Source organism: Plantactinospora sp. DSM 117369, assembly GCF_053764795.1.
Window position 1 is genome coordinate 270,001 of the sequence record NZ_CM132446.1, and the last position, 228,821, is coordinate 498,821.

The 228,821-nt window shown below is 71.7% G+C and carries 189 protein-coding genes, 3 tRNA genes, 2 rRNA genes, 1 other RNA gene and 8 pseudogenes (2 of these 203 only partly in view); 119 read left to right on the forward strand and 84 right to left on the reverse strand.

Translation table 11 applies throughout. The annotated features are described in order from the left end of the window. Together ACSMXO_RS01300 and rrf are read left to right on the forward strand one after the other, a co-directional pair. Nucleotides 1–2,865: ribosomal RNA gene (locus ACSMXO_RS01300) — 23S ribosomal RNA — on the forward strand; it begins 249 nt to the left of the window's first position. Nucleotides 2,866–2,959: 94 nt separating this feature from the next. Further along, a 5S ribosomal RNA gene (gene rrf, locus ACSMXO_RS01305) occupies nucleotides 2,960–3,076 on the forward strand. Between the two features lie 110 nt (nucleotides 3,077–3,186). On the opposite strand, the gene ACSMXO_RS01310 is transcribed toward rrf, so the two are convergent. Beyond that, nucleotides 3,187–3,990: a S1 family peptidase gene (locus tag ACSMXO_RS01310; protein WP_455416426.1), complete on the reverse strand. Its 804-nt coding sequence runs from the start codon at nucleotides 3,988–3,990 to the stop codon at nucleotides 3,187–3,189. Between the two features lie 140 nt (nucleotides 3,991–4,130). Next, nucleotides 4,131–6,023, reverse strand: a complete 1,893-nt coding sequence (locus ACSMXO_RS01315) for a VanW family protein (protein WP_455419128.1) — start codon at nucleotides 6,021–6,023, stop codon at nucleotides 4,131–4,133. A gap of 426 nt (nucleotides 6,024–6,449) precedes the next feature. Between ACSMXO_RS01315 and ACSMXO_RS01320 the strand changes: the two genes are divergently transcribed. From ACSMXO_RS01320 to ACSMXO_RS01335, 4 genes are all read left to right on the forward strand, one after another. After that, a complete protein-coding gene (locus ACSMXO_RS01320) occupies nucleotides 6,450–10,829 on the forward strand; it encodes an ExeM/NucH family extracellular endonuclease (protein ID WP_455416427.1) in 4,380 nt (1,459 codons plus the stop codon). 144 nt (nucleotides 10,830–10,973) lie between these two features. After that, nucleotides 10,974–11,972, forward strand: coding sequence for a hypothetical protein (locus ACSMXO_RS01325; protein ID WP_455416428.1), 999 nt, complete (start codon nucleotides 10,974–10,976; stop codon nucleotides 11,970–11,972). Between the two features lie 295 nt (nucleotides 11,973–12,267). Further along, nucleotides 12,268–14,286: a cell wall-binding repeat-containing protein gene (locus ACSMXO_RS01330; protein WP_455416429.1), complete on the forward strand. Its 2,019-nt coding sequence runs from the start codon at nucleotides 12,268–12,270 to the stop codon at nucleotides 14,284–14,286. A gap of 154 nt (nucleotides 14,287–14,440) precedes the next feature. Next, nucleotides 14,441–16,438: a cell wall-binding repeat-containing protein gene (locus ACSMXO_RS01335; RefSeq protein WP_455416430.1), complete on the forward strand. Its 1,998-nt coding sequence runs from the start codon at nucleotides 14,441–14,443 to the stop codon at nucleotides 16,436–16,438. Nucleotides 16,439–16,508: 70 nt separating this feature from the next. Here ACSMXO_RS01335 and murD read toward each other — a convergent pair whose 3' ends face one another. Further along, a complete protein-coding gene (gene murD / locus ACSMXO_RS01340) occupies nucleotides 16,509–17,894 on the reverse strand; it encodes a UDP-N-acetylmuramoyl-L-alanine--D-glutamate ligase (protein WP_455416431.1) in 1,386 nt (461 codons plus the stop codon). Between the two features lie 187 nt (nucleotides 17,895–18,081). On the opposite strand from murD, the gene ACSMXO_RS01345 reads away from it, so the two are divergent. From ACSMXO_RS01345 to ACSMXO_RS01355, 3 genes are all read left to right on the forward strand, one after another. Then, on the forward strand, nucleotides 18,082–18,819 hold the full coding sequence (locus ACSMXO_RS01345) for a TetR/AcrR family transcriptional regulator (RefSeq protein WP_455416432.1): 738 nt from the start codon (nucleotides 18,082–18,084) through the stop codon (nucleotides 18,817–18,819). Between the two features lie 34 nt (nucleotides 18,820–18,853). After that, nucleotides 18,854–20,587 (forward strand): ABC transporter ATP-binding protein, encoded by a 1,734-nt coding sequence (locus tag ACSMXO_RS01350; RefSeq protein WP_455416433.1) that lies wholly within the window; start codon nucleotides 18,854–18,856, stop codon nucleotides 20,585–20,587. Between the two features lie 149 nt (nucleotides 20,588–20,736). Further along, a complete protein-coding gene (locus ACSMXO_RS01355; protein WP_455419129.1) occupies nucleotides 20,737–22,770 on the forward strand; it encodes an ABC transporter ATP-binding protein in 2,034 nt (677 codons plus the stop codon). Between the two features lie 142 nt (nucleotides 22,771–22,912). On the opposite strand, the gene ACSMXO_RS01360 is transcribed toward ACSMXO_RS01355, so the two are convergent. Together ACSMXO_RS01360 and ACSMXO_RS01365 are read right to left on the reverse strand one after the other, a co-directional pair. After that, on the reverse strand, nucleotides 22,913–23,179 hold the full coding sequence (locus tag ACSMXO_RS01360) for a hypothetical protein (protein WP_346262160.1): 267 nt from the start codon (nucleotides 23,177–23,179) through the stop codon (nucleotides 22,913–22,915). Then, nucleotides 23,169–23,573: an ArsR/SmtB family transcription factor gene (locus ACSMXO_RS01365; RefSeq protein ID WP_346262159.1), complete on the reverse strand. Its 405-nt coding sequence runs from the start codon at nucleotides 23,571–23,573 to the stop codon at nucleotides 23,169–23,171. Before ACSMXO_RS01365 ends, ACSMXO_RS01360 begins: the two co-directional genes overlap by 11 nt. 215 nt (nucleotides 23,574–23,788) lie before the next feature. Between ACSMXO_RS01365 and ACSMXO_RS01370 the strand changes: the two genes are divergently transcribed. Beyond that, nucleotides 23,789–24,571: an ABC transporter ATP-binding protein gene (locus ACSMXO_RS01370; RefSeq protein WP_455419130.1), complete on the forward strand. Its 783-nt coding sequence runs from the start codon at nucleotides 23,789–23,791 to the stop codon at nucleotides 24,569–24,571. A gap of 2 nt (nucleotides 24,572–24,573) precedes the next feature. Beyond that, nucleotides 24,574–27,081, forward strand: a complete 2,508-nt coding sequence (locus ACSMXO_RS01375) for an ABC transporter permease (RefSeq protein WP_455416434.1) — start codon at nucleotides 24,574–24,576, stop codon at nucleotides 27,079–27,081. A 115-nt stretch (nucleotides 27,082–27,196) separates the two neighbouring features. Here ACSMXO_RS01375 and ACSMXO_RS01380 read toward each other — a convergent pair whose 3' ends face one another. Further along, nucleotides 27,197–28,867 (reverse strand): DUF885 domain-containing protein, encoded by a 1,671-nt coding sequence (locus tag ACSMXO_RS01380; RefSeq protein ID WP_455416435.1) that lies wholly within the window; start codon nucleotides 28,865–28,867, stop codon nucleotides 27,197–27,199. Between the two features lie 184 nt (nucleotides 28,868–29,051). On the opposite strand from ACSMXO_RS01380, the gene ACSMXO_RS01385 reads away from it, so the two are divergent. Then, complete coding sequence (locus ACSMXO_RS01385; RefSeq protein ID WP_455416436.1) at nucleotides 29,052–30,026, forward strand: DMT family transporter; 975 nt, start codon at nucleotides 29,052–29,054, stop codon at nucleotides 30,024–30,026. On the opposite strand, the gene ACSMXO_RS01390 is transcribed toward ACSMXO_RS01385, so the two are convergent. Then, nucleotides 30,012–31,085, reverse strand: coding sequence for a PHP domain-containing protein (locus tag ACSMXO_RS01390; RefSeq protein WP_455416437.1), 1,074 nt, complete (start codon nucleotides 31,083–31,085; stop codon nucleotides 30,012–30,014). The genes ACSMXO_RS01385 and ACSMXO_RS01390 overlap by 15 nt on opposite strands. A gap of 206 nt (nucleotides 31,086–31,291) precedes the next feature. Here ACSMXO_RS01390 and ACSMXO_RS01395 point away from each other — a divergent pair, with 206 nt between their 5' ends. Then, complete coding sequence (locus ACSMXO_RS01395; RefSeq protein WP_455416438.1) at nucleotides 31,292–33,139, forward strand: M48 family metalloprotease; 1,848 nt, start codon at nucleotides 31,292–31,294, stop codon at nucleotides 33,137–33,139. Between the two features lie 72 nt (nucleotides 33,140–33,211). Continuing rightward, entirely contained in the window at nucleotides 33,212–34,207 is a 996-nt protein-coding gene (gene mtnA, locus ACSMXO_RS01400) for an S-methyl-5-thioribose-1-phosphate isomerase (protein ID WP_455416439.1), read from the forward strand. Here mtnA and ACSMXO_RS01405 read toward each other — a convergent pair. Both ACSMXO_RS01405 and ACSMXO_RS01410 read right to left on the reverse strand, forming a co-directional pair. Then, nucleotides 34,179–35,183, reverse strand: coding sequence for a prephenate dehydrogenase/arogenate dehydrogenase family protein (locus ACSMXO_RS01405; RefSeq protein WP_346262151.1), 1,005 nt, complete (start codon nucleotides 35,181–35,183; stop codon nucleotides 34,179–34,181). The two genes, mtnA and ACSMXO_RS01405, sit on opposite strands and share 29 nt — an antisense overlap. A 28-nt stretch (nucleotides 35,184–35,211) precedes the next feature. After that, on the reverse strand, nucleotides 35,212–36,174 hold the full coding sequence (locus tag ACSMXO_RS01410; protein ID WP_455416440.1) for a peptidoglycan DD-metalloendopeptidase family protein: 963 nt from the start codon (nucleotides 36,172–36,174) through the stop codon (nucleotides 35,212–35,214). Here ACSMXO_RS01410 and ACSMXO_RS01415 point away from each other — a divergent pair. The 4 genes from ACSMXO_RS01415 to ACSMXO_RS01430 all read left to right on the forward strand — a co-directional run bounded on the left by ACSMXO_RS01415 (nucleotide 36,173) and on the right by ACSMXO_RS01430 (nucleotide 38,287). Continuing rightward, nucleotides 36,173–36,619, forward strand: a complete 447-nt coding sequence (locus ACSMXO_RS01415; protein WP_346262149.1) for a hypothetical protein — start codon at nucleotides 36,173–36,175, stop codon at nucleotides 36,617–36,619. The two genes, ACSMXO_RS01410 and ACSMXO_RS01415, sit on opposite strands and share 2 nt — an antisense overlap. Nucleotides 36,620–36,802: 183 nt before the next feature. Continuing rightward, nucleotides 36,803–36,970: a hypothetical protein gene (locus ACSMXO_RS01420; protein WP_203857601.1), complete on the forward strand. Its 168-nt coding sequence runs from the start codon at nucleotides 36,803–36,805 to the stop codon at nucleotides 36,968–36,970. Between the two features lie 217 nt (nucleotides 36,971–37,187). Continuing rightward, the gene (locus tag ACSMXO_RS01425; protein WP_455416441.1) at nucleotides 37,188–37,724 is read left to right on the forward strand and encodes a tRNA adenosine deaminase-associated protein; all 537 of its coding nucleotides are present in this window, start codon (nucleotides 37,188–37,190) and stop codon (nucleotides 37,722–37,724) included. Continuing rightward, a complete protein-coding gene (locus tag ACSMXO_RS01430) occupies nucleotides 37,721–38,287 on the forward strand; it encodes a nucleoside deaminase (protein ID WP_455416442.1) in 567 nt (188 codons plus the stop codon). Before ACSMXO_RS01425 ends, ACSMXO_RS01430 begins: the two co-directional genes overlap by 4 nt. A 95-nt stretch (nucleotides 38,288–38,382) precedes the next feature. Here the strand turns inward: ACSMXO_RS01430 and ACSMXO_RS01435 are convergent, their stop codons facing one another. Both ACSMXO_RS01435 and ACSMXO_RS01440 read right to left on the reverse strand, forming a co-directional pair. Continuing rightward, on the reverse strand, nucleotides 38,383–39,666 hold the full coding sequence (locus ACSMXO_RS01435) for a sensor histidine kinase (RefSeq protein ID WP_455416443.1): 1,284 nt from the start codon (nucleotides 39,664–39,666) through the stop codon (nucleotides 38,383–38,385). Then, nucleotides 39,663–40,319 (reverse strand): response regulator transcription factor, encoded by a 657-nt coding sequence (locus tag ACSMXO_RS01440; protein ID WP_455416444.1) that lies wholly within the window; start codon nucleotides 40,317–40,319, stop codon nucleotides 39,663–39,665. Before ACSMXO_RS01440 ends, ACSMXO_RS01435 begins: the two co-directional genes overlap by 4 nt. A 131-nt stretch (nucleotides 40,320–40,450) precedes the next feature. Between ACSMXO_RS01440 and ACSMXO_RS01445 the strand changes: the two genes are divergently transcribed. The 4 genes from ACSMXO_RS01445 to ACSMXO_RS01460 all read left to right on the forward strand — a co-directional run bounded on the left by ACSMXO_RS01445 (nucleotide 40,451) and on the right by ACSMXO_RS01460 (nucleotide 44,176). Beyond that, the gene (locus tag ACSMXO_RS01445) at nucleotides 40,451–40,993 is read left to right on the forward strand and encodes a hypothetical protein (protein ID WP_346262146.1); all 543 of its coding nucleotides are present in this window, start codon (nucleotides 40,451–40,453) and stop codon (nucleotides 40,991–40,993) included. Next, the gene (locus ACSMXO_RS01450; RefSeq protein WP_346262145.1) at nucleotides 40,990–42,174 is read left to right on the forward strand and encodes an efflux RND transporter periplasmic adaptor subunit; all 1,185 of its coding nucleotides are present in this window, start codon (nucleotides 40,990–40,992) and stop codon (nucleotides 42,172–42,174) included. Before ACSMXO_RS01445 ends, ACSMXO_RS01450 begins: the two co-directional genes overlap by 4 nt. A 62-nt stretch (nucleotides 42,175–42,236) precedes the next feature. Then, nucleotides 42,237–42,953 (forward strand): ABC transporter ATP-binding protein, encoded by a 717-nt coding sequence (locus ACSMXO_RS01455; protein WP_455419131.1) that lies wholly within the window; start codon nucleotides 42,237–42,239, stop codon nucleotides 42,951–42,953. Continuing rightward, complete coding sequence (locus ACSMXO_RS01460; RefSeq protein ID WP_346262144.1) at nucleotides 42,953–44,176, forward strand: ABC transporter permease; 1,224 nt, start codon at nucleotides 42,953–42,955, stop codon at nucleotides 44,174–44,176. Before ACSMXO_RS01455 ends, ACSMXO_RS01460 begins: the two co-directional genes overlap by 1 nt. A 64-nt stretch (nucleotides 44,177–44,240) precedes the next feature. Here ACSMXO_RS01460 and deoD read toward each other — a convergent pair whose 3' ends face one another. Then, a complete protein-coding gene (deoD, locus tag ACSMXO_RS01465) occupies nucleotides 44,241–44,948 on the reverse strand; it encodes a purine-nucleoside phosphorylase (protein WP_455416445.1) in 708 nt (235 codons plus the stop codon). 76 nt (nucleotides 44,949–45,024) lie between these two features. Between deoD and ACSMXO_RS01470 the strand changes: the two genes are divergently transcribed. Next, a tRNA-Ser gene (locus ACSMXO_RS01470) sits at nucleotides 45,025–45,114 on the forward strand. A gap of 83 nt (nucleotides 45,115–45,197) precedes the next feature. Here ACSMXO_RS01470 and ACSMXO_RS01475 read toward each other — a convergent pair. The 3 genes from ACSMXO_RS01475 to ACSMXO_RS01485 form a co-directional block, all read right to left on the reverse strand. After that, nucleotides 45,198–46,424: a tyrosine-type recombinase/integrase gene (locus tag ACSMXO_RS01475; protein WP_455416446.1), complete on the reverse strand. Its 1,227-nt coding sequence runs from the start codon at nucleotides 46,422–46,424 to the stop codon at nucleotides 45,198–45,200. Between the two features lie 355 nt (nucleotides 46,425–46,779). Then, nucleotides 46,780–48,255 carry a S8 family peptidase gene (locus ACSMXO_RS01480; protein ID WP_455416447.1) on the reverse strand — a complete coding sequence of 492 codons (1,476 nt, stop codon included), beginning with the start codon at nucleotides 48,253–48,255 and terminating at the stop codon, nucleotides 46,780–46,782. A 778-nt stretch (nucleotides 48,256–49,033) separates the two neighbouring features. After that, entirely contained in the window at nucleotides 49,034–49,912 is an 879-nt protein-coding gene (locus tag ACSMXO_RS01485) for an AAA family ATPase (protein ID WP_455416448.1), read from the reverse strand. 1,061 nt (nucleotides 49,913–50,973) lie between these two features. Here ACSMXO_RS01485 and ACSMXO_RS01490 point away from each other — a divergent pair. The 6 genes from ACSMXO_RS01490 to ACSMXO_RS01515 all read left to right on the forward strand — a co-directional run bounded on the left by ACSMXO_RS01490 (nucleotide 50,974) and on the right by ACSMXO_RS01515 (nucleotide 57,901). Beyond that, the gene (locus tag ACSMXO_RS01490; RefSeq protein ID WP_455416449.1) at nucleotides 50,974–52,383 is read left to right on the forward strand and encodes an IS1380 family transposase; all 1,410 of its coding nucleotides are present in this window, start codon (nucleotides 50,974–50,976) and stop codon (nucleotides 52,381–52,383) included. Between the two features lie 593 nt (nucleotides 52,384–52,976). Beyond that, nucleotides 52,977–53,507, forward strand: a complete 531-nt coding sequence (locus tag ACSMXO_RS01495; protein WP_455416450.1) for a hypothetical protein — start codon at nucleotides 52,977–52,979, stop codon at nucleotides 53,505–53,507. A gap of 87 nt (nucleotides 53,508–53,594) precedes the next feature. After that, nucleotides 53,595–54,131 (forward strand): hypothetical protein, encoded by a 537-nt coding sequence (locus ACSMXO_RS01500; RefSeq protein ID WP_455416451.1) that lies wholly within the window; start codon nucleotides 53,595–53,597, stop codon nucleotides 54,129–54,131. A gap of 137 nt (nucleotides 54,132–54,268) precedes the next feature. Further along, nucleotides 54,269–54,721, forward strand: a complete 453-nt coding sequence (locus tag ACSMXO_RS01505) for a hypothetical protein (RefSeq protein WP_455416452.1) — start codon at nucleotides 54,269–54,271, stop codon at nucleotides 54,719–54,721. A gap of 215 nt (nucleotides 54,722–54,936) precedes the next feature. Then, complete coding sequence (locus ACSMXO_RS01510) at nucleotides 54,937–57,486, forward strand: AAA family ATPase (protein ID WP_455416453.1); 2,550 nt, start codon at nucleotides 54,937–54,939, stop codon at nucleotides 57,484–57,486. Nucleotides 57,487–57,760: 274 nt separating this feature from the next. Continuing rightward, nucleotides 57,761–57,901 (forward strand): hypothetical protein, encoded by a 141-nt coding sequence (locus tag ACSMXO_RS01515; protein WP_346262126.1) that lies wholly within the window; start codon nucleotides 57,761–57,763, stop codon nucleotides 57,899–57,901. 136 nt (nucleotides 57,902–58,037) lie between these two features. Here ACSMXO_RS01515 and ACSMXO_RS01520 read toward each other — a convergent pair whose 3' ends face one another. Then, entirely contained in the window at nucleotides 58,038–59,399 is a 1,362-nt protein-coding gene (locus ACSMXO_RS01520; protein WP_455416454.1) for a glycoside hydrolase family 18 protein, read from the reverse strand. Nucleotides 59,400–59,633: 234 nt separating this feature from the next. On the opposite strand from ACSMXO_RS01520, the gene ACSMXO_RS01525 reads away from it, so the two are divergent. Further along, nucleotides 59,634–60,317: an RlpA-like double-psi beta-barrel domain-containing protein gene (locus ACSMXO_RS01525; RefSeq protein WP_346262124.1), complete on the forward strand. Its 684-nt coding sequence runs from the start codon at nucleotides 59,634–59,636 to the stop codon at nucleotides 60,315–60,317. Between the two features lie 128 nt (nucleotides 60,318–60,445). Here the strand turns inward: ACSMXO_RS01525 and ACSMXO_RS01530 are convergent, their stop codons facing one another. The 3 genes from ACSMXO_RS01530 to ACSMXO_RS01540 all read right to left on the reverse strand — a co-directional run bounded on the left by ACSMXO_RS01530 (nucleotide 60,446) and on the right by ACSMXO_RS01540 (nucleotide 62,448). Beyond that, nucleotides 60,446–61,090: a flavin reductase family protein gene (locus ACSMXO_RS01530; RefSeq protein ID WP_455416455.1), complete on the reverse strand. Its 645-nt coding sequence runs from the start codon at nucleotides 61,088–61,090 to the stop codon at nucleotides 60,446–60,448. A gap of 65 nt (nucleotides 61,091–61,155) precedes the next feature. Further along, the gene (locus ACSMXO_RS01535; RefSeq protein WP_455416456.1) at nucleotides 61,156–61,875 is read right to left on the reverse strand and encodes a hypothetical protein; all 720 of its coding nucleotides are present in this window, start codon (nucleotides 61,873–61,875) and stop codon (nucleotides 61,156–61,158) included. Between the two features lie 60 nt (nucleotides 61,876–61,935). Then, nucleotides 61,936–62,448: a hypothetical protein gene (locus ACSMXO_RS01540; protein WP_455419132.1), complete on the reverse strand. Its 513-nt coding sequence runs from the start codon at nucleotides 62,446–62,448 to the stop codon at nucleotides 61,936–61,938. Nucleotides 62,449–62,616: 168 nt separating this feature from the next. On the opposite strand from ACSMXO_RS01540, the gene ACSMXO_RS01545 reads away from it, so the two are divergent. Continuing rightward, entirely contained in the window at nucleotides 62,617–63,366 is a 750-nt protein-coding gene (locus tag ACSMXO_RS01545; protein WP_455416457.1) for a hypothetical protein, read from the forward strand. Between the two features lie 77 nt (nucleotides 63,367–63,443). Here ACSMXO_RS01545 and ACSMXO_RS01550 read toward each other — a convergent pair whose 3' ends face one another. Next, the gene (locus ACSMXO_RS01550) at nucleotides 63,444–65,156 is read right to left on the reverse strand and encodes a sensor histidine kinase (protein ID WP_455416458.1); all 1,713 of its coding nucleotides are present in this window, start codon (nucleotides 65,154–65,156) and stop codon (nucleotides 63,444–63,446) included. A gap of 155 nt (nucleotides 65,157–65,311) precedes the next feature. Here ACSMXO_RS01550 and ACSMXO_RS01555 point away from each other — a divergent pair, with 155 nt between their 5' ends. Then, nucleotides 65,312–67,666, forward strand: a complete 2,355-nt coding sequence (locus ACSMXO_RS01555; protein WP_455416459.1) for a cation-translocating P-type ATPase — start codon at nucleotides 65,312–65,314, stop codon at nucleotides 67,664–67,666. Nucleotides 67,667–67,821: 155 nt separating this feature from the next. Further along, the gene (locus tag ACSMXO_RS01560; RefSeq protein ID WP_455416460.1) at nucleotides 67,822–68,706 is read left to right on the forward strand and encodes a hypothetical protein; all 885 of its coding nucleotides are present in this window, start codon (nucleotides 67,822–67,824) and stop codon (nucleotides 68,704–68,706) included. A gap of 112 nt (nucleotides 68,707–68,818) precedes the next feature. Here ACSMXO_RS01560 and ACSMXO_RS01565 read toward each other — a convergent pair whose 3' ends face one another. Beyond that, complete coding sequence (locus ACSMXO_RS01565) at nucleotides 68,819–69,523, reverse strand: dihydrofolate reductase family protein (protein ID WP_455419133.1); 705 nt, start codon at nucleotides 69,521–69,523, stop codon at nucleotides 68,819–68,821. Nucleotides 69,524–69,570: 47 nt separating this feature from the next. Here ACSMXO_RS01565 and ACSMXO_RS01570 point away from each other — a divergent pair. Both ACSMXO_RS01570 and ACSMXO_RS01575 read left to right on the forward strand, forming a co-directional pair. Next, nucleotides 69,571–69,747, forward strand: a pseudogene (locus tag ACSMXO_RS01570) (helix-turn-helix domain-containing protein); the annotation flags it as partial. Between the two features lie 39 nt (nucleotides 69,748–69,786). After that, nucleotides 69,787–70,533, forward strand: a complete 747-nt coding sequence (locus ACSMXO_RS01575) for a LysR substrate-binding domain-containing protein (RefSeq protein ID WP_455419134.1) — start codon at nucleotides 69,787–69,789, stop codon at nucleotides 70,531–70,533. Nucleotides 70,534–70,607: 74 nt separating this feature from the next. Here the strand turns inward: ACSMXO_RS01575 and ACSMXO_RS01580 are convergent, their stop codons facing one another. Then, nucleotides 70,608–70,982 (reverse strand): peptidase inhibitor family I36 protein, encoded by a 375-nt coding sequence (locus ACSMXO_RS01580; RefSeq protein WP_455416461.1) that lies wholly within the window; start codon nucleotides 70,980–70,982, stop codon nucleotides 70,608–70,610. 226 nt (nucleotides 70,983–71,208) lie between these two features. Between ACSMXO_RS01580 and ACSMXO_RS01585 the strand changes: the two genes are divergently transcribed. Further along, nucleotides 71,209–71,808, forward strand: coding sequence for a dihydrofolate reductase family protein (locus ACSMXO_RS01585; protein WP_455416462.1), 600 nt, complete (start codon nucleotides 71,209–71,211; stop codon nucleotides 71,806–71,808). A gap of 89 nt (nucleotides 71,809–71,897) precedes the next feature. Here ACSMXO_RS01585 and ACSMXO_RS01590 read toward each other — a convergent pair whose 3' ends face one another. The 3 genes from ACSMXO_RS01590 to ACSMXO_RS01600 all read right to left on the reverse strand — a co-directional run bounded on the left by ACSMXO_RS01590 (nucleotide 71,898) and on the right by ACSMXO_RS01600 (nucleotide 73,508). After that, nucleotides 71,898–72,182, reverse strand: a complete 285-nt coding sequence (locus ACSMXO_RS01590) for a MerR family transcriptional regulator (RefSeq protein ID WP_455419135.1) — start codon at nucleotides 72,180–72,182, stop codon at nucleotides 71,898–71,900. Nucleotides 72,183–72,736: 554 nt separating this feature from the next. Further along, nucleotides 72,737–73,138 (reverse strand): hypothetical protein, encoded by a 402-nt coding sequence (locus tag ACSMXO_RS01595; protein WP_455416463.1) that lies wholly within the window; start codon nucleotides 73,136–73,138, stop codon nucleotides 72,737–72,739. A 97-nt stretch (nucleotides 73,139–73,235) separates the two neighbouring features. Further along, a complete protein-coding gene (locus tag ACSMXO_RS01600; protein WP_455416464.1) occupies nucleotides 73,236–73,508 on the reverse strand; it encodes a hypothetical protein in 273 nt (90 codons plus the stop codon). 382 nt (nucleotides 73,509–73,890) lie between these two features. Between ACSMXO_RS01600 and ACSMXO_RS01605 the strand changes: the two genes are divergently transcribed. Beyond that, nucleotides 73,891–75,204 (forward strand): hypothetical protein, encoded by a 1,314-nt coding sequence (locus tag ACSMXO_RS01605; protein ID WP_455416465.1) that lies wholly within the window; start codon nucleotides 73,891–73,893, stop codon nucleotides 75,202–75,204. Between the two features lie 17 nt (nucleotides 75,205–75,221). On the opposite strand, the gene ACSMXO_RS01610 is transcribed toward ACSMXO_RS01605, so the two are convergent. Then, nucleotides 75,222–76,124 (reverse strand): phosphotransferase enzyme family protein, encoded by a 903-nt coding sequence (locus tag ACSMXO_RS01610; protein ID WP_455416466.1) that lies wholly within the window; start codon nucleotides 76,122–76,124, stop codon nucleotides 75,222–75,224. A 129-nt stretch (nucleotides 76,125–76,253) separates the two neighbouring features. On the opposite strand from ACSMXO_RS01610, the gene cutA reads away from it, so the two are divergent. Next, a complete protein-coding gene (gene cutA, locus ACSMXO_RS01615) occupies nucleotides 76,254–76,682 on the forward strand; it encodes a divalent-cation tolerance protein CutA (protein ID WP_455416467.1) in 429 nt (142 codons plus the stop codon). A 121-nt stretch (nucleotides 76,683–76,803) separates the two neighbouring features. Here the strand turns inward: cutA and ACSMXO_RS01620 are convergent. Further along, nucleotides 76,804–76,888: transfer RNA gene (locus tag ACSMXO_RS01620), tRNA-Ser, on the reverse strand. Between the two features lie 84 nt (nucleotides 76,889–76,972). Between ACSMXO_RS01620 and ffs the strand changes: the two genes are divergently transcribed. From ffs to ACSMXO_RS01675, 11 genes are all read left to right on the forward strand, one after another. Further along, an RNA gene (gene ffs / locus ACSMXO_RS01625) (signal recognition particle sRNA small type) lies at nucleotides 76,973–77,062 on the forward strand. Between the two features lie 237 nt (nucleotides 77,063–77,299). Further along, nucleotides 77,300–79,813 carry a DNA polymerase III subunit gamma and tau gene (locus ACSMXO_RS01630; protein ID WP_455416468.1) on the forward strand — a complete coding sequence of 838 codons (2,514 nt, stop codon included), beginning with the start codon at nucleotides 77,300–77,302 and terminating at the stop codon, nucleotides 79,811–79,813. 242 nt (nucleotides 79,814–80,055) lie between these two features. Further along, the gene (locus ACSMXO_RS01635; protein WP_346259152.1) at nucleotides 80,056–80,472 is read left to right on the forward strand and encodes a DUF2752 domain-containing protein; all 417 of its coding nucleotides are present in this window, start codon (nucleotides 80,056–80,058) and stop codon (nucleotides 80,470–80,472) included. Between the two features lie 42 nt (nucleotides 80,473–80,514). Beyond that, nucleotides 80,515–80,934 carry an RDD family protein gene (locus tag ACSMXO_RS01640; protein ID WP_455416469.1) on the forward strand — a complete coding sequence of 140 codons (420 nt, stop codon included), beginning with the start codon at nucleotides 80,515–80,517 and terminating at the stop codon, nucleotides 80,932–80,934. 116 nt (nucleotides 80,935–81,050) lie between these two features. Then, on the forward strand, nucleotides 81,051–81,359 hold the full coding sequence (locus tag ACSMXO_RS01645) for a YbaB/EbfC family nucleoid-associated protein (RefSeq protein WP_239312288.1): 309 nt from the start codon (nucleotides 81,051–81,053) through the stop codon (nucleotides 81,357–81,359). An 11-nt stretch (nucleotides 81,360–81,370) separates the two neighbouring features. Beyond that, on the forward strand, nucleotides 81,371–81,964 hold the full coding sequence (gene recR / locus ACSMXO_RS01650) for a recombination mediator RecR (RefSeq protein WP_130465496.1): 594 nt from the start codon (nucleotides 81,371–81,373) through the stop codon (nucleotides 81,962–81,964). A 477-nt stretch (nucleotides 81,965–82,441) separates the two neighbouring features. Further along, complete coding sequence (locus tag ACSMXO_RS01655; protein WP_346259150.1) at nucleotides 82,442–84,109, forward strand: ABC transporter substrate-binding protein; 1,668 nt, start codon at nucleotides 82,442–82,444, stop codon at nucleotides 84,107–84,109. Between the two features lie 113 nt (nucleotides 84,110–84,222). After that, nucleotides 84,223–85,227, forward strand: a complete 1,005-nt coding sequence (locus tag ACSMXO_RS01660; protein ID WP_318396895.1) for an ABC transporter permease — start codon at nucleotides 84,223–84,225, stop codon at nucleotides 85,225–85,227. A 221-nt stretch (nucleotides 85,228–85,448) separates the two neighbouring features. Next, nucleotides 85,449–86,420 carry an ABC transporter permease gene (locus ACSMXO_RS01665; RefSeq protein ID WP_455419136.1) on the forward strand — a complete coding sequence of 324 codons (972 nt, stop codon included), beginning with the start codon at nucleotides 85,449–85,451 and terminating at the stop codon, nucleotides 86,418–86,420. Between the two features lie 6 nt (nucleotides 86,421–86,426). Continuing rightward, entirely contained in the window at nucleotides 86,427–87,554 is a 1,128-nt protein-coding gene (locus tag ACSMXO_RS01670) for an ABC transporter ATP-binding protein (protein WP_455416470.1), read from the forward strand. Beyond that, nucleotides 87,551–88,672, forward strand: a complete 1,122-nt coding sequence (locus ACSMXO_RS01675) for an ABC transporter ATP-binding protein (protein ID WP_346259147.1) — start codon at nucleotides 87,551–87,553, stop codon at nucleotides 88,670–88,672. Before ACSMXO_RS01670 ends, ACSMXO_RS01675 begins: the two co-directional genes overlap by 4 nt. Nucleotides 88,673–88,789: 117 nt before the next feature. On the opposite strand, the gene ACSMXO_RS01680 is transcribed toward ACSMXO_RS01675, so the two are convergent. Beyond that, nucleotides 88,790–89,662, reverse strand: coding sequence for an SRPBCC family protein (locus ACSMXO_RS01680; protein WP_455416471.1), 873 nt, complete (start codon nucleotides 89,660–89,662; stop codon nucleotides 88,790–88,792). Here ACSMXO_RS01680 and ACSMXO_RS01685 point away from each other — a divergent pair. After that, nucleotides 89,653–90,990, forward strand: coding sequence for an RNA-guided endonuclease InsQ/TnpB family protein (locus ACSMXO_RS01685; RefSeq protein WP_455416472.1), 1,338 nt, complete (start codon nucleotides 89,653–89,655; stop codon nucleotides 90,988–90,990). The genes ACSMXO_RS01680 and ACSMXO_RS01685 overlap by 10 nt on opposite strands. On the opposite strand, the gene ACSMXO_RS01690 is transcribed toward ACSMXO_RS01685, so the two are convergent. The 3 genes and pseudogenes from ACSMXO_RS01690 to ACSMXO_RS01700 form a co-directional block, all read right to left on the reverse strand. Continuing rightward, nucleotides 90,987–91,541 carry a helix-turn-helix domain-containing protein gene (locus tag ACSMXO_RS01690; protein WP_346259144.1) on the reverse strand — a complete coding sequence of 185 codons (555 nt, stop codon included), beginning with the start codon at nucleotides 91,539–91,541 and terminating at the stop codon, nucleotides 90,987–90,989. The genes ACSMXO_RS01685 and ACSMXO_RS01690 overlap by 4 nt on opposite strands. A gap of 86 nt (nucleotides 91,542–91,627) precedes the next feature. After that, nucleotides 91,628–91,855: pseudogene (locus ACSMXO_RS01695) on the reverse strand (hypothetical protein); the annotation flags it as partial. Nucleotides 91,856–91,890: 35 nt separating this feature from the next. Beyond that, complete coding sequence (locus tag ACSMXO_RS01700) at nucleotides 91,891–92,529, reverse strand: HNH endonuclease family protein (RefSeq protein WP_455419137.1); 639 nt, start codon at nucleotides 92,527–92,529, stop codon at nucleotides 91,891–91,893. A gap of 133 nt (nucleotides 92,530–92,662) precedes the next feature. On the opposite strand from ACSMXO_RS01700, the gene ACSMXO_RS01705 reads away from it, so the two are divergent. After that, the gene (locus ACSMXO_RS01705) at nucleotides 92,663–94,150 is read left to right on the forward strand and encodes a DHA2 family efflux MFS transporter permease subunit (RefSeq protein WP_455419138.1); all 1,488 of its coding nucleotides are present in this window, start codon (nucleotides 92,663–92,665) and stop codon (nucleotides 94,148–94,150) included. A gap of 160 nt (nucleotides 94,151–94,310) precedes the next feature. Here ACSMXO_RS01705 and leuA read toward each other — a convergent pair whose 3' ends face one another. The 3 genes from leuA to ACSMXO_RS01720 form a co-directional block, all read right to left on the reverse strand. Beyond that, nucleotides 94,311–96,065, reverse strand: coding sequence for a 2-isopropylmalate synthase (gene leuA, locus ACSMXO_RS01710; protein ID WP_346259143.1), 1,755 nt, complete (start codon nucleotides 96,063–96,065; stop codon nucleotides 94,311–94,313). 313 nt (nucleotides 96,066–96,378) lie between these two features. Then, nucleotides 96,379–96,924 (reverse strand): nitroreductase family protein, encoded by a 546-nt coding sequence (locus ACSMXO_RS01715; protein WP_455419139.1) that lies wholly within the window; start codon nucleotides 96,922–96,924, stop codon nucleotides 96,379–96,381. An 85-nt stretch (nucleotides 96,925–97,009) separates the two neighbouring features. Continuing rightward, a complete protein-coding gene (locus tag ACSMXO_RS01720) occupies nucleotides 97,010–97,843 on the reverse strand; it encodes a hypothetical protein (RefSeq protein ID WP_455416473.1) in 834 nt (277 codons plus the stop codon). Between the two features lie 215 nt (nucleotides 97,844–98,058). Between ACSMXO_RS01720 and ACSMXO_RS01725 the strand changes: the two genes are divergently transcribed. After that, entirely contained in the window at nucleotides 98,059–99,324 is a 1,266-nt protein-coding gene (locus ACSMXO_RS01725) for an aspartate kinase (RefSeq protein ID WP_318396887.1), read from the forward strand. 6 nt (nucleotides 99,325–99,330) lie between these two features. Further along, nucleotides 99,331–100,395, forward strand: a complete 1,065-nt coding sequence (locus tag ACSMXO_RS01730) for an aspartate-semialdehyde dehydrogenase (RefSeq protein WP_346259141.1) — start codon at nucleotides 99,331–99,333, stop codon at nucleotides 100,393–100,395. A 124-nt stretch (nucleotides 100,396–100,519) separates the two neighbouring features. Here the strand turns inward: ACSMXO_RS01730 and ACSMXO_RS01735 are convergent, their stop codons facing one another. From ACSMXO_RS01735 to ACSMXO_RS01745, 3 genes are all read right to left on the reverse strand, one after another. After that, on the reverse strand, nucleotides 100,520–101,950 hold the full coding sequence (locus ACSMXO_RS01735) for a sensor domain-containing diguanylate cyclase (RefSeq protein WP_346259140.1): 1,431 nt from the start codon (nucleotides 101,948–101,950) through the stop codon (nucleotides 100,520–100,522). A 106-nt stretch (nucleotides 101,951–102,056) separates the two neighbouring features. Further along, entirely contained in the window at nucleotides 102,057–102,680 is a 624-nt protein-coding gene (locus ACSMXO_RS01740; protein WP_455416474.1) for a DJ-1/PfpI family protein, read from the reverse strand. A gap of 194 nt (nucleotides 102,681–102,874) precedes the next feature. Continuing rightward, nucleotides 102,875–103,843: a GlxA family transcriptional regulator gene (locus tag ACSMXO_RS01745; protein WP_455416475.1), complete on the reverse strand. Its 969-nt coding sequence runs from the start codon at nucleotides 103,841–103,843 to the stop codon at nucleotides 102,875–102,877. Nucleotides 103,844–104,058: 215 nt separating this feature from the next. Here ACSMXO_RS01745 and ACSMXO_RS01750 point away from each other — a divergent pair, with 215 nt between their 5' ends. From ACSMXO_RS01750 to ACSMXO_RS01760, 3 genes are all read left to right on the forward strand, one after another. Beyond that, nucleotides 104,059–104,508: a hypothetical protein gene (locus ACSMXO_RS01750; protein WP_346259137.1), complete on the forward strand. Its 450-nt coding sequence runs from the start codon at nucleotides 104,059–104,061 to the stop codon at nucleotides 104,506–104,508. A gap of 101 nt (nucleotides 104,509–104,609) precedes the next feature. Continuing rightward, nucleotides 104,610–105,092 carry a GNAT family N-acetyltransferase gene (locus tag ACSMXO_RS01755; RefSeq protein WP_346259136.1) on the forward strand — a complete coding sequence of 161 codons (483 nt, stop codon included), beginning with the start codon at nucleotides 104,610–104,612 and terminating at the stop codon, nucleotides 105,090–105,092. 185 nt (nucleotides 105,093–105,277) lie between these two features. Then, entirely contained in the window at nucleotides 105,278–105,883 is a 606-nt protein-coding gene (locus ACSMXO_RS01760; RefSeq protein WP_346259135.1) for a hypothetical protein, read from the forward strand. 108 nt (nucleotides 105,884–105,991) lie between these two features. On the opposite strand, the gene ACSMXO_RS01765 is transcribed toward ACSMXO_RS01760, so the two are convergent. Next, a complete protein-coding gene (locus ACSMXO_RS01765; RefSeq protein ID WP_455416476.1) occupies nucleotides 105,992–106,177 on the reverse strand; it encodes a hypothetical protein in 186 nt (61 codons plus the stop codon). A 152-nt stretch (nucleotides 106,178–106,329) separates the two neighbouring features. Beyond that, entirely contained in the window at nucleotides 106,330–107,541 is a 1,212-nt protein-coding gene (locus ACSMXO_RS01770) for a helix-turn-helix domain-containing protein (RefSeq protein WP_455416477.1), read from the reverse strand. 445 nt (nucleotides 107,542–107,986) lie between these two features. On the opposite strand from ACSMXO_RS01770, the gene ACSMXO_RS01775 reads away from it, so the two are divergent. Then, nucleotides 107,987–109,420, forward strand: coding sequence for a tetratricopeptide repeat protein (locus tag ACSMXO_RS01775; protein WP_455416478.1), 1,434 nt, complete (start codon nucleotides 107,987–107,989; stop codon nucleotides 109,418–109,420). 51 nt (nucleotides 109,421–109,471) lie between these two features. Here ACSMXO_RS01775 and ACSMXO_RS01780 read toward each other — a convergent pair whose 3' ends face one another. From ACSMXO_RS01780 to ACSMXO_RS01820, 9 genes are all read right to left on the reverse strand, one after another. Then, nucleotides 109,472–110,131, reverse strand: coding sequence for a class I SAM-dependent methyltransferase (locus tag ACSMXO_RS01780; RefSeq protein ID WP_455416479.1), 660 nt, complete (start codon nucleotides 110,129–110,131; stop codon nucleotides 109,472–109,474). 190 nt (nucleotides 110,132–110,321) lie between these two features. Further along, complete coding sequence (locus tag ACSMXO_RS01785; protein WP_455416480.1) at nucleotides 110,322–111,920, reverse strand: alkaline phosphatase D family protein; 1,599 nt, start codon at nucleotides 111,918–111,920, stop codon at nucleotides 110,322–110,324. 15 nt (nucleotides 111,921–111,935) lie between these two features. After that, nucleotides 111,936–113,135, reverse strand: a complete 1,200-nt coding sequence (locus ACSMXO_RS01790; RefSeq protein WP_455416481.1) for an ABC transporter permease — start codon at nucleotides 113,133–113,135, stop codon at nucleotides 111,936–111,938. Next, nucleotides 113,132–113,809: an ABC transporter ATP-binding protein gene (locus tag ACSMXO_RS01795; RefSeq protein ID WP_346259173.1), complete on the reverse strand. Its 678-nt coding sequence runs from the start codon at nucleotides 113,807–113,809 to the stop codon at nucleotides 113,132–113,134. Before ACSMXO_RS01795 ends, ACSMXO_RS01790 begins: the two co-directional genes overlap by 4 nt. 8 nt (nucleotides 113,810–113,817) lie before the next feature. Next, on the reverse strand, nucleotides 113,818–114,888 hold the full coding sequence (locus ACSMXO_RS01800) for a peptidoglycan-binding protein (RefSeq protein ID WP_455416482.1): 1,071 nt from the start codon (nucleotides 114,886–114,888) through the stop codon (nucleotides 113,818–113,820). Next, the gene (locus ACSMXO_RS01805) at nucleotides 114,885–115,388 is read right to left on the reverse strand and encodes a hypothetical protein (RefSeq protein WP_346259127.1); all 504 of its coding nucleotides are present in this window, start codon (nucleotides 115,386–115,388) and stop codon (nucleotides 114,885–114,887) included. Before ACSMXO_RS01805 ends, ACSMXO_RS01800 begins: the two co-directional genes overlap by 4 nt. Nucleotides 115,389–115,716: 328 nt before the next feature. Next, complete coding sequence (locus ACSMXO_RS01810) at nucleotides 115,717–117,210, reverse strand: HAMP domain-containing sensor histidine kinase (RefSeq protein WP_455416483.1); 1,494 nt, start codon at nucleotides 117,208–117,210, stop codon at nucleotides 115,717–115,719. Next, nucleotides 117,207–117,947, reverse strand: a complete 741-nt coding sequence (locus ACSMXO_RS01815; protein WP_346259125.1) for a response regulator transcription factor — start codon at nucleotides 117,945–117,947, stop codon at nucleotides 117,207–117,209. Before ACSMXO_RS01815 ends, ACSMXO_RS01810 begins: the two co-directional genes overlap by 4 nt. A 686-nt stretch (nucleotides 117,948–118,633) precedes the next feature. Next, nucleotides 118,634–118,777, reverse strand: a complete 144-nt coding sequence (locus ACSMXO_RS01820; RefSeq protein WP_455416484.1) for a hypothetical protein — start codon at nucleotides 118,775–118,777, stop codon at nucleotides 118,634–118,636. Between the two features lie 556 nt (nucleotides 118,778–119,333). Between ACSMXO_RS01820 and ACSMXO_RS01825 the strand changes: the two are divergent. Next, a pseudogene (locus ACSMXO_RS01825) lies at nucleotides 119,334–119,583 on the forward strand (site-specific integrase); the annotation flags it as partial. Nucleotides 119,584–119,657: 74 nt separating this feature from the next. Here the strand turns inward: ACSMXO_RS01825 and ACSMXO_RS01830 are convergent. Both ACSMXO_RS01830 and ACSMXO_RS01835 read right to left on the reverse strand, forming a co-directional pair. Beyond that, nucleotides 119,658–119,731 (reverse strand) — tRNA-Pro (locus ACSMXO_RS01830). Nucleotides 119,732–119,829: 98 nt separating this feature from the next. Beyond that, nucleotides 119,830–120,723 (reverse strand): metallophosphoesterase, encoded by an 894-nt coding sequence (locus ACSMXO_RS01835; protein WP_455416485.1) that lies wholly within the window; start codon nucleotides 120,721–120,723, stop codon nucleotides 119,830–119,832. 25 nt (nucleotides 120,724–120,748) lie between these two features. Here ACSMXO_RS01835 and ACSMXO_RS01840 point away from each other — a divergent pair, with 25 nt between their 5' ends. Further along, nucleotides 120,749–121,207: a GatB/YqeY domain-containing protein gene (locus tag ACSMXO_RS01840; RefSeq protein ID WP_455416486.1), complete on the forward strand. Its 459-nt coding sequence runs from the start codon at nucleotides 120,749–120,751 to the stop codon at nucleotides 121,205–121,207. A gap of 168 nt (nucleotides 121,208–121,375) precedes the next feature. On the opposite strand, the gene ACSMXO_RS01845 is transcribed toward ACSMXO_RS01840, so the two are convergent. Further along, a complete protein-coding gene (locus ACSMXO_RS01845; RefSeq protein ID WP_455416487.1) occupies nucleotides 121,376–123,808 on the reverse strand; it encodes a transglycosylase domain-containing protein in 2,433 nt (810 codons plus the stop codon). 408 nt (nucleotides 123,809–124,216) lie between these two features. Here ACSMXO_RS01845 and ACSMXO_RS01850 point away from each other — a divergent pair, with 408 nt between their 5' ends. Continuing rightward, nucleotides 124,217–124,513 carry a WhiB family transcriptional regulator gene (locus tag ACSMXO_RS01850; protein ID WP_101369108.1) on the forward strand — a complete coding sequence of 99 codons (297 nt, stop codon included), beginning with the start codon at nucleotides 124,217–124,219 and terminating at the stop codon, nucleotides 124,511–124,513. On the opposite strand, the gene ACSMXO_RS01855 is transcribed toward ACSMXO_RS01850, so the two are convergent. The 3 genes from ACSMXO_RS01855 to ACSMXO_RS01865 all read right to left on the reverse strand — a co-directional run bounded on the left by ACSMXO_RS01855 (nucleotide 124,500) and on the right by ACSMXO_RS01865 (nucleotide 128,284). Next, on the reverse strand, nucleotides 124,500–125,648 hold the full coding sequence (locus tag ACSMXO_RS01855) for an ArsA-related P-loop ATPase (protein ID WP_432874359.1): 1,149 nt from the start codon (nucleotides 125,646–125,648) through the stop codon (nucleotides 124,500–124,502). The genes ACSMXO_RS01850 and ACSMXO_RS01855 overlap by 14 nt on opposite strands. A 252-nt stretch (nucleotides 125,649–125,900) precedes the next feature. Further along, nucleotides 125,901–126,890, reverse strand: a complete 990-nt coding sequence (locus ACSMXO_RS01860; RefSeq protein WP_346259119.1) for an ArsA-related P-loop ATPase — start codon at nucleotides 126,888–126,890, stop codon at nucleotides 125,901–125,903. 41 nt (nucleotides 126,891–126,931) lie between these two features. Next, entirely contained in the window at nucleotides 126,932–128,284 is a 1,353-nt protein-coding gene (locus tag ACSMXO_RS01865; protein ID WP_455416488.1) for an Rv0361 family membrane protein, read from the reverse strand. A gap of 266 nt (nucleotides 128,285–128,550) precedes the next feature. On the opposite strand from ACSMXO_RS01865, the gene ACSMXO_RS01870 reads away from it, so the two are divergent. The 9 genes and pseudogenes from ACSMXO_RS01870 (at nucleotide 128,551) to ACSMXO_RS01910 (ending at nucleotide 138,828) form a co-directional block, all read left to right on the forward strand. Next, on the forward strand, nucleotides 128,551–128,706 hold the full coding sequence (locus ACSMXO_RS01870) for a DUF4177 domain-containing protein (protein WP_130465462.1): 156 nt from the start codon (nucleotides 128,551–128,553) through the stop codon (nucleotides 128,704–128,706). Beyond that, complete coding sequence (locus ACSMXO_RS01875; RefSeq protein ID WP_346259117.1) at nucleotides 128,703–129,164, forward strand: RidA family protein; 462 nt, start codon at nucleotides 128,703–128,705, stop codon at nucleotides 129,162–129,164. Before ACSMXO_RS01870 ends, ACSMXO_RS01875 begins: the two co-directional genes overlap by 4 nt. A gap of 223 nt (nucleotides 129,165–129,387) precedes the next feature. After that, complete coding sequence (locus ACSMXO_RS01880; protein WP_346259116.1) at nucleotides 129,388–130,188, forward strand: MBL fold metallo-hydrolase; 801 nt, start codon at nucleotides 129,388–129,390, stop codon at nucleotides 130,186–130,188. After that, a pseudogene (locus ACSMXO_RS01885) lies at nucleotides 130,185–131,756 on the forward strand (adenylate/guanylate cyclase domain-containing protein); the annotation flags it as partial. The gene ACSMXO_RS01880 and the pseudogene ACSMXO_RS01885, both read left to right, overlap by 4 nt. Before the next feature lie 204 nt (nucleotides 131,757–131,960). Next, nucleotides 131,961–134,048 (forward strand): annotated as a pseudogene (locus ACSMXO_RS01890) (adenylate/guanylate cyclase domain-containing protein); the annotation flags it as partial. Between the two features lie 188 nt (nucleotides 134,049–134,236). Next, complete coding sequence (locus tag ACSMXO_RS01895) at nucleotides 134,237–134,680, forward strand: hypothetical protein (RefSeq protein ID WP_455416489.1); 444 nt, start codon at nucleotides 134,237–134,239, stop codon at nucleotides 134,678–134,680. Nucleotides 134,681–134,711: 31 nt separating this feature from the next. Beyond that, on the forward strand, nucleotides 134,712–136,481 hold the full coding sequence (locus ACSMXO_RS01900) for a protein kinase domain-containing protein (protein ID WP_455416490.1): 1,770 nt from the start codon (nucleotides 134,712–134,714) through the stop codon (nucleotides 136,479–136,481). 83 nt (nucleotides 136,482–136,564) lie between these two features. After that, nucleotides 136,565–137,506 (forward strand): transporter substrate-binding domain-containing protein, encoded by a 942-nt coding sequence (locus ACSMXO_RS01905; RefSeq protein WP_455416491.1) that lies wholly within the window; start codon nucleotides 136,565–136,567, stop codon nucleotides 137,504–137,506. Further along, nucleotides 137,503–138,828, forward strand: coding sequence for a hypothetical protein (locus tag ACSMXO_RS01910; protein ID WP_455416492.1), 1,326 nt, complete (start codon nucleotides 137,503–137,505; stop codon nucleotides 138,826–138,828). The genes ACSMXO_RS01905 and ACSMXO_RS01910 overlap by 4 nt, the downstream gene beginning before the upstream one ends. Here ACSMXO_RS01910 and ACSMXO_RS01915 read toward each other — a convergent pair. From ACSMXO_RS01915 to ACSMXO_RS01945, 7 genes are all read right to left on the reverse strand, one after another. Continuing rightward, nucleotides 138,822–140,069 (reverse strand): acyl-CoA dehydrogenase family protein, encoded by a 1,248-nt coding sequence (locus ACSMXO_RS01915; protein ID WP_455416493.1) that lies wholly within the window; start codon nucleotides 140,067–140,069, stop codon nucleotides 138,822–138,824. The genes ACSMXO_RS01910 and ACSMXO_RS01915 overlap by 7 nt on opposite strands. A 43-nt stretch (nucleotides 140,070–140,112) precedes the next feature. Then, nucleotides 140,113–142,188, reverse strand: a complete 2,076-nt coding sequence (locus ACSMXO_RS01920; protein ID WP_455416494.1) for an ATP-binding protein — start codon at nucleotides 142,186–142,188, stop codon at nucleotides 140,113–140,115. Nucleotides 142,189–142,236: 48 nt separating this feature from the next. Further along, nucleotides 142,237–143,775, reverse strand: coding sequence for an acyl-CoA carboxylase subunit beta (locus ACSMXO_RS01925; protein ID WP_455419140.1), 1,539 nt, complete (start codon nucleotides 143,773–143,775; stop codon nucleotides 142,237–142,239). 108 nt (nucleotides 143,776–143,883) lie between these two features. Next, the gene (locus tag ACSMXO_RS01930; protein ID WP_455416495.1) at nucleotides 143,884–145,053 is read right to left on the reverse strand and encodes an acyl-CoA dehydrogenase family protein; all 1,170 of its coding nucleotides are present in this window, start codon (nucleotides 145,051–145,053) and stop codon (nucleotides 143,884–143,886) included. Continuing rightward, complete coding sequence (locus tag ACSMXO_RS01935) at nucleotides 145,050–146,843, reverse strand: acyclic terpene utilization AtuA family protein (protein ID WP_455419141.1); 1,794 nt, start codon at nucleotides 146,841–146,843, stop codon at nucleotides 145,050–145,052. The genes ACSMXO_RS01930 and ACSMXO_RS01935 overlap by 4 nt, the downstream gene beginning before the upstream one ends. Before the next feature lie 77 nt (nucleotides 146,844–146,920). Further along, nucleotides 146,921–147,745: a TIGR03084 family metal-binding protein gene (locus tag ACSMXO_RS01940; RefSeq protein WP_455416496.1), complete on the reverse strand. Its 825-nt coding sequence runs from the start codon at nucleotides 147,743–147,745 to the stop codon at nucleotides 146,921–146,923. Nucleotides 147,746–147,832: 87 nt separating this feature from the next. After that, the gene (locus ACSMXO_RS01945) at nucleotides 147,833–148,447 is read right to left on the reverse strand and encodes a TetR/AcrR family transcriptional regulator (RefSeq protein ID WP_346259105.1); all 615 of its coding nucleotides are present in this window, start codon (nucleotides 148,445–148,447) and stop codon (nucleotides 147,833–147,835) included. An 873-nt stretch (nucleotides 148,448–149,320) separates the two neighbouring features. On the opposite strand from ACSMXO_RS01945, the gene ACSMXO_RS01950 reads away from it, so the two are divergent. The 3 genes from ACSMXO_RS01950 (at nucleotide 149,321) to ACSMXO_RS01960 (ending at nucleotide 151,331) form a co-directional block, all read left to right on the forward strand. Further along, complete coding sequence (locus ACSMXO_RS01950) at nucleotides 149,321–150,484, forward strand: helix-turn-helix domain-containing protein (RefSeq protein WP_455416497.1); 1,164 nt, start codon at nucleotides 149,321–149,323, stop codon at nucleotides 150,482–150,484. A gap of 227 nt (nucleotides 150,485–150,711) precedes the next feature. Beyond that, the gene (locus ACSMXO_RS01955) at nucleotides 150,712–150,951 is read left to right on the forward strand and encodes a hypothetical protein (protein WP_455416498.1); all 240 of its coding nucleotides are present in this window, start codon (nucleotides 150,712–150,714) and stop codon (nucleotides 150,949–150,951) included. Then, on the forward strand, nucleotides 150,948–151,331 hold the full coding sequence (locus tag ACSMXO_RS01960) for a hypothetical protein (RefSeq protein ID WP_455416499.1): 384 nt from the start codon (nucleotides 150,948–150,950) through the stop codon (nucleotides 151,329–151,331). Before ACSMXO_RS01955 ends, ACSMXO_RS01960 begins: the two co-directional genes overlap by 4 nt. 98 nt (nucleotides 151,332–151,429) lie before the next feature. Here ACSMXO_RS01960 and ACSMXO_RS01965 read toward each other — a convergent pair whose 3' ends face one another. After that, complete coding sequence (locus tag ACSMXO_RS01965; RefSeq protein WP_192766500.1) at nucleotides 151,430–152,107, reverse strand: Crp/Fnr family transcriptional regulator; 678 nt, start codon at nucleotides 152,105–152,107, stop codon at nucleotides 151,430–151,432. 268 nt (nucleotides 152,108–152,375) lie between these two features. Between ACSMXO_RS01965 and ACSMXO_RS01970 the strand changes: the two genes are divergently transcribed. From ACSMXO_RS01970 to ACSMXO_RS02000, 7 genes are all read left to right on the forward strand, one after another. Beyond that, on the forward strand, nucleotides 152,376–153,035 hold the full coding sequence (locus ACSMXO_RS01970; protein WP_455416500.1) for an adenosylcobinamide amidohydrolase: 660 nt from the start codon (nucleotides 152,376–152,378) through the stop codon (nucleotides 153,033–153,035). A 115-nt stretch (nucleotides 153,036–153,150) separates the two neighbouring features. Then, complete coding sequence (locus ACSMXO_RS01975) at nucleotides 153,151–154,233, forward strand: hypothetical protein (RefSeq protein ID WP_455416501.1); 1,083 nt, start codon at nucleotides 153,151–153,153, stop codon at nucleotides 154,231–154,233. 147 nt (nucleotides 154,234–154,380) lie between these two features. After that, nucleotides 154,381–155,580: a CapA family protein gene (locus ACSMXO_RS01980; protein WP_455416502.1), complete on the forward strand. Its 1,200-nt coding sequence runs from the start codon at nucleotides 154,381–154,383 to the stop codon at nucleotides 155,578–155,580. Between the two features lie 233 nt (nucleotides 155,581–155,813). Then, a complete protein-coding gene (gene nth, locus ACSMXO_RS01985; protein WP_455419142.1) occupies nucleotides 155,814–156,608 on the forward strand; it encodes an endonuclease III in 795 nt (264 codons plus the stop codon). After that, nucleotides 156,605–157,234, forward strand: coding sequence for a TlpA family protein disulfide reductase (locus tag ACSMXO_RS01990; RefSeq protein WP_455416503.1), 630 nt, complete (start codon nucleotides 156,605–156,607; stop codon nucleotides 157,232–157,234). Before nth ends, ACSMXO_RS01990 begins: the two co-directional genes overlap by 4 nt. Next, a complete protein-coding gene (locus tag ACSMXO_RS01995; RefSeq protein ID WP_346259098.1) occupies nucleotides 157,231–157,926 on the forward strand; it encodes an NUDIX hydrolase in 696 nt (231 codons plus the stop codon). The genes ACSMXO_RS01990 and ACSMXO_RS01995 overlap by 4 nt, the downstream gene beginning before the upstream one ends. A 160-nt stretch (nucleotides 157,927–158,086) precedes the next feature. Beyond that, complete coding sequence (locus ACSMXO_RS02000; protein ID WP_455416504.1) at nucleotides 158,087–159,265, forward strand: MarP family serine protease; 1,179 nt, start codon at nucleotides 158,087–158,089, stop codon at nucleotides 159,263–159,265. A gap of 134 nt (nucleotides 159,266–159,399) precedes the next feature. Here ACSMXO_RS02000 and mycP read toward each other — a convergent pair whose 3' ends face one another. Together mycP and eccCa are read right to left on the reverse strand one after the other, a co-directional pair. Continuing rightward, nucleotides 159,400–160,695: a type VII secretion-associated serine protease mycosin gene (gene mycP / locus ACSMXO_RS02005; RefSeq protein WP_455419143.1), complete on the reverse strand. Its 1,296-nt coding sequence runs from the start codon at nucleotides 160,693–160,695 to the stop codon at nucleotides 159,400–159,402. A 182-nt stretch (nucleotides 160,696–160,877) separates the two neighbouring features. After that, nucleotides 160,878–164,861, reverse strand: coding sequence for a type VII secretion protein EccCa (gene eccCa, locus ACSMXO_RS02010; RefSeq protein ID WP_455416505.1), 3,984 nt, complete (start codon nucleotides 164,859–164,861; stop codon nucleotides 160,878–160,880). A 316-nt stretch (nucleotides 164,862–165,177) separates the two neighbouring features. Between eccCa and eccD the strand changes: the two genes are divergently transcribed. Beyond that, complete coding sequence (gene eccD / locus ACSMXO_RS02015; protein WP_346259096.1) at nucleotides 165,178–166,605, forward strand: type VII secretion integral membrane protein EccD; 1,428 nt, start codon at nucleotides 165,178–165,180, stop codon at nucleotides 166,603–166,605. Between the two features lie 117 nt (nucleotides 166,606–166,722). Here the strand turns inward: eccD and ACSMXO_RS02020 are convergent, their stop codons facing one another. Continuing rightward, the gene (locus tag ACSMXO_RS02020; protein ID WP_107257365.1) at nucleotides 166,723–167,229 is read right to left on the reverse strand and encodes an inorganic diphosphatase; all 507 of its coding nucleotides are present in this window, start codon (nucleotides 167,227–167,229) and stop codon (nucleotides 166,723–166,725) included. 713 nt (nucleotides 167,230–167,942) lie between these two features. Between ACSMXO_RS02020 and dacB the strand changes: the two genes are divergently transcribed. The 8 genes and pseudogenes from dacB to ACSMXO_RS02060 all read left to right on the forward strand — a co-directional run bounded on the left by dacB (nucleotide 167,943) and on the right by ACSMXO_RS02060 (nucleotide 175,315). Then, nucleotides 167,943–169,424 (forward strand): D-alanyl-D-alanine carboxypeptidase/D-alanyl-D-alanine endopeptidase, encoded by a 1,482-nt coding sequence (dacB, locus tag ACSMXO_RS02025; protein ID WP_455419144.1) that lies wholly within the window; start codon nucleotides 167,943–167,945, stop codon nucleotides 169,422–169,424. A gap of 82 nt (nucleotides 169,425–169,506) precedes the next feature. Next, nucleotides 169,507–170,091 carry an IS607 family transposase gene (locus tag ACSMXO_RS02030; RefSeq protein ID WP_346259095.1) on the forward strand — a complete coding sequence of 195 codons (585 nt, stop codon included), beginning with the start codon at nucleotides 169,507–169,509 and terminating at the stop codon, nucleotides 170,089–170,091. Continuing rightward, a complete protein-coding gene (locus ACSMXO_RS02035) occupies nucleotides 170,088–170,774 on the forward strand; it encodes a helix-turn-helix domain-containing protein (protein WP_455416506.1) in 687 nt (228 codons plus the stop codon). Before ACSMXO_RS02030 ends, ACSMXO_RS02035 begins: the two co-directional genes overlap by 4 nt. Beyond that, nucleotides 170,722–171,468 carry an RNA-guided endonuclease InsQ/TnpB family protein gene (locus ACSMXO_RS02040; protein WP_455416507.1) on the forward strand — a complete coding sequence of 249 codons (747 nt, stop codon included), beginning with the start codon at nucleotides 170,722–170,724 and terminating at the stop codon, nucleotides 171,466–171,468. Before ACSMXO_RS02035 ends, ACSMXO_RS02040 begins: the two co-directional genes overlap by 53 nt. Nucleotides 171,469–171,504: 36 nt before the next feature. Then, the gene (locus tag ACSMXO_RS02045) at nucleotides 171,505–172,575 is read left to right on the forward strand and encodes a zinc-dependent metalloprotease (RefSeq protein ID WP_318396852.1); all 1,071 of its coding nucleotides are present in this window, start codon (nucleotides 171,505–171,507) and stop codon (nucleotides 172,573–172,575) included. A gap of 7 nt (nucleotides 172,576–172,582) precedes the next feature. Then, nucleotides 172,583–173,312: pseudogene (tilS, locus tag ACSMXO_RS02050) on the forward strand (tRNA lysidine(34) synthetase TilS); the annotation flags it as partial. A gap of 128 nt (nucleotides 173,313–173,440) precedes the next feature. Then, nucleotides 173,441–173,662, forward strand: a pseudogene (locus ACSMXO_RS02055) (TilS substrate-binding domain-containing protein); the annotation flags it as partial. 9 nt (nucleotides 173,663–173,671) lie between these two features. Further along, nucleotides 173,672–175,315: a gamma-glutamyltransferase family protein gene (locus tag ACSMXO_RS02060; RefSeq protein ID WP_455416508.1), complete on the forward strand. Its 1,644-nt coding sequence runs from the start codon at nucleotides 173,672–173,674 to the stop codon at nucleotides 175,313–175,315. 154 nt (nucleotides 175,316–175,469) lie between these two features. Here the strand turns inward: ACSMXO_RS02060 and ACSMXO_RS02065 are convergent, their stop codons facing one another. Beyond that, complete coding sequence (locus ACSMXO_RS02065) at nucleotides 175,470–176,456, reverse strand: GlxA family transcriptional regulator (RefSeq protein WP_346259091.1); 987 nt, start codon at nucleotides 176,454–176,456, stop codon at nucleotides 175,470–175,472. Nucleotides 176,457–176,639: 183 nt separating this feature from the next. On the opposite strand from ACSMXO_RS02065, the gene ACSMXO_RS02070 reads away from it, so the two are divergent. From ACSMXO_RS02070 to folE, 4 genes are all read left to right on the forward strand, one after another. Beyond that, the gene (locus ACSMXO_RS02070; RefSeq protein WP_346259090.1) at nucleotides 176,640–176,771 is read left to right on the forward strand and encodes a hypothetical protein; all 132 of its coding nucleotides are present in this window, start codon (nucleotides 176,640–176,642) and stop codon (nucleotides 176,769–176,771) included. A 102-nt stretch (nucleotides 176,772–176,873) separates the two neighbouring features. Further along, nucleotides 176,874–177,449: a hypoxanthine phosphoribosyltransferase gene (gene hpt / locus ACSMXO_RS02075; protein WP_346259089.1), complete on the forward strand. Its 576-nt coding sequence runs from the start codon at nucleotides 176,874–176,876 to the stop codon at nucleotides 177,447–177,449. 469 nt (nucleotides 177,450–177,918) lie between these two features. Next, nucleotides 177,919–179,943 carry an ATP-dependent zinc metalloprotease FtsH gene (gene ftsH / locus ACSMXO_RS02080; RefSeq protein WP_346259088.1) on the forward strand — a complete coding sequence of 675 codons (2,025 nt, stop codon included), beginning with the start codon at nucleotides 177,919–177,921 and terminating at the stop codon, nucleotides 179,941–179,943. 41 nt (nucleotides 179,944–179,984) lie between these two features. Continuing rightward, entirely contained in the window at nucleotides 179,985–180,662 is a 678-nt protein-coding gene (gene folE / locus ACSMXO_RS02085) for a GTP cyclohydrolase I FolE (protein ID WP_346259168.1), read from the forward strand. Between the two features lie 200 nt (nucleotides 180,663–180,862). Here folE and ACSMXO_RS02090 read toward each other — a convergent pair whose 3' ends face one another. Continuing rightward, a complete protein-coding gene (locus ACSMXO_RS02090; protein WP_346259087.1) occupies nucleotides 180,863–181,303 on the reverse strand; it encodes a hypothetical protein in 441 nt (146 codons plus the stop codon). Next, on the reverse strand, nucleotides 181,300–184,062 hold the full coding sequence (locus ACSMXO_RS02095) for an FtsK/SpoIIIE domain-containing protein (RefSeq protein WP_455416509.1): 2,763 nt from the start codon (nucleotides 184,060–184,062) through the stop codon (nucleotides 181,300–181,302). The genes ACSMXO_RS02090 and ACSMXO_RS02095 overlap by 4 nt, the downstream gene beginning before the upstream one ends. A gap of 193 nt (nucleotides 184,063–184,255) precedes the next feature. Between ACSMXO_RS02095 and ACSMXO_RS02100 the strand changes: the two genes are divergently transcribed. After that, nucleotides 184,256–184,813, forward strand: coding sequence for a hypothetical protein (locus ACSMXO_RS02100; RefSeq protein WP_455419145.1), 558 nt, complete (start codon nucleotides 184,256–184,258; stop codon nucleotides 184,811–184,813). 12 nt (nucleotides 184,814–184,825) lie between these two features. Here the strand turns inward: ACSMXO_RS02100 and ACSMXO_RS02105 are convergent, their stop codons facing one another. From ACSMXO_RS02105 to ACSMXO_RS02115, 3 genes are all read right to left on the reverse strand, one after another. Further along, nucleotides 184,826–185,455, reverse strand: coding sequence for a hypothetical protein (locus ACSMXO_RS02105; protein WP_346259086.1), 630 nt, complete (start codon nucleotides 185,453–185,455; stop codon nucleotides 184,826–184,828). 186 nt (nucleotides 185,456–185,641) lie between these two features. Next, on the reverse strand, nucleotides 185,642–186,196 hold the full coding sequence (locus tag ACSMXO_RS02110; RefSeq protein ID WP_455416510.1) for a Uma2 family endonuclease: 555 nt from the start codon (nucleotides 186,194–186,196) through the stop codon (nucleotides 185,642–185,644). Nucleotides 186,197–186,272: 76 nt separating this feature from the next. Beyond that, nucleotides 186,273–186,500: a winged helix-turn-helix domain-containing protein gene (locus tag ACSMXO_RS02115; protein ID WP_455416511.1), complete on the reverse strand. Its 228-nt coding sequence runs from the start codon at nucleotides 186,498–186,500 to the stop codon at nucleotides 186,273–186,275. Between the two features lie 495 nt (nucleotides 186,501–186,995). On the opposite strand from ACSMXO_RS02115, the gene ACSMXO_RS02120 reads away from it, so the two are divergent. Then, nucleotides 186,996–187,214 (forward strand): DivIVA domain-containing protein, encoded by a 219-nt coding sequence (locus ACSMXO_RS02120; protein WP_455419146.1) that lies wholly within the window; start codon nucleotides 186,996–186,998, stop codon nucleotides 187,212–187,214. Beyond that, entirely contained in the window at nucleotides 187,211–187,477 is a 267-nt protein-coding gene (locus ACSMXO_RS02125; RefSeq protein ID WP_455416512.1) for a hypothetical protein, read from the forward strand. The genes ACSMXO_RS02120 and ACSMXO_RS02125 overlap by 4 nt, the downstream gene beginning before the upstream one ends. Nucleotides 187,478–187,606: 129 nt before the next feature. On the opposite strand, the gene ACSMXO_RS02130 is transcribed toward ACSMXO_RS02125, so the two are convergent. The 6 genes and pseudogenes from ACSMXO_RS02130 to ACSMXO_RS02155 form a co-directional block, all read right to left on the reverse strand. After that, nucleotides 187,607–188,740 (reverse strand): peptidoglycan DD-metalloendopeptidase family protein, encoded by a 1,134-nt coding sequence (locus ACSMXO_RS02130; RefSeq protein WP_346259082.1) that lies wholly within the window; start codon nucleotides 188,738–188,740, stop codon nucleotides 187,607–187,609. Between the two features lie 25 nt (nucleotides 188,741–188,765). Next, nucleotides 188,766–189,311, reverse strand: coding sequence for a hypothetical protein (locus tag ACSMXO_RS02135; protein ID WP_455416513.1), 546 nt, complete (start codon nucleotides 189,309–189,311; stop codon nucleotides 188,766–188,768). Between the two features lie 4 nt (nucleotides 189,312–189,315). Next, entirely contained in the window at nucleotides 189,316–191,337 is a 2,022-nt protein-coding gene (locus ACSMXO_RS02140) for an MFS transporter (protein ID WP_455416514.1), read from the reverse strand. A 3-nt stretch (nucleotides 191,338–191,340) separates the two neighbouring features. Further along, nucleotides 191,341–194,373: pseudogene (locus ACSMXO_RS02145) on the reverse strand (ATP-binding protein); the annotation flags it as partial. Nucleotides 194,374–194,892: 519 nt separating this feature from the next. Then, nucleotides 194,893–195,255: a hypothetical protein gene (locus ACSMXO_RS02150; RefSeq protein WP_346259078.1), complete on the reverse strand. Its 363-nt coding sequence runs from the start codon at nucleotides 195,253–195,255 to the stop codon at nucleotides 194,893–194,895. Between the two features lie 15 nt (nucleotides 195,256–195,270). Next, nucleotides 195,271–195,582, reverse strand: a complete 312-nt coding sequence (locus tag ACSMXO_RS02155; protein WP_346259077.1) for a hypothetical protein — start codon at nucleotides 195,580–195,582, stop codon at nucleotides 195,271–195,273. Nucleotides 195,583–196,071: 489 nt separating this feature from the next. Between ACSMXO_RS02155 and folP the strand changes: the two genes are divergently transcribed. The 7 genes from folP to ACSMXO_RS02190 all read left to right on the forward strand — a co-directional run bounded on the left by folP (nucleotide 196,072) and on the right by ACSMXO_RS02190 (nucleotide 201,032). Next, on the forward strand, nucleotides 196,072–196,893 hold the full coding sequence (folP, locus tag ACSMXO_RS02160; RefSeq protein ID WP_455419147.1) for a dihydropteroate synthase: 822 nt from the start codon (nucleotides 196,072–196,074) through the stop codon (nucleotides 196,891–196,893). After that, nucleotides 196,890–197,300 carry a dihydroneopterin aldolase gene (gene folB / locus ACSMXO_RS02165; protein WP_455416515.1) on the forward strand — a complete coding sequence of 137 codons (411 nt, stop codon included), beginning with the start codon at nucleotides 196,890–196,892 and terminating at the stop codon, nucleotides 197,298–197,300. Before folP ends, folB begins: the two co-directional genes overlap by 4 nt. Before the next feature lies 1 nt (nucleotide 197,301). Further along, the gene (folK, locus tag ACSMXO_RS02170; RefSeq protein ID WP_346259075.1) at nucleotides 197,302–197,826 is read left to right on the forward strand and encodes a 2-amino-4-hydroxy-6-hydroxymethyldihydropteridine diphosphokinase; all 525 of its coding nucleotides are present in this window, start codon (nucleotides 197,302–197,304) and stop codon (nucleotides 197,824–197,826) included. 127 nt (nucleotides 197,827–197,953) lie between these two features. Continuing rightward, nucleotides 197,954–198,433: a DUF3180 domain-containing protein gene (locus ACSMXO_RS02175; protein ID WP_455419148.1), complete on the forward strand. Its 480-nt coding sequence runs from the start codon at nucleotides 197,954–197,956 to the stop codon at nucleotides 198,431–198,433. 182 nt (nucleotides 198,434–198,615) lie between these two features. Continuing rightward, nucleotides 198,616–199,959 (forward strand): ABC transporter permease, encoded by a 1,344-nt coding sequence (locus tag ACSMXO_RS02180; RefSeq protein WP_455416516.1) that lies wholly within the window; start codon nucleotides 198,616–198,618, stop codon nucleotides 199,957–199,959. Between the two features lie 118 nt (nucleotides 199,960–200,077). Continuing rightward, entirely contained in the window at nucleotides 200,078–200,386 is a 309-nt protein-coding gene (locus tag ACSMXO_RS02185) for a hypothetical protein (protein WP_455416517.1), read from the forward strand. 154 nt (nucleotides 200,387–200,540) lie between these two features. Continuing rightward, nucleotides 200,541–201,032 (forward strand): hypothetical protein, encoded by a 492-nt coding sequence (locus tag ACSMXO_RS02190; RefSeq protein WP_455416518.1) that lies wholly within the window; start codon nucleotides 200,541–200,543, stop codon nucleotides 201,030–201,032. Between the two features lie 241 nt (nucleotides 201,033–201,273). Here the strand turns inward: ACSMXO_RS02190 and ACSMXO_RS02195 are convergent, their stop codons facing one another. Next, nucleotides 201,274–202,305, reverse strand: a complete 1,032-nt coding sequence (locus tag ACSMXO_RS02195; RefSeq protein WP_455416519.1) for an ABC transporter ATP-binding protein — start codon at nucleotides 202,303–202,305, stop codon at nucleotides 201,274–201,276. Nucleotides 202,306–202,307: 2 nt separating this feature from the next. Between ACSMXO_RS02195 and ACSMXO_RS02200 the strand changes: the two genes are divergently transcribed. The 4 genes from ACSMXO_RS02200 to ACSMXO_RS02215 all read left to right on the forward strand — a co-directional run bounded on the left by ACSMXO_RS02200 (nucleotide 202,308) and on the right by ACSMXO_RS02215 (nucleotide 207,584). Continuing rightward, a complete protein-coding gene (locus ACSMXO_RS02200) occupies nucleotides 202,308–203,000 on the forward strand; it encodes an ABC transporter permease (protein WP_455416520.1) in 693 nt (230 codons plus the stop codon). A gap of 120 nt (nucleotides 203,001–203,120) precedes the next feature. After that, entirely contained in the window at nucleotides 203,121–203,852 is a 732-nt protein-coding gene (locus ACSMXO_RS02205; protein WP_346259069.1) for an ABC transporter permease, read from the forward strand. A 272-nt stretch (nucleotides 203,853–204,124) separates the two neighbouring features. After that, entirely contained in the window at nucleotides 204,125–205,138 is a 1,014-nt protein-coding gene (locus ACSMXO_RS02210; RefSeq protein WP_346259068.1) for a glycine betaine ABC transporter substrate-binding protein, read from the forward strand. A gap of 145 nt (nucleotides 205,139–205,283) precedes the next feature. Next, complete coding sequence (locus ACSMXO_RS02215; RefSeq protein WP_455416521.1) at nucleotides 205,284–207,584, forward strand: hypothetical protein; 2,301 nt, start codon at nucleotides 205,284–205,286, stop codon at nucleotides 207,582–207,584. A 110-nt stretch (nucleotides 207,585–207,694) separates the two neighbouring features. Here ACSMXO_RS02215 and ACSMXO_RS02220 read toward each other — a convergent pair whose 3' ends face one another. Continuing rightward, entirely contained in the window at nucleotides 207,695–208,858 is a 1,164-nt protein-coding gene (locus ACSMXO_RS02220; protein WP_346259065.1) for an NADH-quinone oxidoreductase subunit D, read from the reverse strand. Nucleotides 208,859–208,952: 94 nt separating this feature from the next. Next, nucleotides 208,953–210,029: an SAM-dependent methyltransferase gene (locus tag ACSMXO_RS02225; RefSeq protein ID WP_455416522.1), complete on the reverse strand. Its 1,077-nt coding sequence runs from the start codon at nucleotides 210,027–210,029 to the stop codon at nucleotides 208,953–208,955. Nucleotides 210,030–210,254: 225 nt separating this feature from the next. On the opposite strand from ACSMXO_RS02225, the gene ACSMXO_RS02230 reads away from it, so the two are divergent. From ACSMXO_RS02230 to ACSMXO_RS02260, 7 genes are all read left to right on the forward strand, one after another. After that, on the forward strand, nucleotides 210,255–211,277 hold the full coding sequence (locus ACSMXO_RS02230) for a DUF2520 domain-containing protein (RefSeq protein WP_455416523.1): 1,023 nt from the start codon (nucleotides 210,255–210,257) through the stop codon (nucleotides 211,275–211,277). After that, the gene (panC, locus tag ACSMXO_RS02235; protein ID WP_455416524.1) at nucleotides 211,274–212,134 is read left to right on the forward strand and encodes a pantoate--beta-alanine ligase; all 861 of its coding nucleotides are present in this window, start codon (nucleotides 211,274–211,276) and stop codon (nucleotides 212,132–212,134) included. The genes ACSMXO_RS02230 and panC overlap by 4 nt, the downstream gene beginning before the upstream one ends. Nucleotides 212,135–212,190: 56 nt before the next feature. Beyond that, a complete protein-coding gene (panD, locus tag ACSMXO_RS02240; protein WP_455416525.1) occupies nucleotides 212,191–212,616 on the forward strand; it encodes an aspartate 1-decarboxylase in 426 nt (141 codons plus the stop codon). Between the two features lie 143 nt (nucleotides 212,617–212,759). Continuing rightward, entirely contained in the window at nucleotides 212,760–213,665 is a 906-nt protein-coding gene (locus ACSMXO_RS02245; RefSeq protein WP_346259060.1) for a septum formation family protein, read from the forward strand. 191 nt (nucleotides 213,666–213,856) lie between these two features. Next, the gene (locus ACSMXO_RS02250; protein ID WP_346259059.1) at nucleotides 213,857–215,557 is read left to right on the forward strand and encodes an L-aspartate oxidase; all 1,701 of its coding nucleotides are present in this window, start codon (nucleotides 213,857–213,859) and stop codon (nucleotides 215,555–215,557) included. Beyond that, on the forward strand, nucleotides 215,554–216,441 hold the full coding sequence (gene nadC, locus ACSMXO_RS02255) for a carboxylating nicotinate-nucleotide diphosphorylase (protein ID WP_455419149.1): 888 nt from the start codon (nucleotides 215,554–215,556) through the stop codon (nucleotides 216,439–216,441). The genes ACSMXO_RS02250 and nadC overlap by 4 nt, the downstream gene beginning before the upstream one ends. Nucleotides 216,442–216,480: 39 nt before the next feature. Then, nucleotides 216,481–217,239 carry a type III pantothenate kinase gene (locus ACSMXO_RS02260; RefSeq protein WP_346259058.1) on the forward strand — a complete coding sequence of 253 codons (759 nt, stop codon included), beginning with the start codon at nucleotides 216,481–216,483 and terminating at the stop codon, nucleotides 217,237–217,239. Nucleotides 217,240–217,337: 98 nt separating this feature from the next. Here the strand turns inward: ACSMXO_RS02260 and ACSMXO_RS02265 are convergent, their stop codons facing one another. After that, on the reverse strand, nucleotides 217,338–218,084 hold the full coding sequence (locus ACSMXO_RS02265) for a class I SAM-dependent methyltransferase (RefSeq protein WP_346259057.1): 747 nt from the start codon (nucleotides 218,082–218,084) through the stop codon (nucleotides 217,338–217,340). A gap of 141 nt (nucleotides 218,085–218,225) precedes the next feature. On the opposite strand from ACSMXO_RS02265, the gene lysS reads away from it, so the two are divergent. The 3 genes from lysS (at nucleotide 218,226) to ACSMXO_RS02280 (ending at nucleotide 223,232) form a co-directional block, all read left to right on the forward strand. Further along, the gene (gene lysS / locus ACSMXO_RS02270) at nucleotides 218,226–219,680 is read left to right on the forward strand and encodes a lysine--tRNA ligase (RefSeq protein WP_455419150.1); all 1,455 of its coding nucleotides are present in this window, start codon (nucleotides 218,226–218,228) and stop codon (nucleotides 219,678–219,680) included. A gap of 111 nt (nucleotides 219,681–219,791) precedes the next feature. Then, entirely contained in the window at nucleotides 219,792–220,142 is a 351-nt protein-coding gene (locus tag ACSMXO_RS02275) for a histone-like nucleoid-structuring protein Lsr2 (RefSeq protein WP_318396815.1), read from the forward strand. A gap of 558 nt (nucleotides 220,143–220,700) precedes the next feature. Further along, the gene (locus ACSMXO_RS02280; protein ID WP_346259162.1) at nucleotides 220,701–223,232 is read left to right on the forward strand and encodes an ATP-dependent Clp protease ATP-binding subunit; all 2,532 of its coding nucleotides are present in this window, start codon (nucleotides 220,701–220,703) and stop codon (nucleotides 223,230–223,232) included. A gap of 78 nt (nucleotides 223,233–223,310) precedes the next feature. Here the strand turns inward: ACSMXO_RS02280 and ACSMXO_RS02285 are convergent, their stop codons facing one another. Beyond that, nucleotides 223,311–224,198 (reverse strand): HhH-GPD family protein, encoded by an 888-nt coding sequence (locus ACSMXO_RS02285; protein WP_346259055.1) that lies wholly within the window; start codon nucleotides 224,196–224,198, stop codon nucleotides 223,311–223,313. A gap of 156 nt (nucleotides 224,199–224,354) precedes the next feature. On the opposite strand from ACSMXO_RS02285, the gene ACSMXO_RS02290 reads away from it, so the two are divergent. The 3 genes from ACSMXO_RS02290 (at nucleotide 224,355) to ACSMXO_RS02300 (ending at nucleotide 226,858) form a co-directional block, all read left to right on the forward strand. After that, complete coding sequence (locus ACSMXO_RS02290; protein ID WP_346259054.1) at nucleotides 224,355–224,867, forward strand: glycine cleavage system protein R; 513 nt, start codon at nucleotides 224,355–224,357, stop codon at nucleotides 224,865–224,867. 617 nt (nucleotides 224,868–225,484) lie between these two features. Then, the gene (locus ACSMXO_RS02295; protein WP_455419151.1) at nucleotides 225,485–226,042 is read left to right on the forward strand and encodes a peptide deformylase; all 558 of its coding nucleotides are present in this window, start codon (nucleotides 225,485–225,487) and stop codon (nucleotides 226,040–226,042) included. Between the two features lie 138 nt (nucleotides 226,043–226,180). Then, nucleotides 226,181–226,858, forward strand: coding sequence for a hypothetical protein (locus ACSMXO_RS02300; protein ID WP_455416526.1), 678 nt, complete (start codon nucleotides 226,181–226,183; stop codon nucleotides 226,856–226,858). Nucleotides 226,859–226,927: 69 nt separating this feature from the next. Here ACSMXO_RS02300 and disA read toward each other — a convergent pair whose 3' ends face one another. Further along, entirely contained in the window at nucleotides 226,928–228,109 is a 1,182-nt protein-coding gene (disA, locus tag ACSMXO_RS02305; RefSeq protein ID WP_346259052.1) for a DNA integrity scanning diadenylate cyclase DisA, read from the reverse strand. Nucleotides 228,110–228,344: 235 nt separating this feature from the next. After that, nucleotides 228,345–228,821, reverse strand: partial view of a DNA repair protein RadA gene (radA, locus tag ACSMXO_RS02310; protein ID WP_346259051.1) — the 3' portion only. Its footprint extends 969 nt past the window's final position; 477 of the gene's 1,446 nt are visible here — the last part of the coding sequence; its start codon lies off the right edge, out of view — the gene reads right to left on this strand; its stop codon occupies nucleotides 228,345–228,347.

The following is a 228,821-nucleotide window of genomic DNA, read 5'->3' on the forward strand; positions in this document are numbered from 1 at the left end:
GGCGAGCGAAAGCGGATTGAGGCTAAACCGGTTGCGTGTGATACCTGTCAGGGGTTGCGTGGTCGGGGTTGTGGGACTTCATGGGGAGAGCTGACACTCTTCCGGAGAGTTATAAAGCCAGTTGTTAGCTGAATGGTGTGGGAAAGCCAACCGTAGACGGTGATAGTCCGGTAGGTGAAAGCAGCTGGTCTCTCTTGTGGGTGTTCCCGAGTAGCGGCGGACTCCTGTAATCTGCCGTGAATCTGCCAGGACCACCTGGTAAGCCTAAATACTTCCTGGTGACCGATAGCGGACGAGTACCGTGAGGGAATGGTGAAAAGTACCCCGGGAGGGGAGTGAAATAGTACCTGAAACCGTTCGCCTACAATCCGTCGGAGCCTTTAGGGGTGACGGCGTGCCTTTTGAAGAATGAGCCTGCGAGTTAGTGGCATGTGGCGAGGTTAACCCGTGTGGGGTAGCCGTAGCGAAAGCGAGTCTTAATAGGGCGTGTAGTCGCGTGTTCTAGACCCGAAGCGGGGTGATCTAGCCATGGGCAGGCTGAAGCGTGGGTAAGACCGCGTGGAGGGCCGAACCCACCAACGTTGAAAAGTTGGGGGATGACCTGTGGTTAGGGGTGAAAGGCCAATCAAACTCCGTGATAGCTGGTTCTCCCCGAAATGCATTTAGGTGCAGCGTCGCGTGTTTCTTGCCGGAGGTAGAGCACTGGATGGTCTAGGGGCCCTACAAGGTTACTGAAATCAGCCAAACTCCGAATGCCGGTAAGTGAGAGCGCGGCAGTGAGACTGCGGGGGATAAGCTTCGTAGTCGAGAGGGAAACAGCCCAGATCGCCAGCTAAGGCCCCTAAGCGTGTGCTAAGTGGAAAAGGATGTGGGGTCGCATAGACAACCAGGAGGTTGGCTTAGAAGCAGCCATCCTTTAAAGAGTGCGTAATAGCTCACTGGTCAAGTGGTTCCGCGCCGACAATGTAGCGGGGCTCAAGTACACCGCCGAAGCTGTGGCATTCACATTTTAACTTCGCGATCACTTTTGGGTGGTTGTGCAGGTGTGTGGATGGGTAGGGGAGCGTCGTGCCGGGGGTGAAGCAGCGGGGTGACCCAGTTGTGGACGCGGCACGAGTGAGAATGCAGGCATGAGTAGCGAAAGAAGGGTGAGAAACCCTTCCGCCGGATGACCAAGGGTTCCAGGGCCAGGTTAATCCGCCCTGGGTGAGTCGGGGCCTAAGGCGAGGCCGAGAGGCGTAGTCGATGGATAACGGGTTGATATTCCCGTACCCGTGTAGGAGCGCCCGTGATGAACCTCGTTGTGCTAACCACCCGAACCTGCTGATGTCTTCGGACTGATGTGGGGGAGCGTGGGAACCTGGCGGGTAGTAGTCAAGCGATGGGGTGACGCAGGAAGGTAGCTGAGCCCGGCCGGTGGTTGTGCCGGGGTAAGCGTGTAGGCCGGTGTGTAGGCAAATCCGCACACCGTTAAGGCTGAGACGTGATGCCGAGCCGATTCAGGTGAAGTCAGTGATCCTATGCTGCCGAGAAAAGCCTCTAGCGAGTTCCGAGCGGCCCGTACCCTAAACCGACACAGGTGGTCAGGTAGAGAATACCGAGGCGATCGGGTGAACTGTGGTTAAGGAACTCGGCAAATTGCCCCCGTAACTTAGGGAGAAGGGGGGCCGGAGACGTGAAGCCCCTTTGCGGGTGGAGCGTTGTATGGCCGCAGAGAGCAGGGGGAAGCGACTGTTTACTAAAAACACAGGTCCATGCGAAGAAGTAATTCGATGTATATGGACTGACGCCTGCCCGGTGCTGGAACGTTAAGGGGACCGGTTAGCTCTTTCGGGGGCGAAGCTGAGAACTTAAGCGCCAGTAAACGGCGGTGGTAACTATAACCATCCTAAGGTAGCGAAATTCCTTGTCGGGTAAGTTCCGACCTGCACGAATGGCGTAACGACTTCCCCACTGTCTCAACCACAGGCCCGGCGAAATTGCAGTACGAGTAAAGATGCTCGTTACGCGCGGCAGGACGGAAAGACCCCGGGACCTTTACTATAGCTTGACATTGGTATCTGAATTAGCTTGTGTAGGATAGGTGGGAGCCGGTGAAGTCCATACGCCAGTATGGGTGGAGGCAATCTTGAAATACCACTCTGGTTGGTTTGGGTATCTAACTTCGGGCCCTTATCGGGTTCAGGGACAGTGTCTGGTGGGTAGTTTAACTGGGGCGGTTGCCTCCTAAAATGTAACGGAGGCGCCCAAAGGTTCCCTCAGCCTGGTTGGCAATCAGGTGTTGAGTGTAAGTGTATAAGGGAGCTTGACTGTGAGACTGACGGGTCGAGCAGGGACGAAAGTCGGGACTAGTGATCCGGCACTTGCGTGTGGAAGCGGTGTCGCTCAACGGATAAAAGGTACCCCGGGGATAACAGGCTGATCTTCCCCAAGAGTCCATATCGACGGGATGGTTTGGCACCTCGATGTCGGCTCGTCGCATCCTGGGGCTGTAGCAGGTCCCAAGGGTTGGGCTGTTCGCCCATTAAAGCGGTACGCGAGCTGGGTTTAGAACGTCGTGAGACAGTTCGGTCCCTATCCGCCGTGCGCGTAGGATACTTGAGAAGGGCTGTCCCTAGTACGAGAGGACCGGGACGGACGAACCTCTGGTGTGCCAGTTGTCCCGCCAGGGGCACGGCTGGTTGGCTACGTTCGGGAGGGATAACCGCTGAAAGCATCTAAGCGGGAAGCCTGCTTCGAGATGAGGTATCCCACCCCAGTGATGGGGGTAAGGCTCCCAGTGAGACGACTGGGTTGATAGGCCGGAGATGTAAGCCAGGTAACTGGTTCAGTTGACCGGTACTAATAGGCCGAGGACTTGACTACAAAGTTGCTACGCGTCCACTGTGTGATTCACAGCAAACGAACAATGGTGTGCCCCTCGTGTGGGTGGGGTTGTTGTTTGTGTTGTTGATAGGGTTACGGCGGTTATGGCGGAGGGGAAACGCCCGGTTACATTCCGAACCCGGAAGCTAAGCCTTCCAGCGCTGATGGTACTGCACTCGGGAGGGTGTGGGAGAGTAAGACGCCGCCGGACATCTTCGCGAAGTGGCGCCACCCCTGTGGGGTGGCGCCACTCGTGTTTATCTGGCCGGTCTGTGGGTGGGGATTGGCCGGTTCCCACGGCCCCGACCACACCCCGACCGGTCAGCCGCCCAGGCTGGCCGCCGCCGAGGCGATCGCCGAGGAGAAGTAGCTGACCTGGGTGTAGACGCCAGGATAGTTCGGGCGCGCACATCCGTTGCCCCAGCTGACGATTCCGACCTGGACCAGGCCGCTGTCACCCTGCCGGAACATCGGGCCGCCCGAGTCACCCTGGCAGGTGTCGGTGCCGCCGGAGAGCGGACCCGCGCAGATCTCCTCGGCCGCGATGACGTCGCCGTCGTACGCCGAGGGGCCGTTGCAGACCGAGTCACTGACGAACGGCACGCTAGCCTTCATCAGGTACCGCTGCTGCGCTCCGCCCTCCCGGGTGGCACCCCAGCCGGCGACGGTGAACGTCCCGCTGTCGTACGCGGTCGAGGTGGCGATCGGCAGGGTGCTGAGCCCGGTGACCGGGCTGGCCAGCCGGATCAACGCCCAGTCGTCGCCGTTGCCGTTGTAGCCGGGCGCCCGGTAGACGTAGTTGGAGCGGACCTGGATCCGGCTCGACGACTGCAGGTCCACCACGCCCAGCGTGGCGGTGATGCTGGAGTTGCTTCCCGTACGCCCGACGCAGTGTGCGGCGGTGAGGACAAGTCGGGGGCTGTAGAGGGAACCGCCGCAGCCCATCGAGAGTCGTACCATGAACGGGAACTCGCCCTGTGCGGCGCGAGTGCCGCCGACGACGAACGGTGTGACGTCGGTGTTGCGTGGGCCGGCGTTGGCCGGTGCGGCCAGGGTGACGCCGCCGACGGCTACCGCGGCGAACGCGGCGGCGGCCAGGCGAGTGAGGAAGCGCCAACGAGCCATGGGGGTCCTCTCCGAGCATCGGTGGCGCGCCTTGTGGGCGCGCCTGAGATCACGATGCCGGCAGCGTATGGACCTCCATCGCTATATCGCAATGTGCCGATGTCATCCCGGTTGTGTCATACCACCGGGCGGTGGAACGGTCAGCCGCAGCTGTATCGCGGCTCGGCGAGGTACTTCCAGGTGAACTTCTCCCGCTTGACGACCTTTCCGCCCTTGTGGAAGAGCCGGAAGGCGTCCTGGGTGAACCCGTCGATCCCGTTGGTGGGGATGCAGGACGGACCCGGCTGGAGCTTGATCACCTTTGGCTTGGTGATGTTGCGGCGCGGGCTCCACTCCGTGGTCACCTTGTCGTAGACCTTGGTGCTCCAGATCGACACCGTGATCGAGCGGGAGGTGTGTGAGGTGTCGATCAGGACGCCGTACGGGGTGTCGTTCTTGAACTTGAAGTCGAGGTCCGGCCAGAAGATGGTCGACTCGATGACCGGCGGATAGCGGCTGAACCAGTAGGAGTGCGGCTTGTGCTCCACGTCCTCCAGCCCGGCGTAGTACGTCGCGTTGAACAGCGTGGTGGTGAACTGGGAGGTGCCGCCGCCGACCCCCGGTACGAGCTTGCCGTCCAGGATGACCGGCGCGTCGCGGTAGCCCTGGGCGTAGCCCCGCTCCCCGGTGTGCCCGTTGAGCGAGAAGGTCTCCCCGGGCTTCACCACGGTGCCGTCCACGTCCCGGGCGATCGTCACGATGTTCTGGCTGCGCGGCGAGCTGAGACCGCCGGTGAAGTTGGTGGTGAAGGTGGAGACCCGCTCCTTGATCCCCATCTTGGTCAGGTCCGCGGTGCTGACCTTCGGCTCGACCGGCTTGAGCTGCGCCCGGACCGTGCGGCCGTCCGTCTTCGGCAGCACCGCCAGCAGGTCGCGGGCCAGCGCGGCGGCATCCACCTGCGAGCCGCCCGAGCCGGCCACGATCTTCGGCTTGTTGCCCTGGATCGACATGGTGGCGTCCTTCGGCTTCACCTCGACCTTGTCGAGCTGGCCGGAGAGCGCGGTGCGCAGCTTCTTCTCGTCCACCCGGGGGGCGATCTTGCCGGTCTTGTCGGCGGTCAGCACCAGGCTCTTCGCGATCGCCGCCGGCGCGATGGTGAAGTTCCCCCGGTCGGTGGTCACCGTGACCGGGCCGGCGACCGCCGGCCTGGCCAGCTCGGTGACCAGCTTGTCGACCTCCTCGGTGGTGGTCGCCGGGTGCGTCTCCACCAGCGGCACCTGCACCGGCTGCCCGCGCAGCCAGCCCTCCCGCAGCGCCTTCGCCGACTCCTCGGCCCGCAGGCCCTTGCTCGGTTTCGGATAGACCGGCCGGGGCGTCGTGCCGCTGAAGGTGATCGCCGGCAGCCTCATCTGCTGCCCGGTCCGGCCGACGATCTTCCGCAGCTCGGCGTCGAGCTTCTCGGCGTCGACGGTGACCACCGGCTCGGCGCTGCGGGAGCCGAAGAGCAGGCTGAACGGGCCGGGCCGGTGCGCGGCGGCGGCCGCTACGGTCGCCTCGACGTCCACCGCCAGGCCGACCGTGGCCGGCGAGACCTCACCGGTCTGGTCACCGATGCGTACCTGGACGGGGGTGCTGAAGGTGCTGGCCCGGGAGGCCAGGTCGGCGCGGAGCGCCTGGGCCGCCTCGGCCCGGCTCTTGCCACCCAGGTCGACGCCGAGCACGCTGGTGCCCCGGGGCACCTCACCGGCGTACGCGTAGCCGGCCGTGGCGCCGCCGGTGGCGACCAGCACGGCGGCGGCCACGCCACCGGCGAGCAGTATCCGACGCAGGCGGCGCCGGGGTGCCGGCTGCTCGGGGGCTCCCGCCAGGCCGCCGAGCCCGGATCCCGGGGCCGGCGTCTCCCACCCGGCCGACGTCGCGGTGACAGTCTCCGGGGTACCCCCGGCACCGCCGGCCGGAACGCCGCCGCCCTGCTGCCCGACCGGCAGGGTGACGGCGGTGATCGGGATGGTGGGGCGATCCTCGGCGGGCACCTTGACGGCGGCCATCTGCATGGTCGGCCGCTCGTCGGCCGGCACCGCGTTGTCGCCGTACTGACTCACGGAGTTGTCGCCGTACTGACTCACTGACACCTCAGCCTCACGGACACCTCAGCGCGATGCGGCGGGCGGGCACGACAGCCCGCCCGGCAGGACCTTGACCGACTACGGTAACCAAAACTCGACCAGAACGGGCGACGGGTCCGGCCGGTGGCGCCTCACCGCTGACTTCCGGCGTGGCGCCGGGACCTCGCGATTGATCGAACCCGAGTGGACGGTGCCGGAGGGAACGGTTTCAGCGCCCGGGCGAAAACAGCGAATAGTCCGATCTTCGGCGCGCTACGACCGAACATCCATGGTGTTCCGTACACCTGGCAGCTCTCGGTACGCCACCGAGCCCGCATATGCTCCGACCGTCTACCCCCTATCGGAGGCAACGTGATGCGCCGGAACAGACGCGGACGCTCGCTCAAGGCGCTGGGCGTACTGCTCACCAGTGGTGCGCTCGGTATGACCAGCGGAGTAGCGGCCCTTGCCGCCGAACCTGTGGCGACGCCTTTTCTCAGTGAGATCCATTACGACAACGTCGGTACGGACACCGGTGAGGCGATCGAGGTCGAGGCGCCGGCCGGTACGGACCTGACCGGATGGCAGCTCGTCCTCTACAACGGCAACAACGGTGCCCCGTACCACACCCGGACGCTCAGCGGGACGGTGCCGGCGGCCGGGGTGGTCGTCGCGACGTACCCGACGGACGGGATCCAGAACGGCTCGCCGGACGCGGTCGCGCTGGTCGCCCCCGGCGGCGCCGTCGCCGAGTTCCTCAGCTACGAGGGCGGGTTGACCGGAGTCGGCGGGCCGGGCGACGGGCGGGCCGCCACCGACATCGGAGTGGCCGAGGGGAGCGGCACCCCGATCGGAGAGTCCCTCCAGCGGATCGACGGGACGTGGCGGGCCCCGGCACTGAACAGCTTCGGCACCCGCAACACCGGCGGCGACCCGGACCCGGATCCGGACCCGGTCGGCTGCGACACCCCGGTCAGCCACACCATCGCCCAGGTCCAGGGCACCGGCGACGCGACACCGCTGGCCGGTACCCGGGTGACCGTCGAGGGTGTCGTCAGCGGCGACCACCGCACCGGCGGGTACAACGGCATCTACCTGCAGACCGCCGGCAGCGGCGGGCGGCCGCCGGCCGCCGGGACCGCCTCGGACGGCATCTTCGTCTACCTGACCAGCAACGCCGCCAACCACCCGAGCGTCGCGCTCGGCGACCGGGTCCGGGTCAGCGGCACCGCGAGCGAGTTCAACGGGCTCACCCAGGTCAGCATCGCCGTCAAGGCCGACGTGCAGGTCTGCGAGCATCAGGTCGCGCTGCCGTCGCCGGTCGCGCTCTCGCTGCCGCTGGACGCCCCGGCGCGGGAGTCGGTCGAGTCGATGCTGGTCGCCCCGGTCGGCCAGTTCACCGTCTCCGAGGTCTACAACACCAACCGGTACGGCGAGGTGGTGCTCGCCGCCGGCGACCGCGCCGCGGTGATACCCACCGACGTCGCCCGGCCCGGCACCGACGCCGCCCGTGCGGCGGCGGCGGCGAACAAGCTGGCCCGGCTGCTGGTCGACGACGGCCGGACCACCAACCTGGCCGACGCGGGCCTGCTGCCGCCGTACCTGGCGCCGGGCAGCCCGCTGCGGGTCGGCGACTCGGTCGAGGCGTTCGGCCCGACCGTGCTGTCGTACGGGTTCAACGAGTGGCGGCTCCAGCCGACCACCCCGGTCAGCGCGGACACCCCGCCGGCCGGCCGGACCACCTTCAAGGTGACCAACCCGCGTACGCCGGCACCTGGCGACGTCGGCGGTGACCTCAAGGTCGGCGCGTTCAACGTGCTGAACTACTTCGTGCACTTCGGCGGCGACGCCCGGGGCGCCGAGAACGAGGCGGCGCTCGCCAAGCAGGAGGCGAAGATCGTCTCGGCGATCAACGCGCTCGGCGCCGACGTGGTGGCACTCCAGGAGATCGAGAACTCGGTCCGGTTCAACGCCGCCGACCCGCAGCAGGCGCTGAAGCGGCTCGTCGCCGCGCTGAACACCGCGGCCGGCGCCGGTACCTGGGACTACGTGCGTACCCCGGCGGACCTGCCGGCCGCGGCCCAGCAGGACTTCATCACCACCGCGATCATCTTTAAGCCGGCGAAGGCGCAGCCGAAGGGTGCGTCCCGGTCGGTCAACGACGAGACCGTGTGGTTCAACGCCCGGGAGCCGATCGCGCAGACCTTCACGGCCGGCGCGACCACCTTCACCGTGGTGGCCAACCACCTCAAGTCGAAGAGCAGCTCCGACGCGGCGACCGGCGACAACGCGGACAGCGGTGACGGACAGGGCGCGTTCAACGGCGACCGGGTCCGCCAGGCCCGCGCGCTGACCGCCTTCGTCGACCAGCTCAAGGCCGACAGCGGCAGCGACCAGGTGCTGCTGCTCGGCGACTTCAACGCGTACACCCGGGAGGACCCGATGCAGGTCCTCTACGACGCCGGGTACGTCGACCTGAACGACACCGGCAAGGCGAGTTACGTCTTCGGCGGCGAATCCGGCTCGCTGGACCACGCGGTCGCCTCGGCGTCGCTGGCCGAACGGGTCACCGGGGTCGACGTCTGGCAGATCAACTCGCACGAGTCGTACGCCTTCCAGTACGACGGGCACCCGGCGTTCTTCGCCGCGGACCCGTACCGGGCCAGCGACCACAACCCGATCGTCGTCGGCCTGGAGACCGGGGCGACCGGTCCGGTCGACCTGCGACTGCTCAGCGTCAACGACTTCCACGGTCGGCTGGAGTCGCCCGGCAACGCGCCGGACGGCCGCCCGGTCGGCGGTGCCGCCCAGGTCGCCGGCCTGGTCGACCAGCTCCGCGCGGAGAACCCGAACACCGCGTTCGTCTCCGCCGGCGACAACATCGGCGCCTCCACGTTCATCTCGGCGATCGACGGTGACAACCCGACGATCGACGCGCTGAACGAGATGGGGCTGGCCGTCTCGGCGGTCGGCAACCACGAGTTCGACAAGGGCATCGCGGACCTGACCGGCCGGGTGACCGGCCGGGCCGACTTCCCGCTGCTCGGTGCGAACGTCTACCGGGGTGACGAGCGGGCACTGCCGGCGTACTCGGTCAGCAGCGTCGGTGGGGTGCGGGTCGGCTTCGTCGGGGTGGTGACCGAGCAGACCGGCTCGCTGGTCAGCCCGGACGGCATCGCCGGGATCACCTTCCGGGAGCCGGTTGCCGAGGCGAACGCCGTGGCCGCACAGCTCAAGGACGGCAACCCGGCCAACGGCGAGGCCGACGTGGTGGTGCTGCTCGCCCACGAGGGCGCGGCGACCGAGAACATCAGCTCGGCCGAGGCGCTGGCGAACGACCCGGTCTTCGGCAAGTTCACCCGGGCGGACGCCACCATCGACGTCATCTTCAGCGGGCACACCCACCAGCCGTACGCCTTCGAGGTGCCGGTGCCCGGCACCGACAAGCTGCGGCCGATCGTGCAGGCCGAGGACTACGGCAAGCGGCTGGGCAAGGTCGACCTGACCTTCGACCCGGCCACCGGTGCGGTCACCGCGGCCGACGCCCAGCTCGTCGACGTGGTTGGCGCACCGCAGCACCCGGGGGTCGCCGAGATCGTGGCGGCAGCCAAGACCCGGGCGCAGGAGCTGGGCCAGCGCCCGCTCGGATCGATCACCGCGGACATCAAGCGGGCGTACAACGAGGCCGGGAACGAGGACCGGGGCAAGGAGTCGGTGCTCGGCAACTTCATCGCCGACGTGCAGCTCGCCGGCACCAGTGCGGCCGGCCGGGGCGGGGCGCAGATCGCGTTCATGAACCCGGGCGGTCTCCGGTCCGACCTGCTGTACGCCCCGGACGGGGTGGTCACGTACGCGGAGGCGTTCTCGGTGCAGCCGTTCGCCAACGACGTGGTGACGAAGACGTACACCGGGGCCCAGATCAAGCAGGTGCTGGAGGAGCAGTGGCAGCCGGCGGGCGCCTCCCGGCCGGTGCTCTGGCTGGGGGTCTCCAAGGGCTTCAGCTACACCTACGACCCCGAGGCCGCGCAGGGCTCCCGGATCACGTCGATGTCCCTGAACGGCGCGCCGATCAACCCGACCGGCACCTACCGGGTGACGGTGAACTCGTTCCTGGCGGCCGGTGGGGACAACTTCGCCACCCTGGCCACCAACGTGGACAAGACCACCACCGGTGACAACGACCTGACCATGCTGACCGACTACCTCGCCGAGAACTCGCCGGTCACCGCCGACCCGGCGCCCCGCTCGGCGGTCGGCCGGCCCGGCCCGGAGTGCACCACGACGATCACCGGTCGGCACAACCGGCCGCTGACCGTCTTCTCCGGGCTCACCTGCCTGGAGAACGCGACCGTCACCGGCCCGGTGACCGTGCTGCCCGGCGCGTCGCTGCTGGCGACCGGCGGCAGCATCTCCGGCCCGGTCACCGCCACCGGATCGGCGCTGCTCACCCTGAGCGGCACCAGGGTCTCCGGCCCGGTTACGGTGGTCGCCGCGACCGGCCAGGTGCTGGTCGAGGAGGGCAGGGTGAGCGGGCCGGTCTCGGTCGCCCTCAGCCGTGGCGGGGTGCGGGTCGACACCGTCACCGTCGCCGGCCCGGTCTCGCTGGTCGGCAACTCCGGCAGCCAGCCGGTGCTGGTCGCCGGCAACACCATCAGCGGACCGCTGAGCTGCGTGGCCAACTCGCCGGCACCGGGCAACGACGGCCGGACCAACACGGTCCGGGGCCCGGCGACCGGACAGTGTGCCAGGCTGTGAACGACGGTTTCAGTACGGACCGGCAGTTGAGTTGACGCATCGTGACTGCGGGCCCGGGCCGGTCGCCGGTTCCGGGCCCGCAGTCGACCGTCGTGACGTGCCCCCGGGCGGACGCCGTTCCTCCGTGGGCGGGAAAGGACGAGGGTGAGCCGGTACCAGCCCATACCGCTGCCGACCGGTGCCGGCGCGACGTCCCGGGACGACCTGGTGGCCGGGCTGACCGGCTGGGCCCGGTCCCAGCCGCTGCGGGACCTGGTGGCCGCCTACGGCGACGAGTTGCCCGACCGGCTCGCCCCGGCCGGGCTGCTGGGCTGGCTGGACGACTTCTCGGCCCGGCACTGGGACTTCCGGAGCCGGCACGGCGCGGCCGAGCGGGACGAGGTGGTCGAGACCGCTCTCGACCCCGCCGTCGCCGGCCTGGTCCGGTCGGCCGCCGAGGCGCTCGGCCTGGCCGGCTCGCGGCCCGTGCCCGGCCGGCGGTACGACCACCTGCTGGTGCTGGGCGGGCTGGCCCGGTCCTGCCTGCAACGGACCGCCTACGCCGCCCGGCTGGTCGACACCGGGGCGGTCGAGGTCGGTGAGATCGCCGCGCTGGGCAGCTTCCGCCCACTCCGCCCCGCCGAACTCGAGCGGCTGCACCTCCCCGCGGACCAGCACCGCGTGCGGCTGGACGGCGGCTACGAGGTGGACGCGATGGGCCTGGGCATCCGGGCCGCGTTCGGCTGCCCGGGGACCGTCGAGGAGCGGCGCTCGGCGGGTGAGATCGACCACCGGTCCTGGTCGGTCGCCGTCTACCGCCCGGCCGCCCGGCCGGTGGTGCGGGTACTGGCCGCGCCGTCGACGGAGCCGGCGACCCGGCGGGCGCACACCTCCGACACGTACCACTTCTGGGCGGCGGAGCGGGGACCGGCGGCCGGGGACCGGGTACTGGTGCTGACCTCGCAGATCTACGTGCCGTTCCAGCACTGCGACGCGATCCGTACGCTCGGCCTCGGCTACGGCTGCCAGGTGGACACGGTGGGGCTGGACCCGGACCGGCTGCCCGGGTACGGCCCGGCGGAGCCGTTGGGGCCGGATCGGTATCTCCAGGAGATACGGTCCGCGATTCGGTCGATACGCAATCTGTTGAGCGTGCTCGGGTAATCACCATCCGGACGGGTGCAATGCACGATCCCGTGTGGACGGCAAATCGGATTACTCGCCCGGACCGTGTCACATGGTGGTTTTCGCAGCGCCGAACCGCCGGATCGTCGGAGTGTGACTGGCCTAACGGACCAATTTGGTACGCGAAGCCGTAACGGGGCAGCGCCCTGAATAAAGGAACCCTTAAAGTTGCTCGGGCGTCGCCCCACGGGGGGTCAACCATCCCTATCTGGGCAGTGCGACGCTGATTCTTTCGCGAGGAGTCCCCTTGCCTCCACGTTCACTTTCCCGACCGTTGGCGTTTGCCTCGACTCTCGCCATCGGAGCCACCACCGTCCTCGTCGCCTCGGCGCCGGCGCAGGCCAGCCTTCCCGGCACCGGCAGCACGCTGACCGCGAGCGACGGCAGCGACACGATCAGGTTCCGTGGCGGTTCCACTCTCACCCTCAGGGGTCAGTGGTGGGGCGACATTCCGCCGCCGAGCGGCGTCAACGGTGCCGCCTGGGCACCCGACGGCAGCCGGGCGATCTTCTCCACCAGCGACGGCCACATCTCCACCGTCCGCTACAACGACGGCGCCAACCACTGGTGGATGACCTATCCCGACCCGGACGGCCCGCAGATCGAGCGCCGTGACCCGAACTACTTCGGCAACGGCCAGGGTGTGCTCTGGGCGGCCAAGGAAGCCGGGCAGCCCTGGCGGCTGGACCTCCAGGAGGCCTCGGGCGGTTTCCCGGCGCACACCATCTCGCCGATCGACGACCGGCACTACCTGAAGCCGGACACCGGTCCGGGCGACCTGCTCGTCTACGAGACCCGCGCCGACAGCGGCGGCAACCCGACCGGGCAGCCCGACGTCGGCGTCTACGACGGCGGGGTGTTCCAGACGGTCGTCACCAACGGCGGTAACCCCGCCATCGCGCCGAACGGCAAGAAGCTGGCGTTCATCCGGTCCGACGGGACCTACAACCAGGTCTGGATGGCCAACATCGACGGCACCGGCCAGGTCCAGATCACCTCGAACGCGTTCAACCACGACAACCCGGTCTGGTCGCCGGATGGCACCGAGTTGGCGTTCAGCCAGAACGGCGGCGTGGCGACCGTGCCGGCCACCGGTAGCCCGGCGACGCCGACCGTGGTCAGCGGGCTTTCCGGTGTCCCGTCCTACCAGCCGAAGCGCCGGGACAAGGTGGCCCGGCTCGCGGGCGCGAACCGCTTCACGACCGCGACCACCGTCTCCCAGTCGTACTGGGCGGACGCGGGCGACGGCGGGGACGCCCGCCCGCAGGCTCAGGCCGTCGTGCTGTCCCGGTCGGACCTGTTCGCCGACGCGCTCGGCGGTGCGGCGCTGGCCGCCGCGAGGCAGGGACCGCTGCTGCTGACCGCGCCGACCGCGCTCAACCCCGACACCCAGGCCGAGATCCAGCGGATCCTCGCCCCGGGCAAGACGGTCTACCTGCTGGGCAGCCCCGGCGCGCTCTCGACCACCGTCGAGGAGCAGGTCGAGGCGCTGGGCTACCAGGTGAAGCGGCTCGCCGGCACGGACCGGTTCACCACGTCGATCGCGATCGCGAACGAGATCGACCCCACCCCGGATCTGGTGCTCGCCGCGACCGGGATGAACTTCCCGGACGCGCTCGCCGCCGGTGCGGCGGCCGGCTCGTACAACGTTCCGGGCACCGACATGTCCGCGGTGGTGATCCTGACCAGGGACTACACCCTGACCGCTCCGATCCGGAGCTACCTCGACGAGGTCTCCGCCACCTCCCTCATCTTCGGCATCGGCCGTCAGGGCTTTGATGCGACCGAGCCGTACCTCCCACTGAAAGTCGTGGGTGAAAACAGGTTCGACACCGCCCTCCAGGTTGGGTACATGTTCTTCGGCGGGACCTACCACGCGGGCGTCGCGACCGGGATGAACTGGCCGGACGCGCTGGCCGGCGGTGCCCTGATGGGCACCCTCAACGGCCCGCTGCTGCTCACCAACGGCAACTCGTCGACGGTCACCTGGGAGACCGAGTACTTCCTCGACGAGCACAGTGGGACGCTGCACACCGGGATGGTCTTCGGCAGCGCCGGCGTGGTACCGAACTCGCAGCTCGACCCGATCGGGCGCTGGCTCAGCGGCCCCGGCGGCTTCGACAAGGTGTCGAACCCGATCATCACGCTCGGCAAGACCGACATCTCCGGCGCTGAGGCCCGGGCCGCCGGGCAGTCGGCGGTCGGAAGCACGGTCAAGCCGCGTACCGCCGAGGAGTTCGAGGCGGCGGCCGACGCCGCTCGCGAGCGGTCGGAGTTGCCGGAAGGCCGGTAACCAGCACGGTCCGGACGGATAGTCGGGAAGACTCGCGGCACGGAGGGTCTGGCCATCAGGCCAGGCCCTCCGGTCGTTGTCCGGCGAGACCTCCTGGAACGGTGTCGTCACGAAACGCCCACCCCGATCCGCGTTCCCGCACCAAGGAGCCGCATTGAAGTCACCCAGAATCCGCCGTCCGCTGGCCATCGCCTCGGCGCTCGCGGCCGGCGCAGCCGTGCTGGCCGGAGCCGACCCGGTGCACGCCAGCCACCCCGCCGAGGGCGCGGTCCTCACCGCGAGCAACGGCGGCGACGTACTGCAGTCGGCCGACAGCCGCTCGCTGGAGTCCTCGCAGACGACCATCACCGATGCGGCCTGGTCCCCGGACGGCAGCCGGGCGGTCTTCGTCACGACCTGGAACGACATCTGGACCCTGCGGTACGACGACGCGGACAACATCCGGATCATCGCGGACGCGGAGCCGGATACCGAGCGGGCGGAACCGCACTGGGTCGGCAGCGGTGGGAGTGTGGTCTGGGCCGCCAAGCCGCTCGGCCAGCCGTGGCGCCTGGAACTGGCGCCCAGCGGTTACGGCGGGGAGAGGCAGCGGATCAGTCCGGATGACGGCTACCACTACCTCAATCCGGACAGCGGTGCCGACGGGCGGATCGTCGTCCAGCGTCAGGCGAATGCCGGCGGCGAGCCGACCGGTACGCCGGAGATCGGCGTCCTGACGCCCGACGGCGGGTACACCAGGATCATCACCAACGCGAGCGAGCCGTCGATCTCACCGGACGGCACCAGGGTGGCGTTCCTGCGGTCGGACGGCAGCCACCACCAGGTCTGGGTCAGCGACCTCGACGGTGGCAACGTCATCCCGGTGGCCTCGAACCCGACGCGGCACGACGAGCCCATCTGGTCCCCGGACGGGAAGAACATCGCGTTCCAGCAGAGCAGCGGTGCGGTCTACGAGGCCCGGGCCGACGGCACCGAGGCGGGCAGGCCGAGGGCAACGGTCGTCCGCGGCGTGCCGGCGTACCGGCCGAAGCGGCTGGACCGGGTGATCCGGCTCGCCGGTTCCAATCGGTTCGCCACCTCGGTCGCCGCGTCCCGGTCGTACTGGGCCTCGCTCGGCGAGAGCGACGCGGCGCACCGGGCCGAGTCGGTGGTGCTGTCCCGGTCGGACCTGTTCGCCGACGCGTTGGGCGGGGCCGCGTTGGCGGCGGCGAAGCAGGGACCGTTGCTGCTGACCCAGCCGACGGCACTGACCCCGGCGACCAGGGCGGAGATCCAGCGGATCCTGGCCCCGGGCAGCACCGTGTACCTGCTGGGCAGCGCCGGGGCGATCTCCGACGGGGTGCGGGACGAGATCGAGGCGTTGGGTTACCAGGTGAAGCGGCTGGCCGGCGCCAACCGGTTCAGCACCGCGATCGCGATCGCTGACGAGATCGACCCCACCCCGGATCTGGTGCTCGCCGCGACCGGGATGGACTTCCCGGACGCGCTCGCGGCCGGTGCGGCGGCGGGCGCGTACAACCGACCCGGCTCCGGGACCTCGGCGGTGGTCCTGCTGACCCAGGACAGCGTTCTGCCGGCACCGAGCGCCAGCTACCTCGCCGCGCTCCCGTCCGGCGCCGAGCTGTACGCCATCGGGCGCGAGACGGTCGAGGCCACCCAGCCGTACGACCCGTACCGGTTGTTCGGCGCGAATCGCTACCAGACCGCGCAGTACGTCGGACGGGCGTTCTTCACCGGGCCGCAGCACATGGGCTTCGCCACCGGGACGGACTGGCCGGACGCGCTGGCCGGCGGGGCGCTGATGGGCAGCCTCGGCGGCCCGTTGATGCCCACCCCGGGCCTGAGCACGGGCATCGGGCCGGACGCGAGCACGCTCCTCGACGAGGTCAGCGGTTCGGTCGGGATGGGGCTGATCTTCGGCAGCGCGGGGGTCATGAACCGGGCCCAGCAGGACGGCATCGGTCACTGGATCGACGGCTGGGTCGGGTACCAGTACCTGGAGAATCCCGGCAGCGAGGCCGCGCAGGCCAACGCGACCGGGGCGGATCGGGCTGCCCGGACGTCGTCGGTCGACGGCGCCGGACTCCGGCGTTCGGCCGGGGAGCGCAAGGCCGCCGTCGAGGCGCTGGGCGAGCAGGTGGCAGGCAGGTAGTCCCTGCCAGCGGCGGCGCGGGCCGGTCCGGGCCAGGGGCCGGCCCCGTCGCCACCCGGGGCGCCGCAGGCTAGTCCTGGGTCGCGCTGATCGCTTCCCGGAAGACCCGGGAGCGGTGCGCGTAGTTGTCGAACCGTCCGTAGCTCGGCGCCGCCGGGGACATCAGCACCACACCGCCGGCGGGAGTGCGTTCCCGCCCGAGACGTACCGCCTCGGGCAGGTCGTGGGCGAGGACGGTGGTGATACCGGCGAGGTCCTTGACCACGTCGAGGATCCGGGGCCCGCTGTCCGGGATGCCGATCAGCGTGGCCACGATCTCCTGTTCGGCGAGGAAGTCGCGCAGCGGGCCGTAGTCCACGCCCCGGTCCTCGCCGCCGACGATCACGGTCAACGGACGGCCCGCGTACGCCTCGATGGCGTGGATCGCCGACTGCGGGATCGTCGAGAGCGAGTCGTCCACGAAGGTGATCCCGGACGGGTCCTCGATCGGGGTGAGCCGGTGCTCCAGGGCCGGCAGCGTGGCCAGCGCGGTGGCGAGCCGGTCCCGTTCGGCGACACAGTCGACGCCGACCGCCCGCAGTGCGGTCAGCGCGACGCAGAGGTTTCCCTCGTTGTGCCGCCCGACGAGTGGCAGCGCGGTACGCGGAAAGAGCTGCTGGACGCCGAGGCGTACCCAGCGGGTGCCGTCGGGCTCGGTGGCCACGTGGAAGGTGGGCTCATCGGCGTCGGCGGGGGTGCCGACCGTGCCGGCGGGGAGCAGCGGCAGCCCGGGCCGGCCCGCGAGTTCGGCGCGGAGCCGGTCGTCGTGCGCGTTGAACGCCACGCACCGGGGCCCGTGGTCGACGAGGTTCAGCTTGTGCCGGTAGTACTCCGCCTCCCCGCCGGCCCAGTCCAGGTGCTCCGGGGCGAGCGAGGTGAGTACCGCCACGTCGGGCGAGTCGGTCAGGTCGGCGCACTGGTACATCGAGAGTTCCAGGACGTACCGCTGCGCGGGCGGCAGGTCGAGCACCGGTACGCCGATGTTGCCGCCCATCACGTTGGGGCGGTCGACGGCGGTGAGCAGGTGGCTGATCAGGTTGGTGGTGGTGCTCTTGCCCTTGCTGCCGGTGACCCCGATCGTGCTGGCCGCGTGCTCGGCCATCCACAGCGCCGTGCCGCTGGTGATCGGGACGCCGTGCTCGCGCAGGCGTACCACCCAGGGGTGGGTCTCGCCGATCACCGGGGACCGGACGACCACGTCCGAGCGGAGCAGGACGTCCAGTGCGGCGGGGCCGGTGTGCAGTGGAGCCAGTTCGGCGAGCGGGCCGGTCCAGGGCTTGGCGGCGTACGTCTCCCGGTCCATCACCGCGACCAGTTCGGCCGGCCCGACCGGGGCGACCGCGTTGATCGCCGCGACGCCCTCCCGGCCGGTGCCCCAGACCGCGACCCGACGGCCGCGCAAATCCGCCAGTTGCACCTGACAACTCCCCTCCGGTACGCGCCCAAACTCTAGTCCCGGCTCCCGGCGTCCCGAGTGGGGACGCCGACCGCGGACCGCCGGCCCGGTCTCCGCTGGTCGCCGGAACGTGTGAGCTTGCGCACCGCCCCGGCGGAGAAGCGTAAATCGCTTGTGAGTGAGTCGCTCACTCATTAGTGTTGCCGCCGTGAACTCGCAGACTCCCTCGGGCCGGGCCCGGCCGCTCCCGCCGGAGGAGCGGCGGGCCGCGCTGATCACGGCGACCCTGGCCCTGATCACCGAGCATGGCGTCAAGGTCACCACCCGGCAGATCGCCGAGGCGGCCGGGGTGGCCGAGGGCACCATCTTCCGGGTCTTTCCGCACAAGGACGGGCTGGTCCGGGTGGCCGTCGAGACCGCACTCGACCCGGCCCCGCTGCTGGACGAGCTGGCCGCGCTCGACCTGGCGACACCGTTGCCGGAGCGGCTCACCGAGCTGGCCGCGATCCTCCAGCGCCGGCTCACCAGCATCTTCAATCTGCTGCACTCCGTCGGCATGCACGGCCCGCCGGAGGGCTCGACGGGCCAGCCGACCGGGACGGGCAAGCTCCACCCGCCGAACGAGGAGATCCACCAGGCCGTCGTCCGGGTGCTGGAGCCGGACGCCGACCGCTTCCGCTATCCGCTACCCGAGGTGGCCCGGCTGCTGCGACTGCTGACCTTCGCCGGCTCGCACCCCCGGATCACCGACAACGAACCGCTCAGTCCCGAGATGATCGCCGCCGTGCTGCTCGACGGCGTACGGCAGCCCGAGCCCGCGGAGCCCGACCGACCGGCCCGTCCCGACCAGGCGCCCGAGCCTGGTGGAGCGGCCGAGCCCGGTCGACCGGCCGAGGGGCCCGGCTCGGGGCACCATGCTGACCACAACCGACCGGACCGGCCATGACCGGTCACCGCGTCCTCGATTCGGGGGGTCGTCGATGCTGACCCGACTACTGCATACCTATCTTCGGCCGTACGGCCGACCGCTCGCCGCCGTGGTGCTGCTGCAACTCATCGGCACCATGGCCTCGCTCTACCTGCCCAGTCTCAACGCCGACATCATCGACAAGGGCATCGCCCGGGGTGACACCGGCTACATCGTCAGCACCGGGGGGTGGATGCTGCTGGTCACCCTGGCGCAGATCGCCTGCTCGATCGCCGCGGTCTACTTCGGAGCCCGGACGGCGATGAGCTTCGGTCGGGACGTACGCGGGGCGATCTTCCATCGGGTGATGGGCTTTTCCGGCCGGGAGGTCGGCCAGTTCGGGGCACCCTCGCTGATCACCCGCACCACCAACGACGTGCAGCAGGTGCAGATGCTGGTCGTGGTGACCTGCACGATGCTGGTCGCGGCGCCGATCACCCTGTTCGGTGGTGTGATCATGGCGCTGCGCGAGGACGTCGGTCTCTCCTGGCTGATGCTGGTCTGCGTACCGGTGCTGGTGCTGGCGATCGGTCTGGTGATCCGCCGGATGGTGCCGCAGTTCCGGCTGATGCAGACCCGGATCGACACCGTCAACCGGGTACTCCGGGAGCAGATCACCGGCATCCGGGTGGTCCGGGCGTTCGTCCGGGAGCCGTACGAGACCCGGCGGTTCGAGGCGGCGAACGAGGACCTGACCAACACCGCGCTGCGGGTCGGCCGGCTGACCGCGCTGATCTTCCCGATCGTGATGCTGGTGCTCAACCTGTCGAGCGTGGCGGTGCTGTGGTTCGGCGCGCACCGGATCGAGTCGGGGCAGATCCAGATCGGGGCGCTGACCGCCTTCCTGAGTTATCTGATGTTCATCCTGATGTCCGTCATGATGGCGACCTTCATGTTGATCATGGTGCCCCGGGCGGCGGTCTGCGCCGAGCGGATCATGGAGGTGCTGCGGACCGGGTCGTCCGTCGTCCTGCCGACGGAGCCGGTCCGCGAGGTCCACGGCCGGGGCGAGCTGGAGCTGCGCAACGTCCGGTTCCAGTACCCGGGCGCGGCGGCACCGGTACTCCGGGACATCTCGTTCCGGGCCCGGGCCGGCCAGACGACGGCGATCATCGGTAGCACGGGTGCGGGCAAGACGACACTGCTCGGGCTGGTACCCCGGCTCTTCGACGTCACCGGCGGGGCGGTCCTGGTCGACGGGGTCGACGTCCGGGAACTGGATCCCGATCTGCTCTGGGACCGGATCGGCCTGGTGCCGCAGCGGCCGTACCTCTTCTCCGGCACCGTCGCCAGCAACCTCCGGTACGGGAAACCGGACGCGACCGACGAGGAACTCTGGGCCAGCCTGGAGATCGCCCAGGCCCGCGATTTCGTCGAGGCGCTGCCGGAGGGGCTGAACGCTCCGGTGGCCCAGGGCGGGACGAACCTCTCCGGTGGGCAGCGGCAGCGGCTGGCGATCGCCCGAGCCCTGGTCCGCCGCCCGGAGATCTACCTCTTCGACGACTCGTTCTCCGCACTCGACCTCGGCACCGACGCCCGGCTGCGGGCCGCGCTGCGGCCGGTCACCGCGGACGCCGCAGTGGTGATCGTGGCGCAGCGGGTCTCCACGATCCTGGACGCCGACCAGATCATCGTGCTGGAGGACGGGGCGGTGGTCGGCGCCGGCCGGCACACCGAACTCCTGGAGAGCTGTCCGACCTACGCCGAGATCGTCGAGTCCCAGCTCACCGTCGAGGTGACGGCATGACCGAGCGGAGCGAGCAGCCCGGACATGCCGAGCAGAACGGGAACGGCGAGCAGAGCGCGAACGCCGAGCAGAACGGGAACGCCGAGCAGCACGGGCGGGGTGCCGGCGCCGACGGCCGGCCGGCGGACCACGACACCCAGGGTGGGGCGATGAACCAGAAGACGGCCCGGGCCACACCGGCCCGGCTGCCGGGCGGCGGCGCCGCCCGGGGCGGTCCGGGATGGGCCACCGCCGGCATGCCGGCCGAGAAGTCGATGAACTTCGGGCCGTCGGCCCGGCGGCTGCTGGGTCTGCTCCGGCCGCACCGGCTGTCGCTGATCGCGGTGATCCTGCTGGCGATCGTCAGTGTCGGGCTGTCGGTGGCCGGGCCGAAGATCCTCGGGTACGCCACCGACGTGATCTTCTCCGGACTGATCGGCAACCAGCTACCGGCCGGGACCACCGCGGAGCAGGCTGCCGAGGGCGCCCGGGCGGCCGGCAACGACGGCTTCGCCGAGCTGCTGCTGAAGATGGACGTCATCCCCGGCGTCGGCATCGACTTCGAGCGGCTCGCCCGGATCCTGCTGCTGGCGGTACTGCTCTTCCTCGCCGCCAGCCTGCTCGGCTGGCTCCAGGGCTACATCCTCAACGGCGCGGTGCAGAGCACCATCCGGCAGTTGCGGTCGGACGTGGAGGCGAAGCTCAACCGGCTGCCGCTGCCCTACTTCGACGGCCAGCCCCGGGGTGAGCTGCTCAGCCGGGTCACCAACGACATCGACAACATCTCGCAGACCCTGCAACAGACCCTCAGCCAGTTGCTCACCTCGCTGCTCACCGTGATCGGCGTACTGGGGGTGATGTTCTGGATCTCGCCGCTGCTGGCCGTGGTCGCGCTGATCGCGGTACCGGCGTCGGTGCTGGTCACCAAGCAGATCGCCAAGCGGTCGCAGAAGCAGTTCATCGCGCAGTGGACGCACACCGGCGCGCTGAACGGCCAGATCGAGGAGGCGTTCACCGGGCACGAGCTGGTGAAGGTCTTCGGCCGGCAGCGCGAGGTCGAGGCGGCCTTCGGCGCGAAGAACGAGGAACTGTTCAAGGCCAGCTTCGCCGCCCAGTTCGTCTCCGGCATCATCATGCCGTCGATGATGTTCATCGGAAACCTGAGCTACGTGCTGATCGCGGTGATCGGCGGGCTGCGGGTCGCGTCCGGGGCGATGACCCTCGGCGACGTACAGGCGTTCATCCAGTACTCCCGGCAGTTCACCCAGCCACTGACCCAGGTCGCCGCGATGGCGAACCTGCTCCAGTCCGGGGTCGCCTCGGCGGAGCGGGTCTTCGACGTCCTGGACGCCGACGAGCAGAGCCCCGACCCGGCCGAGCCGGCCCGGCTCACGCAGCGGCACGGCCGGGTCGAGTTCGCGCACGTCTCCTTCCGGTACGAGCCGGACAAGCCGCTGATCGACGACCTGTCGCTGGTCGCCGAGCCGGGTCACACGGTGGCGATCGTCGGGCCGACCGGGGCCGGCAAGACCACCCTGGTCAACCTGGTGATGCGCTTCTACGAGCTGGACGCCGGACGGATCACCCTGGACGGGGTCGACCTCACCGAACTGCGCCGGGACACCCTGCGCGGCGAGATCGGCATGGTGCTCCAGGACACCTGGCTGTTCGGCGGGACGATCCGGGACAACATCGCGTACGGCAACCCGGAGGCGACCGAGGAGGAGATCCTCGCGGCGGCTCGGGCGACCTTCGTCGACCGGTTCGTCCGCAGCCTGCCGGACGGCTACGACACGGTCATCGACGAGGAGGGCAACAACGTCAGCGCGGGCGAGAAGCAGCTCATCACCATCGCCCGAGCGTTCCTGGCCGACCCGTCGCTGCTGATCCTGGACGAGGCGACGAGTTCGGTGGACACCCGTACCGAGGTGCTGCTCCAGCGGGCGATGGCGGCGCTGCGGGCGGACCGGACCAGCTTCGTGATCGCGCACCGCCTGTCGACCATCCGGGACGCCGACCTGATCCTGGTGATGGAGAGCGGCCGGATCGTCGAGCAGGGCAGCCACGCCGAACTGCTGGCCGCGCAGGGCGCGTACCACCGGCTTTACCACGCGCAGTTCTCCCAGCCGGTCGCCGACGTGGAGCCGGCCGTGGCGGCCGGGCCGGGCGGCGTAGCCGCCGGAGCCCCCCGACAGCGAGGCTGACGGCCGGCCGGCTGTCTCGGCCTCACCAGCCGATCAAGCCCACCCCGCTCCCCCGGGTGCGGGGTGGGCCGCTGCCCGGGGAGCCCCGGTTATCAGGTGGCGTGGTCGGGCGTGTGGACGGTGATCCACGGGGACGACGCGTCTAGTCAACCTCACGGAGCAGTCGCTCCACGGCGGTGAGCCGGTCGTGTAGGTCGGCAAGCTGTGTGGAGGTGTCGTCGAGGTGCTGCGCGATGGTCTGCTGCGTGGCGGCGACGGTCTGGGCGAGCTTCCGGTACTCCTGTTCGTGGCTCTGGACCGTCTTGGCACGCCAGGTGGCGAAGACCTGCCAGATGACGACAACCACCACGGCAGTCACCAGCGTGAAGATGGCGAGCACCAGGGTCATGGACCACGCGTCAGAGTCCATCAGGTCCCTCCTTCGTCCGACGCCTCCGCGCCGGCTTCTCCTGCTCGGGTTCGGTTGCGTCTCGGGCCGGCAGCGTGAGCGTGCCGACGGCCGCTGCCAGGATGCGCGCATCGAGACGGATCACGAAGGGGCTCAGTTCGTAGTACTTCATGGCCCTCCCGTCGGCATCGAGCTCGACGGTGGCCGACACCAGCCCGACTGCTTGCATGCGCCGCAGGTGTGCCTGTAGGAGCGGGCGGCTGATGCCGAGCTCCCGGGCCAGTTCGCTCACGTAGAACCGCCCACCGACCAGGGCAGCGATGATCCTCATCCGGTGGGGATTCGCCAGTGTTGCGAGCAGTTTCAGCAGCTCGTCGCCGGTGAGCTCGCCGTCACCTGGAACTCTGCTTGGCATATGCCAACGCATCATGGCGTATCTCGGGTGGGTCGTCAAACGGCCGGGTGAGTTGACGCCCGCGAAGGAGGTGTGCAAATCTCAATTTGCAGTGCCAACGAAGGCTTGCGCACGCAAAGCAACGCGTTTGAGGGGACCGATGGCGATGGCCACGCGTCGGACCCGGGCGCGGGACACCACGGTCACCCAGTGGTGAGGACGAGAGGCAGACGATGATGGATCAGGTCGTCCCTGTGCAGAGCCGGCCGGCTCCCGGAGCGGCGGGCCTACCGGCCGCCCGGGCGGCCGGGCTGAGCAAGGTCTACGGCAGCGGTTCGGGGCAGGTCGTGGCGCTCGACAACGTCGACGTACGAATCCCGGCCGGCCGGTTCACCGCCATCATGGGGCCGTCGGGATCGGGCAAGTCGACCCTGCTGCATTGCCTCGCGGGGCTCGATCGGCCGTCACAGGGCTCCGTGTACCTCGGCGACACCGCGTTGGAGAGCCTCTCCGACTCGGCGCTGACCGAGTTGCGTCGCCGCGAGATCGGGTTCGTGTTCCAGTCCTTCAACCTGGTGCCGACGCTCACCGCCGTCGAGAACATCACCCTGCCGCTGGCCATTGCCGGGCGACGTCCCGATCGGGGTCTGCTCAGGTCGCTGGTGAACGCACTCGGGCTGTCCCAGCGGCTACGGCACCGCCCGGCGGAGTTGTCCGGCGGACAGCAGCAGCGGGTGGCGCTCGCCCGGGCACTGGTGACCCGGCCCCGGGTGGTGTTCGCCGACGAGCCGACCGGCAACCTCGACTCCCGTACCGGTGCCGACCTGCTGGGTCTGATACGCCATTTCGTCGACGAGGATCGCCAGACGGTGGTGATGGTGACCCACGACCCCGCCGCTGCGGCCCGCGCCGACGAGGTCCTGTTCCTCGCCGACGGTCGGCTGCGTGACCACCTGCCCACACCCACCGTCGAGCAGGTGCTGCACCGACTCGCCGCGCTCGACCAGGGACGGTCCTGACCATGTGGCTGATCGGAGTACGCAATCTGCTGGCCCAGCGTGGGCGGCTGGTGCTGACGTTCATCACGGTCGTGCTCGGTGTCGCGTTCGCGTCCGGCACCCTCTTCTTCGCCGACAGCATCGGGGCCGGCGCCCGTGCCATCCGCACCGATGTGGCGGTGCTGGTGGCGCCCTCCCCCGGAGGCGAGGAAGTCGAGTACGACGCCCGCCCGACCCTGCTGCCGGCGGCGCAGCTTCCCCGCTTGGCGGCCATTCCCGGAGTCGCCGCGACCGACGGCATCGTCGACGGGTACGCGGCCGTGGTCGGCCAGGACGGCAAGGTCGTCCGGCCGGCCGGGTTCGCCAACGATCTCATCGGTACGAACTGGAGCGAGACCCCCCGACTGCGGCTGGTGGAGGGACGCGCGCCGGCCGGGCCGGGCGAGATCGCGGTCGAGCAGGTCGCCGCCCGCAACGGTGAGCTGACTCCCGGAACCCGGACCACCGCACTGCACGGGTCCGGTGCCGAAGAGGTCACCGTGGTGGGGATCTATCTCTACCAGCCCGCCCTCCGGGACGGTCCCGGCCGCGCACCCGCCCTCGCGTTCGACACCACCACCGCGCAACGGGTCCTCCAGCAACCGAACACGTTCACCTCGGTGGAACTCACCGCGGCACCCGGTGTCTCCACCCGCCAGCTCCGGGACGCCGTCGCCGCCACACTGCCCGCCGGGCTCGTGGCGCACGACGGTGCTCTCCTCGCCGAGCAGTCGCGCCAGCAGGAGGAGAGTGACGCGGGCACCACCGCCCAGATCCTGCTCTCCTTCACCCTGGTCGCCCTGCTGATCGGGGCGACCCTGATCGCCAACACGTTCGCCATGCTGGTCGGGCGGCGTGCCCGCGAGTTCGGCATGCTCCGGGCGATCGGTGCCACCCGCCGCCAGATCACGATGTTGGTGCTGGTCGAGGCGGCCGGGATCGGCGTGCTCGCCACCGCGGTGGGCATGCTGGTGGGCGTTGGCCTCGCCCTACCCATGATCGACTTTGCCGCGGGGCGGGATCCCGTCCTCGGGAACACCCTCCACGTCACGCCCCGGGCCGTACTGTCGAGCCTCGCCGTCGGCGTCCTGGTCACGGTCCTCGCGGCGTGGCTGCCCGCCCGCCGGGCCGCCGCCGTGCCACCCGTCACGGCTCTGCACGGCGACATCGTCCTCGTCCCCAAGGCCATGCGGGTACGCACCATCCTCGGGCTGGGCCTCGCCAGCATCGGCACGCTCTTCTGCCTGCTCGGCCTGCTCGGAAACAGGCCGCCGTTCACCGTGGCCGGAGTCGTCGGCGCCTTCACCATGCTCATCGCCGTCGTGCTGCTCGCCGCGGGGCTGGCCCGGGTGATACTGCGTCTGGTCGCGGCACCGATCAGGCACCGGCTGCTGCCGCGGCTCGCCGTCGAGAACGTGATGCGCAACCCCCGCCGGACCGCAGCGACCGTCTCTGCGCTGATGGTCGGCGTGGCGCTGGCCACCGGCATCGCCGTGTTCGCCGCCAGCGCCACGGAGGCGGACCGGACCGTCGTCGAACGGACCGTCCGGGCACCCTTCCTGGCGGCGAACATCGGCGGCGGGCAGATCAGCGAGGCCACGCTGGCCCGGATCCGGGCCGTGGCCGGCGTCACCTCGGCCGCCCCGATACGCCGCGAGACAGCCGGCACCGGTGAGGAGGGCTTCCCCCTGACCGCGGTCAACCCGGCCGCCCTCGGCTCGCTGCTCAACCTGGAGCTGGCCACCGGTACGCCCGACGGCCTGGCCACCGGCGCTCTCGCCCACGAGTCCCTGGCCGCGGAGCGCGATTGGTCGGTGGGTGACTCGGTCGACCTGACCCTCAACGGTCAACGGGTGAAGGTCGCCATCACCGGCCTCTACGCCGATGCCGCCCTACTCGGCGACGGGCTACTCGTCTCCGACGACTTCGCCGAACGGCACTTCCGACCCGGCAACGGCGACACCGTGGTCATCGGCGCGGACGACAACGAGTCGGAGCTGCGCTCCGGGCTGGAAGCCGCGCTCGCCGACCGCCCGGACGTACGCCTCTACACGCCGGCGCAGTACGCCGCCGAAGAAGCCGGCGCCTTCGCCATCCTCATCCGGATCGCCACCACCCTGCTGGCCCTGGCACTGGTCATCGCCGTTCTCGGGATCATCAACACCCTGGCGCTGTCCGTCCTGGAACGCACCGGCGAGGTCGGCCTGCTACGCGCCATCGGCATGCACCGGCGCCAGGTACGCATGATGATCACCGTCGAGTCGATGCTGATCGCCACCGTCGGTGGCGTACTCGGCATCACCGTCGGAATACTGCTCGGCGCGATGGTCCAGCACGCCGTTCTCGCCCGCCCGGTCACCGACGCCGCCATCCCACTCAGCCTGGCAGTGGGCGCCTTCGCGGCCATGGGAGTCGCCGGTGTCGTCGCCGCGCAGTGGCCGGCCCGCCGAGCCGCCCGCACCGACGTACTCGAAGCCATGCGCGCAGAGTAACGAGCGTGCTCCCGTCCCCGATCCTCAGCGGGCCAGTGCGGGCCGGCGCCTGGCCCGCTGAATCGGCGTACCGGAGATGTGTAGTGCGCGAATCGTCTCAGGCCATCTCGACGAGTCAGAGTCTGGCGAGGGCGGCCTGGAGCGGGTCGAGCCCGAGCGAGCCGAGGTCGAGCGCGGCCCGGTGGAACTCCTTGAGGTCGAAGTCGGCGCCCTTGCGGGCCTGGGCGTCCGCCCGCGCCTGCAACCAGATCCGCTCACCGACCTTGTACGACGGGGCCTGCCCCGGCCACCCCAGGTAGCGGTTCAGCTCGAAGCGCAGGTTCTCGTCCGGTACCCGGCAGTGTGCCCGCATGAACTCCCAGCCCAGCTCCGGGGTCCAGCGCTCGCCGGGACGGAAACCGAACGGGTTGTCCCGAGGAATCTCCAGCTCCAGGTGCATCCCGATGTCGACGATCACCCGGGCGGCCCGGAACGCCTGCCCGTCGAGCATGCCCAGCTTGTCGCCCGGGTCGGCGAGGTAGCCGAGCTCGTCCATCAGGCGTTCCGCGTACAGCGCCCAGCCCTCGCCGTGCCCGGAGGTCCAGCAGAGCAGCCGCTGCCACCGGTTGAGCAGGCCGGCGCGGACCTGGGTCTGCGCCACCTGGAGGTGGTGCCCGGGCACGCCCTCGTGGAAGACCGTGGTCACCTCGCGCCAGGTGGAGAACTCCGTGATGCCCTGCGGCACCGCCCACCACATCCGGCCCGGCCGCGAGAAGTCCTCGCTCGGGCCGGTGTAGTAGATCCCGCCGTCGCTGGTCGGCGCGAGGCAGCACTCGATCCGGCGGACCTGCTCGGGGATGTCGAAGTGGGTGCCGTGCAGTTCGGCGATCGCCTTGTCGGCCAGCGCCTGCATCCAGTCCCGGAACGCCTCCTTGCCCTGGATCCGCCGGGCCGGGTCGGCGTCCAGCGCGGTCACCGCCGCGTCGATGCTGGCGCCCGGGCCGGCGATCTGCGCGGCCACCGCGCGCATCTCGGCCTCCAACCGGGCCAGCTCCTCGAACCCCCAGGCGTACGTCTCCGCCAGGTCGACGCGGGCGCCGAGGAAGTACTGCGAGGCGAGTTCGTACCGGTCCCGGCCGGCGGCCTGCTTGGCCCGGCCCAGCGGGGCGAGTTCGTCCCGCAGGAAGTGCCCGAACTCGGCCGTGGCGGCGGTGGCCGCGGCCGCGCCCCGGCGCAGCTCGGCGGCGAGCGCCGGGGCGGCGGGGAGCCGCTCGACCAGGGAATGGAAGAAGTTGTCGCCGTCCGGGTCGGTCCAGATGTCACACTGCTTGGCGACCTCGACGATCTGCGCCCGGGAGCTGACGTGCCCAGCCCCGGCGGCGGTACGCAGGGTCGTCTTGTACGCGTCGAGCGCCCCGGCGAACTGGCCCAGCCGGGCGGCGATGTTGCCGACCGCCTCGGCGCCCTCGGTCGGCATCAGGTCGAAGACCTGCCGGAGTTCGTGCAGTCCGCTGGCGATGACGTTCAGTTCGCTGGCCGTCTCGCCCGCGTCGTACCGGGCGAGTTCCAGGCCGAGCCGCTCCTGCATCGCCTCCTTGGCGGTCCGCTCCGCCTCGGAGTCCGGCTCGGTGGCGTCGAGGGCGGTGAGCGTACGCCGGGTCAGCTCGGCCTGCGCCGCGAAGCCCTCCGGCGAGAGGTCACCGAGCTGGTCGTCGTACCCCCCGATGCCGACGAAGGTCGCGCCGATCGGATTGAGCCGGGCCCACTCGTCGACATAGCGATCAGCCAACTCGTTGATTCGTCCCACGCCACGACCCTACGTGATGGACCCGGCTCCACTCATCCGCGATACCCCGGCACCGGTCACCGGTCGCCGCACCTCCTCCACCCTCGCCGACGGTGCCGATCCGGGCGGCCGAGGGGTGTGTGCTACACCACCACGTGGTGAAACTCGCGAGATTTTGTCGGCCCCCTGCTGCAAAGTGTCAGGGGTGACTGCCGCTACCACTCCTGACAAGTCCGCCCTCAAGTCGTGGTTGCCGGGCTTCTTCGCCCTCGGCGCGATCTGGGGGTCGAGCTTCCTCTTCATCAAGGTCGGCATTCGGGAGATGCACCCGGTCTACGTCACTCTCGGCCGGGTCGGCGCGGGCGCGATCACCCTGCTGGTCGTGCTGGCGGTGCTCCGCGACCGGCTTCCCCGGGATCCGGTGCTGTGGCTGCACACCGCGCTCTACTCGGCGATCGGGGTCGCCCTGCCGTTCACCCTCTTCGGCTACGGCGAGCAGCGGGTCTCCTCGATGCTCGCCGGCATCTGGAACGCGACCACCCCACTGGTGGTGCTGCCGCTGGCGGTGCTGGTGTTCCGGACCGAGCGGATGACCGTACGCCGGGGGGTGGGGCTCGGGCTGGGCTTCGTCGGGGTGCTGGTGGTGCTGGGCGTCTGGCAGGGCCTCGGCGGTGCCCAGTTCACCGGCCAACTGCTCTGTTTCGCGGCGGCGGCCTGTTACGGCGTGGCCATCCCGTACCAGAAGCGGTTCGTCGCGGATCGGACCGAGTCCGGCCTGTCGCTCTCGGCCGCGCAGTTGCTGATGGCGACGGCGCAACTCGCGATCGCCGCGCCGCTGATCGCCGGTGCCCCGCCGGCACCGACCAGCCTCTCCGGCGAGGTGATCGCCAGCGTGCTGGCACTGGGCGCGCTCGGTACCGGCCTGGCCTTCGTGATCAACCTGCGCAACATCCGGGTGGCCGGCGCGAGCACGGCATCGACGGTCACCTACGTGATCCCGGTCTTCGCGGTGCTGATCGGGGTGCTCGCGCTCGGTGAGCACCTGGCCTGGTACCAGCCGGTCGGTGCGGCGATCGTGCTGGCCGGGGTGGCGGTCTCGCAGGGGCTGTTCGGCCGGCGGCGCCGCCCCGCCGTACCGGCCGGCATGCCGCCAGAGCTGACCCCGTCAGCCCGGGTGTGAGCCGGTCCAGTCGAGCAGCGCGTCGGCGGACCAGGTGTTGACGACCCGCTCCGCCGGTACGCCGCACCGGGCGGCCCGCTCACAGCCGAACCGCTGCCAGTCGAGTTGACCCGGTGCGTGCGCGTCGGTGTCGATGGCGAACCGGCAGCCCGCCTCCACGGCCAGCCGGATCAGCCGCTTCGGCGGGTCCTGCCGCTCCGGGCGAGAGTTGATCTCGACGGCCTTGTCGTACTCGGCGCAGGCGGCGAAGACGGCGTCGGCGTCGAAGTCGCTCGGCGGCCGGGTACGGGCCCGGTGCCCCCGATCGCCGGGACCGGTCACCCCGGGGGGCCGGGCGGCGACCATCCGCCCGGTGCAGTGCCCGAGGATGTCCAGGTGCGGGTTGGCGATCGCCGCCAGCATCCGCCTGGTCATCCGGGCCTTCGGGTCCCGCAGGTTGCTGTGCACCGAGCCGACCACCACGTCCAGCCGGGCCAGCAACTCCTCGTCCTGGTCCAGCGAGCCGTCGTCGAGGATGTCGACCTCGATGCCGGTGAGGATCCGGAAGCCCTCCGGCAGCGCGTCGTTGACCGCGGCGACGTAGTCGAGCTGTCTGCGCAGCCGGGCGGCGGTCAGCCCCCGGGCCACGGTCAGCCGGGGCGAGTGGTCGGTCAGTACCAGGTATTCGTGCCCCAGTTCGACGGCGGCGAGCGCCATCTCCTCGATCGGCGAACCCCCGTCCGACCAGTCGGAGTGGGTGTGGCAGTCGCCGCGCAGCGCCGCCCGCAGCGCGGTGGCCTCCTCGTCCAGGTCGAGTCCCTCGGTGGCCAGCAACCGGCGCAGATAGACCGGTTCCTCGCCGCGCAGCGACTCGGTGACGGTCCGCGCGGTCACGTCGCCGACGCCGGAGAGCTCGGTCAGGGTGCCGGCCTCGGCCCGGGTCGCCAGCTCCTCGGCGGGCAGCTCGGCCAGGGTTTTGGCCGCCGACCGGAACGCCTTGACCCGGAAGCTGGCCTCGTTCGCCCGTTCCAGCAGGAAGGCGATCCGACGCAGGTCGGCGAGGGGGTCGCGCCCGGTCATGCCGTCTCCTCGGTCCGCTCGGTCATGGGTGACCAGGTTAGTCAGCGGCCGGCGCCGGCGCGGGAACTCGCCGGCCGGTCCTGACCGGCCGGTACCGCACGGCGGAGACGCAACGGGGTTGCCGGTGTCGGTGCCTCGTCGTACTGTCCGTCCGCCGCTCCGCACCAGGAGGGTGGGCGGAGGCACCTGACGGGGGAGGACAAATCGTGGTCGCCACTTTCCGCGCGCTGGCGTCGGTGGTGATGCTCGCCGGGTTCTACGTCGTCGCGCTCGTCCAGTTGGGCGGCGCGGTGGCCCTGGCCATCTGGCTCAGCACGGTACTCAACGGCGCGATCGCACTGAAGATCGTGTTTCCGCTCTTTGTGGCCACGGTCGGCGCGGTCTCGGTCGCGCTCTGGAAGGCCATCCGAGCCCGGCCGGAGCCGCCGGAAGGGCAACCGGTCGGCCCCGACCAGGCCCCGGAGCTGTGGCGTACGGTGCACGAGCTGGCGGGCGTGGTCGGCACCCGGGTGCCGGACGAGATCCGGCTGCTGCCCGAGGTCAACGCGGCGGTGACCGAGGACGCCAAGCTGCTCGGCCTGGTCAGCGGCCGGCGCATCCTCTACATCGGACTCCCGCTGCTCCAGGCGATGAGCGTCGACCAGATCCGCTCGATACTCGCCCACGAGCTGGGGCACTACTCGGGCCGGCACACCCGGCTCGGTGCGGTGGCGTACCGGGGTCGGTTGGCCCTCGGCGGCACCATCAGCCGGATCGGCCCCCGCAACCCGGTCGGCTGGGTGTTCAGGGGCTATGCCCGGCTCTACCTGCTGGTCGACAACGCCGCCTCGCGACGGCAGGAGCTGGAGGCGGACCAGGCATCCGTGCAGGTCGCCGGCCGGGCCGCCGCCGCGTCCGCGCTGCGTGAACTGCCGGTACTCGACGCCGCCTGGGGCTTTTACTTCCAGCGGTACGTCCACCCCGGCTGGGAGGCCGGGTTCGTCCCGGACGACCTCTTCGGCGGCTTCTACGCCCTGATCGCCGCCCGCCAGGCCGAACTGGCGGAGCTGCGCGGCAACGAGCCGGACGCCGCCGGGTCGCGCTGGGACACTCACCCGCCGATCCCGGAGCGGATCTCGGCGATCGCCACCGCCCCCGACGTACGCCGGCCGGCCGACAACCGGCCCGGGTACGCGCTTCTCCCGGACATCGTCGCGCTCGGCCGTCGGCTACAGGACCGGACGGTCGAGGTCGGCGACCGCAAGGTGCTGCCCTGGCCGCAGTTCACCCACGCGATGGTCGCGGCGGGCGTGCAGCGGCAGACCGACGCCGTCTTCCGGGCGCTCGGCCGGTTCACCGGGGCGCCCGAGCCCGGGCTGCCGGTGCTGTTCCAGGTCGTGCAGGCGGGCAGGCTCGGTGAGTTCGCCGAGCAGTTCTTCTCGGACGCCACCCGTCGGGAGGCGGCCCGCAAGTTCGCCGAGCCGATGGAGACGCTGTTGCAGAGCGCCGCGGTGAGCGCGCAGGCGGCCTGGTGGCAGCACTCGTGGTCCGGGCCGGCCGAGCTGGTCGGGCGGGACGGCCGGCCGATCTCGTTCGCCGAGATCGCCGAGTTGGCCGTCTCGGCGCAGACCCTGCCCGAGGCGGTCGCCCGGCTGACCGCGCTCGGCATCGACCCGGCGCACGGCCGGGTGGTGCAGCGCCGGGCCACCGCGAACGGCGCCCGGCTGCTCGCCGCGCTCGCCAACGTCAAGGTCGACGGCGTCGACCACGACGTGCTGATGCTCAACCGCGGGCTGGTCTTCGTCGGCAACCCGGGCAAGGCCGACAAGGGTACGAAGCGGCTGCGTGAACTGGTCAGCTCCGCCCCGGTCGCCGAGCTGGCCGGTCGGCACCAGTTCCTGCCGTTCGAGGAGGTTGTCGGTGCCACGATCCGCAAGCAGGTGCCGCTGAGGGCCGAGCTCGTGCTGCACGACGGCCGCCGGCTGGCGTTGCAGGAGGCGTGGAGCAGCGAACTGCTGGAGAAGAACAGTCGGGACACCCTGCTGGAGGCGCTCAAGTCGTTCGACGAGCGCTGACCCCGCCCAGCTGGCAGGCCGGCCCGGTCACCGGCTCGCCGGCCGCCGGAATGCCGCCGTACCCTGGCGCTCATGCGCACGATCGACTGGGTTGACGGTGCCGTCGAACTGATCGACCAGACCGCCCTGCCGGGCCGGCTCACCGTACTCCGGGTGAGCACCGTCGATGACCTCGTCGCGGCGATCCAGCGGCTCGCGGTACGCGGCGCCCCGGCGCTCGGCGTGGCCGGTGCGCTCGGAGTCGCGCTCGCCGTAGCGCAGCCGGGCGACGTGGCGGCCGCCGTACGCCGGCTGGAGACCGCCCGGCCGACGGCGGTGAACCTGGCCCGGGGCGTACGCCGGGCCGCCGCCCGGCTGCCGGAGGGCGCCGACGCGGTCCTCGCCGAGGCGCTGGCGGTGCGGGACGAGGAGATCGCCGCGTCGGCCGCGATGGCCCGGCTCGGCGCCGACCTGCTGGCCGAACTCTGCGGGACCCGGCCCCGGCTGCTCACGCACTGCAACACCGGCGCGCTGGCGGCGGTGGTCGGCGGTACGGCCCTCGGGGCGGTGCTGGAACTGCACCGGCGGGACGCGCTCGGCGCGGTACTGGCCAGCGAGACCCGACCGCTGTTGCAGGGGGCCCGGCTGACCGCCTGGGAGCTGGGCCGGGCCGGGGTGCCGTACCGGGTCGCGGTGGACGGGGCGGGCCCGTTCCTGATGGCCCGGGGCGAGGTCGACGGGGTGGTGCTGGGCGCCGACCGGATCTGCGCCAACGGCGACGTGATCAACAAGATCGGCACGTACGCGCACGCGCTCGGTGCCCACCGGGCCGGCATTCCGTTCGTGGTCGTCGCGCCGGAGTCGACGGTCGACCCCGACACGGCCGACGGCGCGCGGGTCGAGATCGAGGACCGGGGCGCCGACGAGGTGCTGTCGTACGGCCGGACGCCGGCCGGCGACGGCCGACCGGCCGGGGTGGACGGTGTCGACGCGGTCAACCCGGCCTTCGACGTGACCCCCTACGAGCTGGTCACGGCGATCGTCACCGAGCGGCGGGTGATCAGGCTGGATCGGGGAGAGCGGGTCTGACCGCGGTGACCGTACGCCGGTCCTCGGCGACCCGGGTCACCCAGCCACCCGCCCGGCCGAGCCGGAGCAGCGCGTCGGGCCGGGCCGGCAGCTCCACCGCGCCGCCTGGCCGGGGTGGCCAGGCCAGCCGGGCCGCCGAGCCGGGCGCCAGCCAGCGCCGCAGCGCACCGATCGGGTCTGCCGAGCCGACCGCCGTGCGGGCGCCGTCCAGCTCCCGCAGTACCGCGTCCAGCGCCGGGCCGACCGCTGCCGCGTTGCCCCCGCACATCGCCGCGACCAGGTCCGGCCGGGTCGCCGCGACCCGGGTGCCGTCCCGGAACGAGCCGGCGGCCAGGGTGCCGGCCAGCGGGTCGTCGGCGGCGACCGCCGCGATCGCGGTGGCCAGCAGGTGCGGTACGTGACTGATCGCGGCCACCGCCCGGTCGTGTTCGGCGGCGACCGCCGGCACCACCCGCGCGCCGATGCCGGTCAGCAACGCCGCCAGTTCCAGCCAGTCGGCCACCGAGGTCGCCCCCGGTTCGAGGCAGAGCACCCAGGCGCAGCCGGTGAAGAGGGCCGGATCGGCGGCACCGAATCCGGAGGTCTCCCGGCCGGCCATCGGGTGGCCGCCGACGAATCCGGCCCGCCGGTCGGCGCCGCCGCGCAGGTGCCGGTCGACCAGTACGCGTACCGGCTCCTTGACCGAGGTGACGTCGGTGACCAGTCCGGTGTAGCCAGCTCCGGAGAGCTCGTCGAGTACCCCGGCCACCGCCGGCAGCGGTACGGCGATCACCACCAGATCGGCGCGGGCCACCGCGTCGCGTACCGTCCGGGCGACCTGCCAACGCTCGGCCGGCGGCGCCTGTGCGGCGGCGGTCCGGGCGGTGGCCCTGGTCGCGGGGTCGGCGTCGTAGCCGAGCACCGCATGACCGGTCGAGGCCAGTGCCCGCAGCACCGAGCCGCCGATGAGACCGAGCCCGATCACCGCGACGTCCACGACCGGAACTCTCGCACACCGGCCGCGGCTACGGCGCCTTCGGGCAGCCGTTGTCGGCGCGCCAATCCCTGACCTTGGCGGCCGGTGAGGTGTTCCGCTTCTTGCGCCAGGCGTCCAGGAACGACGCCGGCCAGACCACGCCGCGCCGGATCCACCAGTCGGCGGTCTTCTCGCACGGCGGCGAGATGCCGAAGTGCAGGTGGCAGACGTTGTTGGCGTTGCCGGTCCGGCCGACCGTGCCGACCTGCTGGCCGGCGCGCACCCGGACGCCCGCCTCGATCCCGCCGGTGACGTTGGTCAGGTGCGAGCCGTAGTAGCGGACCCCGTCGTCACCGAGCAGCGAGACCGCCTTGCCGCCGTTGTTGGGCCCCTGCGGCCCGGTCTTGCTGTACCGGTCGACCCGGCTCACCTCGAGGATCCGGCCGTTCGTGACAGCGACCACCGGCGAGCCGCAGTTGGCGAAGATGTCGGTGGCCGGGTACGCCGAGTGGGTCGGGTGGTAGGCGACGTTGCCCGTCTGCACCGGGAAGGCGTATGTGTGGCTGCCGCTGGTCGTCGGCGGCGGGGTGCTGGGCTTCTTCGACGGCGACCTGCTCGGCTTCGCGCTGGCGGTCGGCGTCGGCGCGGCGCTCGGCGTACCGTCGGCGGCCGCGCTCGTGGCCGGGCCGTCCATCGGCTCGAAGGCCGGTGCGCCGGTCGGCTGCCGCGTGTCGGCGCAGCCGGCGGCGAGCGCCGTCACCGTCACCAGCAGGACGGCGACCGGGTACCCCGGCAGCCGGCCGGGCCGGCCCCGTCCCGCTGATCCTCCCCATGGCATTCGGCCATAGTGGCAGACCGGCCCGGAGCTTGCCGGCCCGGCGGTCGGGCCCGTCGCGATCCGGTCGGTCGCCGGCCTCCGCCGGGTAGGCTGCGAACCGGGTGGACCGTCCGGAACGGGTGGCGTACCCAGGGGCGTGTGCACGCACGTGTGGGTGGAGAGGAGCGGGGTCATGGCGGAACAGCCGGCTCTGCAACCCCGGTCCGGCGTACCGCACCCCGCCCTGCCGCCGCCCGCCGTCGAGCCCCGGCCGGTCTGGCAGCCCCGACCCTTCGGGCACAGCCCGTCCGGCCTGTTTCCGGCCAGCCCGCCGCCCGTGCACACCCAGCCGACCTACCGGGAGCCCCATCCGGTACGCCCCGGAGCCGTCGCCGCGGGCGCCGCCTCAGCCGCCGCCTGGCTGGTCGCCTTCGGTCTGCTCGGTCACGGCCTGCGCGGATACGTGCTCTGGACGCTGCTGGCCGGCGGGATGGCCTGGCTCGTCGCGCTGCTGTTGACCGAGCGGGGCAACCGGGGAGCCGGCGCGGGCATCGCCCTGGCTACCGGGGTCGGCTGGGCTATCGCCGCAGCGGCCGTCGCGACCCGCTGGTACACCAGCGCCGACTGGCCGTTGTGGTAGCCGCTCGCCACCTCGCTGTCCCGCTCCGGGTGATCCGTACGGCCCGCGCCGCAGCTCGGGGCCGGTGCGGGGGAGGTACCGGAGTCTCCGAGAATCGTTCGGGACAGCCGCGCTGAGTGAGGTGATCGCTGCACACCGCGATCGGCCTTGACGAATCGGGCCCGACTCGGCACCCTCGGCGGTATGGCCTGGACAGAGCATCGGCTCGACCCTGACCGCAGCCGTCGTCGGTTGCAGCTCCTTGCCGAGCTCGCCGGGGCGAAGTCGGTGCGGGAGCGCGAACATCCCCGACGTGCCCGCGTCGATCGCCTGCGCGAACTGATCGCCACCCGTCGCCGCCTGGCGAACTGATCGCCACCCGTCGCCGCCTGGCGAACTGATCGCCACCCGTCGCCGCCCTGGCGACCTGACCGGCAGCCTCGTCCACTTCGATTCCCCGTCCCTCCTTCGGGGCGTTGCGTGGGCTCTGCCGGATACGACCGGATACCGTCACGCGTGACAGAGAGCCGGCTGTGCACCGTGAAGTCGGCGTGATGCGGCTGGGGGCCGCTGGGTAATTGGGGGGACCATGTCGTACTTCGCTGCGGCGGTGGTGCGCCGCCCGTCCGGCTGGGCCGCGACAGAAGTTGATCTGAATGGTGCGGCCGACATCGACGAGGTCGCCGACCTGCTCCGCGACGTCGACCAGGACGCCGAGATCTCCCTGCTCTTCGTCGAGTCCGACGACGCCTACCTGGCGATCATGCGTCTCGACGAGGGCGAGGACCTGCGGGTCTTCGGTTCGGACTCGGCGTTCGCCGAGGAGTCGCGGCTCGGTGCCCTGCTGGTCGGCGACATCAAGGCCCCGGCGCTCGGCATCGACGACGTGGTCGAGCCGGTGGAGCGCGCGGCCGCGTCGGCCAATGACGACGGCGAGAACGAACCGGCCGTCGATCCGGACGCCGATCCGGTGGGCGACGCCGACCTCCTCGCCGACCTCGGCATCTCGGCCCATCGCCTGCTCGCACTCTGCGCGCACGAGGGGATGCTGCCGGCCGACGTGACGGCGGAGGTCTGCCAGATCATCGGCTGTGGCAACGAGGTCGAGGAACTCCGCGAGGCGTGACCGGGCCGACGGGTCGACCTCCGGACGAATCAGACCTGCCCGACCTGCCGCTGACCGGGCGTCGGCACCGGCACGAGGGGTGGATGCGACGGGCGCTTGAAGTCTCCGGCGCCCCGCCCGGCCCCGGCCCGGCCCCTGCGCCGCCCGGCCGGGCGGCAGCGGCGGCCGTCGAGGCGTTGGCCGGGGACGTCCCGGTCGGAGCGGTGGTCTACGGTCCCGACGGTACGGAGTTGTCGAGCGCCCGCAACGAGCGTGAGCTGACCGGAGACCCCACCGCACACGCCGAGGTCTTGGCGCTGCGCCGGGCCGCCCGGGCCGTCGGCGCCTGGCGGCTGACCGGCTGCACCCTGGTGGTGACCCTGGAACCGTGCACGATGTGCGCCGGTGCGCTGGTGCTCGCCCGGATCTCCACGCTCGTTTTCGGCGCCTGGGAGCCGAAGACCGGTGCGGTGGGTTCGCTCTGGGACGTCGTACGCGACCGGCGGCTCAACCACCGACCCGAGGTGTACGGCGGCGTCCTGGAGGCCGAGTGCGCCGCCGCGCTCCGGGCCTTCTTCCGCTGACCGGTTCTGCACAGCTCCGGTCGGGGTTGTGCACACCCTGTGGATAACTCGAAATGCTTGTGGAAAACTCTGGCGTCACCGCAACGGCCAGCGGGTCAGCCGGGCATGATCCGGGCGTGCCCGGTCGCCGAGGCGGGGCCACCGGCGGGCAGGCCGGGATGGGGCGCGAGGGTCGCGGCCGCAAGGGCCGGCGGGGCGTACTCCGGGACAGCCTGGACCGGGGCCTCGGCCGGCAGCAGGACCGTGACGACCAACCCACCCCCGTGCCGGGGCTCGGCCCGGACCGAACCGCCGTGTGCGTTGGCGACCGCCCGGACGATCGACAGCCCGAGACCGAACCCGCGGCCACCGCCGACCCGCTCCTGGCGCAGCCGCCGGAACGGCTGGAACATCGTCTCGACCTCGTACCCCGGCACCACCGGCCCGGTGTTCGCCACCACCAGGGTCGCCCAGCCGTCGACCGTTGCGGTGTTGATCCAGACCTGGCCGCCGGTCGGGACGTTGTGCCGCAGCGCGTTCTCCAGCAGGTTCTGGGTCAGCCGCTCCAGCAGTACCGGATCCCCGGCGGTAGGTGCCGGAGCCAGGTGCCGGTGCAGCGGCAGCTCCGTACGCATCTGCTCGGCGACGTGCCCGACCACCTCGGCCAGGTCGATCCGGGTACGCTCCACCACCTGCTGCTCCGAGTCGGCCAGGGTGAGCAGCCCGTCGATCAGCCGTTCGTGCCGCTCGTTGACCGCCAGCAGCGTCTCGCCGAGCTGCTGCAACTCGGCCGGCGCGCCCGGCCGGGTGACCGCGAGCTCCAGCAGGGACCGGTTCAGCGCCAGCGGCGTACGCAGCTCGTGCGAGGCGTTGGCGACGAACCGCCGCTGCCCGTCGAAGGACTGGTCCAGCCGTTCCAGCATCAGGTCGAAGGTGTCGGCGAGTTCCTTTACCTCGTCCCGCGGGCCGTCCAGCGCGATCCGCTCGTGCAGCCCGCGACCGGCGGTGCCGGCTCCGGCGATCCGCCGGGCGGTGCCGGTGATCTGGTGCAGCGGTTGCAGCGCCCGGCCGGCGATCAGCCAGCCGAAGGCGAGGGCGGTTGCCGAGACCACGGCGAGCGCGATGCCGCCCTGGGTGAGCAGGGTCTCCAGCGCGTTCTCCCGGGCCTCGTCCTGCACCTGCCGGGCGAAGAGCCGGAGCTGTTCGGCGTTTTCCGGCGAGATTATCCGGCCCGGTGACGACCCGGGTGGCGGCTTGACGCCGCTGATCTGCACTCCCATGGTGCTGGGCATCCGCTGTTCGACCAGCACGTAGGTGACGGCGAGCAGCACCATCCCGGCGAGCAGGAAGAGGCCGCCGTAGACCAGGGTCAGGCGGGCCCGGATCGTCAGTCGTTTCATCGGATCTGATACCCCACTCCCGGCACGGTCTCGACGATCTGCGGATCGCCGAGCTTGCGGCGCAGCTTCATCACGGTCACCCGGACCACGTTGGTGAACGGGTCGATGTGCTCGTCCCAGGCCCGCTCCAGCAGCTCCTCGGCGGAGACCACCGCGCCGCCGGCCCGCATCAGCTCGGCGAGCACCGCGAACTCCTTGCGGGAGAGCGCGACGTACCGGCCGTCGCGGTAGACCTCGTGCCGGGCCGGGTCGACCACCAGGCCGGCCCGGGTCAGCTTCGGCGGCGCGGCCGGCCGAGCCCGCCGGATCAGCGCATGTACCCGGGCGGAGAGTTCGACCAGCGCGAACGGCTTGATCAGGTAGTCGTCGGCGCCCAGGGCCAGCCCGGCCACCCGGTCCCGGACCGCGGCCGCAGCGGTGAGCATCAGCACCCGGGTCTCGCCCCCGCCCTCCATGATCGCCCGGCACACGTCGTCGCCGTGCACCACCGGTAGGTCCCGGTCCAGCACCACCACGTCGTAGTCGTTGACGCCGAGCCGCTCCAGGGCCGCGTCGCCGTCGTACGCGACGTCGACCGCGAACGCCTCCCGGCGCAACCACTCGGCGACGGCGTCCGCCAACAGCTTCTCGTCCTCGACCACCAGTACCCGCACCGGTCCATGGTGACTCGGTCGCGGATAACCCCGCCGTAAACGTCGACGGTTACGCCCCGGATACGTGCCGCCGGCTTGACTTTGTCCGTATCGGCCGGCGAACCGCGCCGGCCCACGGAAGGAGTTGTGCCATGCGCCGACGAATGTCGGGCATCTGGCTGGCCCTCCCCCTCCTCGGCCTGGCGCTCGCCGGCTGCGCCAAGGCCGACGAGGGGCCGGGGGTGGCCACCGCCCAGGGCGGCGCCGGAGCCGGACCTACCGCCAGTGCCAGCGCCGCCGCGCTGAGCGACGAGGACCGCCGCCTGGAGTTTGCCAAGTGCATGCGGGAGAACGGGGTGGAGATGCCGGATCCGGAGCCGGGTCAGGGCGGGATCCGGATCCAGCGGAACCCGGGTGACGATCCGGCCAAGACGCAGGCGGCGATGGAGAAGTGCCGCCACCTGCTGCCGAACGGCGGCAAGATGGAACTCAACCCGGAGCAGGTTGAGCAGTTGCGCAAGATGGCGAAGTGCATGCGGGAGAACGGTGTGCCGGACTTCCCGGACCCGGGCCCGGACGGCACCATGCAGCTCGGCCAGGGCAACGGGATGAGGATGAACGACCCGAAGTTCCAGGCCGCGATGGAGAAGTGCCGGGGCGAGTTCCCGGTCCGGATCCGAGGTGGTGGCGAATGACGGCGGGCACCTCCGTGACCGAGACCGGCCCGTCTCCGGACGGGTCGGCTCCGGCCATCGCCGGATCGGGCGACGCCACGGGGGCGGTTCCGGCGGCCGGGAGCCGGCCGGGGCGGCGACGCCGGGGCGGTCGGGGCCGGGCGGTGGCGGTGGTGACCACCGCCGCGCTGGCGGTCGCCGCCGGAGTCGCCGCCGCCGTCGGCTTTGGCGGTGACGACCCGGGTACGGCCACCGCCAGCAACCTGCCACCGGCGAACGCCCAGGTCACCCGCCAGACGCTGATCGACTCGGAGACCGCCGACGGCGAACTGGGGTACGGCGAGACCCGTACCGTGGCGGCCCGGAAGGGGGGCACGATCACCTCGATCGCCGCCGCCGGTGCCCGGGTCACCCGGGGCAAGCCGCTCTACTCGGTCGACAACCAGAAGGTGGTGCTGCTCTACGGCGGGCTGCCGGCGTACCGGACGCTGCGCTCCGGTGACAGCGGCGAGGACGTCGAGCAGTTCGAGAAGAACCTGAGCGCGCTCGGCTACGACGGGTTCACCGTCGACGACGAGTACACCTCGGCCACCGCCGAGGCGGTGCAGGAGTGGCAGGAGGACCTCGGCCTCGACGAGACCGGCCGGGTCGAGTTGGGCCAGGTCGTCTACGCCACCGGCGAGGTCCGGGTGGACAGCACCGAGGCCGAGGTCGGCGACGCGGTGCAGCCCGGCGGCGGGGTGCTCAGCTACAGCGGTACCTCCCGGGTGGTCACCGTCTCGCTGGACGTGGACGACCAGCGGCTGGCCAAGCGGGGCGCCAAGGTCACGGTGACGCTCCCGGACGGCAAGGAGGTGGCCGGCACCATCGCCGCCACCGAGACGGTCATCGAGACCGGGGACGAGCAGAACGGGCCGGAGACCAAGATCGAGGTGACCGTCACCGCCGCCGACCCGAAGGCGTTGGCCGGGTTCGACAGCGCCTCGGTCGACGTGGCATTCACCGCGGCCCAGCGGGAGAACGTGCTCACCGTTCCGGTCGCCGCGCTGCTCGCCCTCGCCGAGGGTGGCTACGGCGTCGAGGTCGTCGAGGGCGACGCGACCCGGATCGTGGCGGTGCAGACCGGGATGTTCGCCTCCGGCCGAGTGGAGGTGACCGGCGACGGGCTGGTCGAGGGGGCGACCGTGGGGATGCCGAAGTGAGCCGGGACCTGGCGGCGTCGGGTACCGCGCTCGCCGATCCACCGGCCGGCACCGACGGGGTCGTGGTGCTCGACCGGGTCACGAAGGTCTATCCGGGCGGCGTTACCGCACTCGGTGGCGTCACCCTGACCGTCCGGCCGGGCGAACTGGTGGCGATCGTCGGGCCCTCCGGCTCCGGCAAGTCCACCATGCTGCACCTGATCGGCACCCTCGACCGGCCGTCGACCGGCACCGTGCACATCGACGGGTACGACGTGGCGAAGCTGTCGGACCGGCAGCTCTCCGCGCTCCGGTCGTCCCGGATCGGGTTCGTGTTCCAGCAGTTCCACCTCGCGCCGGGCGTACCGGTGCTGGACAACGTGGCGGACGGGCTGCTCTACGCCGGCGTACCCCTCGGGGAGCGGCGGCGGCGCGCGGAGGCCGCGTTGGTCCGGGTCGGGCTGGGGCACCGGCTCGACCACCGGCCGCACGAACTCTCCGGCGGCGAACGGCAACGGGTGGCGATCGCCCGGGCCGTGGTGGGAAACCCGGCGCTGTTGCTGGCCGACGAGCCGACCGGCAACCTCGACTCGACGTCCGGGGCCGGGGTGCTGGCGCTGCTGCGTGAGCTGAACGCCGCCGGAACCACGGTGGTGGTGATCACGCACGACCGGGAGATCGCGGCGAGCCTGCCCCGGCAGGTGCAGATGCGCGACGGCCTGGTGCTGGCGGACAGTGCTGCCCACGGTGGGCCCGGCAGCGGCCGGTTCGCGCCGATCGCGTCGAACGGGGCAGGCTGATGGCCGGGGGGAACGGCGGGGCACGCACCCGGCTGGTACCGGCCCGGATGCGGCCCCGCGACATCCTCCGGGTCGGCGGCGTCGGGCTGCGTACCCGGCCGCTGCGGGCGTTCCTCTCCGCGCTCGGCATCGCGATCGGCATCGCCGCGATGGTCGCGGTGGTCGGCATCTCGTCCTCGTCCCGGGCGGAACTGGACCGGATGCTCGACTCGCTCGGCACCAACCTGCTGACCGTCGCGCCCGGCAACACCATGTTCGGTGACGCGGCCCAGTTGCCGGAGGAGTCAATCGCGATGATCGGCCGGATCGGCCCGGTCCAGCAGGTCTCCGCCACCGGGCAGCTCTCCGAGGCCCGGGTGTACCGCTCGGACCAGATCCCCGAGGTGGAGAGCGGCGGGATCGCCGCCCGCGCGGCCCGGCTGGACCTGATCGACACGGTCGGGGCGACCATGGCCAGCGGTACCTGGCTGAACGGGGCGACGGCACGCTATCCGGCCGTCGTACTCGGGGCGACCGCGGCGGAACGGCTCGGGCTCGGCAAGGCCGGACCGGACGTACAGGTCTATCTCGGCAGTCGGTGGTTCACCGTGGTCGGGATCCTGGCACCGGTACCGCTGGCGCCGGAGCTGGACCTCTCCGCGCTGGTCGGCTGGGAGGCGGCCGCGTCGTACCTGGGCTTCGACGGGCACCCGACCACCGTCTACACCCGCTCGGCCGAGCAGTCGGTCGAGGCGGTGCAGACGGTACTCGGCGCCACCGCCAACCCGGAGGCGCCGAACGAGGTCAAGGTGTCCCGGCCGTCCGACGCGCTGGAGGCGCAGCAGGCCACCGACGAGGCGTTCACCGGGCTGCTGCTCGGACTCGGCGCGGTCGCGCTGCTGGTCGGCGGGGTGGGAGTCGCCAACACGATGGTGATCTCGGTGCTCGAACGGCGGGCCGAGATCGGGTTGCGCCGCTCGCTCGGCGCGACCCGGGGGCAGGTACGCACCCAGTTCCTCGCCGAGTCGCTGCTGCTCTCCGCCCTCGGCGGAGTCGGCGGAGTGCTGATCGGCATCGGGGTGACCTCGGGCTACGCCCTGTCCCGGGACTGGCCGACGGTGGTACCGAGCTGGGCGATGGTCGGCGGGGTCGGTGCGACCCTGCTGATCGGCGCCTTCGCCGGGCTCTACCCGGCGATCCGGGCCGCCCGGCTGGCCCCGACCGAGGCGCTCGCCACGCCGTGAGGAGGCGACCGGGTCAGGGGTACGGGCTTTTGCTTGTACTCCCGACCCGGTCGCGTCGTTTCCGTCAGGCGACGATGGTGTCGAGGGCGATCTCGACCATCTGGCTGAAGGTCTGCTCGCGCTCCTGGGCGGTGGTCTGCTCGCCCCGCTTGATGTGGTCGCTGACGGTCAGCAGCGTCAACGCCCGCGCCTTGAACCGGGCCGCGATCGTGTAGAGCGCCGCCGACTCCATCTCCACCGCCAGCACGCCGTAGTCGGCAAGGGTGTCGTAGAGACCCGGACGGTCGGTGTAGAAGGCGTCGGTGGCCAGGATCGGGCCGACCCGCATCGCGATGCCACGCCGCTGCGCCACCTCGACCGAGGTACGCAGCAGCCCGAAGTCGGCGACCGGGGCGTAGTCGATCAACCCGTCGAACCGCATCCGGTTCATGCTCGAGTCGGTCGACGAGCCGCTCGCCGCGATCACGTCCCGGAGCTGGAGGTCCTCGCTGAGGGCCCCGCACGAACCGACCCGGATCAGCGACCGTACGCCGTACTCGTTGATCAGCTCGTGCGCGTAGATGGAGGCGGACGGCATGCCCATGCCGGAGCCCTGGATCGAGACCTCGGTGCCGGACCAGCGGCCGGTGAAGCCGAGCATGCCGCGCACCGTCGAGTAGCACTTGGCGTCCTCGAGGTAGGTCTCCGCGATCCACTTGGCCCGCAGCGGGTCGCCCGGCATCAGGACCCGCTCGGCGATCTCACCGGGCTTGGCGCCAATGTGCGTACTCATGTGAGGTGATCCTGCCAGGTCGCTCCGGCCGATACCGCCGCGACGTCGCCCCGGTGCGTCGGGTACCCTACTCGGCGGTGGTGTGTCCGAGTGGCCTAAGGAGCACGCCTCGAAAGCGTGTGAGGGTTTACGCCCTCCGCGGGTTCAAATCCCGCCGCCACCGCCACTGAGCAGGCAAAACGCCCGGCAGGTCGGAAACGACCTACCGGGCGTTCGGCTTGTGGTCTCAGTTTTGGTCTCAGTTGCCGCTCAGGCGGCCGGTACGCGTACCCCGGCGGCGCCCCGGTCGTCATCGTCGAGCGGATCCTTCGGAGCCTCCCAGAGCAACCCGCCGACCCGCTTCGCGATGTCCCGGCGGACCTGTGTCGTCAAGTGCTGGTAGCGGACGGCTATGGCGGAGTTGGACCAGCCCATGATGCCCATCACGGCCCGCTCCGCCACGCCGAGGATCAGCAGCACCGTGGCGGCGGTGTGCCGGGCATCGTGCAGGCGGCCGTCCCGGAGTCCGGCCAGCTTGAGTAGCCGCTTCCACTCGTCGTAATCGGTCCGTGGGTTCACCGGCTCACCGGTCGGCGTGGCGAACAGCCAACCGCCGTCGTGCCAGAGCTGTCCCGCGTTCTGGTGCTCCTGGTCCTGCTCGTCTCGGTGCTTCCGGAGCAGCGTCACCAACTCGTCGGGCAGCCCGATGCTGCGGCGCCCGGCACGTGACTTCGTGTCGGCGGTAGCGGCCCGGGTTGGCTGCCGATCGGGGCAGTGTCCGCCGTACTTCCGGCCGCACGGTTCGGCGCAACCGTGCCGCCACTTCGGGCGTTGCCGACCACGGCGTACGACGAGGGTTCCGGCGTCCAGGTCGACATCTGCCCACTTCAAGCCGAGGGCTTCGCCCTGACGGAGGCCGAGGGCAAGCGCGATTGCCCATCGGGCGCTGTTCCGTCGTGACGATGCCGCTGTCATGAGTCGCTGTACCTCCGCGACCGAGTAAGGCTCAATCTCGTCGTCGGGGAGGCGTGGCGCCTTGGCCAGCGAGGCGGGATTGCGGGTGAGGTGACCACGGCGCACTGCCTCATTGAGCGCCGTTCGGATTGTCCGATGGGCCTGGTGCGCGGTAGCCGGTGCGCTTCCGTTCGCCTGCATCCGCGCGTAGAACCGTTCAAGGTGTTCCGGCTCAAGCCGGTCAATCCGGTGGGCGCCGAGACCAGGGATCAGATGCCGGTTCACGGCGACGCGGTAGCCGGCAATGGTGTTCTCCCGTACGGATGGCGCGGCGATGTTCTCGACCCAATGCGTGAGCCAGGTCTTCACCGTCCAGCGCTGCCCAGGCTTGCGAACCGTGCCGCTGTCCCGGTCCCGTTCCAGTTGGCGAACCTTCTTGGTAACGGCGGCCTCGGTCTTACCGCGAACGTGTCGCCGGTCCGGGGTGCCGTCGTCCTTGGCGCCGACCGTGACCCGTCCGTGCCACGAACCATCGGCGTTCACTAGGTTCGTTGGCTGGACCTCACGCGCTAAACGAGTGGACGCGCTGGAGGATGTCGAGAAGCCGGCGTGATTATTTTCAGTACTTGATCAAGGCGGCCCGCTTCGTAGGCGGCACGCGCCGCCGACCAGGCGCCGGGCCTCCGGCCCGCCGCCGACGCCTTGCCGCTTCGTTCCGGGCGTCGACGGTAGAGCCCGCCGTCCGCCACCGCCCCACACTCCGTGGACCAGGCCGGGGCCAGAGTGACAAGGTGGAGCGCTATCCTGGACGTAGGACCTTGTCACCCTTGGTCCTGGCCTGACCCTGGTGTAGTCCCGACGCGAGGCCCGAGTCTCGCCGGAGCTGATTCGCTAGTAACTATGAGATCCGAATAGGGACCTCAACAATCGGAGTCATCGGTTCAAGGTAGGTCGCATACTTACGCAAGACCTGGTCGTAGAGGTCTGTAGTTCTCTTATTCGTTACCGTAACGACAAGGGCGTACCTGACTCTCTCTGCGGTGGAGCCGGAACCGCCCGCCTCTCTCGGCACATAGTGAATCTCAAAGGCCGGATCGCTCAATGCGCGGCGGAAGTTATGTGAGCGATGGAGGGTCGTCTCCCACTTATACCCCTTGCGTCGTCGCTCCTCCTCCGAGGCGTAGTCGCTGCTGATGAAGAAGGGAACCGACTTCGGAGTTGTGCTGCCCTTGTAAAAATTCTGCGAGTTGGGACGGAAGCTAATGTCAAGACCAGCGCGAGTGTAACTCCCCGGATCCTGCGGATCAGTGGGGGTGGCGTAACAGATAGTGGCGGCAATGGTGGTCTCTCCTGGCAATCGCACATCGGGGAGCGGGATGGGTGCCCGAAGAATCTGACTTGGCGTCAGCTCTCCCTGATAAACCACTCGTGCAACCCCGTCAGGGCAGGTCACAAGCTCATCGATGTTCTCTGGAATTTTTCCCCATCCCGTGTGGACCGAACCACTCGGGTGACTTTGTGCGCCGTGAATAAGCAACGCCTTGAGCGCAAGCGGGGAGATGCGAGAGCCGAAGTGGGCCCTAACGCCGGCCGCGATCCTCAACGCAGCCGGGCTTGCGAAGCTTGTGCCAGCCGTCGGGATAGCATTCGGTTTGCCAGTAGCGAAAACATAGAAAGGTTCTTGCGCTGAGCCACCAAAGGCTAGGACATCCGGCTTTACGACCCCTGGGCGTCGCCCAGGTCCGATTGAGCTGTAGCTGGCCCTCGACCAGTCACCGCGCCGGCTGTCGCTAGCGCCGATGCACAGCCCATTAACGGAGTCGCTCGGCACCTGAATGCGGGCGTTACCCGATGCGTGGTCGAGGTCACCGGTGTTGCCTACAGCAAGAGTCGCGAGTGTGGCGCCGTCAGCTAGGTGCTGATCCAGGACGGCGGTCCATGTGTGGACCTCATCGTCTTCAATCGCGCAGCTTGGACCGAGGCTCATGTTGGCGAACTCATGACGTCGCTCTGCTAGCACATTTTCGATACGGCGGAGGACGTCGTACAACTCAAGCGGCGAGCTGAGGCAGACATCATCGACCACCCGGTAGTTGTCGACCACCCCGTAAGGTCGCGGTGCGGGCTCACCAGGAACAAGCGACCCGAAGAGAAGAGCAGAGGTGACCTTAGTCCCGTGGTCCAGAGCTTCGGTGACTGAGGCGCCGACCCCCAGCGCCTCATGCTCCGAAGCCCAACGGTCGAGCACCGTGTCTTTCAAGAACCCCCCGTCGAAGACCGCGATTCTTAGGTCGGGATCGACGGGGTCGTCTGTTGGAAGCGGCGACGATTGGCCTGCGGGTGGGCCAAAGGACCTTTCGATCGGATGAACCATCCGAAGAGACGGGATAGGCCGAATTACGCGGAGGAATGAGAACGAGGAAAGTTGGTTCAGGCTAACTGGGTTGGCGTGTACCGGAAGATAGCAAAGGCCACCCGCGAACAACACTCTGTCCATGTCCGGATCTGCGCCGACGCTTAGCGCAAATTGCTCGAAAGCTTCTAGGATGTAGGAAGAGGAGCGAAGGGCGGACGCGTGCAGGACCGCCTCGTAAGGAACCACCCGCTTCCTCGGCTTGGGAACGCGTAGACGATCCGCGAGTTGCGGCGCGCGGATCGCCTCAAGACGAGGGAGCTGTTCTGCGACTTGGCGTTGCGAAGGCAATCCGGCGGTAAGACTGTCGGCGAACGCTCGGAATGCTGAACGCTGACCCGCGACGAAGATCTCCGTGGCGTTGAGCGGCTGGGTCGGGTGTTCCTCCTTAGAGGTCTTTTCTGGCACAAGGGAGGTGGGTCGGCTTCCCACCGATCTCAGCCGGAACTCATCAAATAGGCGTTCTGGGAAGTATGACTTTGCTAACCACTCTGGATGCAGTGTCATTAGCTCGACGGACTCGCCCTCAGGACATGCTGCGCGGGGCAACCTTTCGATCTCGTCCGTGGCGGTTCGCGCCTGCGGGGCAAGGCGCAGCCGAGCCTCGTCAGGTGTATACGGCAGGTCTTTCGGCCCGCCTCCCGAGTTCCGCCAAACCCGTTCAGTCAGTCGTTCGCCATATCCGAGCAAGAATCGAGGTCGTTCAGGCATAGGCCAATCCTCCCCACATTTCGTTGGCCTACTTCAAGTGTTTGCGCAAGGTTTCTCTACTTACTCGCGTCAGCTCCTGAGTGCGCCTCTGAGACAAGCCACAGTCGCGAACGAGGCGAAGGGCAACTTCGACCCTCTGAGCTTGACTCAGTCCACGGATCTTTTCCGTAATGATGCCTTGCAGCTCCTCTCGTAGTGGAGTCCTTTCCACAACCGCTCGCCGTCGAGCGTCGGTTACCACCCGCTCCACCTCACTGAACGATGCCCCGGCTAAAGACTCAGACAACACGACAACCAAGTCATCGTCTTGAGGGTCCATCGATAGTAGTTGTTTGAGGGCGCGAGCGATCGCCGGTGAATCAGGTGTCGGAAACTTGACAACATGATCGAAGCGTCGCCATACGGCGGGGTCTAGTAGGTCCGCATGGTTGGTTGCGGCGAGAAGGATGGAGGTGTTAGGCCAGTCGTCGATCTCCTGAAGAAGTACGGTTACGAGCCGCTTTAGCTCGCCAATCTCTGTAACGTCGTCCCGACGCTTCGCAACGGCGTCAAGCTCGTCGAGCAGGAGAACGCAAGGTCCGCTCTTTGCGTAGTCCAACACCCGGCGTACGTTAACGCCGGTGCGGCCGAGGAAGCTGCTCATGACGGCAGAGAGATCGAGCACGAGGAGCGGAAGCCCCAGCTCCGCAGCGAGCCAGCGTGCACTGAGGGTCTTGCCTACGCCTGGCGGGCCGACGAAAAGGGCAGTGCGGCTTGGTGCGAGCCCAGCAGCGACGAGGCGGTCCATGTGTAGTCGCTCGTTGCGAAGGGCGAGCAGGTGACGCTCAACGTCGGGCACAAGGACGGGCGTCGTCTCTAAGGCCTGGACGTCGTGTCGAATCAACGGGAGTCGGCTGTCAAGATCCACAGGAGCGGGCGCAGACGTCGCCGATCTGAGTGGGGTGTCTCGCGACGGTGCCTCTCGGAGGAGGTCGAGCAGCTTGCGGCCCAACTCAGGACGAAGCCGACCGTAGCGGCGGGCCAGTCGTTGTGCGTATTGGTGGATGTCCTGCTCTCGCCCGGCCAGTGCAAGGCGAGTCATGTGGACCAGGTCGCCGTCAAGATCGACGATGTGGTCCGGTACGCGAGGTGGGGATTGGGCTGCCACATAAGGATACTACCGGCATGCTGGACCACTTTTCTATCCGGCTGACCAAACTGGTCCGCTACGTTCGAGGAGATCGACGGCGCCGTGCGCTCAGACTGGGTCGAGCTCGATCGAAGCGAGGCAGCGCCGCCCCTACAGCTACGGCGAGGAACTCTAGGCTGACCCGTCGTGTGCCTAGCCTGCGGAGAGGTGGAATGGGTCAGGAATGAACGTGAGGGTGCAGTCTTCCGTGTCCCCTGTGTCCCTTGTGTCCACTCGCGGTTGAGCTGCGCAAACGCCGGGGACACCGGAGGGACGGGACGTCGCATGAAGCGGTCTTTGAGTGCAGCGATACCGGGACGGACTTCGCCCGTGGGCCATTGGCGGGCCATTAGGCCGGGCCGTTGGGGTCACTCCAGGCCGCCGCTCGGCGGGTAGTCGGGCTGGGTGTCGTAGCGGTCGCAAGAGGATCTTGTGCGGTTTCCCAAGCTGATGGTCCTGCTACTGAAGAGCCTGAGTGGCTAGGGGAGGTGGTCTCAGTTGTGGTCTCATTCGCTGCCGTACGCGGCTGTCCATGCCGGTCCGACGGGCGAGCGGACTGCTGGTCATGGCCACTGCCGGACCGGTCCGAACGCTTGATCGCAGACCTCGAAAGCGTGTGAGGGTTCACGCCCTCCGCGGGTTCAAATCCCGCCGCCACCGCTCATGAACAGCCAATCTAGCCTCGGTCCTTCAGTAAGGGCGGACGGTGGCGGTGGCCGGGAACGCGAAAGTGCCTTCTGATCTGGAACGATGGGACTTGTCTAGGGTTCCATCTGTCCGTCTCGGAAGGCACTTCCAGGGTGCAGGGTACCGGCACGCGTCCGAAGGTTGTCGTCACTGGTGGGGCTCGGGGTGTGGTCGGTCATGCCGGCACTCGGCTGCTCGCTGATCTGGCTGACAAGACCGGTTTGAGCAGCGGTTTCGTTCAGGCGTTGGGGTTGGACCGGGTGCGCCGGTCGGTGCATAAGCCGGGCCGGGTCGCGGTCGATCTGGCGGTGTTGCTGGCCGACGGCGGCGAGGCGATCGCGGACCTGGCGGTGTTGCGGCAGCAGCCGGGCCTGTTCGGGCCGGTGGCCTCGGACGCGACCGCGTGGCGGGTCCTCGACGGCATCGACGAGTCGGCCCTGCGGCGGCTGCGGGCCGCTCGCGCCGCCGCCCGGGAACTGGCCTGGGCCCAACTGGCCGAGACCCGCCGGTCGCTGCCGGCAACGACGATCCTGGGCCGGGTGTTGCCGGGGTTCGTCCTGGACATCGACGCGACGATCGTGCTGTCGCATTCGGAGAAAGAAGCGGCGGCGCCGACCTGGAAACACACGTTCGGTTTCCATCCGCTGCTGTGTTTCCTCGACGCGACCGGGGAGGCTTTGGCCGGCCTGCTGCGGCCGGGCAACGCCGGATCTAACACCGCCGCCGATCACGTCACCGTCCTCGACCACGCCCTCACGCAGATCCCCGAGCAGCATCGTTACGGCAATCCGATCCTCATCCGCTCCGATTCAGCGGGCAGCAGCCACGCGTTCCTGGCCCACATCCGCAGGCTGCGTGAGCATGGCCTGGACACCGAGTTCTCCGTCGGTGTCGCGATCGGCGAGCCGGTCCGGGCGGCGGTCACTGCCGCCCGGGTCTGGATCCCCGCTCTGGACGGCGATGGCAGCCTGCGCGACGCGGCGCAGGTCACGGAGCTGACTGACCTGATCGACCCTGCCGTGCTGGCCGGATTCCCGTCCGGTACGAGGCTGATCTGCCGACGCGAGGTCCCGCACCCCGGCGCGCAGCTGTCGCTATTCGACCAGGTCAACGGCATGCGGCACCAGGTCTTCGCCACCGACACACCACACGGCAGCGGCCTGTCGATCCAGTTCCTGGAGGTCCGCCACCGCGCGCACGCCCGGGTCGAGGACCGCATCCGCTGTGGCAAGACCACCGGGTTCGGCCGGTTCCCGTCCCGGCAGTTCGCGATCAACCAGGCCTGGCTCGAACTCGCCCTGACCGGCATCGACCTGCTCGCCTGGACCCGGCACCTCCTGCTCGACGGGCCCATCGCTCTGGCCGAGCCGAAGAAACTGCGCTACCGGCTGCTGCACGTCGCGGCGAAGATCAGCCGCACCGCCCGGACCACCACCCTGCGCATCGCCGAAGGATGGCCCTGGACCGAACACCTCATCCGGGCCTTCCACCGGCTCAGCGAACTACCCGAACCCGTTACCTGACAACGAAATCCGCGGCACCAGCGACCAGGACTTACGGAGCAACCCGGCCCGCGGCCGGGCGACACCGCCTGCCCACAGCCACCATCACCAATCCCGAACCACCACGATCAATCACCGCACCAAGCACCACCGCTTAATGAAAGACGGAGGCTAGTGGTCTCTCGACCCGTGGTCCACCGGCTTGTCAGGGAGCCGGACGCTGTGGTGCCAGTCGTTGTGATCGGTTGGGCGGTCGCCGGGCTCAGGTGTTCATCGCGTCAACGCGGGCTGTGCAGCATCTACCCGAACACGACGCTGAGCCGGCCTCCGTCCCGTCTCCACCTGGTCCCGCACCGATCAGTCTCGACCGATCCTCTGCGGTGGCGGCGCCTGGCACCCGGATTCCGCACCCTGTCGCCCGTCCGGACATCGCCGGCAACCCGATCGTGTCAGTTCGACCTGCCCCGACGCCGTCGGTCGATGCTCCGATCCGATGAGTGAGTCGGGCATCTTGATCTTGACGGTAGGTCACTCCGCCTGATCTATCGACCGGGTTCCCTGATCACTTAGCGTCGATGCCGAGACCAGGATCTGGTCACGGAGAGGAGTCCACTGTGCTCACATCGACTGAACCGAGCGCGCCGGCCCGCAGGTCCCGCCGCGCCGCGACCATCACGCGGCGCGCCGGCCTGGCGCTGGGGCTGACCGCCGCGATGAGCGGCGTCGCGTTCGTGGGGGCGAGTCCGGCGATGGCCGCTCCCGCCTGCGGCTCGGAACGGGCCTACATCCACCAGACGCCGCCGGGCGGCAGCGGTGGCGGCCCCAGCATCGACAGCCTGTTCAACCCGACCGAGTTCAACATCAGCGCCAGCGCCGCCTCGGTCCGCAACGTGTTCCTGGCCGGTGTGCACCGGCCGCGCCGCTCGATCGTGTTCAACTTCTACAACCAGGACAACGCCCTCATCCGGCAGTACACGACCACGGCCTCCGACGACGGCGGTGTGGTCCGCCAGGAGCAGAACGTCATTCCGTGGGACTACGGGGTCGGTACCCGCATCCGGTTCACCGCCGTCATCCGTACCCGGTGCGGCGGCGACGACGTGCCGAAGACCGTGAACGTGGGATCCATCAACACCGTTCCGTGATCCGGCGTCCGACCGTGGCCAGCCACTCGCCGCCCAGCAAGCAGGGGTTGGCCACGGTCGGGCGGGCATCAGCGAAGGGAGTCCCCTGTGGCAACGATGACAGAACCGGGCACGGGTACGTCCCTGCCGGCCGTGACCACCTCGCGGCGTACCGGCCTGGCGCTGGCGCTGGCCGTGGCGGCCGCCGTCGGCGCCGCGCTGGCCGGTGCGGGTCCCGCCCAGGCCGCTCCCCCGGCCTGCGGTCAGGAGTACGCCGCGTTCTACCTGACGACCGCCGACGGCCAGCCGCCGGGGCCGGGTGACGGCAGCGACAGCCGGAACCCTCGGGACGTCTACGTCTACGTCAGCGTCAGCGGCCCTGCCCGGTACGTCGCGCTGAGCGGCGTCCACCGACCGCGCCGCCCGATCGTCTTCACCTTCGTCAACCAGGATGACGTCGTCGTCCGGCAGTACGCGACCACGCCGTCCGACGACAGCGGTGTCATCCGTCCCGAGCGGAACCTCATTCCGTGGAACTACCCGGTCGGTACCCGGCTCCGGGTCAACGCCGTCATCCGCACCCGATGCGACGGCGACGACGTGCCGAAGTCCGTGTATGTCGGAGCCATCAACACCGTTCCGTGATCCGGCGCTCCACCGTGGCCAGCCCGCACCGCCCGCCCGGGCGACGGCTGGCCACGGCCGCCCTCAACGAAGGGAGTTCCACCGTGGCAACGACGACAATATGGAGTACGGCTGCCTCGCGGTGCAGGGTGAGCGTCTTGCGCCGCCTCGGACAGGTGTTGGTGCTGGTACTGGCCGTGGCGGTCACCGCCGGTGCCGCGCTGGCTGGCGGCCGGCCCGCCCAGGCCGCTTCCCCGCCCTGCGGCCAGGAGCACGCCGGGTTCGCCCAGACGACGGTCGACGGCCGGGGGCAGGGCCGGAGCAGTGACAGCCTCTACGGCCCGCAGGACATCTACATCAGCGACAGCGACCTGGAGCATCGGTACCTCGTCCTGTACGGCCAGCACCGGCCGGACCGGACCATATTGTTCACCTTCAGCTACGGCAACGGCATCATCGTCCGCTCCGTCGAGATCTCGGCACCGACCGTGATCCCCTGGGCAGGTCCGGTCGGCTCCCGGCTCCTGGTCCACGCCGTCCTGCACACCAGGTGCGGCGGGGACGACGTACCCCGACGCGTCTACGTCGGCGCGATCAACACCACACCCTGACGCGGACACCCTCGGACCGGGCCACTTCCCGAACCCCCGACCAGTAGAGGTGCCTCGACCAGCAGAGGCCCCGACCAGCAGAGGACCAGCAGAAGCCCGACCAGTAGAGGAGCCGCACCCACCCGCTCCGCGGTGATCGCGTTCAGTTGCTCTCCAGTTGCGCCTGCCAGCATCTCTCCGGGGAAGAAATGCCTGGCACCGGGGGGTGGAGAGCATTGTCGCACTGGTCGCCGACTGCGTGGCCCTTCGAGGGGCGGGAGGCGGAACTGGCGTCCGTGGCCGAGGCGTTCACCGGCTCGGCCACGAACGCCGTACTGATCACGGCTTCCGCCGGGATGGGGAAGACCCGGCTGGCCCGGGAGGCGCTGCACCGGCTGGGGTGCCGTACCCGGTGGATTGCCGCGACCCGGGCCGCCACCGCGATCCCGTTCGGCGCGCTGGCCCATCTGCTGCCCGACGAGACGTCGATCCCGGCCGGTCCGGTGGGGCTGGTACGCGCCATCACGGCACAGGTCGCCGGCTGGGGCGGACGGGCCCGGATGGCCGTCGGGGTGGACGACGCGCACCTGCTCGACGACGCCTCCAGTACGGTCGTCGCCAACCTGGTCTCCAGCTCGGCGGCGTTCGTGGTGCTGACCGTGCGTGCCGGGGAACCGCTCGCCGACTGCCTGGCCCGGCTTGCCAAGGAGGGCGAGGCCGTACTGCTGGACCTGGCTCCGCTGCCGACCCCGGTCATCGACCGGCTGATCGACCACAGCACCGGGGGCATGGTGGACACGATCGAGCGGCGTCGACTGCGTACCGGCGCCTGGGGCAATCCGCTGGCGCTGCGCGAACTGCTGCACGGCGCGGTCGCGGGCGGGCTGACCGACCTGGTGGCCGCCCGGCTGGACCGGCTCGTCCCGGCCACCCGCAGAGTTGTCGAGCTGGTGGCCTGTGGCGAGCCGGTGCCACTGGCCTTCCTCGAACGGCTCGCCGGCTCCGAGGTGGTCGCCACCGCCGAGGAGAGCGGTCTGGTGGTCGCCGAGCGGGACGGCGCCCGGGTGCAGGCCCGACTCGACCATCCGCTCTTCGGCGAGGTGCTGCGTACCCGGATGCCCGGCGCCCGGTCGCGGCAGGCGTACCGGGAGCTCGCCGAGGTGTTGGCGGCGACTCCGCTGCGGCGCCGGGACGACACCCTGCGTGCCGCGTTGTGGCAGGTGGAGGGAGGCCGGATCACCCGGGCCGACCTGGTCCGGGAGGGCGCCCGGCAGGCTATCGGCCGGTCCGGGCTCGACCTGGCGGAGCGGCTGGCCCGGGCGGCCCGGGAGGCCGAACCGGGCCCGCCGGCCGACCGGCTGCTCGCCGAGATACTGGAATACCAGGGGCGCAGCGACGAGGCGGCGGCGCTGCTCCCGGTGACCCCGCCGGACCAGTTGACCGAACGGCTGGCGTGGGCCGGGACCCGGGCCGACTGGTTCTACTGGGGACGTGGCGATCTGGCCACCGCCGAACGGGTCCTGGACAGCGCCGCCGGGCATCCCCGGATCGAAAGCGCGCGGGCGTTCATCCTCGTCTTCGCCGGCCGCTGCGCGGATGCGCTGCGCAGCGCCGAGACGGTGCTGGACGGTGACCACGACGACCCGCAGGCGCTGGTCTGGGCTGCCGCCGCGGCCACCGCCTCGCTGGGCTTCCTCGGCGACCTCGACCGTTCCCAGGCGGTCCGCCGCCGTGGCCTGGCGGCCGCCACCGCGCACGCCGGGACGCTGCCGTGGGGGGCGTTCCAGATCGGGATCGCGGCCTGTCTGGCCCACCTGGCCGCCGGATATCCGGACACCGCGGCGGCGATCGCCGCCGAGGGCTACCGCACCGCCACCAGCGGCGGCGTACCGATGATGATCAGTGCCTGGGCGCTCTACGAGGGCATCATCGCCACCACCCAGGGCCGGCTCCAGCACGCCGAACGGCGACTCGCCGAGGCGCGCGCCGGGTTCGACCAGAGCGACACGTTCCGGTTGCGGCGCAGCTGCCTGGCCGCACAGTCCTTCGGGTACGCCATCCGTGGCCAGCACCGGGTCGCCGTCGAGTTGATGGCCGACGCCGACCGGACCGACAACGGTACGAACCAGGTGTTCGCCCCGTGGATCGCCACCTGGCGCGGCTGGCTGGCCCTGGCCGGCGGGGACACCGCCACCGCGATCCGGCACGCCGAACGCGGTGCCGAGCTGGCTGCCGCCGCCGGCATGCCGTGCGTGGAGGCCCAGGCCCGCTACGACACGGTCCGGCTGGGCGGCCGCACCGACCTGGCCCGGATGGCGGCACTGCCGGGCCCGGTCCCGGGCCTGTTCGCCGCCGCCGCCCGGGCACTGTCCGAACACGACGGACCGGTGATGGTACGCGTCGCGGAGCAACTCGCCGGACTCGGTCATCACCTCGTCGCCGCCGAACTGGCCACCGCGGCCGGCCGGGTACTCCGGTCCACCGGCTACCACGCCCGGGCCGCCTTGGCGCAGGCTGCTGCCGCCGAGTGGCGGGCCAACTGCCCGGAGGCGCGTACGCCCCTGCTGGCCCGCCCCGACCTCGGGAACCTGCTGACCGTACGGGAGCGGCAGATCGCCCTGCTCGCGACCCGGCAGGCCAGCAGGTCCATCGCCGAACAGCTCGGCCTGGCCCTGCCCACGGTCAACAACACGCTCGGCCGCGTCTACACCAAGCTCGGCATCACCGGACGGGCACAACTGCGCACCCTGCTCGACGCACCGGAGGGGCCGGACGGCGGGGACTGACTGGCCAGCTCTGCCCAGCGACCAGATCATCGTGCCACCCAACCGCTCCGCGCGGACGTACAGCGTCTTCAAGGACTCACCGGGCGTTTCGGTGTATCGAGGGCTAACCGGTCTTGGTCCTTCAAACCAGGCACCCTCTCATCCCTGGCGGGCGAACCGGCCTCGCCTCGGGCGGGTGGACGATATCCGGGTAGGGAGGTGTATCACCTTGCTCGCACCTGGAAGCGGACACCACGGTGTCCCGATGCGGAGGCGAGCCGGAAGGAGTTGCCCGATGACCGGACCGATCAGCAACGAGCGGCGTGCCGAGAACTACCGGAAGCAGACCCGGCGCAGGGAGCCGACGCCACGCCAGCGGCGTCGGCTCGACAAGAAGGCTGGTGTGATCCGCAACCGGCGCCCGGCACGTCCGTAGACACGCGGGGTCCGCGGCTCCGGTTGGCCGGCCGGGCCGGCGCGGCTGCCGTGACCGTCCTCGGCCGGCGGAGGTGCCGCAGGTCGCGGGGCGACCTGCGGCACCTCGTCGTACAGCACGGTGGTGGGAGTCGCGGCTACGGCGTCCAGAGGCCGAGGTCGATGGTCCGGGTCAGCGTCGCCTGCTCGTCGTCGCCGTCCAGCGACCAGATCATCGCGCCACCCAGCCGCTCCGCGCGGATGTACAGCGTCTTCTGGAGTACGACGGCCGGATCGTCGTACGTCCAGAAGGTCGTACCGTCGTAGAGCCAGGCGGTGCCGGCGCGGAGGTCGCGGTAGACCTTGAAGCCGTCCTTCCCGGCCTTGGTCTTCAGCACCTTGTAGTCCTCGTAGCCCGGGTCGAAGGTGGCCGGGGCGGCGCCTCCGGTGGAGGTGCCGAACAGTCCGTTGCGTCCACCGGTCACCCCGGTCCAGCCGCGCCCGTAGTAGGGGATGCCCAGCACCAGCTTGCGGCGTTCGGCGCCCCGGTCGAGCCAGGCGTCGATGGTGCGGTCCACCGCGAAGTCCGGCTCGGTGGCCCCGGCCGGTACCCGCAGCGCGGACTGCTGGTTGGCGATCGGTTCCCAGGTGCCGTGGAAGTCGTAGCCCTGCACGGTGGCGAAGTCCAGGTTCTGGAAGACCTTCCGGACCTCGAAGCCGGCGTCGATCGCGGCCGGGTTGGCCGGTACGAACGCCGTCAGCTCGTAGTGCTTCCGGGCCGGCTTGCCGAGCGCGTCGAGCTGGCGACGGAACTCGGCGACGAGCGCGGTGAAGTTCTGCTTGTCCTCGGGCCGGTAGACCGTGTCGACGTCGCCGGCCGAGCCCGGCCACTCCCAGTCCAGGTCGATGCCGTCGAAGACTCCGGCGAGCGAGCCGGGCCCGCCGGCGCTGCCGTCCGGGTTGGGCAGGTTGCCCTTGAGGTAGAGGTCGATGCAGGAGGCGACGAACTTCCGCCGCGACTCGGGGGTCAGTGCCGCGTCGGAGAAGTGGGTCGACCAGCTCCACCCGCCCAGCGAGATCAGCACCTTCAGGTCCGGGTGCGCCGCCTTGAGCTTCTGGAGCTGCCCGAAGTTGCCGTTCAGCGGTTCACCCCAGGTGTCGGCGACGCCGTCCACGCTCTCCTCGGCCGGTACCGGCCGCTGGTAGTCGGCCCAGGCGTCGCCCTCACCCGGCCCGCCGTCGACGTAGCACCGGCCGTCCGGGCTGACGTTGCCGAAGGCGTAGTTGAGGTGGGTCAGCCGGCCGGCGGCGCCAGAGTCGTGCAGCTTCTTGACGGTGAAGGCCCGGCCGTAGATGCCCCACTGGGTGAAGTATCCGACCTTGACGAAGTCGCCGCCCCGGCCGCCGTCGTGCCGGGACGCCGCGCCGGGCGCGGCCGAAGCCGGGGGTACGGCGATGCCGGCGAGCAGGGCGGCAACGGCGGTGACGGTACTGAGTCGACGGAGAACGGATCCGCGCATGTGCACTCCTGAAACGGGGGATGGAGCGTCGGCAGAACAGTTAGGAAAGTTTCCGGTGTCCTGCAAGGTAGGGCGGTCGATGTCCGGCGGTCAAGTGCGCGGCGCCGGATCGCACCGAAGGTGTGGCGGTGGGTAGTTAAAGAACATTTAGGAATCTGAACTGATCCACGTCGTGTCGCCCGCCGTACCCATCGGCGGCTGCAACCGGGCAGCGGACGATCGAGGGAGCGGTGTATGTACAGGCGACGCAGGACGACCAGCCGGGCGCGGAAGGTGTTCCTGGGCGCGGCGGCGGCGGCCCTGCTCGGCGGCGCGCTGGCCGTCGGTACCGGACTCGGCAACGCGGGCGAGAGCTGCGCCGGCCTGGACACCGCGCTGCGCAACAACCTGAACTTCATCGCCGGCCAGCGGGCCAACCCGGACGCCCAGTCCGAGGCCCGGATCGCCAACCGGCAGGCCGTGGTCGACCTGATCCAGCAGCGCCGGGCCACCGCCGGCTGCACCGCGGACGTACGCGCGGACGCGCCGGTACCGCCCGCCGCCCCGCCGGCGACCGAACCGACCGGAACCCCGGCGAAGCCTCCGGCCCAGCCGCCCAAGGCGCCCGCCCAGCCGCCGGCCAACTCCGGCGGCGGCAACGGCTCCACCGGCGGTGGTTCCACCGGAGCGGGCGAGGTGGTCTGCAAGGGTTCCACCGTCACGCTCTTCAACGAGGACGCCGCTCCGGCCGCGTCCAGCGGGACCTTCCCGATCGGCACCACGTTGAAAGTCACCAACCTGGACAACAACAAGAGCGTGACGGTCAGGGTGACCAGCCCGTCCGGCAGTTGCGTACTGCTCAACAACGCCGCGTTCGAGCAGGTCCGGGAGCCGGGCAAGTTCCTGATCCGGCGGCCGGTGATCGAGCGGATCGGCTGACACCCCGAGTTCGGTGGCCCGGTCCGCCCCGCCGACCGGTCCGGGTCACCGGGCGCGACTGAGCGACATGGGACAGACGTACGGCGCGGTGTCGGCGCCACGATCGGTTCCCGGCGAAGGGGCTTCGATCACTCGGAACCCGACAGCGCCGGGAGCCGGTGGGGCATCTGCCAGCCGTCGGCGAGCCTCGACGGGTGCACGTTGTGACCGCCGCCGAAGAACTCGCAGAACTTCATGATCAGTGGGTCCCAGCCCACCGGGTCGACGTGGTGCGTACCGGGGATGACCAGGGACTCGTCGACGTGAGCGCGGAGTACCTCGACCTGGAAGGCGGTGCAGTCCGGCGTCGGCTCGGCCATCGGCAGTACCGAGACGACCCGGCACTCCAACTGGATCGGGCACTGCGCGACCCGGGGCGGCCGGACCAACTCGGACGGCTGCTCGGTCAGCCCGGCGAGGGCGAACCTGTCCGGCTCGTACCGGTAGCCCTGCGCCAGCTTGTGCTCCGGCACGTCCCGCTTTCCGGTGGTGAGCGCGATCCGGTCCACCGCTCCGACCATCGCCGACGAGGGCAGGTTGAGTACGCACTCCCGCTCCCGCCGTAGGTTGGCCGTCGTCTGGCCGCTGTTGCCCAGCCCGAGCATGCCGGAGTGGCCCAGCCACCAGGCCGACGACATCGGCGCGAGATTGGTGCTGCCGTCGGGGTTGCGGGAACTGATCAATACCACCGGAGTGCCGAAGTACAGCACCCTGAGCCCGGGAACGATGTGCATGCGGCAACTCTCACCGGCCGGGCCGGCGGGTTGCTGGCGGGCATCGGACGTGGCGCTCCGGCAGGTCAGCCAGGGGTTGTCTGAGCCGTGACCGGGGGCACGACGAGCCGCAGCACCGTACGCCCGGCGACCTCGGCGGGGACGAACCACTCGGGTACGTCCACCAGCTCCGCCAGGTGCGCGCGCGCCTGGTCGACCGACATCGACTCGGGGATGCCGACGTGTCCCAGCTCGACATCCCGGATCTCGGCCCGGAAGGTGTAGCGGAACTCCTGCTCGCCGATGTAGGTGAGCGCGATCCGTCCCTGCCAGTCGATCCGATAGCCGGTGCCGCTCGGCTCGCGGACGAAGTCGACCTGGTGCGCGGCGACCGAGTCGTGTCCGAGCAGATAGATCCAGAACGCCGGTGCGGCGTCCGGGTCGGCGATCGGCAGCGGGTCGGCGGTCAGCCGTTGCGGCTCCGGCCCGGCGAACCGGAACGGGCGCCCGGGAGTCGCCGCCACCAGCCCGGTCGCGTCGTCCCAGGTCGAGCCGATCGTGCAGGAATGGTAGTTCTGCCAGACGGTCGGGGCGAGGAAGTCCTCGACGTCGTCCTCGTCGTCGTTGACGTCCTCCTCGGCCGACCCCTTGGCCGGCTCGTCGTCGGCTTCGTCGTAGTCCGCGGTCTTCAGCATGAGGTCGAACCAGAGCCGGCCGTCGCCGTCGAGTCGGCCGGTCCAGGCGAACTCGGTGATGCGGTGCCCGTCCGGCCATGGGTTGCCGGGAAACCAGATCCTGCCCTGCACGGACCGGACCCTACCGCCGGCCGGCGACACCCTGGCGGGCGCCTGTGCCGGCGGGGCGGGTCAGCAGGTGCCGAAACCCTCGTCGAAGAGGCGCTTCGCGTAGTCGGTGTAGCCGGCGACGGTCTTCCGGACCGTGCGTCCGTCGTGCAGGAAGAGGTAGGCCCGGTCGCCCTGCATGGCGAGCAGCCCGTCGTAGCGGTAGCTGCCCGGCGGCGCGGTCAACCGGGTGGCGGCCGGATAGGCCTCCTCGACCTGGTCGACCGGGGTGCCGGCGGTGACCCCTTCCGGGGTACGCACCGGTGGGCTGGCCCAGAGCAGCACCAGCCGGTCGTCGGCGAAGACCGGGCTGACCGCGGCCGGGCCGGTCAGGCTCGGCCCGCAGGCGAGGGCGGGTTCGGCGTGGAGTTCACCGCGCCGCAACAACTCCTGCTCGGTGTCGCCGAACTCGATGTCGCGTACGCCCTTGAGATGGAGAACGTCCGGCCCGTAGGCGGGCGTTGTCGCCGGCTCGTCCGAGACCGTCCGGTACGCATGGCAGAGCGCCACCGCACCCGCCACGAGTACTGCCACCAGACGTACGACTTTTCGTGCCTCCATGTATCCCTCCGGCGACAGAGCGTAGTTTATCCCCTATTGGCCCAGTTCGCCGGGGTGGTGGATCCGTATCCACATGCTGTGGATAGCACATGTGTACGAGTAAAACTGGTTACCTCTGGTGGAACACGCCGGGACAATCCGGCCATGGTGATCACCGCCGCGCCGCTGCACGCGCGGCCTCGACCTCGCGAGGAACTGGCCTGGCTCGGCGACGGCTGGCCGGAGTTTGTCTTCCATGACGAGGGGGCCGCCCGACACCTCGGCCGGATCCGCGAACTCTTCGCCGGCCTGGAACTCGTGCTCCTCGACGACGCCGAGAAGCGTGCCGGGAATGGTGCCGAGATCGTGGCCGCCGGCTGGGCGGTGCCGTTGCGCTGGACCGGTGCCGTCGACGACCTGCCGAGCGGCTACACCGACTCGCTGGCCCGGGCGCTCGACGCGTACGACGCAGGTGACCCGCCGGACACGCTCGCGATCCTCGCCGCACAGGTCCGCCCCGACCGGCAGGGGCGGGGACTGGCCGGGACACTGCTGCGGGCACTCGGCGACCTCGCCCCGGCCCAGCACCGGGTGATCTGCCCGGTCCGGCCGACCCGCAAGGCGCGCTATCCGCTCACCCCGATCGACAGGTACGCCGACTGGACCCGGCCGGACGGCACGCCCTTCGACCCGTGGCTGCGTACCCACGTCAGGCTGGGTGGGCGGATCATCGCGACGGCGCCCCGGTCGCAGGTGATCACGGGCACCGTCGCCGATTGGCAGCGCTGGACCGGACTGGAGTTTCCCGACTCCGGCGAGTACATCATCCCGGACGGCCTGAGCACGCTGCATGTCGACCTGGACGCCGACCGGGGAAGCTACCTCGAACCCAACATCTGGGTCCGGCACCGCTGACCTGGGCGCGGCGCCCCGGACACCCCGCCCGGTCGGGCACGCCGCTCGGCACGGCCGGATCGGCGGTGAATCAGGGGTCACGAGGCCGGGAGCAGGTCCTTCGACACAAGTTTGCCGTGCACAGCGCAGAGCCGGTAGACGTCCAGCCGGGGCTGGAGCACGTCGCCGTGCGAGCGGTAGTACCGGCAGTCGGCACCGGCCGGCGCCGGCAGTGGATCCGGATCCGGCGGTTCCAGCATCTCCCGGCGGGGCAGCAGGGGGAGCGCGGTAGCCCAGTCCTGCCCGACCCGCAGTTCCGCGTACCGTTCCGGGCTGAGTACCGAGTTGCTGGTCGCGTAGAGGTAGTAACCGAGGGCGGCACCGCCGAGTGTTCCGGCGAACGTGGCCAGCACCATCGTCGCCGCGACCAGGCCCCGCCGGGCCTCCCGGTGCACCCGGCGCCGCCGGTCGGCAGCAGACCCGGCCGTCGGGACCGTACCGGACGACACCGGATCGGCCGGCACTGCCGCACCCGGGCGGCCGACCCGGCCGGGCAGTCGGGCGACGACCTCGAAGCCGCCGTCCCGCGCGCCGGTGTGCAGGGTGCCGCCGGCCAGCCGTACCCGCTCGCGGAGCCCGACCAGGCCGCGCCCGCCCCGGTCGGAGACCGGCGCGGAACGCGGTGCACCGGCTGGCCGGGCATTCGTGACGCTGACCAGGACCATCCCGGTGTCGTCGACACCGAGCCGGACGCTCACCGCCGCGCCGGGCGCGTGCTTGTTGGCGTTGGTCAGCGACTCCTGCACCACCCGGTAGACAGCCCTCCCCACCAGTGGTGGAAGCGGTTCCGCCGGACGCCCGTCGCGCAACTCGACCGGCATCCCGGCCGCCCGTGCCCGGCGCACGAGGTCGGCGACATCCCCGACGTCGGCCCGCACCGCCGAACCGGCGGCGGGATCCCGCCTCCCCGCCGGGACCGGTCCCCCGGTCGGATGCGGTCCCCCCGCCGGTGCGGCGTCACTCGCTGGTGCCGCGTCGCCCGCTGGTGCGGCGTCGCCCGCCGGGTCGGGGTCGTCGTCACGGAGGACGTCGATGATGTCCCGCAACTGCCCGGTGGCGGCGGCCGCGCCGGCCCGGAGCTGACCGGCCACCGCCCGGGTCCGCTCGTCCAGGTCGGCCGAGAGTTCCAGGGCGCCGGCCCGGAGCGCGAGCAGGCTCAGCTCGTGGCCGAGCGAGTCGTGCATGTCCTCGGCGATCCGGGCCCGCTCACGGAGGCGTACCTCCCGGGCCAGCATCCGCTGTTCGCGTTCGAGTTGCTCGGCCTGCTCCCAGCCGGCGGCGACCAGCGCGCGCTGCTGCCGCCGGTACCGGCCGACCAGCCACGGAAAGAGTCCGGCGTAGACCAGCGCGCCGGCCATCGTCGCCCAGGCCACGAAGCCGGACCAGCTCAACACCAGCGGGGTGCCGAGTACCGCGAGTGCGGAGTAGCTCGCCACCGCCGGCCAGGTGCTGGCCATCCGCCGGCCCAGCAGATAGCTGACCAGCGGCAGGCCGAGGGAGTAGTTTCCGTCCAGCGCGCAGAGCAGTACCACGGCGAAGAGCGGGACCAGCGGCAGGCGGCGACCCGCCGCCACCGCGCCGCCCCAGACCGCCAGGCCGCCGAGCAGCAGCCCGAGCGGGTACGACCGGTGACCGTTCCAGGACCAGGCCACCACGGCGGCCAGCGATGCCCAGAGCAGCAGGTCCAGGAGGGGAGCTTGGTAGCGCCGCCACCCGCCCCCGAACCGGTCTGCCTGCGCCGCGGGTCGCACCGTTTTGACGGTACCCAGCGAAGCGGCTCCCGACGATCCGGGACGCCGCCCCGCCGACCCGGAAATGCCGGCGTCGCCGACCCTGAGAAAGGTCAGGGTCGGCGACTGACCATCGGGTGCAGGCGAGCAGCGGTCCGGGTTCGTAGCTTCGAGCCATGCTGACAACCGAGACTGGGCTGAGTACTGCCCAGGTCGCCGAGCGGATCGCGGCGGGGCAGGTCAACGACGTGCCGGTGCGGTCCGGGCGGAGCGTCGGGGAGATCGTCAAGGCGAACCTCTTCACCCGGATCAACGCGATCATGGGTGTGCTGTTCGGGGTGATCCTCGCGGTGGGCCCGATCCAGGACGCCCTCTTCGGCGGCGTGATCATCGCCAACACCCTGATCGGGGTGGTCCAGGAACTACGCGCCAAGCGCACCCTGGACCGGCTGGCGATCGTCGGCGCGGCCCACCCGGTGGTACGCCGGGACGGTCAGGCCGTCGAGGTGACCTCCGCCGACCTGGTACTCGACGACCTTGTCGAGCTGGGGCCCGGCGACCAGGTCGCGGTCGACGGGGTGGTGGTCGAGGCGGAGCAACTGGAGGTCGACGAGTCGCTGCTGACCGGCGAGGCCGACCCGGTGGTGAAGCAGGTCGGCGACCCGCTGCTCTCCGGCAGCTTCGTCACGGCCGGTGCCGGCGCGATGCGGGCCACCAAGGTCGGCCGGGCGGCGTACGCGGCCCGGCTCGCCGAGGAGGCCAGCCGGTTCACCCTGGTCAACTCGGAACTGCGCGGCGGGCTCAACACCATCCTGCGGTTCGTCACCTGGCTGATCATCCCGACCGGACTGGCCCTGATCGTCAGCCAGTACCTGGTCAACTCCGACGACCTGCCGGAGGCGGTCCGGCGGATGGTCGCCGGGCTGGTCCCGATGGTGCCGGAGGGGCTGGTCCTGCTCACCTCGGTGGCGTTCGCGGTCGGGGTGATCCGGCTCGGCCGGCGGCGCTGCCTGGTGCAGGAGTTGCCGGCGATCGAGGGACTGGCCCGGGTCAGCGTGGTCTGCCTGGACAAGACCGGCACGCTCACCGACGCGGCGATGACGGTGGCCGAGGTACGCCAGCTCGACCCGGCCGCCCCGGTGCCGGAGGTGCTCGGTCTGCTCGGCGCGGCCGACGAGCGGCCGAACGCCAGCCTGCGGGCGATCGTCGAGGCGTACCCGGCGCCGCCGGGCTGGCGGATCGGGGAGCGGATCCCGTTCTCGTCCGCCCGGAAGTGGAGCGGGGGCACCCTCACCGACCCGGACGGGATCAGCGCGCAGTGGCGGCTCGGCGCCCCGGACGTACTCCTGCCGGCCGGGCATCCGGCGCTGGCCGAGGCGGACGCGTACGGTGCCCGAGGGCTGCGGGTGCTGCTGCTGGCCCGGGTCACCGCTGACGGGCCGGTGCCCGACCCGGTGCACCCGGTCGCGCTGGTGGTGCTCGCCCAGCGGCTCCGGCCGGAGGCGCCCGACACGCTGCGTTACTTCGCCGAGCAGGGTGTGGCGGTGAAGGTCCTCTCCGGCGACAACGCGCTCTCGGTGGGCGCGGTGGCCCGCAGCCTCGGGCTACCCGGCGCCGAGCACCCGGTCGACGCCCGGGAACTCCCCACCGATCCGGCGGAACTCGCCGAGGTGGTGCAGCGGCACACCGTGTTCGGCCGGGTCGGGCCGCAGCAGAAGCGGGACATGGTGGCGGCGCTCCAGGGCGCCGGGCACACGGTGGCGATGACCGGGGACGGGGTCAACGACGTACTCGCGCTCAAGGACGCGGACATCGGGGTGGCGATGGGCTCGGGCAGTCCGGCCAGCCGGGCGGTGGCCCAGATCGTGCTGCTGGACAACAACTTCGGCGCGCTGCCGGCGGTGGTCGCCGAGGGGCGGCGGGTGATCGGCAACATCGAACGGGTCGCGAACCTCTTCCTGACCAAGACGGTCTACTCGGTGCTGCTGGCCGTGATCGTGGTGCTGAGCCAGGTGCCGTACCCGTTCCTGCCCCGGCACCTGACCATCATCTCGTCGCTGACCATCGGCATTCCGGCGTTCTTCCTGGCCCTGGCGCCCAACCACGAGCGGGCCCGGCCGGGTTTCGTCGGCCGGGTGCTGCGGTTCGCCGTACCGTCCGGGCTGGTGGCGATGGCGGCGACGATCACGTCGTACCTGGTCGCCCGGAGCGTCTACGACGGCGACCTGGCCGCGGAGACCTCGGCCGCGACGCTGACCCTGTTCCTGGTCGGGCTCTGGGCGGTGGCGATCATCGCCCGGCCGTACACCTGGTGGCGGATCCTGCTGGTGCTGGCCCTCGGGTGTGCGTTCGCGACCATCCTGGCGGTGCCGTTCCTCCAGGAGTTCTTCCAGTTGAGCCTGGTCGGCACGACCGCGCCGAGCATCGCGATCGGGCTCGCGGTCGTCGCCGGGACGCTGCTGGAACTGATTCGCCGGTTTCCGGTGCCGGCCTCTCCGATGGCTACTCGACAGCGCGGCACGAATTGGTGAGTCGAGTGTGGACCTCTGTCTCGTAACGTCGTTCTCGGCCGGGAGAACCCAGGCCGGAGGCGGATCGGCCCCGAAAGAAAGCGAGTTCGGGGAACTGTCGGGGAAATGACAGTCCGGCCGCCCGATAGAGAACGAGGAATGAGGAGAGCTGCCCGATGTACGTACGACGGAATGGTGCTGGGCGTACCCGACGGATCGCCACCACGGCGGGCCTGGCGTCCGCCGCGTTGCTGGTGACCCAGTTGGCGCTGGTCGCGCCGGCCAGCGCGGTCCCCGGCCTGGTGTTGAAGGTGACGGGCGGCGAGACCAACAGCGAGTGGAAGACGACGAACGCGCAGTGCCCGGTCGGCACGACGGTGCTCGGCGGTGGCGGGCGGATCGTGAGCGACAACGGTGCCGCCAACAGTCAGGTGACGATGGACACCATGCTGCCGCTGTTCGGCGGAGGGGGATACTCGGTGACCGCTCGGGAGGACGGCAACGGGTACGGCGGCGACTGGTCCATCACGACCAGCGCGCTCTGCGCGCCGGAACCGGCCGGCCTGGAGACCCGGACCCAGCTCTCGGACAACAACTCCAACGTCGGCAAGACGATGGACGTCGAGTGCCCGCCCGGCAAGAAGGTCCTCGGCCTCGGCGCGGACATGTCCGGCGGGATGGGCCGGGTGGTCATCGACGACCTGCGGCCGAGCGCCGACCTGACCAAGATCACGGTGGCCGGGATGGAGGACGGCGGTCCCGACTACCTCGACAGCTGGTCGATGGTCGGCAAGGCGGTCTGCGCCACCCCGCCGGCCGGCCTGATCCGGGTGACCGGTTTCGGGACGCTGGACTCGCAGACCCCGAAGACCGCGACCGCGCGGTGCCCGGAGGGCAAGCGGGTGCACGGCGTCGGCGGCGAGATCGACAACGGCCAGGGCGAGGTACGGATGACCGCGATGTGGGCCTCCTCGTCCACCACGGTCACGGTGACCGGCGCCGAAGAGGAGGGCGGCTACGGCAACTCGTGGGCCGTCAAGGCGTACGCGATCTGCGCCTGACCGTCACGCACACCGACGGATCCCCGTCCGCCCGGAAGGGTGTACGGGGATCCGTCCGCTGTGTTCGGTGCCGGCCGGCCGGCAGGCTCGTGGCGACTGTCGGTAGAGCCCCTCAGGACAGCACGCGGTAGGTGACGTGCGTGACCAGGCTCGCCGCCCGCGACTGCACCTGCTCCAGTTTCAGCGGCGGGACGCCCTCGAACAGCCGCGTGCCGGCGCCGAGCGTGAGCGGCGCGATGTGCAGCCGCAGTTCGTCGACCAGACCGGCGGCGAGGTACTGGTTGATGGTGGTCGCGCCGCCCATGATCGCGACATTGCCGTCGCCGGCCGCTTCGCGCGCCTGTGCCAGTGCCGACTCGATTCCGTCGGTGACGAAGTGGAACGTGGTGCCGCCCTCCATCGGCTGTGGCTCGCGCGGGTAGTGGGTGAGCACGAACACCGGCGCGTGGTACGGCGGATTGTCGCCCCACCAGCCGTTCCACTGCCGATCCCACTCGTCACGCACCGGGCCGAACATGTTGCGCCCCATGATGAATGCTTTGGCGGCGAGCATCTGGTCGATCTCGGCCCGGTTCTCGTCAGCGGTGTCGGTGAACCAGGCGTGCAGCTTGTCGCCCCAGCCGTCGCCGCCGTCCTCGCCGAACGGGCGTTCCTCGGTCTGGTTGAGCCCGGCCGAGTACCCGTCGGCCGAGATCGTGATGCCGCAGACCACCTTGCCGATATGTGCGGTCATTGCCCTGTCCTCCTGGTGGCGACCTGCCGTCGCCTTCGCGGTGTGCGTCCTGTCAGCAACATCAGCATTTAACAGCCGTGACATGACGTCCAATGCCAATCCTGTGGAACTTTCATTGATATCTTTGATCGATGCTGAGCCTGGTCCACCTCAAGGTCCTGGCTGCGGTGGCCCGGCACGAGTCGGTGACCGAAGCGGCAAGAGAGCTGCACTACTCCCAACCGTCGGTGAGTCACCACCTGTCCCGCCTGGAAGCTGCCACCGGGGTCCGGCTCGTCCAGCGGGTCGGTCGCGGGATCCGACTGACACCGGAAGGGCGGCTGCTGGCCAACCGGGCCGCCGAGATCGTGGGACGGGTCGACGCGGCGACCAACGAACTCGCCGCACAGGTCGGCCTGCAGGCAGGACGCGTCCGGCTGGCCGCCAACGCATCGGCCCTGAGCACAATCGTGCCCAGGGCGGCCGCCACGTTGGCCCAGGCGCACCCGGGACTCGAGCTGAGCCTGATCGACCGTCACCCGGTCGAAGCGCTACAGATGCTGCGACACGGTGAGATCGATGTCGCACTCGTCTTCCGACACGCCGACGCCCCAGTCGAGGACGACGGGTTCCGCCTCCTCCACATCGGCGACGACCCGATCTACCTCATCAGCCAGCGACCCGACGACAGCCTCGCGAACCACCGCCACTCCGCCTGGATCGGCGGTTGTGACCGGTGCCAGGAGGAGCTGATCACCGTGTGCCGGCGGGAAGGCTTCACCCCCCGCATCGCCTCACACAGCGACGACGTCGTCGTCGTGCAATCGCTCGTCGCCGCCGGCATAGGCGTCGCCACCCAGCCCGGTCTCGCGCTGCAAGCCCACCGCCGACCCGACGTCCACGCCACCGAACTCACCGGCGCCCACCGCCAGATCCACGCCGCCACCTACGGCGACCCACCCGACCCGCCCGCCGTCGCCGCCGTATTGGCCGCCCTCAGCGAGGCAACCGCGCCGACGACATCAATCACGACCGCGATCGCCGTCACCAGCGCGTCATCGACCGCGACGCCGTCAACCACATCCCGCCGGACAACCCGACGAGACCGGGAGTGACCAGCGAGCCGTGTGACGGGCCCATCCACCGGCGCTGACCACTCGTCCCGAGCCCTGGTCGGCCGGTCCGGTGGTCAGCCCACCCTGATCGAACTCATCCGGGTGGCGGCGAAGGCGCTGACGTTGAAGCCGGTCGTGAAATGGCCCGGCGAGCTGAGCATGACCTGACCGGTGTAGCTGTAACCCTCGTAGCCGAGCGCGGTCTTGCCGGAGCGGTTGCGGCCGGACCAGACGTTGTTGTCCATGCCCTGGAGTCCGAGGTTCGTCGAACCGAGCCGGAAGTAGGCCATCGTGCCCGTGCCGTTGGCGCCGGTGAACAGGCACATGTAGCCGGACGGGCACCGGTCGAACCCGACGGCCGCCTGCGCGGGCGCGGCCACGAGCAGCGTGCCCACCATGCTCAGGCCGGCGATCGCGGTAACGAGCATTGCCCTGATGCCTCTGTACACGTTCCCACCTCTACTACCTTGGATACCTCTGGCGGCAAAGGCTGCGCTTCGCCGCCTTCGCCTGCCGATGATCGGGTGACGGTATCCGCGCCCTGCTTCATTCCAGCTTCAACCGCCGATGTAGTCCGGGGTGGGGAGGCGGGGGAAGAATTCCGCAGAGGATGTCCTGAAGGCGGGCCAGCCGGACGACGTGTTCACAGGAGACCCGGACGAAGGGAACAGTGAGATGGGCAAGGTCATCACCGGCGGCACGATGTCACTCGACGGCTACATCGCCGGCCCCAACGAGAGCGGCTTCGACCTGCTGTTCCAGTGGTACGGCAACGGCGACGTCGAGATACCCACCGCGAGCCCGGATGTGCCGCCGTTGCGGTTGTCGGCGGCGAGCGCGAAGCTCCTCAGGGAGGAGTGGGGCAACACCGGCGCCCTGGTCGTCGGCCGGCACCTCTACGACATGACCAGCGCGTGGGGCGGCCGACACCCCATGGATGTCACGACGGTCGTGCTCACCCACCGCCCGCCACAGGACCGGCCGGTCGCGGACGAGAACTTCGTGTTCGTCACCGAGGGCATCGAGGCCGCCGTCGCGAAGGCACAGGAGATCGCCGGAGAGAAGACCGTCGTCGTCAACGGGGGGCAGATGGCCCGGCAGTGCCTCGAAGCCGGCCTGCTCGACGAGATCGGCATCGAACTCGTACCGGTGGTGCTCGGCGGCGGCACGCCGCTCTTCGCCGACCTGGGTGCCACGCCCGCACAGTTCGACGGCCCGATCACGCTCGTCGAGGGCACGGGCGTCACCCATCTCCGGTACCGGGTGAGGAAGTGATCCAGGAACGACAGACGGTCCCTGCCCTGACGGGAGGGACCGTACGGTCCTCGTGTCGCCCCGGGCACACGCCGCCCGGGCGGGTACGGTCAGCCCTGCTGGTAGCGCTCGTTCTGCCGCAGGGCCTCGGCGAGCTGGTCTTCGAGGATGATGATGCGGCAGGCCGACGCCAGGTCGGTGCCCTGGTCGCACATCTCCCGCGCCCGCGCGGCCAGCCGCAGTTGGTAGCGGGAGTAGCGGCGGTGCCCGCCACCGGAGCGGTACGGGTCGATCAGTTTCGCGTCGCCGAGCCGGCGGAGGAAATCCGGTGAGCAGCCCACAATTTCCGCTGCGCGGCCCATCGTGTATGCCGGGTAGTCCTCGTCGTCGAGCATGTCGTCGGGTTGGGCCAATGAAACCTCCATCACGAGGGCCCCGGCGCTGAAAGCGCCGGGGCCCAAGGGTTACGGGTCGAAAACACCATCTACCGGCAGAACCGCCGGCTTGTCGTATCCGCACCACCCGTGCGAGACGAGTTCGGGTGCGAGGATCGCATAAGCGTGACCGGAGACCACCTCTCGTTCGATGGAAACTGCGGTGTCCGCGCCCAGCCCAGGAGTGCGGCCGGCGGCGGGCGATCCAACGGTGTGCGAGCCCTCCCTTTCCTCTGACTTCCTCTGTCGTACTCCGTGCTGTCCGCCGGTGTCGGAACCCCACGCGACTTCATGGCCCCGTACACGTGCGACGGACGTTTCCTGCCTGAGGTGGAGCCCTGAATCCCACATCGGCCCCACCCGCTGTCACACCCGGTCGTGCAACACGGCCGGGCCACTACCTAACCAACTACTCGTGCCAGTACTGCTCAACTGCGATGGATCTTTACTGCCTAGCGAGCGGAGCCGGAACGATCCTCGGCCCTGCCCCTTCGCCCTCGGCTGGGGCGGTCACGTCAGCGTCTTTTCTTCACCCTTGACCTGAGGAAGACTAGCCGACGACGGCGAGGATATCTAGTACTTCGCGCATAGATTTTCTCGGAGCGCGCGGACAACTCTCCGGCCTGCTGGCGGGTAAGTGCGTCAACCCGCACCATGACCTGTAGGCACGGTGGGTGCGGGTCGACATGCGCCCAGGTGCAGGCCGGATGCTCGTGTCCGACCAGCCAGACCCAGATACCCGCCTCGTCCTCGTGGATGGCGTTGCGGTGGATCCGGGACAGGGTCATCTCCAGGTACGTCCCGAGCCGCGCCGTGGCGCAGTGCGACCACTCGCCGGGGGCGAGCCGGAGCAGGGTGCCGACCGGCGGGTCCGGGATTTCGGCGGCGGGGCCGGCGGTAGGGGGTGGCTCGGTCATCGCCACTCCCGGTACCGGCGCCAGCGGCGGCCGTCCCACCGGTAGTCGCGGGGGTATACCGGCCAACGCCTGAGCCGCCACCAGCGGCAGAGCCAGCTCAGCATTGCTGCCCCATGCGGTACAGCCGTTGCTGCCCGTAGGTGAGCAGGGGCAGGCCGAGGAGGAACGTCGGGTCGTGCCAGGTGTGGGCGGGCTGCCCGGGGCCGGGACCGATCTCGTGGCCGGGGGTGTCGCGCTGGCGGCGGGCCATTTCGAGTACCCGCTGACGCGCGGCCTCCGCCTCGGCCGCGTCCTGCTCACGCGCCGCCCGCTCGACCTCGGCCGTCAATTTGTCGCGGCGGTACGCCCGCCACCGTTGCCACAGCTTCACGCTGACCTCCTCGGTTGGTGGGGGCGCGGCGGCCGGGCCCGACCCGACACCGACCGCCGCACCCGGTCGAAGGGCGGCCGGGACCGGTGAAGGGGAAGACACCGGCCCCGGCCGGGATGTGACTCGCGGCCGGAGGCTGAAGAGTTCGCGTTCGTCACATCCAGCTCAGAATCGGGATTCGTCCCGCTGGTCGGCCGCTCCTTCCGACGAAAACTCGCTGGACTCAGCGTGGCGAGAATCGATGGGCGTGGGCAGGGCGCATCCGGGGGCGCAAATGTGCAAGATGGTCTGAGGTGTGCGTCTCCGTCGGCCGGAAGGAGGGCGAGCATTGCCAGGCACGTCGCCCAACGATCAACTCGCAGACGTCATGCGAAGTGCTGGCATGTCGAACAAGGCGCTTGCCCGCGCGGTACGTGAGCTGTCCGGACGGGCTGGCACTCCGGTCAACTGCGATCACACCTCCGTGAGCCGTTGGCTTGCCGGCATGCGGCCGAGAGACAAGACGGCCCGCCTCATAGCCGAGGTGCTCGGCATCAAACTGGCACGCCCGGTCTCGCTCGCGGACATCGGCATCGGCGAGCCGGAGTCTGTCGACAGCAGCCTGGGAACGGCCTACAGCGACAGCGTGAGTGATGCGATCCGTGTGCTTGAAAGGTTGTGGCAAGCCGATCTTGATGGGGTGCGAACTCTCGTCACCGCTCCCACCGACGATCGTGTCTGGTCTGATTCCTCGCTTAGTTGGCTCGTTAGGCCGAGCGCAGAGGTAATCGAGGAGCGGTCGGGAGGATCACGTATCGGCGCATCCGACGTCGCAGCGGTTCGCGCCACCTGTGATCTCTTCGCCCAACTGGATGAACGCTTCGGCGGTGGTCACGCCCGCCGTGCGCTCATCCAGTACCTTCGCTCGGATGTCGCCGCTCTTCTCTCGGGGTGTTACAGCGAGACGGTTCGTCGGCAGTTGCACGCGACGGTTGCGCAGACCGCATTGCTCGCTGCGTGGATGTCGTACGACGCGGGCCTTCATGGCCTGGCTCAGCGCTACTTCGTCCAAGCGCTGCGGCTCGCCCAGTCGGCCAACGACGTACTGCTTGCCGGAGGCATCCTCGACGCCATGAGCCACCAGGCCACCTACCTGGCCAGACCACGGGAAGCCGCGAACCTGGCGCGGGCCGCCAGGAGTGGGACACGCGGCTGCGCGACCGCGACCCTGACCGCGCACTTCCACATCATGGAGGCGCGGGCCCTCGCCGCCGGTGGGGATGCGTCTGGGGCCCAACAGGGTCTTGCCCGGGCCGTGGAGTTGTTCGAGAAGAGCCGGCCCGAGGACGATCCGCAGTGGATCCGATACTTCGACGACTCTGAACTGGCGTCCGAGTTCAGCCACACCTTCGCCGACCTCCGGCGTGGCAACGACGTCGTTGCGAGTGCAAGGCGATACCTCGCCTCGGGCGGGGGATCGGTTCGGACGACGTTCTTTGTGACCATGAAGCTTGCCGGTGGCTTCCTCGATCTCGGCGAAATCGAGGAAGCGTGCCGTACCGTCCGGCAGGCCCTCGACCTTGGCTCGCAACTCAAGTCGGCGCGTTGCGCGGAGTACGTCCGGCAGTTCCGCGCCCGCGCGACCGAGTTCGCTGGAGACCCCACCTATCGTGATCTCGCAGAGAGCGCGGTGGGACATCGATTGTGGGGCCGTTGAGCGGCCGGGGAAGGCTGCTAGAACGGCTGCCAGTCCCGGTGCCCGGTTCCCGTCCGCAGGGTGGCGAGCCGCTTCGTCAGTTCGTTCATCGCCTTCGGATCGTGGGACGCGTTCTGAGCGAGCCACGCCACCATGATCAGCTCACGCAGGTCCGCAAGCGTCCGGTAGCAGTCTGACTGGAGCAAGTCGTAACCGTACGCCTCGGCGAACTCCTGGTATTCCTCCCGGCTGTGCCAGCCATACCGTTCGTAGTACATCGCCGTGAGCACGAGATCCCACTCGCGTGGCCCGAAGCCGAACCCGTCCAGATCCGCCAAGACCGCTTGTCTGTCCCGACCCCGGAGCAGGTTCCCGACGTTGGCGTCGCCATGGACGACTCCGCTCGGGAGTTCGAACGTCAGGGCCTGGTAGGCCGAACCAAGTTCTGTGCAACGAGCGCGGAGGAAGAAGCGATCATCCTCGGTAAGGCCGGTGAGCCTGGCGATGCGCCGCCGGGCGCTGATGACAGGATCTAGCGGGGGCATCGACAGTTCTGCGGGGAGCGTGAGGCTGTGCAGTCGGCGAAGAATTTCACCCAACTGCGCAGTCGTTCCGTACGTCTCGGTGTCGGCTGCTGATTCCCAGAGGACGACCACCCGGCCCTGCGCCAGGATCGGCTGTGGTACCTGGAGGGCACGGATGACCGGGATGCCTTCTGTGTCGAGCCAGCGGGAGATGGCAATCTCGCGTTTGGTGCCGGGTAGGCGTGCTTCCGAGCGTGCCACGCGCGCGACGATGGGATCCCGGCGTAGGCGGAAGACCGCGTTCTCCCCGATGCGGACCAGTTCGGCGCCGGCAGGGTCAAGGCCGACCGAGAGGCAGGCTTCAACCAGAGCCGCACGACCGTTGCGATGATCCAGAGGGGCAAGAGTGGCGTTCACGGTCCCCGTCTTCCGTTAGCTCTCGGTCGCCACGGCGTGTGGAGGCGTCTCCCATGACATCTTCTCCGACAGGTCGCCCTCGTGTCTTGCCGGACGGCACGTCAGCGCAGCGGCCGAGACGCCAACTCCATGACCTGGATCGGAGGCAGATCGATCGGTAGATGTCGACGGAGTCTCGGATGGCTGCGGGCATGCGAGCTAGCTCTGCTTGTGACCGACTTCATCGAGGTGGCCACAGCGACCGAGACCCGAGAGGCGGCGGTGGCTCTCGCCGAGCACGTAGTAGGGATGAGGCTGACCGGCAGCGCGCAGATCACCGGGCCAGTTACCAGCGTCTTCTGGCACCTCGGCCAGCAGGGGACGGGAGAGGAGTGGCGCCTCGTGCTCCTCACCACCGCCGACCGCTATCCGGAGTTGGAGGCGACGCTGTTGGCGCGGCATCCCTGGGACAATCCGCAGGTGACGGCTACCTCGATCGTGGTGGGGGCAGCGTCGTACCTGCGCTGGCTCTCCGAGTCCATCGCCGACCGGCCGGCAGGTCCCACGCCGTCGGTCTAGCCCTGGCAGAGCCGTACATCTCGGTCGCGCTGTAAAGCTTCGGCCCACCATCGATCGCGCAGACGCCTGATGCCGATCCCCAAACAGGGATCGGCATCGACGTTTCTGCTGCTCAGGCGAGCGGAGGATACGAGATTCGAACTCGTGAGGGTGTGAACCCAACACGCTTTCCAAGCGTGCGCCCTAGGCCTCTAGGCGAATCCTCCGTCCGACAGGATACAGGCTCCCCGCCGTACGCCCACCCCGCCGGTCCCCCGAAGCCCCGCCGCCCGGCCGGGTACACTTGGCGGTACCCCCCGTGTGGCGTCACCTCGTGAACCTCCCCAGGGCCGGAAGGCAGCAAGGATAAGCGAGCTCTGGCGGGTGCACGGGGGGCCTTGTCTTCCCCCGGAGCGTCCCCGAGCAGGCCCTGACCGGGCCCGAGGACGCCAACCCGACCCCACCCGGCCCGGCCGCACCCGGTCGACACGCCATCCGCCCCATGATCGACCCGGGTCCACCGCCCACCACCCGGACCCGCATGATCGACGTGGAAATCGTCGGGCGCGCGTGACAACCTGGCACTCGGCAGCGCGGCGCCGGGTGGAGAATGGCCCGGTCGAGAGGAGGCGGGACGAGTGGCACTGGCGCTCTACCGCAAGTACCGGCCCCGCACGTTCGCCGAGGTGATCGGCCAGGAGCACGTCACAGAACCGCTGTCCCAGGCGTTGCGTACCGGTCGGTTGAACCACGCCTACCTCTTCTCCGGCCCGCGTGGCTGCGGCAAGACCTCCAGCGCCCGGATCCTGGCCCGCTCGCTCAACTGCGAGCAGGGACCGACCCCGGAGCCCTGCGGGGTCTGCGACTCCTGCAAGAGCCTGGCGACCGACGGGGCCGGCTCGATCGACGTGATCGAGATCGACGCGGCCAGCCACGGTGGCGTGGACGACGCCCGCGAACTGCGCGAACGCGCCTTTTTCGCACCCGCCAGCAGCCGGTTCAAGATCTATGTGATCGACGAGGCGCACATGGTCTCGACCCAGGGCTTCAACGCCCTGCTCAAGCTGGTCGAGGAGCCGCCGGAGTACGTCAAGTTCATCTTCGCCACCACCGAGCCGGAGAAGGTCCTCGGCACGATCAAGTCCCGGACGCATCATTACCCGTTCCGGCTGATCCCGCCGGGCGTGCTCCGTCCCTACCTGGAGCAGCTCGCCTCGGCCGAGGGCGTCAAGATCGAGCCGGCGGTCTTCCCGCTCGTGGTCCGGGCCGGTGGCGGCAGCGCCCGGGACTCGCTCTCGGTGCTCGACCAGCTCATCGCGGGTGCCGGCCCGGAGGGGGTCAGCTATTCCCGCGCGGTGGCCCTGCTCGGGGTGACCGACGCCGCTCTGATCGACGAGATGTGCGACGCGCTGGCCGCCGGGGACGGCGCCGCCGCGTACGCCACCATCGACCGGGTCGCCGAGGCCGGGCACGATCCCCGCCGGTTCGCCTCCGACCTGCTCGAACGGCTCCGTGACCTGATCGTCATGCGCCAGGTGCCGGACGCGGTCGCCAAGGGCCTGATCGACGGTCCGGCCGACCAGATCGAGCGGATGGCCGCCCAGGCCGAACGGCTCGGCCCCGCCACCCTGTCCCGCTGCGCCGACATCGTGCACAACGGCCTGGTCGAGATGCGCGGCACCACCGCCCCCCGGCTGCTGCTCGAACTGATCTGCGCCCGGATGCTGCTCCCCGGTGCCGAGGACTCCACCGGCAGCCTGCTGCAACGCCTCGAACGCATGGAGCGCCGGCTCACCCTCTCCGGCGACGCGGCTCCGCCGGCCGCCCCGGTCCGCGCACCGGCCGCCGCCGTAGACCCGGGCCCGTCGCCCGCAACCACTCCCGCACCGCAGGCCGCCGCCAGCGCCGCACCGGTCGCGCCTCCTCAGGAGGTACGCGAAGCCACCGCACCCGGGCCTAGCCAGGCGCCTGCCGGACCGGCCGCGCAGCACCCGGCCGCCCCGGAGCCACCGGCCCGGCGTCCGGTGCCCCCGGAGGCGGTGATGCCCGACCCGGCCACCCCGGATCCGGTGCCGGCCGGTGCCGAGCCGACGGGCGACGTGGACGCTGCCGCCGTACGCCGGGTCTGGGGTGAGGTCGTCGGCATGGTCAACCGCACCAACAAGCGGATCGCCGCCCTGATGCGGGACGCGGTCGTACGCGACCTCGACGGCGACACCCTGGTGCTGACCGTCAAGTCCCCGGTACTCGCCCAGATGCTCGCCAACGCCTCCGGCGTGCTCACCGACGCCCTCTACGAGGAGCTGGGCGGGCGTTGGCAGATCCGTTGCGAGGTGGCCGGCGAGCAGCGCGGACCGGCGCCGACCGCCCCGCCCCGGCAGTCGACCGGCAGCGGCGCGGCCACGAACAGCGTCCCGCCCAGGGACGGTGGCAACGGCTCGGCTCAGTCCGGCCGGGGTGCGACCGGTGGACGGGAGCGCACGACCGGTGGATCCGGCTCGGGCAGCGCGGGCGGCTCGGCGGCCAGCGCCGATGACGACGACTGGCCGGAACCGGCCCGACCCGGTGGTGCCGCGCCGAACGGAGCGGCCGACGAGGACTGGCCGGAGCCGGCCCCGCCCGGGGGTACCGGTTTTGCCCCCGCGACCGGCTCGCCAGCCGGCGCCTCCTCCTCGCCGGGTGGCTCCGGCACGCCGACCGGCGCCAGCAGCCCGACCGGTGGTGCCGGCAGCCGTACCAACGGCACCGCCGCACCGAGCGGCACCGGTGCTGCGGCCGCCGGTCACGGCGCCGGCAGCGACGGAGTCGGCAAGCCGAACGGTGGGCGTACCAATCCAGGTGCGGGCGGTGGCGCGGTCAGTTCCGGGCTCGCGGCGGCCCGGGCAGCGGCGGCCGGCCGTGCCCCGAAACCCGCCCCGGCGCCGGAGCGGACCGCGGACCGGGACTGGGCCGGTGAGCCGCCCTACGACCCCGAATACGACGGCCCGCGCCCCTCGGCGGGGATCGGCTACGAGGGCTTCGACCCCGGCGACGAACCCCTCGACGAGGTGATCGACGAGCGGACCGCCCGGCAGACCAGTGAGCAGCAGGCGGTGCAGTTGTTGCAGCAGACCCTCGGCGCGGAACGGATCGGCGAGGTCGACCTCAAGTAAGCGTCGACCTCAAGTAACCCCAGCCCGAACGATGCCACCGACGGCGACGAGTCGCTCGGGCGGCTTGCCGGCGTCGTCCTCGGATCGTCTTCACCGGCCGGACGACCCCGGGCCTGACCGGCTGGTCAATCGGCTACCGGAACTCGACCGTCCGCTCTCGGCGTCCGCCGGAAAACGGGAGGACGGGACGATCGACGATCTTCTAACATCGGTCGCCCATCCCCGTTTTCTGTGATTTTCCTGTGAGTGTGGTTCGCGAGTTCTCGGTACCTGAGCGGCTCGGCGTGTTCGGTCTGGGTGTGGCGGTCGCCGCGACGGCATGGCCGTACCTGACCGACGCGACCGGCCTGGGCCTGCCGTGCCCGCTGCGCTCGCTGACCGGCGTGCCGTGTCCGGGCTGTGGCCTGACCACGGCGGCGGTCGCACTGGTCCGGGGTGACCTGGCCGGCGCGGTGGCGGCCAATCCGATGATCGTCGGCCTGGCGGTGCTCACGGCCGCCGTGCCGCCGCTGCTCCTCCTGCGGGCGTCCGGCGTACTGCCGCCACCAGCGCGCTGGCCCGACCGGGCGCGGCGGCGTACGGGGTGGGGCGTGAGCCTGCTCGCCGGCGCCAGTTGGCTGTTCCAGCTACACCGGCTCGGCCTCGTCGGCCTCGGCTGAGTCGCGTTCCTTCTTCGCACCCTTCGTTTCGAGGAGCACTACTTGAAGTACACCAGTTGGGGGCCGCGTTTCGGCGCCCACGTCATCGACCAGCTCGTCGTCCTGCCGCTCTACATCGTCGCTGCGTTCTTCGACCGCTCGGGCGTGGACCCGCAGACGGGCGAGGTCACCGGTGAGGGCCCGCTCTATTGGGCGTTCGTGGCGCTCGCGTTCGCGCTCTGGGGTTACAACCGGTGGTACATGACGGGCAAGACCGGGCAGAGTTGGGGCAAGCGGGCGCTGGCCATCCGGCTGATCGACCTCGGGGCAGGGCAGCCGATCGGCGCCGGCAAGGCGTTCCTCCGCGATCTGGCGCACTTCGTCGACGGCATCATCTGCTACATCGGCTACCTCTTCCCGCTCTGGGACGCCAAGAGGCAGACCATCGCCGACAAGATCATGAAGACCGTGGTCGTGGGCTGAGTCGACGCGCCGGCCGGTCGCGGGCCGTCGAACCGCCCGCGGCCGGCCGGACTAGGCTGGACGCGACCAGTTTCCGCAACCGAGGAGTCGCCGTGCGCCCGGGTGGACAGCCCAACCTGCAACAGATGATGAAGCAGGCGCAGAAGATGCAGCAGCAGCTCGCCGCCGCGCAGGCGGAGCTGGCCGAGGCGGAGCTGACCGGTACGGCCGGGGGCGGGCTGGTCACCGTGACCATCTCCGGTGCCGGCGAGGTCAAGGCCATCAAGATCGACCCGAAGGCGGTCGACCCGGAGGACGTGGAGACCCTGGAGGATCTCGTACTCGCGGCCGTGCACAACGCCCACGACGAGGTGCGCAAGCTGACCGAGGAGAAGATGGGCCCGGTCACCGGCGGCATGGGCGGCCTCGGCCTGCCCGGTTTCTGAGCAACCCCGCGATGTACGAGGGTGCCATCCAGGATCTGATCGACGAGTTGGGGCGCCTGCCGGGGGTCGGTCCCAAGAGCGCCCAGCGGATCGCGTTCCACGTGCTCTCGGCCGATCCGGCCGACGTCACCCGGCTGGCCACCGCGCTGCGCCGGGTCAAGGAACTGGTGCGGTTCTGCACCGTCTGCTACAACGTCGCCGAGTCCGAGCAGTGCCGGGTCTGCCGGGACCCACGCCGTACCGAAGAGGTGCTCTGCGTGGTCGAGGAGCCCAAGGACGTGGTGGCGATCGAGCGGACCGGCGAGTTCCGGGGCCGCTACCACGTGCTCGGCGGCGCGATCAATCCGCTGGAGGGCGTCGGCCCGGACAACCTGCGGATCCGGGAGCTGCTGGCCCGGCTCGGCACGGGCTCGGTCCGCGAGCTGATCCTGGCCACCGACCCGAACACCGAGGGCGAGGCCACCGCCACCTACCTGGCGCTGATGGTCAAGCCGATGGGCATCTCGGTGACCCGGCTCGCCAGCGGTCTGCCGGTCGGCGGCGACCTGGAGTACGCCGACGAGATCACCCTGGGCCGCGCCTTCGAGGGCCGCCGCGCCGTCTGACCTGCCGCCTGACCCTGCCGCGTGGTCCTGCCGTCCGGCGCCTCACCGGGGCCGACGCCTCGCCATCCCCTTCCGGGTCGGCGCCTCGCCATCCCCTTCCGGGTCGGCGCCTCGCCGCCCACTTCCGGGTCGGCGCCTCGCCGCCGTTCAATACCGGCCCGGCCGCCCCTTGTTCAGCCTCCCGAACAGCGCGGTTCAACCACGGTTCAGATCCGTTACCGACCCCGCTGTCCGTCTGACATCGGTCGTGATCCACCCGACAGGCGATGTAACAAATTCGCATAGTCAGATCCGGACAAACGCCCCGATTGTCGACCATGCGCGACGCTCTGTCGCTGGTGTCATGACGGTAAAGACACGATCCGGTACCAACCCATTCGCGGCCCGTTTCCGCCCGGTCCGCCCGACGGCTAATGTCTCGCCATCGGTGGCCCCCGTCACCGCGTTTGTCGTATCCACAGGACGAGGTGAAGCACCATGCGTGCACCAAGACCGAAGGTCGCCATCGCGGCCGTAGCGGTCGCGGCCCTCGCGGTAGCCGGCTGTGCCGAGAGCGACCGCGGCGATTCGGGCGCAAGCCAGAAGGACACCCTGGTCTTCGGCGTGGCCGGCGACCCGAAGGTGCTCGACCCCAGCCTCGCCAGTGACGGCGAGTCGCTGCGGGTGGCCCGTCAGGTCTTCGAGACGCTGGTCCGCCCCGAGGAGGGCGGCACCAAGATCACGCCGGGCCTGGCCGAGAGCTGGACCCCGGACGCGACCGGCACCGTCTGGACCTTCAAGCTCCGCTCGGGCGTGAAGTTCCACGACGGCACGGACTTCAACGCCGAGGCGGTCTGCGTCAACTTCAACCGCTGGTACAACGCCAAGGGTCTGATGCAGAGCCCGGACGTCACGCCGTACTGGCAGGACGTGATGGGTGGCTTCGCCGCCAACGAGCGGACCGACCTGCCGCCGAGCCTCTTCAAGTCCTGCACGCCGAAGGACGCGACCACCGTCGACCTCGCCTTCACCCGCGTCTCCAGCAAGGTTCCGGCCGCGCTGATGCTGCCGTCGTTCTCCATCCACAGCCCGAAGGCGCTGGAGCAGTACCAGGCCAGCACCATCGGCGGTAGCGCCGACAACATCCAGTACCCGTCGTACGCGATGGAGCACCCGACCGGCACCGGGCCGTTCAAGTTCAAGTCCTGGGACATCGCCAACAAGACGCTGACCCTGGAGCGGAACGAGGAATACAGCGGCGCGCAGAAGGCCAAGCTGAAGACCCTCATCTTCAAGACCATCTCGGACGAGAACGCCCGGAAGCAGGCGCTGCGCTCCGGCGACATCCAGGGCTACGACCTGGTCGGTCCGGCGGACGTCGAGCCGTTGAAGAGCGAGGGCTTCAACATGCTGACCCGCCCGGCGTTCAACATCCTCTACCTGGCGATGAACCAGAACGGTGGCAACCCGAAGCTCAAGGACATCCGGGTCCGGCAGGCGATCGCGCACGCCCTGAACCGGCAGGCGCTGGTCGACTCGAAGCTGCCCCCGGGGGCCAAGGTCGCCACCCAGTTCATGCCGGACACCGTGGAGGGCTGGAACCCGCAGGTCACCACGTACGACTACAACGTGGAGAAGGCCAAGCAGCTCCTTGCCGAGGCCGGCGCCAGCAACCTGACGCTGCGGTTCCACTACCCGACCGAGGTCACCCGGCCGTACATGCCGAACCCGAAGGACCTCTTCGAGCTGCTCTCGGCGGACCTCCAGGCGGTCGGCATCAAGATCCAGCCGATCCCGCTGAAGTGGACCCCGGACTACCTCAACGCCACCAGCACGGGTACCGCGCACGACCTGCACTTCCTGGGCTGGACCGGTGACTACGGCGACGGCTACAACTTCATCGGCACCATGTTCGACCGGCAGAAGCCGGAGTGGGGCTTCAACAACCCGGCGCTCTTCGAACTGTTCAAGAAGGCCGACACCACCGCGGACGCCACCGCCCGGTACGAGCTCTACAAGGAGCTCAACGCCGAGGTCATGAAGTTCCTGCCGGGTGTGCCGATCTCGCACTCGCCGCCGGCGATCGTGTTCGGTAAGGACGTGACCGGCGTCAAGGCGAGCCCGCTCACCGACGAGCGGTTCGCCACCGCCGAGTTCAAGTCCTGACATAGAGAAAGGGACCGCGGGCGGGCGCGCCCTGATCCCGGCCGGTAGACCCCGGTCGGAGGTCAGCCCAGCGCCCGCCCGCGCGACCCTCCGCACCCCGCCAGAGGCCGCCCGTGTTCCGGTTCATCGTCAGACGCCTGTTGCAGCTGATACCCGCGCTCTTCGGGCTCTCCATCCTGTTGTTCATCTGGCTACACCGGCTGCCCGGCGGCCCGGAGACCGCGATCCTCGGTGAGCGCGGCACCCCGGAGATGCGCGCCGCGATCCGGGACAACCTCGGGCTGGACGAGCCGATCCTGGTGCAGTACGGCCGGTTCATGCAGCGCATGTTCCGGCTCGACCTGGGCACCTCGATCTCCACCAAGCGCGAGGTGACCACCGAGTTCCTGCAACGCTTCCCGGGTACCGTCGAACTGGCCGCGACCGCGATGATCATCGCGATCGCGGTCGGCATCCCGCTCGGCTACCTCGCCGCCCGCCGTCGCGGCCGGCTCCTCGACCACGCCTCGGTGGCCGGATCGCTGGTCGGGGTCTGCATCCCGGTCTTCTTCCTGGCGTACGTGCTCAAGGCGATCTTCGCCGAGAACCTGCACCTCTTCCCGGCCAGCGGCCGGCAGGACCCGACCATCGACGCGACCCGGATCACCAACTTCTTCGTCCTCGACGGACTGCTCACCCGCGAGTGGGACGCGGCCATCGACGCGCTCTGGCACCTGGTCCTGCCCGGCCTCGCCCTGGCCAGCATCCCGCTGGCGATCATCGTCCGGATCACCCGGGCGAGCGTGCTGGAAGTGCTCGGCGAGGACTTCGTCCGGACCGCCGAGGCCAAGGGCCTGACCGAGCGGGTCGTACGCCGGCGGCACGTGCTGCGCAACGCGATGCTTCCGGTGGCCACCACGATCGGCCTGCTCACCGGCGGTCTGCTCTCCGGCGCGGTGCTCACCGAGACCGTCTTCGCGTTCAGTGGGATCGGGGCGTTCATCGCCGATTCGATCAGCCAGCGGGACTATCCGGTGCTGATGGGCTTCATCATGATCATTGCAGTGCTCTTCGTACTGGTGAACCTGCTGGTCGACCTCTCGTACAGCCTGATCGACCCGAGGGTGCGTGTCCGATGAGGACGCCGCCGCAGCGCGTGAGCACCGTAATCGTGAACGGATGGTGGGCCCGGTGAGCGCGAGGAGTGAGCTTGCGAGCCCCGCAGTCGCGAACGGATGGTGGGCCCAGTGAGCGCGAGGAGCGAGCGTTCCGGGGCGGCTCGCGTGGGACGCGGTCGCGCCGGAATGCGAGTAGAGCTTGCGAGCCCCGCAGTCGCGAACGAAGGGTGGCGCAGGTGACGATCACCGAACGGGCCAGGAAGAAGGCCGAGAAGCTCGACCGGCTCGGCGAACTCTCCGCGGCCCGCGACGAGGAGCGCGGCGTCAGCCTCTGGCAGGAGGCGTTCCGCCGGCTCCGGCGCAACCCGGCGGCCATCGTCGGCGCCGTCGTGCTCGGCATCTTCCTGCTGGTCGCGATCGTCGGGCCGTTCTTCGTGCCGTACGGGCCGACCGACACCGTCGGGATCCGGGAGGGCCTGGTCAAGTCGGGCCAGGGCATCATCCCCGGCCCCTCCGGCGACCACTGGCTCGGCTTCGACCACCAGGGACGGGACGAGTTCAGCCGGCTGATCGTCGGAGCCCGGCAGACCCTGCTGGTCGGCGTGGTCTCCACGCTGATCGGTCTGGCGATCGGCGCCCTGGTCGGCGGCGTCGCCGGTGCCGCCGCCGGGCTCGGCGGGCGCTGGGGGCGGTGGGTCGACACCACGCTGATGCGGATCGTCGACATGATGCTGGCGCTGCCCAGCCTGCTGCTGGCGGTCAGCATCGCGGCACTGCTCGGCGCCAGCCTGACCACCGTGATGATCGCGGTCGGCGTGGTCTCGGTGCCGGTCTTCGCCCGGCTGCTGCGCGGCGCGATGATCGCCCAGGCCAACAGCGACTACGTGCTCGCCGCGACCTCACTCGGGGTACGCCGCTCGAAGATCGCGCTCGGCCACGTGCTGCCGAACTCGCTGGCCCCGGTCATCGTGCAGGCCACGCTGACCCTGGCCACCGCGATCATCGAGGCGGCCGCCCTCTCCTTCCTCGGCCTCGGCAACCCGGACACGGCGATACCGGAGTGGGGCGTGATGCTCGCCGACGCGCAGCCGTACCTGGGCATCCGGCCGGCGCTGGCGATCTATCCCGCGGTGGCGATCATCATCACCGCGCTGGGCTTCACCCTGCTCGGTGAGGCGATGCGCGAGGCCCTCGACCCGAAGCTGCGGAAGTGATCTGTCATGGCACTGCTTGATGTGGACGATCTCTCCGTCACGTTCCGACAGCGCGGGAAGCGTACGGTGCGGGCGGTCGACGGGGTCTCGTTCTCGGTGAACGCGGGCGAGGTCGTCGGCCTGGTCGGCGAGTCCGGCTGCGGCAAGAGCGTGACCTCGCTGGCGCTGATGGGACTGCTTCCCAAGCAGCCCGGGATCACGGTGGAGGGCCGGGCCGACTTCGACGGCACCGACCTGCTCCGGGTCGACCAGCGGGCGATGCGGGACATCCGGGGCCGGGACGTCGCGATGATCTTCCAGGACCCGCTCTCCTCGCTCAACCCGGTCATCCCGATCGGCCGGCAGGTGACCGAGGTGTTGGCCCGGCACCGTGGGCTGGGCGGCGACGCGGCCCGCAAGGAGGCCGCCGAACTGCTGGACCGGGTCGGCATCCCGGACCCGAACCGGCGGCTCAAGGAATATCCGCACCAGCTCTCCGGCGGGATGCGCCAGCGGGCGCTGATCGCGATCGCGGTGGCCTGCCGGCCCCGGCTGCTGATCGCCGACGAGCCCACCACGGCGCTCGACGTGACCATCCAGGCGCAGATCCTGGAACTGCTCAAGGATCTGGTACGCGACTCCGGCACCGCCCTGGTGATGATCACCCACGACCTGGGTGTGGTCGCCGGGATGTGCGACACCGTCAACGTGCTGTACGCCGGCCGGGTGGTGGAGACCGCCCGCCGCAAGCCGCTCTTCGCCGAGCCGAGGCACCCGTACACGGTGGGTTTGCTCGGGTCGATCCCTCGGCTGGACGCAGGGCGGGGCGAACGGCTCTCCCCGATCCGCGGCTCGGTCCGGGACGTACTGCCCTGGGCCGACGGCTGCGCCTTCGCGCCCCGCTGCGACCGGCAGATCGAGGCATGCCTCGGCCAGCCGCCGCAGCTCGCGCTGACCCACACCGACCGGACGTACCGGTGTGTCAACCCGGTGCCGCCGGCCGGTGCGGCCCCACCCCCGCCCGCCTCGCCGAGCAGGGCGGAGCCGGCGGCGGAGGGGGTGGTTCCGGCGCAGGCGACGGCGGCCGAGGACGTGCCGGTACCGGTGGAGGAGCAGGCGAAGCTGCCCGCCCCGCGCGAGGAGGAGTCGGCATGACCGACGTGAAGGTCACCGGGCAGTCCGCGAACCTGGTCGAGGTCCGGGATCTCAAGGTGCACTTCCCGATCACCCGGGGCGTGATCTTCGACCGGGTCGTCGGGCATGTCAAGGCGGTGGACGGGGTCGACCTGACCATCCCGCGCGGCAAGACGTACGGGCTGGTCGGCGAGTCCGGCTGCGGCAAGTCGACGCTCGGCCGGGCACTGCTCCAGTTGACCCGGCCGACGAGCGGGCAGGTGAACTTCGACGGTGTCGAGCTGACCGGACTGCCGCCGAACCGGCTCCGGGCGATGCGCCGCCGGATGCAGATGATCTTCCAGGATCCGATGTCCAGTCTGGACCCCCGGCAGAACGTCGAGTCGATCCTGGTCGAGGGTTTGCAGGCGCACGGGATCGGCGCCGACCGGGCCGCCCGGCGGGACATCATCGCCAGGACGCTGGACGCGGTCGGGCTGCCGAAGTGGGCGCTGTCCCGCTATCCGCACGAGTTCTCCGGCGGGCAGCGGCAGCGCATCGGCATCGCCCGGGCCCTGGTGCTCGGTCCCGAGCTGATCGTCGCCGACGAGCCGGTCTCGGCGCTGGACGTGTCGATCCAGGCCCAGGTGGTGAACCTGCTCGACGAACTCCAGGACGAGCTGGGGCTGACCTATCTGGTGATCGCGCACGACCTGGCGGTGGTCCGACACATCTCCGACGTGGTCGGCGTGATGTATCTCGGCGCGCTGGTCGAGGAGGCGCCGAGCGACCGGCTCTACCGGGAGCCGCTGCACCCGTACACCCGGGCGCTGATGTCGGCGGTGCCGGTGCCGGACCCGGAGGTGGAGGACCGCCGGGAGCGGATCCTGCTCGCCGGTGACCTGCCCTCGCCGGCCAACCCGCCGGCCGGCTGCCGGTTCCACACCCGCTGCCCGTGGGCGCAGCCGACCAGGTGTGCCGACGAGCGGCCGGTGCTGCGCCAGATCGGCGAGAGCCGGGTGGCCTGCCACTGGGCGGAGCAGATCGCCAGCGGCGAGATCCGGCCGCACAAGGTGACCGCGCAGATCGTCCGGCCGGAGGACGAGGGCGAGACGCCCGGCGTCGTCTCCGCGCCGAGCGAGCCGGGCTCGTTCGTCTAGTGCGTCCCGCGGCCGGAAGGTCGCCCGCCGGCAGCGTGCTGGTGGGGCTCCCGGTTCCCGGACGTGCCTGTGCCGCCGAACCCGTACGACGGTTCGGCGGCACAGGCGGCCGGATTGTCAGCTCTCGGCGTGCGCCTCGGCCGGTACGTTGTCGGTCGGCTCGTAGAGCCAGATCGGGCGCCAGTCGGCCAGCTCGTGGTAGCGGCGCAGCTCGGCGACCCCGCTGAGCCACCCGGTCCAGGCCGCGTACGGCGGCTGGTCGAAGCCGCTCTGCACGAAGGAGAGCTTCGTCTTGCCCCCGCTGCCCTCCAGCTCCCAGCTCGCCACCCCGGCCGGCCCCCAGTCGACGGTCATCGCCTTGCCGGGGGTCAGGTCCAGCACCTTCGCCGGGTTGGGGTTGTTGTCGAAGCCGCCCATCGCGTAGCGGCCGCCGACGAAGGGCTCGATCCCGATCGGGTAGCCGAACCACTCGCTGGCCTTGGCCGAGTCGGTCAGCGACTCGAAGAGCGCCTCGGGGGAGGCGTCGATGAGGACCTCGTCGCGCAGCGTCGCCGAGGTGAAGTCGGTCCTCGGGGTGAGCGGCCGTCCCTCGACGTGGTCGACGAGGTTCGCGATCGCCAGCGACCAGTACGTCTGGAGCACGCCCCGGATGCTCGCGCCGGTCATCACGTCCTGGAAGCTCCAGTGGCTCTGTGAGAGCGAGATGATCGTGGAGTCGGCACTCTCCTCGGTGAGGGTGATCTCGGTGGTGGTCTCCTCGCCGTCCAGTAGCCAGCCGAACCGGAGGCTGTGCTCGCCGATGTCGCGCAGGCGCTGGTGCGGGGCGTCGCCCTCGGGGACGTGCCGGCCCCAGAACTCGTACCGGTGCGGCAGCTCGACCTCGGCGTGGTCGGCGAGCCAGACGCGCAGCTCGGCGGCGTCGGTCAGGGCGTGCCAGACGGTCTTGACCGGCGCGGCGGCGCGGGCGCGCAGGGTCAGCGGTGCGGTCATCGAGAGCCGCCCGAGAAGCCCCTGGCTTCAGCCATGGGGAGGAAAGGGCGGTCGGGCGTGGTATTGGTTTTCGGCATGGCGTCGACTCCTCTGTGTGGGCGAAACTGTCGGATGTAGCTGGGATGGTTGTGGGTGTGGGCGAGACGGTGCGGTACACCTACCGGTTGCGTCCCGGCGCGACTGCGGAGGCTGCGCTGGCGGTGGAGTGGGGGCGGTGTCGCTGGTTGTGGAACGAGGCCGTCCACCAGTACAAGACCGGTCGCAAACCCACCTTCGGCAAGCTGTCGAAGCTGCTGACCGAGGCGCGGGTCCGCTCGTCGTGGTTGCGGGACGGGTCTCAGGTCGCGCAGCAGCAGACGTTGCGTACCTACGCTCTGGCCCTCCAGCACTCCTTCAGGGTGAAGGGACGGGGCCGGCCGAGACCGAAGCGGCGCAAGGACAGCCTGCCCAGCCTGGAATACACGGTGCGTGGGTTCTCGATCCGCGACCGTCGGCTGCGGCTGCCCGGCGGCGTCAGGATTCCGGTCGTCTGGTCGCGCGAGCTGCCGTCCGATCCGAGCAGTGTCCGGGTCTACCAGGACTCGCTTGGGCACTGGTACGCCTCCTTCGTCGTCCGCCGTGACGCCACACCCGTCCCCGATGCCGAGGGGGCGATCGGTGTCGACTGGGGTGTCACCGCGACTGCGACGACCACCGACCCGGCCTACGATCTGCCGTACCTCGGCCACCGGAAACGGTGTGCCGCCGAGCTTGCCAAACTCCAGCGCCGGATGGCCCGCCGTCGGCGCCCACGGGGTGTGAAGCCGTCGAGCGGCTACCTGCGGGCCAAGCGGCAGGCGGCGAAGCTGGCCAGGAAGGCGGCCCGGCAGAACATCCACGACGCCCGCGTCTGGGCGAAGAAGATCGTCGACAACCATGCGACAATCGCGGTCGAGGACTTCAAGCCCACATTCCTGACCAAATCCCGGATGGCCCGCAAGGCTGCTGATGCGGCGATTGGTGCGGCGAAGCGGGAACTGGTTGACCGTGGCTTGCGGGCGGGCCGGAGGGTGGTGTTGGTGCCGCCCGCCTATACCACGATGACCTGCTCGCAGTGCGGTACGAGAGCCAAGCACCGCCTCGGGCTGGGTGTCAGAGTCTTCCGGTGCGACACCTGCGGATACACCGCCTGCCGCGACCGGAACGCCGCGAGGACGATCCTCGCCACGGCAGAACGTGACCGTGCTGGTGCCGACGACGTGAGACATGCGATCACCTCCTTCCGGAACGGTGGCCTCGTGCGGTCTGAGCCAGAAATCCCCCGGCTTCCAGCCGTGGGGAAGCGTTAAGTGGTGCCTCCATGTGGGTAACAGGCGACGGCGAGCTTGAAGGCGTCGCCTTCGGCTCCGCCGTAGCGGGTGAACAGCTCTTGCAGTGCGGTCTGTAGGTCGGTGAGGAACTGCTGGCGTTGTTCGGCCGGCACCCGGATCTCGCCGGAGACGCCGATCGACGGCAGCTCCGGAGCGGTCCGGTCCAGGGCGGCGATGTCGGCCTGGACCTCCTCCATCAGGTTGAGCAGGTAGCCGAGGCTCATCTCGTCCTGCGCCTTGCGCAGCCCGAGCCGGCCGACCAGCCGGGGCGAGAGCCAGTACGACCTGGCGCTCGCCTGGTAGATGCCCTCGGAGATGCCCCGCACTTTCCGCTCGGAGACCTGGTCGACGAGGCCGGCGTCGACCAGGCGCTTGACGTGGTAGTAGACCCGTTGCGGGGTCTGGCCGAGCTGGTTCGCCACCTCGGTGCAGGTGTGCGGTTCGGCGAGTTGCCGCAGCACCTCGATGCGCTGCGGCTTGAGCAGGGTCTCGGCCTGCTCGATCTGCTCCAGGTACATCACGTCTCTCATGGCAAAAGCAATCCTGTACGTAAAACAAGATTTTGTCAATCGGGCAAGCGAAGGCGGAGCAGGTCTCGCGGTGGATGCCGAGAAGCTCAGCCCTCGGGGCGGTTGAGCAGGCCGACCGCGACGGTGTGTACCGCGACCAGGTCGGCCGGGTCGGCCAGCGCCGCCCGCCCACCGGTGACGGCGTACCACTCGGCGGCGTCCTTGTACTGCACCCGCAGCACGGCGTCCTTCCCGTCCAGCTCGGTGCGGAGCGTCAGCTCCCCGGTGATCACCCCGACCTCGTCGGTCATCACCCCACCCGGGCCGGCGGTGATGTCGGTGCTCTGCGCGGCGGTTCCCGTCTCGCCCATCAGCAGCTCCCCAGCATGTCGTCGAGCGCGGCCTTCTCGCCGGAGGTCACCGAGAGCCGCCAGTAGTGCTTGACCGCGATCCAGTCCTCCGCGTACTGGCACCAGTCGTCCCGGTTCGACGGCTTCCACTGGGACGGGTCCTGGTCGCCCTTGGCCCGGTTGGAGCTCGCCGAGACCGCCACCAACTGTGGCCGGTCCAGGTCGTTGGCGAAGTCGCTCCGCTTGTCGTCGTCCCACTCGTCGGCACCCGAACGCCAGGCGTTGGCCAGCGGCACCATGTGGTCGATGTCCACGTCCGAGGGATCGGTGAGGGTCCGCTTGTCGTACCGGCTCGACCAGCGGCCCCCGACCACGTTGCAGCCGGAGAGCTTGATGCCGGTGCCGTCCCGCTGGAGCACGGTGTCCCGGACGTCACAGTTCTTGCCGGCGTTGCGCCAGTGCGGGAAACGTTCCCGGCTGTAGCCCCGCATCGAGCCCGCCCCGGCCACGGTGAGCTGGTCGAGCTGGGCCTGGGGGTCGGCCGAACCGGTGGGCTCCGGCGCCGGGCTCTCGACCGGGGCGCAGGCGGCGGCGCCGGCCGCGAGCAGGCCGGCGAGCAGGGCCGCTGTTCCCGACCGCGCTAGTGATCTGGTACGGATGAACGGCACGTTTCCAGCTTGCGAGGTGTAGACCGGTGCAGAGGCAACCGGTGCAGGTTCCGGCGTTTCGCGGCATCTTACGACACGGGCAGGGCAGATTGACACCGTGAGTGATTCGTCAGCACCGTTGCGGATGTCCAGTACGGCCGGCCGGGGCACCCTGCTCGCCGCCGTCGTCGCCTCCGGCATGGTCTTCCTGGACGCCACCGTGGTCAACGTGGCCCTGCCACACCTCGGCGCCGAGCTGCACGCCAGCACCGCCGGCCTACAGTGGACGCTCAACGGCTATCTGCTGACCCTGGCCGCCTTCGTACTGCTCGGCGGGGCGCTCGGCGACCGGGTCGGACGGCGGAGGGTCTTCCTCGCCGGCGTGCTGGCCTTCACCGCCGCCTCCATCCTCTGCGGCGCGGCGCTGAGCATCGAGTGGCTGATCGTCGCCCGTTTCCTCCAGGGGCTCGGTGGTGCGCTGCTGACCCCCGGCTCGCTCGCGCTGCTCCAGGCCAGCTTCCACCCCGACGAGCGGGGCCGGGTGATCGGCGCCTGGTCTGGCCTGGCCGGCGTGTCGACGGCGCTCGGCCCATTCCTCGGCGGCTGGCTGATCGACGCGCTCTCCTGGCGGGCGATCTTCTTCCTCAACGTGCCGCTCGCGGTGATCGTGATCATCGCGGCGTTGCGCTGGACCCCGGAGAGCCGGGCCGACGGCGCGGCGGCAGCCCGGTTCGACGTGGCCGGCTCGCTGCTCGGCGCGCTCGGCCTGGCCGGCGTCACGTACGCGCTGATCGAGGCCCAGCAGCTCGGACCCGGCTCGGGGCCGGTGATCGGTGCCGCCGTGCTCGGGGTGGCCACCGCCGTCGCGTTCGTGCTGCTCGAACGGCGCCGGGGCGAGCGGGCGATGTTGCCGCCGACGCTCTTCGCCAGCCGGCTCTTCGGGGTGCTCAACGTCTACACCGTGCTGGTCTACGCCGCGCTGACCGGACTCACCTTCTTCTTCGCCGTCTATCTCCAGAATGTCGTCGGCTACTCCGCGCTGGAGACCGGCCTGGCCACCCTGCCGATGACCATCCTGCTGCTGGTCGGCTCGGCCCGCTCCGGCGCGCTCGCCTCCCGGATCGGGCCACGCCCACAGCTCACCGTCGGCCCGCTGGTCGCCGCCGCCGGGCTGTTCCTGCTGCACGGGGTGAACCGGGGCGACTCGTACTGGACCGCCATCCTGCCCGGGATCACCCTCTTCGGGCTCGGCATGACCCTGGTGGTGGCCCCGCTGACCGCCTCCGTACTGGCCGCCACCCCGGACCGGCTGGCCGGCGCGGCGAGCGGCTTCAACAACGCGGCGTCCCGGGTCGGCGGGCTGCTCGCCGTCTCGGCGCTGCCGCTGGTGGTCGGCCTCTCCGGCGGCGGGTACGCGCGCTCCGGCCAGCTCACCCCGGCGTACCGGCAGGCGGTGCTCTGGTCCGCCGGGCTGATGCTGCTGGGCGCGCTGCTCGCGGCCGTACTGGTGCACCGGCCGGAGCGGGAGCCGAAGAAGTCCCGCCCCTGCCCGTCCCTGCCGCCGCCCCCGACCCACCAGCACGAACCGGACCGGGGTGCGGACCGGTCGGCGACGGGACAGCGCCGCTCGTAGCGGTGCCGACAGGCGTGCCCGGGAGGGATGGGACGGGCACGTCGGCGGCGGCGTGCCGGATCGGGCGGGTCGGCCGGGATGACCGGTCCGACCTGCCCGATCCGGCCGTTGCGGGCAGGACAGAACTCAGCGCGGTGCGCGGTTGGGCAGACCGTCCGGCTCAGCGCAGGGCGCGGTTGACCGCACTGGTCACCGCCTGGACCGAGGCCGTCACGATGTTGGCGTCGAGACCGACACCCCAGACCGTACGGCCGTCGACCTCGCACTCCACGTACGCGGCCGCCTGGGCGTCGCCGCCCGAGGACATCGCGTGCTCGTGGTAGTCGAGGACCCGTACCCGGACGTCGAGCGCCTGCAACGCGTTGACGTACGCGTCGATCGGGCCGTTACCGGTCGCCGAGAGTGCCCGGCGGCCGGCGCCGAACCGGGCGTCCACCTCGATCTCGACCTTGCCGTCGACGGTGCCGATGGTGTAGCTCTCCACCTGCACGACCGGCTCCCGCTGCCGATCGACGAGGTACTCCTCGGCGAAGAGCCGCCACATCCGCTCCGGCTCCACCTCGCCACCGTCGTCGTCGGTGACCCGCTGCACCACGCCGGAGAACTCGATCTGCAACCGCCGGGGCAGGTCCAGGTGGTGCTCCGTCTTCATGACGTACGCCACGCCGCCCTTGCCGGACTGCGAGTTGACCCGGATCACCGCCTCGTAGGTCCGGCCCAGGTCCTTCGGGTCGATCGGCAGGTAGGGCACCGCCCAGCCGAACTGGTCGATCGGCACCCCGGCCGCCTGCGCGTCGGCGGCCAGCGCGTCGAAGCCCTTGTTGATCGCGTCCTGGTGCGAGCCGGAGAAGGCGGTGTAGACCAGGTCACCCGCGTACGGGTGCCGCTCGTGCACCGGAAGCTGGTTGCAGTACTCGACCGCGCGCTTGACCTCGTCGATGTTGGAGAAGTCGATCTCCGGGTCGACGCCCTGGGAGAAGAGGTTCAGCCCCAGCGTGACCAGGTCGACGTTGCCGGTGCGCTCGCCGTTGCCGAACAGGCAGCCCTCGACCCGGTCGGCCCCGGCCAGCAGGCCCAGCTCGGCGGCGGCGACCCCGGTGCCCCGGTCGTTGTGCGGGTGCAGGGAGAGGATCACGCTGTCCCGCCGGGGCAGGTGCCGGTGCATCCACTCGATCGAGTCGGCGTAGACGTTCGGGGTGGCCATCTCGACGGTCGCCGGCAGGTTGATGATCAGCGGCCGGTCCGGGGTCGGGTCGATCACCTCGATCACCGCGGCGCAGACCTCCAGGGCGTAGTCCAGCTCCGTCCCGGTGTAGGACTCCGGCGAGTACTCGTAGAAGACGTCGGTGTCCGGGGCGTGGATCTCGTGGTATTTCTGGCAGAGCCGGGCGCCGGAGGTAGCGATGTCGGTGATCCCGGCCTTGTCCAGGCCGAAGACCACCCGGCGCTGGAGCGTCGAGGTCGAGTTGTAGAAGTGCACGATCGCCCGCTTCGCACCCCGGATCGCCTCGAAGGTGCGGTCGATCAGGTGCTCCCGGCACTGGGTCAGCACCTGGATGGTGACGTCCTCCGGGATCAGGTCCTGCTCGATCAACTGCCGGACGAAGTCGAAGTCGGTCTGGCTGGCCGACGGGAAGCCGACCTCGATCTCCTTGTAGCCCATCTGCACCAGGAGCTGGAACATCCGCCGCTTGCGCTCTGGCGACATCGGGTCGATCAGGGCCTGGTTGCCGTCGCGTAGGTCGACCGCGCACCACCGGGGCGCCGCCTCGATGCGCCGGGTCGGCCACTGCCGGTCGGGCAGGTCGATCGCGAACTGCTGGTGGTAGGGCTGGTAACGCTGGAACGGCATGCGGCTGGGCCGCTGCCGGGCTATCGGATCACCGTCGGTGGTGGTGCCGGCAGGTTGTGCCATGGCAGAAAGCTCCCGTGGTCATGTGGCGTGAGCGCCGAGTGTCGTCAGATCGAGGTGTCAGATCTTCGTGCCGGATCCGGGTGTCGGATCCCCGAGAGACTGGCCGCAACGAGGTTCGGCCGGATGCAGGACGGCGCGCTTCAACTCCGCGACGAGGTGCCGGCCTGGGAAGCCTCGTCGCGGCGGCGAAGGAGCAGGGCCTGCCACATGACAAAGTCACCTTAAGTGCTCGACGAGCGATCGGGTAAGCGTAGTCCGCAATCTGAGAACCGCCCAGGTGGCGAGGGGTGCGCCGGGTGGGCGTCGGTCGGGGTCAGCGCAGCATCAACTCGGCCAGCGGGCGGCGCTGGCGCAGACCGATCTCCCGGGCCCGCAGGTCCTCGGGCAGCGAGTACGGGTCGCCGAGCCGGCCCACCGCGACCACCACGTGCGGGCGTACCTCGGCGGAGAGTTCCAGGTCGGCGCGGAGCCCGGCGGCGTCGAATCCGGAGATCTGCCGTACGTAGAGGCGCAGCGCGGTGGCCTGGACCGTGAGATGCGCCACCGCCTGGCCGAGGTCGTAGGCGGCGTGCGGCAGCGGCCCGCCGGTCGGGCCGGTGGTGGTGTGCGCGCCGAGCAGCAGCGCCGAGGCCCGCCCGGCCCACCGCTGGTTGCCGGTGGAGAGGTTGGTCAGAATCCGCTTGAACGCCTCGTCGTCCCGGCGGCCCACCAGGAAGCGCCAGGGCTGGGTGTTGTCGGCGGAGGGTGCCCAGCGGGCCGCCTCCAGCAGGGACGCCACCTCGGCGTCGGTGAGGTCGGCGACCGGGTCGAAGGCGTGCGGGCTCCACCGGGTCGCCAGTATCGGGGAGAGCTGGGCCATGGTGCCGAGTGTGCCGTATCGGGCACTCTGTCCCGGCACCGGGGTCACCTGACGTGACCGGGCGCACCCATAACGTGAATAAAGATCATTCACCGGCACCGGACGAGCCGTCGTCGCTGGACGAGCCGTCGTGCTCGGGCATGCCGTCGTGCTCGGGCATGCCGTTGTCGTCGGTCGGCTCGCCGGGTGGCGGTCCGGCGATCCGCAGCGGCTCCCGGTCGACCAGTGGGCCGGGCAACGCGACGGTGGCCGGGGCGGCGGTCGGCGTACCGGCCAGGGTCAGGGTGCCGGCGGGCAACCGGGCCGCCGTCAGGGTGCCGTCTGGGGCGTAGCAGTAGATGCCCGGATCCAGCGGCGGGCTGACCGACGCCGAGGTCGACTCGACCGCGAAACAGCTGCCCTGGGCGCCCGGCAGGGTGGCGGCGGAGACCGCGAGCGGGGCCTGCCGGTCGGTGAGCACCTCCGGCCAGTCGGTGAACGGGTGCCGCATCCGGGGGTCGATGCCGGGATCGAGCGGCTGCCCGGGCCCGGCCACCCGTACGCAGCCCGCCTCCGGCTGCCCGACCGAGGGGAGCGCGCACTGGAACAGTCCGGCGCCGTTCTGGGTCAGCGAGACGTCGGCGCTGCCGCCGAGCGCGCCACCCGGGATGTCCACCCGCCAGGAGCGGTCCGCCGCCCGGACCACCGAGATCGACCGGTCCGGCTGACCGGGTGCGGTGAACGTGTAGACGGCCGTCAGTTGGCGGTCCTGAGCGGCGGCGGCGAGCGCCGCGAGCTGGTCCCGGGCCTCGGTCGGCTGGCTCGCCGCCGGGGCGGGGGTGGTCGCGGCCGGCGCCGGTGCCTGGCTGCCGCAGCCGGCCAGCAGCGCCGTCCCGGTCATCAGGAGTGCGCCGAGCAGGGGGGCTACGCCGGGATGCACCTCGCCATTCTCGGGGTATACCCCCGGAACGGGTGGTCAGTCCAGCTACCCTCGCGTGTCGCCGGCCGGTCGGATGGTGGGAACGCCTGGTCGGGGCGGCGGCGCCGGCCGGTACCCTGAGTTGGTCTCACACGGCGCCGCCGGCCTCGACCCGGCGGCGTCGGCACGCTCAGGGCCGTGCACCTCGCCCGGCCCAGGGGAAGGAGTGCACCGTCGTGGCACTGGTCGTGCAGAAGTACGGCGGATCGTCCGTCGCCGACGCCGAGCGGATCAAGCGGGTGGCCGAGCGGATCGTCGCGGCCCGCAAGGCCGGCGACGACGTGGTGGTCGTGGTCAGCGCGATGGGCGACACCACCGACGAGCTGCTCGACCTCGCCAACCAGGTCAGCCCGCTGCCACCCGGCCGGGAGCTGGACATGCTGCTCACCGCCGGCGAGCGCATCTCGATGGCGCTGGTGGCGATGGCGATCCACAACCTCGGCTACGAGGCGCGCTCCTACACCGGGTCCCAGGCGGGTGTGCTGACCACCTCGGTGCACGGCCGGGCCCGGATCATCGACGTGACGCCCGGCCGGCTGCGGGCGGCGCTCAACGAGGGCGCGGTGGCGATCGTCGCCGGCTTCCAGGGCGTCTCCCAGGACACCAAGGACATCACCACGCTGGGCCGGGGCGGGTCGGACACCACCGCGGTGGCCCTGGCGGCGGCGCTCGGCGCGGACGTCTGCGAGATCTACACGGACGTCGACGGGGTCTTCACCGCCGACCCGCGGATCGTGCCCAACGCCCGGCACATCAGGACCATCACCTACGAGGAGATGCTCGAACTGGCCGCGTGCGGTGCGAAGGTGCTGCACCTACGGAGCGTGGAGTACGCCCGGAGGGCCGGGTTGCCGATCCGGGTACGTTCGTCATACTCGACCAACACCGGCACGATGGTGACCGGATCGACGGAGGACCTACCCGTGGAGCAAGCACTTATCACCGGGGTCGCCCACGACCGGAGCGAGGCGAAGATCACCGCGGTCGGCGTACCGGACGAGCCGGGCGCGGCGGCCCGGATCTTCGAGACCGTCGCGGCGGCCGAGATCAACCTCGACATGATCGTGCAGAACGTCTCGACCGAGGGCACCGGCCGGACCGACATCTCCTTCACCCTGCCCAAGACCGACGGTCCGACCGCGATGGCGGCGCTGAGCAAGGTGCAGGAACAGGTCAAGTTCAAGGGCCTGCTCTACGACGACCACGTCGGCAAGGTGTCGCTGATCGGCGCCGGCATGCGCTCGCACCCGGGTGTGGCCGCCAGCTTCTTCGCCGCGCTCGGCGAGGCCGGGGTGAACATCGAAATGATCTCCACGTCCGAGATCCGGGTCTCGGTGGTCTGCCGGGACACCGACCTCGACGTCGCGGTCCGGGCCGTGCACGAGGCCTTCGACCTGGGTGGCAGCGAGGAAGCGGTGGTCTACGCCGGGACCGGGAGGTAGTCCGCGATGGCGACGCTCCCCACACTCGCGGTGGTCGGGGCGACCGGCGCGGTCGGCACGGTCATGTGCGACCTGCTCTCTTCCCGCAAGAACGTCTGGGGTGAGATCCGGCTGATCGCCTCCGCGCGCTCGGCCGGGCAGACGCGGATGTGCCGGGGCGAGGAGCTGACCGTACAGGCGCTGACCGCCGAGGCGTTCGACGGCGTGGACGTGGCGATGTTCGACGTACCGGACGAAATCTCCGCGCAGTGGGCGCCGGTCGCGGTCTCCCGGGGTGCGGTGGCGGTGGACAACTCCGCCGCGTTCCGGGGCGACAGGGACGTGCCGCTGGTGGTGCCGGAGATCAACCCGGAGCAGGTACGCAACCGCCCCAAGGGCATCATCGCGAACGCCAACTGCACCACCCTGACGATGATCATCGCGGTCGCGCCGCTGCACCGCGAGTACGGGCTGCGTGAGCTGGTGCTCTCGTCCTACCAGGCGGTCTCCGGGACGGGGCAGGTCGGGGTGGACACTCTGCACGACCAGCTCTCCAAGATCGCCGGTGATCGGGGGCTCGGCTCGCGGCCGGGCAACGTGCGCCAGGCGGTCGGCGACGACCTGGGCCCGTTCCCGGCCCCGATGGCGCTCAACGTGGTGCCGTGGGCCGGGTCGCTGCGGGACGGCGGCTGGTCGTCCGAGGAGCTGAAACTGCGCAACGAGTCGCGCAAGATCCTCGGCCTGCCCGACCTGAAGGTCTCCGCCACCTGCGTACGGGTGCCGGTGGTGACCGGGCACTCGGTGGCCGTACACGCGGTCTTCGGGACGGAGGTGGATGCGGAGGGTGCCCGGGAGGCGCTGCGCAACGCCCCCGGAGTGATCCTGGTCGACGACCCGGCGGCGGGCGAGTTCCCGATGCCGATCGACGCGGTCGGCACCGACCCGTCCTGGGTGGGCCGGATCCGCCGCTCGATCGACGACCCCCGCGCGCTCGACCTCTTCGTGACGGGCGACAACCTGCGCAAGGGCGCCGCCCTCAACACCGCCCAGATCGCCGAGCTGCTCGCCGCCGAGTTCTCCGCCGCCCGCTGAGGGGCATGATCGCGCTGCTTCCCGGAAGGAGTGCCTTCGCGGCCCGACGTGGAGGCCACTGTTTCCCTGAAGCAGCGCGATCCTGGGTTCCCTGACGTTGCGCGATCTTCTCGCGAGGAGCGGGTCAGGCGGCCGCCAGGCGGACGCCGTCGCGGCCCTCCCGCTTGACGCCGTAGAGGGCCTCGTCGGCGCGGCGCAGGGTCAGGTCGGGTGACTCGCCGTCCTGCTGCACGGCCACGCCGATGCTGACCGTCCGGCCGGTACGCCGGGCCGCCTCCACCAGTCGCTGGGCGATCCCGACCGCCTCCTCCGGGCGGAGCACCTCCACCACGGCCACGAACTCGTCGCCGCCGATCCGGTACAGCTCGTCGCCGTGCCGCAGCGCGCCCTGGAGGGCCCGGGCGAGATCGACCAGCACCTTGTCGCCGGCCTGGTGGCCGTAGGTGTCGTTGACGGTCTTGAAGTCGTCGACGTCGACCGCGAGCAGCGCCGTCCGGCCCGGGTGCGACTCGGCGATCCGCTCGCCGAACGACCCCTGGTGACGCAGCCCGGTCAGCGGGTCGGAACTGGCCCGCTCCCGTAACCGGGCCAGCCCGCGCAGCCGTTCGAGGCAGATCCACGACTGGGCGGCGAGCAGCTCGATCAGGTTGACGGTGGTCGGATCGGGGCGCAGCGTACGGGTGTCGCCGACCAGCAGCACCCCGCAGAACTCGGTCGGGCCGAGTGGCACCGAGATCAGGGTGCGTACCCCGGCGGCGATCAGTACGTCCTGGTCCGGCGTGGTCGGGTGGTGCCCCTCGCCGAGGGTGTAGGAGGCGCCGTAGGCGTGCGCGTGCGCCCGGAGCCGTTCCACGACCGGTCGGCCGGCGCCGGCCAGCGCGGCGTGCACCCGCGATTCGAGAGCGTCGGGTACCAGGCTCGGCGTCGCCACCCGTGGTCCGGCCGGCCCGTCCAGCACGAAGACCGCCGAGGTGAGCCCGGAGACGTCCCGGGCCGCGGAGACGGCGGCGGTCATCAGGTCGGCCTCGGTGGCGGCGGAGGTCAGCGCGGAGGCGTGCCGGAGCAGCTTCTCGCTCCGGGTCTCGGCCGGAGGGCCGCCGAGCTGCCCGATCCTGGTGCCGAGCAGCGCGGCGACCCGCTCGACGGTGTGCCGCCAGGCGTCCAGGTCGACGTCGGCGGTCGGCCACTCCAGGTCCAGTACCCCGATCGGCTGCCCCGTCCGGTCGAGGATCGGGGCGCAGATCTCGGCCCGTACGTCGGGGCGCAGCGGTACGTAGTCGGGCTCGTTCGTCACCTCCGGCACGGTTTCGGTCTTGCCGGAGGCGTACACCCGGCCGACCGTCCCGGCCCCGGCCGGTACCGAGGCGAAGACCTGCCATGATCCGGTCGCGGCGACACAGCGGAGCCGGTCGCGGACCCAGAGCAGCACGGCGACCCGTCCCGGGGTGTGTTTGCCCAGCGTGGCCACCGTCACCTGGCCAGCCTCGACGGCGGTGGACGCCGTGGGCAGCCGGGTGGTCACGTCACGGACTACACGGGAGTGGTCGAGGGACACCGTTTCCGATCCGGGGAGGAGGGGTTCCGAGGGGCCCGACCAAGATTACTCAGGGTGCTGAGAATCTGCTGGACGCGAGTGATCCCCGCCTCCCCGGACGCTCCGGCTAGTTGATCAACGCCAGGGCCGCCTCGCGGAGCGGGGCCGGGGCGTTCACCGGGGAGCCGGCGTCGAACGGCGGGTCCGGCTCGTACTCGATGGCGAGCTGGACGGCGTGCGCGGTCGGCACGTCGGTCGCCTCGGCCAGCAGGGTCAGGGCCATGTCGACGCCGGCCGAGACGCCGGCCGAGGTGACGATCCGGTCGTCCCGGACCACCCGCTCCCGGACCGGCTCGGCGTCGAAGGCCCGCAGCTCGTCGACCCAGCCCCAGTGGCTGGTCGCCCGCCGCCCGGCCAGCAACCCGGCCGCGCCGAGCAGGAACGAGCCGGCGCAGACCGAGGTGGTCCACCGGGTGTACTGGTGCGCGAGGGCGATCCAGCCGACCAGCGCCGCGTCGGCGAGCGCCGCGCGGGTGCCGGCCCCGCCCGGTACGACGATCACGTCCGGGCGGGACAGCTCGGCGAAGCTCGCGGTGGCGGTGATCGCCATCGTGCCCCGATCGTCGACGACCGGACCTGGTTCGGCGGCGACCATGGTCACCGTGACGCCGGGGGCGAAGGCCAGCACCGTGTACGGCCCCACGACGTCGAGGGCGGTGTACCGGGGATAGAGCGGAATGGCGACGTGCATGCTCGGTTCCTCCTTGTCGGAACGGGATGGATCGGCTGCTCGGAACCGTGTCGTCCGGCAGGTGTCGGGGCGCGATGGATCGGCTGCTCGGGACGGGGCGTCCGGCAGGTGTCGGGGCGCGCGGGATCGGCTCCGGTGCCGGCGGGTGCCGGCGGCTGCCGGAGGTGCTGGGGCAGTTTCGATGGGGCGGGCGGTCAGCTCTGTTTCGCGCGGAACCGGCGGCGGTAGTCGCCGGGTGCGACCCGCCAGTGCCGGCGGAAGACGCGGTACAGGGTTTCGGCGGCGCCGAGACCGGACTCCCGGGCCACCCGGTCCAGCGGATGGCCGGTGTGTTCCAGCAGCCGGCGGGCGGCGTCCGCCCGGCTGCGTTCGACGTACCGGCCGGGGGAGACGCCGGTCTGCTCGGTGAAGAGCCGTGAGAAGTGCCGCTCGCTCATCCCGGCCCGCCGGGCCAGCGCCGGCACGCTCAGGTCCTCGGCCGGGTTGGCGTCGATGAAGGTCTGGAGTTCGCGCAGCGGTTCACTGCGGGGCACAGGCGTCCGCATCGCCGTACTGAACTGGCTCTGTCCGCCCGGCCGGTGCAGGTAGACGACCAGGCCCCGGGCCACGTGCCGGGCGAGCTCGTGGCCGTGGTCCGTGGCCACCAGCGCGAGCGCGAGGTCGATGCCGGCGGTCACTCCGGCCGAGGTCCAGACGTGCCCGTCCCGGATGTAGATGCGGTCGGCGTCCACCTCGACCGCCGGATAGCGGTCGCCCAGATCCTGGGCGGTCAGCCAGTGTGTGGTGGCGCGACGGCCGTCGAGCAGCCCTGCCTCGCCGAGCAGGAGCGCGCCGTTGCAGACCGAGGCGACCCGGTCGGCGATGCCGGCAAGCCGGGAGATCCCGGCGACCAGTTGCCGGTCGGCGACGTGCGCCGGCGCGGCGAGCCCACCGACCACCAGCAGCGTGTCGATCGGCCCGGTGACCTGGTCCAGTGCCAGTGGTGCCAGCGTCGCGACCCCGTTGCCCGCCGTGACCGGGCCGGGATGCACCGCCGCGACCTCCAGTCGGTAGCCGCGGCTCTCGCCGAGGATCAGACTCGCCAGTGCGAACACGTCGGCCGGGCCGGTCAGGTCGAGGCCCTGGAAGCCCTCGAAGATCACCGCCACCACCCGTCGCTGCATGCATTCATGCTGCTCGCGGCGGGGATGTGGCGTCAATGACGCAGGTATTGCAGATTACGCCAACGGGCGGGCTCGGCGGGCGGTCGGTGCTTGGTTAGGATCGGCCACAGTCTTTCTGATCATGATGCTCCGAGATTTGTCATCGGGATGGACCGGAAGCGGAAGCCGGAAAGCCGGATACCGGAAAGCGGACGTCGGAGGACGGAGAGCCCGACATGGCGAGGTTGCCCGACGAGGTGGTGGCCGCGATCGGCCGGATCACGATCGCGGCCGGCGACCTGGAGCTGATCCTGGCCTGGATCGGCGCCGACCAGGCGGGCGGCAACGCGTTCGAGGTACTGGCCAGACCCGGCGAGCCGGTACGCGCCGCCCGGGGCTCGGTCGAGTTCGCCACCCCGGAGTACCGGCAGGCGTACCTGCCGGTGGTCGAGATCGCCGCGAAGCTGCTCGCCAAGCGGCACGCGGTCGTCTCCGCGATGTGGGTCAGCGAGGCGCCGGACGAGTCCGTGCAGCGCTGGGAGCTGCTCGACGACAAGACCTACGTACGCCAGCTCGTCGACCCCCGCGCCCTCGACGAGCTGTCCCGGCAACTCCTGGAGGCGCGGAACCGGCTGGTGGCGATCGTGACCGCCCAACTCAACAACGACCCGGTGCCCGCGCCCTGAGCCCGGCCACGATCGGTCGGCGGCCGGTGACCGGAATCGGGTTGACCCGCTGGCGATGATGACCTGGTGGACCTGCTCCACGTGTCGAGGAGGAGTCTCGGGTGGGTGACGTGCGGACCGTGGTGGTCGGACCCGACGACTGGGAGTCGTGGCGGGAAATCCGGCTGCGTTCCCTGCGGCAGGACCCGGACGCCTTCGGCTCGACGTACGAGCGCGAGGCGGCGTTCACCGAGCAGACCTGGCGGTCCCGGCTCGACGGCACGAGCGGGCCGTCCGTGCTCGCGTACGCCGGGGACGAGGTCGTCGGGATCGGCGCCGGCTGGCTCCACGAGCCGGGCCGGCTGATGGTGGTCGCGATGTGGACGGCGCCGGACCGGCGCGGACAGGGCATCGGACGGCAGGTCCTCGACCACGTGCTCGGCTGGGCCGGTGAGCGGGCGCTACGGGTCGACCTGTGGGTCGCCGACGGCAATCCCGATGCGCGGCGCCTCTACGAGCGCCACGGATTCCGCCCCGACGGCCGGACCGCACCGGTCCGGGAGGGCAGCCAGGCCACCATGACCCATCTGGTGCTGCCTGACTGAACCTTTTTCAACCTGGACCGCGCGACGCTCACGCACCGCGTCCGACCTTGCGGTCCGCCGGACCGCAAGGGGAGGTTGAAAAGGTTCACTGATCCGCTCCGGACCGCACCAGTAGGGGATATGCCGGGGGCGGCTCTGGGAGATGCCCGGATGGCGCCGGGCGGTCCGGTGGCGAGGATGCTGGTATGACCTCGGTCCACGCGCCCCGCAACCAGGTGGAATCGATGCCGTGGCTGCGGATCTCCGCCGTTGCCGCACCGGTCCTGCTGCTGCTCTACGGACTTCTCCGGCTGGTCGACGGCGTCGACGGTGAGCACGGTCCCGGGCTGGCCTGGGACATCGGGCACACGATGTTCTTCGTCGCCTTCCTGCTCTTCGGCGTCATGGTCGTCGGCCTGCGCCAGATGGTGCCGGCGACCACCAGGGGCCGGCTGGTCGCAGCCGGCACCGCGACGGTGGCAGGTCTGTTCGGCGTCGCCGCCTTCCTCTGGGTGATCCTCGGCGACCTGTCCGAGCCGATCAGGGAGCAGGCTCCGCTGCCCGACCCGCTCTACGCCGTGGGCCCGCTGCTGTTCCAGTTCGGCGTACTCACGCTGCTGGTGCAACTCGTCGTACTCCGGCCACGTCGGCTCCCGCCGTGGAGCCCGGTCCTGGTGTTCCTCGGCTTCGTACAGATCGCCGTCAACCTCGACCTGTTGCCGCTCGGCGCCCTTCTCATCCTCGCCGGCCTCGCCCCGCTGGCCCGGCAGTCCGGGCCGTCAGCGCAGCCTGCCGAGGAACCGCCGGTGTAACGAGCCGACGGGAAGCCCGGCGAGATCCCGGGCGGCGCGGACGAAGTGCGCGGCCAGGTAGAGGGCAAGCGGCACCGGGTCGCCCGGCAACCGCGGATCCCCGTTCGTTCACCGCTGTTCCTCCCCCGGCCAGTGGCCCCGGTTGATCGGGATCCGGTGGCGTACCCGGCAGGGCAGGTCGGCGCCGCAGCGGCAGATCCGCCGCCATCTCCGCCAGGACCAGACCGGGCGGTGCCGGCGGGCGAGCGTGGCCGCGACCGCGAAGACGTACGCGTCGTACGAGACCCTTCGCACCAGAACCCCCTCGGCTCAAGGGCTGGGTTTACTGCCCCACGCGCTGGGAGGGACACGGCGAGCAGGCGATCCGTGCACCGCCCGCCGCATCCCGTGATGGGGAAGATACGCAGAGTCGTCAGCTCGGAGGGGTAGGGTTCCTACCCCTCGCGTCAGCCGGCGAGACCGACCTTGATCGCCAGATCGTGCGCCGGGCGCCGGACCGATGCGGGGCCGTTGAGCAGGTCCATCGTGATCTGCCGGGCGTAGCCGTTGAACCGGATGGTCTCGGGTGCGGAGTCGTACGCGTGGTGCAGGCTGCCGATGGTCGCCTCGACGTCACCCGCGCCGTGGTGGCCACGAGCGGTCTCGATCAGATGCCGGGCCCGTCGTGGCCGGGACGGGATGGCGGCCGGATCGGTACGACTCGCCTGCCGCACAGCCTCACCCGACTTCTGCAACTCCACGGCGAGGGTGAGCGCGTGCGCGCCCATGATGACTCGGGAGAAAGACGTCTGCGGCTGGTAGTAGTCCGATGGGAGCCGCTGCGCGACGCGATCGGCCTGGTCCCAGTAGTGCCAGGCATGTCCCTCCTCCCCCGAGCGCGCGGCCGTGTACGCGGCCTCGAAGCAGAGCGCTCCGTACAGCGCCAGGAGGTTGTGGCTGCCGTCCGCCAGCCGGCCTTCCAGTACTCGCAGCAGGTCGAGCGAGGTTGCCATCGCGGTATCCCAGTCGCCGGTGTCACGGTGCACCTGGCACAGGAACCATCCCGCCCCGGCCAACGCCTCGGGGTCTCCCGACTCCCCGGCGGCCACCATCGCCCGGTCGGTGACTCGCCAGATCAGCTCGGCGGCCGGTTGGTGAGCGAGGAACATCTGCGACAGCCCGAAGACCTCCGCCAGGAGGGACTGCGCCACACGGCGATCCGCACCGTCCAGGGTGCGGGCGGCGTCCTGGGCATCGCCGATCAGGTCCGGCAGCAGCGCCCCGAGTACGGTCCGATGATCCGACGCCTGGTGGCGGGCCCGCCAGGCCGCGTCCAGCCGGGCGCGCAAGTGTGGCAGCGACTGGGGCGGCGTGTCCAGGTGCGATGGAAAACGGTTGATAGCGTCTCTTACCGCTGGCAGCGCGGGATGCGCGGGGCCGTTCACGATCTCCGCCCGGTTGCCGAGCTCACCTACGAGGACGGCGACATCGAGTTTCAAGGCGCGTGCGATCCGATCGAGCATGTGCACCCGTGGCGGCAGGATGCGGTCCGACTCCACCGCCTTGACCCACTCTGCGCTGCGCCCCACCAGGCCACCGAGGACCGCCCGGGTCTTGCCGGAGCGCTCACGGTAGAGCCGTAGGCGCTGTCCGAAGCTCAGCTCAGGCATCGGGTCCATCGCACACCACCCCAGGTAGGCGATCGGGAAGCGGCTCGACCAGGCATCGCCGCCGGCATGTTCCACCGTACCGAGCAACCTCGCCGCTTCCACCGTACCGAGCAACCTCGCCGCGACGAACGTGCCGGCCGGGTGGTGGCCCCCTCGGAAATGCGCCGGAGGCGTGTTGGATAGCTGATCCGCCGGCTGGCGATCCGTCGAACATGGACAAACATGAAAGTTTGGTGTGAGCGGCCGGAGCGCTCTGCCCATCCACCATGGAACGATGGTGCTGTGGGTCGGGACGGCGTGATGAGTGTTGATCTGGTGGTCGGGGAGGGGTCCCGAGCCGGTCGGGTTAGCCTGCGAAAACCACACCGCCCGGCGGCGGTCAGCGGTGACCCGGCCACGTCCCACCGGCGGGACGACCGACCGATCGAACTGGCGTGACGGAGGAGGGACCACGATGGACGTCGTGACGCAGGCCGACCTGGAACGCGAGCCGGCGGACCGATCCCATGACCCGCTGGCCGCCGCTCTCGGCAACGCCTCCCTGATCGGCGTCGGTTACCTGATGCTCGGGCGCATCAAGCTGGCCGTGGCCGCGACCCTGGTCAGCGCCGTACTCGTCGCCTCCCTCGTCTGGGGCGCGCGATCGGTCTGGGCCGAGGTCGTCGTACTCCTCTGGTGGGTGGCGCTCGTCGTGCACGCGTGGATCCTGGCGGGCGGGCGCCGTCAGGGTGGCGTACAGCGCGATCAACGACTGGTCGCGCTCGCCGTCACGGTTCCGGTGCTGCTGGCCGTGGGATTCCTGCGGTTCGACGCGGCGAGGATCGAGTGGACCGTCGCCGAAGCCCGGCAGAGCGGCGACTGTGCCCGGGCCCTGACCGCGCTGGACCGGGTGGCGTTCGGTCACCGGGTGGCCGACGCTCCGCTGACCGTCCGTGGCGAGCGGAGCGTCGAAGCCTGCCAGCGGCTGCGTACTGCCGAGGAGCAGCTCGCCACCGGGCTGACCGGGGATACCGACGGGCTGAAGACGGGCTTCGACGGTCTGGGCTCGGTCCTCGCGGACCTGCCGGGCCACCAGAAGATGGTCGACGCCGCCCTGGACAGGTTTCTCGGCAGGCTGCCGACCAAGGACCCGTGCCAGACCGTCGCGGTCACCGACTGGCTCCGCCAGCGGCAGCCGACCAACAACACGCTGGACCGGTCCGCCGAGGTCGTGGCGCGGACCGCGCCGACGGCGCTCGTCGGGTGCGCCGACGGCCTGATGGCGAGCAAGAACTGGGAGGCGGCGCGGACGCGTTATCAGCAGCTTCTCGACCAGTACCCCGGCCAGGAATTCAGCGCCCGGGCCGTCGAGGGAGTCAAGCAGGCCGGCCTGGCCATCGAGCTGGCGAACGTCCGCAGCCTGCTTGAGGGGCCGACCACCACCCGGCCCGAGTACTGCACCAAGCCGGCGCCGTACAGCGCCGCCACCCCGTACACCAAGGGGAGGACGAACCGCGCCCTGTTCTACGGCGACGACGAGTACACGAAGAGGCTCCCCGCCGCGTGGCGGGCCTCCGAGGTCACCGCCGCCGTGCTGATCGTCTGCGTGGGGCAGAAGGAGTACGGAACCACCGTCCGGACCTGCCCCTACGAGAACAAGATCTCCCGGCTGTTCCCCACCAACGTGGCGTTCCGCAAGATCGCGATTCCGGTGCAGGCCTACGAACTCCGGACCGGGAAGCTCGTGGTGAACGGCAAACTGCAGATCAGCGGCGCAAGCTGCCCGAGGGTGCTCAAATACACCCGCTACACCGGCCTCATCGATATCGGCCCGCCGTCGGAGGTGTACGTCACCGCATCCGCCGCCAACGTCCGGGCGGCCTTCCAGTCGCTGATCACCCGCGGCTAACTGCCGCTGTCGGCTCGGGGTGGATCTGATCCACCCCGGGCCGACTGGGGACTATCCGGCGTCGACGGGTTTGCGGGCGAGCAGGTGGCCCTGCTGGGTCACCTCCCGCTCGGAGTCCGGTGCACGGATGGTCTTCACCCGGACCTCGAACCCCGCCTTGTCGAGCAGCTCGGCGACCTCCTCGGGTTGTTGCCGGTAGAAGTCGAGCGAGAACGTCAGGTCGTCGACCCCGTCGTAGTGCCTGCGGTCGTCACCGATCTGGAAGGCGAGCATCAACTGCCCGCCCGGGGCCAGCGTCCGACGGAATTCCGCGAACACCTGGGAGCGGTACTCCCAGGGAACGTGAATGATCGAATAGTTGGCGAGGAGGCCGCCGAGGGACGCGTCGGGGATGTCCAGTGCCAGCATCGACCCCACCTCGAACCGCAGACCGGGGTAGGTCCGCCTGGCCACTGCGATCATCTCGGGAGACAGGTCGACACCGAAGGCGCTGAGACCGTGCTCGTGCAGGGCGTTCGTCAGTCGGCCGGGTCCGCAGCCGATATCCGCGACCACGGTGTTGCCGGTCGCCTGGACCCACTCGGCGAAGACGGCCAACAGCGCCCGCTCCAGCGGCAGGCGGCTCAGGTCAGTGGCGACAACGTCCAGGTGGTCGAAGGACAGCACGTCGTAGGACTCGCGGGTGGCGTGCAGAAACGGTGCCTCGGTCATGGACAGCGATGTTAGCGGCTTGATCAACTGCCTCCGGCCGAACCGGCCCCCACCGGCGGTCACTCACTTGGTTGGCCAGGTAGCACAAGAGGACACGACTTCCGCTTACCGAATCAGCTACCGGTCGTCCGGCTTGCTGCCCAGGAAAGGATCACGGGAAGATCCACTCCGGGCGGGCCGCGGGCGTCGCTCAGCCCGGCTGGGCCCCCGGCCGGCCGTCCAGTACGACGAAGCGTGCCTCCGTACGGCATTCCGCGTCCGGCGTGACGTACCGGACGCCCTCCGGCGGATACATGCTGCGGACCTCGGTCTCCATCCGCTCCGGAGTCAGCCTGACCGAGAGGTAGCCGTTGCGTTCCGAGCCGAACCTCAGGTGCGGGTTGTGGTCGGCGGCGCCGGTGGTGGTGCCGAAGCTGGGGCTGCTGATCGCCCCGGCCACGAACTCCGTCGCCACCACCCGAGCCGTCGGATCGGCGAAGTCGGCGGGCAGGTCGGCCACGGCGTGATCGTGGATGTCGCCGCTGAACACGACCGGGTTCGAGACGCTCCGGGACCGCAGGTGGTCGAGAATGAGACGTCGGTCCGCGGTGTAGCCGTCCCAACCGTCGGCCTCCATGACGAGCCGGCCGGGATTCTGCTCCTCCGCCATGCGCAGCTCGGCGAAGAGCATCTGTTGGGCGATCAGGTTCCACCGGGTGTCCGACCTGGCGAGGCCGTCGAGCAACCAGGCGCGCTGCTGCGCGCCGAGGATCGTCCGGGCGGGGTCGTCCCGTTCGGCGCAGGTGTCGTCGATCTTCAGGTTGCCGTGTCCGGTCCCGTCGTCACAGGGCTGGTCCGAGCGGTACTGCCGGGTGTCGAGCAGATTGATGGTGGCCAGCTCGCCGACCCGGAGTCGCTGGTACACGCGCAGCGTGGAAAAGTCCGTGGCGCCGGCCGGGCGGCGCATCGGCACGTGCTCGTAGAAGGCCTGGTACGCCGCGGCACGCCGGGCACCGAACGCCGCCACCACGTCCGGATCGCTGGAGGGTTGCGGAACGAGGCCGGCGTAGTCGTTCTTGACCTCGTGGTCGTCCCAGACCGTGCCGAACGGGGCGGCGGCGTGCGCGGCCCGCAGGTCGGGATCGGCGCGGTACTGGGCGTAACGCGCCCGGTATCCGGCCAGGTCGGCCGGCTCCCCGCCGAGCAGCGGCCGGACGTCCCGGTCGCCCCGGGGCGGGTACTCGTAGATGTAGTCGCCGAGGAACAGGACCAGGTCGGGCCGTTCGGCGGCCAGTGAGCGGTAGGCGGTGTAGTAACCGGTCTGGTAGTTCTGGCAGCAGGCGACCGCGAAGCGCAGCGCCGAGGGCGACGATCCGGGCGCCGGCAGGGTCCGGGTCCGGCCGATCTCGGAAAGGTGACCGTCGACCCGGAACCGGTACCAGTACTCCCGGTGGGCGCCGAGCCCGCGCGGCTCGACGTGCACGGAGTGCCCCAGTTCCGGCCTGGCCGCGCAGACTCCACGCTGGACCACCGTCCGCAGGTGTGGATCGGTCGCGATCTCCCAGTACACCTCCACGGGCCGGGCCGGCATGCCGCCGTCCGGGTCGAGCGGTCGCGGCGCGAGGCGGGTCCACAGCACCACCGCGTCGGAGGTCGGGTCGCCCGAGGCGACTCCGAGCGTGAACGGGTAGCCCAGCGTACGGGTGCGGGCCGTCACGGGGGCCGGCACCAGCGCCGCCAGCCCGGTTGCGGCGGCGGAGCCCAACAGGGCACGCCGGGTCAGCACGGGTCGGGAGTCGAACGTAGACATGAGCACGTCCTTCGGTCAGATGGTGGACAGGGTGACGGTCGGCGAGAGCCGAGCCGCCCGCATGGCGGGGTAGATGCCGGCGAGGGCGCCGATGAGCAGCGTCACCGACACCGACCCGGCGACGGCCCAGGCGGGCACGACCACGGGCAGGTTTCGGGCCAGGGCGTACCACGTGGTGACCACGGCGCCGAGCAGGGTGCCCGCGCCGCCGCCGAGCATGGACAGCAGCACCGACTCGGCCAGGAACTGGGACCTGATGTGGGTTCTCGTCGCGCCGAGCGAGCGGCGCAGGCCGATCTCGCGGCGCCGCTCCAGCACGGAGACGATCATCGTGTTGGCGATCCCGACGGCACCGACGACGAGGGCCACCGCACCGAGCCCGAGCAGCAGACCGGTGAACGCACCGACCGCCGCCGCCCGGGCGGCGAGCGCGTCGGACGGCCGGCTGACGGTGACCTGCTCGGGGTACTCCGGATTCACCGTACGCGGCAGCAGGGCACGCACGGTCGGCACGGCGTCGGCTGCCGAGCGGACGTAGATCGTCGTGGGGTGACCGTCGAAGGCGAGCAGGTCGACGGCCACGGACCAGCCGACGAGGGCCGCCCGGTCCAGGCCGGGCGCGAGCGGGACCGGCGCGAGCACTCCCAGTACGGTGAACCAGCGCTCTCCCAGCCAGACCTGGGCGCCGGGCGAGTCGATCCCGAGCTGCTCGGCGGCGATGCTGCCGAGCACCGTCGTCGGATAGCGCGCGGTCGCCTCGTTGAGCCAGGTGCCCGCGTCGAGGGTGCCGCGCAGGGTGACGGGCAGATCCAGGGTTACGGCGCGTACCGATATCCCGCCGGTCTGCTCGGCGGGGACCTGGTCGGTGCGGTACACGCTGGCCTTGAGGTCGCCGACGGCGCTCGCGGCGTCCACCCCGGCGACCCGGCCTACCATCGACAGCGACTGGGGTGGGAGTTCCGCGTCCTCCCCGGAGAGTGACTGGCCCGGCTTGACGGTCAGCAGGTTGGTACCGAGCCGATCGAGCTGACGGAGGAGATCCGCCTGACTGGACGAGGAGATACCGACCACCGCGACCATGGAGGCGATGCCGATGGCGATCCCGAGCGAGGCGAGGACGGCCCTCAGCGGGCGTGCCCGCATCCCGGCGACGCCAAGTCGGAGCAGGTCAGCAGCTGTCTGCCGGGCGGGCGGCAGCGTGGAAGCCGCAGTCATGGTCGGTACTCCTCACTGATGTCGGCCACGATCTGCCCGTCCCGCACCTGGATCTGCCGCTGCGCCGCGGCTGCCACGTCGGTCGCGTGGGTGATGATCACGACGGTCGTACCGGCCGCGTGCAGCTTCCGCAGCAGGGCCAGGACGCCTGCCCCGGCGGCGGTGTCGAGGTTTCCGGTGGGCTCGTCGGCGAGCAGCAGCGGTGGTTCGCCGACGACGGCCCGAGCCACCGCGACCCGCTGTTGCTCGCCGCCGGACAACTGGGCCGGCCGGTGGGTGAGTCGACGTTCCAGCCCGACCTGGCGGAGCGCCTCGGTCGCCCTGGCCCGCCGCGTGCTCCGGGGCGTGCCGGTGTAGAGCAGGCCGTCGGCCACGTTGTCCAGCGCGGACATCGCGGGGGCGAGGTGGAACTGCTGGAAGACGAAGCCGATGCGGTGCGCCCGCAGCGCGGAGAGTTGCCGATCGGACAGCGTGCCGGTGAGCTGACCGGCGACCCGGACGGTCCCGCTGGTCGGCCGGTCCAGGGTGCCGATGATGTTCAGCAGGGTGGACTTTCCCGAACCGGACGGGCCGACGATCGCCACCATCTCACCGGACATGATCGTCAGGTCGATGCCGCGAAGCGCGCCCACGCCCCCGGGGTAGCGCCGCCGTACCGCCGACAGTTCGACCATCGGGGTGGTCATGACGCCGGCACCCGTACCTGCGCGCCCTCGGTCAGGTCGCTGTCGGTGATCTCCACTCGACCACCGGCGAACATCCCGACCCGTACCGGCACCGTACGGGCCGTCCCCGCCTGGACCACCTCGACGGCGTAACCGCCCTCGCGCATCGCCAGCAGCGCCTCGACCGGCACCGACAGCACGCCGGCGCGGGTCTGGCTCCTGAGCGCGACCACGACCGGCGTCTGGTCCGGGACCTGGACCTTGCTCTGGTCGTCCAGGCCCAGCTCCGCCGAGATGGTGGCCGGGACGTCGGTGCCCCCGTCGTCGGCGGAGTCGGTCGTTCCGTCGGCAGCGGCGACCAGACCGACCTCGTCGATCCTGGCGGGCACGTCGACTCCGCCGGGCAGACGTACCGTGACCTCGGCGCCCTGGCCGAGAAGGTGCTGGTCGGCCACGTCCACTCTGATCGTGACCACCCGCTGGGTACTGCCCACGGTGAGGAGTCCGGCAGCCGGGCGCACCCGCGCGCCAACCGTCACGGCAGCGGCGACGACACGGACGTCCTGGGGCAGGAACACCACCCGCTCCACCCCGACGCTGCCGGTCGCCGGGACGCCGAGCCTGGCCTGCCACGCCCGCACCGCCCGCGCGGTCGCCGCCGTGAAGCGCCGGTCCACCGTCAGCCCCGCGCCGTGCCCCAGGGCCCGCAGTCCCGCCTCCAGCTGGGCGACGTCCGGCCCGTCCGGCACGCCCGGGGCCAGCGTCCGGTACATCGGTACGCTGCCGCGCAGCAGCACGGTCGGCATGCGATCCAGGGAGTAGAGCGACTGTCCGGCCTTGACGACCGTGCCGGCGCTGGCGACCGCGGTGACGGTACCCGCCCGTACCGCGGTGAGCGTGCGCTGGTCGGCGAACCGCACCGTTCCGGTGACCGTCTTCGTGTCCACCAGATCGGTGCGGAGGACCGGCGCCGTCGCGTCGTTCTTGACCGTCGGCGCGGGGTCGGACTCGGCCGCCCTGGTCGCCACGGCGACCCCGGCGAGGACCGTGCCGAGCACCACCGCCCCGATGAGGAGGAGCCGCCTCATCGGGCGCCCACGCCGGCGCCGGGCAGGAGCGACCGGCACGCCTGCTCCGCGTCGACATACAGTGACGACTTCGGATCGGTTCGCGGAGCGAGCGTGACCTCGCCGTTCGCATCCGCCACCGGATCGGGCAGGTCGACGCCGCGTTCCCGCATGCAGCGCGCGAAGTCGAGGTACTTGGCCATCACCTCCGGGTCCGATGCATTCGGCCGATCACCCGCCGCCGCCTGGACGTACTGCCGGCAGGCCTGCTGCGCCTGCTCCAGCGTCTCCGCGCTGATCCCCTCGGTGTCGGCGGCGAACCGGCCGCTCTCCCGAGGGTCCTCCACCGTGACGCCGTGTTCCCGCATGCACCGCATCCAGTTGGCCAGGTTCTCCCCGCTGCCCGGAGTGGCGCTGGCGGCCGCCTCGTCGCCGGTGCTGCCGGTACCGGCACCGCAACCCGCCGCCGCCGTCGCCAGCACGACGCCGAGAATCAACCCGGCCCGTCGAAGTCGTGTCATCGAACAACCTCCCGCCGGATATCCCGCTCCGGACCCGCGGTCGCGCCCACCTGGGCACGTGTCCACGGTGGATGGCCAACCTGACCCGTCCCGGACCGCCGGCCGAAGGTTTCCTTACCGCCGCGGCCGATGCCGGCCGGGCCAGGCGCCCGTGAGGACTGCGGTTGGCCGGGCGGGGGTGTCCGTGAGGGACCGCGGTCGGCCAGGCGAGGCGTCCGCGAGGGACCGCGGTCGGCCAGGCGAGGCGTCCGCGAGGGACCGCGGTCGGCCAGGCGAGGCGTCCGCGAGGACCGACCGGCGCGGGGCCGGCATGGCGCCCGAGGCCGGGTCAGCCCGGCGCGAGGGGCAGTGTCACCCGGAAGGTCGCACCCTGCCCGGGCGCGCTGACCACAGTGACGGTGCCACGATGTGCCGCCACCAACGCGGCGACGATGGCCAGCCCGAGCCCGCTGCCGCCGCTGCGCCCACCGCCCCGGTCCGGTCGGGGCCGGCCGCGATCGACCCGGTAGAAGCGTTCGAAGACCCGCTCGGCCTGGTCGCCCGCCAGGCCCGGTCCCTGGTCGGCCACCTCCAGCACCGCCGCCGGTGCCCCCGCCAGCGTCCCGGCCCCCAGGCGCACCGACACCGGTGTTCGCGCCGGGGTATGCACCAGCGCGTTGCTGGTCAGGTTGCCGATGACCTGGCGCAGCCGGGCGTCGTCACCGCGCACCAGGTACGCCGTCCCGTCGTCCGCGGTCAGCGTGATCCGGCGGTCCGGCCCGAGCACCGCCGCCTCGCGTACCGCGTCGACGACCAGGGCGAGCAGGTCGACCGGGTGCTGCGCCAGGGGACGTTGCTCGTCCAGCGCGGCCAGTAGCAGCAGATCGTCGACGAGGAGTGCCATCCGTTCCGTGGTCGTCTCGATGTGCGTCAGCACCCGCGCCGCGTCGTCCGGGTCGGCGGGTCCCCGCCGCCGCAGTTGCTCGGCGAATCCTCTGATCACGGTCAGCGGCGTACGCAGTTCGTGGCCCGCGTCGGCGATGAACCGGCGCATCCGCTCCTCCGACCGGCGGGCGCTGGCCTCCGAGGCCTCTCTCGCCCGGGCGGCTGACTCGATCTGGGTCAGCATCCCGTTGAGCGCGCGCCCCAGCCGGCCCACCTCGGTGGCCGCCGTGGTGCCGCCGTCGACGCGTCTCGAGAGGTCACCAGCGGCGATCGCCTCGGCGGTGCGCTCGATTCCCGCGAGCGGGCGCAGACTGGCCCGGACGATCGCGGCACCGGCCGCGGCCAGGGCCAGCACGGTCGCGCCGCCCGTCGCCAGGACGACGTTGCTGAGGGTCGACACCGTACGGCGCAGATCCGCCAGACTCATCGCCACGACGACGGTGTGCGTACCGTCGAAGGGTGGCAGGGCCAGCACCCGCCAGCTCTGGTCTCCGGAACGCGCCGGTACGGTGACGGGTCGATTCGGCCGTGCCACCGCGGCTCGTAGCCCGGCCGGGTGGGGCGCGGAACCGGCCGGGTCGGGCGCGGGCGTACCGGACCGGGGGTTTCCGGCACTGTCGACCAGCATCACCACGACGTCGCTGGGGACCCGTACCAGCAGTACGCCGTCGGGCGCCGGGCGGTCGTCGGTCAGGTCGTCAGCCACCCGGGCCGCCGCGTCGCGCAGTTGGACATCGACCCGCCCGAGCAGGTAGGCGTGCAGCCCCGCGACGGTGGCCACGCCCATGACCGTCAACGCGACCGCCACCAGCAGCGCCGACGCCGCGGTCAGCCTGAATCGCAGTGTGGTGCCGCCCCGCAAGCGTGGTGGCCGCCCCGGACCGGAGCGCGCGATCATCGGGCGTCCGGGGGTCTCCGGAGCGCGTAGCCCACACCGCGGATGGTGTGGATCAACGGTGGGTCGGCGATGTCGACCTTGCGGCGCAGCGCCGACACGTACTTCTCGACGATCCCGCTGTCACCGCCGAAGTCGTACCGCCAGACGTGGTCGAGGATCTGCGCCTTGGACAGCACCCGGCCCACGTTCGTCATCAGGTACCGCAGCAGGGCGAACTCGGTCGGTGACAGCGCCACCGGGAGACCCTGCCGCCACACCTCGTGGGTCTCCTCGTCCAGCTCGATCCCGCCAACCGCGAGCCGGACGGGCACCGGACACCCACCGTCGCGGAATCGCCGCAGCACCGCCCGGATCCGTGCCAGCAGTTCCTCGAAGCTGAACGGCTTCGCGACGTAGTCGTCGGCCCCGAGCGTCAGCCCGCGTACCAGGTCGTCGACCGCACCACGCGCCGTCAGGAACAGCACCGGAACCCGATCGCCGCCGGAACGCAGCCGCCGGACCACCTCGAACCCGTCCAGATCCGGCAGCATCACGTCCAGCACGACCAGGTCCGGCCGGCATCGCCGGGCGGCGTCGACCGCCTGCGCCCCGGTGGACGCCGCCGCCACGTCGAAGCCCGCGTACCGGAGGCTGCTACCGAGCAGCTCCCGGATGTCCGGCTCGTCCTCCACCACCAGGAGCCGCGCCTCCGGCCGGCGCGGGACGGCGCCGGGCAGCGCCGCCGCCGTCACCGCCATCGCGTCGCCGCCGGCCCCGCCGCCCCGCCGGGGACCGTCGTCGCGGTCTCGTCGTAGCGCACACCGGGGGATCCTGCCGGGCCGAGCTGACTGGCGGCCGAACACTTCCTGACCGCTTCCTGAGAAGCCGTTCCGGACCACTATTCCCGGGGCCGTTCCGAGAAGCCGTTCCCGACCGCGTTCCCGTAGCCGTGCCCGAGTAGCTGCTTCCGAATAGTCGTGCCCGAGTAGCTGCATCCGAGTAGCCGTCCGAGAGGTCGGGCCAGGCAAGGCAACGGCCGGGCGCTCCCGAGAGGAGGGCGGGACGCCGCAGGCAGCGGCCCGGGGGCCTCAGCTCGCCTCGCCCGCGGCGCTGAACGAGCGGAGCCGGTCGATCGCCAGCAGGGTGCAGCCGACCGTTGACCGCGCCGAGGCGTACAGCGCGCCGTAGCTCCCGCTCCCCCCGCTCCCCGCTCGACCGCGCGATTCTCCGTCGGGTCGGATCGGCTCGGATGAGTGGCGGCACTGGTGCAGGCGGAAATCGCCGAAATGATTTGGTAATTCACGTACAGGTGGCCCCGGGTCGCTCCTCAACGAGAAGCAACCTGGGGCTCGCTGCGACATCGCCGCTATCCGTTTCCCGTCTCGGCGTTTAACCGACGTGCTTCCCGCTGCTGTCGGAAACGGGAGTGGCCGACTGGATGCGACTAGCAGGTCGCGGTGCTCTGGTACTGGTTGGTGCGATATCCGGCGGTGTTGGACTCGTACGCGGTGAAGTTGCGGGTGGCCCTCGGCGAGATCGAGTAGCAGGAGCTGTCCGGGCCGTTGTTCACCACGACCTTGCGCTTCACCGTACCTGAGCTGCAATTGAAGAAGCTCCACGTCCACTTGCGTTGCCAAGTCGTGTCCGAGATGTGACGCCACGAGTCGTACGTGACACTGGCTCCGCAGGCGTACGCCGGAGTTGGCACGGCGAGTGCTCCGGCAACGGCGAATGTACTGAACGCGACTGCCAACGACTTCCGACCGACCTTCGACAAGGCGTTTCCTCTCCACTGGTCGAGCCCTCGGTGATCACCGGCCCTGTTGGCGCATATGTTCGCATCCGCGCATACGGTTTTTCGCCGATCGATGTGGAACCAGAGCGAATCTTGAGGTTGGCGACCGCATGCTCGGCAGGTACCGTGCCAGACCCCTGTCGTACAGGCAGTGAGCTCGAATTCTCTCGACCAAGTCGGTGACCGTCGGTATGGTCGTGCGGTTGCCGTACTCGGGGATGAGCCGCTTGTTCAGCGGTTTGGGGTTACGGTCAGGGCGGCCGACGCCCAGCTCAAGCGGCCCGCTCAGTCGGCGCGGGCCTGGACGTTGACGCCGTGCCGCCGGTGCTTGCCGGAGAAAGTTCCTGTGCAAGTCGCCGAGGACCGCCCGTCAGCCGCCAGAAGCGCAAAGGTCGTCCTCGGACAGATGCTCGCCCTGGCCGTCCGTCGTGGCGCACTGACGACCAACCCCACCCGCGAGACTGGTCGACCACGTAACCCGAGCCCGCAAGGTGGTCGCCCTAGAAACGGAGCAACTGGACGGCGTTCGCTCGGCCATCGGGAAGTGGCAACAGCCCACGCCGGGCAAGTCGGGACCTCGGCCAACCGCTGACCTGGCGACAAGGGCGCTGAGGACCCATAGATAGTCGTGAGGCCCTGGCCTGCGTTTCCGCTGGCCAGGGCCTCACCTTTGTCGGGGTGGCCGGATTCGAACCGACGACCTCTTCGTCCCGAACGAAGCGCGCTACCAAGCTGCGCCACACCCCGAGGCGTGCCGAGCAATAGTAGCCCACCCGCCCCGCCGGGCAAATTCGGTATCCCGCCCGGTGCGTCCCGGCCCACACCGGCCGCTGAGCGCGGGCAGGTCAGCGCGGGATCAGGGTCAGCAGCGACGCCTCCGGTCGGCAGGCGAACCGTACCGGGGCGGTGGGGTGGGTACCGAGGCCGGCGGATACGTGCAGCCAGGCGTCCGTCTCGGGCCAGCGGTGCAGGCCGCGGGCCATCGAGCGGGGCAGCCCGCAGTTGGTGGTCAGCGCGCCGACCAGCGGGACCCGGACCTGGCCGCCGTGGGTGTGGCCGGCGAGCAACAGGGTGAAGCCGTCGGCGGCCATCTCGTCCAGCACCCGGGGCTCGGGCGAGTGGGTGACCCCGATGGCGAGGTCGGCCTGCGGCGGGACCTGCCCGGCGACCGAGGCGTAGTCGTCCCGTTCGACGTGCGGGTCGTCGATGCCGACCAGCTCGATCTGCCGGCCGCCGGCCTTGATCGACGTACGGGCGTTGTTCAGGTCCGCCCAGCCGGCGCCGACCAGCACCTCCCGCAGGTCCTCGGCGGGCAACTCGACGCCCTGCACGTACTCCCGCTCGGGCAGCAGGTAGCTGAACGGGTTCTTCCAGACCGGTCCCCGATAGTCGTTCGAGCCGAACACGAAGGCACCGGGGTAGTCGAGCATCGGTAGCAGCGCCCGCAGCGCCCCGGGAACCGCGTCGGGGTGTGCCAGGTTGTCGCCGGTGACCACCACCAGATCCGGGTCGGTGGCGGCCAGCGAGGCGACCCAGGACTGCTTGCGGCGCTGGTCCGGCATCATGTGCAGGTCCGAGAGGTGCAGGATGCGCAGCGGCTCGGCGTCGGTGGCGAGCACGGGTACGTCGTACCGGCGCAGGGTGAACATGTTCCGCTCGACGAGCGAGGCGTACGCCAGGGCGGCGCCGCCCGCGACGGCCGTACCGGCGGCCAGCCGGAATACTGTGCGCTTTCGCATGCCGCTCAGGGTAGTTTGACCGTCCATGGGCACCTTGAAGGACCTCCTGACCGCGGACATGCGTACCGCGCTGAAGGCTCGTGACGAGCTGACCACCTCGACGCTGCGGATGGCGCTGGCGGCGATCGGCACCGCCGAGGTCGCCGGCAAGGAGAAGCGGGAGCTCTCCGACTCCGAGGTGCTGGCGGTGCTCACCAAGGAGGCCAAGAAGCGCCGCGAGGCGGCCACCGCCTTCGGCGACGCCGGGCGGGCCGAGCAGGCGGAGCGGGAGCGGGCCGAGGGCGAGGTGCTGGACCGGTACCTGCCGAAGCAGCTCGCCGACGAGGAACTGGCCGAGCTGGTCGCGGGTGCGCTGGCCGCCGGCGGATTCACCGAGCGCGGCCAGATGGGCCCGGCGATGAAGGCGGCCCAGACCGCGGTGGCGGGCCGGGCCGAGGGCGGTCGGGTGGCCGCGGAGGTACGCCGGCAGCTCGGCGCCGGCTGACGGCCGCGCGCCAGCCCAGCGGGTCGCGGGCGACACCGCACGAAGACGGCGAACTCGCGACAGTCGATGCGCGACGGGCGGGCATCCCCAGACTGGGGATGCCCGCCCGTTGTCGTCGTGACTGTTCGGCGCGGCGTCAGCCGGTGGGCTGCACCACGACCGATCGGCTCAGCGGCGGCCGGGTGGCCGGGGGCCGCCGGGGCCGCCGGGACCCCCGGCCCCGGGACCGCCGGGGCCACCGGCCGGCGCCTTGCCGTTGCTGACCTCGACGACCACCGTCCCACCCTTGATCGTCCGACCGTCGGGGCTGGTGCCGGCCGCCGTGCCGGCTGGGCAGGTCGAGTCGACCTGGCCGCCGACCTCGGCCTCGAAGCCCGCGCCCCTGATCCGGGAGAGGGCGGACTGGACCGGCTGGCACTTGACGTTCGGGATGCTCCGCTGGTCGCCGTTGACGATCTTTCCGCCGGGCGGAGTGAACTGGATCGAGGGCTTGCCTTTCATCGCGTCCCGGAGCGTCTGGTAGACGGCGTGGTTGACGCCGCCCGGCTCGTTGTGCCCCATGTTCTGCGTGGTCTCGGCCCAGTCCGGGTCGGCGAGGATGCCGGCGACCGCGAGCTGCTTGGTCATCACGACCAGCGAGGCGGTCTTCTCACCGTCGGTGGTACCGCTCTTGCCGGCGACCGGCTTGCCGACGATGCCCCGGACGTTTCCGGCCGTACGCCCCTTGCAGCGCGAGGTCGACGAGTTGTCGCCGACCGGGCAGCGGGCCGCGTCCACGGCCGCCCGAGCCACCTCGGGCTTGATGTTCTGGGAGCAGCGCGGGTTGGCGATGTCGAGCTTGTTGCCCTCCTGGTCCCGGATCAGCTGCACCGGGATCGGCTCACAGTACTTGCCGTCGGCGGCCAGCGTGGCGTACGCGTTGGCCAGCTCCAGCGGGGTCGTCTGGGAGACGCCGAGGGTGAACGCGCCCCAGCCGTTCGCCATCTGCTTGGTGGCGGCGAAGTTGGCGTCGTTACTGGCCCGGAACGTGATGCCCATCCGCTTCGCCGCGTCCACCACCTTGGCCGCGCCGACCCGCTCCTGTAGCGGCACGAAGTAGGTGTTCACCGAGGCACCGAACGCGCTCCACATGTTGTGTACGCCCGCCATGCTCGCGCTGGCGTTCTGCGGGCAGTACTTGTTGGTGCCGGGACAGGCGGCCGGGGAGTTGTATTCGACGATGTACTTCGTCTGGGCGACCGGCTTGGCGTTGATGGTGGTCTCCAGCGGGTAGCCGTTCTCCAGCGCCGCCACCACAGTGAAGATCTTGAAGGTCGAGCCGGCCTGGTAGCCGGTGATGTCGCCGCCGCCGGTCAGCAGCGGGTTGGTGGTGTTCGGGTAGGTACCCCGGATCTTCTTCTTCTTTTTCGCCGGGTTCGTGCTGATCTTGTTCGCCGGCTTGTTCGGGTCGTCGAGCTTGTAGTTCCGGTTCACCGCCAGCGCGCGGACCCGTCCGGTGCCGGGCTCGATCGCCGCCACCATCATGGCTTCCTTCTTGCCCGTCTTGACGTTGCGCTCGACGGCCCTCTTGGCCGCGTCCTGCGTCTTGGCGTCCAGGGTGGTGACGACGGTGTAGCCGCCGCTCTTGAGCCGCCGCTCCCGGTCGTACTGGGTGCGGCCGAAGGTCTCCTGCTGCATCCACCAGCGGTAGAAGAAGTCGCAGAAGAAGCCCCAGTCGTTCTTGCCGACGTCGACGCAGCCGTTCGGGGTGCGCTTGTCCTTGACGACAAGCTTGATCGCCTTGGCCTTCTCGGCCTCCTCCAGCGTGATCGCCTTGGTCTCGACCATCTGGTCGAGGACCCAGTTGCGCCGGTTGAGCGCCTCCGGGTAGCCGCTCTTGGTGGTCGGGTCGTTGTCCGACGGGGCCTTGACCATCCCGGCCAGCATCGCCGCCTCTTCGAGCTTCAGGTTCTTCGGGTGCTTGCCGAAGTACACCTGGCTGGCGGCGAAGATGCCGTACGCACCGTTGCCGAACGGGGCGATGTTGAGGTAGCCCTCCAGGATCTGGTCCTTGGTCAGGTCGGCGTCGAGTTGCAGGGCGTACCGCATCTCGCGGACCTTCCGGATGCTGGTGTCCTCAGTGGCCGCCACGACGTCCTGCGGATGCGTCGCCGAGTAGGCGATGGTGAGCCGGACGTACTGCATGGTGAGCGTGGACGCACCCTGGGTGGTGACCCCGGCCTGGTTGTTGGCCACGAACGCCCGGGCGACGCCGTTGACGTCGACGCCGTTGTGCTCGTAGAAGCGCTTGTCCTCGGCGGCGATCAGCGCCTGCGCGACCACCGGCGCGACATCCTTGAGCGGCACGTCGCGGCGGTTCTCGTCGTACATGGTGGCGAGCGGGGTCTTGCCGTCAGAGGCGTAGAGGTAGCTGATCTGCGGTGCCTTCTTGACGGTCAGCTCGGTGGGCAGCTTGTCGAACGTCTCCGCGCCGGCCTTGGCGGCCAGCCCGGACATCGCCACTGCGGGGAACGCGGCCGCGGCAACCACCACACCGGCCAGCAGCCCACAGATCAGCAGCGACGCGGCGTTGGTGAAGACATTGTGGTCACGCTTCCGCATCCAGGTCACCTCGACAGGGTACGTGAATCGACACAGAGGTCGCGCCCTGCGTACTTTCCCCATTTCCTGCGGGCGCTGGCCTCGTTGTGTTAAACGCACGACCCCTGGTGCGCGGTTGCGGGCTCCTTGCTGCAGAGTCTCCTCCCTCCGGGAAGTCTCCGCAGCGTTTTCGCTGATCGCGGCCGGGTAGTCAGGGCCGGATTGCCGGACGAAGGGCCAAGGAATGTCCGGGTTGACGGATTTGGCTAACAACGTTGCGTAATCAGTTGACTACAGAGCATGATGGTCGAGCGAGAGAAACGCATGTCGTCCGTGGTGCCCGGGGGAGGGCGGCACGGGTGGCCGGGGGGTTATCGCCGGCTGACCGGCTCTGGTCGGTAGCGGGACTGCAAGGGGGGACAGGAACAGATGGGCATGATCACAGATTGGCCCACGTTGGCAGCGTGTCAGAACGGTGATCCTGACGCGCTGTTCGTGCAGGGCGCCGAACAGAACGTGGCGAAGCGGATCTGCCGCAGCTGCCCGGTGCGGTACGAGTGCCTGGCCGACGCGCTCGACAACCGCATCGAGTTCGGCGTGTGGGGCGGCATGACCGAGCGGGAACGCCGGGCTCTGTTGCGTCGTCACCCGCAGGTGGCGAGCTGGCGCAAGATGTTCGAGGCGGCCTTGAAGAACAAGGACAAGGTCCTCGTCAACGCCGGCTGATCGCGGCACCGATCGTGCGCAGCCCGTCGACGTCGTGTACGTCGGCGGGCTGAGCCGTCACCGCAACCGTCGGTACCGCCGGAAAGGCATCGGTGAAGACCCGGGCGACCCGCCGCTCCCGCGCCGCCTGCTGGCTGAGCGCGGCATGTGCCAACAGGGTTTCCACGGTCGCCTCGTGCCCGCCCAGCTCCACCAGCCGTTCGGCCGCGGCCAGGCTCTCGGCGGCGGTCGGCCGCTCCACCGCGGGCCGGTGCACCCGGTTCAGCACCAGACCGGCCAGCGGCATGCGCTCCTGGCTCAGCCGCCCCGCGAAGTACGCCGCCTCCCGGACCGCGTCCGGCTCGGGCACCGCGACCAGCAGGAACGCCGTCTCCCGTGCCTGGAGCACCTGGTACGTCTGCTCGGCACGCTGCCGGAAACCCCCGAACATCGAGTCGAGCGCCGCCACGAAACCGGACAGGTCAGTGAGCAACTGGGCGCCGAGCACCTTCTGCACCACCCGGGAGAACATCCCGAACGAGGCGGTGACCAGGCTGAACATGCTCCGCCCACCGCTGCGGGCCGGCGCCAGCAGCAACCGCAGCATCCGCCCGTCCAGAAACCGGGAGAGCCGGGCCGGTGCGTCGAGGAAGTCCAGGGCGGACCGGGACGGCGGGGTGTCGACCACGATCAGGTCCCACTCGTCCCGGGCGTGCAACTGGCCCAGCTTCTCCATCGCCATGTATTCCTGGGTGCCGGCGAAGGTGGAACTCATCGCCTGGTAGAACGGGTTGGCGAAGATCTCCGCCGCCTTCGCCGGATCGGTGTGCGCGAGCACCACGTCGTCGAAGGTCCGTTTCATGTCCAGCATCATGGCGTGCAGTTCGCCGCCGCTGGTCTCGACGTCGATCCCCTTGACCTGCCGCGGGGTGTTGTCCAGCTCGCTCAACCCGAGCGACTGGGCCAGCCGCCGGGCCGGGTCGATGGTCAGCACCACCGTACGCCGGCCGTGCCGCTCGGCGGCCCGGAGCGCGAGTGCGGCGGCCGTGGTGGTCTTGCCCACCCCGCCCGAGCCGCAGCAGACCACGATCCGGACGCCGGGATCGGCGAGGATCTGGTCGATGTCCAGCTCCGGTGCTGGGTGATCGGGACGCACCAACCGAGCGTATCGGCACAGTGCCGCGCGGACGGCGTGGTGCCACTCAGGTGTGAGTCAATCGGCTGTCCGGGCCCGCGCTCGCCCTCTCGCTCGGCGGCCCGGCCTGCTCGCCGCCTTCCAGGCCCGGCCGGCGTTGCGGAAGCGGCCGTAGTTGGCGCCGGCGCCACCGGCTCGGTCCGGGCGAGGTCCGACCGGAGTGCGGCCGGGCCCCCGGCCGGAGTCCGACCAGGGTCCGACCGGAGTCCGGATTCAGTCGGCGGCCAGCAGCGTGTCGGCGATCACGTCCAGACCGGTGCGGTCCACCCCTTCGGCCAACAGCGGCAGCTCCACCAGGGGCAGCCCCAGCTCGACCAGGTCGGCCCGGAGCGACTCCTCCAACTCACGCCGGATGAGCTGGTCGCGGGCCTCGGCGTGCAGGCCGGCGACGGTCGCCCGGTCGGTCGGCAGGCCGGCCGCGGCCAGCCCCCGGCGCAGCTCGGCCTGGGTGACCTTGCCGGCCAGCAACGGCGGGCGGGTCGCGTTCAGGATCAGCCGGCCGACCGGGATCCGCAGGCCGTTCAGGTCGGCGATCGCGTCGATCGTCTCCTGGACCGGCATCTCCTCCAGCAGCGTGACCACGTGTACGGCGGTCATCGGAGAGCGGAGCAGCGCCGCGACCCCCTCGCTCTGGGTCTTGATCGGGCCGACCTTGGCCAGCCGGGCGGTCTCGGCGGTGACGTTCAGGAACCGGCCGATCCGACCGGTCGGCGGGGCATCCAGCACCACCGCGTCGTACACCCGGCGCTTGTCGGCCGTCCGGGTGGTGGCCTCCTTGACCTTGCCGGTCAGCAGTACGTCCCGCAGCCCCGGTGCGATCGTGGTGGCGAAGTCGATCGCGCCGAGCTTACGCAGCGCCCGACCGGCCGCCCCGAGCTTGTAGAACATGTCGAGGTACTCGAGGAGCGCCTCCTCGGAGTCGACGGCCAGGGCGCGTACCTCGCCGCCGCCGCGTGCGGTGGCGATCGACCGCTCCTCGTACGGCAGCGGGTCGGTGCCGAAGAGCTGGGCGATGCCCTGCCGGCTCTCCACCTCGACCAGCAGCGTACGGCGACCACCGCTCGCCAGTGCCAGCGCCAGGGCGGCGGCGACCGTCGTCTTGCCGGTCCCGCCCTTACCAGTGACCACATGCAGCCGGGCCGGCCACCGGGCACTCGCCCGGAGGGCGCCCGCCCGGTCGCCCGACTCCTCGCCCGCTCGCACCCTCCGAGCCTAACCAGCCCGGAGCCCGACCAGCCGGCCGGTCAGATGACGTCGCAGACCCACCACCCGGTCTCCCGTACCACCACGAAGGTCAACTGCTGGTCCACCGACCGCTCGTCGCCGGTGGTCATGGTGAGTCTGGTCGACACCAGGGCCCGTTCCTCGGTCTGCTCGTCGACCTTGGGCGTGGCCCACCGGAACCGCGCGGCGTCGTACCGCCCGGCGAACTCCGCCACCTCCTGGATCTTCGCGGCGATCTCCTCGTCGTCCCGGGCGGCCGAGCAGACCAGGCTGGCCGCCCGGCCGGCGTCCCGCTCGCTGTAGACCGCCGTCAGGAACTCGTCCACGGCGACCACCGGATCCGCGGCCCCCGCGCCCCGCTCCGCGCCGCGGACCAGCAGGAAGGCGGAGACCCCGCCGACCACGCAGAGCAGCAGCGTCACGGCCAGCGCGATCGACGCGATGATGAGACCGCGCCGCTTCCTCGGCGGTGTGGCGGGTCCGGTCGCCGGATGGCCGGGAGGTGCCGGGTGACCGGATACGGCGGGGCCCGGCCCGGGCTGGCCGGGGTGGTAGCCGCCCGGACCGGGCTGTCCCGGAATCGGCTGTCCCGGTCCCGGCGGACCGTATCCGGGCGGCGCCGACATCGGCGGGCCGGACATCGGCGGCCCGGACATCGGCGGGGCCGAGATCGGCGGGCCGGACATCGGCGGGGCCGAGATCGGTGGGCCGGGGATCGGCCCGGCCGGCGTCGGCGGGACAGGCTCGGAAGCCGCCGTGACCGGCGACGCCCACGGCCCGGCCGGGGCCAGCGGAGCTGCCGCTTCGGTCGAGGGGAGCGCGGCCCCCGCTTCGGTGGGGGCCGGCGGGGCGGGCGCTCCGGTCGCGGCGGTGGCGGCCGGCGATGCCGGGACGATCCGCTGGGTCGGTACCTCTGGGGGATCCGGGAGGACCAGGGTCTCCGGGTCGAGCCGTCGGGTGGCCGTCTCCGGGAGGTCCGGGACGGCTGAGGTCTCGGGGGCGAGCCCTCGGGTGGGGGACTCCGGCGTGTCGGGGGCACCGGAATCGGCGGGAGCAGACGGCGGCTCTGCGGTCTCGGCCGGAGAGGTCGGCCCCATCCGCTCGTCGTCGGACGGCGTGTTGGCGGACGCGTCGACCGGCGCGGCGACCTCGGACGAGGGTTCCGCCGGCGCCGGAACCTCGGTCGGGCGTGTCGCTCCGGCCGGCCCGCCGGTCGATCGTTCCGGCACGCCGATCGGTGCCGGTTCGGTCGGTTCGGCCTGCGGTGCCGGTCCGGTCGGCTCGATGTCCGGGACTGGTCCGGTGGGCCCGGTCTGCGGCGAGGACTCGGCCGGCGGGCGGGCGGGTTCGTCGCCGTCGGACGGTTGCCTCATGGTCTCCCCAATCCCCGCAGGGCCCCGATGCGGTGGTCAAGGCGCCGGCCGGCGGGTCGGGAGGGCTGGCGTGGTCGGAAGGTACGGCGGCAGAACTGTGGCGACCCGCCCCGGCGAGGGTATATCGCCCCGGCCAACCGGGGCAGCCACGGTCCGGCGCGGGGCCGGGACAGCTCCGCCCCACCGATCGGGAGGCGTACGCGTACCTCGGTGGCCGCAGCCCGTAGGCTGTCGCCGACAAGCCCGAGACGAGGAGACCTCTAGCGATGCAGAAGTGGGAGTACGCCACGGTGCCGCTGCTCACGCACGCCACCAAGCAGATTCTCGACAACTGGGGCGAGGACGGTTGGGAACTGGTGGCGGTGATACCCGGCCCGAATCCGGAGCAGCTCGTCGCGTACCTCAAGCGGGCCAAGTCGTGACGGCTGGACCACACGGCAAGCTCGCCGAGCTGGGCCTCGTACTGCCCGAGGTGGTGCCACCGCTGGCCTCGTACGTACCGGCCGTCCAGTCCGGTCGCCAGGTGTACGTCTCCGGCCAGTTGCCGTTTCGCGACGGCAAGCTCCTCGCCACCGGCAGGGTCGGCGCGGGTGTCTCGGCCGAGCAGGCGAAGGACCTGGCCGCCCAGTGCGCGCTCAACGCGCTGGCCGCGATCGACGCGCTGGTGGGCCTGGAGAGCGTCGTCAAGATCGTCAAGGTGACCGGCTTCGTGGCCTCCGCCGACGGGTTCACCGGGCAGCCTGGCGTGGTCAACGGCGCCTCGGAACTCTTCGGCACCGTCTTCGGCGAGGCGGGCCGGCACGCCCGCAGCGCGGTCGGGGTCGCCGAACTGCCGCTGGGCGCGCCGGTCGAGGTCGAGGTCATCGTCGAGGTGGCCTGAGCCGTGGGCCGGGTGCGGTCCCCGCTCAGCTAGGCGCTGGGGCGGCCCGGCGGATCCCTGCGGCCGCCCGGGAGCGGGCGGCCGGGTGGTTCGAGCGGTTGCCGGGGCCGGGCCGGCGACACCGGTGCGGCGCTGCGTGCTGCGGTGACGCCGGGGTGGCCTGTCCGACCGGCGACACCGGCAGGTCACGGTGCCCTCGCCTGCGGGTCGTACCATCTCAGCCATGACCGGGCACGTGACCGCGCCGGCGGCGGCGCTGGCCGACCAGCTACCGAGCTGGGCGACGCTGCTCCGTGCCCCCAACCCGGGGCCGATGACCCTGGACGGCACCAATACCTGGGTGCTGGGCGTCCCGGGCACGGGTGAGGTGGTCGTGGTCGATCCGGGCCCGCTCGACGAGGGCCACCTGGCCGCCGTGGCCGCGCACGGGCCGGTCGCCGGGGTGCTGGTCACGCACGGCCACCCCGACCACACCGAGGGGCTGGACCGCTTTCTGGAGCTGACCGGTGCCGAGCCGCTGACCTTCCGCTGCGGGTGGTCGACGATCGAGCTGGCCGGCCTCCGGATCCGGTTGCTGATCACCCCGGGGCACACCGCCGACTCGCTCTGCTTCCTGGTCGAGGGCGGCGACGAGCGGGCCGTCTGCACCGGCGACACCATCCTGGGCCGGGGCACCACGATCGTCGCGCACCCCGACGGCGATCTGGGGAACTATCTCGAGAGCCTGGAGACGCTGACCGAGTTCGCCGGAGTGCCGGCGCTGCCCGGGCACGGCCCGCCGCTGGCCGACTGCGCCGTCGCGGCCCGGTTCTACCTGGCCCACCGGCAGGCCCGGCTCGACCAGGTCCGCACGGCCCGCAGCCAGGGGGCGCGCACCGCCGCCGAGGTGGTGGCGGTGGTCTACGCGGACGTGGACCAGTCGCTCTGGTCGGCGGCCGAATGGTCCGTCCGGGCCCAACTCGCCTATCTCGATCAAGAGAACCGGGAATCCGGCCCGGGGGCCGGTGGGTTGGAAAATCCGTGACCTGCCCGGTGTGTGGAACCGTTGCCGTACCCGGTGCGCGGTTCTGCCACAACTGCGGAGTCGCGCTGCCAGCCGCCGCGACCCTGCCGGAGGCGGAGCGCCGGGTGGTAACGGTGCTCTTTGGCGATCTGTCCGATTTTACCTCCTGGTCCGAGGATCTTGACCCGGAGCGGGTCAGTACGGTCACCGACCGGGTCCTCGCCGCGCTCGCCGGTGCGGTCAAGACCTTCGGCGGGCACGTCGACAAGCTGACCGGCGACGGGATCATGGCCGTCTTCGGCGCACCCGTCGCGCACGAGGACGACGCCGAGCGGGCGGTCCGGGCGGCGCTCTCCATGCAGCGCGCCGTACGCCGGGTGCTCGACGACGAGCAGGGCGGCGGAGCCCCACTCGGGCTGCGGGTCGGGCTCAACACCGGTGACGTGGTCGCCGGCATCCAGGCGTCGATCGAATACACCGTCATCGGGGACACCGTGAACACCGCCGCCCGGCTGGCCGACGCCGCCGCGATCGGCGCCGTCTACGCCGGTGCCCGGACGGCGGCGGCCACCCGGCGGGTCGCCTCCTGGCGGCAGCTCCGGCCGCTGCGGCTGAAGGGCAAGCGGGAGCCGGTCGAGGCGTACGAGCTGCTGGGCCTGCTGGACGCGCCCGGCACCCGGTCCGGGCTCGGTGACGAGGCGCCCTTCGTCGGTCGAGAGACCGAGATCGGCCGGGTCGCCGGTCGACTCGCCGAGGTGATCGACCAGGGGCAGCCCCGGGTGCTGCTGATGACCGCCGAGGCGGGGATCGGCAAGTCCCGGTTCGCCGCCGAGGTGGAACGGCTGGCCGCCGGTTACGACGTCGGCGCCGGCCGGTACGCGACGCACACCGGCGCCCGGGTGCTCTCGGTGAAGTGCGCGGCGTTCGGGGAGCGCCGCCGGCTCGCCCCGCTCGCCGACCTCGTCCGGGCGGCGGTCGGCCTGCCGGACGGCCCGGCCACCGCCGTCACCCGGCCGGTGGTCGAGGAGCGGCTGCGCCGGCTCGGCCAGCGGCTCTCCCGCTACCGACCCGACCCGCCACCGGTCGCCGTCGACCTCCTGCTCGCCCTGCTGGGCTACGCCGAGCTGCCTCCGGCGCACGGCACCGTGCCGGCGGGCCCCGCTGAGTGGTCAGCCGGCGAACCCGGCCCGGACGCCGACGCGATTCCGGCCGCCGTCGCCGAACTGCTCAGCGCGCTCGCCGCCGAGACCCCGCTCGCGGTCATCGTCGACGACCTGCACGACGCCACCCCGGAGACCACCGACGCGCTCGGCGTGACGCTGTCCCGGCTGACCGGGCCGGTACTGGTGCTGCTGCTCGGCCGCCCCGAGCTGGTCCGCACCGCCGGTGCGCTGACCCGGGTGGCCGACGCCGAGGTGCACGCCCTGCCGCCGCTGCGCGGTGCGGACGCGGCCCGGCTGCTGACCGCCTACCTCGGCGGGGGGCGGCTGCCCCAGGCCGACGTGGACCGGCTGCTCGCCACTGCCCAGGGCAACCCGTTCTATCTGGCCGAGCTGGTCACGCTGCTGATGGAGCGGGGCGCGCTGACCACCGTGCGGGGCCGGGCTCCGGCCAGGCCCTCCCTCGCCGGCCAGGCCGTCGCCCCGGGTACCGGTGTCGCCGGCTCCGCCGTACTGACCGGCGCGGCCGGGACCGCCGCCCCGGCCGAGCGGACCGGCGGAACGGTCGGCGGACGGACCGGCGGAACGGTTGGACGGAGCAGCGGAACCGTCGGCGCGGACGAGGCGCGGGGAGCGGGGCAGGGAGGCGGCTCGACACCCGTCCTGGTCGGCGTGGCGGGTCCGGTCGGCGGCACCGGCGTGGGAGCCGCCGGCATCTGGCGGCTGGCGCCCGGTTCGCTGGGCAGCCGGCTGCTCTCCCGGGACCTCGCCGCCGTGCTGGCGGCCCGGATCGACGCGTTGCCGCCTGACGCCCGCGCGGCGCTGCGGGATGCCGCGGTGGTCGGCGACACGGTGCCGGCCGGTGCGCTGGAGGCGCTGCGCGAGCGGCGGGCCGGGCGCGAGGGGCGGCCGACCGCGGTCGTCGCGGTCGAGCTGGAGCGGGCCGTCGAGGAGCTGCTCCAGCGCCGGATGCTGCACCGCAACCGGGACGGTTACATCTTCGCCACCCCGCTGATGCGGGAGGCCGTCTACGCCGGCATCGGCAAGGCCGATCTCGCCGACCGGCACGCCGCGCTCGCCGAGTGGGCCGCGCCGCCGGACCCGGTAACCGGTCCGGGCGAGGCGGTCCGGGCCGGTGCCGGGGCGAGCGGGCTGCCGGCCGCCGAGCGCGACGCCTTCATCGCCGAGCATGCCGAGCGGGCCAGCGCGCTCGCCGACGTGGTCAGCCTGCGCTCCGACGCGACCGCCCGGAACGTGGCGCCGCTCGGCATGGCGGCGCTGGGCCGCTCCGCCCGGCGGGCACTCGCCGCCGGAGAGCCGGCACAGGCCGTCGAGTACGCCGAGCGGGCCGCCCGGCTCGCCGGTGAGTCGGTGCCCGGTGGCGACCGGCTGGTGCACGCCCGCGCACTGCTCCAGGTGGGGCGGATCGCCGAGGCGCTCGCCTTCGCCGAGAAGATCGGGGCGAACGCCGGGGACGACGTCGCCGTACGGGCCGGGGCACTGCTCGTGGTCGGTCAGGCGTACCTGGCCCAGGGGGACCAGGCGCGGGCGGTGAGCTCCTGGCAGGAGGCGTTGCAGGTGGCCACCCGGCACAACCTGCCGGGGCCCCGGGCGTCGGCGATGCGGCGGCTCGGGATGGCCGACTTCGTCAGCGGCCGGCTGAGCCAGGCCAGCAGCCGGTTCGCCGGGGCGTACCAGGTCAATCTGGATGCCGACGATCCCCGGGGGCAGGCCTGGTCACTCCAGAACCTGGCCTGGGTCACCACTACCCGGGGCGACTTCGCCGGCACCGACGCGGTACTCGGCCGGGCGGCCCGGCTCTTCGCCGAGATCGACGATCCGGTGGGGCGGGCCTGGCTGCGCGGTACCACCGCGTTCGCCCGGCTGCTCGCCGGCCGGCTCGGCGAGGCGCGCCGGCTGGCCCAGGTCTTCCTCCCGTTCGGCGAGCGGGTCAGCGAGGCGTGGGCGGTGGGTACGCTGCGCGCCGTGGAGGCGTTCGCCGCCGCTGAACTGGGCGAACTCGCCGAGGCCGACCGCGAGGCGCGGCGCGCGTACCGGGACTTCGCCGCCGCAGCCGACGACTGGGGCCGGGGCTTCGCCCTGGTCGTACGCGGCGCGGTGGCGCGCGGCGTCGGCGAGCCGGAGCACGCCACCGACCTGCTCACCGACGCGCTCGGGTACGGCCGGCGCACCTCACACCCGCTGCTCACCGGGCTCGCCGGCACCCTGCGCGGGTTCGTGGCGCTCGACCGGGGGGATGTCGCGGCGGCGGAACGGGACGCCGAGGCGGTGCTGGCGGCGGTGGAGCCGCACAACCCGTTGGCGCCGACCCAGCTCGGTCCCCGGATGCTGCTCGCCGCGAGCCGGCTGGCCGACGGCGACGCGGCGACCGCGGTGAACCTGCTCGAACCGATCGCGACGGCCGGCGCGGTGCCGTCGGTGCTGTTCAGCCGCCGCCAGGCCCTGGCCCGGTACGCGTCCGCGCTGCTCGCCGACGGGCGGCCGGCGGTCGCGCTGGACTGGGCCCGGCAGGCGGTGGAGGCTCCGGGCGAGGACATCCGCAGTCGGGTGATCGCCGTTCGGATACTCGCCGAGGCACTGGCCGGGGCGGGCCAGCCGGCGGAGGCGGCCGAGGCGGCCGAGGCGGCGGTCCGGTTGGCGTACTCGACGCAGCAGACCAGTGAGCGGGCCGCGGCGGAGGAGTTGCGGGCCCGGCTGGCCCGGCCGTCGACGGGTACCGCCGCCCGGGAGGGGCTGGCGGTGGTCCGGCAGCGGCTCGCTGAGGAGATCACGGCGCCGGCAGCCGGGTTCGATTCCATCGATCTTCGGGATACCGCCCAGCCCGGGCAGCCGTTAGCCTAGATCCACTGCCGTCCACAGCGGACTGGCGCCGGCACGGAGGATCGCAGGTGAGGCTGCCCCGCTCGGCCGCAGGCTGGACCATCGCCGTCTTCGGAGGGCTCGCTCTGCTGCTCGGCGCCGTCGGCCTGGTCCGGCCGGAGTGGCTGCTCGCCATGCTCGGCTTCGAGGTGCTCGAACCGGCCGACCGGGTCGCCGGCGACTACACGCGGACCTTCGTCGCGGCCTCGTCGATGGCTTCGTTCAACATGGGCATCTACTACCTGCTGGCCGCGTGGACCCAATGGCGGCCGTTCTTCCGGTTCACCGTGCTGTTCCGGCTGCTGACCTTCACCGTCTTCACCATCCTGGTGCTGACCGAGGTGGCGCCGGGACGGTTCTTCGGAGTGGCCCTCTGGGAGGGCCTCGGTGCGGTTGCCACCGCCGCCGGTCTCTGGTACGACCGGCGCCGGAATGGCAACCAGCCGGTAACAGCCACGGGTGCGGGGGGCTGAACCCGCTCATGTTCCCGGTATTTTCAAGTCTGTGACCGACACCCCGCCAGGCGCGCTGCCGCTGCCCGTCGTGCCCGGCCTGACGGATTTGCAGGTATTTGCCCGGGGTGGTTATGCCACCGTGTACCGGGCGACCCAGCAGTCCGTGGGGCGCGAGGTCGCGGTGAAGGTCGAGAACCGGACCCTGGACAGTGAGCGGGACCAGCGCCGATTCCTCCGCGAGGCGCGGGCGGCCGGCCGGATGTCGTCCCATCCGCACGTGGTCGATCTCTTCGATGCCGGGGTCACCGAGGACCAGCACCCATATCTGATCATGGAACTCTGCGACGGGTCGTACGCCGAGCGGATGCGTACCTCGCCGCTGAGCCCGGTCGAGGCGCGCGACGTCGGCGTGAAGATCGCCGACGCGCTCGCCGACGCCCACCAGCTCGGGGTGCTGCACCGGGACGTCAAGCCGGCCAACATCCTCTACTCCCGGTTCAACGAGCCGGCACTGGCCGACTTCGGGCTGGCCGTACTCGCCGAGGCCCGGGACTCGGCGATCACCCTTGAGGTGCTGACCCCGGCGTACGCGCCACCGGAGATGTTCCGGCACAGCCCACCGTCACCGGCCGTGGATGTGTACGCGCTCTGCGCCACCCTCTACGCGGTGATGCACGGCAAGCCGCCGCGCTGGCAGGCCGACCGCAACCCCGGACTGCTCACCCTGCTGGAGCTCTTCGCCGAGCCGATCCCGGAGCTGCCGGGCGTACCGGCCCCACTGCTCGACCTGCTCCGCTACGGGATGGCGAACGACCCCGCCGACCGACCCACCGCCGAGCAGTTGCGGGACCTGCTTGCCGCCGTACCGTTGGATCCGCCGGCCGTGCCGAAAACGCCGAACCGGAACGTGGTCGCCGCCGTGCCGGTGTCGGGGATTCCGGTCTCCGGGATTCCGGTCTCCGGCGGGTCCTGGCCACCCGGTGCCACCGGCGCGCCGGCCGGCAGCGCCGCCGCCTCCGGGAGTGGCGGCCCGGCGGGCTCCGCGATGACCTCGGCCCCCGCCGGTACGCCCTCGCCCCGCACACCCACCTCCGGCGCGCCCGTCTCCGGCGTGCCGGTCTCGGGCGTCCCCGTCTCCGGGGCGCCGACCTCGGGTGGTGCCCCGCCCAGCGTCTACCTCTCGAAGTCCTACACGCCGCCGCCACCCCGGCCCGGTTCCGGCCCGCCGGAGGTGGATGCGGAGTCCACCATCTCCCGGCCCCGCCGCAAGCGGCGTTACTGGATCTTCGGCGGCCTGGGCGTGCTGGCCCTGCTGGCCACCATCGCCAGCGGTTCCTGGTTCCTCGCCACCCGGGGGCTGCCGGGGCCGTCGCCGAGCGGGCGGGCGGTGGCGACGACGGCCGGTCCGACCGCCAGCCGAGCGCCGGTCGGGACCGGCGCGCTGCCGGGCTGCCAGTTGCCGCTGCCCGAGGCCGCCCGCTGCCCGGCCGAGCTGGAGTGTTTCGGGCCGGTCCGGCTCCGGGGCACGACGGCGGAGGCCAGCGAGATTTCCTGCGCGGGCCGGCACACCTGGGAGTCCTATGCCGAGGGTGACCTGCCACCCGGGCTGGACCCGGCCGACCATGCGGCGGTGAAGAACGACATCACCGTCCGCCAGGTCTGCAACGCGACCGTCTTCCGGCACACCACCACCCTGATCGACGTCGCCCCGTGGCGTTTCGAGGTGTTGCCGCCGCCCGGCGGGACCGGGCGGACCTTCCGCTGCCTGGCGGGCAAGGGCGTCGACCGGCTCACCGGGCCCGTCCTGTCGGCGAGCTGACCTCCGCGTGGTGCTGACTACCGAAGTGGACGTTGCCGGCTACGCTCGGCGCTTAGCATCCCCTTCCAGACCGGGGTCCGCCCATGACCGAGACATCGCCCAGAGGCCGGCTACGGCTGCTCGGCACGACCATGGCGGTCGTGCTCACCCTGCTGCTCGCCGCCGGAGCGGGCTGCGACAGCCAGCGCGGTCCCGAACCCCCCTCGGTGCAGGAGAAGCTCAAGCAGTCGCACATCTACGGCCAGAGCAAGCTGCGGATCGGGGTCGCCACCCTGGAGCCGCTGATGGGCATACTCGACGACAACGGCAAGTACGTCGGGTTCGACATTGACATCGCCCGGTACATCGCGGCGTCGCTCGGCTACGCCGGGGACCAGCGGATCGAGTTCGTGCAGCTCGCCACCGAGGACCGGATTCCCGCGCTGCAGAGCGGGCAGGTCGACATGGTGGTCTCCAGCTTCTCCATCACCGAGGAGCGGCAGAAGCTGGTGAGCTTTGCCGGACCGTACTTCATCACCACCCAGGAGGTGATGATCCCGGTCGCGCTGAAGAACCGGATCCGCACCATCGAGGACCTGCGCGACTCCAGCTTGCGGATCTGCGTCGGGGGCGGGTCGACCACCGAGGCCGAACTCGAGAAACACGACATCAAGACGCTGGTGGTCAAGAACGTCCGGGACTGCGTGCAGGGGATCATCGACGGCAGGTACGACGCGGTGAGTTCCGACGAGACGATCCTCGCCGGGTTCCGCTCCCGCTATCCGGCGAGGTTCGAGATCGTCGACATGCCGTTCGGCACCAGCGAGCAACTCGGCATCGGGGTGCCGATCAGCGATCCGGCGCTGCGTGACCTGGTCGCCTTCTTCCTGCACAAGAGCTACCAGGAGGGGCGCGCCGGCCGGACGAGTCCGTGGCTCAGCGCGTACCACCGGAACCTGGGGCCCTGGCTCGGTCCGGATCGTCAGCAGCCGCCGCCGCTGAACGTCCCGGATCTGGTGGACTTCGACGAGAAGGCGCCGGTGTGACCCTCTCCGGGCGGAAGTCGACGGCACCCCGGTCCGCCGCCCCGACCGGCCGGGGCGGCGTCGAGAGCGGCCGGCCGGCGGCCGGTGGCGTCCCGGCGACCGATGCCCTGTCAACCGACCTGCCGGCGACCGACCTGCCGGCGACCGACCTGCCGACGTCCGATGATCCGAAATCCGACGTTCCGGTGGTCGGTGCCTCCAGCGGCGGCGGTGACCGGGGTGGACGGTCGGAGGCGGGGTGGCCGTCCGCGGCCGACGACGCCGCGGAGCGGAGATCCCGGGCCAGCCAGTCCTTCTGGACGCTGGTCGTCGGGGTGCCGGCGATCTTCTCGGTACTCCGGCTGGGCGTGGAGGCCGGCGGCGAGTTGCAGACCACCCTGCTGCTGGTCGCCAACGTGAATCCGGTGAATCTGGCCGCCGCGCTGGTCACCACCGCCGCCCGGCTGGTCTCGGCCGGGCTGGTCGCGGTCTTCGCGATCGGCGCCGTGCTGCTGGCCAGTGCCCAGCGCAACCCGTCGCACCGGATCGGCCGGCATCCGCCGATCTTCGCCCGATGGCGGGCGATCACCCCGCCGTGGGTGGTGATCGCCAGCTTCGCCGTCGCGCTCGCCACCTGGCCGATCCTCTACCTGCCACTGCTGCTGCCGGCGTTCGCGGCCGCGTTCCAGCTCAGCCCGGCCCGGCTCGACGAGCGCCGGATCCCCCGGCTACTGCTCCTCGGCGCACTGCTGGCCGGGTACGCCGTGCTGATGCTGCCGACCCTGGCTGACGCGTGGAAGCAGCGGGAGGCGTTCGCGGTACTCGTGATCGCGGCCCCGCCGCTGCTGGCGATGCTCGTCACCGGGCCCGTACCGGTGATGGTGGCCCGGCCGCTCGCCATGACGGCCCAGTTGGCGGTACTGGCGATGCTCTGCTGGGCGGCGCTGCCGGTGATCACCACTCCGGTGCTGCCGCTGACCGTCACCACGATCCGGGCCGCCGACGACGGCACCACCCCGCCGGCCTCGGGCGGCGGGCCGATCGCGCCCGGTGCGGAGGCCGGTGGCGTCGAGCGGATCCGGGGGCACGTGATCACGGTGGACGACGTCAGCATGGTGATCCTCCAGGAGCGCGGCGGCGTCCGGTACGTGCCGACCGGCCGGGTCGAGGCGCAGGTGCTCTGCCCGACCGAGGAGGAACTACCCCGCTACCGGCTGCGGATCCGCGGCTTCCACGTCGAGGACTCCCTGCTGGAGGGGATGGGCCGGCGGGTACGCCCGGTGAACCGAATCGACGCGGAGTGCCGGACGGCCATCAGCATGGGCTCTCCGGGTGATCAGTAGCTCCTCGGCTGTCCGAGGACGCGCTGGGCGACGAAGTTGAGGATCATCTCGCGGCTGACCGGGGCGATCCGGCCGGCCCGTACCGCGCCGAGCAGGGTGGCCACCCCGTAGTCGGTGGTCATCCCGTTGCCGCCGTGCACCTGGATCGCGGTGTCCACGGCCAGCGCCGCCGCCTCCGCCGAGGCGTACTTGGCGAGGTTCGCGGCGACGCCGGCCTCGACGTCCCGCCCGGCGTCGTACAGGGTGGCGGCCTTGGCGATCATCAGTCGGGCCAGTTCCACCTGGACGGCGGCGTGTGCGAGCGGATGCGAGACTCCCTGGTGGGCGCCGATCGGCCGACCCCAGACCCGCCGGGTGGCGGTGTAGGTGGAGGCGCGTTCGATCGCGTACCGGCCGGTGCCGGCGCTCATCGCGGCGACCGTGATCCGCTCCGGGTTGAGCCCGGCGAAGAGCGCCGGCAGTCCGGCGTCCAGCCCGCCCCGGTCGCCCGGCTCGGCCGTACCACCGATCAGGGCGTCACCGGGCAGCCGTACGTCGTCGAAGTAGAGCAGCCACTGGTTCTCCGGGGAGACGATCTCCATCTCCAGCTTCGACATGGTCAGCCCGGGGGCGTCCGTCGGGACGACGAAGAGCGCGGGGCGGAGCCGCTCGTCGGCCGTCGGGCGACCACCGCCGCCCCGGTCGGTGGCGCCGTCGCCCTCCGCCGGCCCGGCCGGCCCGTCGTCGGGTACCCGGGCGACGACCAGGACGTACGGCGCCTCGTCCACTCCGGAGATGAAGCACTTCCGGCCGGAGAGCACCCAGTCCGCGCCGTCCCGGCGGGCGACCGTGCCGAGCCGGTGGAAGTTCGAGCCCGCCTCCGGTTCGGTGATCGCGAAGGCGATCTTCAGCGACCCGTCGGCGAGCCCGGGCAGGAAGGCCCGGCGCTGCGTCTCGGTACCGTGCCGACCGATCACCGTACCCGCGATGGCCGGCGAGACCACCAGGAGCAGCAGCGGGCAGCCGGTCGCCGCCAGCTCCTCGCAGACGATGGCCAGCTCGGTGATACCGCCGCCACCGCCGCCGTACTCGGCGGGGATGTTGACCCCGAGGTAGCCCAGCCGGCCGGCCTCGTCCCACAGTTCGGTGGTGTGCTGGCCGGCCTTCGCCTTGGTGACGAAGTAGTCGTGGCCGTAGCGCTGGCCGAGGGCCCGGACGGCCTCGCGGAGCTGCCGCTGCTCGGGAGTGGGGTCGAAGTCCATGCGGGATGCCTTCCGACGAGGGGAGCTGGGGATGGGCGCCGGACTACTCCGGGTCCGGCACGCCGGTCCGCTCCGGGCCCGGTGTCGTGGGCCGTTCCGGGTCTGGTGTCGTGGGCTGCTCCGGGGTGACGACGGCGAGCACCGCACCGGTCTCCACCTGGGAGCCGGCGGCGACCGGCAGCTCGGTCACCACCCCGGCGGTCGGGGCGGCGACCAGGTGTTCGAGCTTCATCGCCTCCAGCACGAGCAGCGGCTCACCGGCGGCGACCCGCTGCCCGGCTGCCACCAGGGACCGGCTGACCGTGCCGGGCATCGGTGCCAGCAGCGAGCCCTCGGCCAGCTCCGGTGCCGGCTCGGCGTACCGGGGCAGCTCGGTCAGCGCGACCGAACCGTCCGGACCGTCCACGAAGGAGACTTCCCCGACCCGGTGTACGGCGAACGCGTGCCGGACGCCGTCGACCGCCAGCACGGTGCGGGACGGTTCGGCGGCGAGCAGCACCACGTCGGGTTGCCCGCTCGGCTCGGGTTGCCCGCTCGGCTTGGCGCCGATGGGCCGGGCCGCCCAGGTGACCAGGGTGCCGGAGCGGTCCAGCCGGTAGTCGACCTCGATCGGGCCGGTCGGGCCGGCGTACCCGATGGTCTGTGGTGTGGTGGGGACGTTGCGCCAGCCGGACGGCAGCGTGCCGAGCACCGGGGCCGCGGCCCGGCGTTCGGCGGCCCCGGCCAGCGCGGCGGCCAGCCCGGCCAGCCCGACCCGGTCCGGCGGGAGCAGCGGGGCGAAGACCTCCGGATGCCGGTCGAGGAAACCGGTGTCGATCTCGCCGGCCCGGAACTCCGCCGAGCGCAGCACCCGGACCAGCAGGTCCCGGTTGGTCGTCACGCCGTGCAGCTCCGCCCGACGCAGCGCGCCGGCCAGCGCCCGGGCCGCCTCGTCCCGGGTCGGTGCCCAGGCGATCAGCTTGGCGACCATCGAGTCGTAGTGCACCCCGACCACCGAGCCGTCCCGTACCCCCGAGTCGAGCCGCAACCCGGAGTCGCGCCGGGGATCGGTGCCGAACTCGGCGGTGACCCCCGGCACGGCGAACCGGTGCAGCGTGCCGGTGGCCGGCAACCAGTCGGCGGCCGGGTCCTCGGCGCAGAGGCGTACCTCGATCGCGTGTGCGGTGACCGGCGGGGCGGTGGTCGGCAGCGCCCCGCCCTCGGCGACCAGCAGTTGCAGCCGGACCAGATCGGTACCGGTGACGCACTCGGTCACCGCGTGCTCGACCTGGAGCCGGGTGTTCATCTCCAGGAAGTGGAAGTCGCCGGCCGGGGTGAGCAGGAACTCGACGGTACCCACCCCGAGATAGCCGACGGCGCGGGCGGCGGCCACCGCCGCGCTCTCCAGCCCGGCCCGCAGTTCCGGGCCGACCGCGACCGAGGGCGCCTCCTCGACGATCTTCTGGTGCCGGCGCTGGATGGAGCACTCGCGCTCGCCGAGCGAGAGCACGGTGCCGTGCGCGTCAGCGACGACCTGCACCTCGACGTGCCGGGCCCGCTCGACGTACGGCTCGACGAAGACCGTGTCGTCGCCGAACGCGGCGGCCGCCTCCCGGCGGGCCGACTCGATCGCCCGAGCGAGGTCGGCCGGGTCGCGGACGATCCGCATCCCGCGCCCGCCGCCGCCGGCCGCCGCCTTGACCAGTACCGGAAACGCCTCGACCTGAGCGGCGGCGGTGTACGTCGGCAGCATCGGCACGCGCGCGTCGGCGAGCAGCGCCTTCGCCTCGGTCTTGTCACCCATCGCCGCGATCGCCTTGGCGGGCGGGCCGACCCAGGTCAGCCCGGCGTCCCCGACCGCGCTGGCGAAACCGGCGTGCTCGGCGAGGAAGCCGTAGCCGGGATGCACCGCGTCGGCCCCGGTCCGGCGGGCCGCCTCGACCAGCAGGTCGACCCGGAGGTACGTCTCGACCGGCGCGGCGCCCGGCAACCTGACCGCGACGTCGGCCTCGGCGACGTACGGCGCGTCGGCGTCCGGGTCGGAGTACACGGCGACCGTCTCGATGCCGAGGGACCGGCAGGTGGCGAAGATCCGTCGGGCGATCTCGCCCCGGTTGGCCACCAGCAGTCTGCGGATCATCCGCCGCTCCTCCTCGCAGGGTTGGGTGCACCAGAGGTGGTCATTGGCTCAGAACCGGAAGACGCCGTAGGTGTCCGTGCCCCGGACCGGTCCGTTGTGGACCGCCGAGAGGCAGAGCCCGAGCACCGTACGGGTGTCCCGGGGGTCGATGACGCCGTCGTCGTAGAGCCGGCCGGAGAGGTGCAGCGCGGCCGACTCCGCCTCGATCTGCCGCTCCACCATGGCCCGCATGGCGGCGTCGGAGTCCTCGTCGTAGGGCCGGCCCCTGGCCTGGGCCGCCTGCCGGGCCACGATCGAGAGCACTCCGGCGAGCTGGGTCGGGCCCATCACCGCCGACTTGGCGTTCGGCCAGGTGAAGAGGAAACGCGGCTCGTACGCCCGCCCGCACATGCCGTAGTTTCCCGCCCCGTACGAGGCGCCGAGGTTGACCGTCAGGTGCGGCACGGTCGAGTTCGACACCGCGTTGATCATGAGCGCGCCGTGCTTGATGATGCCGCGCTGCTCGTACTCGGTGCCGACCATGTAGCCGGTGGTGTTCTGCAGGAACAGCAGCGGGGTGTCGGTGGCGTTGGCGAGCTGGATGAACTGGGCCGCCTTCTGCGCCTCCTCGGAGAAGAGCACGCCCTGGACGTTGGCCAGGACACCGACCGGATAACCGTGCAACTCGCCCCACCCGGTGGCCAGGGCGCGCCCGTAGGCCGGCTTGAACTCGTCGAACTCGGAACCGTCCAGGATCCGGGCCAGCACCTCGCGCGGGTCGAACGGCACCCGCAGATCGCCGCTGGGGATGCCGAGCAGCTCCTCGGGGTCGTACTTCGGCGGCTCGGGCAGGGCGGTCCGGGGTGCCGGACCCTGCTTGCGCCAGGCCAGCCGGCGTACGCACTGCCGGGCCAGTCGCAGCCCGTCCGGCTCGTCGGCGGCGACGAAATCGGCGAGTCCGGAGGTGCTGGCGTGCATGGCGGCGCCGCCCAGCGACTCGTCGTCGGCGTCCTCCCCGGTGGCCATCTTGACCAGCGGCGGACCGGCCAGGAAGACCTTCGCCCGGCCGCGCACCATGATGGTGTGGTCGGACATCCCCGGCACGTACGCCCCGCCGGCCGTCGCGGTGCCGAACACCACCGAGACGGTCGGGATCCGGGCCGCCGAGAGCCGGGTCAGGTCCCGGAAGACCCGCCCACCGGGGATGAAGATCTCCGCCTGGCTGGGCAGGTCGGCCCCGCCGGACTCGACCAGGTTGATCATCGGCAGCCGGTTCGCCAGGGCAATCTCGCCGGCCCGCTGGGTCTTGCGCAGCGTGTACGGGTTGACCGCGCCGCCGCGTACCGTCGGGTCGTTGGCGACGACCACGCACTCGACCCCCTCGACCACCCCGATCCCGGTGACCACGCCGGCACCGGTCGGGAAGTCGGTACCCCAGGCGGCGACCGGGGAGAGTTCCAGGAACGGGGCGTCCCGGTCGAGCAGCAGCTCGATCCGTTCCCGGGCCAGGAGTTTGCCCCGGTCGTGGTGCCGGGCCACGTACTTCTCGCCGCCGCCGGCCCGGGCGGCGTCCAGCGCGCTCTCCAGCTCCGCCAGCCGGTCCAGCATCGCCGCCCGGTTCTCCCGGTACGCCGGAGCCGCCGGGTCGACGGCCGTCCGCAACACGCTCACCCTCGACTCCTCACGCCCACGGTCCTGGCTCCCGATGTGCCACGGTCAGATCCCCAGGCCCTTGGCGATGATCTCGTTCATGATCTCCGTGGTACCGCCGCCGATGCCCAGGATCCGTGCGTCCCGGTAGTGCCGTTCCACCTCGGCGTCGCGCAGGTAGCCGTGGCCGCCGTGCAGTTGGACGGCCTGGTCGACCACCCAGTCGCAGGCCGCCACGGCGGCGTTCTTGGCCATCGCCACCTCGTCCGGCACCGGCTCGCCGGCCGCCACCCGGTCGGCCACCTGCCGGACGTACCCGCGGGCCGCCGCCGTCCGGGTGGCCATCTCGGCGAGCCGGTGCCGGACGACCTGCCGTCCGGTGAGCGGAGCGCCGAAGGTGTGCCGGTCCCGGCACCAGGCCAGGGTCAGGTCGAGGCAGCGCTGCGCGGTGGCGTACGCCTGGGTGGCCAGGGAGAGCCGCTCGGTGCCGAATTCCCGCATGATGGCGGCGAAGCCGGCGTTCTCGGCGCCGACCAGGTTCCGCGCCGGAACCCGAACGTCGGTGAAGGAGAGTGCGGCGGTGTCGGAGCAGTGCCAGCCGAGCTTGTCCAGCCGGCGGTCGACGGTGCAGCCCGGTGCGTCCTTGTCGATCACCAGCAGCGAGATGCCGGCCGCACCCGGTGGACCGGTCCGGACGGCGGTGGTGACGAAGTCGGCCCGTACCCCGCTGGTGACGAAGATCTTCGTGCCGTTGACCAGGTAGTCGTCACCGTCCCGCCGGGCGGTCGTACGCAGCGCCGCCACGTCCGAGCCGCCGTCCGGCTCGGTGACGGCGAGTGCCCCGATCCGGGCCCCGGCGAGGGTCGGCCGGACGTACCGGTCGATCAGCTCGGCGGCACCGCCCGACTCCGGCCGACCGTCCCGCTGCCAGGCGGCGACGATGTGCGGCAGCGCGATGCCGTGCGTGAAGAGCGCGGCGACCAGCCCGGACGAGCCGCCGGCCCGGATCAGTTCCTCGGTGACCAGCAGGCTGTCCCGCAGGTCGCCGCCGCTGCCGCCGACCTCCTCCGGAAAGCCGACCCCGAGCAGTCCCAGTTCGGCGGCGACGCCGTGCAGTGCCCGGGGCACCTCGCCGGCCCGTTCCCAGCCGTCCAGTTGGGACAGTACGTCGCGCGCGACGAACCGCCGGGTCAGCTCCCGGAGCTGCCGCCGTTCCAGGCTCTCCGGCTCGCTCATCCCGACCCCGCTGCGGCCGGTCGTACCGCCGCCTCCCCGGCCTGGACCGCCTCCCCGGCCTGGACCGCCTCAGCGGCGTGCAGGGTCGCCGCACCGGTCCCCGTCGCCTCACCGGCCCGCAGGGGCGCCTTGCCGGTCCCCGCCGCCTGCGTCGGTGGCCCGGGGAGCAGTTCGGCCGGCAGGTCGACGACGCGGGCGCGCAGCAGTTCGCCGAGCGCCTTGGCCTGCGGGTCGAACCGGGTGGAGCCGGCCGCGCCCGCACCCAGCAGGCCGGTGAGCACGAAGTTCACCGCCCGCAGGTGGGGCAGGTCGTACCGCCGCAGCGGCAGTGTGGCGGTCTCCGGCAGCAGCGTGCGCAGCCGTTCGACGGTCAGCCAGCCGCGCAGCCACTGGTGTCCGGCGTCCGACCGGGCCCACACCCCGAGGTTGGCGTCGCCGCCCTTGTCACCCGAGCGGGCACCGACCACCGTCCCGAGCGGTGCCCGCCGGGTCGGACCGGTCTCGGCCGGTGGCTCGTCCGGGCCGGCGAGTGGCTCCGCGTCCGGGCCGGCGAGCGGCTCCGCGTGCTGCGGCGCGGTGACCGGCGGAGGTGCGATGTCGACCCGCTCGCCGGAGGGGAGCACGGCGACCTGCCGTACCCGCTCCTGGGCCACCTCCTCGGCGGCGAAGACCCCGTACGGGCTGGCGTCGCCGGGCGGGGTGGTCAGGGTGCAGCCGGGGTAGGAGGCCAGGGCCAGTTCGACGGCGGCGGCCGAGAAGGCCCGCCCGGCCCGCTTCGGGTCCCTGTCGCTCAGGTGTACGTGCAGCAGCGCGCTCGCCGTCTCGGTGTCGACCGCGTCCGCATGGTCGGTACGGGCGAGCGTGAACTCCAGCCCGTCGGCGCCGACCGCCTCGGTGAGCTGCTCCCGGACCAGTGCCGCCTTCGCCTCGATGTCCAGTCCACAGAGGACGAACGTCATCGAGTTGCGGAAGCCGCCCAGCCGGGTGACTCCGACCTTCAGGGTTGGCGGCGGGGGAGTGCCCCGGGCCCCGCTGACGCGCACCCGGTCCGGGCCGGCGTCGGTCAGGGTGACCGTGTCGAGCCGGGTCACCACGTCCGGGCCGAGATAGTCGGGGCCGGCGATCTCGTACAACAGTTGTGCGGTGACGGTCTCCCGGGTGACCGCCCCGCCGGTGCCCGGATGCTTGGTGAGCACCGCCGAGCCGTCCGGGTGCAGCTCGGCGATCGGGAAGCCGGGACGGCGCCCGCCGTCCGGCAGCTCGGTGAAGAAGCTGAAGTTGCCGCCGCTGACCTGGGTGCCGCACTCCAGCAGGTGGCCGGCGACGGTCGCCCCGGCCAGCGGGTCGAGATCGGCCCGGGTCCAGCCGAAGTGCGCGATCCCCGGGCCGACCGCCAGCGAGGCGTCGGTGACCCGCCCGGTGACCACCACGTCCGCTCCGGCGCTCAGACAGGCGGCGATGCCGAACGCCCCCAGGTACGCGTTCGCGGTCAGCGTGCCCGGCCGGTCCAGCGCGTCGCCCTCGACGTACCCGATCCGGGCCGGCAGCCCGAGCCGGTCGGCGAGGGTACGCAGCGCGGCGGCCAGCCCGGCCGGGTGGAGCCCGCCCGCGTTCGTCACGATCCGCACGCCCCGGTCCAGCGCGGTGCCGAGGCAGGGTTCGAGCTGCCGGAGGAAGGTGCGGGCGTAGCCGAGTTCCGGGTCGCGGTGCCGGTCCCGGCCGAGGATCAGCATGGTCAGCTCGGCCAGGTAGTCGCCGGTCAGCACGTCGAGGTCGCCGCCGTCGAGCATCTCCCGCCAGGCGCTGGACCGGTCGCCGTAGAACCCGGAGGCGTTGCCGATCCGCAGCACGTCCGGGCTGGCGCCGATCACGACACCCCGCCCGGCCGGCGGTGTTCAGCTAGATCGGGGTGTCCGCCCGGCTCGCGGCCGGGGCCGGGTGGGCCGGCGAAGACCTGGGCGATGCCGAGCCACTCGGTGGCGACCGGCCCGACCGCGACCAGGGCCAGGTCGGCGTGGTGCCGCCGCTGGGTGACCAGCAGGCAGAAGTCCAGTGCCGGCCCGGAGACCCGGTCCACCGCGTCGGCCGGCCCGAACCGCCAGGACTCACCGTCGGGCCCGGTCAGCTCGACCCGTACGGGTGCGTCGGGGATCGGGCGGCCGTGCGTGGCGAAGGCGTGCCCGACGGTACGGGCACCGAGGTAGGCGACGTGCCGGAGCCGGGCGGTCGGCGTACGGGTGACGCCGAGCGTGTCGGCGACATCCTCGCCGTGCGCCCAGGTCTCCATGATCCGGGCGGTGGCCATCGAGGTGGCCGACATCCTGGTGCCGTACCAGGGCATCTTCACCCCGGCCGGCACGCCGCGCAGCGCCCGGTCCAGGGCCGACCGGCTGGCTCGCCACCGGTCCAGCAGTTCGGGTACGGGTGCCAGGAACTCCGACGCGCCCCGGTCGATGAAGCCGTGCGGGTCGTTGGCCGCGTGCCGGATCGACTCGGCGAACGCGTCGACGTCGGTGGCGGCCAACGTGGCGACGTGGTCGGTCCAGGCGAGGTGGGCGATCTGGTGGGCGACGGTCCAGCCCGGCGCGGGGGTGGGACGGGCCCAGTCCGCCTCGGGCAGCTCCACGACCAGCGCCTCCAGCGCCGCCGACTCGGCGGCCAGGTCCGTCAGCAAACTGTCCAGGTCGACCATGCGCGGCCTCCTTGCCGGTCACGGATCGTGTGCGTTCGGTGCGGGTGGGTGGCGCGGCAGTGCGGGTGGGTGGCGTAGCGGTGCGGGTCAGGGGTGTGCGGTGGCGACGATCGAGGCGAGTTGGTGTTTCCAGATGCCGAGCAGGGCGCCGCGCCGGGCCGAGTCGTCGGAGAGCAGGTTGGCCACCCCGAGCCCTCGGAGCAGGTCGAGGGTCGCCTGGATCGCCTCGCGTACCCCCGGTTGCCGTTCGTCGGCGCCGAGCAGGTCGACGGTGAGCCGGTGCATCTCGCGGCCGACCCGGGCCTCCAGCGGGACCAGCGCGTCCCGCAGCTCCGGATCGGTCCGCCCGGCCACCCACAGCTCCAGGGCGGCGACGAAGAGTGGGCCGGTGAACGCACTGGCCAGCATGTCGATGACCCGGTCGAGCCGCTCGGGTCCGGCCGGCAGGCCGGCCGCCTCGGCCCGGATCTCCGCTGCCCGGCGCTCCGCCAGGTGCTCGACGGCGGCCATCACCAGGGTGCTCTTGGTGGGGTAGTGGTGCAGTTGGGCGCCCCGGGAGACGCCGGCCCGGGCCGCCACCACCGTGGTGGTGGTGCCGGACCAACCCCGCTCGACCAGGCACTCCACAGTGGCCTCCAGCACCCGGGCCTGGGTGGCCCGGCTGCGTTCCCGCTGGGGTGTACGGGTCGGTGTGCTGGACACGGGGACAGCCTGCCGGGTGAGAAACAAACAGTCAAGACTGCTTGTTTCTCGTCGCTGGTCTGTCGATTCCACTTTGTACACTCGGCGTACCCAATCGAGGCGTCGTGGTAACCCGGAGTTGGTTGACGGCGTTTTGTGCGAAAAGTACGGTATCTCTGCTTCGCGGTTCGCGAGGCGCTCTCGCGCGTGGCGGAAGGTGGGTCAGCAGGATGTTCGACGACCTCGTAGAGGAGATCCAGGAAGATCTCGACGACCTTGAGGACGCGTTGGAGGACGTCGGCCTCGACGTCGAGATCGACGGGGAGTAACCGTCCGGGGTGGTCGACCCGGGTCGGCTACCCCACGTCGGCGTGCTGGGCGGACGTCAGGACCACCGAAGGCTAGTTCGAGGGGGTCGCGTCGATCGCGTCCCTGGCCTGGGCTGGGCCAGGGCCACCCCGCCGAGCACCAGCAGCGTTCCGCGGATCGCCGGCACGGTGGTCGGTTCGTCCACCACGAGGGCGCCGAGTAGCGCCGCGACGACCGGCAGTAGGTCGTGGCAGAGGCTGCCGTCGGTCCCCGTCAGCGATCAGCCGGTAGTCCAGCGCCTTCCGTCCTATGCCACCGCACCGGAGCGACGTCGGAGCCGACCGGACGCCGAATGCGTGACCGCGCCGTTCCGCTGCGTGCGGCCGCAGGGTGTACCGTCCGGATTGGCGGCTCGCCGGGTAACGGTAGAGGAGTTGTCGTCTAGGCCCTGCCGGGAAGGGTTGGCGTGGAATGACCGAGCTGGACGCGACTGGCGCACGGGCCGTGCACTGGTGCCCGAATCGGCTGACCAAGCGCACGAATCCGACGGATAGCTCCGCACCCCAGATTCAGCGGCGGTAGCAGATGCCTGCCACGATCGGTGACGAACTCTTCATCGGCGAGCAGCTCGCTTACTGGCGGAAGCGCCGAGGTAAGACGCAGCGCGCCTTGGCTGGCCTTGCTGGTCTGAGCCAGCCGTACCTGAGCCAGATCGAACGCGGCGAGCGCGCCGTCGACCGTCGTGCCACCCTCGTCGCTCTGGCCGGCGCGCTCAGCCTCTCTGTTTCGGAACTCACCGGTCAGCCCGGCGACCCGACAGCACCGGCAAAAGCGACCGCTGCCGCCAGTGTCCCGGCTATCCGCGAGACGCTGATCAGGCGAGAGGTGGGCGAGACCCGTCCGCCTGAGGGCAGCGTCGAGAGGTTGATGGAGGCCGGCGGCGCGTACGACTTCGCTGCCGCCGCTCCCATGTTGCCCGCCTTGCTCGGTGGGCTGACCGGTCCGGATCTTGTCCAGGTGTGTCATGTTGCGGTGTTCACGCTCAAACACCTCGGCTATCCGGATCTCGCCCGGGACGCGGCTCGGCTCGCGGTCCTCGCGGCCGAGGAGGTGCAGGAGCCTGCGTGGATCGGCGCAGCGGAATTCATCAGAATCCTGAGCCTGCCGCCTGAGTTGCCCACCATGCCCACTACGCGGGCGCAGCGGATGGCGGTTGACATCCAACCGAACACTGGCGATCCGGAGGTACGTCAGGTCTACGGAATGCTGCACCTCTATGCAGCGCTGCGGTCGGCGGTCGACCGGCGTCCGGACGACGCTCTGGGCCATCTGCGGGAGGCGCAGGATGCTGCCGACTCGCTTGGTGAGCCGGTGAACCTGGGACTGGCACGATTCGCGTTCGGTCCGACCAATGTCGGGATCTGGCGGCTTGCTGTGCAACTGGAACTCGGAGAAACGGCCCTAGCTATCGAAGGGGCGGCATCGGTCATACCGGAGCGGATTCCGCTGGCGATTCGCCAGGCTCCCTTCTACCTCGATCTCGGACAAGCTCTGGTGGATCAACGACGGGACAGTGAAGCCATAGCGGCGTTCCTGCGTGCGGAGGCGATAGCGCCGCAGTTCATCCGACTGCGCCCTACCGTTCGGGACAGCATCGCCGTAGTCATTCGCCGGACGAGAAAGAACGCGATCAGCAAGCCGATGCGCCGGGCAGCCGCGATTGCCGGGCTGGAACACCAACTCGTCTGATTGCAGGAAGCAATCAACCCTGGTCACATCTCGCCTACGTTCTGTGATGGAAGCGGCGCCACGACCCCCGTCGGCAAACGGTCCCGGCCGCACGTTGCTTCCGCTGCGCAGGTGCGGGATCCAGCTTCCCCTTCTGGCTTCCGCACCTGTCTGAACAGGGTGCGGTGGTCGGTGCCGTGTGGGGCCCAGCCGCCGCGCCCCCAGGACTCTGCGGCGAGGAGATCACCATGCGCGGATGGCGGTGGGCCCGGCGGTCCGACCCGGTGCCTGATCCGGTCGGACCGGCGACGGCGTACCCGGACCAGCGAGGCTGCTACGCCGAAGGTGCCGCGCCGGTCGAGCGGCAACCACCGGAACGGCAGGCGGGCACGGCAGACCCGACCTCCGGCGGGCAGGTGGACGGGCCGGCGAGGCCCGGCGGGTACGGCCGGCGGCGCGGTTACCGCCGCGACGGCATCGGCCGATGACGGAGCCCGCCGGAAGGGTTCCCGGCTCGGGGTTGGCGATCGCCCGGACCGTCATCGCGATGCGCCGGGCCGCCGAGCGCTGCTGGCACTCCTCGCCGTCCGGAGCGTCGGGTTGCGTACTCCTCGAATGGGCGGCCCGGCGAGCCACCCGGCAAACCTTGACGCTCGCCGCCCGGCGGATCGTCGCCGCGCACTGGCCCACCGCCGGGGGCGGCTGCCCGCTCTGCGTGACCCCGGACTGCCCGGCCTTCCTGACCGCCGCGGCCTACCTCGATCTGATCGGCGACAGCTACCTGCCACTGCCGGCCCGCTCCGCGAGCCGGCCGCTGCTGCCGGCGGTCTCGGAATCTTGGCAAATTAGGGCGCGCGGCGAACCATAGTTCGCCAAGGATCTTGGCGAGGTCGCTGTGCACAGCGGGCGCGGACCGGCCCCGCACCATCCCGGTGGTGGTACGGGGCCGAGGGCGTACGTGGTCGGTCAGACCCGGGCGCGGCGGGCCAGGCGCTCCGGGTCGAGGATGATGATGCTCTTGCCGTCCAGCCGCAGCCAGCCCCGCGAGGCGAAGTCGGCCAGCGCCTTGTTGACGGTCTCCCGGGAGGCGCCGACGAGCTGGGCGATCTCCTCCTGGGTCAGGTCGTGGGTGACCCGGAGTACGCCGCCGTCCCGGGTGCCGAACCGGCCCGCCATCTGGAGCAGGTTCTTCGCCACCCGGCCGGGCACGTCAGTGAAGATCAGGTCGGCCAGGTTGTCGTTCGTCCGGCGCAGCCTGCGGGCGAGTACCCGGAGCAACTGCTCGGCGATCTCCGGCCGGTTGTTCAGCCACGGCCGCAGCGCCTGCTTGCGGAGCCGGGCGAGCCGGGTGTCGATCACGGCGGTGGCGGTCGCCGTACGCGGGCCGGGGTCGAACAGCGAAAGCTCGCCGACCATGTCGGACGGGCCCATCACGGCGATCAGGTTCTGCCGGCCGTCAGCGGCCCGGCGACCAACCTTGATCTTGCCACTCAGGACGATATAAAGGCTGTCGCCCGGTTCGCCCTCGTTAAAGACGATCTCGCCCTTGCGGACCTCGATCGTCTCCATGTCCTTCGCGAGTGCCTCGGCAGCCTCGGGGTCCACGCCCTGGAAGATCCCGCTCCGAGCCAACACCTCGTCCATCGCGCACCTCCGCCCACGCGAGCCGCCCGCGGCCGGGTTCCGGCCGGTGATCGGCGCGCGCCGCCAAGTCTAGGCGCATGTGAAGAGTAATCGGAGGAGCACCCCTGGAATCTTGATCTGGCGCCGGGGCGGGTAACCCCAGATAACCCGGGGGTACGCCCGGTTTGGCGGCTGCTGTGTCCGCCCGGGCGGGTCCAGGGCTCACGCCCGGGTCCAGGTGGTGGTCGGGCCCGGCGGCGACCAAAGGGGTGGACCTTAGAGTCGGTCGGTGCTTGGTGAACTCGCGTTGACCTACCGTGCCGAGGAGGGGCGGGAGGTCCCGATGCTGGTGTGGCGGCTCGACCGACCGGCGCTGGCGATCAGCTCCGGGCCGCTCGGCGGCGGGATCGGGGTACGACACTGGGTGGTCAACGCGACCGTGCCGATGTCGTACCGCCGGGACGACCCGGAGGTCCACCTCGGCGAGCTGGCCGACCGGCTCGGCCTGCACGGACCCGGGGTCGGACTGCTCACCGGGGTCGACGTGGCCGAGGTGGTGACCGCCGACGACGGCGATGTCCGGATCTGGGCCACCGTCGGTCTCGGTGCCCCGATCTGGGCGGCCGAGGCCCCCGGGCGCAGCCTCCGTCCGGTGGACCACGTTGGCACGGTCAACATCGTCGCGCTGTTGCCGGAACGGCTCGGCGACGCCGCACTGGTGAACGCCGTCGCGACGATCACCGAGGCGAAGGCGCAGGCGCTGCGCGAGCTGGGCCTGCCGGCCACCGGTACCGCCACCGACGCGGTGACCGTGCTCTGCCCGCCGGACGGCCCCGCCGCCCCGTACGGCGGCCCACGGTCGCGCTGGGGTGCCCCGCTGGCCCGCGCCGCCTGCCGGGCGGTACGTGAGGGCGGCGCTCGACCGACCGTCCCCTGGTCGCAGCGCTGACGGTCGTGACCTCAACGGTCGGGTGCCCGGCGGGGCTGCCGCGGTAGCTTGCGTAGGCCATGATGACTGACGTCGATCTGGCTGACACGGCGTCGTGGTACGGGGGAGCGATTCGATGCGACGACTCGGCGGCATCCTGCTGATTTTCGCGCTGACCGGCGGATTGGCCGGCTGTGGCGGTGGCGACGAGCCCCGCCTGCTTCCGGTCCCCGACACCTTCGTCGCCGAGGGCACGTCCCGACTCTCGGATCCGTTCGGCGACCTGGGGATCGAGTCGCGGGAACTTCCCGAGGACGCCGTGCTCGTCGGCGCGGAGTACGAGGTGGCACTGAGCCGGTACGGCGTGGCGAGCGAACTGACCGAGGAGGCGGTCCGGGAGCTGCGCCTGCGGGGTCAGGCGCAGGCCGCTCCCTGGCTGGCCGGTAACGGCCGGGAGTTCCTGATGCTCCACCTGACCGAGCCCGAGCAGCCCACGCGTCGGCTGTCCAACCGGTTCCCGGAGTCGGCGGTGCTGGTGGACGGCGAGCCCCGGAAGCTCGGCGAGACGGCGCTGCTGCCGAACCGGGTGGTCGTGGTGTCGGTACCGGCGGGGGCGGACGCCACCCTCGCCGTCACCGAGGGCGGGCAGACCCAGTCGATCAGCATCCGCACCGGCAAGCTCGTCGGACCGTCGCCGAAGCCGGTGACGCCGACGTCGTCCCCACCCGAGGGGGATCGGCCGGTCGCCTCGGGTTCCGCCCGGCTGGCCGACTACGTCACCGTCGCCCGCCGGGATCCGGGCCTGGGTTGGGACGCGCTGATCGACGTCGACGTCGAGGTCGAGCTGCGCCGGTACGACCAGAAGCGGGGCGCGGCCCCGGACGGCGCACTCTGGGCGTACGTCAGGGTGAAACTCCACGCCAACCCCACCCGGGTCAAGTTCAAGATTGATCTGTCCCGGAGCCTGACCATCCGGACCGCCGCCGGACAGGTGCTCCGGGTCCCCGCCGGTACAACGCTGACGGTGCCCAACTTCCAGGCCCCGGGTTCGACGCTGACGGTTCCGGCCACCTGGTCCGAGGCGTTCCGGGTACCGGCGACGACCCGGAAGCTGTCGGTGACCTACCGGACCCGGGCCACCGTCACCGAGGACGACGGCCGGAAGGCGGCGTTCGAGCGTCGGGACACCCGCAACACCGGCACCATCACCCTGAAGTGACGGCGCCGGTGTAGTCGACCGAACGCGGGTCGCGGACCGTCCGGGACCGGCCGGAGGTGACCCTCGGGGAGTCCCGACAGGCGGTACGGCAACATCGGCCGATCGACGGTCGCCCCGGTTGCCCGATCCCGGTACTGTCACCGGGCGATGTACGAGACCGAACCGACCACCCCCAAGTCCCGCCGGGCGCCCCGCGGCGCCGGCCGGACCGTCCTCGTCGTGACCGCGGTCCTCGCCGTCCTCCTCGGCACCGGGGTGGCCGGAGTGGCCGCCTTCGACATGCTCGGCGGCGACGACCCGGCCGGGCCGCAGGCCGCGCCGAGCGCCGCCGGCTCCGCCTCGGCCGACCCGTCCCCGACCGGGGCGCCGGCGCCCAAGGTCATCTCCATGTCCGCCACCGGCGACATCGTGATGGGCAACGCCCCCGGACGGCTGCCGGCCAACGGTGGCAAGGGGTTCTTCAACTCGGTCAAGAAGGCGCTCGACGCCGACCTGGTGATGGGCAACCTCGAAGAGCCGCTGACCGACGACACCGGGACCTCCAAGTGCGGCGCCAACTCCACCCGCTGCCACCAGTTCCGGGCTCCGCCGTCGTACGCGGCGCACCTCAAGGAGGCCGGCTTCGAGCTGCTCAACCAGGCCAACAACCACGGGTACGACTACGGCGAGGCCGGCTACGAGAACACCCAGGAGGCCCTGGAGAAGTACGACCTCCAGCACACCGGCGCGCCCAACCAGATCACCGTGGTCGACGTCGAGGGCGTCAAGGTGGCGGTGGCCGGCTTCTCGTCGTACGCCTGGTCCAACAGCCTGATCAACATCAGCTCGGCGAAGAAGGTGATCCAGAAGGCTGCCACCATGGCGGACCTGGTCGTCGTGCAGGTGCACATGGGCGGCGAGGGCTCGGAGAAGACCCGGGTCCGGCCGGGCACCGAGATGTTCCTGGGCGAGAACCGGGGCGACCCGATCAAGTTCTCGCACTCGATGATCGACGCCGGTGCCGACCTGGTGGTGGGGCACGGGCCGCACGTGATGCGAGCGCTGGAGTTCTACAAGGGCCGGCTGATCGCGTACAGCCTCGGCAACTTCGCCGGTGGCGAGGGGACGCTCAGCAACAACGGCCGGCTCGGCTGGGGAGCCGTGCTCAAGGTCTCGCTGACCGCCGAGGGCGAGTGGGCGGGCGGGCAGCTCATCTCGACGTACATGAACGGCGCGGGCAAGCCGACGATGGACTCGCAGCGCCGGGCCGCCGGGCTGGTCCGGGACCTGTGCAAATCTGACTTCCCGAAGACCGGCGCCCGGGTGGCCGCCGACGGCAAGATCACCCCGCCGGCCGCCGCGAGCTGACCCGGGCGTCGTGAGCTGAGCCCCGGGCGTCGTGAGCTGAGCCCCGGGCGTCGTGACCTGAGGCGGGGCGTCGGGCCGGCTGCCTCCGGGGCGGGCGGGCTTCCCAGGGTTCGGCCGGGTCGGGCTCCCCGGCGTCGATGTCGGCGCCGCGACGTAGGCTGGCCGGCGTGAGTGCCAGAGACGACTCCGCGCAGACCGGAGTCGCAGTCACGCCCGGCGAGGCGACCCGGGCGATCCGGGCGGCGCGGCCGACCCGACGTACCGTCGAATCCGATCTCGGCCGCAAGCGACGGGCCCGGCGGATCGGCCGGGAGCTGACCGAGACGCACCCGGACGCCCACTGCGAGCTCAACCACCAGGGACCGCTGCAACTGGCCGTGGCGACCATCCTGTCGGCGCAGTGCACCGACCAGCGGGTCAACGAGGTGACGCCGAAGCTGTTCGCCCGCTATCCGAGCGCGGCCGACTACGCCGGGGCGGACCGGGCCGAGCTGGAGGAGATGATCAGGCCCACCGGCTTCTTCCGGAACAAGACCAACTCCTTGATCAACCTCGGCCGCCAGCTCGTCGAGCGGTACGACGGCCAGGTGCCCCGCCGGATGGCCGATTTGGTGACTCTGCCCGGGATCGGTCGCAAGACCGCCAACGTCATCCTCGGCAACGCCTTCGGGGTGCCGGGGATAACCGTCGACACCCACTTCGACCGGCTGGTGCACCGCTGGGAGCTGACCACCGAGACCGACCCGGTCAAGATCGAGCACGCCGTCGGCGCGCTGTTCGAGCGGCGCGACTGGACGATGCTCTCGCACCGGGTGATCTTCCACGGCCGGCGGGTCTGCCACGCCCGCAAGCCCGCCTGCGGCGCCTGCACCCTGGCCCGGCTCTGCCCCTCCTACGGCCTCGGCCCGACCGACCCGGCCGCCGCCGCGAAACTGCTCAAGGGCCCCCGGGCCCGCGAGCTGGCGGTGCAGGCGGGGGTCGATCCCGACCTGGTGCCGGCGACCGCCGCCGTCGGCGACACCCCGTGAAGCGGCGGATACTGGGCGGGCCACTGCTGGCACTGGTGTTGCTCGCCGCCGCCTGCACCGGACCGGACGCGGAGCCGGAGGCCGGCGCGGCGCCGGGTGGGGAGGAGAGCGCCACCACGGCCGCCTTCGCCGACTGCGCCGCCCTGACCGCCCCGCTCGCCGCGTCCGGCGGCCCGGCCAGCCCGACACCCGGGTCGGGTCGGTTGTTGCCGGCGCTGAGCCTGCCCTGCTTCGTCGGGGGCGGCGAGGTCGCTGTCGGCGAGCTGCGCGGGCCGGCCGTCGTCAACCTGTGGGCCTCGTGGTGCGCGCCCTGCCGGAAGGAACTGCCCGCCTTCCAGCGGCTCGCCGAACGGGCCGGCGACCGGCTCCGGGTGGTCGGAGTGAACAGCGGGGACGCCCGACCCGCCGCCCAGTCGATCGGCGAGGACTTCGGGCTGGAGTTTCCCAGCCTCTACGACCGCGACAAGAGGCTGCTGACCGAGCTGGGCGGCCGGGCCGTACTGCCGGTCACGCTCCTGGTGGACGCCGAGGGGCGGATCCGGCACCGGGACGAGTCAGGTGCCCTCGACGATGCCGAGCTGGCCACGCTGGTCCGCCGGCACCTGGGGGTGGCGGTGCCGTCGTGACCGAGTACGAAATTCCGGCGTGGTGCGAGCCGCTGCTCACCCGGGTCCGGTCGGCGCGCACCGAGGACTTCACCCGGGTACGCACCCCCGCCGACGGCGGACGGGCCAGCGCCGTACTCGTGCTCCTCGGCGAGCAGCCGGAGCACGGGCTCGACGTGTTGATCCTGCAACGGGCCGCGACCCTGCGTACCCACGCCGGGCAGCCGGCCTTTCCGGGCGGGGCCTGCGATCCGGACGACGAGGACGCGGCGGCGACCGCGCTGCGGGAGGCGCACGAGGAGGTCGGGCTCGACCCGAGCAGCGTCACCGTGCTGGCCCAACTGCCCAAGCTGTGGATTCCGGTCAGCGACTTCGTGGTCACCCCGGTACTCGCCTGGTGGCACCGGCCCCACCCGGTGCACTCCCGCGAGCCGGCCGAGGTGGCACACGTCGCCCGGCTGCCGATCGCCGAACTCGTCGACCCGGCCAACCGGGTCCGGGTACGCCACCCCAGCGGCTGGATCGGCCCGGCCTTCCAGGCCCGGGGCATGCTGGTCTGGGGCTTCACGGCCGGGGTGCTCGCCACACTGCTGGAGATGGCCGGCTGGGCGAGACCCTGGCCGCAGGACCGGATACTCGACCTTCCGCCGACGAGCCCGCCCCCGAGCCCCGCACCCGGCGCGGAGGAACACCCGACACGGCGGACGAGCTGACCGGACCGGCAACCCCCTCCTGACCGGCCATCCGGCGGCTCGGGGCGCGGTGCTCGCGGTGGGCTGGGCGGAAGGCTCGCGGCGGGAGATTCGGAAACCGATTCGGCGGTAAGCGCCGGTGGCCCAGGGCATTTCCAGGTCTCCCCCGTACCCTGAACGGGTGTCGGTGGTGGATGTCGTTCTGATCCTGCTCATGTTGCTGTTCGCGATCAGCGGCTACCGGCAGGGATTCGTCATCGGTCTGCTCTCCTTCACCGGCTTCTTCGGCGGCGCCCTGATCGGGTTGCAGGTCGGTCCGCTGCTCGCGGAGCAGTTCACCAGCAACTCGACCCGGGTCGTGGTCGCGCTGGTCTCGATCTTCGGCCTGGCGGTGCTCGGTCAGGCTCTCGCCGGCTGGCTCGGTTCACACCTGCGGCACGCCATCACCAGCCAGGCCGGCCGGACGGCCGACGACGTCGGCGGGGCGCTGGTCTCGCTGTTCGCCGTACTCCTGGTGGCCTGGCTGGTGGGCGTCCCGCTGGCCTCCTCCTCGCTGCCCTGGCTGGCCAGCGCGGTCCGCAACAGTGCGCTGCTGACGGTGGTGGACCGGGTACTGCCGCCGGAGGCGCAGGCGCTCTCCGAGGCGCTGCGGGACACGGTCGACACCAACGGCTTCCCGGACGTGTTCGGCGGGCTGACCCCGACCCGCTCCCGCGAGGTGGCCTCGCCCGACCCGGCACTGGCCGGCTCCCAGGTGGTGGTGAACGGGCGACGCTCGGTCGTGAAGGTGCTCGGCAACGCCCCCAGTTGCTCCCGCCGGATCGAGGGCTCCGGTTTCGTGTACGCGGAGAACCGGGTGATGACCAACGCGCACGTGGTGGCCGGCACCCGGAGCGTCCAGGTCGAGGTGGCCGGCGAGCGGCACAGCGCCCGGGTGGTCGTCTACGACCCGGACCGCGACCTGGCGGTGCTCTACGTGCCGGAGATGTCCGCCCCGGTGATGCGGTTCGCCACCGGTGAGGCGGCGATCGAGGACGACGCCATCGTGCTCGGGTTCCCGCTGGACGGGCCCTACAACGCCCAGCCGGCCCGGATTCGCGACGTCGGCGAGATCGCCGGTCCGGACATCTACGAGTCGGGCCGGGTCAACCGGGAGATCTACACGATCCGGGGTCTGGTCCGCAGCGGCAACTCCGGCGGCCCGCTGGTGGCCCCGGACGGCCAGGTGCTCGGGGTGATCTTCGCGGCGGCGGCCGACGACCCGAACACCGGCTTTGCGGTGACGGCCGACGAGGCTCGCTCCACCGCCAGCACCGGGCTGGAACGGACCCGGGTCACCAACACCGGCGCCTGCACCTGACCGGGGACCGGTGGTGAGACCGTGACGGGACCGGTGGTGAAACCGTGCCGGGACCGGTGGCGAGACGGTGACGGGGGGACCGGTGGCGAGACGGTGATGGACCGGCGGCGGAACGGCACCGCTCGGTGGTGGTGTCAGGGGCGGTCGCGGTGGAACCGGCGCCGGACCACCAGCACCGCCCCGGCGACGACCAGCAGGAAGAGGACGCCGCCGCCGCTCCACAGCCTGGGCAGTGGATGGCTGACCTGGTCGCCCGCCGCCTGGGCGGTCCAGTCGGCCGAGCGGCCGGACGCCGCCGCCGTGCCCACGGTCTCCGCTCCGTCGCTGGGCGGTGGAGTCGTCGACTCCTGACCGGGCGCCGAGCCGAAGCCGGCGACGCCGGGCGGCGCCGCGCCGTCGTCCAGCGGATTGGCCCGTACGCTCGACACCTCGCCGTTCAACGCGGCGACCGGGTCGATGACGCCGAAGCCGAACCGGTCGTCCCGGCCGGACGGCCCGACGTCCCGGGCGGTGTTGATGAGCCGGTTGACCACGTCCCCGGCGGACATCTTCGGCCAGTGTGACCTGACCAGGGCCGCCGCCGCGGCCACCAGCGGCGACGCGAAGCTGGTGCCCTGGACCCGCCAGAAACCACCCGGCCGGGCGCCGGTCAACCCGGTGGCCGGGGCGGAGAGCACGGTCTCGGGGCCGGTGATCGAGCCGGACCAGAGCGCGTCGCTCTCGCGTTCCAGGCCCGCCACCGCGACCACTCCCGGCTCGCGGGCCGGATACCAGACCCGTTTGCCGGCGGACGATCCCAGGTTGCCGGTGCAGGCGACGACGACCACGTCCCGGGCGAAGGCGTAGTCGAGGGCGGCGGCGAGCGCGGGACTCTCCCCGGTGCCGCCGAGCGACAGGTTCACCACCTGGGCGCCGTTGTCGACCGCCCACCGGACGCCCTTCGCCACGATCAGGGCGTCGTCGTAGCGGTTCTCCTCGTCGAGCACCCGGACCGGCAGGATCTTGGCCTTGGGGGCGAGCCCGGCCACGCCCCGGGTGTCGTCATTGCGTCCGGCGATCAGTGCGGCGACGGTGGTGCCGTGTCCGACCGGGTCGGTCTGCCCGTTGCCGCTCCCCGCGACCAGGTCGATGCCGGGCAGCACCTGCCCGGCGAGGTCCGCGTGCGAGGCGTCGACCCCGGAGTCGACCACCGCGACCGTGACGCCCTTGCCGGTGGCGACCCGCCACACCGCCCTGGCGTCGAACTCGTCCAACTGCCACTGCTCGTCCCGCACCGGGTCGGCCAGCACAGGCAGGCTGACCGGCGGCGCCGACACGGCGGCGGTCGCCGGTGCCGGACGCGGGCCGAACAGCGATCCGGCGATCCCGGCCGTGGCGAGCAAGGCCGCTCCGGCGACCCGGGCGACAGCACTCTGATGTATATGCGGCAGCCTGGTCACAGCATGGTCATTTCACCCCGGGGGACACATGATGCACGGAGGTTACCCCGTTTCACCCCCGTCGCGTGGTGAAACTTTGCAACCGATCTGAGATCCACTGTCCACCGCCCCGAGACCGAGGGCCCGGCCGCCCTGGTGATCAGGTCGGCCGGGCCCTCGGGCTCGGAAAAGGGTCAGGTCGATGGGAGGTAGGCGAGCTGCACCAGCCGGATGCCTTCCTTCCGGGTCACCAGCCGGCCCCGGCCGGGCGGCATCGGGCCGGGGCGTACCGAGCCGATCAGGGCGCCCTCGTCCTTGCTGCCGGACATCACCAGACCGGGGGAGGAGAGCTCCCGGAGGCGCTGGATGATCGGCTCGTAGAGCGACCGGGAGGCGCCACCCGAACGCCGGGTCAGCACCAGGTGCAGACCGACGTCCCGGGCCTGGGGGAGATATTCCACCAGCGGCAGCAGCGGGTTGTTCGGGCCGGTGGCGACCAGGTCGTAGTCGTCGACGAGTACGAACAGCTCGGGCCCGGTCCACCAGGAGCGGTCCCGCAACTGCTGCGGGGTGACGTCCGGCCCGGGCAGCCGGCGCTGCATGTAGCCGGCGACCGACTCGATCAGCTCGCTGGTCGCCTGGGCGGCGGTGCCGTACCCGATCAGGTGGTCGGACTGGATCACGCCCAGCAGGCTGCGCCGGAAGTCGACCAGGATGATCCGGGCCTGCTCCGGGGTGTACCGGCTGGTGATCGAGGTGGCCAGCGCCCGCAGGAAGGACGACTTGCCGCACTCGGCGTCGCCGAAGAGCAGGAAGTGCGGCTCGGAGGCGAAGTCGATCGACACCTGCTGGAGGTCGGCCTCGGAGATGCCGATCGGCAGCCGCAGGCCGGCCGCACCGGCGACGTCCAGGTCGGCATAGGGCAGCACCGGCGGGAGCAGCCGGACCCGGGGGGCCGGTGCCCCGCTCCAGTTGCCGGCGACCGCCTTGACCAGTGCCTGGGTCTGCCCGCCGCCGAGGCTGGACAGCTCCGGCAGCACGGTCAGGAAGTGCAGGCTCTCGGCGGTGATGCCGCGACCCGGCGACTTCTCCGGCACGTTCGCCGCCGCCTTGCGGGAGACGATCGAGTCGGTGGGGTCACCGAGCCGCAGCTCCAGCCGGGAGCCGAACAGGTCGCGGATCGCCGGCCGGAAGTCCATCCAGCGGGGCGCCGCCGCGACCACGTGCACGCCGTACGACAGGCCACGGGTGGCGATGTCGGTGACCAGGGGTTCCAGGTCGTCGTACTCGCCGCGCAGGGTGGGCCAGCCGTCGACGACCAGGAACACATCACCGAACGGGTCCGCGCCGACCCCGACGCCGCCGGCCGAGGCCCGCCGCTTCCGGTACGCCGGCATCGACTCCACGCCCAGCTCGGCGAAGCGCTGCTCGCGCTCGTTGAGCAGGGTGGAGATCTCGCCCACGGTACGCCGCACCGCCGCCGCCTCGGACCGCCCGGCGACCCCGCCGACGTGCGGCAGGTCGCGCAGCGCGGCGAGCGAGCCGCCACCGAAGTCGAGGCAGTAGACCTGCACCTCGGCCGGGGTGTGGGTGAGCGCCAGCCCGCAGATCAGGGTACGGAGCAGGCTCGACTTGCCGGACTGCGGACCGCCGGCCACCGCCACGTGCCCGGCGCCGCCCTCCAGGGAGAGCCAGAGCAGGTCACGCCGCTGCTCGAACGGCTTGTCGATCATCGCGACCGGCACCTGGAGCGCGCCGTGCAGCTCGGGGTTGCCGAAGGTGAGCCCCCGGGACGGGTCGGTGACCACCGGGCCGAGGATCTCGTCCAGGGCCGGAGCCTGGGACAGCGGCGGCAGCCACACCTGGTGGGCCGGCGGGCCCTGGCCGACCAGCCGGGAGACCATCACGTCGAGCAGGCTCTGCGCCGCCGGGTCCTCCGGGGCCGGCTTCGGGGTGGCCGGCACCACCGGTTTCGGCACCGGCACGAAGTGCGTCGAGTACGACAGCAGCCGGGGACCGGTGTAGCCCTGCGCGCCCGGCCCACCCGTGGTGGCCTTCTGGTAGGGCCCCGAAACGTACGCCGCCTTGAACCGGACCAGTGGCTCGGTGCCGAACTTCAGGTAGCCGTGCCCCGGTGCCCGGGGCAGCTCGTAGGCGTCCGGCACCCCGAGCACCGCCCGGGACTCCAGCGCGGAGAAGGTCCGCAGACCGATCCGATAGGACAGGTGCGTGTCGAGCCCGCGCAGCCGGCCCTCCTCCAGGCGCTGCGAGGCGAGCAGCAGGTGCACCCCGAGCGATCGGCCCAGCCGGCCGATCTGCACGAAGAGGTCGATGAAGTCGGGCTTGGCGCTGAGCAGCTCGGAGAACTCGTCACAGATGATCAGCAGCGAGGGCAGCGGTGCCAGCGCGGCACCGCCGGAGCGGGCCTTGTCGTAGTCCTTCAGGTTGGCGTAGTTGCCCGCCTTGCGCAGCAGTTCCTGCCGGCGGATCATCTCGCCGTTGATGGCGTCGACCATCCGGTCGACCAGCGGCAGCTCGTCGGCGAGGTTGGTGATCACGGCGGCGGTGTGCGGCAGCCGGTCCAGCGAGGCGAAGGTCGCACCACCCTTGAAGTCGACCAGTACGAAGTTGAGCGCCTCGGACGAGTGCGTCGCCGCCAACCCGAGCACGAGGGTGCGCAGCAGCTCGGACTTTCCGGAACCGGTGGCGCCGATGAGCAGGCCGTGCGGGCCCATACCGTCCTGTGCGGACTCCTTGAGGTCCAGGTCGACCACGCCGCCGTCGCCGCCGACGCCGATCGGCACCCGCAGCTTGTCCCGGTTGGGCCGGGGCGCCCAGCCCTGCACGGTGCTGAAGTTCTCCGGGTCGCCGACCCCGAGCAGCTCGCCCAGGGTCATCTCCTTGACCAGCGAGTCGTCCGAGGAGCCCTTCTGCGCGGCGGCGAGCCGCAGCGGGGCGAGCCGGCGGGCGACCGCCTCGGCCTCCTCGACGCTGAGCCGGTCCGGGGTGCCGACCTCGGCCTGCCCGTCCATCGAGTAGGTGTTCAGCCGGCCGCCGTCGGTCTCCAGTACCAGCATGGCCCGGTCCAGCAGCCGGGGCGGCGGGCTGTCCAGGTCGATGATGGTCACCGCGTCGATGCCGCTGTCCCCGGCGAGGTAGCTGGCGCCGTTGAGGTCGCCGCCGTCGAGCACGATCACCACGTGCGGGCCGTCGGTCGCCGGGCCGGAGAGGCTGAACCGGGAGCGGTTGCCGACCACGTCGTCGATCAGCTTCTCCAGCTCGACCGCGGAGCTGGCCACCAGGCGTACCGGGCCGAGCGCGTCGACGGCGGTCGGGTGGTGGGCCTGCGGCAGCCACTTGGCCCACTCCCACCGGGCCCGGCGCTCGGGGCCGGCGCAGATCGCGATCAGCAGCTCCTCGGGGGCGTGGAAGACCGAGAGCTGGGTGAGCACCGCTCGGGCCAGCGCCTGCGGGTCGCCGCCGGCCGGCTCGCGGGACTGGTCGCGCTGGCTGGGCGCGTTGCGGACGAAAACCCGGGCGAAGCCCCGGATGGAGAGCGCCACCGGCAGGTCCGGCACCACCGAGTACGCGTCGAGGAACCGGCGCAGCGCACCGGCGGTCATCGGCTCCAGGTCCTCCAGTGGCCGGGTCACCGGCGGCACCAGCGGGGTGGCCAGGGTCTGCGGGCCGACCGCGACCCGGACGACACCGAAGTCGCCGTCGCTGGGGCGCCGCTCCCAGACCCGGTAACTACCCACAGTGGACCAGAGCTGGGCCGGGTCGGGATGCCGGTAGAAGAGGCCGGCCCGCTGCTTCGCCGCGGTCTCCCGGACCCGGCGCCGGAGCGTGGCCAGGTGCCGCAGGTATTCCCGGCGGGCCTGCATCATCTCTGACTTCTTCGGCGAACCGGAGGCGCTGCCCCAGGAGGACGCCACCATGGCGAGCGAGGAGACGCCGAACAGCGCGCCGATGACGTACGAGGAGGGGCCGCTCTGGCCCCGGCCGAACATCATCGCCATCGCGACGGAGCCACCGAGCATCGGCAGCACCATCATCAGTTGCTGCCACTTGCCGCCGGTCGCCTGCGGGATCTCCGGCGGTGCCTCGACGGCGAGTTCGCCGGTCGGGATGTCCGGCGCCGGCCGGCGCGGCGGGCGCTTGATGACGACAGTGCTCATCGGTCGCCTCCCGCCGGCCGGTCCGCGCTGTCCCGCCGATCGGTGCCCACCTGCCCGGACCAGCCGCCACCCGGCCGTACGTCGAGCTCCGGGGCACGTCCGGCGCGGTTCCTGCCGCTCCGGCCCTGGCTACCCGTGTCCATGTGAGAGACCTCCCCTAAGGCCGCGCCAGCGGAGCAGTTGACCGTCCTGGCGGGCCATCCGACGCCCCCGCGTCGCAAATGTCATCGCGCTCGGTCGGACGAGTGTGACCCATCCTAGGTAAAGTGCGGTCGTCCGCGCAGCCATGGGTTGCCCCCTCGATGGAGGACTGTCGATGAGTACCGGGCTCGCCCGCGTCACGATCAGCGCGCCGCAACGACGGGTGGACGTCGCGCTGCCCGAACACCTGCCGCTGGCCGAACTCCTGCCCGAAGTTCTCCGGCATGCCGGCGAGGGGTTGGCCGACGACGGCGAGAAGCACGGCGGGTGGTTGCTGCGCCGTACCGACGGCGAACCGCTGGCCGCCGGCAAGGCCCTGCTGCCGCAGGGGGTGCGCGACGGCGACGTGCTGCACCTGGTGCCGGCCCGGGCGCAGTGGCCGGAGCTGGAATACGACGACGTGGTGGAGGCGATCGCCGACGGGGCGAGGCGCCGGGGCAGTGCCTGGTCCGGCCGGAACACCCGGATCGGCACGCTCGGCGCGGCGGGCGCTCTGCTCGCGATCTGCCTGCTCGCGGTGATCGCCGGCGGCACACTCTGGGAGTTCGGCGCCTTCGTCGCGCTCGGTGCGGCCGTGCTGCTGTCGCTGAGCGCGGTGGTCGCCTCCCGGGCGTACGGGGACGCCACCGCCGGTGCCGCCCTCGGCGGGTACGCGATGCCGTTCGCCTTCTTCGGCGGTGCCCTGCTGGTCGCCTCCGGTGACCCGGTGGGCGTGGTCGGCTGGATCGGCTGGCTCGGTGCGCCGGAGGCACTGGCCGGCTCGGTCGCGCTGCTGCTGATCGCGGTGCTCGGCATGGTCGGGGTCGCCGCCGGTCTGCGGGTCTTCGCCGCCGGTGTCTCGGTCGGGCTGCTCGGCGCGCTGACCGCGCTGGTCGGGTTCCTGCTCTCGGCGGCCGGGTCGGCCGCGATCCTGATGGCCGCGCTGGTCTGCGCGATCGGCATGCTGCCGCTGCTGGCGATCCGGTTCGGCAAGCTGCCGATGCCGCCGATCACGCTGCCCACCGGTGCCGAGGCGGCGGAGGGCTTCACGGCCTCGACCCCGGTGCAGAGCGGCGCGCGGGAGCGGCCCGACCGGGGGCGGGTCTTCGCGGCGGTCGCCCGCACCGAGGAGATGCTCACCGGGATGCTGGTCGGGCACGCCGTACTCGCCGTGGTGGCGGCGCTGGTGCTGGTGGCCTCGGGCGGGTTCTCCGGCCGGCTGATGGTCGCCGTCTCGGCGGCGGCCCTGCTGCTGCGGTCCCGGCTCTTCGTCACGGTCCGGCAACGGGTACCGCTGATGGCGGCCGGGATCGGCTCCGCCGTGGTGCTCGGAATCGCCCTGCTGTTCCGGATGCAGGAGACCGGCCTGCTGCTGCTCACCGCCGGCGGCCTGGTGCTCGCCCTGGTGGTGATCGGGGCCGGCGCGACCTACTCGAAGCGGGAGCCCGGGCCCTACCTGGGCCGCACCGCCGACATCATCGACACCCTGATGGTGATCGCGGTGGTGCCGGTGGCCTGCGCGGTGCTCGGCCTGTACGCCCAGGCCCGCGGCCTGCTCGGCTGACTGTGCGGGTGGGCTGACCCCGCGCCCCGTCCCAGCCCGGCGGGCGGGCCGTGATGACCGACGAAATCGGCCGGTGGTCCCTGACGGTGCCACCGGCCGGTTGCTGTGCTGCCGGGGTCAGTGCGGCGACTCGCCCCGTTCGACCGCTTCCTGGTGCCGGCGGAAGGACGTCCGGATCTCCGCCTCCGCCTCGGTCCGACCGACCCAGGTGGCGCCCTCGACCGATTTGCCTGGTTCCAGGTCCTTGTACACCTCGAAGAAGTGCTGGATCTCCAGCCGGTCGAACTCGCCGAGGTGGTGGATGTCCCGCAGGTGCTCCTGGCGCGGGTCCTCGTACGGCACGCAGAGGACCTTGTCGTCGCCGCCCTTCTCGTCCGTCATCCGGAACATGCCGATCGTCCGGCACCGGATGAGGCAACCTGGGAACGTGGGTTCGGGTACCAGCACCAGAGCGTCGAGTGGATCGCCGTCCTCACCCAGGGTGCCTTCGATGAAACCGTAGTCCGCCGGGTACTGGGTCGACGTGAAGAGGGTCCGGTCCAGCCGGATCCGGCCGGTCGCGTGGTCCACCTCGTACTTGTTGCGGTGACCCTTGGGGATCTCAACCGTGACGTCGAAATCCATCTCGCACGCTCCCTCGTTTGCCGGCGCTGGCCAACGGAACCACAACAGTCGGCACCTGCGCGGGTGATCTCGCGATTCACCTTGCGGCGCCGGCCCCGGTGCGGTGTTCGGACCAAAGTAGTGTCGCCTAGGCAGAATTCGACGGGGAGGAGGGGCCGGTGGGGAGTGAAGATTCACACTCGGGCCTGACCGGAGAGAACCCGCCGGAGCACCCGGCACAGGGCCGCGTGGTGGTGCCGGGCGCCAGCGGGCCGCAGCCGCCCGCCGGGTCTGCGCCGGTCCGGGGCCGGGCCGCCGTGCCGCTGCCGACCAACCTGCCCATCCCGCCGTCGAACACCGCGAATCCTTCACCCGGGTCGCCGGCCGGGTCCGGCCGGGCCGCCCCGCCACCCGGCGCCGCCGGCTGGTCCGGGCAGAGCGTGCCGATTCCGCCGTCCGGTGCCGCGCCCGGCTGGCCGGGGCAGGCCGTACCCGTGCCGCCGGCCGGCGCGGCCGGGTGGTCGGGGCAGGCCGTGCCCGTGCCGCCCGGTGGACCGGGGAAGGCCCCGACCGACCCCTCTGCCTGGTCCGACCGGCCCGCGCCGCCGGCCTGGCCCGGGCGGCCGGGCTCCGGCGCACCGGGCGGGCCGGGCACGCCGGCTTCCGGCAACGGCACGCTCCCACCGGGTACGCCGCCGGGCAGCCCGCCACCGGGGGTGACCGCCGGCGGGGCGGTGCCCGGTGGGGTACCGCCGGCCGGGCGGCGGAGCCGGGGCAGGCTGCTCGGAGTCCTCGCCACCGCCCTGGTGCTCGCGCTCGCGGTCGCCGGGGTGGCCGTGGTGCGCCCCGGCCCGGTGGACGGCTGGCTGGGCGGGGACGGCCCGGCCACCCCCGGCGCGCTCGACCCGACCGAACCGCCACCACCACCCGTACTGGCCGCCGCCGGGGCGAACGCTCCGGCACCCACCCCGGCGGGCGTGCGGGCCGCGCTGAGCCCGTTGGTCACCTCGTCCCCGCTCGGCAAGGAGGTGAACATCTCCGTCGTCGACGCGGTCACCGGGCAGGCGCTGTACGAGAACGGCCAGGACACGCCGACCATCCCGGCGTCGACCACCAAACTGGTCACCGCGGCGGCCGTACTCGCGGCCCGTGGTCCGGCGTACCGGATCGCCACCCGGGTGGTGGCCGGGCAGAACCCGGGCGAGGTGGTGATCATCGGTGCCGGTGACCCGACGCTGGCGGTGAACGCCACCGGCTGGTACCCGGGCGCCGGGCGGCTCGACCGGCTCGCCGCGCAGGTGAAGAAGGCGCTCGGCGGCACCGCGCCGACGAAGGTGATCGTCGACGGCACCCTCTTCCCCGGCCCGGTCGTCGAACCGGCCTGGGACTCGGACATCCCCACCGGCGGGTTCGGTGCGGTGATCACCGCCCTGATGACCGACGGCGCGCGGAAGGACCCGGAGGACAAGGGCCGGGGCCAGGAGCGGTATGCCAAGCCCGACGAGGCCGCCGGGCGGGCCTTCGCCAGGCAGTTCGGGCTGCCCAACTCGGCGGTGGTGATCGGCAAGGCGCCGGCGGCCGCCGCCACCGCCCCGGCCGCGGCGGCCAGCGCCAGCCCCGGCCTCCCCAGCGCCGGCACCGAACTGGGCCGGGTCTCCTCGCCGCCGATGATCCGGTTGGTCGAGTTCATGCTCCGGGAGAGCGACAACGTGGTGGCCGAGGCGCTGGCCCGGCAGGTCGCGCTGAGCCGGGACAAGCCGGCCTCCTTCGTCGGCGCGGCCGAGGCGGTCGACGAGATGGTCGGCGAGTTGGGGCTGCCGGCGGCGGAGAGTGCGCTCGCCGACGGCAGCGGGCTGTCCCGGGCCAACCGGGTCACCCCGAGCCTGCTGACCGACGTGCTGACGATGGCTGCCAAGCGGACCCGGCCGGAACTCGCCGACCTCTTCCCGGGGCTGCCGGTGGCGGCCTGGTCGGGCACGCTCAGCGACCGGTTCGACCGGTCCGGCGCGAGGGCGACCACGGCCGGAGCGGGGGTGGTGCGGGCCAAGACCGGCACGCTGAGCGGGGTGCACGCGATCTCCGGCGTGGTGACCACCGCCGACGGCCGGCTGCTGGCCTTCGCCGTACTCGCCAACAAGGTGCCGGTGGGGCAGTACGAGGCGCAGCCGGAGCTGGACCGGATCGTCACCACCCTGGCCCGGTGCGGCTGCCGCTGACCCTGCTAGGCAGGGGGTGGGGGGCAACAACTGGTGGCGCTTCGGTCGTCACTAGTGCTCACTAGCCGGCTAGAGTAGCGGCGTGAATCTGAAGGAGTGGGCAGCGGCCACCGGAATCTCGTACGCGACCGCACGGAGGCGGTACGAGTCCGGGACGCTGCCCGTTCCGACGTATCGGCTGGGCCGGCTTATCGTGGTCGGTGAGCCTGTCACCGGCTTGACCGGCAGCACCGGGCAGACAGTGGTGTACGCCCGGGTTTCGTCCGCCGATCAGAAGCCGGATTTGGACCGGCAAGTCGCCCGGGTCACCATGTGGGCCACTGGGCAGAACCTCGCCGTGAATCGCGTGGTTACCGAGGTTGGGTCCGCACTGAACGGGCACGGTAAGAAGCTCCTCGCTTTGCTGCGCGATCCGGCTGTGACGACGATCGTGGTAGAGCATCGAGACCGGTTCGCCGGGTTCGGTGCCGAATACGTCGAAGCTGCCCTCACCGCGCACAGCCGCCGGCTGCTGGTGGTCGACCCGGCCGAGGTCGACGACGCCCTCGTGCGCGACGTGACCGAGATTCTGACGTCGCTGTGCGCCCGCCTGTACGGCCGTCGCGCTGCCGCGAACCGGGCTCGCCGCGCGGTTGAGGCCGCAACCATCGGGGACGACCCAGCGTGAGGACGATCCAGGCGTACCGGTTCGCCCTCGACCTCACCCCAAGCCAGGAACGCGACGCGTACGCGCACGCCGGGGCGGCTCGCGTCGCGCATAACTGGGCGTTGGCCCGGGTCAAGGCGGTCATGGACCAGCGGAATGCCGAGCGCGCCTATGGTGTGCCGGACGAACTTCTGACGCCTTCGCTGTCCTGGTCTTTGGCCGGGCTGCGCCAGGCATGGAACGAGGCGAAGGCCGAGGCGGCACCGTGGTGGGGCGAGGTGTCGAAGGAGGCGTTCAACACCGGCCTGGACGCCCTGGCACGCGGACTGAAGAACTGGGCCGACTCCCGCTCGGGTAAGCGGGCCGGTCGCCCGGTCGGGTTTCCCCGGTTCAAGTCACGCCGCCGGACCACACCCAGCGTGCGGTTCACCACCGGGGCGATCCGGGTCGAGCCCGACCGGATGCACGTGGTGCTGCCCCGGTTGGGCCGGTTGAAGCTCCACGAATCCGCCCATAAGCTCGCCCGCCGACTCGAAGCGGGGACAGCACGAATCATGTCCGCGACCGTGCGCCGCGACGGTGGACGCTGGCACGTGTCGTTCCACCGTCGAAGTCGAACGAGCCGAACGGACCCCGGCCCGGCCGGACGCCGTGGTCGGTGTCGACGTCGGGATCACGAACCTCGCGGTGCTGTCCACCGGTGAGCTGGTCGACAACCCACGCCACCTGGTCGCCGCGCAGATCAGGCTCCGGCAGATGGGTCGGGCGTTGTCGCGCAAGACCGGACCCGACCGGCGGATCGGGCGGCGGCCGTCGAAACGGTGGGAACGCGCGGTGGCCCGGCTCGGCCGCGCCCATGCGCGGGTGGCGAACCTGCGCCGCGACGGGCTGCACAAGCTGACCAGCGAACTGGCCCGCGAGTACGGCACGATCGTGGTCGAAGACCTGAACGTGGCCGGGATGCTGCGTAACCGCAGGCTGGCCCGGCACATCGCCGACGCCGGTTTCGCCGAGTTGCGACACCAGCTCGCCTACAAAAGCGTCTGGAGCGGTAGCCGGCTGATCGTGGCCGACCGCTGGTACCCGTCATCGAAGACCTGCTCAGGCTGCGGCGCGGTGAAAGCCAAGCTGGCCCTGTCCGAGCGCACCTACACCTGCACCGCATGCCGCCTGGTCCTCGATCGAGACCTGAACGCTGCGCGCAATCTGGCTGCTCTCGCGGCCGAGTTCGAAACCGCCGGGAGTGGCCCGGTGGCAGCACGTGGAGCCGACCAGAAGACCCGCGTACACGGGCAGGTGGCTACGAAGCGTGAACCCGGCCCCGCCCCGGCGGGCAAGACCGGGACCGCCCTACCGCAAGGCAGGGCGGCCGATCGTGTGCTCACTAAAGCGCACTGAAAGGTAACGGTGTGAGCACCCGGGTACGGTGGTGGTATGGCGCAGTTCGTGGACTGGGATCTGGCCGCCGCCACCGCAGGGGCGTTGGGAAAGTCGGGACCGCGGGTCTCGTACGACGAGGCGACCGAGGTGGTGTCCGAGCTGCGCCGGCTGACCGACGAGGCGGCCGGTCACGTGCTGGCGTACACCGGGCTGCGCTCGCAGGTGGCCCATCCGCCGGTGCGGGTGGTGGACCGGCGGGACTGGGCGGCGACCAACATCGCCGGACTGCGTGAGGTGATCACCCCGCTGATCACCCGCCTCTCCGGGGACAAGCCGCCGGGGGTGATCACCGACACGATCGGCTCCCGGCTGACCGGGGTGCAGGCCGGCACGGTGCTCGCCTACCTCTCCGGCCGGGTCCTCGGCCAGTACGAGGTCTTCTCCGCCGACCCCGGCCAACTGTTGCTGGTCGCCCCGAACATCGTCGAGGTCGAGCGGAAGCTGCAGGCGGATCCCCGGGACTTCCGGCTCTGGGTCTGCCTGCACGAGGTGACCCACCGCACCCAGTTCACCGCCGTGCCGTGGATGCGCGGGCACTTCCTCGGCGAGGTGCAGGCGTTCGTCGACGCCTCCCAGGCCGGCGGCGACAACTTCCTCGACCGGATCCGCCGGGGCGTCGGCACCCTCTCCGACTCGATCCGCAACCCGGAGAGCCGGGCCAGCGTGCTGGACATCGTGCAGACGCCCGGTCAGCGGGCCGTACTCGACCGGCTGACCGCGCTGATGACCCTGCTGGAGGGGCACGCGGAGTTCGTGATGGACGGCGTCGGGCCGGAGGTCATCCCGAGCGTTGAGTCGATCCGGGCCAAGTTCAACCGGCGCCGCGAGTCCGGCAACCCGCTGGAGAAGGCGATCCGCAAGCTGCTCGGGGTCGACGTCAAGATGCGCCAGTACGCCGAGGGCCGCAAGTTCGTGCACGGCGTGGTGGACCGGGTCGGCATGGAGGGCTTCAACCGGATCTTCAGCTCGCCGTTGACCCTGCCCCGGCTGGAGGAACTCTCCGACCCGGACGCCTGGGTGGCCCGGGTGCACGGCCCGGTCGGCCCGGTCGCCGCCACCGGCTGAGCCGATCGTGGCCGCCCTGCCGCCGCCGGTCGCGGCGATCCGGGTCGCCGTCCGGCGGGCGCTGCACGACGTACCCCGGAACCGGCCGGTCCTCATCGCCTGCTCGGGCGGCGCCGACTCGCTGGCGCTGGCCGCCGGCACCGCCTTCGTGGCGCCCCGGCTGGGCGTGCCGGCCGGGCTGGTCACCGTCGACCACGGCCTCCAGGAGGGCTCGGCACGCCGGGCCGCCGACGTCGCGCGGTGGGCCGGCGGGCAGGGGTTCGCGCCGATCGAGGTGGCGACCGTCCAGGTCGCCGGCCGGCCGGGCGGGCCGGAGGCGGCGGCCCGGGAGGCGCGCTACCGGGCCCTGGTCGAGGCCGCCCGCCGGCACGACGCCAGCGCCGTGCTGCTCGGGCACACCCGCGACGACCAGGCCGAGACCGTGCTGCTCGCGCTGGCCCGGGGCGCCGGCCCGCGCGGGCTCGCCGGAATGCCGGCCACCCGGGAGTACGCCGGGGTGACGCTGGCCCGTCCACTGCTGGAGATCACCCGCGAGCAGACCCGCAAGGCGTGCGCGCTGCTCGGGCTGACCCCGTGGGAGGACCCGCACAACACCGACGACCGGTACGCCCGGGCCCGGGTCCGGGCCGACGTGCTGCCGGTGCTGGTCCGGGCGCTCGGCCCTGGGGTGCTGGACAACCTGGCCCGGACCGCCCGGCTGGCCGCCGAGGACGGCGCCGCGCTGGACGAGCTGGCCCGGGCCGGTTACGCCGAGGCCCGGATTCCGCCGGCCGGGCTGACCGGGCCGGTCTCCCCGGGCGGGCCGAGCGTGCCGGTCTCCCCGGGCGGGCCGCCGAGCGGGCCGGTGGTGGCGGGTGCCGCGGCCGGCGGGCTGGCCGTACCGGTGCTGGCCGGGATGCCGCCGGCGGTGCGTACCCGGGTGCTGCACCTCTGGTGCCGCGAGCTCGGCGCGGCGCCGGCCGCGCTGTCGTACCGGCACATCGCGGCGCTGAACGCGCTGGTCACCGCGTGGCACGGTCAGGGCGCGACACATCTGCCCGGCGGCATCCGGGCGACCCGGCGCGGCGGGATGCTGATCGCGGAGTAGACATGGGGAATGCCTTCCCCCCGACAGCCGCTCTTCGCGCCGCACGGTGCCGTCGCCACCAGCCAGCCGCTCGCCGCCGCCGCCGGACTGGCCGTACTCCGCCGGGGCGGCAACGCCGTCGACGCCGCGCTCGCCACCGCGATCACCCTCACGGTGGTCCAGCCCGGCTCCAACGACATCGGCGGTGACCTGTTCGCGATCGTCTGGGACGGGGAGCGGCTACACGGGCTGAACGGCTCCGGCCGGTCCCCGGCCGGGCTGACCCGGGAGCTGGTGCTCGCCGCGACCGGCGGGCGGGGTGCCGAGCCGACCCCGGGTCACGGCGGAGCGCAGGCGGTCGGGCCGGCGATGCCGGCGCGTGGCTGGCTGCCGGTGACCGTACCCGGTGCCCCGGCCGGCTGGCGGGACCTGCACGAGCGGTTCGGCAGGCTGCCCTTCGCCGAGCTGTTCGGCGACGCGGTCGGCTACGCCGAACACGGCTTCCCGGTCTCGCCACGGGTCGCCGCGAGCTGGGCGCGCTCGGTCGAGGTGCACGCCGAACTGGCCGGCGAGGAGTACGCCGAGTGGGGCCGGGTCTTCACCGTCGACGGTGGACGGGCGCCCCGGACCGGGCAGCGGTGGCGCAACCCGGATGCCGCCGGCACGCTGCGCCGGATCGCCGAGACCGGTGCGGCGGACTTCTACACCGGCCGGATCGCCGAGACGCTGGCCGGACACGCGGCCCGGACCGGCGGCCGGCTCACCGGCGACGACCTGGCCGGGCACGCCTCGACCTGGGTGGACCCGGTCCGGGCCAGCTATCGCGGGCACGAGGTGTGGGAGTTGCCGCCGAACGGGCAGGGCGTGGCCGCGCTGCTCGCGCTGAACATCCTGGACGGGGTGGAGCTGACCGACCTCGACCCGGCCGAGCGGCTGCACTGGCAGATCGAGGCGGTCAAGCTCGGCTTCGCCGACGCGCACGCGTACGTCGCCGACCCGGAGCGGGTGCAGGTGCCGACCGCCGAGCTGCTCACCCCGGAGTACGCCGCCGCCCGCCGGGCGCTGGTGACCGACACGGCCGGTACGCCGGCACCCGGCGACCCGGCCCGGGGCGGCACCGTCTACCTCTGCGCCGCCGACCGGGACGGGATGATGGTGAGCCTGATCCAGTCCAACTACCTGGGCTTCGGCTCGTACGTCGTCCCGCCGGGTCTCGGCTTCGGGTTGCAGAACCGGGGTGCCGGGTTCAGCCTCGACCCGGCCCACCCGAACGTGGTGGCGCCGGGCAAGCGCCCGTTCCACACCATCATCCCCGGCTTCCTCACCCGGGACGGCGAGCCGGTGGGCCCGTTCGGGGTGATGGGCGGGCACATGCAGCCGCAGGGGCACCTGCAGGTGGTCTCCGCGACCCTGGACGACGGGCTCGACCCGCAGGCCGCGCTGGACCGGCCGCGCTGGTACTGGCACGCCGGCCGGTCGGTGCTGGTCGAGCCCGGCCTGGCCGCCGGGGCGGCCCGGGACGTGGTCGAGCGGTTGCGCGCCCGGGGGCACGAGATCGCCGTCGAGCCGGAGCCGTCCTCCTTCGGGTACGGCCAGGCGATCTGGCGGCTGCCCGACGGCGGCTACGTGGCCGGCTCGGAGCCCCGGGCCGACGGGTGCGCGATCGGCTATTGAGCTGCGGGTACGCCGCCGACAGTGGCGCGCCCGCCGGTGACGGTGACCGTGCCGCCGACGACGAGGAGATGGCGGTCGCGAGACTGTCGAGCTGCCTCGTTTGCGCGCCCACACCCCGGACGCACCGTCGACCCGGTGAACGTGCCGCCGGGACTCAGACGGTGACCGACTCGTGCACCGCCACGGGGAGCCGGCCCCGGAAGGTCGACCGGTAGGCATGCGGGGTGGCGCCGAGCCGGCGGCCGAAGTGGTGTCGCAGAGTGGCCGCGTCGCCGAAGCCGGCCCGGGTGGCGACCGCCTCGATGCTCAGCTCGGTCTCCTCCAGCAGCCGCCGGGCCAGCAGCACCCGCTGGTTGGTGATCCAGTCGTGCGGTGTGGTGCCGGTCTCGGCCCGGAACCGCCGGGCGAACGTCCGGGGCGCCATGTGCGCCCGGCCGGCCAGGTCGTCGACGGTGAGCGGCCGGTCGAGGTGCTCGATCAGCCAGCCCAGCACCGGCTCCAGGGTGGGCGCCGCCGGGGTGGGCGCGATCGGTGCCTCGATGTACTGCGCCTGCCCGCCGTCGCGGTGCGGTGGCACCACCATCCGCCGGGCCAGCTTGGTGGCGAGCGCCGAGCCGTGCTCCTGGCGGACCAGGTGCAGGCAGGCGTCGATCCCGGCCGCCGTGCCGGCGCCGGTGAGCAGGTTGCCGTCCTGCACGTAGAGCGAGTTGCACCGCACCTTGGCCAGCGGATACATCTCGGCGAGCCGGTCGGCGTACTTCCAGTGGGTGGTGCACTCGCGCCCGTCCAGCAGGCCGGCGGCGGCCAGCACGAACGCGCCCGAGCAGACACTCAGCACGTACGCCCCGCGGTCGGCGGCCCGGCGCAGCGCCGCCAGCACGGTCTCCGGAACCGGGGCGCCGATGATGTGTATCGCCGGCACGGCGACCAGGTCGGCGTCCTCGACCGGGGTCAGGTCGGCGCTCGGGGTCAGCCCGAAGCCGGACCGGGTGCGGACGGGCTTGCCGTCGTGGGTGCAGACGTCGAAGCGGTAACCGGGGAAGCCGTCGGCGACCCGGTCGGTCCCGAAGACCTCGCAGAGCACGCCCAGCTCGAAGGTAGCCACCGGGTCCAGGGCGATCACGGCCACGTTGCGAAGCATGGATCGATGCTAGCCGAGAAGTGGCAGAAAATCGATGCTGCATGGCAAAGCTGCCACTGTCCGGTTGGCGCCCGGCGGCGCAGACTTGAGTCGTAACAGCCGGTGCGCACCGGCGGCGAACCAAAAGACCTGGTCAGGCCCGAGATCCCGGGCCGGCCGCATCGAAACGTGGAGGTCGCCGCCATGGAACTCTTCGTCCCTCTCTTCTTCCTCGTCCTGCTTCTCGCCTCGATGCTCGGGCTCACCGCCGACAGCCGTGACTCGGCCGACTGGCGGCCCAGCAACGGCGGCTGGCGGTCGTCGCCCCGTGGCTGACGAACCGTGTTGGAGAGTCCGCGCCTGGCCAGCCGGGGTGGGCACCGCGCGAAGGTGCCGCCCCGGCGACGGGCGCGAACCGGCGTACGGCAGGCTAGGCGCATGGCTCAGGGCTCCTGGTACGACGCCGACATCGACCACGTGATCATCTCGGAGGAGCAGATTCGGGAAAAGATCGCGGAACTGGCCAAACAGGTGGCAGCGGACTACGCCGGCAGCAAGGACGGAATCCTGCTGGTGTGCGTGCTCAAGGGCGCGATCATGTTCATGGCCGACTTCGCCCGGGCGCTCGGCCGGCACGGGCCGTCGGCCGAGCTGGAGTTCATGGCCCTCTCCTCGTACGGGCAGGGCACCACCTCCTCCGGCACCGTGCGGATCCGCAAGGACCTGGACCGGGACATCGCCGGCCGGCACGTGGTGGTGGTGGAGGACATCGTCGACTCCGGGCTCACCCTCTCCTGGCTGCTGCGCTATCTGGAGTCCCGGGCGGCGGCCAGCGTCGAGGTGGTGGCGCTGTTCCGCAAGCCGGACGCGATCAAGGTCTCGGTGCCGGTGAAGTACGTCGGTTTCGACATCCCGAGCGAGTTCGTGGTCGGCTACGGGCTGGACTTCGGCGAGCGCTACCGCGAGGTGCCCTACGTCGGCGTACTGAAGCCGGAGGTCTACGCCCGGTCCTGATCGGGGCCCGTTCCGCCCGATCCCTGCCCGGTCGTCCGGTCGTCAACCCGGATCGTTGTCCGGTACGCCCTGACCATCCTGAATGTCATCGCCGAAATATCGAGTCGACGTACAGCGCGCTCCCAGGAAACGCGGTTACGGTATGCGGTGGTGGCGCGGAAGCATCCCGCGCCGGGCCTCCTGCCCAGTTTGCCCCGAAAGATGGGGCCGTACGGGGCCAGGCGTCCGGCACTGGTCCGTGGTCACCCGGCACCGGGCGGAAGCGGACCTGTTACCCCAGGGCTCGCAGGCTCGCTCCTCGCGTTCACGGTGTACCGTCGAATGACCGCGGCGCGGTACCAAGCGCCCGGCGTCGAGGCCGGCTCGCAGGGGACGGCTTCGGCCCGCCGCTCCGGCGGCGGCAGTAGGCAACCAGGACGATCAGGACGTCGATCAGGAGGGTCCGGGCGTTACGGCGCTCGACAACAGCATGGAACGTACGCGTTTCTTCCGCCGCCCGGTGGTCTGGATCATCCTGGTGATCATCGGTGCGATAGCGCTCAGCTCATTCTTCAGTGGTGGCCCGAGTTATCACAAGGTCGAGACCAACGTGGTGCTCGACCAGCTCAACAAGGGCGACATCGAGAAGGCCATCTTCCAGGACAAGGAGCAGACGCTCCAGCTCGACCTGAAGAGCGCGGCCAAGTTCGGTGACACCGATACGGACAAGATCCAGGCCCAGTTCCCGTACGAGGTGGGCGACGAGGTCTGGAACTCGGTGGCCGCCGCCAAGGCGGCCGGCCGGATCAGCGGTCCGATCGACACCGAGGTCTCCGGCGACAATCTCTTCGTCTCGTTGCTGGTCAACCTGCTGCCGATCGTCATCCTGGTGATCCTGCTGCTGCTCTTCATGTCGCAGATGCAGGGCGGCGGCTCCCGGGTGCTCAACTTCGGCAAGTCCAAGGCCAAGATGATCACCAAGGACACTCCGAAGACCACCTTCGCGGACGTCGCAGGCTCGGAGGAGGCCGTCGAGGAGCTGCACGAGATCAAGGATTTCCTGCAGAACCCGGCGAAATACCAGGCCCTCGGCGCCAAGATCCCCAAGGGCGTGCTCCTCTTCGGCCCGCCCGGTACCGGTAAGACGCTGCTGGCCCGGGCCGTGGCCGGCGAGGCCGGGGTGCCGTTCTACTCCATCTCCGGCTCCGACTTCGTCGAGATGTTCGTCGGTGTCGGTGCCAGCCGGGTCCGCGACCTCTTCGAGCAGGCCAAGGCGAACGCTCCGGCGATCGTCTTCGTCGACGAGATCGACGCGGTCGGCCGGCACCGTGGCGCCGGTATGGGCGGCGGCCACGACGAGCGGGAGCAGACCCTCAACCAGCTCCTGGTCGAGATGGACGGCTTCGACACCAAGGGCGGCGTGATCCTGATCGCCGCGACCAACCGGCCGGACATCCTCGACCCTGCGCTACTGCGGCCCGGCCGGTTCGACCGGCAGATCGCGGTCGACACCCCGGACATGGAGGGCCGCAAGGCGATCCTGCGGGTGCACGCCAAGGGCAAGCCGTTCTCGCCCGACGTCGACCTCGACGCGGTGGCGCGGCGTACCCCGGGCTTCACCGGTGCCGACCTGGCCAACGTGATCAACGAGTCGGCGCTGCTGACCGCCCGCAGCGACAAGCGGGCGATCTCCAACGACTCGCTGGAGGAGTCGATCGACCGGGTGGTCGCCGGCCCGCAGCGCCGGACCCGGGTGATGAGCGACAAGGAAAAGAAGATCACGGCCTACCACGAGGGCGGGCACGCCCTGGTCGCCTGGGCGCTGCCGCACTCCGCCCCGGTGCACAAGGTCACGATCCTCTCCCGGAGCCGCTCCCTCGGGCACACCCTGGTGCTGCCGACCGAGGACAAGTACACCCAGACCCGGGCCGAGATGATCGACACCCTGGCGTACGCGCTGGGCGGCCGGGCCGCCGAGGAACTCGTCTTCCACGAGCCGACCACCGGTGCCGCGGACGACATCGTCAAGGCCAGCGCACTGGCCCGGGCGATGATCACCCAGTACGGCATGAGCAGCAAGCTCGGTGCCATCAAGTACGGCACCAGCGGCGACGAGCCGTTCCTGGGCCGCAACATGGGGCACGAGCGGGACTACTCCGACGCGGTGGCCGCCGAGATCGACGCCGAGATCCGGTCGCTGATCGAACTGGCCCACGACGAGGCATGGGAGATCCTGGTGGAATACCGGGATGTCCTGGACAACCTCGTGCTGGAGCTGATCGAGAAGGAGACCCTCTCCACGGCCGACATGGCGCGGATCTGCGCCCGGGTGGTCAAGCGGCCGCCGATGGCTCCGTACAACGGGTTCGGCAAGCGGCAGCCGTCGACCGAGCCGCCGGTGCTCACCCCGGCCGAGAAGGAGAAGCTCAAGGCGCAGGCCGAGGCCGACGGCGTGCAGGCGACCGTCGGGGGCAACACCAACAACACCACGCCGAACTCGGACGGCCCACACTGAGCGCAGCGAACCAGCAGGCCGCCGGCGGAAACGTCGGCGGCCTGTCCGCGTCCGCCACCGAGCCGGACGGCGACGAGGAACTGGACTACCTGGCCGCTCGGCTGGTCAACGGCAAGCTCGGTGGCGGGCCGGTCGAGGAGGCCGTCGACCTGGCCCGGATCGAGAAGGCGGTCCGGGAGATCCTGATCGCCGTCGGCGAGGACCCGGACCGGGACGGCCTGCGCCAGACGCCGGCCCGGGTGGCCCGGGCGTACGCCGAACTCTTCGCCGGGCTGCGGGTCGACCCGGCCCAGGTGCTCAGCACCACGTTCGAGGCCAACCACGAGGAACTCGTGCTGGTCCGGGACATCGACGTGATGAGCCTCTGCGAGCACCACCTGCTGCCGTTCCGGGGTTCGGCGCACATCGGCTACATCCCGGGTGAGAACGGCCGGATCACCGGGCTCTCCAAGCTGGCCCGGCTGGTCGAGGTCTACGCCCGCCGGCCGCAGGTGCAGGAGCGGCTGACCGCGCAGATCGCCGACCTGCTGATGGCCAGGTTGGAACCGCGCGGTGTGATCGTGGTGCTGGAGTGCGAGCACATGTGCATGGCGATGCGCGGCATCCAGAAGTCCGGCGCCAAGACCATCACCTCGGCCGTACGCGGACTGCTGCAACGGGACGCCAAGTCCCGCGCCGAGGCGATGGCCCTGATCCTCAACGCCAACCGCGCCATCTGACCGCCCGCCCCGTGCGACGCGGCGGCCAGGTCGACACCGCCCCGGTGGTAGCGGCATGCGCCCGTCGCCGCTGGCCGGCAGTTCGGTTTCCGTCGTGATGCCACAGCGGCATCATGATGACTCTGTGGCATCACGCTGATCGGGCATAGGCCAGCGTCCGGACGACCGCCGGCCGTGGCCGAAGCCCGACGCGCATCCCGCTAGCCGCGCCACCCGGCCAGGTAGACGCCGCCGAGGCAGAGTACGGCCAGCAGGCCCAGCAACGCCGTCACGAGTGCGCCGTAGAGCAGTACCCGGGTCCAGGGCAGCGGGCCGGCCCCGGGCAGCCGGGTCGCGGCGTCCGCCGCGTCCGCGGTCGCCCGGGCGTCCCGCAGCGCCGCCAGCACCGCCTGGGGGCCGCCGGCCATCGCCTGGCCGGCCGCCGCCACCTCCGGCTCGGATGGCACCAGGTCGGCCTCGGCGACGCCCAGCGCGCGCAGCCGGGACTGCTGGGGCACCAGCCGGGCCCGTATCCCGGCCAACTCCTCCCGGGCGCTGTGCACGCCCCGCTCCTGTTCGGCGGCGGCGGTGGCCGCGGACCGGCGTACCTCGTCCAGCCGCTGTGCGGCGGCCAGGTAGTCCTGCCAGGCGTCTCCGCTCACGGCGTACCCTCCCCGTCCGGTGTGCCGTACGGGACGACCAGGCTGGCCAGGTCGGTGCGGCGGTCGTAGAGCAGTGCCCGGCCGGGGCGGGGGTGCCACCCTACCGGTCGACCGAGCAGCCGGGTCACCTCCGGCTCGGGTACGTCGAGGAAGAGCAGCCCGTCGATGCCGGCCGCAGCCGCGTCGGTCGTCCCGGCAACGCTGCCGGGCTCCGGATCGGCGGGCGGTTCGGGCGTCGGCGGTACGGCGACCAGGTCGGTGAACGGGCCCACCGCCCGCCACCAGCCGAGCAGGTGTACGCCCCGGGCCGGGCCGTCGCGCAGCAGGGCCCGGAGCCGGTCGGCCGGCAGGTCGGCCGCCGCCAGCTCGTCCAGCCCGAAGGCGACCAGATAGCCGGGCCCGGCCAGCTCCAGCGCGGCGGCCAGCCCGGCGGCGTCCACCCGGCGGACCGGATGCCGCCGGGACAGCTCGGCGGCCAGCGCGTCGGCCGCCGGGTCGGGGCCTGGCGCGGCGATCACGAACTCGACGCTGCCGGCGGGATGCCGCGCGGCAAGTCCCCGGGCCGCGCCGGCCACGACTCCGGCACCGGCCGGATCCGGCCCGAGGACCGCGAGGTGCCGGCCCGGCGCCCGGTCGAGGGGCAGCTCCGCCGGGCGCGGCGACACGTCGACCAGCAGCCCGACCGGCGCACCCGCCGGCTCCGGGAGGTCAGCGCTCCCCGCCGGCCTGTCGGCTTCGGCCGGGTCCGGCTCGCCGGCCGGGACCGGAGGCGGCGGTGGGGTCAGGTAGCCGGTGAAGACGGCCGGTGCGGGCGTTCCGGCCGGCCGGTCCGTCCAGAGGCGGTGCCGGAGCCCGCTGAGCGCCCCCTGGTCGGCGTGCGGATCGGGAAACCGGATTGTCCGTTCGTGCCCCCGGGTGGCGCCACGCGGCCCGCCCAGCCCACCGGCGGTGTTCACCACCGCCGTGCCGAGCGGCAGCCCTGCCGCCGAGTCGTTCGCCGGCTCCAGCACGTCCGCGCCGCCGGGCAGCGCCACCCGGACCGGAAACTGCCCGAGGAACGAGTCCCGCCGGGCGCGCAACGCGGCCAGCGCCGGAGCCGGTCGGCCGGTCAGGATCAGGTGTACGCCCGCCGACCGCCCCCGCCGGGCCACCGACTCCAGCCGGGCCAGCGCCTCGGTACCGATCGCGTCCTCCTCGGCCAGCAGCAGCGCGTACTCGTCCAGCACGCAGAGGATCCGGGAGGTGGGGCGGCGGTCGGCGTCGGACCGCTGGGCGGGTACCGGCGCTGCGCCGGCCGGGTGGTCCGGCCCCACCGCCGCCCTCGGGGACGGGTCCGCCGCGCCACGGCGGTCCAGTTCGGCGTCGAGTTCGCGGAGCACCGCGAGGCCGTACTCCCGGTCGGCCTGCACCCCGACCGCCCGGACGTGCGGCAGCCACGGCCCGCCCGGCCCGGTACCGCCGGACCCGTCCGCCGGCACCGGCACGAAATCGGTGAACGCCGTCCCGTCGGCGAAATCGAGCAGATAGAGCGCCAACTCGTCGGGGTGGTAGCGGGTGCAGAGCCCGTAGAGGACGTTGACCAGGAAGGCGCTCTTGCCGGCACCGCCCCGGCCGCCGACCAGCCAGTGCGGGGTGCGCTCGTCGAAACCGAGCGGCACGGTCCGGTCACCGTCGTGCCCGACCGGGGTGCTCAGCCCGTCGGCCGCCGACTCGGTCCAGAACCCGTCCGACGGCTCCGGCAACAGGTCGTCGAGGGTACGCCGGTAGTCGGCGTGGAACCGCGCGGCCAGGTCCCGGCAGACCCGGTCCAGCAGCGGGGCCGGCGGGCACCCGTCGAGGAAGACCGGTGCGTTGAGACCGGTGCCCGGCAGGTGCGGCACCGGGGCGCTGAACGAGGCTCCGGGCGGATCGCCGACCAGCGCGTACGGGTTGCGCATCGCGATCATGGTGGATCGGGAGAGCGGTGCCTGGCTCGTCTGGACAGTCAGCGGCGGAGGGGGCCAGCCGGCCACGATCAGGTGCAGCCCCGCCTCGGGACCCTCCCTGGCCAGCGCGCCGATCCGGGCCAGGTCGCTCGCCTCGGTCAGCTCCGGCAGCGAGCCGACCACCACCAGCAGGGTACGGTCGTGCCGGTTGTAGCGGGCGGTGGCCGGCCGGGTGGGGCGTACCCACTGCTCGGCCTCGGCCAGCACGGACCGCAGGCCGGTGCGGTCGGTGACCGGCGGCGGCATCAGGCCGGCGTCGGCGAGCGACGCGAACGGCGCGAAGAGCCGGCCCTCGGCGGTGGCGTCGATGCCCCGCACCAGCAGCGAGCCGGCCGGGGCGGCGGCGAGCAGCCGGAGGAGTACGGACCGGAGCAGCCCGGCCACCCGGGGATCCCGGCTGTCCGCGTCGACGGTGAGGTGGCCGGTGCCGAGCAGCGGCACCAGCACCGGAAATCGGGCGTCGTCCAGCGGCTGGGCGGTGCCGATCCGCACGAAGGCCGGCTGGGCCGGGCCGCCGAGCGGGGCGTCCTCGGACTGGGCGTCCAGCGGCGCGCCGAGCCAGCCCGGGGCGAGTTGGCTCGCCGCCGCGCGCAGCCGTTCGGCGAGTTCATGCTGCTCCCGCTGGTCGGCCGGGATCGGCCGGATCGCCTCCAGGGCGGTGGCCGCGGCGGCGGTGGTGGCGGCGGCCCGGCGGTGCAGCACAGCCGCTGTGCCGGCGGCGGCCCGCCAGCGCAGCGTGGCGGCGTGCCCGGTCGATCCCCTCCAGGTGTCCACCGCACCAACTCCCTCGTCCTGGTCTGAGACGGTATCCCAGCGCGGCGGCAACTTCGCGGACCTGTGGGGATGGTCGTGGCACAGATAGCGGGCATAGCGGGTAGTTACCGCTTGCTCCCTTTTGGTTACCAAGCTGGAATTCACGCCCATTGGGTACGGAGGCGGCAGCGGCTAGCCTCAGGGGGTGGAATCAGTGCACCCCCCGGCCGATTCCCAGGTGTCCCGGGTACCCACCCAGCGGACCCCGCCCGGACAGGCCGCTCCCGAGCCGGTCGCACCGCCACCGGCGCCGCCTCGACGGCGGCTGGGCCTGGTGCTGGCGGTGGTCGGTGGTGCACTGGCACTCTTCTGCCTGGCCGGCGCCGCGCTCGCCTACGTCGCCTACGACCGGTTCACCGCACCCGATCGGAGCGCCCCGGACGTGGTGGTGGACAACTACCTGCGGGCCTTCCTGGTCGACGAGAACGACGTACTGGCCGAGCAGTTCGAGTGCGCCGAGGCCGCCGGTCTCGCCCCGCTGCGGGCGCTGCGCGCCGACCTGGCGGCCCGGGAGAAGCAGTTCCAGATCACCTTCGCGGTCAAGTGGGGGCCGCTGGACGTACGCACCCAGGGGGAGCGCGCCGAGGTCTCGGTGGAGCTGGTGATCTCGTACCTGGTGGACAACCTCTCGCAGACCGAGCACCAGCGGTGGCGCTTCGGCACCGAGCAGGACGACGGCTGGCGGGTCTGCGAGGCCAACCCGGTGGGCTGAGCCGCCGGGCCGTCACTCGATCCAGAGCAGGTGCACCGGTACCTCCAGGGTGGTCGGCGGGCGGCCGCTCCACGCCCAGCGGTACCAGTCGAGTTCGGCGGTGACCCGTACGCAGATGTCCCCGTCGTTGCTGGTGTAGACCTCGGTGACGGCGCGCAGGTCGCGCCGCTCGACCGCGTCGGCGACCTGGACCACCCGGCGGCCGGCGACCGCGTCCGCCTCGACCACCGGCACCGGGGCCCGGTGCGTCGGCGCGTCCAGCGACACCAGCCGGGAGATCACGTCCGGCCGGGCCGGTCGGGGGATCGGCGGTGTGCCGGCGTCCCACCCGGAGACCTCGCCGAGAGTCTCCACCCAGACCCGTTCCGCCGGCACCAGCGGGGCGAAGACCTCGATCTGCTCGGCCTCCGCCCGGTACCACTCGTGCTCGGCCAGCACCGGCACGTAGGTGCGGCTGCCCTGCACCACCCGCTCGTCCGCCCGCAGGTCGCCCCGCCAGCCGAGCCCGGGCAGCCCGACCAGCACCCGGCGACCGCGCAGGTCCACCCGGTCCGCGGCGGCGGCGATCACGATCGGTCGGGGCGGCGCCGGAGCCCAGTCGGGCTGGCCGGCGAACGGGTCGGGAAGTGGATCATGGCTCACGGATCGCTCGACCTACCTGTGGCTCCTCGACGGAACGCGCTCGGCGCCTGACACCGCTATTCTCCAGGCTCTCACCTCGACGGCAACACCGTGCGTGACGGTAGCCAACCAGAGGCGATCATCGGGCAGCCGGCCAGGACAGCAGCGGGTGCCGCCCCAGCCGCCGCCCGGATAGCGGAGATCCGGTCAGTCCAGGCCGTGCTCTCCCGGGGCGGTGTTGAGCACCCAGGCGAGCGGCATTGTGGCTCGCACCTGGTAGTGGGTGCCATCGAGCCGGTACATGGTGACGGTCTGACCTGGGTCCTGGTCGATGGTCCAGTACTGCGGGATGCCCGCGCCGGCATACTCGGCCGGTTTGGCGGCGGTGTCCATGGCAGCCGAGCCGGGCGAGATGATCTCAACCGCGAGCAGCACGTCCGCGACCGGCAGCCATACGGATTCGGCTTGCGCCTTGCTCCAGACGACCAGGTCGGGAATGCGACCGCCGACGCCGCCGGTCGCGCCGGGGATGCGCAGGCCGACCGCCTGGGCGACGCGGTCCGCCGGGATGCCGGCGGTGAGCAGCCAGCCCATGAGCCGGGTGGCGATGATCGCGTGCGTGTATCCGGCCGGTGGCATGACCGACAGCACTCCCTCAGGGCTGATCTCATACCGGTGGTGCTCGTCCGCAGCCATCATCGCGGTGAGGTCGTCAAGCGTGATCACCGTGGGCATGTGTCGACCGACGGCCTCTGCGCTCATGCACGCCATGTTACTGCCGGGCAGAGCTTGTGGGGCCTGGTCGGGGCCGGTAGCGATTGAGGACAAGCCGCCACCGTCATCGTCCTGGCTTCTCGGCGACGAAGACGCCACGACCTGGGCGGCCGACCAGGATTCCGCGCTGGCGGAGCCGGGCGGTGGCGCGCTGGATAGTTGCGGGCGAGACGCCGTACTGGTCCGCGAGCTTCTGGCCGGACGGTAGTTGGGACCCAGGTGGAAATTCCTTCCGCTCGATCCTCGCGAGGAGGTCTTCGAGCAGCTCATCCATTGTCGGCGGGATAGGCACAGGTCGCCCCTTGCGGTTCGGTTGGCCCATCCAGTATCGATCATGGATCTGACGTAGGCAACGTATCTGCCAGCTCTGAGCAAGGTGATGAGGTGAGCAAGAAGAGGTAGTGAGTATGTTGACTGAGATGGTGAGGTGCAGTAGCGTCACTGACGTCGGGAAACGATGTCTTTGCGGTCGGTTGGCACCTTTCGCAGGGGCGATGCACCCGTAGAACAACCAGGAAAGTTGACCGGCGGCCAGCACGGCTGCCCCTGTTGCCGTACCGCCGATCTGGGCTGCGGTGGCCGGGGCGGGGGTGGTCCGGCCGGACCCGAAACGGCCGGGCCCACCCCCTCCAGCACAGGGAACAAGGACAGGGAACAGGACGGAACACCTCAGGCGAAAGGATGGACGGACGTGCGGCAACTCCTTCGACGCATCCTGACAGGATCGAGAGGAGCCGACCGGTTGTCTTCAGTGCTCGGCGAGCGGCGCGCTCGGCCGTACCAGCCGATGCGGCCCTGGCAGGTGCGGGGCCGGCGGTTCCGGACCACCTGGCGTGGCCTGGACCCGGGCGAGGTCGCGGCTTTTCTCGACCGGGTCGCCGACGACCTCGGCGGCGTCTATGCCCAACTCTCCAGCAGCCAGGAGGAGGCGGCCCGGATCAAGGACGCGCTGCGGCGCTGGCAGTCCGCCCAGGCGCCGAGCATGCGCGAGATGGCGCGACGGTGAGCGTCGAACTGCACCGGTACGTCATCCACCTGCCGATCGTCACGACCGACCTGCTCCGGGCCTGCGTCCTGGCCCGGACCGTCGCTCGGGCGCTGACGTTCCTGTGCGTGGACGTGCCGGAGACCACCGTCTCGGAAGAGCGGAACCAGGACGTACGCCATCGGGTCTTCTGCACCCGGCTGCTGCCGAACGGCCGGCGCTGCGGGCTGCGGATCGACCACGAGATTCCGTGCACCCCACGGGTGCGGCGCCGGTCGATATGACGACGGTGGTGGTCTGCGCCGACTGCGCCGGGGCGCCCGGACCTGGCGGCCGAGCCTGGTCGGGCGACCCGGTCCCGTTCACGTCTACCCCGACTTCGCCCCGGACGCCGGCCCCGGGCCTGCTACAGCTCAGCCGGACCCGGTGAGCGGTGCGCCCCGGTCCCGCATGAACGGCACCGGGTCGGTGGCGCCGTGCCTGCTCCGGTCACCGCGCAGGTGCACCTCGAAATGCAGATGCGGCCCCGAGGAGTTGCCGCTCGATCCGACCCGACCGATCACCTGCCCGGCCTCCACCATGTCGTTCTTAGAAACCATCGGTCTGCTGACCATATGGCAGTACCGGGTGATCACGTTGCCCGCGTGCAGGATATCGACGTACCAGCCGCAGCCGCCCTTACCCGGGAAGCCGTCGACGTCGCAGCTCAACCGGCCGCGCCGATCCGGGTCGCAGCGGGACACCAGTACCCGGCCGGCGGCCGCCGCCCGGATCTGGGTGGTGTACTTCGCCGCGCCGATGTCGACGCCGTTGTGCGACGGCCGGCTGGCGGTACGGAATCCGGAGCCGACCGCACCCGGGATCGGCGCGGTCCAGCCCGAGGCGGCGATCTCCGCCCCGTCGGCGCAGCCGAGCCCGAGGTCGGTACCGGCGGCCCGGGCGGCCCCACCGGTCAGCGCGTTCACGATCTCGGTCGCCAGGGGCTCGTGCTTGGCGTACGCGTCCGGGAAGGCGCTGACCTGTACCGCCTGGGCGGCCCGGGTCAGCGACCGCTTCTGCCAGTTCCGGACGGTCTTCAACTTCTCGTAGAACTTCCGGGCCGCGTACTCCGGGTTGCGGATCTGCTCCGGGGTGCCCCAGCCGGTGCTGGGTCGCTGCTGGAAGAGCCCGAGCGAGTCGTGGTCGTTGCGGTCGCCGAGGTGACCGAGGTTGGTCAGGCCGGACTCCTGCATCGCGGTGGCGACCGCGATCACCCAGGCCCGGGGCGGCAGGCCCATCTCCCGGCCGACCTTGATGATGATCGCCGCGTTCCGCATCTGGCTCGTCTTGTACGGCCCGATCAGCGGCAACTCGCCTTCGATCTTGATCGGGTCGGTGTCGCCGCAGCCGAAGGTGGCCGCCGCCAGGTTCTCCTCCTCGGAGGCGAACATGGTCACCAGGAACGCACCGGTGCCCCCGACGCAGCAGAGCAGCGCGAGTACCCCGGTCAGCGCCGTCGCCAGCGCGACCCGGCGTACCGGCCGCCGGGCCGGACCGCGGTCGGTCATCCCTCACCCACCTCCCCGCGCCCGCTCAGCGCCGTTGCCAGTCCACCGTGTCGACCCGCCAGCGGCCCTCCAGCGCCACCAGGCCGAGCCGGAGTTCGCCCGAGTCCACCGGTACGACCACCTCGACCAGGCTGTCGTTCTGGGGTACGACCAGCAGCTCGCCGGTGATCCGCTCGGCCGGCACGGTGGCCGGGTCGACGCCGGTCAACTGCTCGGCCAGGTTCTCGGTGACGAGCGGGTGCAGCCCCGCGTGCCACTCGTCGGCGGTCACGTCGCGGTGGTCGAGCCAGGCGGTGGCGAACGACCGGGCCACCTGCGCCGGCTCGGGCGCGCCGGGACTGGTCCGCGGCGACGGCTCCTCGGTCACGGTCAGCCCGTCGTCGCCGGCCGCCGGGTCGGTGACGCTGATCGGGCCGGGAGTTCCGCCGATCAGTCCGGGCCGGCCGTCGCCGGGGCCGGCGACCAGCCGGGCCGCGCCGACGATGCCGACGACGACCACGGCGATCACGACCGCGATCCCGAGCCGGGACCGGAGGAGCCGGGTGAAGAGGAACTCGACGGCCCGCCGCATCGGGTCACCTCGCCTCGGAGCGGATCCGGGGCGCCGGGGCAGGTGCCGGGTCGGGCGCGGGTGCGGAATCGGGGCGGTAGATCACGTAGGAGGGGTTCTCCACCGGTACGTCGGGCTCGGTCCACTCCGCGGGCCGGCGCCGGGACGGCCGACCCCGGCCCGGTCGCGAACCGGACCCGCCACCCGGGGCGTCCGCCGGGGGCGTGTCGGGCGGGTCGGTACCCCGGTCGGTGCTGGTCTCCGAGCGGCTGCCGGCGGCGCTCTGCGCCGGGTCCTCGTGCCGGGCCTCCGGGCGTATGTTGGTCTGCTGGACCAGCACGTTGCGGTTCTTGACCCGGACGTCGCGCTCCTCGGACTCGTTCTCCAGTCGGGACGCCGACCGGACGTCCCGGAAGAACCGGCGGTGCCACGAGCCGGCCGAGCCGATCACCTCGGTGCTGTCCCGGCCGCCGCCGAGTTGGGTGATCCGGCGGTACGGCCGCAGCAGCAGCCAGCCCACCACTCCGCAGAGCCAGACCAGCACCACCTGGAGCCAGCCGGGAATGGTGGGGGTACTCATCACCAGGTCGACGGCGAAGAGATAGATCGCCGCGCCGGTGCCGAAGATGGCGATGTTGAACACGGCGGCCACCACGGCGTTGCCCAGCCGGCGCAATCCGGCGCTGGCCGGGCGGAGCAGCCCGACCGTGCCGAGCACCGGGGCGGCGATCACCGCCCACCGGAAGAGCAGGAAGCCGAGCAGCACCAGCAGCGACGCCGTCAGGTCGAACATTGCGAAGAGGATCGCGGCGAGGATGGCGATCAGCCCGGCGCCGATCCGGTCGGAGTCGCGGGCGCCGCGCAGGTACTCGTACGCCTCCGGGTCCTCCTGATGGATCTGCTCGGCAACCTTCATCCACTGTTCTTGCTTGGCCTCGACGGCGGCGGGCCGGGTGCCCGGGTTGGCGGCGATCCGGGCGGCCTCCTCCCAGGTGAACGCCTTGGCGTCGTAGAGCGCCCGGCCGTACTTGCGGGCCGTCTCGCTGTCCGAGGAGCCGAGCGCGCCGCGCAGCCAGTTGCGGTAGAGCATGGTCTCGGTCGCGGTGTCGCCGGCCCGCAGCGCCGGCGGCCGGTTGTCCTTGCAGGCGGCGGGACTGAGCGAGCCGCACCGGTCGGCCGGGATGCTCTTGTCCCGGGGGCCGACCGCCTCGTGCACCACGTTCAGTGTGGTGACCAGGGTGCCGTCCGCGACGTTGGCGGACCGGACCGGCCAGGCGGCGATCGCGGTCACCGCGACCATCACCAGCACCGCCCAGCCGGCGGTGGTCATCGCGTTGCTCATGTCGGACTGCCGGGAACGCCAGAGCAGGTAGATGCCGACGATGCAGAGGGTGATGATGCCGAAGACGCTGAAGACCCGCTCGTAGACCGCCTTGGTGGCCTGCTCGACCAGCGGATCCGCCCAGTCCCACATGGTGCTCGGGTCCCAGGCGCGCTCGCGCAGCGCGTTCGAGGCGCCGATGATCGCGGCGGCGATCCGGATCTCGCCGTCCGCGATCTTGTTGAACACCTTGCTGCCCGGGTCGATCACGTCCGAGGCGCAGCCGCCGGTGTCGTCGTACGTCTCGTAGCTGTAGCCGGCGTTGCCGTACTCGGTGTACATGCCTTTGACGCCCGGCTTGCCGCTCGCCTCCGGCCGGGTGGCGAACCAGCCGCCCAGCCCCTGGTCCGGGGCGCTCGGCGTGGGAGCCTTGACGCAGTCGCGGATGTTCTGCCCGACGTCGGCGAGCCGGTCGACGCAGTCCCGGAAGTTCGCCTCCCACTCGGCGGTGGTGCAGAGCGCGACCTTGGCCCGGCTCGGGACCGGCGCGGCCGAGGCGGGCGCGGCGCCGAGCGCCGGCCAGACCAGCGTGGCGGTCGCCAGCACCCCGATCGCCAGCAGCAGGGCGGCGAGGCGGGCTCCGTTCCTCGTCGGACCCTTTCCAACTCCGACAGCGGGGCGCCGGCGGCCACGGCGGACCGCGAGTGGCGGTTGGAAACGGTCCATCGGTCAAGCCTCCAGGTCCGCGACGGGGGAGGGCAGGTTGGTCGCGGCGGCCTTCGCCGTGACCGGGGTGGTGTCCAGGTGGTCGAGCAGGCCGGGCACGTACGAGACGTCGACGCGTACCTTCTGCACCCGGCCGTCGACGTCGCGCATCACGAACTCCCGGAAACCGAGCCGGTCCGCCGAGGAGGCGTCCACGCTGGACAGTGAGGCCAGGGTCGCCTCGTAGCCGTCGTTGACCGGCACCCGGAGCAGCCGCAGCGCCTCGGAGGCGATGTCGACGTCCTCGGCGATCCGGCCGACGAAGACGGTGGAGACCAGGTTCTGCACGTCGAGGCCGAGGATGTCCTTCGGGTTCTGCGAGGAGACCAGCGCGGCGAGGTTCCACTTCCGGGAGTCCCGGGCCAGCCGGACCAGGAACGACCGGCCGGAGCGCCAGCCCTCCATGAAGTGCGCCTCGTCCAGGCCGACCAGCTTCCGCGACGACATCGCGCCGCCGTAGCAGCGGCGTACCGCCAGCCGGTGCGCGGTGTGCAGCATCGGCAGCGCCAGCGCCTCCTCGGCCGACCAGTACTCCCGCTCGATCTTCAGGTCGGGGAGCCGGAGCCCGGCCATCGTGATCACGGTCAGCGTGGCGTCGGCACCGAGCAGCCCCTCCGGCGGCCGGCCGAAGAAGAGCAGCGCCAGCGGCATCTCGGCGGTGTCCAGCAGCAGGTTGGCCAGCTCCCGGCCCTCGTCCTCCAGCCCGGCCAGGCAGGCCACCACGTCGTCCAGCGTGGAGGTCTCCTCGGCCGGCACCTGGCGTACGGCGTGCCGGAACAGCGTCGCGGTGGACGCCTCCCGGGCCACCTGCGGGGGTACCAGCATCATGCAGATGTCCTGTACCAGCATCCGCCGCTCGGCCCGGGCGTTGGAGACCGCGATCTGGAACTCCCGGTCACCGGCCGAGCCGGTGGGAAACTCGCTGCGCAGCGGCGTCGGGATCAGCGCGTACGGCGCCAGGGTGCCGTGCTCGGAGCCGGTCAGGTTCAACACCCGGGAGTAGGGACGCAGCTCCGGCATCGCGCAGAGCCGGGCCAGCGGGCCGGACGGGTCGAGCAGGGTCACCTGCACCCCGCGCCGGGCGGCCAGATAGCCGAGCGCGCCGAGCAGGGTCGACTTGCCACCGCCCGGCTCGGCGACGAAGACGGCGAGGCCGGAGCGCTCGCGTACCTCCATCGGGAAGTGCATGTCGAGGAAGACCGGCCGGCGGCAGGTGCCCGCCGTCCGCCCGATCAGGTCGCCGCGCCGGTCGCCGACCGTGGAGGCGGCCTGCGGCAGCGCGGCGGCGAGCAGGTTGACCGGCATCCGGCGCAGGTAGCCGGTGTTGGCGATCGGTTCGCCGGGAATGAACTCCCGGGCCAGCCAGTCCTGGTTCTTCGGATGCTGGAGCGAGATCCGCAGCTCCCGCGAGTAGAGCTGGATCAGCCGCCGGGCCCGCTCCAGGCACTCCTCCCGGGTCCGCCCGCCGACCGCGATCCGGTGCCAGCCGTGCGCCCGGGCCGATTCCACCGGCAGCCCGGTGGTCATCTCGTCGCCGATCACCAGGGCCCGCTTGGCCAGCCGCTCCAGCTCGGGCGGGGCGTCGATGCCGTGCTCGGCGTAGTCGAGCTGCTGGGAGCGGATCATCCGCAGCCGGTGTTCGAGGTTGCGGAACGAGTCGCCGGGGCCGAGGATGTCGACCCGGGTGGAGAGCTCCATCGGCCAGGGCAGCCGCTCGTGGAAGTGCAGCCACGGCTCGTGCCGCTCCGGGATCTCCAGCGGCTCCATCCGGCCCACCGCGAGGACGGCGACGTGCCGCTCCTCCCCGGTCACCCGGTTGACCAGCTTCACCGTCGACCCGTACGGGGTGCGGTAGCGCTCCACCTGCTCGGTCAGGGCGAGCAGGTCACCGCGTTCCCAGCGGCCGTTGGTGACCGGCGAGAGCTGGCCGGGCGGGGCCATGCAGAGCGCCACGGAGCGGTACATCAGCCACTCCAGCTCCTCGGCGGAGACCTGCCGCCCGCGCATCCCGAACGCGCCGAGCACCTCGTCGAACTGCTCGACGGTCCGGCCCAGCTTGCGCCGCTCCCCGTCGGCGACGCCCCGGCCGAAGGCCCGGAGGATCCGCTCGGCCAGCGAGTTGCCGAGCGACCGGCGGGCGAAGGTGACGCCGAGATAGGTCTGCCCCTCGGCGTGGTTGACCGAGAGCAGGTGCCGCTGGGCGGCGACCAGGTGGTCCGACCAACTCGGCGCGCCGGGCACGGTGGCCAGCGGCTGCGGGGTGTGCTGGTCGATCGTCCGGGCCCACTCGTCGGCCGGGAACGGCCGGGTGGTCCGGCGCAGGTGCAGCCGGAAGCCGGCGAGGCCGGCGTACTGCTCGGAGATGGCCGAGAGCAGCGCCTCCCGTTCGGCGTCCGGCCGGAACGCCCAGCGCACCTCCGGCAGCCAGTACCACGCGGTGACGGTGTTCGGGGTGAAGGTCAGGTGACCGGCGATCTCGGTGATGGCCAGCTCGACGGCGGGATCCCGGTCGCCGAAGCGGAGCTTCGGGGCTCGTACCCGTTGCGGTTCGGTCAGCGGTTGCGGCCGGGCCGGCTTCGGCGTGCTCCGCCGCTGCTTCGGGGTGACCGGCCCGGGGTCCCGGTCCGCTGGCCTGGCGGCTCGCCGGGCCGGCTGCTCGGCGGGCTCGCGGACGATCGGCAGCGCACCGGAGTGCTCGCCACCGCGCTGCTGCGGCGCCGGTCTCGGCCGCCCCGGGTGCGCCTCGGCCGGCGCGCCGGCCAGTGCCCCGGCGGTGCCACCCGGGACGGCGCGGGGGGCCGCCGGTTCGGCCGGCCAGCCGGCGCCACCGGCCGGGTCGGGGTCGAGGCGGACCGGTTCCACCGGCCGGAGGGTGCCGTCGGCCCGGGCGTCGGTGATGTCGTCGTGCACCGGCCGGGCCGCCGGGGCGGCCGGCGGGGCTTGCCGGGCGGTGGGCTGGCCGGGCGCCGCCTCCGGCCGGGCCGGCGGGGCTGCCGGCGGGAGTTCGTCCGGCTGCCAGGCCGGCAGGCCGACGGCGGCGTCCGGATCCTCGCCCCAGCGTCCGCGTGGCTGCGGTGCGGGCGGGCGGTGTGTGGGGCGGGGCGCCGGGGCGGCCGGCGACGCGGGCTGGACCGGGCCGCCGAAGAGGTCGAGGAAGGGGGAGTCGATGTCCGGGTGCTCGACCGGGGCCGGTGACCGGGCCGGCGGCGCGGCGGCGGGCCGGGCCGGGCGGTTCCGGGCCGGTGGCTGCGGTGCCTGGAAGACCGCGACCCCGCCGTGGCCGGTGTTGCTGAGCAGCGCGGCGTCGTACTCGTTCTCTTCGGCCAGCTCAGACGGGGGGTAGCCGGAGGACTGCGTACCGTTACCAGGATTGTCGGCCGGGCGACCTGCCGGGTGCGACGAGCCCGGCCGGGTGGGGCGGGTCATGCCGCCGCCTCGCCCGGCCCGACGGGCTCCACCGGGAAGCGGCAGAGGAATCTGGTTCGCTCGGTCACGCCGTCACCTCGCTGCGGTCGGTCATGTCAACTGCTCCCGGATCCGGATACGGGTCGCGACCAGTCGGGGGTCGCGCTGTTCTGTCGCCGGTTCGCGGGTGCGCCGCCAGTCGGTCAGTGCCGTCCGGATCACCATCCGGGCGGGCCGATCGGGGTCGACGTACCGGAAGACGAACGAGGTGGTGACGATCGCGAGCGCGATCTCCCAGGCGGGGATCAGCTCGACCTTGAGCGTGAAGAGCCAATGAATGAACATGAAGAGCGGCACCAGCAACATGAACAGCCCGTACTGCGTGTAAGGCAGGTGGATGGGCAGTGTGTAGCCGGGCGGCCCCAGGTAGACCAGGCGGGCCCGATAGATGTCGTCGTCGGTGCGCAGCCGCATCTCGTGCTCCGCGGTCTATTCGAAGATCAGGTTGATCAGGTTCTCGCCGACGAAGAACAGCGTCGCCGCCCCGGCGATGAAGGCCAGGCCGAGTAGCGCGATCGCCGAGCTGGTCAGCACCTTGGAGACCTCGCCCTTGCTGGCCCGGCCGATGAAGATCACGCCGAGTACGGCGAGCAGGATGGGCGCGATGTTGGTGGCGAAGAAGCCGACGATCCCATCGGTGTCGATATTGCCCTCGGGCTCGGCCGCCGTCACGAGCGCGAGGGTGTGGAGCGCGTGCGTGGCAGCCGGCCATGCCGTCTCCACCAGCTCCATGGCGAACATCGGAATCCTCCCCGGGTGCGGCGACGCCTCGCCTCCGCACTGCTGTCAAGCCCGGTCAACCGGGTCGGTCGTGGGGTGTTGATCGACCCTGCGTCTCGCAATCACCGCGAAGGGTGATGGTTTGTGGGCATCTTTGTCCTAATTCGGCCCATCTCTTAAGTTCTGGCATCTGGCTGATGCGAGCGTACGGCGCGTGCCTGTTTGGAACAAGCGGCGCCGAGTGCCACCGATCCGTCCCGACCGGGCAGTTTTCACGTGCCCGCCCGTCCCCCGGATCCGAGCAAGATCGGGCTGCTGCCGGGAAGGGGTGGCCTGCCCGCCGGGCCGAGTGGGCACCTTCACCGGGTAGCGCGATCCGGGGGCGACCTGGGTGGCGACCGGGCAGGTGGGTAGCGTCGAGCCGTGACCGAGTCAGTCCAGGGGGCCGCCGCGACCGGTGGTGGGTCGCCGGGCGACGGCGGGCCGCTCCGCTCTTCCCGGCCGGTGGTGATGGGCGTCCTCAACGTCACGCCCGACTCCTTCTCCGACGGCGGCCGCTACGCCGACCTCGACGCCGCGGTACGGCACGGGGTGCAGATGCACGCCGAGGGCGCCCAGCTCGTCGACGTGGGCGGCGAGTCCACCCGGCCCGGCGCGGACCGGGTCGACGCGGAGACCGAGGCCGCCCGGGTGCTGCCGGTCATCCGGGAACTCGCCGCCCGGGGAGTGCCGATGAGTGTCGACACCTACCGGGCCGGTGTCGCCGCCGCCGCGCTGGCCGCCGGCGCGACCGTGGTCAACGACGTCTCCGGTGGACTCGCCGATCCGGACATGGCCAAGGTGGTCGCCGAGGCGGGCTGCCCGTGGATCCTGATGCACTGGCGCGCGCACGCCAAGCGGATGCAGGAACTCGCCCGCTACACCGACGTGGTCACCGACGTACGGGCCGAGCTGGCGCAGCGAATCGAGGACGCCCTCGCCGCCGGGGTCGCCGCCGACCGCATCGTGATCGACCCGGGCCTCGGCTTCGCCAAGCGGCCGGCCGACAACTGGCAGCTCACCGCCCGGCTGCCGGAGCTGCTGGCGCTCGGCTATCCGCTGCTCTTCGGGGCCAGTCGCAAGTCGTACCTGGGTACGCTGCTGGCCGGCCCGGACGGCACGCCACGGCCGACCGGCGGGCGTACCGCCGCCACGGTCGCCACCAGCGTGCTGGCGGTCGCGGCCGGCGCCTGGGGGGTACGGGTGCACGACGTACGGGAGACCGTGGACGCGCTCGCGGTCTGGGCCGCCAGTGGCCGGCCCCGGCTGGTGACCGGGGAGGTGGCCGGATGACCGGGCCAGCCGGCGAAGGCGGTCGGCCCGCCGGGCCATCCGGTCCGGGCACCGACCGGATCGTGCTGACCGGGCTGCGGGCGCGTGGCCGGCACGGCGTCTACGACTTCGAGCGCGCCCAGGGCCAGGACTTCGTCGTCGACGTGGTGCTGGAACTCGACCTCACGATGGCGGGCCGCTCCGACGACGTGGCCGACACCGTGCACTACGGCGAGCTCGCCGAGCGGCTGGTCGCGATCGTGACCGGCGAGCCGGTCAACCTGATCGAGACGCTGGCCGAGCGGCTCGCCGCCGCCTGTCTCGCCGATCCACGGGTACTGGTCACCTCGGTCACCGTGCACAAGCCGCAGGCGCCGATCCCGCACGACTTCGCCGACGTGGCGGTGACCGTGACCCGGCGGAGGTGACATGACCCGGGCCGTGCTCTCGCTCGGCAGCAACCTCGGCGACCGGCTCGGACACCTGCGCGCGGCGGTGACCGGGCTGCGGGACGTCCTCCTGGTGGCCTCCGGGGTCTACGAGACGCCGCCGTGGGGCGAGGAGGACCAGCCGGCGTACCTGAACGCCGTCCTGCTGGTCGCGGACGACGCGGCCGGCCCGCGCGACTGGCTGGACCGGGCCCGGGCCGCCGAGACGGCGGCCGGCCGGGTCCGCGACCCGGAGCGCCGGTTCGGGCCACGCAGCCTCGACGTGGACGTGATCGCGGTCTGGTCGGCCGACGGCGAGCCGGTGTGCAGCGACGACCCGGAGCTGACCCTGCCGCACCCCCGGGCCCACCTGCGGGCGTTCGTGCTCCGGCCGTGGATCGACATCCAGCCGTACGGGCGGCTGCCCGGCCACGGCTGGCTGACCGACCTGATGTCGACCGAGCCGGTCGCCACCGACGTGCTGGACGTGCGCCCCCGCCCGGATCTGCGGATAGAGTCGGATTGACGGTGACCGCGGTGCGGACCGGACGGGTCCGCCGGCCTGCGCGATCCGGTGCCGACGAGCGGAGTGAGGAAGAGTTGTGACCGAGCGCAGACCCCCGACGCGCGGCCCGGCCCCCGAGCGCGGGCGGATGGGTCCGACCAGACCCGCCTCCCTGGTGGTGGCCGGACTCGCCTCGGCGGCCCTGGCCTGGTTGCTGGTCAGCAGCTTCTACAGCCACATTCCGCCGCTGCCCTGGCTGCCCATCGTCACCCTGCTCGCGCTCGCCGCCCTGGAGGGGTACGCCGCCGCGAACACCAGGGCCCGGATCGAGCGCAAGCCCGGCCGGGATCCGGTCGACCCGCTGGCGGTGGCCCGGTTCGTCGTACTGGCCAAGGCGTCGGCGCTGGCCGGGTCGATCTTCGCCGGCTTCTACGCCGGGCTGGACGTCTGGCTGCTGATCGAGCGGACCCGGGCGGCCGCCAACGACGTACCGGCGGCCAGTGCGGGACTCGGCGCCTCGCTCGCCCTGGTCGGCGCGGCGCTCTGGTTGGAGCGCTCCTGCCGGGTACCCGATCGTGATGATCAAGATTCACAGCGTGACGACGTGGGTCGGCGCGACGAGCGCTGAGCAGGTCGCGCGCCGAATCGACGCGCACCGGGGGTGACGGCCGGGCGTGCACGCGGGTACGGTGCCTCCGACCGGGCCAGATCCGCTCGCTTCACTGGATCGGGCCCAGTCCGACCGCTCCGGTCCCGGATGCCGCCCCGGGTCGGAGCCTGTTCGGCGGGACGAAACAGGAGGCGCGCGCAATGGCGTACGACGATTCGATCTATCGGCGACGGGACCCCGGAACGGATCCGGTGGGTACCAGCGAGCGGGAGGATCCCCGGTACGGCGGTGACCCCGGGTACGACGCCGACACCCGTACGTCGTCGAGCCACCTCACCGGACGGTTCATGGGTGGTGAGCCGGCCGTCGCGGCCGACCCGGAGCCGGTCGAGCCGACCAGGCGGCGGAACGTCTCGCCGGCCGCGCTGGAGAACGTCTTCGACGATCCCGCGCACGGCGAGCCCGGCCGGGACCGGATCGCCGTGCACCTGCTCTGGGAGCTGGTGCTGCTGGTCGTGGTGGCGGTGCTGCTCTTCCTGTGCAACCGGGACTATCCCGACCTGCTCCGTGGCGCGCAGCGGGAGAGCCTGCTGGTCTTCGGTACCGCGATCGGGCTGCTCACCCTCGGCGCCGGGCTGACCCTGCGGATCGCCGCCCCCAATCTCGCGCTGGGTCCGGTCGCGGTCGCCGCCGCGCTGCACTTCGCGGAGAACTCCGACCGGGGTGTCGTCCAGGCGATGCTGCCGGCGCTGGCCGCCGGGGTGGCCGTCGGGCTGGTGATCGCGGTACTGGTGGTGGGCTTCCACGTGCCGGGCTGGGCGGCCAGCCTCGCCGCCGGACTCGCGGTGATCGTCTTCATCGAGCAGCGGAGCGCACCGGTCGACGTGCAGGGCGAGTACGACCCGACCCAGCACGCGGTCTACCTCTTCGCCGGCTTCGCCGCCGTCGCCGTGCTGGCCGGCCTCTTCGGCACCGTCAAGACGGTACGCCGGGCCGTCGGCCGGTTCCGGCCGGTGGGTGACCCGGCGCTGCGCCGGGGCGGGGCCGCCGGAGTCATCGTCACGCTCGGCCTGGTGCTGTCGACGGTCTTCGCGGTCGCCGCCGGGATGCTGCTCGCGTCCGGCGGCACCGGGCCGGTGGCGCCGACCACCGGCATCGAGTGGACCGGTCTGGCCATGGGTGCCGCGCTGCTCGGCGGCGCCAGCGCCTTCGGGCGGCGGGGCGGGATCGCCGGCGGGCTGCTCGCGACCGTCGCGCTGGCCCTGTTCATCCGGTACGCCGACGAGCGTGACCTGGACATCGCGCCGACCGCCCTCGCCGCCGTGCTGGTGGCCGCCGGTCTGGTGGTGACCCGGCTGATCGAGGCGAACGGCCGCCCCCGGTCGTACGCCGAGCGGGACCGGGACTGGGTGGAGGAGCCGCCGACGGCGAGGGCGAGCTGGGACACCACCCAGCCCCAGCCGCCGGAGCCGTGGACCTCCTCGCTGCCCGGCCAGCCGACCGACCGCTGGGGCGGCGACCGCTGGGACGCGCCGGACCGGTGACCCGGGTGGCTGCCGGTCGAGAGCCGTAGTCCGACCGACGCTGGGACGCCCGCAGACCGGTGATCCGTCGGGGGCGGGGGTGCGGCTTGCGGCGGTTCGGGCGGATAGGCTCGGCGTTATGACGGAATCGGATCCCGAGTCTCGTACCACGCCGACCTTTGCCGAGCTGGATGCGCTGTCCACGGAGGAGTTGCGCGAGCGGGCCTTCGCGCTGGCCCGGGAACGGCGGGACATCGGCTTCTTCTGGTCGGTGATCCGGCACCTGCCGAACGCGGACGAGGCGGCGGCGCTGGACGGCTCGCCGAACGCGGCCGGACCGACCGTGGACGAGGCGGTCGCGCTCTGGCGGGAGTTCACCGGCCACGGCTACGAGGAGACCGCGCCGCTGCTCCGCGCCGCGTTCATCGACTATCTACAGAAGCACTGACCGGGACGCCGGCCGGGTGGATCCGCCGGCGGGAACGAGTCCGGTAAATCGCGCTATCGGTACGCCAATAGTGTGCATCGGTTGAAGTCAGGCGCATTCCGGGAAATCCGGCACCGGGTTTCGCGATCAGATTCCGCTGGGAATTACCCCGTGCATGGCTCTCACCAATAGGTACAAGACGGCCACGGGTGCGGGCACGCTCGCCGCACTCGTACTGGTCCTGGTCTTCGGCGGCCCCTGGTACGCCGACTGGGCCCGGGACGAGACCGACCCCGACACGGCGGGTGGCTGGTTCCTCCGGCTGCTCGCCTGGCCGGCCTGGCGGTTCGACTCGGACGACACGATCCAGAACGTCATCGCCGCCGACCTCAAGGCCATCCTGGTGGTGGTGCTCACCTGGGTCTTCCTCTACCTGCTGCCCGGCTCGCAACTGGCCCGGGCCCGGGGCACCCTCAGCCAGTTCCTCGCGGGCTGGTCGGCGTACGTCTTCGCCGGTGCGTTCGCGGCGCTGTTCGCCACGCTGATCGGCAGCAACCCGTCACTGCTGGGCGCCTTCCAGGCTGCCGGCAGCGGTGCCGCGTACGGCTTCTTCGTCGGCTGGATCATCGGCCTGGCCACCCTCGGCGGCTGGCGGGGCCGGCACTGAGTTCGCGCCGTGCCCGGGCACGACCTCGGCCCCCTGGGCGGGCGGACGCCCGCCCGACGGCGCCCGGAGTGACCGTTCGCCTCCCTCCCGCGACCGGATCACTCGGGGCGCCGGGTGCCGGCGGTGCCGGTGGTGTTCGCGCCGGTCGACCGGGGGATGTCCTGGACGGGCGACGTCGGCCTGCCCGCCGCGTCCGGAGATGGACGGGGCCGGCCCGCCCGGGCGGGGCGCCGGAGAGCGGCTATCCGCCGACCGGGTCGGCCGGGTAGTCGATGCTGAGGATCTGGTGCCGGCTCACCGTCCCGACCGGCTCGCCACCCTCGCCGGTCACCCGGGCGTCGTCCGAGTTGGTCCGCAGCAGCACCGCCAGCGCGTCGTAGAGCGACGACCCGAGCGGCACGGCCGGCAGCCCGCCGATGGTGGCCGGGTCGGCCGGCAGCGGACGGAGCAGGTCCCGGGTGACCGGGGTGACCGCGAGCCGCCGGATCGCCCGGTCGGTCCCGACGAACTCTCGGACGAACGCCGAGGCCGGCTCGCCGAGCAGGGTCGCCGGGTTGGCGTACTGCTCCAGCCTGCCGCCCTGGGAGAGCACCACGATCCGGTCACCGAGCCGGACCGCCTCGTCCAGGTCGTGGGTGACCAGCACGATCGTCTTGCGTACCTCTGCCTGGAGCCGCAGGAACTCCTCCTGGAGCCGGGCCCGCGCGATCGGGTCGACGGCGGAGAACGGCTCGTCCATCAGCAGCACCACCGGATCGGCGGCCAGGGCCCGGGCCACCCCGACCCGCTGCCGCTGGCCACCGGAGAGCTCGTGCGGATAGCGCGGGCCGAAGGTGGCCGGGTCGAGACCGACCAGGTCCAGCAGCTCCGTGGCGCGTTGCGCGATCCGGGCCTTCGGCCAGCCGAGCAGTCTCGGCACGGTGCCGACATTCGTGGTGATGGTCTGGTGCGGGAAGAGCCCGACGTTCTGGATCACGTAGCCGATCCGCCGCCGCAGCCGTACCGGATCGGCCCGGGTGACGTCCTCGTCGCCGAGCAGGATCCGCCCGGAGGTCGGCTCGATCAGCCGGTTGATCATGCGGAGCACGGTCGACTTGCCGCAGCCGGACGGCCCGATCAGTACGACCAGCTCGCCGGCCTTGACCTCCAGACTCAGCTCGCCGACCGCCACCGTGCCGTCGGGATACTGCTTGCGTACCTGGTCGAGGGTTATCGCGGCGGCACCCGTGGTGCCGGCGGGCCCGGCGGAGCCGGCCTCCGGGGTAACGTCCACGTATGTCCTTCCGGGTGATCGACCGGGCTGACCCGGGTAATCCGTGGTTCTCCTGGGACTATGTGCAGGGCAATTCGGAGACCATCCTCGCCGCACTGCGGGAGCACGCCTCCCTCACCGCCCAGGCCGTGCTGATCGCCGCCCTGGTGGCGATCCCGCTCGCCGTGCTGGCGTACTGGTTCCGGCCGCTCACCGGGCCGATTCTCGCACTCTCCGGTGTGCTGTACACGATCCCGTCGCTGGCGCTCTTCGCCTTCGTCGCACCGTACCTCGGGACGGGGACGGCGACGGTGCTGCTCGGGCTGGTCCTCTACGCCCTGCTGCTGATCATCCGGAACGCGCTCGCCGGCCTCAACCAGGTGCCGGCGGAGGTCCGGGACGCGGCCCAGGGCATGGGGTACGGCCGGTTTGCCCGACTGCTCCGGATCGATCTTCCGCTGGCGTTGCCGGGCATCTTCACCGGCCTGCGCCTGGCGACCGTCTCCACGGTGGCCCTGGTCACCGTCGGGGTACTGGTCGGGCACGGCGGGCTCGGGCAGCTCATCCTCGGCGGGTTCCGGAACAACTTCTTCAAGGCCGAGATCATGACCGGGACGCTGCTCTGCGTACTCCTGGCCCTGGTGCTGGACCTGGTCCTCGCCGGCCTCGGTCGGCTGCTCACCCCGTGGGCACGGCGTCGGGGAGCCGCTGGGTGAGCGCGAGGAGTGAGCCGGTGTTGCGAGCCCCGCAGTCGCGAACCGGAGGTGGGCAGGGGTGAGCGCGCGGAGTGAGCAGGTGTCGCGAGCCCCGCGGTCGCGGACCGGAGGTGGGCAGGGATGAACCCGATCGAGCAGGCCGTCGTCTGGCTCAACGACCCGCTGAACTGGACCAACCCCGGTGGTGTGCTCGACCGGCTGGTCGAGCACCTGGGCATCTCCGCCGCCGCCGTCGCGCTCGGCTGCCTGGTCGCCTGGCCGCTCGGGCTCTGGCTGGGCCACACCGGGCGGGGCGGCGGCATCGTGGTGCTGGTCTCCAACGTCACGCTGGCCATCCCGACCATCGCGCTGCTGACCATCCTGCCGCTGACCCTCGGCTTCGGTAAGCGGCCGGTGATCATCGCGTTGGCGGTCTTCGCGGTGCCACCGCTGCTGGCGAACGCGTACACCGGGATCCGGCAGGTCGATCCGGAGGTGCGGGATGCCGCGCGCGGGATGGGGCTCTCCGGCGGGCAGTTGCTGCGCCGGGTGGAGTTGCCGCTCGCGGTGCCCTACCTCGCGGCCGGGTTCCGGACCGCCGCGGTGCAGGTGGTGGCGACCGCCGCGCTCGCCTCGTTCGTCAACGGGGGCGGGCTGGGCCAGATCATCAGCGCCGGGTTCGGGCTGGGCATCTCGGTCGGCGGGGGTCAGATCCTGGCCGGCGGGCTGCTCGTCGCCCTGCTCGCGCTGCTGGTCGAGCTGGTCTTCGCGCTGGTGGAACGGCTGGTCACGCCCCGGCCACTGCGCCGCGCCCGACGCCGGATCATCCGGCGGGCCGACCAGCGGGCGGCGGCGGCGATCACCGGCTCCTGACCGCTAGGCCGGTGTGGGTCTGATCACCTTCCGCAGCCCCGGTGGGACCCGATCGGCCCGCCCAGCACGCGTGACTATCACACAGAGTGGTCAACTCTGTGCGAATCGTACCCCTTTGCGTGACGATCCGGTGACGAAGCGCGCCGCGGATTGTCGTACCTGACGAGAGGATGTTTCGTGAGAGGTCGCGGGCGACCGTCCTGACACGTCGCCCGTCGGACACGCGGCCGGCCCACCCGGGCCGCGCCGGGACACAGGAGGCGGGCGTTTTCATGCGTACACGTTCACGTCTGGCAGTCGGCGCCGCCGGTGCCGTCGTCGCGGCCGGCTTTCTCGCCGGCTGCGGTGGGGCCGGTTCCTCCGGCACCCAGGCCCCGGCCACCGGGGCGCAGGGCGCCGGTTGCGCACCGGTGGCGGGGTCGAGCCTGGTCGTGCTCGACGACGACAAGAAGCTCCAGAACACCGACAACATCATCCCGGCGATCAACAGCAAGGCGGCCCAGCCGCAGTTGGTCGCGGCCCTGGACAAGGTCTCGGACAGCCTCGACACCAGCAAGCTGATCGCCCTGAACAAGGCGGTCGACGTCGAGCGCAAGACCCCGAAGGTGGCCGCCGAGGAGTTCGCCTCGGCCAACAACCTCACCGCGGGCATCCCGACCGGCGGCACCGGCAACATCACGGTCGGCGCGGCCAACTTCAGCGAGAACCAGACCCTGGGCGAGCTGTACCGGATCGCCCTCACGGCCGCCGGCTACCAGGTCAAGGTCCAGCAGATCGGCAACCGCGAGCTCTACGAGCCGGCGCTGGAGAAGGGCGACATCCAGGTCGTCCCGGAGTACGCCGCGACGATGGCGGACTTCCTGAACAACAAGGTGAACGCGAAGGGCGGGGCCACCCCGCCGCCGATCTCCTCGCCGGATCTCAACCAGACGGTGACCGGGCTGAAGGCGGCCGGTGAGAAGGTCGGCATCACCTTCGGCAAGCCGTCGGCCGCCCAGGACCAGAACGCGTTCGCGGTCACCAGGGAGTTCGCCGACAAGTACGGCGTGCGGACGCTCAGCGAGCTGGCGGCGAAGTGCTCCGGCTCGGCGACCGTACTCGGCGGACCGCCGGAGTGCCCCCAGCGGCCGAAGTGCCAGGCCGGGCTGGTGCAGGTCTACAACTTCAACGCGGGCCGGTTCGACTCGCTCGACGCCGGTGGCCCGCAGACCAAGTCGGCGCTGACCACCGGCACGATCAGCGTCGGGCTGGTCTTCTCGTCGGACGGCGCGCTGGCCACGAGCTGACCGTCGGCGCGGGGGTGAACCTCCCGGGCGAGGAGCGGAGCTGACCGAGGGCCGGTCGATGTCACCGTACGTGGCGTCGGCCGGCCCCCGCTTTGCCGGCCGCCGCCATTTCGGTCCCCGGTAAGTGTGGGTAGGCTCGACTGCCATGTCAGCCCGCGAGGCCCCCGAGGGAACCCGCCGTAGGCCGCTGCTGACCGTCCTCTTCTGGGTCGGGGTGGGGCTGGCTCCGTTGGCCGCCCTGTTACTCCTGGTCGGACAGGGCAACGGGCCGCTGCGGATCGCGGCGGTGCTCGCCGTGCTGGCGGTCGTACTCATCGGACTGTCGATCACGTTGCGTGGCGACTCGGAGGGTGTCCGGCTGGACCTGGAGGAGACCCTCATCGAGGAACTCGACGACCTTCGGGGCGAGCTGCGCAACGACATCGCCACTGCTGCCCGGGCCACTCACAAGGCGTTCGGCGAGAAGCTGGAGGTCGTACGGGGCGACGTCGAGGCGCTGCGTGGCCAGCTCGACGCCGTCCGGGCCGGCGGGGCGGCGCCGGCCGCCTCCGCTCCCGCCGCGACGGCCGCCGCGACTGGTCCGGTCGGTGCCGCGGCGATGGTCGGCGGTGCGGCCGGTGCCGCCGGCGTGCCCGCCGGACGGACGTCGGCCGAGCCGGGCCAGAGCGGCTGGGCACCACCCACGGATCCGGGCCGGGCCGCGCGGATGCCGGACGAGCCGGCCCCGGCGGGCTGGGCGCCGGGCGGACCGGTTCGGGACGGCTTCGGCTCCCGCCCGGACGGGCCAGGCCGGGCGGTTGGGGGCGCGGCTCCGTCGCACGCTGCGGCTCCATCGCACGCTGCAGCTCCGTCGCACGCTGCGGCTCCGTCGCACGCTGCGGACCAGGGCGACACCGGCGAATTCCCCGGCCGGCCCGGCGGTGCCTACCAGGGCGGCAGCTACCGGGCGAGCGGCCATTCCGACGGCGGCCGGGCCGGGGCGGGCCGGGGACGGTACGGCCGGGACGACGGCACAGCGGGTGAGCCCGGGCAGTACGGCCACTCGTGGGCACAGGGCGCCCGGCCGCATCGGGGCGGCGCAGCGGGAATGCCGGGCAGTCCCGGAGGCGTGTCCGGGCCGCCGCTCGGCCGGGGCATCGTCCGGCACACGGAGACCGTGCAGGTGACCACCCGGCAGACCATCGTCGGCGGTCACGAGGACGACGAGCACGGGGCCGGTTACGGCGCCGGGACGTATGGCGGCGGCGTCTACGGCGGTGCCCATTCGGGCGGCTACGGAAACGGCGTCTACGGCGGCGGTGGCCAGGCCGGCGGCTACGGCGGCGGCGGTACGTACGGCGGCGGTACCTACGGCGGCGGCTACGGCGGTGCCGAGGAGCGGGCCGGCGGTCCGGGCCGGAGCCCTGACGAGCGCCGGTCCGGTGGCGGCTACGGCGGCGGTGACGAGCGCCGGTCCGGTGGCGGCTACGGCGGCGGTGACGAGCGCCGGTCCGGTGGCGGCTACGGCGGCGGTGACGAGCGTGGCGCACGCGGCTACGGCGGGGAGCGCCACGGCCCCGGTGGTGACGGCGGGGCAGGTCACGGCGGCGACGACCTGGCTGGTTACGGCCGCGGCGACGACCGCGCCGGCTACGGCGGTGGTGAGCGCGGCAGCTACGGAGCCGGCGACCAGGGCGGGGGTCACGGCGGCGGTACGTACGGCGGCGGTACGTACGGCGGTGGCGGCTACGGTGGCGGCGGCCGCGAGCGGGACGGGCGCGACGAGGACCTGGCCGACCCGCAGGCGGCGCGGGGTCGGCGGTCCGCCGAGCCCGCCGACGAGGGGCGGGACGCGCGGCCCGGCGGCGGCTGGCGCGGCCGCCCGGCCGAGCCGGAGCCGGAGACCGGTGACCCGGCCGACGACTCGTACTGGGCGGAACTGCGGGCCGGTGACCGCTGGGCCTCGGTACGCAGTGACGACCGGGGCCGGGAGGTCCGGATGGGCGAGCGGCGGGCGTCGATGCGGACCGACGAGTCGGGTACGGAACTCCGGGTCGAGGACCGCTGGGCGGAGATGCGCCGGGAGGAGCCGAGGCCGGACGAGAGCCGGCGGGCCGGTCGCCAGTGGTCGGAGCCCCGCAGCGACGACCGGCGGTCCGGCGGTCAGCACGGCTCCGGCGGTTGGTCCGGCGGCGACGGTGCCCGCCGCGGCGGTAGCAGCAACCTGGGCGACGGCCGGGGCTGGGAGCCGTCCGGCGGTGCTCCGGCGCTGCCCGCCGGAGGTGTGGACCCGGCCTCTGTCTGGGGTCCGCCCCGACAGGAGCCCGAGCCGGAGCCGGCCCGACGAGGGCGGCGGCACCGGGAGGACGAGGAGTACGGCTACCCGCCGCTGGACGAGTCGCCCCGGGCCGGCGGCACCCGGCGGTCGGAGTACGGCGGCTACCCCGCCGACGGCGACTGGCGCTGACCACCATCCCGGCGCCACCGGTCCGGGCCCACCCGTCCCCGCCACCCGTCCGTGGTCGGTCGTCCGCGGTCGGTCGTCTGCGGCTACTCGTCGGCAGGCACCCGGCGGCGCTATTTGTCGATGTCCCCGACGACGAAGAACATCGAGCCCAGGATCGCGATCAGGTCCGGCACCAGGCAGCCGGGGAGCAGCGTGGCCAGGGCCTGCACGTTGGCGTACGAGGCGGTGCGCAGCTTCATCCGCCACGGGGTCTTGTCGCCCCGGGACACCAGGTAGTAGCCGTTGATCCCGAGCGGGTTCTCGGTCCAGGCGTAGGTGTGCCCCTCCGGCGCCTTCACCACCTTGGGCAGCCGCACGTTCACCGGACCGCTGATCCGGTCGACCTGGTCCAGGCAGCGTTCCGCGAGGTCGAGTGAGACGTACGCCTGGTCGAGCAGGACCTCGAACCGGGAGTGGCAGTCACCGGCGCTCCGGGTGACCACCGGCACCTCCAGCGACCCGTACGCCAGGTAGGGCTCGTCGCGGCGCAGGTCGAGGTCGAGCCCGGAGGCCCGGGCGACCGGGCCGGAGGCGCCGTACGCGGCCGCATCGGCGGCGGAGAGCACCCCGACCCCGACGGTACGGGCCAGGAAGATGTCGTTGCGCCGGATCAGGTTGTCCAGGTCCGGCAGGCGGCGGCGCACCTCGCCGATCGCCGCCCGGGCCCGCCGGGTCCAGCCGGCCGGCACCTCCTCCTTGAGCCCGCCGACCCGGTTGAACATGTAGTGCATCCGGCCGCCGGAGACCTCCTCCAGCACCGCCTGGAGGGTCTCGCGTTCCCGGAACGCGTAGAACATCGGGGTGATGGCGCCGATCTCCAGCGGATAGGAGCCGAGGAACATCAGGTGGTTGAGCACCCGGTTCAGCTCGGCCAGGGCGGTACGCAGCCAGACGGCCCGCTCCGGCACCTCGATCCCCATCATCCGCTCGACCGCGAGCACCACGCCGAGTTCGTTGGAGAACGCCGACAGCCAGTCGTGCCGGTTGGCGAGCACGATGATCTGCCGGTAGTCGCGTACCTCGAAGAGTTTCTCCGCACCCCGGTGCATGTAGCCGACGATCGGCTCGCAGGAGATCACCCGCTCGCCGTCGAGCACCAGTTTGAGCCGGAGTACGCCGTGGGTCGACGGATGCTGCGGCCCGATGTTCAGCACCATGTCGGCGGTGTCGAGGCCCGCCCCGGTGCCGACGGTCAGCTCCCGCAGCGCGCCGGTGTCGGCAGTCATGCCCGCCATCGTGCCACGATCCGCCCGGCCGCATCGCCGGCCGAGTCGACCGCGGTCCCGTGACCGGCTGGCCGTCCGGTACGACGGGCCGGCGACCACGAGGTCATTTCGCGGCTCGTCCGGGTGCCGGTCCAGCGGGTTCTGGGTTGAGCCACCCGGACGGGCCCGGATCGACGTCGACCGGTTGGAGCAGCCACCAGTGGCCACCGAGGCCGCCCGGATCGGTCAGTTCGGCCGCTGTGGAGGCGCGGGCGAGCGCCCGGACGTAGCCGGCCGGGTCCGTCGAGGCCAGCGCCAGCGCGGGTCGCCGCCCGTCGGCCCCGAGCGCGCGCAGTGCCGTGTGCTGCTCGACCAGGGTGTACGGCCGGCCGGCCCGTGCCGTACCGGCTGCCGCCACCGCGTCCATCGCGACGTGCGCGGTCAGGTCACAGCTCCCGTCCGGTACCGGATCCACCTGCCGGCCGCTCCGGAACCCGGTGAGCGTGCCGTGCGGCGGGCGGGTGTCCCGCAGGTGTCCGTAGTCGATGGCGAGGGCCAGCCCCCGGTGCAGGCTGCCGACCGCCTCGGCCCAGGCGACGTCCCGGGGCAGCCCGATCTCGACCCGGCCCGGCAACGGCAGTTCCAGCTCGACCCGGCCCGGCAACGGCCCGTCTGGCGGGGTCGGCCACCAGCGGGCCAGCCACTCGGTCTCGGCCGCGTCGAGCGGGCCGCCGGGCGACTCCGCACCGGTGCCGGGGTCGACGAGAACCCGTCGCCAGCCGGCCGGGCCGGGTTCCGCGACGTCCAGCGGTACGTTGTCCAGCCACTCGGTCGCGAGCAGCAGCCCGACGACCCGCTCCGGCAGGTCCGAGCGCCAACCGATCGTCTCCGGCACCGAGTCCGGGCGAGCGGCCAGCTCGACCGCGGTCAGCCGGAGCCGGGCGGCGAGTTCCGGCGGGGCGAGCCGGGCCAGCGTGCCGAGCAGTTCACCCCGGCCGGCGCCGACGTCGACCACGTGCAGCGGGTCCGGCCGGCCCAGCGCGGCGTCGAGCCGGTCCAGCAGCCGCAGCAGGGCGCCGCCGAGCACCGGTACGGCATGCGCGCTGGTCCGGAAGTGCGCGGCCGGCCCGGCGCCGCTGACGAAGAACCCGTGGTCACCGTAGAGCGCGGTGGTCATCGCGGCTCGCCATCCGATCGGCACCGGCCCAGGTTATGCGGCGCCGACCCGCCACCGAACGCCACCGCCGGCATTGATCCTGATCCACCCGTCGAGTGGCGGTGGCGCCCCTGGTGGAGGGCGTCGCCGCCCCGACGGAGCGGGACCCGGCGAGCGGTGAAGGTTTTCACAACCCCTTGGTCCCGAGCTGGCCGGACGGCGCATACTTGCGATCGACCGGTACCACTTATCGAGGACTGGATCACCGCTATGAGCGCTTCCGCGCGCCCGCGTACCGCCGCCTCCGGCGGGTCGGCCCGGCCGACGGCCGCCGCCCCGAGCCGTGACCGCGCCGGCCAGGGCCAGCCGCATCCTTCGTTCCCCCGCCAGCTCACCGTCGGCCTGATCGGTGCCGGTCGGGTCGGTGCCGTGCTCGGTGCCGCGCTGGGCCGCGCCGGGCACCGGGTGGTCGCCGCCGCCGGGGTCTCGACCGCCGCCCGGGACCGGATCGACCGGCTGCTGCCGGGGACCGCCGTACGCCCCGCCGACGAGGTGGCCCGGGCCGCCGCCGACCTGCTGCTGGTCGCCGTACCGGACGACGCGCTGGCCCCGGTGGTCGCCGGGCTGGCGTCGACCGGTGCGCTCCGGCCGGGTCAGGTGGTGGCGCACACCTCCGGCGCGCACGGGCTCGACGTGCTCGCCCCGGCCGTCGCGGTCGGGGCGTACCCGCTGGCCCTGCACCCGGCGATGACCTTCACCGGTACCGCCGAGGACCTGCACCGGCTGGCCGGCATCTCGTACGGGGTGACCGTCCCGGAGTCGCTGCGTCCGTTCGCCGTCCGGCTCGTCGCCGACCTCGGCGGGGTACCCGAGTGGGTGGCCGAACCGGACCGCCCGCTCTACCACGCCGCTCTCGCGCACGGCGCGAACCATCTCGTCACGCTGGTCAACGAGGCGGCGGACCTGCTCCGCGCCGCCGGGGTGGCCCAGCCGGAGAAGGTGCTCGGTCCGCTGCTCCGGGCCGCCCTGGACAACTCGCTGCGGCTCGCCGACGCGGCGCTGACCGGGCCGGTGTCCCGGGGCGACGCCGGTACGATCGCCCGGCACCTGGACCGGTTGACCGCCACCGCCCCGGAGTCGGTGCCCGGCTACCTCGCGCTGGCCCGCCGCACCGCCGATCGGGCGATCGCGGCCGGTCGGCTCCGTCCGGCCGACGCCGAGTTCCTGCTCGGGGTGCTGGCCGACCGGGACCGGAAGGTGACCGCCGTGACCGGGGGGAGTGGGCCGAGATGACCACGGTGTTGCGTACTCGGGCGGAGCTGACGGCCACCCTGGGGCCGCTGCCCGGAAAGCTGGCGGTGGTGATGACCATGGGCGCCCTGCACTCCGGGCACGAGGCGCTGCTGCGGGCGGCCCGGGAGCGAGCGGACACCGTACTGGCGACGATCTTCGTGAACCCGCTCCAGTTCGGCCCGAACGAGGACTTCGACCGGTACCCCCGGACCTTCGACGCCGATGTGGCGCTCTGCCGGGCGGCCGGGGTCCGGTACGTCTTCGCCCCGTCCCGGGGGGAGTTGTATCCGGACGGCGAGCCGATGGTCAGGGTCGACCCGGGCAGCCTCGGCGAAGAGCTGGAGGGCGCCAGCCGCCCCGGCTTCTTCACCGGGGTACTGACCGTGGTGGCGAAGCTGCTCAACCTGCTCCGGCCGGACGTCGCGTTCTTCGGGGAGAAGGACTACCAGCAACTCACCCTGGTCCGCCGGATGGTCCGCGACCTGGAGCTGGACGTGGAGATCGTCGGCGTGCCGACCGTACGCGAGCCGGACGGGCTGGCGCTGTCCAGCCGCAACCGCTACCTCTCCGCCGAGGAGCGGATCTCGGCGCTGCGGCTCTCGGCGGCACTGCGGGCCGGCAGCGACGCCGCCGGGGCCGGCCGGGGTGCCGACGGTGCGCTCGCCGCCGCCTACCGCGCCTTCGGCGAGGGTACGACCGGCGCCAAGCTGGACTACCTGGTGCTGACCGCCCCGGACCTGGGCCCGGCACCGGCCACCGGACCGGCCCGGATGCTGGTGGCCGCCTGGGTCGGCTCCACCCGACTGATCGACAACATGCCGGTCGACCTGGCTCCGGTTTCCGCACCGGGCGGCTGAACCGTCGACCGCCCGTCGACCGCCCGCGAAACCCCGCACCACGGAGGACATGATCGATGTTCCGTACCATGCTCAAGTCGAAGATCCACCGGGCCACGGTGACCCAGGCGGACCTGCACTACGTCGGTTCGGTGACCGTCGACGCCGACCTGCTGGACGCCGCCGACCTGCTTCCCGGCGAGCAGGTCGCGATCGTGGACGTGACGAACGGGGCGCGGCTGGAGACGTACGTGATCGCCGGTGAGCGCGGCAGCGGCGTGATCGGCATCAACGGCGCCGCCGCGCACCTGGTGCACCCCGGCGACCTGGTCATCCTGATCTCGTACGGCCAGATGGACGATGCCGAGGCGCGGGCGTACCAGCCGCGGATCGTGCACGTCGACGCGGAGAACCGGATCCTCGACCTGGGCGCCGACCCGGCGGGCACGGTACCCGGGATGGTCGGCGACCCGGTCCGGGGCGACCTCGTCGCCACCGGCTGATCCGGCTGACGGCCGGTCGCCAGCCGTCTTCCTCGGCCTCCCCGGCGCGACCCGCCGGACGGATGATCTCGCCGTCCGGATGACCCCGCCGGTTAACGTAGGGTGCAGCCATCCGGACCGTTGGTCGCCCTGGGGAGGACGCGATGCGCCGTTGGACGAGCGCCCTGGCGCTGGCCGGGGCAGTGCTGCTCGGCGTCGCCGGCTGCGCGCCTCCGGGCGGCACGGACGGCGACCTCACCAACGCATGGGCTCCGGTCGGCGAGCCGACCGTCTTCACCCCGGCGGCCGAGACCTGCCATTCGGCGGACTTCTCCGAGACGGTCTACCTGTCGTCGTACGTGCCGGTGGACTGCACCACCAACCATCGGCTGGAGACCGTGCACGTGGGCACGTTCGCCGGGGCGGCGGGCGAGGCGGAGAAGCCGCCGGCACCGGGCTCGCCCCAGTTCACCACCGCGTACGCCGAGTGCGACAGCCGGGCGCGCGCCTTCCTCGGCGCCGACTGGCGTACCGGCCGGCTCTGGCTCGGGGTGGCGGTGCCCTCGCCGAAGGGCTGGGCGGCCGGGGCCCGGTGGTTCCGCTGTGACATGACCGAACTGTCCAACGTCGAGGAGGACGGCGACGCGGTCGGCCGGACGGCGAGCCTGAAGGGCGCGCTGCGCCAGGCCGGGCCGCTGCGGCTGGGCTGCTACGCCACCACCCTGACCCGGACCGAGACGATCGACCGGATGCCCCCGGTGGAGTGCTCGGCCCGGCACAACAGCGAGTTCACCGGGGTGTGGCGGGCACCGGCGACCTTGAAGTACCCGACGGCGGACCGCGACTGGCAGCCCTTCTACGACGGCTGCTACACCGTCGCCGCCCGGTTCGTCGGGGTGTCGCAGAGCACGATCCGGTTCCGTACCGGCGTCGTGACGCTGCCCGGCGGGCGGGACGACTGGACGGCGGGCAACCGGGGGGTCCGGTGCTACCTGTGGGTCTCGGACGGCAAGTTCACCCGCTCGCTGAAGGGCGCCGGCGCGGCCGGCCTGCCGATCCGGACCGGCTGATCCCGGTCGATCAACCCGCCTGACCTGCACCGTCACGGCCGGGCGCCCCGGTCGATCGGAGCGCGCCGTCCCGGCCGGCCGTCGGCCCGCTCTGGAGCGGACGGCCCGTACGTCCGGATCGGGGAGCGTCGTAGGCCACTTCTCCCGGCCCCGGGCCACCCGACCCCGCCGGTACGCGGTTGACTGGAGTGATGCAGTTTCCGACCGTCGACCTGCCGGTGGTACCCCGGCTGCTGGCCGCGCCGGCACCCGGCTGGGTGGAGACGACCGACGTGATCGTGATCGGGTCGGGCATCGCCGGGCTCACCGCCGCACTGCACCTGCGCGAGGCGGGACTGCACGTGACCGTGGTGACCAAGGTCAACATCGACGACGGCTCCACCCGGTGGGCGCAGGGCGGCATCGCGGCCGTACTCGATCCGCTGGACACCCCGGCCGCGCACGCCTCCGACACCGAGCTGGCCGGGGTCGGGCTCTGCGACCCGGCGGCGGTCCGGGTACTGGTGGAGGAGGGGCCGACCCGGCTGCGGGAGCTGATCCGGGCCGGTGCCGAGTTCGACCGCAACCCGGACGGCTCGCTGATGCTGACCCGGGAGGGCGGGCACCGGGCGGACCGGATCGTGCACGCCGGCGGCGACGCGACCGGGGCCGAGGTGCAGCGGGCGCTGCACGCCGCGGTCGGCCGGGATCCCTGGATCCGGCTGGTGGAGCACGCCCTCGTCCTCGACCTGCTCCGGGCCCCGGACGGCGGCTGGGCCGGTCCCGGCCGGGCCTGCGGGATCACCCTGCACGTGCTCGGCGAGGGCAGCGAGGACGGGGTCGGTGCGATCCTGGCCCGGGCGGTGGTGCTGGCCACCGGCGGGATGGGGCAGGTCTTCGCCGCCACCACCAACCCGGCGGTCTCCACCGGGGACGGCGTCGCGCTGGCGATGCGGGCCGGTGCCGCCGTGACCGACCTGGAGTTCGTCCAGTTCCACCCGACCGCGCTGATGGCGCCGGCCGCACCCGGCAGCGGCGGCGTCCCGGCCCGGGCCGCCCAGCAGCCGCTGGTCTCCGAGGCGCTGCGCGGCGAGGGCGCGCACCTGGTCGACGCGGACGGCAAGCGGTTCATGGTCGGCCAGCACGAGCTGGCCGAGCTGGCCCCCCGGGACGTGGTGGCCAAGGGGATCCACCGGGTACTGCTGGCCACCGGCGCCGACCACGTCTTCCTGGACGCCCGGCACCTCGGCGCGGAGTTCCTGGCCCGGCGCTTCCCGACCATCGTCGCCTCCTGCCGCTCGGCCGGGATCGACCCGGCCGAGCAGCCGATCCCGGTCGCCCCGGCCGCGCACTACGCCTCCGGCGGGGTACGCACCGACCTGCACGGCCGCACCTCCATCCCCGGCCTGTACGCCTGCGGCGAGGTCGCCTGCACCGGCGTGCACGGCGCCAACCGGCTGGCCAGCAACTCGCTGCTGGAGGGGCTGGTGTTCGCCCGCCGGATCGCCCAGGACATCGCCCGGGACCTGCCGGCACAGGCCGAACCGGCTCCGACCGGGGCGTGGCGGGGCGGCGAGGGTGCGACGGTCGACCCGGCGGTGCGGGAGCGGCTGGCCCGGGCGATGACCCGGGGTGCCGGGGTGCTCCGCTCCGCCGACTCGCTCCGGGCGACCGCCGCCGAGCTGGGCACCCTCGGCGCGACCCGGGGTGCGCCGCGTACCGCGAGCTGGGAGGCGACCAACCTGGTCACGGTGGCCGCGGCGCTGGTCGGCGCCGCGTACGCCCGGCAGGAGACCCGGGGCTGCCATTGGCGCGAGGATTACTCGGAATCACGCGACGATTGGCTCGGGCACCTGGTCGGGTCGATCGGTCCGGCGGGTCACCTGCAACAGGACTGGGAGGCACTGTGCTGACGGACTCGACCACGCGGGCGCTGCGCTCGGCCGGGCTCGACCCGGTGGAGGTGGAACGCATCGCCCGGGCGGCGCTGGACGAGGACCTGGGGCCGGAGCGGCTGGACGTGACAAGTCTGGCCACCATCCCGGACGACCAGGTCGACACCGCCGACGTAGTGGCCCGGGCCGACGGCGTGGTGGCCGGGCTGGCCGTGGCGGCGGCCGTCTTCGAGCTGGCGGCCGGCCCGCGCGTACGGGTGCTGCCGGTGGCCACCGACGGTGCCGAGGTCGCCGTGGGAGACGTGCTGGCCACGGTCACCGGGCCGACCCGGGGGCTGCTCACCGCCGAGCGGACCGCGCTGAACCTGCTCTGCCGGATGTCCGGGGTGGCGACACACACCCGGGCCTGGGTGGCGGCGCTGGGCGGCAGCAAGGCGACCGTGTTGGACACCCGAAAGACCACTCCGGGACTGCGCCCGCTGGAGAAGTACGCGGTCCGGGCCGGCGGCGGGGCCAACAAGCGCCTCGGGCTGTACGACGTGGCGATGATCAAGGACAACCACAAGCTGGCGGCCGGGGGTATCGCCGCGGCGTACCGGCGGGTGCGGGAGGCGTTCCCGGCGGTGCCGATCCAGGTCGAGGTGACCACGGTGGCCGAGGCGGTGGAGGCGGTGGAGGCCGGCGCCGACTTCCTGCTCTGCGACAACATGTCCCCGGCGCTGCTGACCGAGGTGGTCGCGGCGGTGGGTGACCGCGCCGAGCTGGAGGCGACCGGCGGGCTGACCCTGGCCACCGCAGCCGAGTACGCGGCCACCGGCGTCGACTACCTCTCGGTTGGGGCGCTGACGCACTCCTCGCCTATCTTGGACATCGCACTGGACCTCCGCTCGCGCGCCGCGTAGCGGCGGGACGCGCCACGACTCGGGGTTCGGACTGACGACATGCTGCTCTGTATCGACATCGGCAACACCAACACCGTGCTGGCGACCTTCGAGGGCGAGAAGCTGGTGCACTCCTGGCGGATCAAGACCGATGCCCGGTCCACCGCCGACGAGCTGGGTCTGAAGCTGCGCGGCCTGCTGGCCGGGGACGCGGTGGAGATCACCGGGGTGGCCGCCTGCTCGACCGTGCCGGCCGCGCTGCGCTCGCTGCGTACGATGCTGGCCCGCTACTACGGCGACATCCCGAACGTGATCGTCGAGCCGGGGGTGAAGACCGGGGTGCAGTTGGCGATCGACAACCCGAAGGAGGTCGGCGCCGACCGGGTGGTCAACACCCTGGCGGCGTACACCCTCTACGGCGGGCCGTCGATCGTGGTCGACTTCGGCACCACCACCAACTTCGACGTGATCAGCGGCCGGGGGGAGTTCCTCGGCGGCGCGTTCGCGCCCGGCATCGAGATCTCCTTCGACGCGCTGGCCGCCCGGGCGGCCCAGTTGCGCAAGGTCGAGCCGGCGGTACCCCGTTCGGTGATCGGCAAGAACACCGTCGAGTGCCTCCAGGCCGGGATGTACTTCGGCTTCGCCGGCCAGGTGGACCGGATCGTCGAGCGGATGGTCGGTGAGCTGGGCGAGGTGCGGGCGGTGATCGCCACCGGCGGGCTGGCGCCGCTGGTGATCGGCGAGTGCCGGACGATCACCAACCACGAGCCGATGATCACGCTGATCGGGCTGCGCATGGTCTACGACCGCAACCGCTGACACCCCTGCGGCTCGGCCCCCGCCGGCCGGCTCGGCGTCCCCGATCGCCGGAAAGCTGGCCCGGCTCAGCGTCCCCGATCGCCGGAGAGCCGGTCGGCTCAGCGCCGCCGGCCCCGGAAGACCAGCGTCCGGTACGGCAGCTCGAAGCTCTCCCGCCCGGCCAGCTCCGGATGGCCGGCGGTCAGCTCCCGGATGGCGGCCGCCACCTCCCGCTGCCGCTGCGGGCTGGCGGTGAGGTAGTGCGACCGGGTGCTTATCATCCCGACCAGGCTCTCCGGGGTGAGCGTGACGCTGTGCCGGAACTCGTTCCGTTCCACCGGCGCGAAGGCCGGGCCGTAGCCGTCGATGCCGGGTCCGTCGTTCCGGGCGCCGCGCCCGCCGAGCAGCTCGACGGTGATCGCGGTCAGTTCGGCCACCCAGGGCACCGACTCGTCCCGGTGGTTGAAGATCGCCGCATACGTCCCGCCGGGGCGCAGCAGCCGGGCCCCCTCCGCGTGCGCCACCGGATGGTCGAACCAGTGGTACGCCTGCCCGGCGACGACCGCGTCCACCGACCCGTCCGGTAGCGGCACCCGTTCGGCCGAGCCGGCCCGGGCCACCGTGCCCGGGGTGGCGGTGTCGAGCCTGGCCCGCATCCCCGGGTCCGGCTCGACCGGCGTCACCCGGTAGCCGAGCCGCAGCAGTACCCGGGTGAGGATGCCGGTGCCGGCGCCGAGGTCCAGCACCGCGGCCGGGGCGGGGCGGCCGACCGCCCACTCCACCGCCGGCTCCGGATAGCTGGGCCGGTACCGGTCGTAGCTCTCGGCCGCGGCCCCGAAGGAGAGGGCGTGGGACTGGTCGACCATGCCTGGAGGTTATCCAGTGCCCCGCCGCCGGCGCACTTGAGTACGCTCGGGGCCGAACTCCGCCGACAATTCCCGAGGAAGCATGCCGTGAGCCAGCAGATCCCGAACCCCGCCGACCCCGTGGACGACCTTCCCGAGCAGATGCGGGTACGCCGGGAGAAGCGGGACCGCATGCTCGCCGAGGGCGTCGAGCCGTACCCGGTGGGATATCCGCGTACCGCGACTCTCGCCGAGATCCGGGCCCGCTACGCGGACCTCCCGACCGACACGGCGAGCGGGGACGTCGCCGCCGTCACCGGCCGGGTGATCTTCGTACGCAACACCGGCAAGCTCTGTTTCGCCACGCTGCGGGACGGCGACGGCACCGAACTCCAGGCGATGCTCTCGCTCGACCGGGTCGGCCCGGACCGGCTCGACGCCTGGAAGCGGCTGGTCGACCTCGGCGACCACGTCGGGGTGACCGGTGAGGTGATTACCAGCCGGCGCGGGGAGCTTTCCGTGCTCGCCGATTCCTGGGAGCTGACCGCGAAGGCGCTCCGGCCGCTGCCGGTGGCACACAAGCCGCTTAGCGAGGAGGCCCGGGTCCGGCAGCGTTATGTCGATCTGATCGTGCGGCCCCGGGCCCGCGAGATGGTACGCACCAGGGCGGCGACGCTGCGTAGTCTGCGCGATTCGCTGCACGCCCGGAGTTTCATCGAAGTGGAAACCCCCATGCTGCAGCCGCTGCCGGGCGGGGCCACGGCCAGGCCATTCGTGACGCACAGCAATGCGTTAGACACGGATCTGTATCTGCGAATCGCCCCCGAGCTTTTTCTCAAGCGGGCGGCGGTCGGCGGCATCGACCGGGTCTTCGAGATCAACCGTAACTTCCGTAATGAGGGGGTCGACTCTTCGCACTCCCCGGAGTTCGCCATGCTCGAGGCGTACGAAGCGTACGGTGACTACGACACCATGGCGACCCTCACCCGTGACCTGGTGCAGGCCGCCGCGTTCGCCGCGGCCGGGTCGCATGTGGTGACGCACGCCGACGGTACCGAGTTCGACCTCGGCGGCCAGTGGCGTTCGGTGACCCTCTACGGCACCCTTTCGGAGGCGCTCGGCGAGGAGGTCACCGTCCGCACCGGCATGGCCGACCTGCTGGGATACGCGGAAAAGGTCGGTCTCGCGGTCGACCCGCAGTGGAGCCCGGGCAAGCTCGCCGAGGAGCTTTTCGAGGAACTGGTCGTACCGACGTTGCGCCAGCCCACCTTCGTCCGGGACTACCCGGAAGAGACCAGCCCGCTGGTCCGGGCGCACCCCGACGAGCCGGGGCTCACCGCGAAATGGGACCTCTACGTGCTCGGTTTCGAGCTGGCCACCGGCTACACGGAGCTGGTCGACCCGGTGGTGCAGCGGGAGCGGCTGGTGGCCCAGGCCCAGCGCTCGGCCAAGGGCGACGACGAGGCCATGCGGCTCGACGAGGACTTCCTGCGGGCCATGGAGTACGGAATGCCGCCGCTCGGGGGCATGGGAATGGGAATCGACCGGCTGCTGATGGCCCTCACCGGCCTCGGAATTCGGGAAACCATCCTCTTCCCGATGGTCCGCCCGGAGTAGTTGCCGCCGAGCGGCTTGTCGCGTAGTTTCGCCGTCCTATTGACGGAGCAAGCATCTAACGGGCTATTGTGCTCTTGTTTGCGGCGAACCTGCTCGAAAGGATAGCGACACGTGGCCAAGCAGATCATTCACAAGCTGGTCGATGACCTGGACGGCGGAGACGCGGACGAGACCGTCAAGTTCTCGCTCGACGGCGTGCAGTACGAGATCGACCTGTCGGACAAGAACGCCGGCAAATTGCGGGAGCTATTCGCCCCGTACGTCGCGGCCGGCTCGAAGGTGGGCCGGGGCGGCGTGGTGGTCGGTGGTCGTGCCGCACGGGGGCGGGGTGGCGCCACCGCCGACCGCGAGCAGAACAAGGCGATCCGGGCCTGGGCCAAGAAGGAAGGCAAGGAGATCTCCGACCGCGGGCGGATCCCGCAGGAGATCGTGGACGAGTACCACGCCAAGGCGGGCCGCTAGGCGTCGTGCTTCCTTGATCCCTCGCGCGGGGTGGGTGGACGAGTGCTCGTCCACCCACCCCGCGCTCCTTTGCCTGTTGCGAGCTATATGAGTAAATTGGGGTAAGTGTCCGCTTTGTCGACGGTCGGTGATCCCGGTCGCTCTCCGGCCCTGCCGCGTACTACCCCGGTTGGGGTGGGGTGCTGCCGCGCGGCTCGCCGTCCTCGGGGAACGATCATGCCGACCCGGGAACATCCTGGCGACCCCGGCGTTGTCCACAACCAGTGGACGAAGTTGTCCACAGCCTGTGGATGACGCGGGGCCGCGTCGCCCGGGCAGGGGCTCGAATTTCGCTCTGCGCGTACAGCGGATGGTCTGGGAAGCATCGCTGAGCGTGGGCGGTTGGGAAAAACGTCGCGTACGTGGCTCATTCCGGGAACACACGACCTCAGGAGAGTCGGCTCGCGGCGATAGAGTAAGGGAGCACGGACGTCCGCCCCGGACGTCCGGGTGGTGGCCCCGCCACGATGCTTGGACCATCAAGATCGAGTGCGCACGGCACGTGAGGAGCACGAGGGCATGTTCGAGCGGTTCACCGACCGAGCGCGGCGGGTTGTCGTCCTGGCCCAAGAAGAGGCCCGGATGCTCAACCACAACTACATCGGTACGGAACACATCCTGCTAGGTCTCATCCACGAGGGTGAAGGCGTCGCGGCGAAGGCCCTGGAGAGCCTGGGGATCTCGCTGGAGGGCGTCCGCCAGCAAGTCGAAGAGATCATCGGTCAGGGCCAGCAGGCGCCGAGCGGGCACATCCCGTTCACGCCGCGGGCCAAGAAGGTGCTGGAGCTGTCGCTGCGTGAGGCGTTGCAGCTCGGCCACAACTACATCGGTACGGAGCACATCCTGCTCGGCCTGATCCGCGAGGGCGAGGGCGTCGCCGCCCAGGTGCTGGTCAAGCTCGGCGCCGACCTCAACCGGGTCCGCCAGCAGGTGATCCAGCTCCTCTCCGGCTACCAGGGCAAGGAGCCGGCAGCGGCCGGCACCGCGCCGGGCGAGGCCGCGCCGTCGACCAGCCTCGTGCTGGACCAGTTCGGTCGCAACCTGACCCAGGCGGCCCGGGAGGGCAAGCTCGACCCGGTCATCGGTCGGGAGAAGGAGATCGAGCGGGTGATGCAGGTGCTCTCCCGCCGTACCAAGAACAACCCGGTCCTGATCGGCGAGCCCGGGGTCGGCAAGACCGCGGTCGTCGAGGGGCTGTCCCAGCGGATCATCAAGGGCGAGGTGCCGGAGACGCTCAAGGACAAGCAGCTCTACACGCTTGACCTGGGCGCCCTGGTCGCCGGCTCGCGATACCGCGGTGACTTCGAGGAGCGCCTGAAGAAGGTGCTCAAGGAGATCCGCACCCGCGGCGACATCATCCTGTTCATCGACGAGATCCACACCCTGGTGGGTGCGGGTGCCGCCGAGGGCGCGATCGACGCGGCAAGCATTCTCAAGCCGATGCTGGCCCGTGGCGAGCTGCAGACCATCGGCGCGACGACGCTGGACGAATACCGCAAGCACCTGGAGAAGGACGCCGCCCTGGAGCGGCGGTTCCAGCCGATCCAGGTGGGTGAGCCGTCGCTGGCGCACACCATCGAGATCCTCAAGGGGCTGCGGGACCGCTACGAGGCGCACCACCGGGTGAGCATCACCGACGCCGCGCTGGTCGCGGCGGCGACGCTCGCCGACCGGTACATCTCCGACCGGTTCCTGCCGGACAAAGCGATCGACCTGATCGACGAGGCCGGTGCCCGGATGCGGATCCGCCGGATGACCGCGCCGCCAGACCTGCGCGACTTCGACGAGCGCATCGCCCAGGTGCGCCGCGACAAGGAGTCCGCGATCGACGCGCAGGACTTCGAGCGGGCCGCCCAGCTGCGGGACAAGGAGAAGCAGCTCCTCGGCCAGAAGGCGCAGCGGGAGAAGGAGTGGAAGGCCGGCGACCTGGACGTGGTGTCCGAGGTCGACGACGAGCAGATCGCCGAGGTGCTGGCGAACTGGACCGGCATCCCGGTCTACAAGCTCACCGAGGAGGAGACCTCCCGGCTGCTCCGCATGGAGGACGAGCTGCACAAGCGGGTCGTCGGCCAGGAGGACGCGGTCAAGGCGGTCTCGAAGGCCATCCGGCGTACCCGGGCCGGCCTGAAGGACCCGAAGCGGCCGTCCGGCTCGTTCATCTTCGCCGGCCCGTCCGGCGTCGGTAAGACCGAGCTCTCCAAGGCGCTCGCCGAGTTCCTCTTCGGCAGCGAGGACGCGCTGATCCAGCTCGACATGTCCGAGTTCCACGACCGGTACACCGTGTCGCGGCTGGTCGGGGCGCCCCCCGGCTACGTCGGCTACGACGAGGGTGGCCAGCTCACCGAAAAGGTGCGCCGCCGGCCGTTCTCGGTGGTCCTGTTCGACGAGATCGAGAAGGCCCACCCGGACGTCTTCAACACCCTGCTCCAGATCCTGGAGGACGGGCGGTTGACCGACGGCCAGGGCCGGATCGTGGACTTCAAGAACACGGTCATCATCCTGACCACCAACCTGGGCACCAGGGACGTGGCCAAGGCGGTCTCGATGGGCTTCCAGGCCTCCGAGGACAACGACTCGAACTACGAGCGGATGAAGCAGAAGGTCAACGACGAGCTGAAGCAGCACTTCCGGCCGGAGTTCCTCAACCGGATCGACGACACGATCGTGTTCCACCAGCTCAACCAGACCGAGATCCTCTCGATCGTGGACATCATGATCCAGCGGATCGAGACCCAGCTCCGCAACAAGGACATGGGCCTCGAGCTGACCGACAACGCCAAGAAGTACCTGGCGAAGAAGGGCTTCGACCCGGTGCTGGGCGCCCGGCCGCTGCGGCGGACGATCCAGCGCGACATCGAGGACAACCTGTCGGAGCGGATCCTGTTCAACGAGCTGACCCCGGGCCAGATCGTGGTCGTGGACTGCGAGGGCGACCCGGACAACGTCGACAAGTCCAAGCTGGTGTTCCGCGGCGCGGACAAGCCGGTCCCGGTGCCCGACGCGGTGCCGGCCGACCTCGGCAACACCGCCGCGGCCGGCGCGGACGAGTAGCCGAGCGGCAGCTCAGGTAACAAACGGTTCGGCCCGGTGGCAATCGCCACCGGGCCGAATTCGTCTCCGTGGCGTGGACTATCCGTCAGTGCCCTCGCCGGCCAGCACACAGGTGTCGTCGACCATCTCGACCAGGCCGTCCTCGATCAGTCCGGCCAGGGCCCGGGAGCGTTGCAGGTCGTCCGACCAGACCAGGTCCAGCCGGGACCGGGGCACCGGGCCGGTCGTCTCGCGGAGTACGGCCAGCAGCTTGCCCCGGACCTGCCGGTCGGTGCCGGCGTACCGCTGCGGGCGGCGGGTCGGGCCGGACGGCGCGGTACGCCCCGACGCACGCCAGGCGCAGCGGTCGGCCAGTGGACAGTCGGCGCACCGGGGTGCCCGGGCGGTGCAGACCAGCGCCCCCAGCTCCATGAACGCGGCGCTGGCCCGGGCCGCCCGCTCCGGTACCGCCGGCAGCAGCGCCTCGGTGGCGACCAGGTCGGCCGGACGGGTCGCCGGCCCCGCATCCGGCTCTCCGGCGACGGCCCGGGCCACCAGGCGCCGTACGTTGGTGTCCACCACCGGGTGCCGCTGCCCGTACGCGAACGCCGCCACCGCCCGGGCCGTGTAATCGCCGACACCGGGCAGCGCCAGCAACTCCGCCAGCCCGGTCGGCACCTCGCCGCCGTGCCGCGCCAGCACGGCCACCGCGCACTCGTGCAGCCGCAGTGCCCGTCGGGGATAGCCGAGCCGCCCCCACATCCGGATCGCCTCGGCCGGAGTGTCGCCGGCCAGGTCCGCCGGCCGGGGCCACCGGGTCAGCCAGGCCCGCCAGGCGGGTAGCACCCGTACCACCGGGGTCTGCTGCAACATGACCTCGCTGACCAGGATCGGCCACGCCCCGATGCCGGGCTCCCGCCAGGGCAGGTCGCGGGCGTTCTCGTCGTACCACCGGATGGCGTCGGCGGCGAGCTGCGTTGTCGACATGGCACCGTCGATCCTGTCATGCCGGCGCGGCGGGAGGCCGTGCCGGGCGCCGGACCCGGAGGCCGTGCCGGGCGCCGGTTGTGGGTCCGTCCCGGAGCGTGGGCCGGATGCCGGGTCGGGCCGCGGACGGGGCGGATGATCGGGCAGACTGCCCGGATGAACGAGCTCGCGATCACCGTCATCGGTCCGGACCGGCCCGGCATCGTGGCCGACGTGACGGAGGCGCTCGCCCAGGTCGGGGCCAACCTGACCGACTCGACCATGACCCGGTTGCGCGGGCACTTCGCGATGACGCTGATCTGCGTCGGCCCGTCCGGTGCCGATGCGGAGGCCGCGCTGGCCCCGGTCGTCGCGGACGGCCCGCTGGTGGCGACGGTCCGCCAGGTCGGCGCCGAAGCGACGAGTACGCCGTTCGGCGAGCCGTACCTGATGGCCGTGCACGGCGCCGACCGGCTCGGCATCGTCGCCGCGCTGACCCGGGTACTCGCCGAGGCCGGCGGGAACGTCACCGACCTGACCACCCGGTTGACCGGTCCGCTCTACGTCCTCCTCGCCGAGGTGGAGCTGCGGCCGGATACGGCCGAGGAGGTCGCCGCCCGGCTGGCCGAGGTGGCCGCCGGGCTGGACGTGGAGGTCACCCTGCGGCGAGCCGACTCGGATCTGCTGTGACTTCCTCCCCGCCGTAGAGCTCAGGGGCGGAGAGTCCCTGGGGCGCCCCAGGGGGTTCCTGTTTCCCAGCCGACCGCAGAAGGGAGAACCCTTGCTGTCTTACGTCAGCTCCGCAGGCATCGCCGGGATGACTCCCGGCTACGGCTCGACCAGCCGCAAGGATGTTCTTGGCCGCGTGGTGGTCCCGAACCGCCAGGCGCCCGTCGGTCCTCGCGACGTACAGTGCGCCGTCCCGGATGCGGAAGGCGGAGCGGGTGTAGGGCGCCGACTGGCGGCCGCCGCGGGACTTGAAGCGCGGATAGCGGGCAGGGCCGGCGAAGAAGTTCGCGAACGCGGTGCGCTGGTGGCGCAGGGTCTGCTGCAACGGCACGGAGGAGACCTCGGACAGGAACGCCAGCTCGGCTGTCGGGTAGCCCCGACACTTGTACGCCGTACGCACGTACGAAGCTCTCCCGAGGAGGGGCGTTGAGTAAGACGACACGCCGGAGGTCCCAGGCCGTCGCCTCCGGATCGTCCCGGCTCCGCCGGGCCGCTCCTGACGGAGTCCGGATTCCTCCCCGGCCTGAACGCCGGGACATCCTCCGGAGATTCTGGTGACGGCGAAGGACGATTCCGGGGTGGCCGAGGAGGGCGGCCTGGGCGACTGGAGACCCGAGCTGCTCGGCGACCAGGGCACGGTACGCCCGGTGGTGACCGCACCGGCCGGCGTGTTGAGCCGGATCGGTGCCACCGTCGACCCCTGCGACGACGAGGTGGTGCGGCTCGCCGCCGACCTGGTGGCCACCATGCGGGTCTCACCCGGCTGCGTCGGCCTGGCCGCGCCGCAGATCGGGGTCGGGGCCCGGCTCTTCGCGGTGGACGTGACCGGGCATCCCAAGACCGTCACCTCGCACGGCACCTTCGTGCTCTGCAACGCCGAGGTCGTCGAGGCGAGTCGCTGGCGGCCGGGGCGGGAGGGCTGCATGTCGGTTCCCGACCTCACCGGCGACGTGAAGCGGGCCAGCCGGGTGGTGGTGCAGGGGGTCCTGCCCGGCACCGGGGCGGCGGTCCGGCTGGTCACCGACGGCTTCGAGGCGCGGGCGCTCCAGCACGAGATCGACCACTGTGCCGGCCGGCTCTTCCTGGACCGGGTGGCCGGCGCGCACGCGGTCTACCAGCGCAAGGTCTATCTTTGAGCGGCAGCGCCGACACGGCGTGCTGGGCCTCCGGCGCGTCGCGGGGGTCCGGGCCACGCGTGCCGATACGGTGAAACCATTATGCGTCTGACGGTTGGCCCCCTTCCGCCCGCCGTGTATTGGCGGCGTCGAGCCGTCGTGCTCGGCGCCATGTTGCTCTTCCTGATCGTGTTGCTCTACTCCTGCATCAACACAGGTGGGGCGGACGACTCCGGCAGGGGCAAGACAGCCAACCCTGGGCCGTCGCCCACGCTCACCCCACACGTCGACCCGTCGGCGTCCGGCCCTCCCGACTCGGGCGCCCCGGAGTCGGGTGCTCCGGGCGGCGGCGAGCCGTCCGACGTGCCTCCGGCGGACGGGGAGGACTCCGTCGAGCCGGCGGGCGGCGGTCAGGTGCCGACGGCACCGCCGCCGGTCGACAACGAGTGCACCGACCAGGAGATCTCGGTGACTCCGGTGCCCTCGCAGACCTCCGCGCAGCGGGGCGAGCCGATCGAGCTGCGACTCAGAATCAAGAACGTGTCCGACCGGACCTGCAACCGGAACGTCGGCGCCGACCTCCAGGAGCTCTACATCAAGTCCGGGGCCCGCAAGGTCTGGTCGTCGGACGTGTGCAACGCGGTCCGGTCCAACGACGTACGGCCGTTCCCGCCCAGCCACGAGAACGAATACACCGTCTCCTGGAACGGGCGGGAAAGCTCCAAGTGCGCCAACCAGGTCGCCAACGGGCCCTATCCGGTGGCCGGCACTTACCAGCTCTTCGGTCGGCTCGGCAACAAGCTCAGTAACCCGGTCCGGATAACCATCACCGGCTGACCGGCGGCACCCTCCCGGCACCGCCGAACCGGCCGGTTCGGACGGTCCGACCGGTGCCGGCAGCCGGGGTCAGACGTAACGCTCCAGGATGGACGCTTCGGCCAGCCGGGACAGCCCTTCCCGTACGCCCCGGGCGCGGGCGTCACCGACCCCGTCGACGGCCTGCAGGTCCTCCACGGTGGCGCCGAGCAGCCGTTGCAGGCTGCCGAAGTGGCCGACGAGCCGGTCGACGACCAGCCCGGGCAGCCGGGGCACCTTGGCGAGCAGCCGGAAACCGCGCGGGCTGACCGCCGCGTCCAGCGCGTCGGAGGCACCCGGATAGCCGATCGCCTTGGCGACCGCGACCAGGTCGATCAACTCGGTGGCGGTGAGCAGGTCCAGCTCGACCAGCGCCTCGTCGAGGGTCCGGGCCTTGCGCCCGCTGGGCAGGTAGTCGCGGATCACCAGGGTCCGGTCGGCGTCCACCCCGGCCATCAGCTCGTCGAGCTGGAGGGCGAGCAGGCGGCCGTCGGTGCCCAGCTCCACCACGTAGCCGGCGATCTCGTCGGCGATCCGGCGGACCATCTCCAGCCGCTGCACCACGGCGACCGCGTCCCGTACGGTGACCAGATCCTCGATCTCCAGTGCGGAGAGGGTGCCGGAGACCTCGTCGAGGCGGAGCTTGTAGCGCTCAAGAGTGGCCAGCGCCTGGTTGGCCCGGGACAGGATCGCGGCCGAGTCGTCCAGCACGTGCCGCTGCCCGTTCACGTAGAGGCTGATGATCCGCATCGACTGGCTGACCGAGATCACCGGGAAGCCGGTCTGCCGGGCGACCCGCTCGGCGGTGCGGTGCCGGGTGCCGGACTCCTCGGTCGGGATCGACGGGTCGGGCATCAGATGCACGGCGGCCCGGACGATCCGGGTGCCGTCGCTGGAGAGCACCACAGCGCCGTCCATCTTGCACAGTTCGCGGACCCGGGTGGCGGAGAACTCGACGTCGAGCGGGAAGCCGCCGGTGCAGAGCGTCTCGACGACCCGGTCGTAGCCGAGCACGATCAGGGCGCCCGTCCGGCCGCGCAGGATGCGCTCCAGCCCGTCCCGCAGCGCCGTGCCCGGCGCCATCAGCGCCAGGTTGGCCCGCAACGGGTCGCCGGTCGGCCCCGTCCCGTTCATGGTCATGCCGACGCCGACGGGGCGGGCCGAGGTGCCGGCGCTGGTGCGGACAGGAGAAGCCGCGCTGGCGGTTCGGTTCGCGTCGCGGTCGATCGGCACTCGGACATTCTACGGACCGCCCTGCGTTCGGTGCTGTCGCGGTTACTGTGACGTGCCACTGTGCCTGCTTCCTCCCATCGGCGCGCCGTCGGTACCGTCTGGGACCCGCCGCGTAGTGTCCAGTTTGTAGCTGATTGGCAAGCCTTGCCCGGCGTGACCGTCCCGCCTTGGCGCAGGTGGCAACGGCCGTAAGCATGCCACGCGCCGCCAGCCGCAGCACGGTGTGACCGTATGGTTACTCGGCCGACACCCGCGCCACGGACTGCAGCGCCGATCGTACGTCGGTGACTTCCATCACCCGCATGTTCTCCGGAGCCACCCCGCTGGCGCTCGGCCCGCAGCCCTGCGGCACCAGGGCGTACCTGAAGCCGAGCCGGGCCGCCTCGGCCAGCCGGCGGGGCACGGCGGCGACCCTGCGCACCTCACCGGTCAGCCCCACCTCGCCGATCGCCACCAGATCGGGTGCGATGGCCAGGTTGAGCCCGCCGGAGGCGACCGCCAGAGCGACGGCGAGGTCGGCGGCCGGCTCGACCACCCGGATCCCGCCGACGGTGGCGGCGAAGACCTCCCGGTCGTGCAGGGTCAGCCGCTCCGTCCGGCGTTGCAGCACCGCCAGCACCATCGCCAGCCGGGCGCTGTCCAGCCCGGAGACCGTCCGCCGGGGCGACCCGGCCACCGTGGCGCCGATCAGCGCCTGCACCTCGGTGACCAG

Excerpts from the sequence above, each read along its gene's own strand:
- ACSMXO_RS01435 (WP_455416443.1), bottom strand. The coding sequence starts at position 39,666 with ATGAAACGACTGACGATCCGGGCCCGCCTGACCCTGGTCTACGGCGGC.
- ACSMXO_RS01410 (WP_455416440.1), bottom strand. The coding sequence starts at position 36,174 with ATGACCCCGCTCCTCTCCACCCACACGTGCGTGCACACGCCCCTGGGT.
- deoD (WP_455416445.1), bottom strand. The coding sequence starts at position 44,948 with ATGAGTACGCACATTGGCGCCAAGCCCGGTGAGATCGCCGAGCGGGTC.
- ACSMXO_RS01360 (WP_346262160.1), bottom strand. The coding sequence starts at position 23,179 with ATGGACTCTGACGCGTGGTCCATGACCCTGGTGCTCGCCATCTTCACG.
- ACSMXO_RS01795 (WP_346259173.1), bottom strand. The coding sequence starts at position 113,809 with ATGGTCGAACTGTCGGCGGTACGGCGGCGCTACCCCGGGGGCGTGGGC.
- ACSMXO_RS01705 (WP_455419138.1), top strand. The coding sequence starts at position 92,663 with ATGTCCAGTACGGCCGGCCGGGGCACCCTGCTCGCCGCCGTCGTCGCC.
- ACSMXO_RS01315 (WP_455419128.1), bottom strand. The coding sequence starts at position 6,023 with ATGCAGATGGCCGCCGTCAAGGTGCCCGCCGAGGATCGCCCCACCATC.
- ACSMXO_RS01520 (WP_455416454.1), bottom strand. The coding sequence starts at position 59,399 with ATGCGCGGATCCGTTCTCCGTCGACTCAGTACCGTCACCGCCGTTGCC.
- ACSMXO_RS01585 (WP_455416462.1), top strand. The coding sequence starts at position 71,209 with ATGGGCAAGGTCATCACCGGCGGCACGATGTCACTCGACGGCTACATC.
- ACSMXO_RS01940 (WP_455416496.1), bottom strand. The coding sequence starts at position 147,745 with ATGGTCGACCTGGACAGTTTGCTGACGGACCTGGCCGCCGAGTCGGCG.
- ACSMXO_RS01595 (WP_455416463.1), bottom strand. The coding sequence starts at position 73,138 with ATGACCGAGCCACCCCCTACCGCCGGCCCCGCCGCCGAAATCCCGGAC.
- ACSMXO_RS01870 (WP_130465462.1), top strand. The coding sequence starts at position 128,551 with ATGCAGAAGTGGGAGTACGCCACGGTGCCGCTGCTCACGCACGCCACC.
- ACSMXO_RS02250 (WP_346259059.1), top strand. The coding sequence starts at position 213,857 with ATGCAGTTTCCGACCGTCGACCTGCCGGTGGTACCCCGGCTGCTGGCC.
- ACSMXO_RS01920 (WP_455416494.1), bottom strand. The coding sequence starts at position 142,188 with ATGATCCGCAGACTGCTGGTGGCCAACCGGGGCGAGATCGCCCGACGG.
- ftsH (WP_346259088.1), top strand. The coding sequence starts at position 177,919 with ATGGAACGTACGCGTTTCTTCCGCCGCCCGGTGGTCTGGATCATCCTG.
- ACSMXO_RS02200 (WP_455416520.1), top strand. The coding sequence starts at position 202,308 with ATGTCCTTCCGGGTGATCGACCGGGCTGACCCGGGTAATCCGTGGTTC.
- hpt (WP_346259089.1), top strand. The coding sequence starts at position 176,874 with ATGGCTCAGGGCTCCTGGTACGACGCCGACATCGACCACGTGATCATC.
- ACSMXO_RS02290 (WP_346259054.1), top strand. The coding sequence starts at position 224,355 with ATGAACGAGCTCGCGATCACCGTCATCGGTCCGGACCGGCCCGGCATC.
- ACSMXO_RS01810 (WP_455416483.1), bottom strand. The coding sequence starts at position 117,210 with ATGATCGCGCGCTCCGGTCCGGGGCGGCCACCACGCTTGCGGGGCGGC.
- ACSMXO_RS02265 (WP_346259057.1), bottom strand. The coding sequence starts at position 218,084 with ATGGTCGACCAGTCCCACGCCCTCTCCTTCGGGGCCGCGGCCGAGAGC.
- ACSMXO_RS02260 (WP_346259058.1), top strand. The coding sequence starts at position 216,481 with ATGCTGCTCTGTATCGACATCGGCAACACCAACACCGTGCTGGCGACC.
- ACSMXO_RS01420 (WP_203857601.1), top strand. The coding sequence starts at position 36,803 with ATGGCCTGGACAGAGCATCGGCTCGACCCTGACCGCAGCCGTCGTCGG.
- ACSMXO_RS02110 (WP_455416510.1), bottom strand. The coding sequence starts at position 186,196 with ATGAGCGCAGAGGCCGTCGGTCGACACATGCCCACGGTGATCACGCTT.
- ACSMXO_RS01815 (WP_346259125.1), bottom strand. The coding sequence starts at position 117,947 with ATGGCGGTGACGGCGGCGGCGCTGCCCGGCGCCGTCCCGCGCCGGCCG.
- eccD (WP_346259096.1), top strand. The coding sequence starts at position 165,178 with ATGAGTACCGGGCTCGCCCGCGTCACGATCAGCGCGCCGCAACGACGG.
- leuA (WP_346259143.1), bottom strand. The coding sequence starts at position 96,065 with ATGGCACAACCTGCCGGCACCACCACCGACGGTGATCCGATAGCCCGG.
- ACSMXO_RS01690 (WP_346259144.1), bottom strand. The coding sequence starts at position 91,541 with ATGAGAGACGTGATGTACCTGGAGCAGATCGAGCAGGCCGAGACCCTG.
- ACSMXO_RS01480 (WP_455416447.1), bottom strand. The coding sequence starts at position 48,255 with ATGGTTCATCCGATCGAAAGGTCCTTTGGCCCACCCGCAGGCCAATCG.
- ACSMXO_RS02185 (WP_455416517.1), top strand. The coding sequence starts at position 200,078 with ATGACGGAATCGGATCCCGAGTCTCGTACCACGCCGACCTTTGCCGAG.
- ACSMXO_RS02280 (WP_346259162.1), top strand. The coding sequence starts at position 220,701 with ATGTTCGAGCGGTTCACCGACCGAGCGCGGCGGGTTGTCGTCCTGGCC.
- ACSMXO_RS01730 (WP_346259141.1), top strand. The coding sequence starts at position 99,331 with ATGGCGACGCTCCCCACACTCGCGGTGGTCGGGGCGACCGGCGCGGTC.
- ACSMXO_RS01840 (WP_455416486.1), top strand. The coding sequence starts at position 120,749 with ATGGGCACCTTGAAGGACCTCCTGACCGCGGACATGCGTACCGCGCTG.
- cutA (WP_455416467.1), top strand. The coding sequence starts at position 76,254 with ATGACCTGGATCGGAGGCAGATCGATCGGTAGATGTCGACGGAGTCTC.
- ACSMXO_RS02245 (WP_346259060.1), top strand. The coding sequence starts at position 212,760 with ATGCGCCGTTGGACGAGCGCCCTGGCGCTGGCCGGGGCAGTGCTGCTC.
- ACSMXO_RS01960 (WP_455416499.1), top strand. The coding sequence starts at position 150,948 with ATGACGGAGCCCGCCGGAAGGGTTCCCGGCTCGGGGTTGGCGATCGCC.
- ACSMXO_RS01355 (WP_455419129.1), top strand. The coding sequence starts at position 20,737 with ATGAACCAGAAGACGGCCCGGGCCACACCGGCCCGGCTGCCGGGCGGC.
- ACSMXO_RS01740 (WP_455416474.1), bottom strand. The coding sequence starts at position 102,680 with ATGCACGTCGCCATTCCGCTCTATCCCCGGTACACCGCCCTCGACGTC.
- ACSMXO_RS02135 (WP_455416513.1), bottom strand. The coding sequence starts at position 189,311 with ATGCGGCGGGCCGTCGAGTTCCTCTTCACCCGGCTCCTCCGGTCCCGG.
- eccCa (WP_455416505.1), bottom strand. The coding sequence starts at position 164,861 with ATGAGCACTGTCGTCATCAAGCGCCCGCCGCGCCGGCCGGCGCCGGAC.
- ACSMXO_RS01350 (WP_455416433.1), top strand. The coding sequence starts at position 18,854 with ATGCTGACCCGACTACTGCATACCTATCTTCGGCCGTACGGCCGACCG.
- ACSMXO_RS02120 (WP_455419146.1), top strand. The coding sequence starts at position 186,996 with ATGCGGCCCTGGCAGGTGCGGGGCCGGCGGTTCCGGACCACCTGGCGT.
- ACSMXO_RS01460 (WP_346262144.1), top strand. The coding sequence starts at position 42,953 with ATGGCCGGGGGGAACGGCGGGGCACGCACCCGGCTGGTACCGGCCCGG.
- recR (WP_130465496.1), top strand. The coding sequence starts at position 81,371 with ATGTACGAGGGTGCCATCCAGGATCTGATCGACGAGTTGGGGCGCCTG.
- ACSMXO_RS01760 (WP_346259135.1), top strand. The coding sequence starts at position 105,278 with ATGACCTCGGTCCACGCGCCCCGCAACCAGGTGGAATCGATGCCGTGG.
- ACSMXO_RS01370 (WP_455419130.1), top strand. The coding sequence starts at position 23,789 with ATGGATCAGGTCGTCCCTGTGCAGAGCCGGCCGGCTCCCGGAGCGGCG.
- ACSMXO_RS02285 (WP_346259055.1), bottom strand. The coding sequence starts at position 224,198 with ATGTCGACAACGCAGCTCGCCGCCGACGCCATCCGGTGGTACGACGAG.
- ACSMXO_RS02060 (WP_455416508.1), top strand. The coding sequence starts at position 173,672 with ATGCCTTCCCCCCGACAGCCGCTCTTCGCGCCGCACGGTGCCGTCGCC.
- ACSMXO_RS01925 (WP_455419140.1), bottom strand. The coding sequence starts at position 143,775 with ATGCTGGACCGGCTGGCGGAGCTGGAGAGCGCGCTGGACGCCGCCCGG.
- ACSMXO_RS02140 (WP_455416514.1), bottom strand. The coding sequence starts at position 191,337 with ATGGACCGTTTCCAACCGCCACTCGCGGTCCGCCGTGGCCGCCGGCGC.
- ACSMXO_RS01770 (WP_455416477.1), bottom strand. The coding sequence starts at position 107,541 with ATGGACCCGATGCCTGAGCTGAGCTTCGGACAGCGCCTACGGCTCTAC.
- ACSMXO_RS01715 (WP_455419139.1), bottom strand. The coding sequence starts at position 96,924 with ATGGCCCAGCTCTCCCCGATACTGGCGACCCGGTGGAGCCCGCACGCC.
- ACSMXO_RS01955 (WP_455416498.1), top strand. The coding sequence starts at position 150,712 with ATGCGCGGATGGCGGTGGGCCCGGCGGTCCGACCCGGTGCCTGATCCG.
- ACSMXO_RS01775 (WP_455416478.1), top strand. The coding sequence starts at position 107,987 with ATGGACGTCGTGACGCAGGCCGACCTGGAACGCGAGCCGGCGGACCGA.
- ACSMXO_RS01790 (WP_455416481.1), bottom strand. The coding sequence starts at position 113,135 with ATGACTGCGGCTTCCACGCTGCCGCCCGCCCGGCAGACAGCTGCTGAC.
- ACSMXO_RS01915 (WP_455416493.1), bottom strand. The coding sequence starts at position 140,069 with ATGGACTTCGACCCCACTCCCGAGCAGCGGCAGCTCCGCGAGGCCGTC.
- ACSMXO_RS02130 (WP_346259082.1), bottom strand. The coding sequence starts at position 188,740 with ATGACCGACCGCGGTCCGGCCCGGCGGCCGGTACGCCGGGTCGCGCTG.
- ACSMXO_RS01930 (WP_455416495.1), bottom strand. The coding sequence starts at position 145,053 with ATGAGCGAGCCGGAGAGCCTGGAACGGCGGCAGCTCCGGGAGCTGACC.
- ACSMXO_RS01390 (WP_455416437.1), bottom strand. The coding sequence starts at position 31,085 with ATGACCGGGCGCGACCCCCTCGCCGACCTGCGTCGGATCGCCTTCCTG.
- ACSMXO_RS01880 (WP_346259116.1), top strand. The coding sequence starts at position 129,388 with ATGACCGGGCACGTGACCGCGCCGGCGGCGGCGCTGGCCGACCAGCTA.
- ACSMXO_RS02220 (WP_346259065.1), bottom strand. The coding sequence starts at position 208,858 with ATGGCGGGCATGACTGCCGACACCGGCGCGCTGCGGGAGCTGACCGTC.
- folP (WP_455419147.1), top strand. The coding sequence starts at position 196,072 with ATGGGCGTCCTCAACGTCACGCCCGACTCCTTCTCCGACGGCGGCCGC.
- ACSMXO_RS01375 (WP_455416434.1), top strand. The coding sequence starts at position 24,574 with ATGTGGCTGATCGGAGTACGCAATCTGCTGGCCCAGCGTGGGCGGCTG.
- ACSMXO_RS01425 (WP_455416441.1), top strand. The coding sequence starts at position 37,188 with ATGTCGTACTTCGCTGCGGCGGTGGTGCGCCGCCCGTCCGGCTGGGCC.
- folB (WP_455416515.1), top strand. The coding sequence starts at position 196,890 with ATGACCGGGCCAGCCGGCGAAGGCGGTCGGCCCGCCGGGCCATCCGGT.
- ACSMXO_RS01980 (WP_455416502.1), top strand. The coding sequence starts at position 154,381 with ATGTACGAGACCGAACCGACCACCCCCAAGTCCCGCCGGGCGCCCCGC.
- ACSMXO_RS01525 (WP_346262124.1), top strand. The coding sequence starts at position 59,634 with ATGTACAGGCGACGCAGGACGACCAGCCGGGCGCGGAAGGTGTTCCTG.
- ACSMXO_RS01805 (WP_346259127.1), bottom strand. The coding sequence starts at position 115,388 with ATGACACGACTTCGACGGGCCGGGTTGATTCTCGGCGTCGTGCTGGCG.
- mtnA (WP_455416439.1), top strand. The coding sequence starts at position 33,212 with ATGCGCACGATCGACTGGGTTGACGGTGCCGTCGAACTGATCGACCAG.
- ACSMXO_RS02175 (WP_455419148.1), top strand. The coding sequence starts at position 197,954 with ATGGGTCCGACCAGACCCGCCTCCCTGGTGGTGGCCGGACTCGCCTCG.
- ACSMXO_RS01780 (WP_455416479.1), bottom strand. The coding sequence starts at position 110,131 with ATGACCGAGGCACCGTTTCTGCACGCCACCCGCGAGTCCTACGACGTG.
- ACSMXO_RS01530 (WP_455416455.1), bottom strand. The coding sequence starts at position 61,090 with ATGCACATCGTTCCCGGGCTCAGGGTGCTGTACTTCGGCACTCCGGTG.
- ACSMXO_RS02070 (WP_346259090.1), top strand. The coding sequence starts at position 176,640 with ATGGAACTCTTCGTCCCTCTCTTCTTCCTCGTCCTGCTTCTCGCCTCG.
- ACSMXO_RS01445 (WP_346262146.1), top strand. The coding sequence starts at position 40,451 with ATGCGCCGACGAATGTCGGGCATCTGGCTGGCCCTCCCCCTCCTCGGC.
- ACSMXO_RS01545 (WP_455416457.1), top strand. The coding sequence starts at position 62,617 with ATGGTGATCACCGCCGCGCCGCTGCACGCGCGGCCTCGACCTCGCGAG.
- ACSMXO_RS02045 (WP_318396852.1), top strand. The coding sequence starts at position 171,505 with ATGGCGCAGTTCGTGGACTGGGATCTGGCCGCCGCCACCGCAGGGGCG.
- panC (WP_455416524.1), top strand. The coding sequence starts at position 211,274 with ATGACCACGGTGTTGCGTACTCGGGCGGAGCTGACGGCCACCCTGGGG.
- ACSMXO_RS02210 (WP_346259068.1), top strand. The coding sequence starts at position 204,125 with ATGCGTACACGTTCACGTCTGGCAGTCGGCGCCGCCGGTGCCGTCGTC.
- ACSMXO_RS01565 (WP_455419133.1), bottom strand. The coding sequence starts at position 69,523 with ATGTCACGGCTGTTAAATGCTGATGTTGCTGACAGGACGCACACCGCG.
- ACSMXO_RS02190 (WP_455416518.1), top strand. The coding sequence starts at position 200,541 with ATGGCTCTCACCAATAGGTACAAGACGGCCACGGGTGCGGGCACGCTC.
- ACSMXO_RS01555 (WP_455416459.1), top strand. The coding sequence starts at position 65,312 with ATGCTGACAACCGAGACTGGGCTGAGTACTGCCCAGGTCGCCGAGCGG.
- panD (WP_455416525.1), top strand. The coding sequence starts at position 212,191 with ATGTTCCGTACCATGCTCAAGTCGAAGATCCACCGGGCCACGGTGACC.
- ACSMXO_RS01655 (WP_346259150.1), top strand. The coding sequence starts at position 82,442 with ATGCGTGCACCAAGACCGAAGGTCGCCATCGCGGCCGTAGCGGTCGCG.
- folK (WP_346259075.1), top strand. The coding sequence starts at position 197,302 with ATGACCCGGGCCGTGCTCTCGCTCGGCAGCAACCTCGGCGACCGGCTC.
- ACSMXO_RS01950 (WP_455416497.1), top strand. The coding sequence starts at position 149,321 with ATGCCTGCCACGATCGGTGACGAACTCTTCATCGGCGAGCAGCTCGCT.
- ACSMXO_RS02150 (WP_346259078.1), bottom strand. The coding sequence starts at position 195,255 with ATGCGGCTGCGCACCGACGACGACATCTATCGGGCCCGCCTGGTCTAC.
- ACSMXO_RS01450 (WP_346262145.1), top strand. The coding sequence starts at position 40,990 with ATGACGGCGGGCACCTCCGTGACCGAGACCGGCCCGTCTCCGGACGGG.
- ACSMXO_RS01515 (WP_346262126.1), top strand. The coding sequence starts at position 57,761 with ATGACCGGACCGATCAGCAACGAGCGGCGTGCCGAGAACTACCGGAAG.
- ACSMXO_RS01560 (WP_455416460.1), top strand. The coding sequence starts at position 67,822 with ATGTACGTACGACGGAATGGTGCTGGGCGTACCCGACGGATCGCCACC.
- ACSMXO_RS01750 (WP_346259137.1), top strand. The coding sequence starts at position 104,059 with ATGGCGAGGTTGCCCGACGAGGTGGTGGCCGCGATCGGCCGGATCACG.
- ACSMXO_RS01905 (WP_455416491.1), top strand. The coding sequence starts at position 136,565 with ATGACCGAGACATCGCCCAGAGGCCGGCTACGGCTGCTCGGCACGACC.
- ACSMXO_RS01745 (WP_455416475.1), bottom strand. The coding sequence starts at position 103,843 with ATGCAGCGACGGGTGGTGGCGGTGATCTTCGAGGGCTTCCAGGGCCTC.
- ACSMXO_RS01845 (WP_455416487.1), bottom strand. The coding sequence starts at position 123,808 with ATGCGGAAGCGTGACCACAATGTCTTCACCAACGCCGCGTCGCTGCTG.
- ACSMXO_RS01965 (WP_192766500.1), bottom strand. The coding sequence starts at position 152,107 with ATGGACGAGGTGTTGGCTCGGAGCGGGATCTTCCAGGGCGTGGACCCC.
- ACSMXO_RS01675 (WP_346259147.1), top strand. The coding sequence starts at position 87,551 with ATGACCGACGTGAAGGTCACCGGGCAGTCCGCGAACCTGGTCGAGGTC.
- ACSMXO_RS01975 (WP_455416501.1), top strand. The coding sequence starts at position 153,151 with ATGCGACGACTCGGCGGCATCCTGCTGATTTTCGCGCTGACCGGCGGA.
- ACSMXO_RS02155 (WP_346259077.1), bottom strand. The coding sequence starts at position 195,582 with ATGTTCGCCATGGAGCTGGTGGAGACGGCATGGCCGGCTGCCACGCAC.
- ACSMXO_RS01800 (WP_455416482.1), bottom strand. The coding sequence starts at position 114,888 with ATGAGGCGGCTCCTCCTCATCGGGGCGGTGGTGCTCGGCACGGTCCTC.
- ACSMXO_RS01670 (WP_455416470.1), top strand. The coding sequence starts at position 86,427 with ATGGCACTGCTTGATGTGGACGATCTCTCCGTCACGTTCCGACAGCGC.
- ACSMXO_RS02215 (WP_455416521.1), top strand. The coding sequence starts at position 205,284 with ATGTCAGCCCGCGAGGCCCCCGAGGGAACCCGCCGTAGGCCGCTGCTG.
- ACSMXO_RS02020 (WP_107257365.1), bottom strand. The coding sequence starts at position 167,229 with ATGGATTTCGACGTCACGGTTGAGATCCCCAAGGGTCACCGCAACAAG.
- ACSMXO_RS01785 (WP_455416480.1), bottom strand. The coding sequence starts at position 111,920 with ATGTCTACGTTCGACTCCCGACCCGTGCTGACCCGGCGTGCCCTGTTG.
- ACSMXO_RS02065 (WP_346259091.1), bottom strand. The coding sequence starts at position 176,456 with ATGCTTCGCAACGTGGCCGTGATCGCCCTGGACCCGGTGGCTACCTTC.
- ACSMXO_RS01850 (WP_101369108.1), top strand. The coding sequence starts at position 124,217 with ATGGGCATGATCACAGATTGGCCCACGTTGGCAGCGTGTCAGAACGGT.
- ACSMXO_RS02230 (WP_455416523.1), top strand. The coding sequence starts at position 210,255 with ATGAGCGCTTCCGCGCGCCCGCGTACCGCCGCCTCCGGCGGGTCGGCC.
- ACSMXO_RS01365 (WP_346262159.1), bottom strand. The coding sequence starts at position 23,573 with ATGCCAAGCAGAGTTCCAGGTGACGGCGAGCTCACCGGCGACGAGCTG.
- ACSMXO_RS02205 (WP_346259069.1), top strand. The coding sequence starts at position 203,121 with ATGAACCCGATCGAGCAGGCCGTCGTCTGGCTCAACGACCCGCTGAAC.
- ACSMXO_RS01835 (WP_455416485.1), bottom strand. The coding sequence starts at position 120,723 with ATGCGAAAGCGCACAGTATTCCGGCTGGCCGCCGGTACGGCCGTCGCG.
- ACSMXO_RS01310 (WP_455416426.1), bottom strand. The coding sequence starts at position 3,990 with ATGGCTCGTTGGCGCTTCCTCACTCGCCTGGCCGCCGCCGCGTTCGCC.
- ACSMXO_RS02180 (WP_455416516.1), top strand. The coding sequence starts at position 198,616 with ATGGCGTACGACGATTCGATCTATCGGCGACGGGACCCCGGAACGGAT.
- ACSMXO_RS01680 (WP_455416471.1), bottom strand. The coding sequence starts at position 89,662 with ATGACCGCACCGCTGACCCTGCGCGCCCGCGCCGCCGCGCCGGTCAAG.
- ACSMXO_RS01865 (WP_455416488.1), bottom strand. The coding sequence starts at position 128,284 with ATGAGGCAACCGTCCGACGGCGACGAACCCGCCCGCCCGCCGGCCGAG.
- ACSMXO_RS01590 (WP_455419135.1), bottom strand. The coding sequence starts at position 72,182 with ATGCTCGACGACGAGGACTACCCGGCATACACGATGGGCCGCGCAGCG.
- ACSMXO_RS01935 (WP_455419141.1), bottom strand. The coding sequence starts at position 146,843 with ATGCTCGACGGCGGCGACCTCGACGTGCTGACCGGCGACTACCTGGCC.
- ACSMXO_RS01320 (WP_455416427.1), top strand. The coding sequence starts at position 6,450 with ATGCGCCGGAACAGACGCGGACGCTCGCTCAAGGCGCTGGGCGTACTG.
- ACSMXO_RS01605 (WP_455416465.1), top strand. The coding sequence starts at position 73,891 with ATGTCGAACAAGGCGCTTGCCCGCGCGGTACGTGAGCTGTCCGGACGG.
- lysS (WP_455419150.1), top strand. The coding sequence starts at position 218,226 with ATGCGGGTACGCCGGGAGAAGCGGGACCGCATGCTCGCCGAGGGCGTC.
- ACSMXO_RS01415 (WP_346262149.1), top strand. The coding sequence starts at position 36,173 with ATGGCGGAACAGCCGGCTCTGCAACCCCGGTCCGGCGTACCGCACCCC.